At 66.7% G+C, this 182,370-nt stretch carries 163 protein-coding genes and 1 pseudogene; 112 read left to right on the forward strand and 52 right to left on the reverse strand.

What is annotated here, in order from left to right; genetic code table 11:
• Positions 1-279: 279 nt before the first annotated feature.
• Entirely contained in the window at positions 280-1,464 is a 1,185-nt protein-coding gene (locus AC6CHY_RS12335) for a hypothetical protein (protein ID WP_498226899.1), read from the forward strand.
• Positions 1,465-1,583: 119 nt separating this feature from the next.
• Here the strand turns inward: AC6CHY_RS12335 and AC6CHY_RS12340 are convergent, their stop codons facing one another.
• The 4 genes from AC6CHY_RS12340 to AC6CHY_RS12355 all read right to left on the reverse strand — a co-directional run bounded on the left by AC6CHY_RS12340 (position 1,584) and on the right by AC6CHY_RS12355 (position 6,007).
• Positions 1,584-2,747, reverse strand: a complete 1,164-nt coding sequence (locus AC6CHY_RS12340; protein WP_498226900.1) for a hypothetical protein — start codon at positions 2,745-2,747, stop codon at positions 1,584-1,586.
• Positions 2,748-3,539: 792 nt separating this feature from the next.
• On the reverse strand, positions 3,540-4,112 hold the full coding sequence (locus AC6CHY_RS12345) for a hypothetical protein (protein ID WP_498226901.1): 573 nt from the start codon (positions 4,110-4,112) through the stop codon (positions 3,540-3,542).
• A 175-nt stretch (positions 4,113-4,287) separates the two neighbouring features.
• Positions 4,288-5,016, reverse strand: a complete 729-nt coding sequence (locus AC6CHY_RS12350; protein WP_498226902.1) for a hypothetical protein — start codon at positions 5,014-5,016, stop codon at positions 4,288-4,290.
• Positions 5,017-5,206: 190 nt separating this feature from the next.
• The gene (locus tag AC6CHY_RS12355) at positions 5,207-6,007 is read right to left on the reverse strand and encodes a hypothetical protein (protein WP_498226903.1); all 801 of its coding nucleotides are present in this window, start codon (positions 6,005-6,007) and stop codon (positions 5,207-5,209) included.
• A gap of 869 nt (positions 6,008-6,876) precedes the next feature.
• Here AC6CHY_RS12355 and AC6CHY_RS12360 point away from each other — a divergent pair.
• Complete coding sequence (locus AC6CHY_RS12360) at positions 6,877-9,024, forward strand: penicillin acylase family protein (RefSeq protein WP_498226904.1); 2,148 nt, start codon at positions 6,877-6,879, stop codon at positions 9,022-9,024.
• Entirely contained in the window at positions 9,021-9,629 is a 609-nt protein-coding gene (locus tag AC6CHY_RS12365) for a GNAT family N-acetyltransferase (RefSeq protein WP_498226905.1), read from the forward strand. The genes AC6CHY_RS12360 and AC6CHY_RS12365 overlap by 4 nt, the downstream gene beginning before the upstream one ends.
• A 227-nt stretch (positions 9,630-9,856) precedes the next feature.
• Here AC6CHY_RS12365 and AC6CHY_RS12370 read toward each other — a convergent pair whose 3' ends face one another.
• On the reverse strand, positions 9,857-10,255 hold the full coding sequence (locus tag AC6CHY_RS12370; protein ID WP_498226906.1) for a nuclear transport factor 2 family protein: 399 nt from the start codon (positions 10,253-10,255) through the stop codon (positions 9,857-9,859).
• A gap of 764 nt (positions 10,256-11,019) precedes the next feature.
• Between AC6CHY_RS12370 and AC6CHY_RS12375 the strand changes: the two genes are divergently transcribed.
• Positions 11,020-11,655, forward strand: coding sequence for a dihydrofolate reductase family protein (locus tag AC6CHY_RS12375; protein ID WP_498226908.1), 636 nt, complete (start codon positions 11,020-11,022; stop codon positions 11,653-11,655).
• 68 nt (positions 11,656-11,723) lie between these two features.
• On the opposite strand, the gene AC6CHY_RS12380 is transcribed toward AC6CHY_RS12375, so the two are convergent.
• On the reverse strand, positions 11,724-12,326 hold the full coding sequence (locus tag AC6CHY_RS12380; protein WP_217387836.1) for a helix-turn-helix domain-containing protein: 603 nt from the start codon (positions 12,324-12,326) through the stop codon (positions 11,724-11,726).
• A gap of 112 nt (positions 12,327-12,438) precedes the next feature.
• Between AC6CHY_RS12380 and AC6CHY_RS12385 the strand changes: the two genes are divergently transcribed.
• A complete protein-coding gene (locus AC6CHY_RS12385) occupies positions 12,439-13,398 on the forward strand; it encodes an NAD(P)/FAD-dependent oxidoreductase (protein WP_498226909.1) in 960 nt (319 codons plus the stop codon).
• Here AC6CHY_RS12385 and poxB read toward each other — a convergent pair.
• Positions 13,395-15,119, reverse strand: coding sequence for a ubiquinone-dependent pyruvate dehydrogenase (poxB, locus tag AC6CHY_RS12390; RefSeq protein ID WP_498226910.1), 1,725 nt, complete (start codon positions 15,117-15,119; stop codon positions 13,395-13,397). The genes AC6CHY_RS12385 and poxB overlap by 4 nt on opposite strands.
• 189 nt (positions 15,120-15,308) lie before the next feature.
• On the opposite strand from poxB, the gene AC6CHY_RS12395 reads away from it, so the two are divergent.
• Positions 15,309-16,139: a thioesterase family protein gene (locus tag AC6CHY_RS12395; RefSeq protein ID WP_498226911.1), complete on the forward strand. Its 831-nt coding sequence runs from the start codon at positions 15,309-15,311 to the stop codon at positions 16,137-16,139.
• On the opposite strand, the gene AC6CHY_RS12400 is transcribed toward AC6CHY_RS12395, so the two are convergent.
• Positions 16,108-16,704, reverse strand: coding sequence for a hypothetical protein (locus tag AC6CHY_RS12400; protein WP_217387840.1), 597 nt, complete (start codon positions 16,702-16,704; stop codon positions 16,108-16,110). The two genes, AC6CHY_RS12395 and AC6CHY_RS12400, sit on opposite strands and share 32 nt — an antisense overlap.
• Before the next feature lie 102 nt (positions 16,705-16,806).
• Complete coding sequence (locus tag AC6CHY_RS12405; protein ID WP_498226912.1) at positions 16,807-17,412, reverse strand: uridine kinase family protein; 606 nt, start codon at positions 17,410-17,412, stop codon at positions 16,807-16,809.
• Positions 17,413-17,449: 37 nt separating this feature from the next.
• On the opposite strand from AC6CHY_RS12405, the gene AC6CHY_RS12410 reads away from it, so the two are divergent.
• Entirely contained in the window at positions 17,450-18,187 is a 738-nt protein-coding gene (locus AC6CHY_RS12410) for a lipoate--protein ligase family protein (RefSeq protein ID WP_498226914.1), read from the forward strand.
• A 9-nt stretch (positions 18,188-18,196) separates the two neighbouring features.
• Here the strand turns inward: AC6CHY_RS12410 and AC6CHY_RS12415 are convergent, their stop codons facing one another.
• Positions 18,197-18,484 (reverse strand): hypothetical protein, encoded by a 288-nt coding sequence (locus tag AC6CHY_RS12415; protein ID WP_217387843.1) that lies wholly within the window; start codon positions 18,482-18,484, stop codon positions 18,197-18,199.
• Between the two features lie 281 nt (positions 18,485-18,765).
• Between AC6CHY_RS12415 and AC6CHY_RS12420 the strand changes: the two genes are divergently transcribed.
• Positions 18,766-19,887, forward strand: coding sequence for a zinc-binding dehydrogenase (locus tag AC6CHY_RS12420; protein WP_217388270.1), 1,122 nt, complete (start codon positions 18,766-18,768; stop codon positions 19,885-19,887).
• Between the two features lie 69 nt (positions 19,888-19,956).
• On the opposite strand, the gene AC6CHY_RS12425 is transcribed toward AC6CHY_RS12420, so the two are convergent.
• The 3 genes from AC6CHY_RS12425 to AC6CHY_RS12435 form a co-directional block, all read right to left on the reverse strand.
• On the reverse strand, positions 19,957-20,586 hold the full coding sequence (locus AC6CHY_RS12425) for an MBL fold metallo-hydrolase (RefSeq protein ID WP_498226915.1): 630 nt from the start codon (positions 20,584-20,586) through the stop codon (positions 19,957-19,959).
• Entirely contained in the window at positions 20,586-21,671 is a 1,086-nt protein-coding gene (locus AC6CHY_RS12430) for an S-(hydroxymethyl)mycothiol dehydrogenase (RefSeq protein WP_498226917.1), read from the reverse strand. The genes AC6CHY_RS12425 and AC6CHY_RS12430 overlap by 1 nt, the downstream gene beginning before the upstream one ends.
• 113 nt (positions 21,672-21,784) lie before the next feature.
• On the reverse strand, positions 21,785-22,057 hold the full coding sequence (locus AC6CHY_RS12435) for a glutaredoxin domain-containing protein (protein ID WP_498226918.1): 273 nt from the start codon (positions 22,055-22,057) through the stop codon (positions 21,785-21,787).
• A 35-nt stretch (positions 22,058-22,092) separates the two neighbouring features.
• Between AC6CHY_RS12435 and AC6CHY_RS12440 the strand changes: the two genes are divergently transcribed.
• The gene (locus AC6CHY_RS12440; protein WP_498226919.1) at positions 22,093-22,848 is read left to right on the forward strand and encodes an SOS response-associated peptidase; all 756 of its coding nucleotides are present in this window, start codon (positions 22,093-22,095) and stop codon (positions 22,846-22,848) included.
• A 63-nt stretch (positions 22,849-22,911) separates the two neighbouring features.
• Here the strand turns inward: AC6CHY_RS12440 and AC6CHY_RS12445 are convergent, their stop codons facing one another.
• Positions 22,912-24,288: an exodeoxyribonuclease VII large subunit gene (locus AC6CHY_RS12445; RefSeq protein WP_498226920.1), complete on the reverse strand. Its 1,377-nt coding sequence runs from the start codon at positions 24,286-24,288 to the stop codon at positions 22,912-22,914.
• A 387-nt stretch (positions 24,289-24,675) separates the two neighbouring features.
• On the opposite strand from AC6CHY_RS12445, the gene AC6CHY_RS12450 reads away from it, so the two are divergent.
• Positions 24,676-25,098: a hypothetical protein gene (locus AC6CHY_RS12450; RefSeq protein WP_498226921.1), complete on the forward strand. Its 423-nt coding sequence runs from the start codon at positions 24,676-24,678 to the stop codon at positions 25,096-25,098.
• A 100-nt stretch (positions 25,099-25,198) separates the two neighbouring features.
• Here AC6CHY_RS12450 and AC6CHY_RS12455 read toward each other — a convergent pair whose 3' ends face one another.
• Positions 25,199-26,269 (reverse strand): helix-turn-helix transcriptional regulator, encoded by a 1,071-nt coding sequence (locus AC6CHY_RS12455; RefSeq protein WP_498226922.1) that lies wholly within the window; start codon positions 26,267-26,269, stop codon positions 25,199-25,201.
• Positions 26,270-26,414: 145 nt separating this feature from the next.
• Here AC6CHY_RS12455 and AC6CHY_RS12460 point away from each other — a divergent pair, with 145 nt between their 5' ends.
• Entirely contained in the window at positions 26,415-26,711 is a 297-nt protein-coding gene (locus AC6CHY_RS12460; RefSeq protein ID WP_498226923.1) for a hypothetical protein, read from the forward strand.
• Between the two features lie 127 nt (positions 26,712-26,838).
• A complete protein-coding gene (locus AC6CHY_RS12465; protein ID WP_217387851.1) occupies positions 26,839-27,327 on the forward strand; it encodes a hypothetical protein in 489 nt (162 codons plus the stop codon).
• On the opposite strand, the gene AC6CHY_RS12470 is transcribed toward AC6CHY_RS12465, so the two are convergent.
• Positions 27,264-28,115 (reverse strand): helix-turn-helix transcriptional regulator, encoded by an 852-nt coding sequence (locus tag AC6CHY_RS12470; protein WP_217387852.1) that lies wholly within the window; start codon positions 28,113-28,115, stop codon positions 27,264-27,266. The two genes, AC6CHY_RS12465 and AC6CHY_RS12470, sit on opposite strands and share 64 nt — an antisense overlap.
• Positions 28,116-28,329: 214 nt before the next feature.
• Here AC6CHY_RS12470 and AC6CHY_RS12475 point away from each other — a divergent pair, with 214 nt between their 5' ends.
• From AC6CHY_RS12475 to AC6CHY_RS12490, 4 genes are all read left to right on the forward strand, one after another.
• Entirely contained in the window at positions 28,330-29,223 is an 894-nt protein-coding gene (locus tag AC6CHY_RS12475; protein WP_498226924.1) for a helix-turn-helix transcriptional regulator, read from the forward strand.
• A 114-nt stretch (positions 29,224-29,337) separates the two neighbouring features.
• The gene (locus AC6CHY_RS12480; RefSeq protein ID WP_217387854.1) at positions 29,338-29,907 is read left to right on the forward strand and encodes a DapH/DapD/GlmU-related protein; all 570 of its coding nucleotides are present in this window, start codon (positions 29,338-29,340) and stop codon (positions 29,905-29,907) included.
• 63 nt (positions 29,908-29,970) lie between these two features.
• Positions 29,971-30,384, forward strand: coding sequence for a helix-turn-helix transcriptional regulator (locus AC6CHY_RS12485; RefSeq protein WP_498226925.1), 414 nt, complete (start codon positions 29,971-29,973; stop codon positions 30,382-30,384).
• A gap of 116 nt (positions 30,385-30,500) precedes the next feature.
• Positions 30,501-30,902, forward strand: a complete 402-nt coding sequence (locus tag AC6CHY_RS12490; RefSeq protein WP_498226926.1) for a VOC family protein — start codon at positions 30,501-30,503, stop codon at positions 30,900-30,902.
• Between the two features lie 356 nt (positions 30,903-31,258).
• Here AC6CHY_RS12490 and AC6CHY_RS12495 read toward each other — a convergent pair whose 3' ends face one another.
• On the reverse strand, positions 31,259-32,221 hold the full coding sequence (locus tag AC6CHY_RS12495; RefSeq protein WP_498226927.1) for a hypothetical protein: 963 nt from the start codon (positions 32,219-32,221) through the stop codon (positions 31,259-31,261).
• A gap of 109 nt (positions 32,222-32,330) precedes the next feature.
• On the opposite strand from AC6CHY_RS12495, the gene AC6CHY_RS12500 reads away from it, so the two are divergent.
• Both AC6CHY_RS12500 and AC6CHY_RS12505 read left to right on the forward strand, forming a co-directional pair.
• On the forward strand, positions 32,331-33,539 hold the full coding sequence (locus AC6CHY_RS12500) for a sensor histidine kinase (protein WP_217387858.1): 1,209 nt from the start codon (positions 32,331-32,333) through the stop codon (positions 33,537-33,539).
• Complete coding sequence (locus AC6CHY_RS12505; RefSeq protein ID WP_217387859.1) at positions 33,536-34,180, forward strand: response regulator; 645 nt, start codon at positions 33,536-33,538, stop codon at positions 34,178-34,180. Before AC6CHY_RS12500 ends, AC6CHY_RS12505 begins: the two co-directional genes overlap by 4 nt.
• A gap of 29 nt (positions 34,181-34,209) precedes the next feature.
• Here the strand turns inward: AC6CHY_RS12505 and AC6CHY_RS12510 are convergent, their stop codons facing one another.
• A complete protein-coding gene (locus tag AC6CHY_RS12510; protein ID WP_217387860.1) occupies positions 34,210-35,220 on the reverse strand; it encodes an AraC family transcriptional regulator in 1,011 nt (336 codons plus the stop codon).
• An 80-nt stretch (positions 35,221-35,300) separates the two neighbouring features.
• Here AC6CHY_RS12510 and AC6CHY_RS12515 point away from each other — a divergent pair, with 80 nt between their 5' ends.
• From AC6CHY_RS12515 to AC6CHY_RS12530, 4 genes are all read left to right on the forward strand, one after another.
• Positions 35,301-36,143, forward strand: a complete 843-nt coding sequence (locus AC6CHY_RS12515) for a Rossmann-fold NAD(P)-binding domain-containing protein (protein WP_217387861.1) — start codon at positions 35,301-35,303, stop codon at positions 36,141-36,143.
• Positions 36,140-36,472 (forward strand): anthrone oxygenase family protein, encoded by a 333-nt coding sequence (locus AC6CHY_RS12520; RefSeq protein WP_217387862.1) that lies wholly within the window; start codon positions 36,140-36,142, stop codon positions 36,470-36,472. The genes AC6CHY_RS12515 and AC6CHY_RS12520 overlap by 4 nt, the downstream gene beginning before the upstream one ends.
• Entirely contained in the window at positions 36,454-36,627 is a 174-nt protein-coding gene (locus AC6CHY_RS12525; RefSeq protein ID WP_217387863.1) for an anthrone oxygenase family protein, read from the forward strand. Before AC6CHY_RS12520 ends, AC6CHY_RS12525 begins: the two co-directional genes overlap by 19 nt.
• A gap of 124 nt (positions 36,628-36,751) precedes the next feature.
• Positions 36,752-37,138 carry a VOC family protein gene (locus AC6CHY_RS12530; protein ID WP_217387864.1) on the forward strand — a complete coding sequence of 129 codons (387 nt, stop codon included), beginning with the start codon at positions 36,752-36,754 and terminating at the stop codon, positions 37,136-37,138.
• A 57-nt stretch (positions 37,139-37,195) separates the two neighbouring features.
• Here the strand turns inward: AC6CHY_RS12530 and AC6CHY_RS12535 are convergent, their stop codons facing one another.
• Positions 37,196-37,591 carry a VOC family protein gene (locus tag AC6CHY_RS12535; protein WP_217387865.1) on the reverse strand — a complete coding sequence of 132 codons (396 nt, stop codon included), beginning with the start codon at positions 37,589-37,591 and terminating at the stop codon, positions 37,196-37,198.
• A gap of 217 nt (positions 37,592-37,808) precedes the next feature.
• Here AC6CHY_RS12535 and AC6CHY_RS12540 point away from each other — a divergent pair, with 217 nt between their 5' ends.
• Complete coding sequence (locus AC6CHY_RS12540; protein WP_498226929.1) at positions 37,809-38,567, forward strand: DUF1206 domain-containing protein; 759 nt, start codon at positions 37,809-37,811, stop codon at positions 38,565-38,567.
• A 341-nt stretch (positions 38,568-38,908) separates the two neighbouring features.
• Here AC6CHY_RS12540 and AC6CHY_RS12545 read toward each other — a convergent pair.
• A pseudogene (locus tag AC6CHY_RS12545) lies at positions 38,909-39,628 on the reverse strand (AAA family ATPase); the annotation flags it as partial.
• 33 nt (positions 39,629-39,661) lie between these two features.
• Complete coding sequence (locus AC6CHY_RS12550; protein WP_217387868.1) at positions 39,662-40,102, reverse strand: VOC family protein; 441 nt, start codon at positions 40,100-40,102, stop codon at positions 39,662-39,664.
• Between the two features lie 203 nt (positions 40,103-40,305).
• On the opposite strand from AC6CHY_RS12550, the gene AC6CHY_RS12555 reads away from it, so the two are divergent.
• The 3 genes from AC6CHY_RS12555 to AC6CHY_RS12565 all read left to right on the forward strand — a co-directional run bounded on the left by AC6CHY_RS12555 (position 40,306) and on the right by AC6CHY_RS12565 (position 45,962).
• The gene (locus AC6CHY_RS12555) at positions 40,306-40,617 is read left to right on the forward strand and encodes a hypothetical protein (protein ID WP_217387869.1); all 312 of its coding nucleotides are present in this window, start codon (positions 40,306-40,308) and stop codon (positions 40,615-40,617) included.
• 141 nt (positions 40,618-40,758) lie between these two features.
• The gene (locus AC6CHY_RS12560) at positions 40,759-42,123 is read left to right on the forward strand and encodes a dihydrolipoyl dehydrogenase family protein (RefSeq protein WP_498226931.1); all 1,365 of its coding nucleotides are present in this window, start codon (positions 40,759-40,761) and stop codon (positions 42,121-42,123) included.
• Positions 42,124-42,389: 266 nt separating this feature from the next.
• A complete protein-coding gene (locus tag AC6CHY_RS12565) occupies positions 42,390-45,962 on the forward strand; it encodes a DNA polymerase III subunit alpha (RefSeq protein WP_498226932.1) in 3,573 nt (1,190 codons plus the stop codon).
• A 24-nt stretch (positions 45,963-45,986) separates the two neighbouring features.
• On the opposite strand, the gene AC6CHY_RS12570 is transcribed toward AC6CHY_RS12565, so the two are convergent.
• On the reverse strand, positions 45,987-47,096 hold the full coding sequence (locus AC6CHY_RS12570) for an ATP-binding protein (protein ID WP_498226934.1): 1,110 nt from the start codon (positions 47,094-47,096) through the stop codon (positions 45,987-45,989).
• A gap of 136 nt (positions 47,097-47,232) precedes the next feature.
• Here AC6CHY_RS12570 and AC6CHY_RS12575 point away from each other — a divergent pair, with 136 nt between their 5' ends.
• The 3 genes from AC6CHY_RS12575 to AC6CHY_RS12585 all read left to right on the forward strand — a co-directional run bounded on the left by AC6CHY_RS12575 (position 47,233) and on the right by AC6CHY_RS12585 (position 49,164).
• Positions 47,233-47,610: a glyoxalase superfamily protein gene (locus AC6CHY_RS12575; RefSeq protein WP_217387873.1), complete on the forward strand. Its 378-nt coding sequence runs from the start codon at positions 47,233-47,235 to the stop codon at positions 47,608-47,610.
• Positions 47,611-47,770: 160 nt separating this feature from the next.
• Entirely contained in the window at positions 47,771-47,971 is a 201-nt protein-coding gene (locus AC6CHY_RS12580) for a helix-turn-helix transcriptional regulator (protein ID WP_217387874.1), read from the forward strand.
• Positions 47,968-49,164: a type II toxin-antitoxin system HipA family toxin gene (locus AC6CHY_RS12585; RefSeq protein ID WP_498226935.1), complete on the forward strand. Its 1,197-nt coding sequence runs from the start codon at positions 47,968-47,970 to the stop codon at positions 49,162-49,164. The genes AC6CHY_RS12580 and AC6CHY_RS12585 overlap by 4 nt, the downstream gene beginning before the upstream one ends.
• A 72-nt stretch (positions 49,165-49,236) precedes the next feature.
• On the opposite strand, the gene AC6CHY_RS12590 is transcribed toward AC6CHY_RS12585, so the two are convergent.
• Positions 49,237-49,518 carry a carboxymuconolactone decarboxylase family protein gene (locus AC6CHY_RS12590; RefSeq protein ID WP_498226936.1) on the reverse strand — a complete coding sequence of 94 codons (282 nt, stop codon included), beginning with the start codon at positions 49,516-49,518 and terminating at the stop codon, positions 49,237-49,239.
• A 203-nt stretch (positions 49,519-49,721) separates the two neighbouring features.
• Between AC6CHY_RS12590 and thrS the strand changes: the two genes are divergently transcribed.
• From thrS to AC6CHY_RS12625, 7 genes are all read left to right on the forward strand, one after another.
• A complete protein-coding gene (gene thrS, locus AC6CHY_RS12595) occupies positions 49,722-51,725 on the forward strand; it encodes a threonine--tRNA ligase (RefSeq protein WP_217387877.1) in 2,004 nt (667 codons plus the stop codon).
• 5 nt (positions 51,726-51,730) lie between these two features.
• Positions 51,731-52,339, forward strand: a complete 609-nt coding sequence (locus AC6CHY_RS12600; protein WP_217387878.1) for an HIT family protein — start codon at positions 51,731-51,733, stop codon at positions 52,337-52,339.
• Positions 52,340-52,811: 472 nt separating this feature from the next.
• Positions 52,812-53,726, forward strand: a complete 915-nt coding sequence (gene pdxS / locus AC6CHY_RS12605; RefSeq protein WP_217387879.1) for a pyridoxal 5'-phosphate synthase lyase subunit PdxS — start codon at positions 52,812-52,814, stop codon at positions 53,724-53,726.
• Between the two features lie 974 nt (positions 53,727-54,700).
• The gene (locus AC6CHY_RS12610; protein ID WP_498226937.1) at positions 54,701-60,112 is read left to right on the forward strand and encodes a DUF6531 domain-containing protein; all 5,412 of its coding nucleotides are present in this window, start codon (positions 54,701-54,703) and stop codon (positions 60,110-60,112) included.
• On the forward strand, positions 60,106-60,540 hold the full coding sequence (locus AC6CHY_RS12615) for a hypothetical protein (RefSeq protein WP_217387881.1): 435 nt from the start codon (positions 60,106-60,108) through the stop codon (positions 60,538-60,540). The genes AC6CHY_RS12610 and AC6CHY_RS12615 overlap by 7 nt, the downstream gene beginning before the upstream one ends.
• Before the next feature lie 659 nt (positions 60,541-61,199).
• A complete protein-coding gene (locus tag AC6CHY_RS12620; protein ID WP_217387882.1) occupies positions 61,200-61,541 on the forward strand; it encodes a hypothetical protein in 342 nt (113 codons plus the stop codon).
• A gap of 426 nt (positions 61,542-61,967) precedes the next feature.
• On the forward strand, positions 61,968-62,183 hold the full coding sequence (locus tag AC6CHY_RS12625; protein WP_217387883.1) for a hypothetical protein: 216 nt from the start codon (positions 61,968-61,970) through the stop codon (positions 62,181-62,183).
• A gap of 150 nt (positions 62,184-62,333) precedes the next feature.
• Here AC6CHY_RS12625 and AC6CHY_RS12630 read toward each other — a convergent pair whose 3' ends face one another.
• Together AC6CHY_RS12630 and AC6CHY_RS12635 are read right to left on the reverse strand one after the other, a co-directional pair.
• The gene (locus AC6CHY_RS12630) at positions 62,334-63,089 is read right to left on the reverse strand and encodes a GNAT family N-acetyltransferase (RefSeq protein ID WP_217387884.1); all 756 of its coding nucleotides are present in this window, start codon (positions 63,087-63,089) and stop codon (positions 62,334-62,336) included.
• Complete coding sequence (locus AC6CHY_RS12635; protein WP_217387885.1) at positions 63,086-65,107, reverse strand: M3 family metallopeptidase; 2,022 nt, start codon at positions 65,105-65,107, stop codon at positions 63,086-63,088. The genes AC6CHY_RS12630 and AC6CHY_RS12635 overlap by 4 nt, the downstream gene beginning before the upstream one ends.
• Positions 65,108-65,186: 79 nt before the next feature.
• On the opposite strand from AC6CHY_RS12635, the gene AC6CHY_RS12640 reads away from it, so the two are divergent.
• From AC6CHY_RS12640 to AC6CHY_RS12685, 10 genes are all read left to right on the forward strand, one after another.
• Positions 65,187-66,449: a CapA family protein gene (locus AC6CHY_RS12640; protein WP_498226939.1), complete on the forward strand. Its 1,263-nt coding sequence runs from the start codon at positions 65,187-65,189 to the stop codon at positions 66,447-66,449.
• 137 nt (positions 66,450-66,586) lie between these two features.
• Entirely contained in the window at positions 66,587-67,258 is a 672-nt protein-coding gene (gene pdxT / locus AC6CHY_RS12645; protein ID WP_217387886.1) for a pyridoxal 5'-phosphate synthase glutaminase subunit PdxT, read from the forward strand.
• Positions 67,259-67,260: 2 nt separating this feature from the next.
• Complete coding sequence (locus AC6CHY_RS12650) at positions 67,261-68,016, forward strand: YebC/PmpR family DNA-binding transcriptional regulator (protein ID WP_217387887.1); 756 nt, start codon at positions 67,261-67,263, stop codon at positions 68,014-68,016.
• A 9-nt stretch (positions 68,017-68,025) separates the two neighbouring features.
• Positions 68,026-68,634 carry a crossover junction endodeoxyribonuclease RuvC gene (gene ruvC, locus AC6CHY_RS12655; RefSeq protein ID WP_217387888.1) on the forward strand — a complete coding sequence of 203 codons (609 nt, stop codon included), beginning with the start codon at positions 68,026-68,028 and terminating at the stop codon, positions 68,632-68,634.
• Between the two features lie 123 nt (positions 68,635-68,757).
• The gene (gene ruvA, locus AC6CHY_RS12660; protein ID WP_217387889.1) at positions 68,758-69,378 is read left to right on the forward strand and encodes a Holliday junction branch migration protein RuvA; all 621 of its coding nucleotides are present in this window, start codon (positions 68,758-68,760) and stop codon (positions 69,376-69,378) included.
• A gap of 9 nt (positions 69,379-69,387) precedes the next feature.
• On the forward strand, positions 69,388-70,446 hold the full coding sequence (gene ruvB, locus AC6CHY_RS12665; protein ID WP_217387890.1) for a Holliday junction branch migration DNA helicase RuvB: 1,059 nt from the start codon (positions 69,388-69,390) through the stop codon (positions 70,444-70,446).
• A 175-nt stretch (positions 70,447-70,621) separates the two neighbouring features.
• On the forward strand, positions 70,622-71,071 hold the full coding sequence (yajC, locus tag AC6CHY_RS12670; RefSeq protein ID WP_336245034.1) for a preprotein translocase subunit YajC: 450 nt from the start codon (positions 70,622-70,624) through the stop codon (positions 71,069-71,071).
• A gap of 219 nt (positions 71,072-71,290) precedes the next feature.
• The gene (gene secD, locus AC6CHY_RS12675) at positions 71,291-73,024 is read left to right on the forward strand and encodes a protein translocase subunit SecD (RefSeq protein ID WP_217387891.1); all 1,734 of its coding nucleotides are present in this window, start codon (positions 71,291-71,293) and stop codon (positions 73,022-73,024) included.
• Complete coding sequence (secF, locus tag AC6CHY_RS12680; protein ID WP_217387892.1) at positions 73,017-74,000, forward strand: protein translocase subunit SecF; 984 nt, start codon at positions 73,017-73,019, stop codon at positions 73,998-74,000. Before secD ends, secF begins: the two co-directional genes overlap by 8 nt.
• Positions 74,001-74,241: 241 nt before the next feature.
• The gene (locus AC6CHY_RS12685) at positions 74,242-76,533 is read left to right on the forward strand and encodes a RelA/SpoT family protein (protein WP_217387893.1); all 2,292 of its coding nucleotides are present in this window, start codon (positions 74,242-74,244) and stop codon (positions 76,531-76,533) included.
• Between the two features lie 27 nt (positions 76,534-76,560).
• Here AC6CHY_RS12685 and AC6CHY_RS12690 read toward each other — a convergent pair whose 3' ends face one another.
• Together AC6CHY_RS12690 and AC6CHY_RS12695 are read right to left on the reverse strand one after the other, a co-directional pair.
• Positions 76,561-77,223: a type IV toxin-antitoxin system AbiEi family antitoxin gene (locus AC6CHY_RS12690; protein WP_217387894.1), complete on the reverse strand. Its 663-nt coding sequence runs from the start codon at positions 77,221-77,223 to the stop codon at positions 76,561-76,563.
• 171 nt (positions 77,224-77,394) lie between these two features.
• On the reverse strand, positions 77,395-79,020 hold the full coding sequence (locus AC6CHY_RS12695; protein ID WP_336245035.1) for a DUF349 domain-containing protein: 1,626 nt from the start codon (positions 79,018-79,020) through the stop codon (positions 77,395-77,397).
• 263 nt (positions 79,021-79,283) lie between these two features.
• Between AC6CHY_RS12695 and hisS the strand changes: the two genes are divergently transcribed.
• The 4 genes from hisS (at position 79,284) to AC6CHY_RS12715 (ending at position 84,074) form a co-directional block, all read left to right on the forward strand.
• Entirely contained in the window at positions 79,284-80,621 is a 1,338-nt protein-coding gene (hisS, locus tag AC6CHY_RS12700; RefSeq protein WP_498226941.1) for a histidine--tRNA ligase, read from the forward strand.
• A gap of 208 nt (positions 80,622-80,829) precedes the next feature.
• Positions 80,830-82,632, forward strand: a complete 1,803-nt coding sequence (gene aspS, locus AC6CHY_RS12705; RefSeq protein WP_217387896.1) for an aspartate--tRNA ligase — start codon at positions 80,830-80,832, stop codon at positions 82,630-82,632.
• A 428-nt stretch (positions 82,633-83,060) separates the two neighbouring features.
• Positions 83,061-83,387, forward strand: coding sequence for a PadR family transcriptional regulator (locus AC6CHY_RS12710; protein WP_498226942.1), 327 nt, complete (start codon positions 83,061-83,063; stop codon positions 83,385-83,387).
• 492 nt (positions 83,388-83,879) lie between these two features.
• Positions 83,880-84,074 (forward strand): hypothetical protein, encoded by a 195-nt coding sequence (locus tag AC6CHY_RS12715; protein WP_498226943.1) that lies wholly within the window; start codon positions 83,880-83,882, stop codon positions 84,072-84,074.
• A 26-nt stretch (positions 84,075-84,100) separates the two neighbouring features.
• On the opposite strand, the gene dtd is transcribed toward AC6CHY_RS12715, so the two are convergent.
• Entirely contained in the window at positions 84,101-84,541 is a 441-nt protein-coding gene (gene dtd / locus AC6CHY_RS12720) for a D-aminoacyl-tRNA deacylase (protein ID WP_498226945.1), read from the reverse strand.
• A 191-nt stretch (positions 84,542-84,732) separates the two neighbouring features.
• Between dtd and AC6CHY_RS12725 the strand changes: the two genes are divergently transcribed.
• From AC6CHY_RS12725 to AC6CHY_RS12805, 17 genes are all read left to right on the forward strand, one after another.
• Complete coding sequence (locus AC6CHY_RS12725; protein WP_498226946.1) at positions 84,733-86,442, forward strand: HNH endonuclease signature motif containing protein; 1,710 nt, start codon at positions 84,733-84,735, stop codon at positions 86,440-86,442.
• A gap of 262 nt (positions 86,443-86,704) precedes the next feature.
• Entirely contained in the window at positions 86,705-88,357 is a 1,653-nt protein-coding gene (locus AC6CHY_RS12730; protein WP_498226947.1) for a replication-associated recombination protein A, read from the forward strand.
• A 241-nt stretch (positions 88,358-88,598) separates the two neighbouring features.
• Positions 88,599-89,225: a 30S ribosomal protein S4 gene (rpsD, locus tag AC6CHY_RS12735; protein WP_217387901.1), complete on the forward strand. Its 627-nt coding sequence runs from the start codon at positions 88,599-88,601 to the stop codon at positions 89,223-89,225.
• A gap of 158 nt (positions 89,226-89,383) precedes the next feature.
• Positions 89,384-89,755 carry a DUF948 domain-containing protein gene (locus tag AC6CHY_RS12740; protein WP_217388276.1) on the forward strand — a complete coding sequence of 124 codons (372 nt, stop codon included), beginning with the start codon at positions 89,384-89,386 and terminating at the stop codon, positions 89,753-89,755.
• A gap of 98 nt (positions 89,756-89,853) precedes the next feature.
• The gene (locus AC6CHY_RS12745; RefSeq protein WP_217387902.1) at positions 89,854-90,087 is read left to right on the forward strand and encodes a hypothetical protein; all 234 of its coding nucleotides are present in this window, start codon (positions 89,854-89,856) and stop codon (positions 90,085-90,087) included.
• Between the two features lie 150 nt (positions 90,088-90,237).
• Positions 90,238-92,919 (forward strand): alanine--tRNA ligase, encoded by a 2,682-nt coding sequence (alaS, locus tag AC6CHY_RS12750; protein WP_498226949.1) that lies wholly within the window; start codon positions 90,238-90,240, stop codon positions 92,917-92,919.
• A gap of 65 nt (positions 92,920-92,984) precedes the next feature.
• Positions 92,985-93,449 carry a Holliday junction resolvase RuvX gene (gene ruvX, locus AC6CHY_RS12755; protein WP_498226998.1) on the forward strand — a complete coding sequence of 155 codons (465 nt, stop codon included), beginning with the start codon at positions 92,985-92,987 and terminating at the stop codon, positions 93,447-93,449.
• Positions 93,450-93,621: 172 nt separating this feature from the next.
• Positions 93,622-95,685: an endolytic transglycosylase MltG gene (gene mltG, locus AC6CHY_RS12760; RefSeq protein ID WP_217387904.1), complete on the forward strand. Its 2,064-nt coding sequence runs from the start codon at positions 93,622-93,624 to the stop codon at positions 95,683-95,685.
• Positions 95,682-96,584, forward strand: coding sequence for a shikimate dehydrogenase family protein (locus AC6CHY_RS12765; protein WP_498226951.1), 903 nt, complete (start codon positions 95,682-95,684; stop codon positions 96,582-96,584). Before mltG ends, AC6CHY_RS12765 begins: the two co-directional genes overlap by 4 nt.
• A 32-nt stretch (positions 96,585-96,616) precedes the next feature.
• The gene (aroC, locus tag AC6CHY_RS12770; protein WP_217387906.1) at positions 96,617-97,819 is read left to right on the forward strand and encodes a chorismate synthase; all 1,203 of its coding nucleotides are present in this window, start codon (positions 96,617-96,619) and stop codon (positions 97,817-97,819) included.
• The gene (locus AC6CHY_RS12775) at positions 97,816-98,358 is read left to right on the forward strand and encodes a shikimate kinase (RefSeq protein ID WP_217387907.1); all 543 of its coding nucleotides are present in this window, start codon (positions 97,816-97,818) and stop codon (positions 98,356-98,358) included. The genes aroC and AC6CHY_RS12775 overlap by 4 nt, the downstream gene beginning before the upstream one ends.
• A gap of 193 nt (positions 98,359-98,551) precedes the next feature.
• A complete protein-coding gene (gene aroB / locus AC6CHY_RS12780; protein WP_217387908.1) occupies positions 98,552-99,643 on the forward strand; it encodes a 3-dehydroquinate synthase in 1,092 nt (363 codons plus the stop codon).
• Complete coding sequence (locus AC6CHY_RS12785) at positions 99,640-100,293, forward strand: hypothetical protein (RefSeq protein ID WP_217387909.1); 654 nt, start codon at positions 99,640-99,642, stop codon at positions 100,291-100,293. The genes aroB and AC6CHY_RS12785 overlap by 4 nt, the downstream gene beginning before the upstream one ends.
• A gap of 180 nt (positions 100,294-100,473) precedes the next feature.
• Positions 100,474-101,034 carry an elongation factor P gene (gene efp, locus AC6CHY_RS12790; protein WP_217387910.1) on the forward strand — a complete coding sequence of 187 codons (561 nt, stop codon included), beginning with the start codon at positions 100,474-100,476 and terminating at the stop codon, positions 101,032-101,034.
• On the forward strand, positions 101,034-101,444 hold the full coding sequence (nusB, locus tag AC6CHY_RS12795; protein WP_217387911.1) for a transcription antitermination factor NusB: 411 nt from the start codon (positions 101,034-101,036) through the stop codon (positions 101,442-101,444). Before efp ends, nusB begins: the two co-directional genes overlap by 1 nt.
• Positions 101,445-101,685: 241 nt before the next feature.
• A complete protein-coding gene (locus AC6CHY_RS12800; RefSeq protein ID WP_498226952.1) occupies positions 101,686-103,083 on the forward strand; it encodes an OFA family MFS transporter in 1,398 nt (465 codons plus the stop codon).
• A complete protein-coding gene (locus tag AC6CHY_RS12805) occupies positions 103,084-103,236 on the forward strand; it encodes an MFS transporter small subunit (RefSeq protein WP_217387913.1) in 153 nt (50 codons plus the stop codon).
• A 48-nt stretch (positions 103,237-103,284) separates the two neighbouring features.
• On the opposite strand, the gene AC6CHY_RS12810 is transcribed toward AC6CHY_RS12805, so the two are convergent.
• Entirely contained in the window at positions 103,285-104,454 is a 1,170-nt protein-coding gene (locus tag AC6CHY_RS12810) for a PrsW family intramembrane metalloprotease (protein WP_217387914.1), read from the reverse strand.
• 94 nt (positions 104,455-104,548) lie between these two features.
• On the opposite strand from AC6CHY_RS12810, the gene pyrR reads away from it, so the two are divergent.
• The 13 genes from pyrR (at position 104,549) to AC6CHY_RS12875 (ending at position 120,072) form a co-directional block, all read left to right on the forward strand.
• Positions 104,549-105,139 carry a bifunctional pyr operon transcriptional regulator/uracil phosphoribosyltransferase PyrR gene (gene pyrR, locus AC6CHY_RS12815; protein ID WP_217387915.1) on the forward strand — a complete coding sequence of 197 codons (591 nt, stop codon included), beginning with the start codon at positions 104,549-104,551 and terminating at the stop codon, positions 105,137-105,139.
• Positions 105,136-106,116, forward strand: coding sequence for an aspartate carbamoyltransferase catalytic subunit (locus tag AC6CHY_RS12820; RefSeq protein WP_217387916.1), 981 nt, complete (start codon positions 105,136-105,138; stop codon positions 106,114-106,116). The genes pyrR and AC6CHY_RS12820 overlap by 4 nt, the downstream gene beginning before the upstream one ends.
• Before the next feature lie 31 nt (positions 106,117-106,147).
• On the forward strand, positions 106,148-107,482 hold the full coding sequence (locus AC6CHY_RS12825; RefSeq protein WP_498226954.1) for a dihydroorotase: 1,335 nt from the start codon (positions 106,148-106,150) through the stop codon (positions 107,480-107,482).
• Positions 107,482-108,039, forward strand: a complete 558-nt coding sequence (locus AC6CHY_RS12830; protein WP_498226955.1) for a PH-like domain-containing protein — start codon at positions 107,482-107,484, stop codon at positions 108,037-108,039. Before AC6CHY_RS12825 ends, AC6CHY_RS12830 begins: the two co-directional genes overlap by 1 nt.
• Complete coding sequence (gene carA, locus AC6CHY_RS12835; protein WP_217387919.1) at positions 108,036-109,229, forward strand: glutamine-hydrolyzing carbamoyl-phosphate synthase small subunit; 1,194 nt, start codon at positions 108,036-108,038, stop codon at positions 109,227-109,229. The genes AC6CHY_RS12830 and carA overlap by 4 nt, the downstream gene beginning before the upstream one ends.
• Entirely contained in the window at positions 109,229-112,579 is a 3,351-nt protein-coding gene (gene carB / locus AC6CHY_RS12840; RefSeq protein ID WP_217387920.1) for a carbamoyl-phosphate synthase large subunit, read from the forward strand. The genes carA and carB overlap by 1 nt, the downstream gene beginning before the upstream one ends.
• Positions 112,572-113,435, forward strand: a complete 864-nt coding sequence (gene pyrF / locus AC6CHY_RS12845) for an orotidine-5'-phosphate decarboxylase (RefSeq protein WP_217387921.1) — start codon at positions 112,572-112,574, stop codon at positions 113,433-113,435. Before carB ends, pyrF begins: the two co-directional genes overlap by 8 nt.
• Positions 113,436-113,825: 390 nt before the next feature.
• Positions 113,826-114,161, forward strand: a complete 336-nt coding sequence (mihF, locus tag AC6CHY_RS12850; RefSeq protein ID WP_217387922.1) for an integration host factor, actinobacterial type — start codon at positions 113,826-113,828, stop codon at positions 114,159-114,161.
• 11 nt (positions 114,162-114,172) lie between these two features.
• The gene (gene gmk / locus AC6CHY_RS12855; protein WP_217387923.1) at positions 114,173-114,751 is read left to right on the forward strand and encodes a guanylate kinase; all 579 of its coding nucleotides are present in this window, start codon (positions 114,173-114,175) and stop codon (positions 114,749-114,751) included.
• A 108-nt stretch (positions 114,752-114,859) separates the two neighbouring features.
• Positions 114,860-115,123 (forward strand): DNA-directed RNA polymerase subunit omega, encoded by a 264-nt coding sequence (gene rpoZ / locus AC6CHY_RS12860; RefSeq protein ID WP_217387924.1) that lies wholly within the window; start codon positions 114,860-114,862, stop codon positions 115,121-115,123.
• 109 nt (positions 115,124-115,232) lie between these two features.
• Positions 115,233-116,513, forward strand: a complete 1,281-nt coding sequence (gene coaBC / locus AC6CHY_RS12865) for a bifunctional phosphopantothenoylcysteine decarboxylase/phosphopantothenate--cysteine ligase CoaBC (RefSeq protein ID WP_498226958.1) — start codon at positions 115,233-115,235, stop codon at positions 116,511-116,513.
• Between the two features lie 163 nt (positions 116,514-116,676).
• Complete coding sequence (gene metK / locus AC6CHY_RS12870; RefSeq protein ID WP_498226959.1) at positions 116,677-117,882, forward strand: methionine adenosyltransferase; 1,206 nt, start codon at positions 116,677-116,679, stop codon at positions 117,880-117,882.
• A 138-nt stretch (positions 117,883-118,020) separates the two neighbouring features.
• A complete protein-coding gene (locus AC6CHY_RS12875) occupies positions 118,021-120,072 on the forward strand; it encodes a primosomal protein N' family DNA-binding protein (RefSeq protein WP_498226960.1) in 2,052 nt (683 codons plus the stop codon).
• 45 nt (positions 120,073-120,117) lie between these two features.
• Here the strand turns inward: AC6CHY_RS12875 and AC6CHY_RS12880 are convergent, their stop codons facing one another.
• Entirely contained in the window at positions 120,118-121,143 is a 1,026-nt protein-coding gene (locus AC6CHY_RS12880) for an alpha/beta fold hydrolase (RefSeq protein WP_498226961.1), read from the reverse strand.
• A 502-nt stretch (positions 121,144-121,645) separates the two neighbouring features.
• Here AC6CHY_RS12880 and AC6CHY_RS12885 point away from each other — a divergent pair.
• The 8 genes from AC6CHY_RS12885 to AC6CHY_RS12920 all read left to right on the forward strand — a co-directional run bounded on the left by AC6CHY_RS12885 (position 121,646) and on the right by AC6CHY_RS12920 (position 132,229).
• Positions 121,646-121,948: a hypothetical protein gene (locus tag AC6CHY_RS12885; RefSeq protein ID WP_498226963.1), complete on the forward strand. Its 303-nt coding sequence runs from the start codon at positions 121,646-121,648 to the stop codon at positions 121,946-121,948.
• Between the two features lie 490 nt (positions 121,949-122,438).
• Entirely contained in the window at positions 122,439-124,145 is a 1,707-nt protein-coding gene (locus AC6CHY_RS12890) for a glycerol-3-phosphate dehydrogenase/oxidase (protein WP_336245037.1), read from the forward strand.
• Positions 124,146-124,221: 76 nt separating this feature from the next.
• Entirely contained in the window at positions 124,222-125,736 is a 1,515-nt protein-coding gene (glpK, locus tag AC6CHY_RS12895; RefSeq protein ID WP_498226964.1) for a glycerol kinase GlpK, read from the forward strand.
• 257 nt (positions 125,737-125,993) lie between these two features.
• Positions 125,994-128,510, forward strand: a complete 2,517-nt coding sequence (leuS, locus tag AC6CHY_RS12900) for a leucine--tRNA ligase (RefSeq protein WP_498226966.1) — start codon at positions 125,994-125,996, stop codon at positions 128,508-128,510.
• Positions 128,511-128,532: 22 nt separating this feature from the next.
• Positions 128,533-129,720: a DegV family protein gene (locus AC6CHY_RS12905; RefSeq protein WP_498226967.1), complete on the forward strand. Its 1,188-nt coding sequence runs from the start codon at positions 128,533-128,535 to the stop codon at positions 129,718-129,720.
• 100 nt (positions 129,721-129,820) lie between these two features.
• Entirely contained in the window at positions 129,821-130,603 is a 783-nt protein-coding gene (locus tag AC6CHY_RS12910) for a ComEA family DNA-binding protein (RefSeq protein WP_217387934.1), read from the forward strand.
• A gap of 638 nt (positions 130,604-131,241) precedes the next feature.
• Positions 131,242-131,607 (forward strand): hypothetical protein, encoded by a 366-nt coding sequence (locus tag AC6CHY_RS12915; protein WP_217387935.1) that lies wholly within the window; start codon positions 131,242-131,244, stop codon positions 131,605-131,607.
• A 397-nt stretch (positions 131,608-132,004) separates the two neighbouring features.
• Complete coding sequence (locus AC6CHY_RS12920; protein WP_217387936.1) at positions 132,005-132,229, forward strand: hypothetical protein; 225 nt, start codon at positions 132,005-132,007, stop codon at positions 132,227-132,229.
• Between the two features lie 305 nt (positions 132,230-132,534).
• Here the strand turns inward: AC6CHY_RS12920 and AC6CHY_RS12925 are convergent, their stop codons facing one another.
• From AC6CHY_RS12925 to AC6CHY_RS12955, 7 genes are all read right to left on the reverse strand, one after another.
• Positions 132,535-133,059, reverse strand: coding sequence for a hypothetical protein (locus AC6CHY_RS12925; RefSeq protein WP_217387937.1), 525 nt, complete (start codon positions 133,057-133,059; stop codon positions 132,535-132,537).
• An 11-nt stretch (positions 133,060-133,070) separates the two neighbouring features.
• Entirely contained in the window at positions 133,071-133,751 is a 681-nt protein-coding gene (locus AC6CHY_RS12930; RefSeq protein ID WP_498226968.1) for a hypothetical protein, read from the reverse strand.
• Between the two features lie 367 nt (positions 133,752-134,118).
• Positions 134,119-134,652: a hypothetical protein gene (locus AC6CHY_RS12935; RefSeq protein WP_498226969.1), complete on the reverse strand. Its 534-nt coding sequence runs from the start codon at positions 134,650-134,652 to the stop codon at positions 134,119-134,121.
• Between the two features lie 641 nt (positions 134,653-135,293).
• Complete coding sequence (locus AC6CHY_RS12940) at positions 135,294-135,707, reverse strand: hypothetical protein (RefSeq protein ID WP_217387940.1); 414 nt, start codon at positions 135,705-135,707, stop codon at positions 135,294-135,296.
• Positions 135,708-135,820: 113 nt separating this feature from the next.
• Positions 135,821-137,422: a hypothetical protein gene (locus tag AC6CHY_RS12945; RefSeq protein WP_498226970.1), complete on the reverse strand. Its 1,602-nt coding sequence runs from the start codon at positions 137,420-137,422 to the stop codon at positions 135,821-135,823.
• A gap of 9 nt (positions 137,423-137,431) precedes the next feature.
• Positions 137,432-137,731, reverse strand: a complete 300-nt coding sequence (locus AC6CHY_RS12950) for a hypothetical protein (RefSeq protein WP_498226972.1) — start codon at positions 137,729-137,731, stop codon at positions 137,432-137,434.
• A gap of 307 nt (positions 137,732-138,038) precedes the next feature.
• Complete coding sequence (locus tag AC6CHY_RS12955; protein WP_498226973.1) at positions 138,039-138,200, reverse strand: hypothetical protein; 162 nt, start codon at positions 138,198-138,200, stop codon at positions 138,039-138,041.
• A gap of 268 nt (positions 138,201-138,468) precedes the next feature.
• Between AC6CHY_RS12955 and AC6CHY_RS12960 the strand changes: the two genes are divergently transcribed.
• Together AC6CHY_RS12960 and holA are read left to right on the forward strand one after the other, a co-directional pair.
• Complete coding sequence (locus AC6CHY_RS12960) at positions 138,469-141,027, forward strand: ComEC/Rec2 family competence protein (RefSeq protein WP_498226974.1); 2,559 nt, start codon at positions 138,469-138,471, stop codon at positions 141,025-141,027.
• A gap of 64 nt (positions 141,028-141,091) precedes the next feature.
• Complete coding sequence (gene holA, locus AC6CHY_RS12965; protein ID WP_217387943.1) at positions 141,092-142,090, forward strand: DNA polymerase III subunit delta; 999 nt, start codon at positions 141,092-141,094, stop codon at positions 142,088-142,090.
• An 824-nt stretch (positions 142,091-142,914) separates the two neighbouring features.
• Here holA and rpsT read toward each other — a convergent pair.
• Together rpsT and AC6CHY_RS12975 are read right to left on the reverse strand one after the other, a co-directional pair.
• The gene (gene rpsT, locus AC6CHY_RS12970; protein WP_217387945.1) at positions 142,915-143,175 is read right to left on the reverse strand and encodes a 30S ribosomal protein S20; all 261 of its coding nucleotides are present in this window, start codon (positions 143,173-143,175) and stop codon (positions 142,915-142,917) included.
• A gap of 307 nt (positions 143,176-143,482) precedes the next feature.
• Positions 143,483-145,327, reverse strand: a complete 1,845-nt coding sequence (locus AC6CHY_RS12975; RefSeq protein ID WP_217387946.1) for an FAD-dependent oxidoreductase — start codon at positions 145,325-145,327, stop codon at positions 143,483-143,485.
• Between the two features lie 221 nt (positions 145,328-145,548).
• On the opposite strand from AC6CHY_RS12975, the gene AC6CHY_RS12980 reads away from it, so the two are divergent.
• Positions 145,549-146,592 (forward strand): AraC family transcriptional regulator, encoded by a 1,044-nt coding sequence (locus tag AC6CHY_RS12980; protein WP_217387947.1) that lies wholly within the window; start codon positions 145,549-145,551, stop codon positions 146,590-146,592.
• 42 nt (positions 146,593-146,634) lie between these two features.
• On the opposite strand, the gene AC6CHY_RS12985 is transcribed toward AC6CHY_RS12980, so the two are convergent.
• Positions 146,635-147,213, reverse strand: a complete 579-nt coding sequence (locus AC6CHY_RS12985; protein WP_498226977.1) for a type II toxin-antitoxin system PemK/MazF family toxin — start codon at positions 147,211-147,213, stop codon at positions 146,635-146,637.
• Positions 147,214-147,345: 132 nt separating this feature from the next.
• On the opposite strand from AC6CHY_RS12985, the gene lepA reads away from it, so the two are divergent.
• Together lepA and hemW are read left to right on the forward strand one after the other, a co-directional pair.
• Positions 147,346-149,190 (forward strand): translation elongation factor 4, encoded by a 1,845-nt coding sequence (lepA, locus tag AC6CHY_RS12990; protein ID WP_217387949.1) that lies wholly within the window; start codon positions 147,346-147,348, stop codon positions 149,188-149,190.
• 2 nt (positions 149,191-149,192) lie between these two features.
• On the forward strand, positions 149,193-150,422 hold the full coding sequence (hemW, locus tag AC6CHY_RS12995) for a radical SAM family heme chaperone HemW (RefSeq protein ID WP_498226978.1): 1,230 nt from the start codon (positions 149,193-149,195) through the stop codon (positions 150,420-150,422).
• Positions 150,423-150,520: 98 nt separating this feature from the next.
• On the opposite strand, the gene AC6CHY_RS13000 is transcribed toward hemW, so the two are convergent.
• Both AC6CHY_RS13000 and AC6CHY_RS13005 read right to left on the reverse strand, forming a co-directional pair.
• Positions 150,521-150,934 carry a DUF4870 domain-containing protein gene (locus AC6CHY_RS13000; protein ID WP_217387951.1) on the reverse strand — a complete coding sequence of 138 codons (414 nt, stop codon included), beginning with the start codon at positions 150,932-150,934 and terminating at the stop codon, positions 150,521-150,523.
• Positions 150,935-151,157: 223 nt separating this feature from the next.
• Complete coding sequence (locus AC6CHY_RS13005) at positions 151,158-152,012, reverse strand: DUF3097 family protein (protein WP_217387952.1); 855 nt, start codon at positions 152,010-152,012, stop codon at positions 151,158-151,160.
• A 281-nt stretch (positions 152,013-152,293) separates the two neighbouring features.
• Between AC6CHY_RS13005 and hrcA the strand changes: the two genes are divergently transcribed.
• The 3 genes from hrcA to AC6CHY_RS13020 are packed head-to-tail and all read left to right on the forward strand — an operon-like array spanning position 152,294 to position 155,287.
• Positions 152,294-153,307 carry a heat-inducible transcriptional repressor HrcA gene (gene hrcA, locus AC6CHY_RS13010; RefSeq protein WP_498226980.1) on the forward strand — a complete coding sequence of 338 codons (1,014 nt, stop codon included), beginning with the start codon at positions 152,294-152,296 and terminating at the stop codon, positions 153,305-153,307.
• 49 nt (positions 153,308-153,356) lie between these two features.
• Positions 153,357-154,487: a molecular chaperone DnaJ gene (gene dnaJ / locus AC6CHY_RS13015; protein ID WP_217387954.1), complete on the forward strand. Its 1,131-nt coding sequence runs from the start codon at positions 153,357-153,359 to the stop codon at positions 154,485-154,487.
• Entirely contained in the window at positions 154,484-155,287 is an 804-nt protein-coding gene (locus AC6CHY_RS13020) for a 16S rRNA (uracil(1498)-N(3))-methyltransferase (RefSeq protein ID WP_498226981.1), read from the forward strand. The genes dnaJ and AC6CHY_RS13020 overlap by 4 nt, the downstream gene beginning before the upstream one ends.
• Positions 155,288-155,414: 127 nt before the next feature.
• Here the strand turns inward: AC6CHY_RS13020 and AC6CHY_RS13025 are convergent, their stop codons facing one another.
• Entirely contained in the window at positions 155,415-156,233 is an 819-nt protein-coding gene (locus AC6CHY_RS13025) for a GerMN domain-containing protein (protein WP_217387956.1), read from the reverse strand.
• Between the two features lie 495 nt (positions 156,234-156,728).
• Here AC6CHY_RS13025 and AC6CHY_RS13030 point away from each other — a divergent pair, with 495 nt between their 5' ends.
• The 7 genes from AC6CHY_RS13030 (at position 156,729) to AC6CHY_RS13060 (ending at position 164,244) form a co-directional block, all read left to right on the forward strand.
• A complete protein-coding gene (locus AC6CHY_RS13030) occupies positions 156,729-157,844 on the forward strand; it encodes a PhoH family protein (protein ID WP_217387957.1) in 1,116 nt (371 codons plus the stop codon).
• Positions 157,841-158,314 carry an rRNA maturation RNase YbeY gene (gene ybeY / locus AC6CHY_RS13035; protein ID WP_217387958.1) on the forward strand — a complete coding sequence of 158 codons (474 nt, stop codon included), beginning with the start codon at positions 157,841-157,843 and terminating at the stop codon, positions 158,312-158,314. The genes AC6CHY_RS13030 and ybeY overlap by 4 nt, the downstream gene beginning before the upstream one ends.
• Entirely contained in the window at positions 158,314-159,624 is a 1,311-nt protein-coding gene (locus AC6CHY_RS13040; RefSeq protein ID WP_498226983.1) for a hemolysin family protein, read from the forward strand. The genes ybeY and AC6CHY_RS13040 overlap by 1 nt, the downstream gene beginning before the upstream one ends.
• Positions 159,621-160,592: a GTPase Era gene (gene era / locus AC6CHY_RS13045; protein WP_418888826.1), complete on the forward strand. Its 972-nt coding sequence runs from the start codon at positions 159,621-159,623 to the stop codon at positions 160,590-160,592. Before AC6CHY_RS13040 ends, era begins: the two co-directional genes overlap by 4 nt.
• A 256-nt stretch (positions 160,593-160,848) precedes the next feature.
• Positions 160,849-162,588 carry a 2-isopropylmalate synthase gene (leuA, locus tag AC6CHY_RS13050; protein WP_217387960.1) on the forward strand — a complete coding sequence of 580 codons (1,740 nt, stop codon included), beginning with the start codon at positions 160,849-160,851 and terminating at the stop codon, positions 162,586-162,588.
• A 79-nt stretch (positions 162,589-162,667) separates the two neighbouring features.
• Positions 162,668-163,420, forward strand: coding sequence for a DNA repair protein RecO (gene recO, locus AC6CHY_RS13055; RefSeq protein ID WP_217388279.1), 753 nt, complete (start codon positions 162,668-162,670; stop codon positions 163,418-163,420).
• A 47-nt stretch (positions 163,421-163,467) separates the two neighbouring features.
• Positions 163,468-164,244, forward strand: a complete 777-nt coding sequence (locus AC6CHY_RS13060) for an isoprenyl transferase (protein ID WP_498226999.1) — start codon at positions 163,468-163,470, stop codon at positions 164,242-164,244.
• A gap of 23 nt (positions 164,245-164,267) precedes the next feature.
• Here AC6CHY_RS13060 and AC6CHY_RS13065 read toward each other — a convergent pair whose 3' ends face one another.
• A complete protein-coding gene (locus AC6CHY_RS13065) occupies positions 164,268-165,461 on the reverse strand; it encodes an alpha/beta hydrolase (protein ID WP_217387962.1) in 1,194 nt (397 codons plus the stop codon).
• Between the two features lie 61 nt (positions 165,462-165,522).
• Between AC6CHY_RS13065 and AC6CHY_RS13070 the strand changes: the two genes are divergently transcribed.
• Positions 165,523-166,614 carry a quinone-dependent dihydroorotate dehydrogenase gene (locus AC6CHY_RS13070; protein WP_498226985.1) on the forward strand — a complete coding sequence of 364 codons (1,092 nt, stop codon included), beginning with the start codon at positions 165,523-165,525 and terminating at the stop codon, positions 166,612-166,614.
• A 192-nt stretch (positions 166,615-166,806) separates the two neighbouring features.
• Here the strand turns inward: AC6CHY_RS13070 and AC6CHY_RS13075 are convergent, their stop codons facing one another.
• On the reverse strand, positions 166,807-167,388 hold the full coding sequence (locus AC6CHY_RS13075; RefSeq protein WP_498226987.1) for a DUF3043 domain-containing protein: 582 nt from the start codon (positions 167,386-167,388) through the stop codon (positions 166,807-166,809).
• A 70-nt stretch (positions 167,389-167,458) separates the two neighbouring features.
• On the opposite strand from AC6CHY_RS13075, the gene AC6CHY_RS13080 reads away from it, so the two are divergent.
• From AC6CHY_RS13080 to AC6CHY_RS13105, 6 genes are all read left to right on the forward strand, one after another.
• Positions 167,459-168,868: a dipeptidase gene (locus AC6CHY_RS13080; RefSeq protein WP_498226988.1), complete on the forward strand. Its 1,410-nt coding sequence runs from the start codon at positions 167,459-167,461 to the stop codon at positions 168,866-168,868.
• Positions 168,869-168,976: 108 nt separating this feature from the next.
• The gene (locus tag AC6CHY_RS13085) at positions 168,977-169,351 is read left to right on the forward strand and encodes a HesB/IscA family protein (RefSeq protein WP_217387966.1); all 375 of its coding nucleotides are present in this window, start codon (positions 168,977-168,979) and stop codon (positions 169,349-169,351) included.
• Between the two features lie 205 nt (positions 169,352-169,556).
• Positions 169,557-170,432 carry an aa3-type cytochrome oxidase subunit II gene (gene ctaC / locus AC6CHY_RS13090; RefSeq protein ID WP_498226990.1) on the forward strand — a complete coding sequence of 292 codons (876 nt, stop codon included), beginning with the start codon at positions 169,557-169,559 and terminating at the stop codon, positions 170,430-170,432.
• A gap of 6 nt (positions 170,433-170,438) precedes the next feature.
• Positions 170,439-172,157: an aa3-type cytochrome oxidase subunit I gene (gene ctaD / locus AC6CHY_RS13095; RefSeq protein ID WP_217387968.1), complete on the forward strand. Its 1,719-nt coding sequence runs from the start codon at positions 170,439-170,441 to the stop codon at positions 172,155-172,157.
• A gap of 2 nt (positions 172,158-172,159) precedes the next feature.
• Complete coding sequence (locus AC6CHY_RS13100; RefSeq protein ID WP_498226992.1) at positions 172,160-172,561, forward strand: cytochrome c oxidase subunit 4; 402 nt, start codon at positions 172,160-172,162, stop codon at positions 172,559-172,561.
• Between the two features lie 159 nt (positions 172,562-172,720).
• Positions 172,721-173,506, forward strand: a complete 786-nt coding sequence (locus AC6CHY_RS13105; RefSeq protein ID WP_217387970.1) for a GntR family transcriptional regulator — start codon at positions 172,721-172,723, stop codon at positions 173,504-173,506.
• A gap of 491 nt (positions 173,507-173,997) precedes the next feature.
• On the opposite strand, the gene AC6CHY_RS13110 is transcribed toward AC6CHY_RS13105, so the two are convergent.
• Positions 173,998-174,552 (reverse strand): TetR/AcrR family transcriptional regulator, encoded by a 555-nt coding sequence (locus AC6CHY_RS13110; RefSeq protein WP_498226994.1) that lies wholly within the window; start codon positions 174,550-174,552, stop codon positions 173,998-174,000.
• Positions 174,553-174,614: 62 nt separating this feature from the next.
• Here AC6CHY_RS13110 and AC6CHY_RS13115 point away from each other — a divergent pair, with 62 nt between their 5' ends.
• Positions 174,615-175,496 (forward strand): alpha/beta fold hydrolase, encoded by an 882-nt coding sequence (locus tag AC6CHY_RS13115; protein WP_498226995.1) that lies wholly within the window; start codon positions 174,615-174,617, stop codon positions 175,494-175,496.
• A 250-nt stretch (positions 175,497-175,746) separates the two neighbouring features.
• Here AC6CHY_RS13115 and qcrB read toward each other — a convergent pair whose 3' ends face one another.
• The 4 genes from qcrB to ctaE all read right to left on the reverse strand — a co-directional run bounded on the left by qcrB (position 175,747) and on the right by ctaE (position 180,034).
• Complete coding sequence (gene qcrB, locus AC6CHY_RS13120; RefSeq protein ID WP_217387972.1) at positions 175,747-177,423, reverse strand: cytochrome bc1 complex cytochrome b subunit; 1,677 nt, start codon at positions 177,421-177,423, stop codon at positions 175,747-175,749.
• Between the two features lie 3 nt (positions 177,424-177,426).
• A complete protein-coding gene (gene qcrA, locus AC6CHY_RS13125; RefSeq protein ID WP_217387973.1) occupies positions 177,427-178,470 on the reverse strand; it encodes a cytochrome bc1 complex Rieske iron-sulfur subunit in 1,044 nt (347 codons plus the stop codon).
• Between the two features lie 69 nt (positions 178,471-178,539).
• Positions 178,540-179,328 carry a cytochrome bc1 complex diheme cytochrome c subunit gene (gene qcrC, locus AC6CHY_RS13130; RefSeq protein ID WP_217387974.1) on the reverse strand — a complete coding sequence of 263 codons (789 nt, stop codon included), beginning with the start codon at positions 179,326-179,328 and terminating at the stop codon, positions 178,540-178,542.
• A 67-nt stretch (positions 179,329-179,395) separates the two neighbouring features.
• Entirely contained in the window at positions 179,396-180,034 is a 639-nt protein-coding gene (gene ctaE, locus AC6CHY_RS13135) for an aa3-type cytochrome oxidase subunit III (RefSeq protein WP_336245038.1), read from the reverse strand.
• A gap of 146 nt (positions 180,035-180,180) precedes the next feature.
• Between ctaE and trpD the strand changes: the two genes are divergently transcribed.
• A complete protein-coding gene (gene trpD / locus AC6CHY_RS13140; protein WP_217387975.1) occupies positions 180,181-181,233 on the forward strand; it encodes an anthranilate phosphoribosyltransferase in 1,053 nt (350 codons plus the stop codon).
• Between the two features lie 280 nt (positions 181,234-181,513).
• On the opposite strand, the gene AC6CHY_RS13145 is transcribed toward trpD, so the two are convergent.
• A complete protein-coding gene (locus AC6CHY_RS13145) occupies positions 181,514-181,792 on the reverse strand; it encodes an Lrp/AsnC family transcriptional regulator (protein ID WP_113764831.1) in 279 nt (92 codons plus the stop codon).
• Positions 181,793-181,849: 57 nt separating this feature from the next.
• Positions 181,850-182,233 carry a DUF3054 domain-containing protein gene (locus AC6CHY_RS13150; RefSeq protein WP_498226996.1) on the reverse strand — a complete coding sequence of 128 codons (384 nt, stop codon included), beginning with the start codon at positions 182,231-182,233 and terminating at the stop codon, positions 181,850-181,852.
• Positions 182,234-182,370 lie beyond the last annotated feature (137 nt).

A 182,370-nucleotide genomic window follows, 5' to 3' on the forward strand; every position in this document is an offset into this window, starting at 1 on the left:
TGCCGGCCTAAGTGAGCGGTCTCTAGATTCTGAGAAGTTCTTACCTTTCTACTGGCGGAGCTAAAGCGGTGTTGGTGACTCCGTTGTTGAACTAGTTTCGATAATTAGCGGAGTACCCATCGGAAAAACACTGAACACTTCGAGTGGCCCGGCCATTGCGGGAAGCTCGCGGCTGGGATTGTTGACAGAACTGGCAAGCCATCAGGCTGGATGGAGAACTTTGATACTCACTGGTGACAACCTCTTCGCTAACTTCTTGAACTTTTCCCAGATGAGGGATTGAAAGAACTTGAATTTATCGTCGCCAGCGCGGTGTACGCCCGTCCCGGATTTTCGGGAGCTATTGATGTAGGACTGATGCAAAGGAAATCATTACCATCCTGTCCAACAGTCAATGGCATGATGAATGACATGATCACTGTCGTTTTGGGTGCCGGTTTTTCCCGAGCCATTTCTGACCTTATGCCACTCACCTTGGATTTGGGACGTGAAATCCGCAGACCAGATATGGATCCAGTCGAGTATGCGCGTATTCCTGAGATCAAATCAGGAGTAGACCTTGAGAGGTGGCTTTCGAAGATAGCAGAACCGCAACCATATTTGGACGATCTGCGCAATGCGCTCGGCACCGTAGACTTTCATTCTGCCACCGCCGTTATTCAGTCCGTCTTGATTGATCGGCAGTATGAGGTCACAAGCGAGGAAATGCCTGACTGGCTACGAACGTTTGTCCGTTTTCTCCACAGCACGCGGTCAGATGTTATTACTTTCAACTACGACACACTGCTTGAACAGGCGCTGTGCAGAGTTCTAAATGACGACTTGGGACCAGGCAAAACGTATCCATTGCCCGTGAAACCTCAATTTCGCGGAGACCGAATTCCACCCTTGTACGTAGCTCCGCTGCGAGGAGTACCGGAGGAATCCTTTGTGAAGGAACCGTCCATACGTCTGACAAAGCTGCACGGGTCAGTAGATGCTTGGTGGGTTTCAGGGGACGAATCGGGTGCCACCATCGGATCCTTTGGACCTCAGTTTTGGGGTGAACAGTCACGGGATCACGAATGGGACCCTGACCTCAGACCCACGGGTCGATCTCCCTTCATCATCCCCCCGGTATCGTCGAAGTCACCCTTCTACAAAAATCCCGTAACTAGGCATCTTTGGCGAGACGCCGCAAATTCGCTGGCGGATGCCGAGCGAGTCTCTATTGTGGGCTATTCGGTCCCGATGACTGATCTAACAACTGCAAGCATGCTTGAGCACACGCTGAGCGGAGTCGGTGCAGTGAAGCAGGTCGACGTCGTTGACCCGTTTCCGGCTGGCGTATGCAGCTCTCTGGAGGCCCTAGGCATTTCCTCTGACCTGATCAAGACATTCAAATCGGTTCCTGAATGGGTCGATGACCTTATCCAGAGCGAGCTTGGTGGAAGCGATCCGATCATCATCCCCTTTTCTGGATAGGGCGCCCTCCTCAGCGCCGCGAAGCTCGAGTGAAGGTGAGTTCGGGGCAAGGCAAATGCTCCGGCCCAGACCGCTTTGAAGTGCCGCAAGGACATAGAGTTTTCTAAGGAAGAAGGGCATTAGCTAAACTTTGGAATACTTACTGCAATCAATGAAATGCGAATCCGTCTATTTTCATCATCCCTGGAACTCAGAACAAATTCATCTTGGGCGTTCTCCAAAGACAAGAAATTTTTGTGACCCATGATGCACGAACGGGCCTTGTCAATAATTCCTTGAACGTCTTCAATATCCCGAATGAATAAAATGAGACCGGCCCGAGTGTCACTCCAAACCACGTAACTCAATAATTGGTCCACAGCTGCGCTGAAAGCCTTGGAACCCGACCATATCTTGCACTCTCCGATGAACGCATTCAAATTGTTCCAGCGCAATAGGATGTCGGTTTTACCGTCACCCACGAAAGTTTCTCCTGTGACCAGCCCTTGCCATTGCGCATTCAGAATAAAAAGCAACATGTCCCGAAGAGATTCTTCATCTTCGACGAGCATGCGGTCGGCAACTTTGCGCTGACGTTCCAGAGCCTTCGCGAAGGATCGCATCGTGGCGACCAGCGAGTCAGCAATGTTTTCACCCAATACGTATTCGGACTCACCGGACTTCGCTCGTTTCGCAATTGACTCCAAAGATAGAGATTTGGGAGTCAATGGTATCTGCAATTGGCGGTCCAGCGGTGTAAGTTGGATGTTCTCTTTCTGAGCCCCTTTGCGGATCATGATGAGAGGAATTTTGCGGTTCTCTAGAATTATGCCCATTTGATCGGAGAGACGCTCCCGATGAATGGAGATTTCCTTGTTGATGGCTGCCAATTGTGTTTGGATCTCTATTGTCCATTCGCTGCGAAACTGTCCCACCGAGTCTTCAGTTAACTCAGATCGAGCAAGGGCATAGCTCTTCCGTACATGCCATCCGTCCGTGTCATTGCCCGTGACATGCACTTCGTAGTCACCTAGAAATCTAGCTGACGAGTTACAAAGCGCGTGGAATTGAATCTCCTGAGTTTGGTTCTCCGGACTCGGTATCTCGGCAAAGCCTGTGGAGTGGAGCTTCTGTACGAGTTGAATCTTATTCAAGTAGACCTCAGCAGGTTCAAGTGCGAAGTATTCAACAAGTGGGGGGACCAACTCATCAATTCGATTGACTGCGACCTCGTCGTCATCCAATCTCTTTGCGTAATTTCGAGCTTGGTCCTCTAGCGAAGCAAGTTCTGCTTCTAGGCTCATTAAATGAGGTAGTTCAGGCACACAGTCCTCTTCAAAAGTAGGGTTCAATATTGGCTTCAATCTGGTTCTACCCTAATTGATCGAACGGAACGCCATTTGGCTCCCCGGTTTCTTGGGGCGGGTGGTGACCGTCTACACATTAATCTCTTCCCAACCACCGGTGGGCAGGCTTGGAAGGCTTCCACCTAGGTGGGACCCAGGCAGCCCAACTCGCTCTCGTTGAATCGGTGGAATACCTCCCGCGCGGCGTCCTCGTTTGCGACCAAGGGCCGGGTGATCACGTGCAACGTGGTTTCGCTAGTCGAAGCCGGCCGGATCGTGGTCTGCTGCCGCTGCACCACGTTGGGGCCGCTCTTTTGATTCGCCGTAGGGGTTCCGTTGCAGCCTGGCGCTTTCCGCGGTCGCACCTTTACATGCTCAACCGCGTTTACCTCATTGCAGGGTTTCCATTACCGCCAATTGAACCGTCTCCGAATCATGCCGCCGTTTTGTGGGCGGCACGATCACCGCCGGGGTCAGGGACTTACCGTTCCATGCCGGTGCGCTTAAGACCGAATTCGACGTAGTTGACGTGGTTTTCGAATGGGTCCGTTTGTACCACAACGCACGCCTGCATTCCTCCTTGGGCTATCGGACCCCGGAGGAATTCGCGAAAAGTCACGATGATGAAAAATCAGGCTCGTTATCCGACGCTGCCGCCCACAAAACGGTGGCATGATTAGCCGAGGCTGGTAGGGGTTATGGCTGGGCAACTACGTCGTCAGTAAATTCACATGCTTTCCAGATTCAACTTCACGAGGTGAAGCTTGCCTTCGATTCACCAGGCGAGCGAAAGCTCTTGATGGTTTCCTTTTCACGGGGCGACACCTGACCAAGCAATATGTTTGCGTGGTAGGTCAGTGAGGTAAGCGGAACGTCATCTCCAGCGACTCCTAGCTCCTTCTGATTAAAGGCCTTCGCGTGTCGTTGAACATCGTGGTGCACGGTTTTTGCGTACTCAGAAACTCGGTAGTCACTGCATGCAACAACGGCCATTACCAGTGAGTCACATTTATCTTTTGACGCAAATATGTCTCCAACAATTGCGTTGAGCAAGTCCATTTGATGCTGGGTGGGCATTCCAAAGTGTTCCTTTGTCAGGCGATGACGTTCGATCGTTGACTCGAAGTCCTTGACCGCTGTCGTGAAGCTTGAAACTGCAGATCTAATTTCGCGTTTCTCTTCTTGTTTGTAGCGCTTGGAGGAAAGGACCACATTGATAATCCCGCCGACGAAAACGCCCAGCAGACCGATTAGCCCCGGAATGAGACCTGAAATTGAAGACAATACGTATGAAGTAGTCTCTGACGTTTCTGCGAGGATCATCCATCCATTCTATTGGGGTTGCGTTCGATAATCTCGGGCGCTTGGTGAGTGATGGTGCCGTAGTCCCCGAGCACGCGGTTGAACACGGCATTGGTTTGCGGTGTTGTCACGCCCACCTTGTGGCGGTTGCTGACCTGCCGGATGGGGTTTGGTCGGGGCTGATTTTGCGCATGGCCTACTCCCAGTCGCCCTCGGCCCCTGACCTCAAATCTTGCGAGAGTAAATCCGCGAATGCCGCCCTGAACTCGGCATGGAAAACCCTAAGCGATCGAAGGCAGTCATCTCGTTTATCCGGGGTTGTATGCCAGTACATCAGGTGGGTCGCAATCGAAGTCGTGTACAAGGTCAGTTGTTCGCCAAGTTCCTTCTGGAGGACTTCAACGTCCCTCCATGCCTTCTTCTGAGCGTCCGTGAAGTTCCTCATGTGGGGTATTTTTTTGTTGACTACGTGGTTCATGAAAACCGCTACGCCTTGAACTTCGCCCACAAAATTCCTGATCTCATTCGACATGTCTTTGTGCTTTGGCTCTAGGAACATCACATAGTAGGCCGCGTCTGAGATTAGTTGATTGGTTTCTCGAACCATATCGAATTGACCGTCCATCCAGTGAGCGGCAACGTCGCGCAGACGATTCTGGAGAGTTGGGAACGCAAGCGTTAGTTGTGTGTGCTCCATTTCGCGCCGGATTGTATTTTGCTCAGACTCTCGGGCAATCCTAGTTGCCTTTCGGCTCTCATGCAGTGCAACGATCACGGCGGCAGCTGTCGCCAGCGCTGCTACTACCGTTCCAACGGACGACCAAATTTCGGCCATGTTGGTCGCGCCAGTTACGCAGTATATGACTGCATCCTTCACCGCATTTGGTGATGGCACGGTGCATTTTAAGGTTTCTGCGAGGATCATGTGTCAATCCTATGAGGTGGCTGGGTTAAAGCCGCCCCTAACCTTGGGTAGCGGGTATTGGCCCGATGGTTCCTGGTGCGTCGAGGGTGAGGGTCACGTTGTTCTCATGTTTTGGCATGAAAAATCTAGTACGCGATGTTCTGGGTTGGGTAAAAGAAAACCGCTCGAAGGCGGCCTTTGGTGAAGCTAATCAGTCCGTGGTCGGCGGGTCTTCACCTTCCTCATCCTCATTCGGGTACTTCTCGATTATGTTGTCGCGGTAGGCCTTCCATTGGGGACCTCGCAACATGACTAATTGCAGGTTAGCCACCATGCTTCCCGTTTCAGAGAAGAGGTTTTCCAGATTCGCTGAGATGACGGTGTTTGCCAGTGCTGGGGCCAGATTCCCGGGATGGTTTCCGCAATCCTCAAGGCGGTCGATCTCTTGAGTCAGCAGGTCGACCGCTTTTGCCGCGCAGCTCGTCAAGTGGTTGTTTGTAGCGTCTCTTAGTTGTGGATCATCGGCAATGAGGTACATGCTCCATGACATCCATCTAGTCGTGACTTCGCGTTTCCGGCTCTCCATATCAAGGTTTGCGGCCTTACGAGCCGCTGAGATACGCCCGAAGTCGTTGGATTCCAATTCATCTTGCAACTCGTCTGAAATATGTCTGGCATGGTTCACAAACCAGATCAGCGTCTCGCAGTAATTGCCAAGTTGTTCAAGTTGCATCTGCTCGAGTGTGGTCTTACGTTGCGCATCGATTTGATCTTTGACGCCTTTGACGGACTTTTCTAGCTGGGAGATTGCGATGTCGTTTGAATTCCTGGCTTCATTCCATGCGCCCCTTGCGAACAAAAGTGCGATGGCGGTAACTACTACACCCACCCAAGCTGCCAGAGTCTGGGAATCCGCTGACGCCACAGGGTATGCCACGTCACAGAATAGTTCATAGGACTTCAGCGCGTCTGCGGAGGGGATGGTGCACTTTATTATGTCTGCGGAGATCATTCGTTAATCCTATGAGGTGGCTGGTGTTTCGCTGAGCTTGTCAGGTCTGATGCGTTGACCAGGAGGCGTCCACTCTGACCTCCTTCCTTTTTGGGCATGAGATAGGCCAGTTCGGGATGTACTGGCTGGCGTACTAAAAGCCTCGGTGATTAACCGGGGTAATTCATCGATACACAGGTGAGCTATTCAGTCTGGGTGGATTGGCGAGCTTTCAAAGTGTTCTCGTCGTGAATTACTTCAAACCGAAGCAATTCGTAGTTCAGCCCATGGGCAGCTATGTGCTGAAGCGAATGCCCAAGTCGTAAAAGCTCTGCAGACTGTTGGCAATTTGAAGTAAAAGGAATCGGCCTACATAAATCGGGTAGCGATCCCTTGGATCCGATCGCGTGGAAATCTGAGGTGCACGATGTCGCAAACTACGCCATTTCCCAGAAAAAGATGCCAACTAGTTTGGAAAATTCGGAAGATGCTCGTATGGCAACATCCGCGAATTTTGGGGTGACAAGTAGCTGGAAAATTGCCAAGTACCGTGGAATCTCACAACAACGGTGAAGTCGGCGCCCTCGGTGATTTTCAAGTTAGGTGGCGAAACCGCTGACGTTCCTATCGGGACGCCAGCGGTTTCGTGGTTAACGATTGGACGGTGAAGTGCCGTTCCTCGAGCTTGCCCTCGCGCACCTGCGGGCGCAGGAAGTCTCGGCGGTGACCTGCGATCGCGGCCGGTGAGTGTGAGCTCCAATGCAATGCCTTGCCACCCGCGTTCTATGCAACAGTCCTTCACGTAGAGCCCCGGTTTTGAGAACGCGCCCCAGGTCACCTATCTTTGACTTAAGTAAGCCTAACCTAAGTTCGAGAGCGCCCCTGTGACCATGACGCCTGCCCCCGCCAGCCCCGGCAACCCCACCTCCGGCAATGTCCCCGGCTCGGGCACCTACCGCGATGGCTGGGGGATCCCGCACCTGCGGGCCGATTCCGCAGACCAGCTGGCGCATCTGCAGGGCCTGAACGCCGCCACCGACCGCTCCTGGCAAATCGAGCTGGAACGCTGGCGCTCCGAGGGGCGAACCGCCGAAATGCTGGGCGCCGACGGCGTGCCGTGGGACCGATTCTCCCGCCAGTGCCGGCTCGAGGACACCGCGCGCCGCTGCTTCGAGGCCCTCGACGCCGACACGCAGCGCTGGTGCACCGGCTACGTGGACGGCATCAATCAGGCACTCCACGCGGGCCTGCGCGGCGGGCCAGAATTCGATCAGTCCGGCACCGCTCCTGCACGGTGGAATCCGTGGACCCCGCTGGGCGTGTTCCTCGTCCAGCACATCCTCTTCTCCACGTTCCCGAACAAGCTCTTCCGAGCCCATGTCGCCCGGACCCTTGGACCCGAGGCCGTCGCCCTGTTCAGTATCGAGGCCCCCGTATGGTCCGGCAGCAACGCCTGGGCCGCCCACGGGTCGGCCACCGCAGGCGGGTCGCCGCTGATCGCCGGGGACCCGCACCGGATCCTGGAACTGCCCGGGGTCTACCAGCAGATTCACCTGTCCTGCCCCGAGTTCGACGCCATCGGCTTCGCCTTCCCCGGCGTCCCGGGCCTGCCGCACTTCGGCCACACCGGCCACACCGCCTGGGCCATCACCAACGCCATGGCCGATTACCAGGACCTCTTCGAGGAAGAGCTGCGCCGGAGCGCTGACGGCGGCATCCAGGCGTACGGCCCCCTGGGCTGGGAATCCGCCGTCGCGAGCGTCGAGACGATCCTGGTCCGCGGAGGGGCATCCGAGGACGTGGAGGTAATCGAGACCGCCCGCGGACCGGTCGTCGCCGGGGGACTCGACGGCGGCGCGTTGAGCCTGCGGATACCGGCCCGGGTCGAGGAGCGGCTGGGTTTTGAGGCACTGCTGCCGCTGTTGCGCAGCCGCCGCGTCGCCGACGTGGAGACGGCCTTGGAACGGTGGGTGGAGCCGGTAAACAGCGTTCTCGCTGCGGACACCGAAGGAACCGTGCGGCACTTCCTTGCCGGGCTGGTGCCGCGGCGAAACCACGAGAACCGGCGCGTGCCGGTGCCTGCAGCCTCGGCCGAACATGCCTGGGACGGCAGCTATGTGCAGCTGCCGAGGACCGGGGTGGACCGTTTCGCGGTGAGCGCCAACGACCGCGAAGCGGGAGGCGGGGACCCCGTCGGAATGGAATTCGCTCCCGCCCACCGCGCCCGGCGGATCCGCGAACTCCTGGAGACCGCCGATGCCGAACCCCTCACCGTGGCGGACATGCAGGCCATCCACTCGGACACCCTGCTCGGTTCGCTGCCCGCCTTCCGTGCCCTGCTGGGATCGCTCGATGCCGGGACGCTGGCGCCCGGCGCCGCCCGGCTCCGCGCCCGCATCCTCGCATGGGACGGCCACATGGCCGCCGGCAGTGCCGACGCAGGGGCGTTCGCCGCATGGCGCTCGGCCCTGGTCCGCAGGATTTCCCGGCACCCGGCCCTGGAACCCCTGGCCGCAGTGCACGGGTATTCGCCGCTGTTCGGGCCGTGGCTTTCGGTGGCCTCCCGGGTGGGCTTCGCCATTGAGACCCTGCTGCTTCGCGGCACCGAGCTGGGGATCGACACGGGCGCGGAGGCAGCGGCCGCCCTGGTCGAGGCCGCCGCCGGGCCGGAGGAAAGCTGGGGTGGGCGCCACACGCTTCTGGCCGTGCACGAGCTTCCCGGCCGGCTCGCGGCCCGCGTCCCGGCCACGGCCCTCTCCGGCGACACCGGCTGCGTGCTCTCCACCGAGTCCCTGCCCGGCGTCGAGGACCGCAGCTTCCGCGGACCGGTGGCCCGCTACGTCTGGGACCTGGCGGACCGCGCGAATTCCCGCTGGGTCGTCCCGTTCGGCGCGGACGGCAACCCCGAACGCCCCCATTTTTCCGACCAACTGCCGCTCTGGGCGGCCGGCGGCCTCGTTCCGGTCATCACGGACTGGAACCTGCTGGTCAAAGACCCCGCTCTTGCCACGGAACCCCCATCCGGAAGGACCCCATGAAAACCACCCCCACAACGGCCCAGGACCTCGTCCTTCGCGCCGCCCTCTACACCGAGGACCTCGAATCCTGGGGGACGGTACGGGTCGTGCCGCTGTCCCCGGAGGGCGACCTCGACCTCATCCACGGCTGGGTCACGCAGGATCGTGCCCGGTACTGGGGTATGACTGAATACTCCCGCAGCGACGTCCTGGAGGTCTACCAGTTCCTCGAGTCGCTTCAGACGCACCACGCGTTCCTGGTGCTGCTCGATGGCGAGCCGGTGGCCCTCTTCCAGACCTACGAGCCACTGCATGATCCCGTGGGGGAGGCCTACCCGGCCCGGGTTGAGGACATCGGGATGCACCTGCTGCTGGCACCGGCCACCCGGCCCGTCCCGAATTTCACGTCGCGGCTGGCCACCTCGCTGATCAATTTCATGTTCTCCGACCCCGCCATCGACCGGATCGTGGTGGAGCCCGATGCCCGGAATGACAAGGCGGTGCGCCGGCTGGGGGCCACGTGCTTTGAGCTTGGGCCCAAGATCCAGCTGGCGGAGAAGGAAGCGCAGTTGGCCTACCTGACGCGGGAACGCTTTGGGCGCACGGAAAGGTTGCGTACGCGCTGAGCCTCGATCCGTGGCCGATGCAGATACGACGTTCACGGGCCGGTTTTCGAATCTCCTGTCGGCCGGCAGCACGGCCCCCCCTCATGGCTGGCGCGCCGGGCGGGCCGGTCGACTAGGGCGTCACTGCCCCGTTGAAGGTCGTGTCGCTGGCCGCCGGGATGGTTGGCGGAGCTGGTTTCTCAATGCCATGGCCGAGGCCGCCGCGGGTAGCTGGGGCACCTCGACGACTAGCCCATCGTCGACGCGGCTGCCGCGTAATTCGGGGTCAAGGCCGAGAAGGCGCAAAGCCATCCGGAAGGCCGGCGGACGAAGGTTTCCGTCACCCACTCGTCGGCAGCGAACGGCTCTCCTTGCCACCGGCCCTTGTTGGTGCCGTGGGCCAGCACCACCGCCACGTCGCCATAGACCCTGGCCTCGAGGACCTCGAAGGACATCTCGGAGTGGGTAAGGTTCCCCGACTCGACGGCCGCAAGGAACCCCTCCCGTTTTCCCGGACCCCCTTCGGGAGTGACCATCGTCCAGTCCGGTTCGGCGAAGGACCCGATCCGTGTTGCATCGTTGGCGACTATGGCTTCGGCCCATCGGTCGAGGAGAAGTTGGAACGCTGCAAGATTGTCGGTTTCCATGTGCACAGTATGGGCCCGCCATACACGGCAGGCAACAAACCGGGGCGGGCGGGATGAAGGAAAGGCACATCCGGCGTGCCGGTTTTGCGGAGACAAGCACCGGGAACATGCCGGCGGCCCCGGGCGGCACCGTCCGGATAGGGGAGTGGAAACTTAATTTGCCGGCACACCAGGGATCCACAGCGGCTCTTCGGCTCGGCCAGGTCCGGGTGCAGGGACGTGGTCCCGGTCGCGGCCAGCGTGCGCGTGTCCGACCATGATTTGCCTTCACTGGCCACAAACCGGCACCCGAGCCTGCTGAGTGAACGCAGGTCGCTTCTCCAAGTCCCTAGGCATCGCCCCCGTGCCTCATCCCGGTTCAAACCTATGAACTTTCAAGGTCATCCGGGGTTCGGTCCTTCTCCGCCCGCGTGTCCGGGCACGCCAGGGACATGACCACCGTGACGGCCTTGCGGTGGCGCGTCGTCAGCGCCATTCCCTCGAGGTTCTCCGCGCCCTAGGTCACCCCGACCTTTTGCCATGAGGCAACGCGTCCAGGCACGTGAAATCCTTTCATGAGTCAATTCGGTCCCTCTAATCTGCGAGCACTTTTCATGAGTCTCGCCGGCCCCTTGAACTCCACTGGGACCGGGCCTAGCATTGCTGGCACGGGCACCGGCGGGGCACCCGATTGTCCGGGTGCCGGTGAGGCCCGAAAACGAACTGGCCGTCCTCGGGACAGGGGACCGGCAGAGGGCTACGTCGATCGGATCGGGGAGAACATCATGGGCGAGACTACGGCAGGGGCGTCGTCGGCGGAGCTGATGGTGGACCTGATCATTTCCCTGGACGGGTACGCCTCGGCCGAGGGATGGCCCGGCTGGTGGGGCCTTGAGGCGCCGGAATACCTCGCGTGGCTCGAGCGGGAAGGGCAGAGGCAGCACACCTACCTCCTCGGCGCGAACACCTACCGGTTGATGTCCGCCATGTCGGCGGAGGCGGCGGCCGCGGATTCCGGATTCTCCGAGACCGAAGCCGCCAGTCTGACGGGCCTTGCCGACGTGCCCAAAGTCGTCTTTTCCTCGTCCCTTCGGGGGCCCCTGAGCTGGCCGAATTCGAGGCTGGTGAGCGGGGATGCGGTCGAGGCCGTGGCCGAGATGAAGCGGAGCGGCAACGGTCCGATGAGCACCCTCGGGAGCCTCAGCCTGAGCCGGTCGCTACTGACCGCGGGACTCGTGGACCGCTTCCGGATAGTCGTTTTCCCCGTGATCACGGGCAGGACCGGCAACGAACGCATCTACGACGGGTATCCGGACGTGGCCCTCGAAATGGTGGACAGCAGAACCTTCGACGGACGGCTCCAGCTGCTCGAATACGTCCCCACCGTGCTCAACGGTCCGCCGGGCACCGCACCGAAGTGAGCCCATCCTAGTGAGTCTGCCTTTTTGGAAGAGGTCGGCTGGCAGGGCAGCCCCATGTGCCGGGTGTGCTAGGAAGCCGCGGGATTCTTCCGGGTTGGCCTGGCCCGAACATGCATGCGTTCGCCTTGCGGCCCAAAGAGGCTGAGGAACTCCACGCCCTGCCCGTCCGCCAGCCCAAACCAGTGCGGGGTGTGCGTATCGAATTCGGCCGCCTCGCCGGCCGGGAGCACCAGGTCGTGGTCCCCGAGCCGCAGTCTCAGGTTCCCCTTCAGGACATAGAGCCATTCATAGCCCTCGTGGGTCGCCAGCGGCGGGTCGGCAATGGTTTTGCCGGCCGGGATCACGTGCTTGAATGCCTGGAGCCCGCCGCCGGTCCCGCGGCTCAGCGGCAGGATGGTCATGCCGTGGCGGACGATGGGCCTGATGTGGATGCGCGGGTCCCCGGTGGCAGGAGCTCCCACCAAGTCGTCCAAGGGCACACCGTGGGCGCGCGCCAGTGGCAAGAGTTGTTCCAGGGTGGGTCTGCGCTGGCCGGATTCCAGTCGGGACAGGGTGCTGACCGAAATGCCTGTCTGCGCCGAGAGCTCCTGCAGGGTGAAGTTGCTGCCGTTCCGCAGGCTGCGCAGCCGGGGTCCGACTTGCGCGAGGGTGCTGTCCAGGTCTTGTTCCATGGTCCCATTTTGCCATACCGGCAAAAATGATTGCCAGATGTTGGGAGATGGATCCATGCTGGGTGGTGCACCGGATTTCCCCGGTGAAAAGACGATCCAAGGAGCATGAACCATGAACACGACGCCGGATACATTCGACGTGGCCATCATCGGCGGGGGAGCGGCGGGACTGGCCGCAGCCCAGGCGCTGGGACGCTCCCGCCGCAGCGTCGTCGTCATCGATGCGGGGGAACCGCGCAACGCCCCGGCCGAAGGAGTGCACAACTTCCTCACGCGCGACGGACTGCCGCCACGTGAGCTACTTGCCCTCGGCCGGGCAGAGGCGGAGGGCTACGGCGTCGAATTCCGCAACGCCCGGGCCACGGCAACGCGCCGCGACGACGCCGGCTTCGGAATCGAGCTGGAGGGCGGGCGGTGGCTTGCCGCCCGCCGCATCATCCTCGCCTCGGGTGTCAGCGACCAGCTTCCGGAGGTTGCGGGATTGACGGCATACTGGGGCAAGAACGCGCTGCACTGTCCTTACTGCCACGGCTGGGAGGTCAGGGACAGGGACATTGCCGTACTGGACAGCCCCTTTGCCGTCCACCAGGCCCTGATGTTCAGGCAGTTGAGCGATCGCGTCACGTTGTACACCGCTCCGGGGCGGGAATTCGATCCGCTGGAGCGCGAAAAGCTGGAGGCTCGCGGCATCGGAATCGTGGCGCAGGAAATCACCGCGGTGCGCGGCAACGAGACGCACCTGACCCACTTGGCCTTCCGGGACGGTGGCGAGCAGGCAGTCGATGCCCTGGTCGTCATGCCGCGCTTCACGGCGGGGATCGCGGCCCTGGCGGGCGTTGGCCTGCAGGCAACGGCGCACCCCTCGGGCATCGGCACGCACGTGGCCGCCGACGAGACCGGCAAGACCGAGATCCCGGGGCTGTGGGCGGCAGGGAACACGCGGGACCCCATGGCGCAGGTGATGATGGCCGCCGCCGACGGGCTGCGCGTTGGGGCGATGGTCAACGCCGACCTCATCCAGGAGGAGACCGACGCGGCGGTGGCTGCCTTGCGAGCCCGTGCCGTCGTCTAGAAGAGCTGGCGCCAGTTGGTGGACGCAAGGTCCAGCAGCTCGTCGCCCTTTCCCGACATCACGGTGCGGACGGCGTAGAGCGCAAAGCCCTTCGCCTGCTCGGCCGTGATGGCCGGGGGCATCGAGAGTTCCTGGCGATCCGTCACCACGTCGATGAGGGCGGGACCGTCATGGGCCAGGGCGTCGCGCAGGGCGTTGGGCAGGTCCTTCGACTTTTCCACCCGGAACCCGCGGATGCCCATGGCCGTGGCGACGTCGGCGAAGTTGGGGTTGGACAGGTCGGTGGCGAAGGTGACGAACCCGGCCGCCTTCATCTCGAGTTCCACGAAGTTCAGTGACGAGTTGTTGAAGACCACGATCTTCACCGGCAGCTTCGACTGGACCAGGGTGAGCAAATCGCCCAGCAGCATGGCCAGCCCGCCGTCGCCCGAAAGGGTCACCACCTGCCTGCCCGGGTTCGAGGCCTGGACCCCGATGGCCTGCGGGATTGAGTTGGCCATGGTGCCGTGGTTGAAGGATCCCAGCAGCCTGCGCCGCCCGTTCATGGTGAGGTAGCGGGCCGCCCAGACCACCGGGGAGCCGACATCGGCCAGGAAGACCGCGTCGTCGTCAGCCAGCTCGTCCAGCGTGCGGGCCAGGTATTGCGGGTGGATCTTCGCGCCCTTGCGCGCGGGGGTGGCCAGGTCGTCGAGCTTCTCGCGGGTCTTGCGGTAGTGCTTCTGCGCGTCCTGCAGGTGCGTGGTGTCGGCCTTGCGCTCCAGCAGCGGTGCCAGCACCTCCAGGGTGTCGGCAACGGTGCCGACCAGCCCCGCGTCGATCTTGGTGCGCCGGCCCAGCTGTTCCCCGCGCACATCGACCTGGATGATTTTCGCGTCCTGCGGGTAGAACTGCTGGTAGGGGAAGTCGGTGCCGAGCAGCAGGATGGTGTCGGCGGCGTCCATGGCCCGGTACCCGGAGGCGAAGCCGAGCAGGCCAGTCATCCCGACGTCGTAGGGGTTGTCATACTCGATGTGCTCCTTGCCGCGCAGCGCGTGCACCACCGGGGCGCCCAGCACCCCGGCAATGTTCACCACCTGCGCGTGGGCCCCTGCCACGCCGGCGCCGGCCAGGATGGTGACCCGCTTGGCGGCGTTGAGCAGGCCTGCCGCCCGGGCCAGGTCCTCGGCATGGGGCAGGACGGCGGAGCGGCTGGCGTTGAGCACCGAGACGCGCGTGCCCTTCGCCTCGGCCAGGGCGACGTCCCCGGGGATGACCAGCACCGCGACCCCGCGCCGCTCGATGGCCGTGCGCATGGCGATCTCCAGCAGGCGCGGCATCTGCTCGGGGGCGGAGACCGTCTCGCAGAACACGCTGGCCTCGCGGAAGAGCTCGGCCGGATGGGTTTCCTGGAAGTAGTTGCTGCCGATCTCGGAAGTGGGGATGTGCGCGGCGATGGCCAGTACCGGGACGCGGTTGCGGTTGGCGTCGTAGAGCCCGTTGACCAGATGCAGGTTTCCCGGTCCGCAGCTTCCGGCGCAGACCGTGAGCCTGCCGGTCATTTCCGCCTCGGCGCCGGCGGCGAAGGCGGCGGTTTCCTCGTGCCGCACCGGGAGCCAGGCGATCGACCCGTCCTTGCGCATCGCGTCGGTGAGGCCGTTGAGCGAGTCACCCGCCACCCCGTAGATCCGCTGGACTCCGTTGGCCTTGAGGGTGGCGATCATGGTTTCGGCGACAGTGGGCATCGGTATCTCTTCCTGGCGGGTCGGGACGATTGTTCCCCACCCTACGCCGGGGCCTCTCGGCCCGCCAAGGGTTTTTGCTGGTCACCGGGTGATTCCGCGGCTGAATTGTGGCCCGGGTCGCATTGCTCGCTAAGCTGGGTCCCGGATACACGGTGGCAGGAGTGCCACGGGAACGAAGGAATGGGAACCATGACGCAAACGGCGGCCGAACATAATCTTCCGGAACTCGCGGTGGGAGACTTCTACTACCTTCCGACCGGCGTGGGCACCTACCGCTCCACGGTGCACGCCCAGGGCGCCTGGAATCCGCACGAGCAGCACATGGCCCCGGCCACCGGGGTGCTGGTGCACGCCCTGGAGCTTTTCGCCCCGCGGCCCGACATGCGCATGGCCCGGGTGTCGCTGGACATCCACGGCATCATCCACGGCGGGGAATTTGAGATCACCACGCGGATGATCCGCCCCGGCCGCACCATCGAACTCATCGAGGCGGAGATGGTGTCGCAGGGCCGCACCTGCATCGTCGCCCGCGGCTGGCGCCTGTTGACCCTGGACAGCTCAGCGGTGGCGGCCACCGAGGACGCCGGCGTCGTCCACCCCGAGGAACTGGTGACCTTCGAGGGCATGTCGCCATGGCCCGGCGGGTACATCGAGGGCCTGGAATTCCGCGGCGCCGACGGGCACCGGCCGGGCAAGGGCGTGGTGTGGATGCGCAACGACTTCGAAATGGTGGCCGGCACGCACACCTCCGACCTGGTCAGGCTGCTGGGGATGGTCGACACCGCCAACGGCGTGGCGCCGCGCGTGGAGCCGGGGCCCGAGTCGTGGATGTTCCCGAACGTGGACCTGCAGATCCACATGCACCGCAAGCCCGCGGGGCAGTGGCTCGGCATCGAGGCCCAGCAGACCTACGGAACCGACGGCATCGGGCTGACCAGCGCGGTGCTGCACGATGTGCACGGGCCCTTCGGGCGCAGCGAGCAGATCCTCACCGTGCGCCCGGCGCCGGCCGGACTGTAGCCGACGGGGCCCGGCCGAGGCGCTGCTCGGCCCGCCGGAATGCGGATTCGAGTTCGGCGACCGCGTGCCCGTATCCGGCCGCGGTGCTCCCGGGGCCCGGATCCGGCGGGTTGCGACGCAGTCGCTCGGCCCGGGCCAGGGCCCTTGCCAGCTCGCCCGTCTCCGGGACGCGCACGTCGTTCATCCCCGGGTTCTCGATGGCCGCGGCCGGGTCCAGCTCGTAGCGGCCCCACGCCCGGAGCACCCGGTCGTGGCGCTCCTCAAGGGCCAAGTGTTCGGCTGCCACCCGGGAGCGGGCGTCAGCCTCCGCCCGGAGGACGGCGGCGCGGCGCAGATAGCCGCAGGCGGCCAAGCCGGTGCAGGCCAGCGCCGCGAGCATGCCGGCCCCGGCCCACGGGTCCAGCAGGACGGCCCCCAGCACCAACGGTGCAAGCACGCAGAACCCGCAGAAACCGTACCAAAACCTGGCATCGGGATCCCGCTCCACGGTGGGGCCGGAGGCCATGAGCCAGGTCGTGCCGATGCCCACGGCCAGGGCAAGCAGGCCAAGTGTTGGAACCAGCATGCGCCACCTCCGGGTCACCGGCCCGGCATCGCGACCTGCCGGGCCTCCTGCTCCATTCCAGCCCGATCCGCAACGGAGGTCAAGGGGCAGGGGTGAACCGGCTCAGGCGGCGGCCAGCATCGCCTTCAGCGCCCGCTTGCCCACCGGGGCGAAGCCGGCCGCCAGGTGCCGGGCACGGATCTCGCGGTCGGCGCGGAACAGCGCGTATCCGCGCTTGAGCAGGAACGGCAGCGGCTTGCGCCGCTCCCGCACATCGCGCACGAGCCGCCGGATCGCTGTGCCCAGGGGCGAAACCTCGATGTAGTACGCCCGCACCGGAACCCCCAGGCGCTGCAGCGGGGCCAGGATCTCGGAAACGAAGATTCCCTCGGCGACCAGCGGGCCGCCGTTGAGCTCGATCCGGCGCATCGAGTCATAGCTGGAGGTGCTGATCGAATAGTTCGGGACCTCTGTCGCGCCGCTTTCGAGCAATTCGACCAGGGCGTCGACGGCCAGCGCGCAGTTCCACGTCCCGGCGTGGTCCCAGTCGATTTCGCCGTAGCCGGTCTGCGGCAGCGGCGTTTCGGGGGTGTGCTCGGAGATCTCGCGGTAGAAGTTGTCGAGTTCCACATGGGGTCGGCCGAAGCGGTGGGCCAGGTAGGACTTTCCGGATCCGGAGGCCCCTCCCAGCAAGATCAGGGGGGAATGTTGTTTCGGCACGACATCCATTATTCACTGCCGCGCATCCGGACCTAGAATCGTCCCCATGAGTCTTTGGAATCCCGATGCCGACCACCCGCTGCACGTGCGGATCGAGGATGCCTCGGGGGACCCGGAGGCCGACCTGGGGGCCGGGATCGAGCTGTTGGGTGCGGTGCGCAACGGAGAGGCGCCGGCGACGCTGCGCATCTACCGGCCCGATCCGACCCTGGCCTTCGGACAACGCGACGTGCGCCTGGCCGGCTACGCGCTGGCCGTGGCGAGGTCCCTGGAACACGGCTTTGCCCCGGTGGTTCGCAAGGCCGGGGGGCGCGCCGCCGCGTACCACCGCGGCACGGTGATTGTCGACCACGTGGAGCCCGCAGCCGAGGCCATGATGGGCCACCAGCACCGGTTCAAGGCGCTGGGCGCGCTTTATGCCGACGCCCTGCGCCGCGGAGGCATCGACGCCCGGGTGGGGGAAATCGCAGGGGAATACTGCGCCGGGGAATTCAGCGTCCACGGGGTGCCGGGTGCGGCCTCCCGGACACGGAACGAGGTGAAGCTGGTGGGCACCGCGCAGCGCGTGGTGTCCGGGGCGTGGCTGTTTTCCAGCGTGTTTGTGATAGAGGATTCGGCACCCATCCGCGCGCTGTTGGACGACGTCTACCTGGCCATGGGCATCCCGATGGATCCGGCCACGGTAGGCGCCGCCGACGACCTGCTGCCCGGCTACACAACCGAGGCGTTCATTGACGACCTGCTGGCGGAATACGCAGTGCATGCGGAGCTGGTCCGGGCGTAGCCCCGGGATTCATCGGGATCGCCTGCCCACGGCCAGGCCCGCCCAGAATGCGGCGGCGCAGGCGGCCAGGACGACGAGCAGCCAGCCGGTGATCTGCAGCGGGCCGAGAAAGAGCATCCCCGGGGCGAAGGCACCCGCGGAAAGGGGCGCATAGGCGAACCAGCCGAAGTCTGCCTTTTCTCCGCTGCCCGCGGCCAATGTCGCGACGCCCGCAACCAGCGCGAGCAGGGCAATGGTTCCGGCGAGCGCCGCCGCCCCGCGCCGGGGATGCTTCCGCGGGTGCCTGGGATCGTCCATGGGATGAGTATGCCACGTGGCAAAGCTGAAAGTGGTGGTGGGTACGGGTTTACGGGGTGCCTGCCGTTGCCGGGCCGCCGTGGGACCTGCCCCGCGGCGCGCACACGCCGTGTGCAGGGGTGTGCATTGCGCCGCGCGCCGGAGCGGGCAATACTCGTCCCTATTGCACCGAGCCTTGCCCGATCCCCGGAGGTACCTGTCATGGCCCAAACGCCGGCACCCGCCCATTGTCCGCCGCGCGCCGCGGACACCCCCGCCCTGGAGAACGGATGGAACGCCTGATGCGCGCGGCCATCCTGCGCGAACTGCCGGGGGACGGAAGCGGCAGCTATGCCCAAAGCCTGCCGCTGTCCATCGAGGAGCTGCCCACGCAGCTCCCGCGCGCCGGGGAGGTCGGCGTGGACATCGTCTACTCCTCGCTGTGCCACTCGGACCTTTCGGTCATCAACGGGTCCCGGCCCCGCCCGCTGCCCATGGCCCTGGGCCATGAGGCGGTCGGACGGATCGCCTCGCTGGGCGAGGGCGTGGGACACCTGGAAATCGGCGCCAAGGTCGTGCTGGTCTTCGTGCCAAGCTGCGGCGATTGCCGCGCCTGCGCGGCAGGGCGCCCGGCACTGTGCCACAGGGCCGCGGCGAGCAACGCCTCCGGTGACCTGCTCCATGGGCCGGCGCTGCTGCGCGGGGCCGGCGGGGAGCGGGTCAACCACCACCTGGGGGTCTCGGCCTTTGCCGACCACGCGGTCGTGGCAGCGGAATCCGTCGTGCCGGTCGATGAGGACGTGCCCGACGAGGTGGCGGCCATGTTCGGGTGCGCGGTGCTCACGGGCATCGGGGCCATTCGGCACACCGCGAAGCTGGAGGCGGGCCAGTCGGTGGTCGTCTACGGGCTGGGCGCCGTGGGGTTGGCGGCGATCATGGGCGCGGTGCTTGCCGGTGCCGGCAGCATCATTGCCATCGACCCCAACACGGCCAAGCACGAACTCGCGCTGGCGGCAGGGGCCACCGCCGCGGGCACGCCCGAACAGGCGCGGGAGCTGGTTGCGGCGGCCACCGGCGACGGGGCCGACGTGGCGATCGAGGCATCGGGCTCGGCCCGGGTGATTGGCGAGGCGCTTGAAGTGCTGACCCGCGGAGGGGCGGTGGTCTGCGTGGGACTGCCGCACCCGGAAGCCGAACTCACGGTGCCGGCGCTTTCCTTCGCCGGGGCGGGCAAGCGCCTGCTGGGCTCCTACATGGGGGACGCCCGGCCGGCGGAGGACATCGCCTTCTTCGTCGGGGCCTGGCGCGAGGGCAGGCTCCCGGTCCACCTGCTGCACAGCGACACCCGGCCGCTGGGGGAGATCAACCAGGCCCTGGACGCGCTGGCCGGGGGCAGGGTCATCCGCCGGCTGCTCAAGCCCTGAAAAGGGTGTGGGCGGCAAGGGAACGGTTTCCCGTTCACTTGCCGCCCACCCGGGGAGCTGCGCGTGCGGCTAGTGCCCGCGCTTGATCCATTCATCCAGGTTCGGGGCCTCGGCCCCGATGGTGGTGGCATCCCCGTGTCCGGTGTTCACCACGGTGGCACCGGGCAGGGTGAGCAGGCGTTCGCGGATCGAGTCGATGATCGTCTCGAAGCTCGAGTAGCTGCGCCCGGTCGCGCCCGGTCCGCCGTTGAACAGCGTGTCGCCGGAGAACAGGGTTCCCAGGGACTCGGCGTAGAAGCAGGTCGATCCGGGGGAGTGCCCGGGGGTGTGCAGGGCCACCAGGGTGGTCCCGGCAACCTCGAAGGTGTCCCCGTCCTTGATTTCCGCGTCAGCGGCGGTGCCCGGGAAGATGGCTTCCCAGAGCATCGCGTCGGCCGGGTTCAGGTGGATCGGCGCCTGGACCAGGTCGGCGAACGCGCGGGCGTAGCGGATGTGGTCGTCGTGCCCGTGGGTCAGCAGCACGGCCTTGACCGCGCGGTTGCCGACGGCTTCCTTGATCTTGGACGGCTCGTGGGCCGGGTCGATCACGAAGACCTCGTCCTCGTTCCCGATGATCCACACGTTGTTGTCCACGTCCCAGGTGCCCCCGTCCAGGGAGAAGGTGCCGGAGGTGACGAGGTTTTCGATCTGTGCCGGCATTAGAGTTCCACCACCGAGCGCAGGACCTTGCCCTCGCCCATCTTGGTGAAGGCCGCCTCCACGTCGTCGAGCCCGATGCGCTCGGAGACGAACGCGTCAAGGTCCAGTCGGCCGAGCTTGTACTGCTCGACCAGCATCGGGAAGTCGCGGGACGGCAGGCAGTCGCCGTACCAGGAGGACTTCAGCGACCCGCCGTGGCCGAAGACATCCAGCAGCGGCAGCTCCAGCTTCATCTCCGGGGTCGGGACCCCCACGAGCACCACGCGGCCGGCCAGGTCGCGGGCGTAGAACGCCTGCTTGTAGGTTTCCGGGCGGCCCACGGCCTCGATGACCACGTCGGCGCCGAAGCCGCCGGTGACGGCCTTGATGCCCTCGACGGCGTCACTGGTCTTGGAGTTCACGGTGTGCGTGGCGCCCATCTTGGTGGCCATGGCCAGCTTGTCGTCGTCGATGTCCACCGCGACGATGGTGGTGGCCCCGGCCAGCTTCGCCCCGGCGATCGCGGCGATGCCGACCCCGCCGCAACCGATGACCGCGACGGACTCGCCGCGCTTGACCTCGCCGGTGTTCATGGCCGCGCCGATGCCGGCCATGACCCCGCAGCCCAGCAGGCCCACGGCGGCCGGGTCGACGTCCTCATCGACCTTGGTGCACTGCCCGGCGGCGACCAGGGTCTTCTCGGCGAACGCGCCAATGCCCAGGGCCGGCGAAAGCTCGGTGCCGTCCTCCAGGGTCATCTTCTGCGAGGCGTTGGCGGTGTTGAAGCAGTACTGCGGGGTGCCCTTGGCGCAGGCGCGGCACTGGCCGCAGACCGCGCGCCAGTTCAGGATGACCCGGTCGCCGACCGCGACGTTGCTGACGCCCTCGCCGATCTTGGAGACCACGCCGGTGGCCTCGTGGCCCAACAGGTACGGGTAGTCGTTGCCGATGCCGCCGAGCTTGTAGTGCAGGTCGGTGTGGCAGACGCCGCAGGTGAGGATGTCAACCACTGCCTCGCCCGCGGCGGGGTCGGGAACAATGATGGTCACCGTCTCGACGGGGGCATCCTTGGCGCGGACGATTACGGCCTGGACTTTTTGTGACATGTCACTCCAATTCTTGCGGGGCGGTCGCGCACGCGCGCGACAAAAACTTTAAGGTGGAAGGGGTGCCGCCTGCCTTTCGGCAAGTGGCACCCCTCCATCCAAGCACAGCCTGACTAGACGCGCTCGAGGACTTCCTCAATCCGCGGGTTTGTTGCGGAGGTTCCGTCCGGGAAGATCAAGGTCGGGACGGTCTGGTTCCCGCCGTTGAAGGCCTCCACCAGCTCGGCGGTTCCCTCGACTTCCTCGATGTTAACCTCGGTGTAGCCGATCCCCTTGGCATCCATGAGGCGCTTGAGGTTGCGGCAGTAGCCGCACCACGAGGTGGTGAACATCGTGACAGCGCCGGCATCGGGAATGTACGGGGCAAGTTTTTCATTTTCACTCATACCTCATGTAACCACGGACGTGAGAGTCTTATTTCATGTGCGGACGATATGTGATGGCCAAGGCAATCGGCGACCTGGTGGCGGAGGCGGAGGCCGAGGCCGACGCGAACCTGGAACTGCGGCAATCCTGGAATGTTGCCCCCACCACCGACGTGCCGATCGTGCTCGAACGGCTCGTCGAGGGAACGGTGCGCCGTCAGGTTCACGTGGCCAAGTGGGGGCTGGTTCCCTCCTGGGCGAAAGACGCCGCCGTTGGCGTGCGGGCCTTCAACGCCCGCAGCGAGACGGTCATTGAGAAGCCCACGTTCCGCTCCGCCGTCAAGGCCCGGCGCTGCGCCGTGCCGGCGGAGGGCTACTACGAATGGCTCGCCGGGGACACTCCCAAGGCCAAGAAACGCCCGTTCTACGTGCATCCTGCCGACGACTCGCTGATCTTCTTTGCCGGGCTCTACGAATGGTGGAAGGACCCGGCCAAGGAGGACGGGGACCCTGAACAATGGCTGCTCTCGACCACAATCCTCACCGGCCCGTCCCCGGAGCCCGATGCGAACGTGCCGGTCCTTCGGGAACTGCACGGGCTGCACGACAGGTTGCCGCTCCCATTGGCCAAGGATTCGCTGGCCGAATGGCTGGACCCGGAAAACAGGAACGCCGACGAGCTGGTGGAGATGGTTCGCGCCGGCGCGGATGAGGTGGCATCGGGCTGGGAACTCCGCGAGGTCGATGCGGCGGTGGGCAACGTGCGCAACGACGGACCAGAGCTCATCGAGGCGCACTCGGGCCTGTTCTAGGCTTTGGCGTCCTTGAGTCCCGGCGGCAGGTGCCGCTGAAGGTGCCGCAGTCGGCGGATGGTCCTAAACTTTCTTGATCTCGGCCATCCATTCCGATTCCGTGGGTGGCCTGCGCAGGGGGTCTCGGGCGGGCCACTTGATCTTCTCGCGTGAAACCTCGAGCCTCCACGTGATGATCCAGGCCGCGATAATTGCCGTACACCGGGTTGCCAGAACCGCTGGAAGCGTCGGTTCCACTCCGAAAAATTCGAGCCACGCGCTGGTGCCGAAAAATACGGAAACTGCCAATCCGACCGCGAGACCAGTGGCCAGTCGGGAATATCCCCGGACCCGTCGCCGGGCCATGTCCAGTAGCGCATGAATGTGCTGGTTTTCTTGCTCCGTTAATCTGCGGTGTAATGCGCCCATGGATCTTTTAGCTTCGGCAAGCTCGGTTTGGAGGTCCGCGATCATCCGCGAGTCCTCGTGTTGTCTTTTCTGTGCTCGCGCGGCTGCTTGTTCGTCACGGGCCTTATGTGCCTTGGACTTCTGGGCCTTGAAGGTCGTGGTGATTGCTGCTGCAACGGCACTGGGCGTGATGAACGAAGCTGCAGCGGCCCTATCTGCCAGTGAAACGTCTTCGGCATGGCCGACCGCTGTTACCACCGGCACCTCTGCAGTCATGATGAGGTCGGCAAGTTCCCTGCTTTCGAAGGCCTGCATCCCCAACCAGTGACCGCCGCCGCGGACAAGCGCCACCAGCCCATGGCCTTCCTCCTTTGCGGCCCGGACGAGTTGGCTGAAATGCGCCAATGCGCCTTCGCGATGCCAGTTGATGCTTTGGTAATCGACGTTGCGAGGGCGGTTGTATTTGCCTTTCAATTCAAACCGCAAGTCGTTCCTCCCTTGGGAACGCTCTGGCCCGATGACCGTCACGCCTTCAAGCTTGTCGGCGGGAACGGGAAGCCCTCGGTCAGAGTTCCAATGGACCTCGTTTCGCGGAAGTCCGGCACGAGGATTGCTCGGATAGCTTCTGGCAAAATCAGCTAATCTCTGTAACTCTTCACGGTGCAATTTGCCAGTCCGACGAAACTCGGGACGGATGAGCGAAACATGAAGTTTCAGCGAATTGCGCCATATGTCGGTTTCGCCCTGCACTTTCAGACTCATGCCGTTGTCTAACGCCGCGGCTAGTGATGAACCTCGAGAACGAAGGTAACCATCAATATTGATCGCGTCAGAGTGCCGAATCTGGCAGGGGATGATGAATATCTCTTCGCTCTGGCCACGGCTCGATTCCTTGGTAACCAAGTCGAAACTCCACACGGAATTAGAGCTCTTCCAGGCGTTCTTACACTCTCCGGTCACCCAGTACCGCTGCTTGGAACAAGCAGCCTCAATCTTCCGGCTGAGGGCTCCTGCGGAGATAGTTTCTATCGGGAATCCTGTTGAACGCGTCATTGCCGGATCCTTTCACCGGGTTGCAGACATTGTTGGTTGTGAGTGTCCGATTGAGGCTAGAGCCCCGACATGTCAATTGGGCATTCCTGAACCAGTGGATCATGGCTTATCTGCAGTCCTGATGTCCTGACGATATTGCAGACGGGACAGGTCTCGCGGGCCCACGCCGACGCAGTACAGGTGCTGGACCGTCGCGGATTCGCTGACCTCTCGGCCAACCGGCTACGTGCAAATGCGTATGGCACATGCCGGGTCCCGGGAGAAGACTTGGGCGTATCGGTGCGAAGGGTACGTACCACCAACGGAAGAGGAATCGGCAAATGGGTATCAAGACTTGGGGGGGTCCGGGCCGCAGCCGCAGCCGGGGCGGTTGCGTTGCTTTCGGTCGTGGCGGCCCCGGCGGCACTGGCGCACGATTGCTTCAAGAAGCAGTGGAGTGATGCTGCCTACGCACAGCAACTGAAGCAGGACCGGTGGATCCCGCTGGATGTCATTGCGGACCGGTTCGTCATTGCGGAGATCGCCCCGGACTGCGAGGGCAAGATCGATTTCGTCCCCTACCTGGAGCCGTGGATGGAGGCCGAGGGCATCTCGCATGTGCCCCTGATTTACCTGAACACCAACATCTCCGAAAGCTCGGCTGCCGCATGGGCCAACGAAAACGGTAACTCGGTTCCGGCCCTGCTGGGTTCGGGCAAGGAGAGCCAAGCCATCGGCTACCTGGAGAACCACTTCGACGTCTTGGACCAGCTGGTCTTCGAAGCGCTGACGGACGCGGTGTCCAACGGGGTGTGCGAGCTCCAGACATAGCCGCGCACGTGATCGGCGCCGAAAGGTTGCCAGGGGGCGACCCGCTCCCGGTTGGCGCTACGGCGTTTCGTGCCTTTGGCTGCTCCAACCCGGTGGCACGTCAGTGGCCGCCGGCCATGGCCACCAGTGCGCCTCGGCTTTGCACCCCGCACTTGCCGAAAAGCGACTTGAACTGGTCCTGAACGGTGTACCTGCCGATGCCCAGCGCGCGTGCGAGCGCCGCGGTGTCCAGCCCGGTTGCCGCCAGCTCGAGCAGCCGGTATTCGCGCGGGCTCAGAGCGAAGCAGCGCGCAAAGACCGCCATGCGCTCGGCGGGCAACGCATCCTGGATGGTCACGGCGATGGGCGCCGTCCCGCCGTCGGCCGGTGAGTTCATGCGCGTTGCCGACAAGCGCGCCCACACACCTTCCCCCACATGGACCAACGCGCTGGCAGGGTGGGCGTCGACGCCGTGCTCAACGGCCAGCAACTGCGCGGCCACGTTGAGCACCTCCGCCGGGATGCCATGGTGGGGGCGGGGTCCGGGCTGCAACAGGTCCAGCCAGGCGACGGACGAAGCCGTTTGGCTGATGATTCCCAGGTCGTCGCCCAGCACCAGCACCGCCTGGGCATGGGTTTGCGTCCCCGAATCGTTTCCGACCTGGAATTGCCGCGCCGACCAGTTCCGCAGACCGGTGGTGACCGCCGGGGCCAGCGCCGAGAGCTCGTCCGCTTCCTCGCCGGTGAAGGTGCCGGCACCGGCGCCCCGCCACAAATCAAGCCAGCCCCAGACACCCCACCTGTCCGCGAAAACAATCGAGAGGATGTCGGTGATTCCGTACCGGCAGAGGACCCTCGCCCAGGATTCGCTGCGTGACAGCTCTCCGGCGGTGGCTGCGGCCAGCGAGACGGCGCGGGGCGGACTCGTCGGCAGCGATGTCCACCGGTTCAGCGCCGTGGCGTACTTGAGGCTAATCAGCAGGGGCAGTTCCTCGGTGCACGGGATGCGGGCCATCGGGGAGATGCCGACGGTGGTGAGCGGATCGGCCAGCGGCCACACCCAGGCCTCGTGCCCGACGAAACCGGCGATTTCCCGAAGCACCGCACGCCGGTATTCGTGGCTCTCGAGCCGCGCGCCATCCAGGGCGGCAATGCGCTGAACGCAGCGGCCTTGGGCCCACCTGCTTCCCATGTGACAAGTATGCGCGCACGCCTTGCACGCAGGGGGGGTGCGGAGAGACCGGGTATCCCAGAAAACTGGGATGGCGACATGCCTGGCGTCGCGCCTACGCTCAAGGCATCGGCCACGGAAACGGCCCCGAGGAAAGGAAAGCGTGATGTACACGCTCCAGATTGAACATGGCGTCAAGGACTTCGAGATGTGGAAGGGCGCATACGGCGCCGACCCGCTGGGACGCACCGGCTCCGGAGTCCTGGCCGAGCGCATCTACCGCCCCGTGGGCGACGAGCACTATGTGGTGCTGGACTTGGATTTTGCCACCCGCGGGGAAGCTGCGGAATTCCTGGAGCGGCTGCGGTCCAAGATGTGGTCCATGCCCTCGGCATCCCCCGCGCTGGCCTCCGGTCCCAAGGCCCGCATCGTGGAGCAAGTGGACGTCGCAGGTCGCGCGTAGGGTCGGGGCGGGACATCGGCCGCCCCTGCGCTACGTACCAGTGCGTATGGCGCAGGGCGGGCTTGGGCGGAAGACTGGTGCCTGTCGGCGCGAAGGGAACGCGCCACCAAACTTGGAGGAGTCTGTAATGGGTATCAGAACTTGGGGAGTGAGGGCCGCTGCGGCCACCGGGGCCGTCGCGTTGCTGTCGGTGGTGGCGGCCCCCGCGGCGCTGGCACACGAATGCTTCAAGAAGCAGTGGAGCGATGCCGCCTATGCGCAGCAGCTGCAACAGGACCGGTGGATCCCGCTGGATGTCCTGGCGAACCAGTTCATCATCGCGGAGATCGCCCCGGACTGCGCGGGCAAGGTCGACCTCGTCCCGTATCTTGAGCCATGGATGGAGGCGGAGGGCATCTCGCACGTGCCGCTGATCTACAACAACTTCAACATCTCCGAAAGCTCATTTGCCGCCTGGGCCAATGAGAGCGGGAACTCGGGACCGGGCTTGCTGGGTTCGGGCAAGGAAAGCCGTGCCATCGGCTACATCGGCAACCACATCGGCTTCCTGGATCAGATGCTGACCGAGGCGTTAATGGACGCGGTGTCCAACGGGGTGTGTGAGTTCCCGGAGTAGTCTCCGGGACGTACATCGGCACCGGCGGGCTGCTGGGGGAGCAACCCGCATTGTTGGGCGCGGAGGACCGCTGAAAGGCGGTCCACCGCGCCCAATTTGCGGTACAGGTTCTCCTGGTGCTTGTGCACGGTCCGGGGCGAGACGCAGAGCCGGGCCGCGATGCCGTTGACCGTGCAACCCTGGGCGACCAGGACCAGAACCAGCTGTTCGCGGGCCGTCAGTGGACGCCCCGGTGCCGCGGCGGGGACGGAAGGCAAGGACTCCAGCAGGCGGATGTGTGTATCCAGGCCGCGGACGATGGGCTGCAGGCACCGGGCGGTTTCCCTGTCGCGCTCGAGGTACGCGCCGTCGCTGACGAAACCGTAGGTGGCCGACTCCGGACCGGAGATATCGAGGGGCAGCGAGAGCTGGTGCGGGCTGAGGCCGAGCTGCTCGATCATGGAAGCGGCGAACTCGGAAACCGGCCAGCCGCGCTCGCCGACCTCCAACAGGGTCACCGGGGTGGGGTCGGCGGTGGTGTTGTGGTAGGCAAACATCGGGTGGTCGGTCCCGGCGCGCTCCACGGCCAGTGGCCAGGCGGGAGTGTCCAGGGCGGCATACCGCCCGAAGATCGCCACCGCCCCGATTCCACCTTTTAGGGCCAAAGGGGCACGCGCCGCCGCGAAGGCATGGAACGATTTCAACAAGGCATCGTGCAATTGTTTCCGGGCAACCCGGGGGTCGGTTTCCTGCAAGATCCCGGCTGCCGTCTCGAGCCACCGCTCCCGCAGGCGGTCGGTGCTGTCCATGCAGGCTTTCCTTCCCCAAGTTCGCTGCGACGGAAGTACGCGTTGGGGATAGGTTACGCCGCGGGGCGCCCGCGCGGGAAGGGTACGCGCGCACCTGGCGCGAAAGGGCGGGAGGCCGTCGTGCCCGCGGTGCCCCGAGGAAGCTGTCCGGTGCCAGGAAGGGTGTCCCGGGAGGGTATCCCTCTTCCTGGCACCCGCCCGTACGCTTAAGGGCATGGATAATCGGTCGGAAGTGCGCGAATTCCTGATGTCGCGGCGGGCGAAGGTCACCCCGGAGCGCGCGGGGTTGCCAACGATCGGCAACCGGAGGGTTGCCGGTTTGCGCCGCGGAGAAGTGGCAAGCCTGGCCGGGGTCAGCGTGGAGTACTACGCGAAGCTCGAACGAGGGGCGATCGCCGGGGCCTCGGCGTCGGTCCTCGACGCGGTGTCCCGGGCGTTGATGCTCACCGAGACCGAGCGCGCACACCTGTTTGACCTGGCCCGCGCCGCCGACGGCATTCCGACCTCGGGGCGCCAGCGCCGTCCGAGCTCTCCGGCCCGACCGCCGCGTGAATCCCTGCAATGGGTCTTGGACTCGCTTAAGGACTCCGTGGCCTTTGTGCGCAACGAGGTCCAGGACCTGGTGGCCGTCAACGAACTGGGCCGGGCGTTCTATTCTCCGGTGATCGGCGATGGCGGACGGGTGCCCAACCTGGCCCGGTTCCAGTTCCTGGATCCTGCGTCCCGGGATTTCTACCCCGATTGGGAGCTGTTTGCCCAGATGTGCGTGGCCATCATCCGGAACGAAGCGGGCAGGGATCCGCAGCACCGCGGCATCCAGGACCTGGTGGGCGAGCTGTCCACGCAGAGCGATACCTTCCGTACGCTGTGGGCCGCACATGACGTGCGGACCCACGGCACGGGAACCAAGCGGTTCAACCACCCGGAGGTGGGAGAGCTGCAGCTGGCCTACGAGGAGTTGGCAATCACTGCGGAGCCGGGCCTGGTTCTCCTGGTCTATACGGCGCGGCCGGACTCGGAGTCACACCAGAAACTCCAACTGCTCGGTTCATTGAACAAGACCCGACTGCTCAATCAACCCTCGCTTCGTGCAGAAAAAGGGAACTAGGAACCTTGGCACACAGAATCCTGCCCGAACCCCAGAGGCGCCATGAACGCCCCGGGCAGCCACGATCTGACACGATGCGCGCAACTTTTGCAAACACCCGGACGAAGGGAAAACATGGAACTCACCGAATTGCTGGCGGAATTGGATGCGGGGCGCACCATCACGGGGGACTCGCCGTTGCACGGCCTGATGCACCGGGTCAGCCAGGAGGCATTGCGCCTCACGGGCGAGCTCAATGGCGGGTACCGGGAACCCGAACGGGTCCGGGAGCTGCTGGCGCTGCTGATCGGCAAGCCGGTTGACGATTCCGTGACGCTTTTCCCTCCGTTCAATGCCGACTTCGGCAAGAACATCACCCTCGGGAAGCGGATCTTCATCAATGCCGGGTGCAAGTTCCAGGACCAGGGCGGGGTGTCCATCGGGGACGACACCCTCATCGGGCACAACGTGGTCATTGCCACGCTGAACCACGACCTTGCGCCGAGCCGCCGGGCGGACATGCATCCGGCCCCCGTGGCGATCGGCCGCAATGTGTGGATCGGATCCAATGCCACCATCCTGCCGGGGGTGAGGATCGGGGACGACGCCGTCGTGGCCGCCGCCTCCGTTGTCACGAAGGACGTTCCCGAAGGCGCCGTTGTCGTGGGTTCGCCGGCGCGGGTGGTGCGGACCGTGGCCGGGTAGGGACGCCCCGGTGTCGGTGCGGCCGCCATGCCGACACCGGGGCCGCGCTGATAACCTCATCCCATGAAGCCGTACGAGCTCGAGGTGCTTACGGCACTGCGCCGGGCCAAGGACATGATCGACAGGGAGTACGCCAGGCCCCTTGACGTGCCCACCATGGCGGCCAAGGCCATGATGTCCCCGGCGCATTTCTCCCGGCAGTTCAAGGTTGCCTACGGGCAGAGTCCGTACGCGTACCTGATGACCCGGCGCATCGAGCGTTCCATGGCGTTGCTGCGCGCCGGGGTGAGCGTCACCGACGCCTGCATGGAAGTGGGGTGTACCTCCCTGGGCTCCTTTAGCACGAGTTTCACTCAGATCACCGGGGAAAGCCCGAGTGCCTACCGGAACCGGGAGCATGCCGCGGTGCACGCCATGCCTGCCTGCATCGCCAAGTCCGTCACCCGGCCAAAAAGCGCCAAGGCGCCGCGTTTCTAGGTGCCCGGCGCTCGCCGCGGGGCAGGTGCGCCGCGCGGTGCCGAGCGAACCCCGGCGGAGGACATCGAGCAGGATCCAAGAAGCGCGCCCGGGCAGCGGGTGCCTATGGTGGAGCCATGGACATTTCACTGCAGTACTCGCACATCACCGTCAACGACGTCGACGAGGCCATCGGGTTCTACCGCGACGGGCTGGGCCTGAAGGTGGAGAACGACGTGGCCTCGGGGGAACACCGCTGGGTCACCCTGGGCACGGACACGCAGCCGGGGCTGGGCATCGTGCTCTCGGACCCGCATGCCGGACGCTCGGAGGCCGACGGTGATGCGGTGCAGGAGTTGCTCACCAAGGGCGTGCTGCCCATGACGGTCTTCAGCACCAACGACCTGGACGGGCTTTTTGAGCAGGTCCGCGCCACCGGGGCCGAGGTCCTCCAGGAGCCCATCGACCAGCCGTGGGGCCCCAGGGACTGCGCCTTCAGGGATCCCTCGGGCAACATGATCCGCCTCAACCAGCGCTAGGAGCATCCCGGCATTCGAGACCAGGCAGGCCGGGCACCGCCGTGGTGGCGGTGCCCGGCCTGTGGTCGTGGGCTGTGCGGCTACCGGATCGGCGGGTACGGACCGATGGGCTCGGGCTCGATCGGCGGATAGGGCGGCTCCGGATCAGGCGGATGGGGATGGTCCGGATGAGGCGGGCGGGGAACGGGGCCCGGGTCCGGTGGCGGATCGTTCGGCGGAACAGGCGGAACGTGGCCGGGCTCGGGAGGCTGTGGGATGGTCATGGTCACTCACTTTCTTCCGATAGTGGATGCAAGGCCAGTGTAGGGCGCGCGCCGGTGGTGTCGGAACCCCGGTACCCCGAGCGCCGTGGATCATCACCGAGTCCGGGCAAATGCGCGTCGGCGGTCGTGCAGCACCAACAGGATGGCCAACCCCGTCAGCACACCCGCCACGATGCCTGCCTCTGCGGCCAGCACGCGCGCCACCGGATATTCGGGAGCGGGCCTCGCGTCGACGCGGGTGGCGGACAAGCTGCTGAAGAGGCTTTGGGCAAAGAGGACCGAGGAGGAGATCCACGCCGTCGCCATGGGCGGCAGGAACCTGCGCGACCCCCGGCGGGTGGCAAGCACCAGCACGCCCCATGCCCCGGCGAGCGCCCATGCGCCCGTGCTGAATGAGATCAGGTGCCACCACACATCGCGTTCTGCGAGCAGGATTGGGTCGATGCCCAGTGTTCCACTCACCGACCAGTACACCTTGGTGGCGCCGAGCAGTACGCAGCCCGCAGCGGCGAATCCGGCGAGGCCGATTTGCAGCTGGCTTGTGCTTCCCGGCAACCCCGGGTGGCCAAGCGGACCCCCGAGCGCTTCCGGCCACCGCGCCTTGGCGTATCCGGCCAGGCAGGCCGGCAGTCCGAGGCCCGTCCCGACCAGGGACACCATGACAAGCAATTGCTCCCAAGCCCAGACATCGGCGGCGCCGGCGGCTTGGTCCCGGGCCATGGCCGCCGGTCCGAGCACCGGCGCCAGCAAGGCGGCCGGAACCACCAAGCCGGTTCCCACCCAGACGGGCAGTGCCACCAGTGGCGCGGGCAGCCGTTCGCCCCAGGGCCTGCAGAACGCCATGGCCAGGACGATGGCGGTCGCTGCGAGCAGCACTGTGGCGGCGTTGACCATCCGCCAGCCCACCTCACCCATGTGTTCGGCCGGAAGGAAGATGCCCAGGGTCCAGGCGATCTTGATCAGCAGGTAGGGCATCAGCACGATGGCGACGCCGTAGCCGGTGATGCGCCGGAATGCCAGCAGCGGCGCGTGGGGGAACGCTGTATCGGTGTGCATGACCTTCAAGTTACCGAGTGCCCGGCCGTGACGGATCCCCCGGGGGAGCGATTCGGATCCCCCTTCCGAGGGAGGCGGAGGGCGCGGGCGTCGTGTCAGACTGGGTGGCATGAGGATCCTGTGGCGGCGGTGGTTGTTCCTGGTGGTCGGAGGGGCGTTGTTTACGCCGTACGCCATCCTCGCGGGCGTGGCGGTTCCCCTGGCTGCACCGGCACTGAAACCGGGAATCGACGGTGCGTTCGTCGCCGCGTTCATGGCGGTCATTCTCCTCGCCATTGCTGCAACCTCCCTTCTGCCGGTTGTCAGGACGCTTGAGGGTGCCCTGGTGCCGGTGTTGCTCGGCGGTGCGGCATCCTCCCTGGTGGTCACGCCGGCCCTCACCTGGGAAGAGCGGGGGCGGACGGCGGCCTGGTACCTGCTGCACACGATTTTCGGCGCGGTCATTTCGCTGGCCTCCGTTCTTGTCCCGACGACTGCCATGCTGCTGCTGTCGTCGTGGATCCGCGGTGACGCCGTGGTCCCGGCGGGTGATCGCGAGGTCTCGGTTCCCGATTCCTGGGCGCCGTTCCTGGCGCTCGGCATGGTGGTGTTGCTGCTGGCCGCCATCCGGGGTTCCGGCGCGGCGGCGGCGTGGCTGTCACCGCGGCTGCTCGGGCCGGGCCCGGCGGCACGAATCGCGGAGCTGGAACGGCGGAGCGCAGAGCTCACCGAACGCAACCGGCTGGCCCGCGAGCTGCACGATTCCATCGGGCACGCGCTGACGGTGACCACCCTCCAGGCCGGCGCCGCCCGCACGGTGCTGCACACCGACCCCGGCTTCGTCGAGCGGGCACTGCTGGCGATCGAGGAAACGGGCAGGTCGGCGGCCGCCGACCTCGATGGCTTCCTGGGGCTCCTGCGCGAGGACGACGACGCGCGTGCTGCGCAGCCGGGCCTGGGGGATGTCCAGGCGCTCGTTGCCTCGCACCGCAAGGCAGGTCTTCCCGTCACGCTGGGCATCGAGGGGGACCTCACCGCCGTTCCGCCGGTGATCGGGCGCGAGGTCTACCGGATCATCCAGGAGGGGCTGACCAATGTGCAGCGGCACGGTGGAGCGGTGCCGACCGAGGTCAGCCTGGCCGTTGACGGCGATGAGCTGGTCGCCCAGGTGCGCAACCTGGCCGGCCGCGGGCCGGGCGCACCCCGGGGACGGAGTGGCGGCCATGGCCTGGACGGGATCCGCGAGCGCGTTCAGCTACTGGGCGGGCGGGTCGAGGCAGGGGCGACCGGGCACGGCTGGTTGTTGCTGGCTATCGTGCCGGCGGGGACCCCGCGATGATCACGGTCCTGCTGGTCGACGACGAACCCCTGGTGCGCAGCGGACTGCGTGCGGTGCTCGCCGGCGCCGGGGACATCGAGGTGGTGGGCGAGGCCGCCGACGGGGCCGAGGTGCCGGGGTTGGTGGCGCGATTGCACCCGTCCATGGTGCTGATGGACGTGCGGATGCCCGGGATCGACGGGATCTCGGCGACCCGGCAGCTGATGGCGGCAGCGGAACCGCCCAGGGTGCTGGTGGTGACGACGTTTGAAAACGACGAATACGTCTACGCGGCGCTGCGCGCCGGTGCCAGCGGCTTCCTGCTCAAGCGAGCCCGGCCGGAGGAAATCGTGCAAGCGGTGCGCACCGTCGCCGCGGGGGATTCGTTGCTGTTTCCGGCCGCGATCCGGTCGCTGGCGCACTCATTCGGCGACGGCGAGGAGGCTGCGTCCATCAAGCGGCTGAGCGGGCGCGAGCGGGAGGTGCTGCGGCTGATGGCCCGGGGGATGTCAAACGCCGAGATCGCCGGTGAACTCTTCGTTGCCGTGGAGACCGTCAAGACCCACGTCGGCTCCGTCCTGGGCAAGCTCGGGGCCCGCGACCGCACCCAGGCCGTGATCCGCGCCTACGAGTCCGGATTCGTCGCCTCGTCCCCGCATTGAGCGCCGGCACGTCTCCCCGGGGGGAACGCCTAGCCGACGGCCTCGCCGACCTCCAGTGGCCGGGCCGGTTTTCCCTTTCTCGGGGCTTGGATCGCTGTCCCGGCCCCGAGGTAGGTACGGTCCCGGTACCCGGTGGGGCTCACCCCGAATCTTCTCTTGAAAGCCGTGCTCAAGGCGAAGGGGCTGCCGTAGCCGACCTTGGCTGCGATCTGCGTGGTGGTCAGCCGGGGGTCGGCGAGCAGTTCGCTGGCCAGCAGCATCCGCCAGTTCGCCAAGTACGTCATGGGTGGTTCGCCGACGCCGGCGCGAAACCTGCCGGCAAGGGTCGCCCGCGACACGTTCAGGCGCTGCGCCAGGGAATCAAGGCTCCAGGCCTCGGCGGGGGACTCGTGAAAAAACGTCAGCGTCCGGGCGATGAGCGGATCCGTGCCACCGGCGAGCCAGCCGCGGGCGGTGTCGGGATGGAGCGCCACCCAGGCGCGGATCGAGTGGACGAGAAGCACATCGAGCAGCCGGTCGATGGTACTGCCTTGCCCCGGTGCGTCGCTGATGATTTCGCCCTCGAGGAATCCCATGAGCGACGGGTTGACTTCGCCGGCCGGGACCACCGCGATGCGGGGCAGTGCGGTCGTGACGGCCGCGCCGATCTCGGCGTCGGTTTCGTAGGTGCCGATCAGCATCGTGGTCTGCCCGGCGGCGGCGTTGCCCCAGGTGCGTATTCCGTGGGTCATGCTCGTTTGGAGATCGGTCCCCGACGGGGAGGTGCACCGCTGGCCGGGATGAATGACCACATCCGGGGCGCGGGATGGATCATCCGATACGGTGTAGGGCTCCGGGCCGCGGACGATTGCCACGTCCCCCTGCCGCAACCCGAATCGTTCATCCCCGGCTTCCAGCCAGGCGTTGCCGGACATCATGGCCATTAGCGTCAGGGGAGCCCGGTCCTGCACCTTGATGGACCAGTTCGGGTCCATGACCACGCGGAGGGCGAAGGCGCGGCGGGCACGGGGGCCGTCGAGCAGGTGGGTGAGTGGATCCATACGCCCACTCTAGACGATCGCGTATGGATGTTCACCGTAGGACTATTCAAAGTGTAAACCGGGTGCGGTTGACTGGTGCCATGACCCATACAAATGTGCTTGTTCTTGGCGGTACCGGTCGCACCGGCCGCCGCATCGTCCGCCGTCTTCGGGACCGCGGCATCCCGAACCGAGTCGCCTCGAGGCGCGGAAGCAGTCCGTTCCGCTGGGAGGACCGCTCGACCTGGGACGCAGCGCTGCGGGGGGCCTCGGCCGCCTACCTCTGCTATTCGCCGGACCTGGCCTTTCCCGGCGTGGCCGAGCTGATCGGGGAATTCGCCCAACGGGCACGAAGCCTGGAGGTGAATCGCCTGGTGTTGCTCTCGGGCCGCGGGGAGGAGGGCGCCCGCGCGAGCGAGAAGGCCGTACAGGAAACGGCGGCCGAGTGGACGATCATCCGCTCGTCGTGGTTCGCGCAGAACTTCAGCGAACACTTCCTCCTCGGTCCCGTCCTGCGCGGACGGCTGGTGCTCCCGGCGGGCGATGTCAGCGAACCCTTCATCGACCTCGAGGACCTGGCCGAGGTCGCGACCGACGCGCTCGCCGGCGACGGGCATTTCAACACCGTCCACGAGGTGACAGGTCCGCGCCTGTTGTCCATGCACGAGGTGGCGGCCGGGATCTCCGAAGCCGTGGGACGGGATGTCGAATACGTGCCCAGCACGGCCGCGGAGTTCGTGGCCGACGTCGCCCGTGACGGCGTGCCGCACGATGAGGCCCTGCCGCTGGCCGAACTCTTCGAATCGATCCTCGACGGGCGCAATGCCTCCATCACGACGGACCTGGAATCCGCCCTGGGGCGACCGGCGACCGACTTCACCGACTATGCCCGGCGCGCTGCCGCGAGCGGCGCCTGGAATCCGCGCACCGAGTCCCGCCCGTGAGCGGCGCAATCCTGACCGCCGCCACCATCGCGTCCGCCGCCGGCGCAGGTGTCTCCGGCGGGGTGTATCTCGCTTTCTCGGCCATCGTCATGCCCGCGCTGCGCGGACTTCCCGCCGGCCAGCGAGTCGCCTCGATGCAGCTCGTCAACGCCAATGCGGTCCGGCTGCCCTTCATGACGGTCTTTTTCGGGGGCGCCGCGGCCTCGGTTGCCCTGGTCGTTGCCGAGCTCGGCTCCGAGACGGCCGCACCGGGGGCGGCACAGCGCCTCGTGGGTGCTGGCTTTCACTCGCCGCCTTCGGCATCACCATCGTGCGCAACGTCCCGCTGAACAACGACCTGGCCCGGATCGCGCCCGGCACGGCGGACGCCGCGGCGCCATGGGCGGCGTTTGACCGGGGATGGAGCCGGGCCAACCATGTGCGGGCGGCCGCCTCGATCGGGGCGGCGCTCGTGCTCCTGGATGCGCTCGCCAGGCCGGCGTGAGGAGCGAGGATCCTGCCCCCGAAATGGAACCCGGAGGACCGGAAATTTCGATCCTGCCCACGACTCTTTTCCCGTGGTGCGGACGTAAAATGAGAGGGCCGAAATTCCACCAAGGATGGTCCCCATGTCCCTCGCAAACAGCCCACTGACCACCATCATTCCCGTGACCAACGCGGATCGGTCGCGGAAATTCTACGAAGACTCGCTGGGTCTTCCGTTCCGGGAGAAGGCCCCGGACGGAAACCTGGTTTTCACCCTTGACGGATCGGGCTCGCTCGCCCTGATGACCGACCCCGAGGCAAGGCCCTCCCCGCACACCGCGGCAAGCTTCGAGGTCAATGACATCTCCGCTGTCATTGGCGAACTCGACGGCCGCGGCGTGGTTTTCGAGGACTACGACCTGCCGGACCTGAAGACCGTTGACCATATTTGTGTCCTCGGTTCGGAAAGGGCCGCCTGGTTCAAGGACCCCGACGGCAATATCCTGTGCCTGCACGAGGACACCGCCTAGATCTCCGCAATGGCCACCGCGCCCCTGCCCTCCGTGGGACGGCAGGGGCGGGTTTCCTCAGGTCGCGCACTGGAAGCGAAGTTCGTGCCCGTCGGGATCCTTCACATGGGGCAACACCCAGCCGATGGCCCCGGGATGGACGCCGGGATGGCGCTCCCCCAGGGCAGTCAACCTGGAGGCAAGCTTCTCCAGGGCCTTGCGGTTGGGCGCTCCGAAGGCAAAGTAGTCGAAGCCGGCGAGCGCGGCGGCCCGCTCCGGATCGAGCCACAGGCCAAGCGCCGGGCCACCCCGGGGATGGCTCATCAGCAGCCCGATGATGTTTTCGCCGTCGCGGAATTCCATGACCCGTTCATAGCCCAGGCGGCTCTGATACCAGGCGCGGCTGCGTTCCAGGTCCGTTACCGGAAGCTTCACGTGGTGGACGCCGTCAAGTTCGGGAACCTCGGAATTCATGTGCTTCCCCTTTCGCGGTCGGGCAATTTCAACAATATGTCCGCCGGAGGCAAAAGCACAGGGTGCGCCCGCGCAGGCGATCTGCCGGAAGGATGGCAGGATGTCGTTATCAACGAGAAGTCACCGGGGCTGCTTGGCATGAAGGGGGAGAACCATCAAGGATGAGATACGCGGCGCGGTCGACGCCGCCGAACAGGCATCGAATTCCCGGACCTTTGTGGCGATCGCGCGGGCAGGCTTCGTGGTCAGCGGCGTCTTGCACGTGCTGATCGGGGTCATTGCCTTCCAGCTCGCCTTCGGGGAATCCGGGGAGGCGGACCAGGGCGGGGCGATTTCGCAGCTCGCGGCCCAGCCCGCGGGGTACGCCCTGATCTGGATCGGTGCGTGCGCATGCCTCGCGCTGGGATTGTGGGAGGCCAGCGGGGTGGTGTTCGGATACCGGCATGCGCCGGCCAGGAAGCGGCTGGGCAGGAAACTGGCGGCCGCCGGGCGGGCAATCGTGTTCTTCGCCCTGGCCGCGAGCTTCGCCTCCTTTGCACTGGGCAACCGCAAGGACAGCGGTGAATCCACCAGCGATGCCTCGGCCCAGGTCATGCAGATGCCCGGTGGCCCGCTGCTCCTGGTGGCCGTAGGCGCAGGCATTGCGATTGCCGGCATCGTCTTCGCCGCCAAGGGCGTGATGAGGTCCTTCACCAAGCAGCTGGACCTGCCCGCGGCGCGTTTTCCGCGCCAGGCCGCCGTCGTCCTGGGCGCTGTTGGCTACGTGGCCAAGGGCATCGCCCTCTTCCTGCTGGGGCTGCTTTTCATCGTAGCCACGCTGCAGGCGAATCCGGAGGAGTCCACGGGCCTGGACGGTGCGCTCAAGTCGGTGCGTGCCCAACCCTTCGGACCCTATGCACTTGCCTTCATCGGCATCGGGCTGGGGTGCTACGGGGCCTACCTGGTCTTCAAGTCGCGCCTGGCGAAGATGGACTGAGGCCCTGTCCCGGCAGGCGGCGGGGACATGCCCCGCCCCCGGGCGATGCTGTGGAAACCCGGCGAAAGGCGATAGCGTGGGCCACATGAGTGCAGATACGCCGAACCCAGCTGAAAATGAAGAGTTTGAGAACAACCTGACACCCAACAGTTTGAGAACAACCTGACACCCAACACCGACGAACGGATGGTGAGCGAGAAACAGCTCTCCAAGTGGAAGAGTGAAGGCGGGGCGTTGCCGGCCGACTTCGACCCGGACCGGTCCGAGGGCGATTCCGGGCAGTAACCGCCGGTTGCTTTTCCGGGGGTGCAGGGCCACTGGCCCTGCACCCCCTTTGCTTTAAGGTGCCGCAGGTAGCGTCCCGGCATGTTCATGAAGGATCGCCAATTGGCGACCAGATCGAGGCCTTCCCAATCGCTGGCACGCAAACCCCATGGGCCGACCTCATAAATGTCCGCTCCGGGCAGGGAAGCCAGCAGCGGCGAGTGGGTGGAGAGGACCACCTGGGAATCCCCCTCGGCAACCAGGTCCCTCAGGATGCCCACCAGGGCCAGCGAGCCGGAGAACGAGAGCGCGGACTCGGGCTCGTCAAGCACCCACAGGCCGCCCTCGCGGAACCTGTCCACGATGAGTTCAAGGAACGACTCGCCGTGGCTCATCGTGTGGAATTCCGGGTCGCTGCGCCGCGTGGAGGGGTTCTCTTCCAGGTAGGTGTAGAACCCGTGCATGGTTTCGGCGCGCAGGAAGTATCCGCGGCGGCTGGCGCCGACGTTCCTGGCCAGCTGCAGGTGCCGCTCCAGTCCCGACTCCGTGACCCGCGTGCTGTGTTGCGCCCCGGTGGATCCGCCCTCGGGCGAGAGTCCGTAGCACTGGGCGATGGCCTCCACCAGGGTCGATTTTCCCGAGCCGTTCTCGCCCACGAAGACCGTCGCCGGGCCCAGGTCCAGGCCCTGTTCCAGCAGCTGGCGCACCGGCGGCAGGGTGTGGGGCCACCGGTCGCGGGGTGCGGGGGCCAGCGGGTGCTCGGTGATGCGCCGGATCGGCAGGATGGAGGCCTTCACTGGGCAGGCGTCCCGACGGTGTCCGTGCGCCGGCTAGACACCGGTGACGGTTCCGTCGTCGTCGATGGCGAAGGACGGGTTGTGCACGAAGTCCCAGCGGAAGCCGTCGGGGTCGGCCACGCAGGCGCTGGTGCCTCCCCACTCCCGCCGGGTCGGGGCGCTGACCGATGTCGCGCCGGCGGCCAGGGCGCCGGCATAGAGCTCGCTGACCTCCTCGGCGCTGGCGGTGTTGTGGCCCACGGAGAGCGGCGGTGCCAGTGTCCCGTGCCCGACCTGCCCGTATTCGCCAGGCATCGATTCGACGTTCCAGAGCGCGAGGAGCAGCCCGAACCCGGCCTGGACGAAGAGGATCTCGCCGGGGATGAAGCTGATTTCGCGGAAACCCAGGCCCGTGACGTAGAAGTCGCGCGAGCGCTGGACGTCGCGCACGCCAAGGGTGAGCGCGGTGATGGACGGGGGCGTGATGGGGGTCATGAAGCCCAGCATAGGCCCATGTGAGACCCCGGCAACAGGGCACCAAGACAACGAATCGTCGCACACGTGTTCTAGTCTCACCTTGTATAGAACAAAGTTTCTAATAAAATGGTTGATGCACGGGTGTGGCCCGCGGCCGCCGCACGCCCTCCCGGGGTTGGCGGCGACGGGCGCGTTGGTGCGAGGGGAAGGATGGTGGGCGAGTGGGAATCTTTACCCAGTCGATCGAAGTTGACTGCACGCCGGCGGGGGTGCCGATCCGCCTGCGCTGGCAGGGCCGGGAATACAAGCTGGCGGCCGAGCCGGTGCGCTGGTTCGAGCGGCGCAAGTGGTGGACCGAGGAATTGCGCGCCGAACGCGGGCGCGGCCCGGGGCTGGTGGACTACGAGGTCTGGCAATTGCAGGTCAAGCTCGCCGGCGTGGGGCCGCTGCGCACCTTCGAGGTTTCCCGCCAGGTCGAGACCGGCCGCTGGCGCATCATCCGCATGCCCGAGGCCTACCGGGAGAGCGCCTAGCGTGAAATTGCGGGGGCGCCGATGCCCGGCCGGGGGCCGGGCTCGTCGCCCCCGGCACTGGCCGCGGGAGGGGCGAGGTGCAAGGCTGGGGGGAAGGTGCCTGGATGACGGCAGCGAGGAACTCGAACACGGGAGTGCTCCATGGAAGAAGTATTCGATGCCGCGATCATCGGCATGGGACCCGGCGGCGAGGTCGCGGCCGACCGGCTGCTGAGTGCCGGCAAGAAGGTCGTGGTCTTCGAATCCGAGCTCATCGGCGGGGAATGCGCCTACTGGGCCTGCATCCCCTCCAAGACCATCCTGCGGGGACCCGAGGTGAACGTCGAGGCCGACGGGGCCGCCGGCGCCTCGGCGGGCGCCCTGGACTGGGAGAAGGCGCGGGACTACCGCGACTACATGGCCCGGCACCTCGACGACGGCGCCCAGGCCGAGGGGTATGCCAAGCGCGGGGCGACGGTGGTGCGCGGCAAGGCTGCCATCACCGGCCCCGGCCACGTGGAGGCCAACGGAAACCAGTACCTGGCGCACCACATCATCATCGCCACCGGGACCTCGCCCGCGGTTCCGGAATTCCCCGGAATGGACGAGATCACCGCCTGGGGCAATCGCGAGGTCTACACGCTCGACACGCTGCCGAAGTCGGTGGCCATCGTGGGCGGAAGCGCGGTGGCCCTGGAGACGGCATTCTTCCTGTCCGGATTCGGGGTCGAGGTCACCGTGCTCAATCGCGGCGCCCGGCTCCTGGGCCGCGAGGAACCCGAGGTCTCGGCGCTCGCCGAGGCCCACCTGCGCGAGCGCGGGGTCAAGGTCATGGCCAACAGCTCCGTGGCCCGAGGGCGGCGCGGGGAGGACGGAACCAGCATCCTTGCCCTGCGCGAGGGCGGGGAGGTTGCCGTCGACGCCGTCGTCTTCGCCACCGGCCGCACCCCGCGCACCGAAGGCCTGGACGTGGCGCGGGCCGGAGCGACCCTCGACGGGCGCGGGCACGTGAGGGTGGACGAGCACTGCTGGGCCGCCGAGGGGCTCTGGGCCATCGGGGACGTCACCGGGATCATGCCCTTCACCCATGTGGCCAAGTACCAGGGACGCATCGTCGCCGACAGCATCCTGGGCAGGGAGCGGAGCGCGAGCTACGACGGGATCCCGCGCGTGGTGTTCGCCAGCCCGGAAATCGCCGCCGTGGGCCTGACCCGCGAGCAGGCGGAGGGGCGCGGGATCGACGCGGTCTCCATCCGGGTCAACCTGCCCGAGTCGATCGCCCGCCCCTGGACCTACGAACAGGACCCGCACGGGGACCTGGGGATCCTGGTGGACCGGCACCGGAGGGTCCTGGTCGGGGCCTGGGCCATCGCCCCGCTGGCCAGCGAATGGATCCACCTGGCATCCATGGCCATCAGGGGCGAGACCCCGCTGAAGGTCCTGCGCGACATGGTCCCGCAATTCCCCAGCTATTCCGAGGCCTACCTGGTGGCCCTCGACAAGCTCGGGGCCACCGAGGGGATCTAGCCGCCCGGGCGTGGGGTGGGCATTCTCACCGACACGGGTCCCGGCTCAGGTCAGCGACGGGATACGCGCTTCCGTCCGGGCGGGGTGCCGGCCCTGCCGTCCCGCAAGACTTGATTAGAACACGTGTTCTAATATGATGGAGTCATCCCCCCCCGCGGGCACGGCTCCAACAGGATGCCCGGGCCCCGAAGCCACGCCCCGGCACCCGCCGGAGCGCATGACCCAAGGGGGAGCGGGAAGCGGAAGGCAAGGGAGGCACAGCGGCCATGGGATTCACCCACCTGCACGTCGCCTCGGCCTTCAGCGCACACTACGGGGTGTCCTGGCCCCGGGACCTGGTCGCCGCGGCGCTCGCCGACGGCGCCGACGCCCTGGCCATCACCGACCGCGACGGACTCTACGGAAGCGTCAAGCACCTCAAGTCCTGCATCGAGAACGGAATCGACCCCATCCTCGGGGTGGACCTGGCCATCCTTGAACCCGCGCCCGCACGCGCCGTGGGCGGCAAGCCCCGCCCCATGCGCACGGCGGGACGCATCGTCGCCCTGGCCAAGGGGCACGCCAAGGGCGCCGGATACGCCGCCCTCTGCCACCTGGTCACCGCCGCCCACCTGGACACCACCGCCACGGGGATGCACAAGGGGCATGTCGGCATCACCCGCGAGGACCTGGCCGCCCATGCGCTCGGCCCGCAGGGGGAAACGCTGCTGACCATCCTGCTGGGACCGGGCTCCGACATCGGCCTGGCCACCGGACACCGCCACTACCCCCAGGCACGCGCCGCACTGCGCACCTGGCGCACCCTCCTGGGGCCCGACGCCCTGAGGGTGGAGATCGCCACCCACCTGAACAACCCCGGGGACAGGCTCAGCACCGCCCACGCCATCCGCATGCTGCGCTGCGCCGACTCCCTGGACATCGCCCCCGTGCTGACCAACGCCGTCCGGTACGCGGAACCCGACGGGGCCGCCACCGCCGACGTCCTGGACTCCGCCCGGGCGCTGAGCTCCCTGGAAACCCTCAACGACATCCAACCCAACGGGCAGGGCTGGCTCAAGCCCGCCGGGCACATGCACCACCTCGCCGCCGAGATCGCCCGCGCCGCCTCCGACTCCGCGCTGGCGGCCACCCTGCTGCGCAACACCGCCGCGCTCGCCGACTGGGCGCGCCTTGACCCCGTCGCCGACACGGGATGGGGCATCCCCGTGGTCCCCGAGGCCCACATCATCGGCATCACCGCGGACCCCGACACCGAACTGGCCGCCCGCGCCGAGGCCGGCATCACCCGCCTGCTGCCGAACCAGGCGCACGACACCGTGCTGCGCCACCGCCTCCAGGCCGAACTGTCCACCATCTCCGACCTCGGCTTCGCCCCCTACTTCCTCACCGTCGCCGAAGTCAGCTCCATGATCACCGGGATGGGGGTGCGCTCCGCCGCCCGCGGGTCCGGAGCCTCCTCCCTGGTCAACTACCTCATCGGCATCAGCCAGGTAAACCCCCTGGCCCACGACCTGCTCTTCGAGCGCTTCCTCTCCCGCGACCGCGCCACCCTGCCCGACATCGACATCGACGTCGAATCCGCCAGGCGCCACGACATCTACCAACGGATCTTCGAGCGCTTCGGCCATGAGCGCGTCAGCCTCATGAGCATGCAAAACGGCTACCGCGCCCGGGGGGCTGTACGCGACGCCGGCCAGGCCCTGGGCATGGAGGAGGGGGACATCGACGTGATCGCCAAGCAGCTCTGGCGCTTCTCCGCCTCGTCCTTCCGCGAGGCCCTGGAGGAAAAACCCGAACTCGCCCCCTTCGCCGACCGCCTCGGCACCGAAAAGCAGCTCGACCTGCTCGTGGACCTCACCGAACGCCTCGACAGGCTGCCCCGGCACATCTCCATGCACCCCTGCGGAGTCATCCTCTCCGACGCCACCCTGCGCGACCGCACCCCCATGGAGCCCAGCGGACTGGGACTGCCCATGAGCCAATTCGACAAACACGACATGGACCCCATGGGCATGCTCAAGCTCGACGTGCTGGGGGTGCGCATGCAATCGGCCATCACCTACGCGCTGGAGGAAATCGCCCGCATCCACCCCGATGCACACGCCGTCGCGAAGGCGGGGGGACACCGGGGGGAAGCTCCCGGGCAGATCCCCGGCTACATCGGGCCCCGCGGCGCCATCGACCTCGCCCTGGTCCCGCTCGACGACGAACCCACCTTCGAGCTCATCCGCTCCACCCACACCCTGGGCTGCTTCCAGATCGAATCACCCGGGCAACGCGAACTCATCGGCAAGCTCGCCCCCCGCGAATTCAACGACCTCATCATCGACATCTCCCTCTTCCGCCCCGGACCCATGAAATCCAACATGGTCAAGCCCTACCTGGAAAACCGCCACGGCTTCGCACCCGAAAAATACCCCCACCCGGACCTCGCGCCCGCGCTCGCCGAGACCCACGGGGTCACCGTCTTCCACGAGCAGGTGCTGCGGATCTTCCACGTGATGACCGGCTGCGGGCTGGCCAAGGCCGATGTGTACCGCCGGCTGCTGGGCAACCCGAAGGCCGAGCCGGCGGTGGAGGGCCTCTTCCGCTCCCGGGCGCTGGCACGCGGCTACTCCCTGGAGGTCATCGACGAGGTCTGGCACACGCTGGCGGCCTTCGGCTCCTTCGGGTTCTGCAAGGCCCACGGGGCCGCCTTCGCCGTGCCCACCTACCACTCGGCCTGGCTCAAGGCCCACCACCCGGAGGCCTTCCTGGCCGGGATCTGGGAACACGACCCGGGCATGTACCCCAAGCGGCTGCTGGTCGCCGAGGCCAGGCGCATGGGCATCGAAATCCTGCCGCTGGACATCAACCGCTCCGCGCCCGGCTACAAGGTGGAGCGGCTCGACGGGCTGCTGCCTCCCGCGCGGCTGCCGGTGGTCCCGCGCGCCCCGGGGTCCGCGCCCCCGGGCAGGTACGGGATCCGGCTCTCGCTGCGCGGGATCCGTTCGGTCTCCGAGCGCGAGGTCGCCCGGGTGGCCGCCGGGCAGCCCTACGACTCGATCGCCGACGTGCGCGCCCGCTCCGGGCTCACCCGCACCTCGCTGAACCACTTTGCCGCACTGGGGGCCTTCGACTCGCTGCAGGCGGGGATCGGGCGCGGAAACCGCGCCGACCTTCTCGAGCACCTGCGCACGCGGCCGGGCAAGGCGCCGGCGCAGCGCCACCGGCCGATCCCCGGGCAGCTGGCCCTGCCGCTGGGGGACGTGGAGCTTTCCAACATGGCCATCGGTGCGGCGCACACCCCGCTGGAGGAGGTGGTGCGCACCGAGCTGGACCTGATGTCCATCGACGTCAGCGCGCACCTGATGGAATCCCACGCGCCGCTGCTGGACTCCCTGGGCGTCTCGCGCGCGCAGGACCTGCTGGGGATGCGCAACGGCACCGAGGTCTTGGTGGCGGGGGTGCGGGTAGCCACGCAGACCCCGCCGATGCGCGGCGGACGCCGGGTCGTGTTCATCTCGGTGGACGACGGCACCGGCTGCGTCGATGCCACGTTCTTCCACGAGGCCCAGCAGCGCTGCGGCCCGCTGCTCTTCTCCACCCGGCTGCTGCTGATCCACGGGCTCACCCGCCGCACCGGGCCCCGCGGCATCAGCCTCCAGGCGCTGGATGCCTGGGACCTCTCGGCCAAATCCACGCTTCCGGCGCCGGGCCATCTGTCGGACCCCGCCCGGGCGCGCAACGAGTCCTTCGGCAGCTCCGCCGCCAAGCCCGTGCCCTCCGCCCAGGGCAAGTCGCTGGCCAGGCTCATGGCCGACGAGGACCTGGACACCCGCGGCTACCTGGGAGCCTGATCTCGGCCGGGTCCCGTTGGCTCGCTAGCCCAGGCGTTCCCCGGTGAGCAGGTGCTCGCGCAACCCGGGGATCGAGTACCTGACCTCGCCGCGCCCGGCCGGCTCAATCAGCCCAGCCTCGATGAGGCGGGCGCGGTAGTTGGCGGCCAGCTGCAGGGAGGCCTTCATGCGCGCGGCCACCGCGGCGGTGCTTGACGGGCCGTTGTCGTGGGACATCGCCCGAAGGTAGTCCATGTCCCTGTCGGAGGCCTTGGAGATGGCCGGTCCGACCACCATGCGGATGTTGCGCTTCAGGGCGGCGGCAACGGCCTTGTCCGCAGACTCCCGGTCAACCACGCCCGAGCCCCTCTCGGCTTCCTTCCACAGGAAGTAGCCGATCAGCTGGATGAGGAACGGATAGCCGAAGGACGCCTCGGCGGCCTCCTCCAGGAACCCGTCGGGAAGCCGGATCCCGGCCGCCGAGAATTGCCGGGCATAGGAATCCCTCACGTCGCGGACCTCGAGGGAGTGAAGGTCGATCTTGTCGGCCCGGCGCAGGAACGTGGCCACGCCTTCGTTGAGGATGTCGGAGATCGCCGCCGGCAGCCCGGCGCACACGAAGCTGATGGGCAGCCCGTCCCGCACCCAGTGCTGGATGACGGCGGCCAGTTGCAGCAATTCGCTGCGGTCGGCATCCTGGATCTCATCCAGCGTGATCAGCAGCCCGGTGCCGTTTTCGTCCAGGCGGCGCAAGAGCTTGGCCCCGAGGTTGCGGAACTCGACCTGGCGCTCCCGGGGAAGCTGCGTGGTGACACCGAATCCCGCAGCGGTGAACGCCAGGATCTTCCGCGGGGGAGGGCCGTCGCCCAGCTCCTCGTCGACCAGGAGTGCGGAATCGGCGATCCTGGCCAGGAAGCCGGGGGTGGACGTCTCGGAGATGACAGCCCAGCCCTGTTCCTGTGCCAGCCCCTGGGCCTCGTTGAGCATGACGGTTTTCCCGACGCCGCGGGCCCCGGTGATGATCGTGAGCAGGCCCAGCACGCCGGAGCGGATGCGCAGGCCGTATTCGAACTCCTCCAAGGTGTCCGAGCGGTCGATCAGTTCCGGGGGAGTCCTGCCGAAGGTCGGGCGGAACGGATTTTCCCTGTCGGGCATCGGGTTTCCTGTCGGTGAATTGGCGTGAACTCTATTTATTCACACTTTACACATCTATTCACAGGACACCAGCTCGCGGCGCTTGCGCGCCCGCAAGCCTTTACACGGGTTTGGCCGCGGCGTTAGCGTGTGCAGCATGGATTGGAAATTGGAGCTAGTCTTCGTCCCCGTGTCCGATGTGGACCGCGCCAAGGATTTCTACGTCAACAAGGTGGGCTTCAATGCCGACCACGACCAGCGGCCCACCGACTCGATTCGCTTCGTCCAGCTGACCCCGCCGGGCTCGGCCTGCTCAATCACCATCGGCGAAGGCCTGGTCGACGCGGCTCCCGGGACCGCGCCCATGCTGCAGATGGTGGTCAGTGACATCCAGGCGGCGCATGACCAGTTGAAGGCCAACGGGGTTGACGTCAGCGACGTGGTGGTGCTGGACTGGGGCCATTTCGTCTACTTTGCCGATCCCGACGGCAACAAGTGGGCGGTGCAGTACCTGCCGACCCGGCCCAACGGGTAACGCCCGAAACCGGCAATAAATTGCCGAATTGGGCCTGGGTGTGGATTACTTGAGTGCCATAAGCCTCTTTCGGCAGGATATTGCCGAATGTGGGTTATTCGTGGATCATGGTGAGGGTAGACCACGATAGCGGCAGCATATTGCCGCCCACAGGAGTGACATGGACGCCGTCTCGGCCCTCGCCCGGGAGCTCCGTCGCGCCCGCAAGGAAGCAGGGCTGACCCAAGGGGACCTGGCAGATCTGGCAGGCGTCTCCGAGCGGACGGTCCGCGCACTGGAAACCGCCACCGGCAACCCGTCGCTGCGTGCAGTGGTGTCCGTATTCGACGTGCTGGGGCTTAAGGTCGGTGTCGCACGGTGAGCCTCGACCTGCAGGGCCTCAAACGCATCCGGCGGGCCGATGTCTACAAGAACGGCACCCTCGCGGGGGAGCTGTCACGGCTGGATACCGGGGGCATTCGTTTCAGTTATCTCGCCCGGTACCTCGCCGAGAAGCAAGCGCCCGTCGCATTTTCCCTGCCGCTCATGCCCGAGGCGGTCGAAACGCCCCATGGTGCCCTGCCCGCATTCTTTGCGGGCCTGCTCCCTGAGGGGCACCGGTTGACCGTGCTCAAAAACGCCGCCAAGACCAGCTTCGACGACGAATTGACCCTGCTGTTGGCCGTGGGGGCGGATGTCCCGGGCGACGTGCAGGTGGTGCCCGCCGGCCAGCCCCCTTCCGAGCCCGAGGTCTTGGCAGATGCCTCAACCCCCGCCGAACTCGACTTCGCCTCCCTGGCGAATTCGGTCGACCGCCACGGCCTGCCCGGGGTGCAGGACAAGGCCAGCGCCTCGATGCTCACCACCCCGCTGGCCACGCGCGGCCAGCGGTATCTGCTGAAACTGGATCCGGCCGAGAACCCGCACCTGGTGGACAACGAGGCGGCGCACCTCGCCGGGGCAAAAAACCTGAAGATCCCCGTGGCCTCCGGTCGGATCATCCACGACCGGAACCACCTGCCCGGATTGCTCATTGACCGTTTTGACCGGAGACCCGGCGCCGACGGCCGGTGGCGGCGCCTTCCGCTGGAAGACGGGACGCAGGTGATGGGGCTGCCGCCGGCCGCCAAGTACGGCGTCGCCTCCGAGGAAGTGGCCATGGCCCTGGCGCGCCTGTGCATCGCCCCCGTGGTGGCAAGCCGCAACCTCTACCTCCAGTTCCTCTTTGCCTGGCTGACCGGGAACGGGGATCTCCATGCCAAGAACCTCTCGGTCCTCGGCACCGAAGGCGGCGGTTTCCAGATGTCCCCGATGTACGACGTCCCGTGCACCCTGCTCTACGGCGATGACACCATGGCGCTGCCGATCGCCGGAAAGACCAAGAACCTCAAGGCCAGGCATTGGGCGGAATTTGCCGCGTCCCTGGGCCTGCCGCAGCGCGCGGCCGCCTCGGCCAGCCACCTGGCGCTTAAAGCAGCCTCCGCCATCGACCTGGCGGCGTTGCCTTTTGACGGCTCCCCGTTGCGCGGCGCCGAGCGGGAACTGCGCTTTCGCCGGCACGAACTCGAGCAATAGCGAAATCCCGATCGTCCCTGGCCTTGATGAACCGCCGGGGCCTTCAGTGTCTTGATCCTGGTCCGGGAAGCATCAGGGCTTCACCGGGTAGCGGGACGTGATTGCGATCCGGTTGAACATGTTGATGGCCGCGCTGAGCCAAGCGACCGCGGAAATCTGTTCGTCGGACAACACCGCGGAGGCCATCGTGTAGACGCCGCGCGGGACATGGTCAACCGAAACCATGGTGATGGACTCGCACAATGCCAGGGCCGCGCGTTCCACGGCAGTGAAGTACTCGGAGTCGGCCCACGCCGCGACCACCGCCAGCCGGTCGGTCGTCTCTCCGAGCTTGAGTGCGTCGCGGGTGTGCATGCGCAGGCAATAGGCGCAGCCGTTGAGCTGCGAGGCCCCCGCGCCCGCGGCAGAATGTCGACGGGCCGTATGGCGCAGGGGACATGACAAGCCACGTTGCGGATTGGTTGGCAGGCTCGGAAGTCGGTTAAGCTGGGTGGTGGCTGGCTGTGGCCACCGTACGCCACAAGCCATGAAGCCGAACCACGAAACGAGGAGCCGTAGTGCTTGAGCAAATCACACTGACCGTCGATGGGGAACAACGCGAGGTGAATGCCGGCACTACCGGGGCCGAGCTGTACTTTGACGACCGCGAGGTCGTTGTCATGCACGTCGACGGCGTGCTGCGAGATTTGGCCCGCCCGCTGGAGGCCGGGACCGCCGTCGAGCGCGTGACCATCGATTCGCCCGCCGGGCTCGAGGTCCTGCGCCACTCCACCGCGCACGTCATGGCCCAGGCCGTGCAGCAGCTGCGCCCCGACGCCAAGCTGGGCATCGGCCCGTACATCACCGACGGCTTCTACTTCGACTTCGACGTGGCCGAGCCGTTCACTCCCGAGGACCTGAAGACCCTCGAGAAGATGATGCTCAAGATCGTCAACCAGAACCAGAAGTTCGCCCGCCGCGTCGTCACCGAGGACGAGGCCCGCAAGGCCATGGCCAACGAGCCGTACAAGCTCGAGCTGCTCAACAAGGCCAACGAGGCCGATTCCGCCGGCGAGGGCGTCAACGTCGAGGTCGGCGCCGGCGAAATCACCATCTACGACAACGTCGACCGCAAGTCCGGCGACACCGTGTGGTGCGATTTGTGCCGCGGCCCGCACCTGCCCAACACCAAGTTGATCTCCAACGCCTTCGCGCTGACCCGCACCTCGGCCGCCTACTGGCTGGGCAACCAGGACAACCAGCAGCTGCAGCGCATCTACGGCACGGCCTGGCCGACCAAGGATGCCCTCAAGGCCTACCAGGAGCGCATCGCCGAGGCCGAGCGCCGCGACCACCGCAAACTCGGCGTCGAGCTGGACCTCTTCTCCTTCCCCGACGAGCTGGGTTCGGGCCTGCCGGTGTTCCACCCGCGCGGCGGCATCATCCGCAAGGAAATGGAAGACTACTCGCGTGCACGCCACGTGGAGGCCGGCTACGAGTTCGTCTACACCCCGCACATCACCAAGGGCCACCTCTACGAGGTCTCCGGGCACCTGGACTGGTACCGCGACGGCATGTTCCCCCCGATGCACGTGGACGCGGAGCTCAATGAGGACGGCACGGTGCGCAAGCCCGGCCAGGACTACTACCTCAAGCCGATGAACTGCCCGATGCACAACCTGATCTTCCGCTCGCGCGGACGCTCCTACCGCGAACTGCCGCTGCGCCTGTTCGAATTCGGCTCGGTCTACCGCTACGAGAAGTCCGGCGTGGTCCACGGCCTGACCCGCGTGCGCGGCATGACACAGGACGACGCCCACATCTACTGCACCAAGGAGCAGATGAAGGACGAGCTCACCGAGACGCTGAACTTCGTGCTGGGGCTGCTCAAGGACTACGGACTGGATGACTTCTACCTGGAGCTCTCCACCAAGAACCCGGAGAAGTTCGTCGGCGACGACGCCATCTGGGAGGAAGCCACCCGGACGTTGTCCGAGGTTGCCGAGGCCTCCGGCCTGGAACTGGTCCCGGATCCGGGGGGAGCGGCGTTCTACGGACCGAAGATCTCCGTGCAGGCCAAGGACGCGCTGGGCCGCACCTGGCAGATGTCCACCATCCAGCTGGACTTCAACCTGCCCGAGCGCTTCGAGCTCGAGTACCAGGCGGCCGACGGCACCCGCCAGCGCCCGGTGATGATCCACCGCGCCCTCTTCGGATCCGTGGAGCGCTTCATGGGCGTGCTCACCGAGCACTACGCCGGCGCCTTCCCGGCCTGGCTTTCGCCGGTCCAGGTCGTGGGCATCCCCGTGGCCGAGGCCTTCAACGAGTACATGTTCGACGTGATCGACAAGCTCAAGGCCGCGGGCATCCGGGCAGAGGCCGACATCTCCTCGGACCGTTTCCCGAAGAAGATCCGCACCGCGTCCAAGGACAAGATCCCGTTCGTGCTCATCGCCGGCGGCGAGGATGCCGAGGCCGGTGCGGTGTCCTTCCGCTTCCGCGACGGCAGCACCGACAACGGCGTGCCGGTGGACGAAGCTGTGGCACGCATCGTCGCCGCGGTGAAGAACCGGGAAGCCTAGAGTCCATGGGGGAGTCCACGCGCGAACACGCCATCGAAGCACCGCAGGGTATTTCGCAGGAGGAACAGGACGCGGCCATCACCGACGATTTCGAGATCGCCGGGGTGCCCGATTCCTTCCAGCGCCTGTGGACTCCCTACCGGATGGCCTACATCAAGGCCGGCCAAAACCGGGACAAGGGCGAGGAGGCCTGCCCGTTCTGTGTCGGGCCGACCCGCAGCGACGAGGACGCGTTGATCCTGCACCGCGGCAAGACGGCGTATGTGATCCTGAACCTCTTCCCCTACAACCCGGGGCACCTGCTCATCTGCCCGTACCGGCACGTTCCGGACTACACGGACATCACCGAGGAGGAAACCGCGGAGATGGCGGCCCTGGCGCAGAAGTCCATGCGGGTGCTGCGGCACGTGTCGCGTCCCACCGGATTCAACCTGGGCATGAACCAGGGAGTCACCGGGGGAGCGGGCATCGCCGCGCACCTGCACCAGCATGTCGTGCCGCGCTGGGCCGGCGACGGGAACTTCTTCCCGATCATCGCCCAGACCAAGGCGATCCCCGCCACGTTGAGCGACATCCGCGACGATCTTGCCGCCGGATGGCTTGAGATCGACTAACTGACGACGAGAAACCCGTGAATCGGCCGCCGTGCGTGTGCGCGGCGGTCCATTCATTTAAGTCCCGCTGCGGAAAATGCCGCTCTGCCCGGACCGGGTGATTCAAGGGTGCCGACGGAAATCTGTCACGAAATCTTCCGCGGCTGCCCCGGCCCACCCATGGCGGGCAGCGACACGCCAACAGCCGCGGCAACCCGCCGGTAGCTATCCCGACCGCGAGAAACGCCCCGCGGGAATTCAGGGCCGGGCGCCCCGAAGTGGACTTGGGCTTGCGCTCGGCAGGTTTCCTGTGGCCCGCCGCCAAAACCCTATGATCCAGCGGTATTTGGTGCTTTGCTTGAAGGTGGGCAGCATCCAAAATCCAGGAGACTTGTCTACCGGTTTTGAATTGTGACGACATGCCCGAGGTCTTTGTTACGTCCTCGTCCTACGATGATTCGCATACTGCTCACCTTATTGAAAGGAAACCAAGGTGTCTGAAAACGAAGGCGTCTCGACCCCCGCAACTACCGTAGGTAGCGACCGCGTCAAGCGCGGCATGGCGGAAATGCTCAAGGGCGGCGTCATCATGGATGTTGTCACCGCCGAACAGGCCCGCATCGCCGAAGACGCAGGCGCCGTCGCCGTCATGGCGCTCGAGCGCGTCCCGGCCGATATCCGCGCCCAGGGCGGCGTCTCGCGCATGAGCGACCCGGACATGATTGACAGCATCATCGATGCCGTGTCGATCCCGGTCATGGCCAAGGCCCGCATCGGCCACTTCGTCGAGGCGCAGATCCTTCAGTCCCTGGGTGTCGACTACATCGACGAGTCCGAGGTCTTGTCCCCGGCCGACTACGAGCACCACATCGACAAATGGCCGTTCAAGGTACCCTTCGTCTGCGGCGCCACCAACCTCGGTGAGGCACTGCGCCGCATCAACGAGGGTGCTGCCATGATCCGCTCCAAGGGCGAGGCCGGCACCGGCGACGTCTCCAACGCCACTGGGCACATGCGCAAGATCCGCGCCGAGATCGCCAAGCTCGCGGCCCTTCCGAAGGACGAGCTGTACGTGGCGGCCAAGGAACTGCAGGCCCCGTACGAGCTGGTCAAGGAAATCGCGGCCACCGGCAAGCTGCCGGTCGTGCTCTTCACCGCCGGCGGCATCGCCACCCCTGCCGACGCGGCCATGATGATGCAGCTGGGCGCCGACGGCGTGTTTGTGGGCTCGGGAATCTTCAAGTCCGGCAACCCGGCACAACGTGCAGCCGCCGTGGTCAAGGCCACCACCTTCTACAACGACCCGGACGAGTTGGCGAAGATCTCCCGCGGCCTGGGCGAGGCCATGGTCGGCATCAACGTCGCCGACATCCCGGCACCGCACCGCCTGGCCGAGCGCGGCTGGTAGCGACCGGACGGTCGCCCGCTTCTTCCTCAGGTAGGAGCGCAAGCGGTGATCCGCGCCCTTCGCTCCCGCGGCGGGCGGTCGATTCATCCCGGAGCACGGCACCGGGGCCCGTTGGACTTTTCCATCGCGCCCCGGTGCCGTTCTCTTTGTCAATCCCTCGAATACCGCACCTCCACGGAACGGAGCGCCGTCGATGCCTGGTCCGGCGCAGCTGTTCCATACTCCGGGGCTGCCCGAGCGGCGGCGCGCCTTGGGCGGCCCAGCACGCGTCACTGAAGCTGCCCGTCCGTCGCACCTGGGGATGACTCTGTCCGCCCGACGGAGGGGACTAAGGGGTTTGTAGGTGTCTGTGCCTCTTTCTGGGTCGTGATCACCGCGGTGAGGTTCAAGTCGGGCTTCCGCTAGCGCATCGCCGCTTCTGGTGCTGAGTTTGGGAGAGCCCAGCCCTGCCCATGCGAACCTTGAGCGCGCTGTCACCCCAGCCGCGAGGGAAACGAGCTGTTGACTGGGACCTCAACGGCAGTCGATCTCCGAGTTAGGAAGACCGATGATTGGTGGCGTCGACTCGCTTAACGTCGCGGTCTCGACGGCGACCGCCCTATACGCAACACAGTAACGATGGGTGCCTCAGCATCATCCGGGTCGCAAGGATGCTAGAAACATCGACGGCGACGAGGTCTCCGGACAGAATCGGTCACGTCAGCCGCTTCCTTCCAATGTTGCTGCCGAACTCGGATGCTTCCGACGGCGGCCGTTATGACTATTTGGCGGCTATGTCGGCGTCATTGGGATTCGACTTCGCAGCGTCCAGGATCGAAGGGCAGGCCGGAGCCCGGGCGTCGCACGCGTCATCGGCGGGGCAGGACTTCAGGGGGCATTTTTCCCAAATTTTCGAGGCCAACGCGGCCACGGCGGCCGGCGACGCGCGGGTGTTGGCGCAGGCGTTGCGGCAGGTCGCCGGCTTTGTACGTCAGATGACTGAGGCTGCGCGTGAAGAAGACGCCCGGCCCAGGACGAACAACGAGTGGGTGCGCCAGCACAACGACAGGAACATCCTGGAGAAGGGCTGGGACTGGTTCGTCGGTGAGGAACCGCGCCCGGCGATGGCTGCGGGGGCGTCCCCGACATTCCCTCCGGCGGAGGCAAGCACGGGGCAGCGGCAGAATCCCGCGCCCGGATCCGGCGGCTCTTCCGGTGGGGTGTCGTCGGCAAGGCCTTCCGATTTGCGTTCCTTCGTCAGGGGTTCGCGTGGCTTGAACGATTCGCTGGAGGGTGAACCGGGGAGGCTCGAGCGCGCGCTGGCCGACTTCGCATCGACATGTACTTGGGGGAAGATCGAGGCGTCGGGCCTGATGCGCGGGTACCGCGAGTATCTGAGGGCCAACGAGGCGGACGCGATGTGGGCCTCGGTGGTTGCCGACGCATTCGAGGCCGCCGGCGGTGACGCCGCCGTATCAAGCGTCTCGTATGCCGCCTTGGCGCAGGCCCTTGCCGCCGCCGGGGTCGATGCCTCACGTGCCGTTCTTCAGGTCGATCCGCCGACGGCCGCGGGAGCGATCCCCACGACCGGGTTCGCCAACGACCCGGTGAACACGGCGACGGGAAACTTCATCGAGCCGGAAACCGACCTGTCCTTCATGGGCATGGCCTCGCTACTGGACTTCACCCGGATGTACAACTCGCTGCCTTCGGCCTTGGAGGACCCTGGGGTGTTCGGCCCGGGCTGGGCCTCGGTGCTGGACCAGCAGCTGACGTTCAGCGACGAGGGATGCCGTTGGGTGATGGCCGATGGCCGTGCCGTGGATTTCCCGCGCGAAGGGGCCGGGCATGGTCGCTGCGTGGGCGAGAACTACTGGCTGGCCCGCGAGTCCGCCGCGGCGGGCGGCCTGGCGGAGCTGGATTCCCTGCGGGAGGGAACCTCCGAGCTGTTGGTCATCCGGGATAACCGGGGCGCATGGTGGGCGTACACGCTGGCCGGTGTCTGGGTCGGGGCCGGAGCCGGGCAGGGCCGCACCGTGTCCGTCCACCGGGACCGGACCGCCGAGGACGTCGGTGCCGGGCAGGTGACGCAGCTGGCGCACGTGCGGGGCAGGTTCCTCGAGATCGACTATGCCGACGGCCTTGTCGCCGTGGTGAGGGCCTCGGACGGGCGGCGCGTCGAGTACGGGTACGACTCCGCCGGCCGGTTGACGTCCGTGGCAACGGAGCTGGGCGCACGCACGTACCGATGGAACGACCAAGGCCTGATCGACGCCGTGGTTTCGGCCGCGGGCGTCCTCGAGGCAGAGAACACCTATGACGAGCACGGCAGGGTTGCCCTGCAGGTGACCCAGCACGGGCGCAGGACGCGCTTCGCGTACCTGCCCGGCCGCGTCACGGCCGTCTCGGACGAGGACGGGTCGCGTTCGAACGCGTGGATCGCCGACGCCAGGGGCCGGTTGGTTGGCGTCCTGGACAGCGATGACCGGCGCCAGTCCATGGCGTATGACACCCACGGGAACCTCGTCTCCTTCACCGAGCGCGACTGGTCGGTCACGGTCCACGCCTACGACGAGAGGGGCCGGCGGATCCGGACCGTGACTCCGGAGGGTGCCGACCTCACCTACGGGTGGGACGGACAGGACCGGATCACCACCCTGGTGACGGCATCCGGGGCCGTGGTGGCGTACGAATATGCCGACGACATCAGCCGCGATCCGTCGGCGATGATCGACCCGTTGGGCGGGCGCACCGAGCTTGACTGGCGCAACGGGCTGCTGGCCCGGGTCATCGACCCGGTCGGGGTCGAGATCGGGTTCGAGTACGACGGGTTCGGCGACCTCGTCGCGACCCGCAACGCGCTCGGCGATGTCGCGCGAATCGTGCGCGACGGCGCGGGCCGTCCCGTCGCGGCGATCAGCCCCTCCGGCGCGCAGACCCGTTTCGCCTACGACGCATCGGGTGCCTTGGTGCGTCGCGAGAACCCGGACGGCGGCGTCTGGGCCTTCGAACACGACCAGGCGGGGCGGATCACCGCCTCCGTCGCCCCCGATGGCGGGCGGACCGAGCTTCAGTACGCTGCCAACGGCGAACTGGCCCGGACGGTGGACCCGTTGGGACGAAGTGTCGAGCGGATCTTCGACGAGCTGGGCAACGTGACCGGCACGGTGTTGCCGGACGGTGCCCGGTGGGGCTTTGTCCATGACGATCTTTCCCGCCTGGTCGGCATCAAGGATCCCGCCGGCCATGACTGGGCGCGGGAATACGACTCTCTCGGCAATTTGAGCGCGGTCGTTGACCCGACGGGCGTCCGCACGGATTCCAGCACCGACCGCAAGACCGGCACGGCGAAGCTGTCGGAGGCGTTTGCCTCCTCGACCATTCGCTTTGACGAGTACGGCCGCCCCCTGCGCGTGGAGGCCGAGGACGGCTCAGCGGAGCTCATCTCCTATGACGCGGCGGGGAACCCGGTCGAGCTTGTCGACGGCGAGGGCGGGCTGACGGTGTTGGGCCGCGACGTGGCCGGGAAGATCACCTCGGTCACCTCCCCGACGGGCGCGGTGACCCGGTACGAGTATGACGTGTGTGGTCGGCCGTGGCGGACCACGGACCCGTTGGGTGCCGTCACCGAGTTGGCCTACGACGCCGACCAGCGCGTCGCCGCCCGCACGCTGCCCACCGGTGAGGTGGAGAGGTTCGAGTACGATCCGTGCGGACGACTCTTGCTGCACCGCAATCCCGGGCGGGGCGTGTCCCGGTACGCATACGACAAGGCCGGGCGGCTGACGTTTTCGCAGGATGCCTGGCACGGCACGCGCCGCTTCAAGTACAACGTGGCGGGGGAGCTGACCGAGACCGTCAACGGCGTGGGTGGGCGAACCCGCTTCGAGTACGACGTGCGCGGGCGTTTGGCGCGGGTCACCGATCCGGTGGGCGGGGTGGTGACGCACACCTATACGGACACGGACCAGGTGGAGTCGGTGACCGATCCGCTGGGGAGGGTCACCACCGCGACATATGATCCCGCGGGGCGGCAGCTGACCCGGACGGACCCGGACGGGCAAACCACGTCCTGGGCCTACGATGCCGCCGGGCGTGAGGTTTCCGTCTCGGTGGACGGGGAGCTTGTTTCCGCGCTCGAGCGGGACCTGGTCCGCCGCCGCTTGGTGGTCACCGATTATTCGGGCCCGGACGGGCTGGCGGTCGAGCAGGAGTTGTCGTTCGACCGGCGGGGGCTGCTGACGGGCCGAACCCGTGGTGGGGCGGGCCTGTCGTGGGAGTACGACGCGGATGGGAACCGCGTCCGGTTCACCGACGCCCAGGGGACGGTCACTGCGTACATACGTGATGCCGCCGGCCAGGTGGTTGCCGTGGAGAACTCCCTGTTGGGCCCGGCGGTGTTCGCCCACGATGCATCCGGGCGCATCACATGCGCGACGGTGGGGGACCTGGTGCAGGAATGGGTCTACCGGCATGGATACCTGGCCGAGCACAGCCGGTCTGATCGCAGCGGTGCTGGCGCAACGGATGTGACGCTGATCGGCCGGGATGCCGAGGGCCGGATCACGGGACTGACGCGTGCCGGGGCGGTGACCCGGTACGGGTACGACGGCGCCGGGCAGATGGTCACCGCTGCCACCACGCGGGCTGGTGGCGCCGGCACGCACTCGGGGTGGGAATACGACGCCGGCGGCCGCCTGCTGCGCGAGACTACGCCGGATGGCGTGCGGGTGTATGAGTACGACATTGCGGGACAGTTGCTCGCGGTGACGGAGCCCGACGGTGCCCGTGTCGAGTACGTGTATGACGGGTTGGGCCGGCGGAGTCGGTTGATCGCCCCGGATGGGTCGTGGACGGAGTATGCCTGGGGTTCAAATGGTTCCCTGGCGGGATCGACCGTGCGTACCCCGGAGGGTGGTGAGGTCTCCCGGCACAACTTGTGGGTCGATGCCCTGGGTGAGCTGGCAGGTGTCGACGGTGCCGAGCTCTGGTGGGATACGGCGAACCCGGTTCCGACGTTGGCCGGGATCGGCGGCGGGCAGGTTCTATCCTTGCCGGGCGGTGTGACCGGTCTCAGTGATGGGTGGGCGAGCGCTGGGTGGCGTGCGGCGCGTCCGACGGATCAGCTCGATCCGTGGGCCGTCATCGGTGCCCCTTACCTATTGGGTGCGACGCCTGGTGGCGAGGGGCCTGTCGGTGTGTTGCCGGCGGGTGTCGGCCTGACCGGTGGTGGCGGGCTGGAGGTTGCGGGGCTGGAGTGGCTGGGGGCGCGTGCGTATGACCCGTCCGTTCGCGGGTTCCTGTCGACCGATCCCTTGGCGCCGGTCCTGGGTGCGGGGTGGGATGGCAACCCGTATGCCTATGCGGGCAATAATCCGCTGAATGCGACGGATCCGACGGGGCTGAGTCCGCTGACGGACGAGGATCTCAAGGCCTACGACGGATCGGTCGGCGGTGGGGCGTTTTCCGCGGTGGTCGATTGGACTAAGGACAACTGGGAGTATGTCGCCGGGGGTGCGATGGTGGTTGCCGGCGGCGCGCTCATGGTCACCGGTGTTGGCGGGCCGGTGGGGATGATGCTGATCGGTGCCGGTGCGGACACGATCATTCAGAAGGCCACGACCGGCGATGTGAACTGGGGGCAGGTGGCCCTGACGGGAGCTGTCGGGCTGGTTGCCGGTCCTTTGGCCGGACGGGTGGGTGGCCTTGTCGCTTCCGGAGTCGGACGTGCCGGAACCGCGGTGACCTCGCGGTTGCTGCCGGCTGCGGGCCGCATCGGCTCCGCAGCTGTTTCGGGGGCAAGCCGGGCGGGTTCGGCCGTCTCGGCGGCTGCCTCGCGGGCTGGTTCTGCGGTGGCTTCGGGGGTCTCCCGTGTCAGCACGCGTGCTGGGAGCTACATCGCGAGGTTGCCGGGACGGCAGATGGTCAGGTCTGCGGTGTCCAACGGCATCGGCGGAGGTGCGGTCAACACGGGAATGTATTACGGGACCACGCCTCGAAATGATTGGTCGACGCGGGGCGGTTTGGGAGCCGCTGCCGGCGGGTTCCTCGGCGGTGTAGTCGCTGGCCAAGGCGGGTATCTCTTCCCTCGCGCAACAGGTCGAATCCTGCGCGCTGCCCAATACGTTGCGGGCGGAGGGGGAAGCTGGGCCGGCGGGTACCTCGACCATGCCATTACGGGGGAAGATTACGACGGGATGGAACAAGGTTACGACATTGCTGGTGGACTCCTTCTTTCACGGTTCCCGGGCGCTTCAGATATGGGCCCGATTTTGGGCTCGAACCCGAGTTGGATGACGCACTCCTTTGCTGCGTACGGTGGCGCCCACGCGGGCGCTATTGTTGAAAGCGCGAAATTCGTGGGTGGAGAAGTTATTGAGAGAGGGACAGGAGTAGAGCCGTGGTAGCACAAAATGATGGTGATGGTGTGGGTGCGGGTAACCAGGATCCGGATACTGAATTCAGTGAGCAGGATCTACTACTTGGAAGGAAAGCCTCGAAATTTTTCCAAATTATTTGTGTAGCCGCTTTTGTTGTGTGCGTAATCGCCGCAATTTTCGTTTTCATGAACGTGCCCTTGGACACCAGAATGCCTTACGAGGGAAAATATGATCGCAGTGGAAGCGGAATTCCCATGCCTATTGCTTTGATTATGTCCCCGGCCGTTCTTGTCCTTCTGTGGAGAACGGGAAATAAACCTGACTCGAATAATATGCGGAAAGGGTCGAGGATCGCCTTGTATATAATTGGACCGGTCTTCGTGGCTGTATGTGTTTATTATCATTTCGTTTTTGCGGAAGGGATTCTCGTCGAGGGGGGATATCTCGCGGGGTGAAATGATTCGGGGGTCCGGACCTCGGTGGTTTGAACCCAAGTAACTCGGCTCACCCCAAGACCCTTCCTTGATGGCGTATCGCAGAATCAGGTCGATGCCCGGTTTACTTCAAGATGGTTTTTACGAAATGAGGGAAAGTGGTCAACCCTTCCAGACGCCGTGAGCGACCAAGTGTGAAGAGCAAGATAACGTTCTTCTCGATTTTGGGAATGATCGTACTTCTTGGACTATTAATTATAGTGGGATTGCCGGCATTATTCGCGTATGACCGGAATAATCTGGACTCTATAGTGTGCACCGTTTCCAGTGTCGAAGAAGAGGTCGGTCCTCGCACAGGAACTTCCATCCTAATCAACACACAAGAGTGTGGCCAACTTAGATTCTCGGACGGAGTGACATTCGAAAATTGGAAATCCGTGGCAGAGAATCTCGAGCCTGATAGTCGTTATGAGTTTCAAGTCGGGAAGATTTCCAAGGCGGCAATGTCAATTGCCGGATCAATTGGATGGAGCGTTTCGGTGTGGTCATTTCGGGAGCTGTAGCGAGGTGTGCATCGTGCACCATGAATCCGGGCGATAACCAAGAAATGAGACGACGAGAACACCCTGCAGAGAGGGGATGACCATCTGTACATTGACGGTACAGTTCCTGACGACTCGGTGCGTACGATGATTTTAAGATCACCAGCCAAAAAGGTTGAGGGCTACTTTTCGAAGCATAGAAGAGCCAGTTTGGTCCTGCCGGACGGTTGGTACGGGCGACCTTTCGATTCGCTCTTTTCACTAACGCTTGCTGAAGATACGGCAAATGGTCTGAGGATTGAGCTTGAAGGCGGGCGACAGCTGATTTTTCAAGGCGACTTGGATATTGTCAAGACGGGCTTTGAAAAGTTTCCTGCTTTGAAACTAGACAGGTATCGATCATTTTCCTGGTGGCCGCATGACGGAATCTCTGAGGAACGTAAATTCGGAAAATCGGGTCCGGTGTTTTTTGTTTCTTAACGCTTGAACGGATAGGTGGCAGCTTCGGTTCGGCCGCGACGGAAGGGTTCTCGGTTCTTCAAGACTCGATATTTATTGGGACCAACCGTTCATGGCACAATTGCGGATGCTGAGGTGGAAGGTCCGGTCATTTGGTATACGAATGCTATTCGCAAAATTGCTCGCGAGTGCCCCAGGCCTTGTTGTGAAGGCGCTTTCTTGCGGCAAGAAGGAGAGCGATTCCTTCGAGGCCTTTTCGCAGTTGCCGACGTGGTCCAATTAATCGGGCAGCCCCGTCGCCGCCGATGCTGAGGTAGGTTCTGTCTGGGGTGTTGTGGTGGTCAAGCCAGGTTGACTGGGACAGCTGTGCCGTCTGGGTTCGACGTGCGGGAGTACGCAAAGATACATTCGTTGGTCCAGGTGCAGTGCGGTCGATCGACTTTTCGGTTGGCCCACGAAGTACGGGCGGATGAACTCCTGCTCCATATTCCGGCCGCCGTGAACTTCGCGGATTCCTCTCAAGTGCTGGCAGGCGAACGTGGTGTCAGTGATGAGCCGGAAGCGATGGGGCTCCTCGAGAAACTAACGCGGGATTGCACCTTGCAAAGCTTAAACACCTGTGAAGGCGTCACCCGCTCCCAGACCCCGGTTTCTTCCGGATGAAAGGCCATCTTGCGGCAGCCCATCGGCGCATTGGCCTTGTCACCGAGCAGACGTCTCTGAGCCCCGCCGCTGCGCTACACGAAGAACGACTCCGGGTCCATGTGTTACGCCTGGAGCCGTTCTTCGTGTACCACTTGTCGAGGCTGGATGTCAGCGCAGCACGAGGTGCCGTCCGCGGCCGAGCAGGCGCATGCCGTTGGCCTCAAAGAACGGTGCCGAGCGCGGGGAAGCGGCGGCGATTAGTTCGATGTTTGATTCTTCGTCCAGCCCCAGGGGGTTGACCATGCCGCGGGCCAGCCCGTTGAGCAGGGCCGATCCAATGCCAAGCCGGCGATGCGCACGCGAAACAGCCAAGCCGTGGATGGCCAATTGGCCGCCGAATGCCTGCTGGGCAAAGGCGCGGCCCACCAGATCACCCTCGAGGGTGCGGGCTGTGGCCTGTTCTACACGGCGCAACGCCGGGTGTCCGGCGCTAAGACCCGCGGTGGCCGGATCGCGCCACAGGTTGGCGACCTGGAGTTCCTTCGCATCGGGACCGACGGCCTCGGGGATGTCCGTGCCCAGGCGCACGCGCCCGTCCCAGGGCTCCTCGGGTCCCACCAGTTCCCCGGCATGCCAGGAAATCTGTGCGGCATCGGAGAATCCTGCGGCCTCCAGCGGGCCCGAGGGTGCACCGGAATTGACCCAGGCATCCACCCGGCGTGCACCGAGGCGGGTTCCCTCGGCCAGGCCCGGGCGCAGCCCGGCTTCCTGCGCGTGGGCTGGGAACAGCAATACCAGCCGCGCTCGGGCCGGCTGCCAGGCCCACGAGCACCCGTGGGTGGTGAAGAGCTTCCCGCCCGTGGCAATGGCTACCGCCTGGTGCCAGTGGGAGAGCGCCTCCTGGGCAAAACTAATGGTTGTCACGCTTTGATTTCCTTTGCCAGGCCGCGGCGAAGCAGCAACGGTTCGATCAGTGCCGGACGGCCGCGGAAGACCTCATAGGACTCCAGCGGGTCCCGCGTGTTGCCGCGCGAGAGCAGCTCCGTGCGGAACCTTTCCCCGTTCTCCCGCTTCGGCCCGCCGTTCTCGGTGAACCATTCAACGGTGTCGGCGTCGAGCACCTCGGACCAGATGTAAGAGTAGTACCCGGCCGAGTATCCGCCGTCGAAAATATGCTTGAAGTACCCGGTGCGGTAGCGCGAGGGGACCAGGTCCGGGATCAACCCGGCCTCGGTGAGCGCCCGCTGCTCGAATGCGAGCGGATCCACGACGAGTTCGCCGTCGGTGAGCGAGTGCCAGGCCAGGTCCAGGACGGCGGCGGAGAGGTACTCGGTGGTGGCAAAGCCCTCGCCCCACAGGGCAGCGGCCTCCAGCGCCTCGACCGTCCCGTCGGGCAGCGGTTCCCCGGTGCGGGTGTGTGACGCATAGCCTGGCAGCACCTCGGCGTGCAGGGCCCACATCTCGTTGACCTGCGAGGGGTATTCGACGAAGTCCCGCGGGACGCTGGTGCCGGACAAAGACGGATAGGCGCCATTGGAGAAGAGCCCGTGCAGCGCGTGCCCGAACTCGTGGAAAAGCGTGTTGACCTCGTCCAGGCTCACCAGGGCAGCCTCGCCCGCCGCCGGCTTGGGAATGTTCAGGGTGTTGGTGACCACCGGAAGCTCGACCAGCAGCGACGCTGATTCGCGGATGGAGTTCATCCACGCGCCGCCGGCCTTGGTGGATCGGGCGAAGTAGTCGCCCAGGAACAGGCCGAGTGTCGACCCGTCTTCGTTGAAGACCTCCCAGGTGCGCACGTCAGGGTGGTAGGTCGGCAAGTCGAAGCGTTCGGTGAAGCCCAGACCGTACAGCCGGGTGGCGGCGGCGAACACGCCGCGCTCGATCACCGTATCGAGCTCGAAGTATTCGCGCAGCGCCGCGGTGTCCAGTGCGTGGCGTTCGCGCGCCACAGCCGCCGAGTAATAGGCCCAGTCCCAGGGCTCGATTCGCCCGCCCGAGAGCTTTTCCAGCTCCGCCGCCTCGGCGCGGGCATTCGCCACGGCCGGGGGGATGAGTTCGGCCAGCCGGCGGCGCACCGCGTCCAGGTCGGGGGCGGTGGCCTCCTGCAGCACGACGTCGGCGTGCGTGTTGTGGCCCAGCAGCCGGGCCCGAGTCGAACGCAACGACGCCATCCGGGCCGCCAACTCAAGGGTCCGGTTCTCTCCCTCCAGCCCGCGGTTCACCGAAGCCTCAAAGAGCCGGCGGCGGGAATCGGAACGCACCAAGCGCTCCAGCAAGGGCTGGGAGGTGGGCAGCACCAGAGTCAGCAGGTAGCCGTCGGCGTGGCCGGCGGCCCGGGCTGCATCGGCCACTGAAGCAAGTTCCCCGTCGCTGAGCCCTTCCAGTTCCGCGGCATCGGCGAAGTGCACGGCTGCTTCGTTCATGGCGCCCAGCAGCCTGCGCGAGTATTCGCTGGACAGGTCGGTGATCTCGCTGTTGAGGGCACGCAGCCGTGCCTTGCTTTCGGCATCAAGTTCGGCGCCGGCGGCACGGAAGGTGCGCAGGGTCTCGGAGACCAGCCGGGCATCCTCGCCCGCGAGCCCGGCGGCGTCCAGGGAGGCCAGTCGTGCAAAAAGTTCCTCGTCCAGGTGGATGGCATCCTCGTGCGCCGAGACCAGGGCCTGAAGCTGGGGGTCGATCTCGCGCAACTCATCAGTGCCGTGCGCCGAGTACACCGTCCAGTACGCCATCAGGGCCCGGCGCAGCAGCGCGCCGCTGCGTTCCATGGCCACGAAGGTGTTCTCGAAGGTCGGTGCCTCGGGGTTTTGTGCGATGGCCCGGAGTTCCTCCAGCTGACCGTCCACGCCGTGCCGGACCGCGTCCAGGTAGTGGCGAGCTTCCAGGGCTGAATAATCTGGGAATTCAAACGGCAAGGTGCTTCGCTCAAGCAACGGATTATGCATGCTGTTAACCCTGTCATAAGCCCGCGGTGCTGTCCGTTTCCCGCGCCGCAAGACCCGGGGCAGGGTTAGGCTTTTGGCTATGTCTCATCGATTCGTGCGCGGCACCGTTGTCCGAAGACGCGCAGCCCTGTGCGCGGCGTTGCTGCTCGTCTCCGCGTTGGGTGCCTGCGCCCCCGCGCAGCCTTCGCCGGGGCCCTCCGGAAGCACTGCGGCGACGGCTTCAAGCCTCTCCGCTCCCACCGGACAGCCCGCGCCAACCGAAGCTGCGAGCGCGCCGGGGACCCCAACCAATGCCGCGTCGGCGTCCCCGAAGGACCCTGGCTGCCCGGGGGATGAGTGCATCGAGGTGGCCGTGGCCGGCGACATCCTGCTGCACCCGGCCTTGTGGGACCAGGCGGAGAAGGACGGGAAGGGATCGATGGACTTCGGGCCGCTGCTGGAGGGCATCGAACCGTACCTGGCGGACAGCGACCTGGCGCTGTGCAACCTGGAAACCCCGGTCGCCGCCCCGGGCGGGCCGTTAAAGGGATACCCCATGTTCAGCGTTCCGCCATCGGTCATCCCCGCCCTGAAGGACGTCGGCTACGACGGCTGCACCACCGCCAGCAACCACTCCATGGACGCCGGCGTGCCGGGGGTCAAACGGACCCTGGATGCGCTTGACGAGGCTGGGCTGGTTTCCACCGGTACGTACCGCAGCGCAGCCGAGGCCGCGAAGCCATTGGTGGTTCAGGTCGGCAGCGCGCGGGTGGCCGTCATCGCCGGCACCTTCTCGCTCAACGGGGTGGCAGAGGATGCGCCGTGGCGGGTGGACGACATCGCCAAGGCCTCGTTGGTTTCCCGCGCCAAGGCAGCGCGTGCGGCCGGCGCAGATATCGTGATGGCGGCGCTCCACGACGGGGCCGAGTACAGCAGCGAGCCCACCGCCTCCCAACTGCAGCTGAACCGAGCCCTGGCCGACAGCGGGGAATTCGATTTCATCTACTCCCACCACACCCACTCGGTCCTGCCGATCGAAAAGCGCAAGGGCACCTGGATCGTCTACGGCCTGGGAAACTCGGTGGCCAAGCACGCAACCAGGACCGTGCTGAACCAAGAGGGCCTCACGGTCAAGATGCAATTCGCGCGCACCGGGAAAAGCTGGAGTCCCGGGAAGCTCGTGTGGGCACCGCACATCATGAAGCAGGACCCGCTGCGGTGGTGCGCGCTGCCCGCCGCCGACGGGGAACCCTGCACCACCAAGCGCCAGGACAGCGCCTCGCTCAAGCGCACCACCGACACCGTGAATTCCATGAACGCACGCACCGATGGCGCGAAAATGTGGTCGTTGCCACAGCCGTAGCCGTCCGACGCGCCGGAGCGAGTCATGAAAATATTGCCTGAAGCCTGCCCGGGTTTACGCTGAGCTGTCCACGCGCTGCATCGCGGCGCGCGCGGCACCAGCAGTCCACAGACAGTCAGAGAAGAAAGTGATCCACGATGGCGCCACGTATTGGGGTTCTTGCCCTGCAAGGGGATGTACGCGAACACCTGGCCGCACTCGATTCGCTGGGCGCGCTGGCGTTGCCGGTGAAGTCCCCGCGCGAGCTGGAAGACCTTGACGGGTTGGTCATCCCCGGCGGCGAGTCAACCGTGATCGACAAGCTCTCGCGCATGTACGGGGTATCCGTGGTGCTCAAGGCCAGGATCGCCGACGGTTTCCCGGTCTACGGGTCGTGTGCCGGCATGATCATGCTGGCCGACACCATCGCAGACCCCACGAAGAACCTCCGGGGCGAACCCCAGCAGAGCTTCGGGGGAATCGACATGGTCGTCAGGCGCAACGCCTTTGGGCGGCAGGTCGACTCCTTCGAGGTGGACCTGGCGATCCGCGGGCTCGAGTCACTTCCCAGCCAGGACCCGGAACGGGCCACGGCACCGGTGCGCGCGGCATTCATCCGCGCGCCGTGGGTCGAAAGCGTGGGCGAGTCGGTGCAGGTACTGGCCAAGATCCCCGCCGAGAACACGCCCTTGAGCGCGGATGGGCTTCGGGTGGATAGAATTGTCGCAGTACGTTCGGGAAATTTGCTGGCGACCTCCTTCCACCCAGAGGTGGGCGGAGAGCGCCGGATCCACGAACTCTTTATTCAAATGATCAGAGGAGACGCGTAAGCATGTCCGGCCACTCCAAATGGGCTACCACGAAACACAAGAAGGCTATCCTCGACAGCAGGCGTGCCAAGTCCTTCGCCAAGCTGATCAAGAACATCGAGGTCGCCGCCCGCGCGGGCGGCGCCGACCTGGCCGGAAACCCGGGCCTTGAGCTTGCGGTATCCAAGGCCAAGAAGACCTCGGTGCCCAGCGACAACATCGATCGCGCCATCAAGCGCGGCGCCGGCCTGACCGGCGAGGTCATCGACTACACCGAGATCCTCTATGAGGCACGCGGCCCGCAGGGTTCGGCGTTGCTCATCGAGTGCCTGACCGACAACAAGAACCGTGCGGCCTCCGAGGTCCGTCTGGGCATCACCCGCAACGGCGGATCGATCGCCGATCCGGGTTCCGTTGCCTACATGTTCACCCGCAAGGGCGTCGTGGGCCTGCCGAAGAACGGCCTGACCGAGGACGACGTGCTGATGGCCGTGCTCGACGCGGGCGCCGACGAGGTCAAGGAAGCCGGGGAATCCTTCGAGATCCACTCCGAGCCCACCGACCTGAGGGCCATCGTAGCGGCGCTCGAGGAAGCCGGCATCGCCTACGAGAGCGATGAGATCGAATTCGTTCCCTCGATGCAGGTGCAGCTGGATGCCGACTCGGCGCGCAAGTTCCTGAAGCTGGCCGACGCACTCGAGGAGCTGGACGACGTCCAGAACGTCTACTCGAATGCCGACATCAGCCCCGAGGTCATGGCGGAACTGGAACAGGACTAGTCCTCTTTCATGGCCTTGAGAGTGGTTGGCGTCGACCCCGGACTGACCCGTTGCGGGCTGGCCGTGGTCGACGTCGAACCCAACCGCCGCGCAACGCTCATCGACGTGCGCGTTGTGGGTACCCCGCCGGGCACGCCGCTGGACCAACGACTGTTGGCCATCGCCGACGGCATCGACGCGTGGCTCGACGAGCACAAACCCGACGTGGTGGCCCTGGAGCGTGTCTTCAGCCAGTTGAACGTCAGCACCGTGATGGGCACCGCCCAGGCCTCGGGCGTTGTCATCGTTGCCGCGGCCCGCCGCAACATCCCGGTGGCGCTGCACACCCCCACCGAGGTCAAGGCTGCCGTGACCGGCTCGGGCGCCGCCAACAAGAACGCCGTGGGCAAGATGGTGGCCAAGATCCTGCGCCTGGACGAGCCGCCCTCTCCCGCCGACGCGGCCGACGCCGCGGCCCTGGCCATCACGCACGGCTGGCGCGGGGCGGCATTCGGCTCCGCCGGTGCCGCCGCCTCCGCCTCGGGATCACGTCCCGCGGGCGGATCCTCGGGCCTGACCCCGGCCCAGCGCGCATGGATCGCCGCCGAGGCGAAGGCCCGTTCCGTCAAGTCCCGATAGCCCGGAAGGCGGAGCCTCCGCGGGAGGTGCCCGCCGAACCTGTAAGCTGTTCGTAGATATATTCGCATGGCTGGCGTGTTCGACGAACTTCCGCGCGGCCCGGTACCACGGAGGAACGCCCACATGATCAGTACGCTGCGAGGAGTGCCGCAACAGGTTAACCTGAACAACGCGGTCATCGAGGTCGGCGGCTTCGGCATGCTGATCCAGGCCACCCCGCAGACCCTGGCCACCTTGCAGGTGGGCCGCGAAGCGCTGGTGCACACCTCCATGGTGGTGCGCGAGGACTCGATGACGCTCTTCGGCTTTGCCAGCGGGGACGAACGCGAGGTCTTCGAGGTTCTCACCGGGGTCTCGGGCATCGGCCCGCGCACCGGGCTGGCGATCCTCTCGGTGCACACCCCGGAGGAGGTCCGCATCGCCGCGAGCACCAAGGACACCAAGGCCTTCACCAAGGTCTCGGGCATCGGGCCCAAGGGCGCCGAGCGCATCGTGCTGGAACTCAACGGCAAGCTCGTCCCCACCGGGGCCCCGGTGCCGGCAGGCAGCCCCCTTGCCGCCAGGTCCTGGGAGCCGCAGGTCCTCGAGGCCCTGACGGGGCTGGGCTGGACGGAAAAGGACGCGGTCAAGGCCCTGGACGCACTGGCCAAGAACGACCCGCAAATTGTTGCAAGCGGCAGCGTGCCGGAAATCCTGCGGGCGGTGCTGCGTTCCCTGGGGCGCGGGAACCGGCCCGGAAACTAGGAGTAGGACATGACCGAAACCGGCGCCCTGACCAATGCCGGCCCCGAGCCCGAGGAACGGGTGCTCGAGGCCGCGCTGCGCCCGAAGAACCTGGACGACTTCGTCGGCCAGGCACGGGTGCGCCAGCAGCTCTCGCTGGTGCTCGAAGCGTCCAAGATCCGGGAACGCACCGCCGACCACGTCCTGCTCTCGGGCCCCCCGGGTCTGGGCAAGACCACGCTGTCGATGATCATTGCCGCCGAGATGAACGCGCCGCTGCGCATCAGCTCCGGCCCGGCCATCCAGCACGCCGGCGACCTGGCCGCCATCCTCTCCTCGCTCACCGAGGGGGAGGTGCTGTTCCTGGACGAAATCCACCGGATGAGCCGCCCGGCCGAGGAAATGCTCTACATGGCCATGGAGGACTTTCGGGTCGACATCATCGTGGGCAAGGGGGCCGGCGCGACGGCGATCCCGCTGGAGCTTCCGCCCTTCACCCTCGTCGGCGCCACCACCCGCGCCGGGCTGCTGCCCGGGCCGCTGCGCGACAGGTTCGGCTTCACCGGCCACCTGGAGTTCTACAGCGTCGAGGAGCTCGAGCTCGTGTTGCGCCGCTCGGCGATGATGCTCTCGCTGAAGGTCAATTCCGCCGCGTTCTATGAAATCGCCTCCCGCTCGCGTGGCACCCCCCGCATCGCCAACCGGCTGCTTCGCCGTGTGCGCGACTGGGCGCTGGTCAACCGGCTCGAAAGCATCGACGCCCGCGCAGCGTCCGCCGCCCTGGACATGTACGAGGTCGATGCCCGCGGACTGGACCGCCTGGACCGCGCGGTGCTCCACGCGCTGTGCACCAAGTTCGGCGGGGGACCGGTGGGCCTGTCCACCCTGGCTATCGCCGTGGGCGAGGAGACCGAGACGGTGGAGACCGTCGCGGAGCCGTTCCTGGTCCGCGAGGGCCTGCTCGGGCGCACCCCGCGCGGCCGCATCGCCACCGCCGAGGCCTGGAACCACCTGGGCCTGCGCATGCCCGCCGATGCCATGTTCGCCGGCCAGGCCAGTCTTGAGCTCGAACCCGACGACGGGGAATAGCCGCCGGTTCACATCCGGCGGCGCCACCGGCCCGGATTCAAAGGACATTCGCAGGCCAAAACGCCTGCGTGGTCGGGGTTTGGCCAGAAACTCCCTATAGTATGGATGAGCCCACCGGCTGCGCAATTGCGATTGCGCGCGCCGTTGACCATGACTTAGAAACAGGTATCCACACGTGACCGAAAACGTTTTGGCCCAAGCCGCTGCCGGCGGACCGGCCCCGTTCGACCCGACCATGTTGATCATGCTTGCCGCCTTCGGCCTGCTGATCTTCATGATGATGCGTGGCCGCAAGAAGGCCGCGAAGGCGCAGGAGGAAATCCGTTCCAACCTCGCCGTTGGCGCCGAGGTAATGACCCAGTTCGGTCTCTTCGGCACCATCTCGAGCATCGACACCGAAGAAAACAAGATCGTCCTCGAAGTTTCCCCCGGCAGCTTCGTCACCGTGCACTCCCAGGTGGTCGCCAAGGTCGTGGCCCCCGAGCAGGCTGCGGCAGTTGAGGTCCCGAACGACGCGTCGTCGCTGACCCCGGAGCCGACCGAAAACACCGAGGCCGCCGAGGCCGAGACCGCGGAGGAGACCCTGCGTCGCCTCAACAACGACGACAAGGGCCCCAAGGCCTAAGCGAACCGGGCCTTCGGGCACCGCTTCCACTCCCAGCAGTGAACGGCGGTCTGTTTACCGCGGGCCACGGGCCCGCGGGTGGGCGAGCCGGCCTCGACCGACCTTCACCAAGCGGCCCGGAGCGGCCAGGTTCCCCTGCGGGGGAGTTGCGGCCGGCTTCGGGTTTTCCGCGGAATCTTCGTCCCCGCCAGGGCGACGGAACAACCAGAAAGCCTCACGATGTCATCTACTGGTCCGATCAAGCAGGCGCGTAAATCCCTGCTGTGGCTCGGCGTGATCTTCCTTATTTCGGCAGCCATCCTCATTACCGGTGTGCTGAGCGGGAAGGCAGCATTTGCCCCCAAGCTTGCCCTCGACCTTGAGGGAGGCACCCAAATGATCCTGGCACCGCGAGTGCAGGGCGGCGCCGCGGCAACGCAGGAGCAGCTGGAACAGGCGGTGGAGATCATCCGCCAGCGCGTGGACGGCACCGGTGTCTCCGAAGCCGAGATCACCACCCAGTCCGGACGCAATGTCGTGGTTTCCATGCCCGGCGTCCCCGACACCCGCACCCGCGAATTGATCCAGGCCTCGGCCAACATGGAGTTCCGCCCGGTCATCCTGGCCGGCCCCTTCACCGCCGTGCCCGCGGACCAGCGCCTGCCGAAGGCCGATTTGCCCAAGCCGTCGGCCGAGCCGGAAAACGGCTCTGACACCAACTGGATCGACGCGGCGCTCTACCAGAAGTTCGAGAAGTACGACTGCCCGACCGAGCTTGGCCAGGGATCCGAGGAAACCCACGACCCGGCCAAGCCGATGATCTCCTGCGACCCGGACATGGGCCAGAAGTACATCCTTGGTCCGGTCGAGGTCCCGGGTGCCGACATCGCCGATGCCTCGTTCGGCATGGTCCGCGGCAACCAGGGCGCAGTCACCGGCCAGTGGGGCGTGAACCTGGAATTCAACAACGAAGGCAAGACGAAGTTCGCCGAGGTCACCCAGCGCCTCACCGCCATGCAGGGCGCGCAGAACCAGTTCGCGATCGTCCTTGACGGCACCGTCATCTCCGCCCCGACGTCGAACGCGGTGATCCCCGACGGGCGAGCCCAGATCACGGGCAACTTCACCGAGCAGACCGCCAAGGCCCTGGCCGACCAGCTGAAGTTCGGCGCGCTGCCGATCAGCTTCGACATCCAGTCCGAGCAGCAGATCTCCGCAACCCTGGGTTCGGACCAGCTGCGCAGCGGCCTGATCGCCGGCCTCATCGGCCTGCTCCTGGTGGCCGTATACTCAATCTTCCAGTACCGCCTCCTCGGCGTGGTGACCATCGTGTCGCTGCTGGTCTCGGGCGTGCTGACCTACCTGGCGCTGGTGCTGCTGGGCTGGTCGATGAACTACCGGCTGTCGCTGGCAGGTGTTGCGGGCCTGATTGTCGCCATCGGCCTGATCGCCGACTCCTTCATCGTGTACTTCGAACGCATCCGCGACGAACTGCGCGATGGGCGCCCGCTGCCCTCCGCCGTGGAAATCGGCTGGAAGCGCGCCAAGCGGACCATCCTTGCGTCCAAGGCCGTGAACATCCTGGCCGCCGTGGTGCTCTACATCGTGGCCGTGGGCAACGTGCGCGGCTTCGCCTTCACCCTGGGCCTGACGGCCGTGGTCGACATCGTCGTGGTATTCCTGCTCACCCACCCGATCCTGCAGCTGCTGGGCAAGACCAAGTTCTTCGGCGAGGGACACCGCTTCTCCGGGCTCGACCCCTCGCTGCTGGGGGCCGTTCCGCTGTACCGCGGCGCCGGACGCGTGCGCAGCTTCAGCACCGAGGCCGAGGCGGCCCGCGGCAAGAAGAACGCCAAGGCTGCATCCGAGGCCGAGCGCCGGCAGACCATTGCCGAACGCCGCAAGGCCGCGACCAGTGTCTCGGCGACCACCCAGCAGGACGATCGCGCCGGTAAGGATTCATCAAATGGCTAATCTCGCAACATGGGGCAACGCGCTCTACACCGGCAAGCGCTCCTACCCGTTCACGGGCAAGCGCAAGCTATGGCTGGGAATCTCCGCCGTTCTGGTCCTGCTCGCCATCCTGGTGCCCATCGTCAAGGGCGGATTCAACCTGGGCATCGAGTTCCGCGGCGGATCCGAGTTCACCATCTCCAAGGTCGAACACACCGACGTGCCCACGGGCGAGGCCGCCGTGGTGGCGATCGCCCCGGAGCACCACCCGCGGGTCACCAACATCGCACCGAACACCATGCGCGTGCAGACCGACAAGCTCACCGACGACCAGACCCTGGACGTCGCGGAAGCGTTGGCCGGCGCCTACGGCGTCACCAAGGCCGAGGTGACCTCGACCTTCGTCGGCCCGACCTGGGGCGCGGACATCTCCAAGCAGGCCCTGATCGGGCTGGCGGTCTTCGTGGTGCTGGTGGCTCTGCTCATGGCGGCCTACTTCCGCACCTGGAAGATGTCCATTGCCGCGATTATCGGACTGCTGCAGGTCGTGGTCATCACCGCAGGGATCTACTCGCTCTCCGGCTTCGAGGTCACCCCCTCGGCGATCATCGGCTTCCTGACCATCCTGAGCTACTCGCTGTACGACACCGTGGTGGTCTTCGACAAGGTCCGGGAGAACACCGCCGGGTTCGAGGGCCAGACCAAGCGCAACTTCGAGGAACTGGTGAACCTGGGCATCAACCAGACCCTGGTGCGTTCCATCAACACCTCGGTGGTGGCGGTGCTGCCGGTCGCCTCTATCCTCTTCATCGGCTCCTACCTGCTCGGTGCCGGAACGCTGAAGGACCTGTCGCTGGCGCTGTTCATCGGCATCATCGTCTCGGCACTCTCCACGCTCTTCGTCCAGGCCCCGCTGTACTCGCTGCTGCGCGACGGGGAGCCGGAGATCGAGAAGCACAACAAGAAGATCGAGGCGAACCGACTGGCCAACGCCTGATCGATGCGCCAGCAGCGCCGTTTGGCGGTGCGTTGGACGGCGGGGACCCGGAGGATGGCTCCGGGGCCCCGCCGTCCTCCTTTGGCCCGGAAGTGCTATAACCTAGCAAGAGGAAGTTGGAGCGGCCTTCGTCCCGGTGGCCCCGCGGGGCGCCCGGCTGCGGGGGCCTGTTTCAACAGCGACGAACTTAGTGCGGCGCCAGCGCCACGGCGACGGACCCCGATCGAGAAGGAGGCACGCGATGGCCGAGAACCACGGTGTCATGATGCCAGGGGCCCCCAATCCCGTACCCAGGCGCGGAACGATCTCCCGGCTGGTCCGCCTGGCCGGTCGCGGGCCCAGCGCACAGCCCCCGACGCTGGAGCCGCTGCTGCGCACGGTGCGCGCGCAGAACCCCAAGGCCGACCTGGACCTGCTGGCCCGCGCCTACGCCGTGGCCGAGCACTGCCACGAGGGCCAGAAGCGCAAGAGCGGGGACCCGTACATCACCCACCCCGTGGCGGTTGCCACGATCCTGGCGGAGATGGGCATGACCGGCGCGATCCTTGCCGCCGCGCTGCTGCACGACACCGTCGAGGACACCGACTACTCCCTGGAGACCCTGACCCGCGAGTTCGGCGAGGAGATCGCCAAGCTGGTCGACGGGGTCACCAAGCTGGACAAGGTGCAGTTCGGGGAGGCCGCGCAGGCCGAAACCGTGCGCAAGATGGTCATCGCCATGTCCAAGGACATCCGCGTGCTGCTGATCAAGCTCGCCGACCGCCTGCACAACGCGCGGACCTGGCGCTACGTCTCCCCGGAGTCCAGTGCCAAGAAGGCGCGCGAGACCCTGGAGATCTTCGCGCCGCTGGCCCACCGGCTGGGCATGAACACCGTCAAGTGGGAGCTGGAGGACCTTTCCTTCGCCGCCCTGCACCCCAAGGTGTACGAGGAGATCGTGCGCATGGTGGGGGAGCGGACCCCGGAGCGGGAGAAGTACCTGACCACGGTGCGGTCCGCGATCGCCGAGGACATCACGGCCGCGCGGCTGCGGGCCACCATCAGCGGCCGGCCCAAGCACTACTATTCGATCTACCAGAAGATGATCGTGCGCGGCAAGGACTTCGACGACATCCACGACCTGATGGGCGTGCGGGTGCTGGTGGACACCGTCAAGGACTGCTACGCGGTGCTGGGGCTGATGCATGCGCGCTGGACCCCGCTGCCCGGGCGCTTCAAGGACTACATCGCGCTGCCCAAGTTCAACCTGTACCAGTCGCTGCACACCACCGTGATCGGACCCGGCGGCAAGCCGGTGGAGATCCAGATCCGCACCCACGACATGCACCAGCGCGCCGAGTACGGCGTGGCGGCGCACTTCAAGTACAAGCACGGCTCCGGCCAGGACGGCCGCAGCGTCGAGGAACAGGACATGGACTGGCTGCGCAGCCTCATGGACTGGCAGAAGGAAACTTCCGACTCCAACGAGTTCCTGGACTCGCTGCGCTACGAGATCAACACTGCCGAGGTCTTCGTCTTCACCCCCAAGGGACAGATCATGTCCCTGCCGGTGGGCGCGACCCCGGTCGACTTCGCCTACTCGGTGCACACCGATGTCGGACACCGCACCATCGGTGCGCGCGTGAACGGCAAGCTGGTGCCGCTGAATTCCGAGCTGCACCACGGGGACATGGTGGAGGTCTTCACCTCCAAGGCCGAAAACGCCGGCCCGTCCCAGGACTGGCAGGGCTTCGTCAAGTCCGCCCGCGCGCGCAACAAGATCCGCCAGTGGTTCACCAAGGAACGCCGCGAGGAAGCCATTGAAAAGGGCAAGGAGCAGCTGACGAAGGCGCTGCGGAAGAACAACCTTCCGCTGCAGAAGCTGATGACCCACGACGTGCTCTCGGCCGTCGCCCAGGAGCTGCGCCACCACGACATCTCCGCGCTCTATGCGGCGGTCGGCGACGGCCACACCTCCGCCCAGAACGTCATCGAGCACCTCACCGCGCTGGTTGGCGGCGAGGCCGGCGGCGTCGAGGAGGTGCTGGAGGAAACCCCGATCTTTGCGGTGCCCAGCCGGAGCGCGGACTCGGATGCCGGGGTCATCGTCCCGGGCGCCGGCGAGGTGCTGGCCAAGCTGGCCCGCTGCTGCACCCCCGTGCCGCCGGACCCGATCCGCGGGTTCGTCACGCGCGGTTCCGGGGTCTCGGTGCACCGCACCGACTGTGTGAACCTCAAGCAGCTCGAACAGCAGCCCGACCGCCTCGTCGAGGTGCAGTGGGCGCCGACCAAGTCCAGCGTCTTCCTGGTGGAGATCCTGGTCGAGGCGCTGGACCGCAAGTCGCTGCTCTCGGATGTGACGCGGGTGCTCTCGGAGAACCACGTGAACATCCTGGCCGCCAGCGTCTCCACCTCGCGCGACCGCGTCGCGTTCTCCCGCTTTGCCTTCGAGATGGGCGACCCGAAGTACCTCAGCCACGTGCTGAACTCGGTGCGGCGGATCGACGGGGTGTACGACGTGTACCGCACCTCCGGCGGGACCCGCCGCTCCTAGCGGGCGGCTCCCGCGAGGTCAGGGACCTCAGGCCGCCGCGGGCTGCTCGCGATCCATCAACCGGGTGATGGCGCCCAGCGCCCGGCGCCGGCCCGGGCGGCGCACCTGGGTGCTGATCTGCTCCAGCATCTGGGGGTAGCCGCAGCGCAGGCGGGCCGAGGAATTGATGGCGGCCAGCACCGGCAGCGATTCGCGCAGTTCGGAATTGAAGGCAATATCCATCGCGGTGCGCAACGGCGAGGTGACGGCGACGCCGCCCACCGTGCAGATCTGCTCCTCGTCCAGCGTCCCCTCGCTCAGACGCAGGATCATCCGCGAGGTCGGTGCGCAGGGGCGGTGGTAGCGCGGCACCACGATGTCCAGCTCGCGCGGCATCGGCGCGCAACCGTAGACCCAGGCCGCCGTGACCTTGCACAGGGCACGGCCGCTGGCGAGCTGCTCCCCGGCCACCGCGGCGGCGACCCGCGCCCGGGTGGCCGAGTTGTCGGGGTGCAGCACCGAGACATAGGCGCCCGGCAGCATCTCCCGCAGCGAGCCGCGCAGCCTCAGCGCCTGCAGCTCGTTGAGCGTGAACGGCTCGTCGACCAGGATGACCTGCGGGCCGCCGCGGCCCGGGGCCGGAGGCCGGGGTGTTCGTTCCGTCGGCCGGTGGCCGGAATCCGGATCGCTCCGGGGGATTGTGCGTTCCATCCCTCCACTTTCACAGGCCCGGGTTCCCGGCGGCAGGGGAGAGGCCGAAATTGTGGATAACCCCCGCTGTGGACGGGGACCGGCCGGGGACGGGATGCAGAGGTTAAACAACACCGGGCGGGTGCGGTTCCGTCGAACCGTACCCGCCCGGTGGGCGTTGCGTGTGTGCCGTTACTGGAAGTCCGCGGAGGACTTCTGCAGGGTCTCGAGCCACAGGCGACGGGCGTCCAGGGCTTCCTGGGCCGCCTTGATCTTGGACTCGACGCCCTTGGCCTTGGCCTTGGCCAGGTCCTCCTCGAGGCCGGCGATGGCGTCCTCAAGCTGCGTCAGCATCGAGTTCGAGCGTGCCTTGGTCTCCGGGTTGGACCGGCGCCACTGCTCGTCCTCGGCCGAACGGACGGCTTCCTCGACCTGGCGCAGCGAGGACTCGACGCGCTGCATGTCGGCACGCGGAACCTTGCCCGCGGCCTCCCAGCGGTCGCGGATCGAGTCCAGCAGCTTCTTGGCCGTTGCCAGGTCCTTGATCGGCAACAGCGCCTTGGCCTCGACCAGCAGCGCCTCCTTGACGATGAGGTTCGCGCCGAACTCCTCGTCGATGGCGGCGTTCGCGGACTGCCGGGCCTCGAAGAAGACGTCCTGCGCGGCGCGGAAACGTGCCCACAGGGCGTCGTCGTCCTTGCGCGAGGCGCGCTTGGAGGCCTTCCACTCGTCCATCAGGCGGCGGTATTCACCGGCGGTCGGTCCCCAGTCGGTGGAGCGCGAGAGTTCCTCGGCGCGGGCGATCAGCGCCTCCTTGGCGGCCTTGGCCTCGGAGTTGGTCGCATCGAGCTGCGAGAAGTACGCGCGGCGGTGGCGGTCGAAGGTGGTGCGTGCCCCGCGGAACCGCTTCCACAGGGAATCCTCGGTGGAACGGCCCAGGCGCACGCCCGACTTCTGCGCGGTCTTCCAGGCGTCGAAGAGGTCGTTCATGCGGTTGCTGCCCTGCTTCCACTGCACGGTCGTCGGGTCCGTGGCGGCCAGCGCCTCGGCCTCGGCGACGATGGCCTCGCGGGCGGCGAGCTCGGTGGCGCGCAGCTCCTCGTTGGCCTTGCGCTCAACGGCTACCAGTTCGGCGACGGCTGCACGGGCGGTCTCGATGCGCGTCTCCAGTGCGGGGATGTCCCCGACCATGGCACGCTCGGCCACCGTGGCGGCCAGGTGGTCCAGGGTCTTGTTCATGTCCGAGCTCGGGGCCTTGGCCGCAACGCGCTGCTCCAGCAGCATGAGCGAGGAGACGACCTCGTCGTGCTTGCGCACGAAGTAGGCCAGGGCCTCCTCGGCGGTGGCATCCGGGTACTGTCCCACGGGGTGCTCGGCACCGTCGATGATCACGAAGACGTGCCCGTCCTCGGAAACGCGGCCGAACTTGGCGGCTTCCTCCGGCGGGGTGGTGAACGTCGGGGGAGCGGCAACGGGGGTGGCGACCTTCGCGGCGTGCTTGCCCGAGGGGCGCGGCGACGGGGCCATGGCGGCAGGGGTCGGCACGGGGTGGGCGGGTGCCGCCGGGGCGGCCTCGGCTTCCGGTGCCGACTCGGCCTTGGCGGGAGCTTCTGCCGCGGGTGCTTCCTCGGCGGGAGCTTCTGCCTCTGGTGCTTCCTGGGCTTCGGCTTCTTCAGCTGCCGGGGCGTCCGTTGCCGGTGCCTCCACTGCCGCTTCCGGCTCGACGGCCGGGGTTGCCTCTACCGTGCTTTCGGTTTGCTGCTCCTCGGCCGCTGCTGCTGGCTGGAGATTGTCGTCGGATTGCTGACTGGTGGTCACCGCTGAAACTCTTTCGCTAGGTTCGGCCCCGGATATGCGCCGGGACACAACTGTCACCGCCACTTTACCCGCCTAGGCCCAAGCCCCGGTACTCCGCCGCCGCAAAACCGTGACGCATTCGCGTCGTTTCGCCCTCGGCGCAGTGACACGCCATTAGACTTGGTTCCCTACGTGCCCGCCGCCGGCGGCCGGGTTCCCCGGAACCGGCGCTGCGCGGGGCGTGGCAACCAACCAGCTTTCCCCTCATTAGGAGTACAGACTTCATGGCACGCAAGGCCTCACTATCCGGCTTCCCCGAATGGCTCCCGCAGGAGCGTGCGGTGGAGCAGCATGTAATGGACACGCTGCGTCGGATCTTCGAGCTGCATGGGTTCGCCAACATCGAGACCCGCGCCGTGGAGACCGTCGGACAGCTGCTGCGCAAGGGTGAAATCGACAAGGAGGTCTACGGGCTTTCCCGCCTGGCCGCCGAGGAATCAGCGAAGAACGACCCCAACGCGCTGGCCCTGCACTTCGACTTGACCGTCCCCTTCGCCCGCTACGTGGTCGAGAACGCCGGACACCTGCCCTTCCCGTTCCGCCGCTACCAGATGCAGAAGGTCTGGCGCGGAGAACGCCCGCAGGACGGCCGCTTCCGTGAATTCACCCAGGCCGACATCGACGTGGTGGGCGACGGCGAACTGCCCTTCCGTTACGACGTCGAGCTCGCCCTGGTCATCGCCGAGGCGCTTTCGGCCCTGCCCATCGGGGACTTCCGCCTGCGCGTGAACAACCGCAAGCTCGCCGAGGGCTTCTACCTGGGCCTGGGACTGGAAGACACCGCCGGCGTGTTGCGCTCCATCGACAAGCTCGAAAAGATCGGTGCGGCCAAGGTCGCCGAGGCACTGAAGAACGAACTCGGCGCCACCGACGAGCAGGCCGCGGCCGCACTCGCGCTGGCCTCCATCTGCACCGCCGACACCTCCTTCGTCCAGCAGGTCCGCGCCCTGGGCGTCACCCACCCGCTGCTCGAGGAGGGCCTGGACGAACTCTCCCAGGTCATCGAGGCAGCCGTGCGCCGCGCCCCGGGCAAGGTCGTCGCCGACCTGTCCATCGCCCGCGGCCTGGACTACTACACCGGCACGGTCTACGAGACGGTGCTGGCGGGCCACGAGTCCCTGGGCTCGATCTGCTCGGGTGGCCGCTACGAGTCGCTGGCCTCCACGGGGAAGAAGAACTACCCGGGCGTGGGCCTGTCCATCGGGGTGACCCGCCTGGTCTCGCGGATGCTCGCCGAGGAAACCGCCACCGCCGCGCGCACCGTTCCCTCCGCGGTCCTGGTGACCCTGGCCAACGACGACTCCTGGAACGAGGCGCAGGACGTCGCCGCCGCCCTGCGCGCCCGCGGCATCGCCTGCGAGGTGGCCGCCAAGGCGGAGAAGTTCGGCAAGCAGATCAAGTACGCCGACAAGCGGGGCATCCCCTTCGTCTGGTTCACCGCCGAGGATGGAACCCACGAGGTCAAGGACATCCGCAGCGGCGAGCAAACCACCGCGGATCCGGCCTCTTGGATGCCCGCGGACGCCGACCTGTCCAACCTGGTCACTGCCGCTCGCCCCTAGCCCGGAGACGCGCAACGGGACCTGCCCCTGGCGGCGCCGGCGTGAGTCAGCGCACACCGATGCGGGTTCCGGTGCCGCCGGCACGACAGTGCCGGTAAACTCGCACTTAGATTCTTCCCTTTCCGCACCCGAGGCACACACCCGCCGCCGGCGTCACGCAGCCTTCGGAACACCTGCGGAAACAAGCACCCTTGTAGAAAGGAATGCAGTGCTACGCACTCATCAGCTCGGCACCTTGACCGCCGAGCACATCGGAGAAACCGTCACCCTCACCGGTTGGGTGGCCCGCCGCCGCGACCACGGCGGGGTCGCCTTCCTTGACCTGCGCGACGCCTCGGGCATCGCCCAGGTCGTGGTGCGCGAGGAGGAAGTCTTCCACCCGCTGCGCAACGAATTCGTGCTGCAGATCACCGGCAAGGTCGAGCGCCGCCCCGAGGGCAACGAAAACCCCGCCCTGGCCACCGGGCAGATCGAGGTCATCGCCGAATCCGTCGTCGTGCTGAACACCTCCGCGCCGCTGCCCTTCCAGATCGACGAGCACGTCGAGGTCGGCGAGGAGGCGCGCCTGCGCCACCGCTACCTCGACCTGCGCCGCCCCACCCCGAGCCGCAACATCCGCCTGCGCTCCGAGGCCAACCGCATCGCCCGCAACCTGCTGCACGACGACGGCTTCGTCGAAATCGAGACCCCGACGCTGACCCGCTCCACCCCGGAGGGTGCCCGCGACTTCCTGGTCCCGGCGCGCCTGGCTCCGGGTTCCTGGTACGCGCTGCCGCAGTCCCCGCAGCTGTTCAAGCAGCTGCTGCAGGTCGGCGGCTTCGAGAAGTACTACCAGATCGCCCGCTGCTACCGCGACGAGGACTTCCGTGCGGACCGCCAGCCGGAGTTCACCCAGCTGGACATCGAGGCGTCGTTCGTCGAGCAGGATGACATCATCGCGCTCGGCGAGTCGCTGGTGAAGGCCCTCTGGAAGCTGATCGACGTCGAGATCCCGACCCCGATCGCCCGCATCACCTACCACGAGGCCATGGCCAAGTACGGCTCGGACAAGCCGGACCTGCGCTTCGGCCTCGAGCTGACCGACATGACCGAGTTCTTCAAGGACACCGAGTTCGGCGTCTTCAAGGCCCCGCACGTCGGTGCCGTGGTCATGCCGGGAGGCGCCTCCCAGCCCCGCCGCACCCTGGACGGCTGGCAGGAATTCGCCAAGCAGCGCGGGCACAAGGGCCTTGCCTACGTGCTCTACAAGGAGGACGGCGAGCTGGCCGGCCCGGTCGCCAAGAACCTGACCGACACCGAGCGCGCCGGCCTGGCCGAGGCCACCGGCGCCAAGCCCGGGGACTGCATCTTCTTCGCCGCCGGCCCCAAGACCGAGGCGCGCGCCCTGCTGGGCGCCGCCCGCGTGGAAATCGGCCACCGCACCGGACTGATCAAGGACGGCGACTGGGCCTTCGTGTGGGTCGTCGACGCCCCGATGTTCGAGCCGGCCGCCGCGGCCGTTGCCTCGGGCGACGTGGCCGTGGGTACCGGCGCCTGGACCGCCGTGCACCACGCGTTCACCTCCCCAAAGCCCGAGTTCATGGACACCTTCGACACGGATCCGGAAAACGCGCTGGCCTACGCCTACGACATCGTGTGCAACGGCAACGAAATCGGTGGCGGCTCGATCCGTATCCACCAGGCCGATCTGCAGCAGCGCGTGTTCAAGATGATGGGCATCGACGAGGAAGCCGCGCAGGAGAAGTTCGGCTTCCTGCTCGAGGGCTTCAAGTACGGCGCGCCTCCCCACGGAGGAATCGCGCTGGGCTGGGACCGCGTGCTGCAGCTGCTCACCGGTTCCGATTCGATCCGCGACGTCATCGCCTTCCCGAAGACCGGCGGCGGATTCGACCCGCTGACCAGTGCCCCGGCGCCGATCACGGCCCAGCAGCGCAAGGAGGCCGGCGTCGACTCGAAGCCGGAGGCCAAGAAGGCCGAGACCAACGAGCCCGCCAAGGTCGAGGCGAAGTAGTCACGCACCGCCCATAGGCGGTTGCCCGGGGGCGTCCACCATCATGGTGGGCGCCCCCTTGCCTGTCTGCCGGGAATCCGTCGGGGGAGTGGCGGGGCCGACGGCGAGGGCCGGGTGCCGGTGGGGATTTCTGCCCGTGTGTTCCCCGGTTCGTGGTGCCCGGTGCGACGGGGGAATGCCGCGTGGTCGGCGGGGCGCACCCGACACGGGAAAGCCGGTGGGGAAAACCCGTGCAAATGGTGGACAACGTTAGTAGTGTTAGTTATCTAGATAAATTTTTGACTTAGTCCGATTTTTGCCGGCGTGCGTCACCAGCGCACCTCGCCCCCACAGAAAGGCCACGACATGGACCCCCTGTTCCCGCGGGTATCCGGCCACTTCGCCCCGGCCCAACGTACCGAGGCCTGCCTTCTGGCGGGGGAGGGGGCATGCTGAGCGGCGGCAAGGAGTTTCCGGGAGCCTGGCAGCGCGCCCTGCTCCCGCTGAGCCTGCTCGACTCACTGGAGGCGGGCCCCAACCACGGTTATGCGCTGGCGCAGATGCTCGAGGCGCGGGGATTCTCGCCCATCAAGGGCTCCACGCTCTACCCGGCGCTGGTCAAGCTCGAGGCCGCGGGACTCATGGACAGCATCTGGGAAGACGGCGACGGGGCACCCGGCCGGAAGGTCTACACGCTCACCGGCACCGGTCGCGGGCACCTGGCCTCCCAGCGCGAGCTCTGGGCCTTCTTCCAGGACGCGGTGCTGCGCCAATGACACCTTTCGCGAACACCGATGCCACATTGCCGCGTGGTTCTGTGCGGCGGGACCTGCAAACCGCTGGAGGACAACCATGAGCCGGAACGCCCGCGGGACCAACGCCTGGGACGACGAACTGCGGAACTGGCCGGAGGGCCAGCGGGAGTGGGCGGAACTGGCGGCGGCCTCCATGCTTTTCGCCGATGCGGCGCAGGACGACATCGGCCCGGCCCTGGCCGAGCTGCGTCAAAGCGTTTCGGCCAGCGGCCAAACCCCGACGGAACTGTTCGGGGAACCCGTGCACTACGGGCGCATCCGGCGCAGGCTGTCGCGGCGCTGCGCGAGGCACGGGAACATCGCCGTCTCTCCGGCGCGCAAGACCACATCGCCCAGGATTTCGGGAACGTCGAGCTGTTCGCCGCGCAACTTGCCCCCGGCACCCGTGCTTCGATCAAGCGCGGCGTGGTGCTGCGCCGGGCCGGCACCAGCCTTCTCATTGGGGGCTTCGGCGTGGGCCTTCCCGCTGAACTCCTCGAGGGACCCGTCACCGCGTGGCTCATCATCCGCGGTGCCATGTGGCTGTGCCTTGCGGCCTGGATCCTCTGGTCCTGGCTGCCCAAGCGGATCGACGCCGACACGGCAGGGGCCAGACGAGGCCGCGTGGCAGATGCCCGCGCGCTATCGGCCCAACAGTCGGAGGACTGACCAAGGAACCGCTGACGGGGCCGCGCTCAGCCCGGAAGATCGGCGGTGTCGACGATGAGCGTGTACGGACCGGAGTTCACCAACGACACCTCCATCATCGCGCCGAACACGCCGGACTCGACGTGGGCGCCGAGCGCGCGAAGCTGTTCCATGAACTCCTCGTACAACGGCTCGCTCACCGCGCCGGGGGCCGCGGCCGTCCATCCGGGACGCCGTCCCTTGCGCACATCCCCGTAGAGCGTGAATTGGCTGATCACCAGGAGCGGGGCACCGAGGTCCTCGCACGACTTCTCGCCCTCCAGCATCCGCAACCGCCACACCTTGGCCGCCAGCTTGGCCGCCAACGCCGGGGTGTCGCCGTGCGTCACGCCCAGCAACACCACCAGGCCGGGGCCGTCGATCTTCCCGACGACCGAACCCTCCACCTCGACAGAGGCCCGGGAAACCACCTGCAACACAGCCTTCATGCATCCACCTTCACATCGTGGTCCAACGCCGCGGCGTCCTTCGCCGCCCACGAGCCGCCGGACGTAGCGAGCCTACCGTTTTGCGCACCGGCGGACACATTCGGGACCACACGGGCGGACTGCGCCCACTTCTCCGCACAGATAGCCCCATCGCGGGGCAAGCGAGGCCCGGGAAGCGGACACTGGTGGACATGGGCACCCCACTTTTCGCGCCACCGACGGCGCAGCGGAGCGCCGCGGAGCTTGGCCGGACAATGGCCGCCGCGGCACTTGCCCTGTCCGAAGCCATCGACGGGCTGGGACAGGTGCCGCTTGACGCCGCGGCCAGCGCGGTGCTCATGGGCCTGCTGGAACGCGCCCATCGGACCACCGCCTATGGCCAGCTCGTGGTCACCCGGCGTGCCGAGGCCGCCGAAATCCATCGGCTGGATCCCGTACTTGCCCAGAAGATCGACGAGCTCGTGGCCCACCCGGAGGAACTGGCCAATGGCACCTCCGGCATTCCGCCGGAGCAACTGCGCCCCGGGATGGCACCGCACCGCAATATCCTGGCCTACATGCAGGCGCACCTGCATATTTCCAGTGGCGATGGCCGCCGCCGCATCACCGGTGCGAAGCTCCTGGTCGCCTCGACCGGATCCGCGGACGACAACGGCGAAACCCCGGCGGCACCCAGCTACCCGATCCTGGCACGGGCCGCGGCCGACGGCAGCGCTGACGTCGGCAACCTCGCTTCGGTCGCTGGGCGCCTGGAATCCATGCAGCCGCGCATCAGTTCCAGGCCCGACGCGGGCAAGGTCAACAACGCCATCGAGGAATCCCTGGTCCATGAGGCACGCAACGGCGAGCCAAAAATGTGCGGCAAGGCCCTGCAGGACTGGGGCAGCTTCCTGGCGGAGAACGGCACCCCCATCAGCGACGAGGAAATCCGTGCCAAGCGCGGCTTCTTCTACCAAGGCTTCCGCGACAGCAGCGACGAGTACCTGCTGCGCTGCGACCCGATGGACTCCGAGGTGATCCTCGCCTTCGGCGAGGCCTGGACCAACCCCCGCTCGCTCAAGTCCCCGCCGTTCTCGGCCTCAACCAACCCGGACCTGCCAGCGTCCGGCCCGGAAGAAGCCGTCCCGGATATCGAGGACGTTTCGGCCTCGGGCACACCAACCTTCTCCCCGGCCGGCGCACCGGCACCGGAGTGGGCCAGGCCCGCCGGTGTTGCAGCCGAGGGCATGCCGCTGAGCGAACTGGCCTGCGGACTTCCGCCCGAGGGCTCGGGGCTCGCAGGATTATTGGCCCAGGACCCGCGCACTAGCCCGCAACTGCTGCTCGATGCCCTGGTTGCTGCATGTTCCGGGGCGTTGAACGGAACCGGCATCAGCGAAACCGGCGGCATGCGGGTCAAGATCGGGGTGCTGATCGGCTACCGCAGCTTGCTGGGTCAATGCGAAGAAGCGGGATTGACCGCCCACAACCGCCCCGTCTCCGCGGCCAACATCAGAAGGTTCGCCTGCAATGGCGACATCCTGCCGGCAGTCATGGGAGAAAAGGGGGAAGTCCTTGATCTCGGCCGCGAGGTCCGCGGGTTCTCCAAGGCCCAGCGCAAAGCCATCGCCATTCGGGATCGCGGGTGCATCGTTCCGGGCTGCACCCGCCCGGCCTCAACTTCCGAATGCCACCACGTCATACCCTGGCTCGAGGGCGGCGAAACGAGCGTGGAAAATTCTGCCCTACTGTGCGAATACCACCACATCCAAGTACACGCGGGACTTATCACGCTGAAATCTATCGATGGCGTGCCCTACGTCATTGCGATCGACGGACAACCGCGCGGTGCGCCGCAGCGAAACCTCTATTGGCACCCCGAGCTTCGCACCATCGGGTTTACGGCGCCCCTGTTCGATTAGGTTCGCTGTCGACCCAACACGGCAGACCGCCGATTGTGCACGGCCAAGCTCCCGGGTGCTGTCTCCCCGCCGGTGGGGTCACCCCCATGCCCCACCGCCGTGCGTGATGCGGCAGCACCCGGGCCACCCCGGCAGCGAGCAACCACGATTCCCCTGGTCGACGTGGGGGAATCCACCGTCCCAGCAGGTTCCACGGCACGGTCAAGCGAAGGCGGACGATGTTCCGGATTCGGCGACGACAATGCTGAACTAGGCTGGTGGAGTGAACGATCTGCTCAGTGCCTTGGGTGACGACGAGGAAAACGACGAAGAACAGGTGCGCCCGCGCGCGCCCCTGGCCGTGCGCATGCGCCCCCGCTCGGTCGAGGAACTTGTCGGCCAGCAACACCTGCTCAAGGCGGGCTCGCCCCTGAGGCAACTTGCAGGAATCGACGGACCCGGTCCGTCCGGCCCCTCAAGCATCATTCTCTGGGGACCACCCGGCACCGGGAAAACAACCATTGCCCACGTGATCGCCCGTGCCCCGGGCCGCCGCTTCGTCGAGCTCAGCGCAATCACCGCCGGAGTCAAGGACGTTCGCCGCGTCATGGACCAGGCACTGGAGGACCGCGATTTGCGTGGCTTCACCACCGTCTTGTTCCTGGACGAAATCCACCGCTTCAACAAGGCCCAACAGGACGCACTGCTGCCCGGCGTGGAAAACCGCTGGGTGGTGCTGGTCGCCGCCACGACGGAGAACCCGTCCTTCTCCGTCGTCTCTCCCTTGCTGTCGCGTTCGCTGCTGCTGACGCTCCGCCCCTTGGAAGAGGGCGACATTGCCGCGCTCATCACCCGCGCCCTGGCCGACGTGCGCGGGTTCAACGACGAGCTGGTCCTGGACCCGATGGCTCTTGACCATCTGGTGCGCATGGCCGGGGGAGACGCCCGCCGTGCGCTGACGGCACTGGAGGCCGCCGCGGGTGTGGCGTGGAGCGCGGCCGAATCACATGGACTCCTGGCCCGCCGCACAGCGCAGAAGTCGGACGCCACCTCCGACGACGACGATTCCGACGAGCAGTCCGAGCACGGCCCGGCAGGCAAGCAACCAGAAGAGCCCCTGGAAGCCGGCCCTTCGGCTGCCCCCGAAACTGGCGGCAGCGACGGCGAAGGCAACGGGGAGACAAACTCGAACGAGCCTCCGGCTTCCGTCGAAGCTGTCGCGGCGGACGGGAACCCGGACCAGGAGAACACACCGGATGCCGCGGGACTGAGCCCCTCGGGCCAGATTGTCATCACCATCGAACACACCGAACGTGCCATGGACGCCGCGGTACAGCGCTACGACAAGGCCGGTGACCAGCACTACGACATCATCAGTGCGTTCATCAAGTCGGTCCGCGGTTCCGACGTTGACGCCGCACTGCATTACCTGGCAAAAATGCTGGAGGCCGGGGAAGATCCCCGTTTCATCGCCCGGCGCATCATGATCAGCGCATCGGAGGACATTGGCATGGCCGACCCCACCGCCCTGCAGACGGCGGTCGCCGCGGCCCAGGCCGTGCAACTCATTGGCATGCCCGAGGCACGGCTCATCCTGGGGCACGCCGTCGTACACCTTGCCACGGCGCCCAAGTCCAACGCCGCCTACAACGCCATCAACGCCGCCGTGGCGGACGTCAGGGCCGGACGCGGCAGGGGAGTGCCCATGCATTTGCGCGACGCCCACTACGCCGGCGCCCAGCAACTGGGCCACGGCAAGGGCTACCAGTATTCCCACGACGCCCCGCATTCGGTGGCCACCCAGCAATATGCACCGGATGACCTGTTGGGCGTCGACTACTACAAGCCCACCGCCAACGGGGCCGAGAGGTCCATCGGCGAACGCGTTGAGCGCATCCGCGGTATCATCCGGGCCAAGGACCGCCGGACCAGATAGACCCAGGGGGCAATGGGCATATCTCACACACCCAACAACGAGCGGGCGTGAACGTTGGGTTTCGCGGCGGTGGTAGGATTGATCCTTGGCTGGCAAGCTGTCCAACCGCAAACCATCGGAAACCTCGGTCTCGGATGGTGCGCAACGTGGCAGTTGTAGTGAATAGGGAAGCGGCTTCCCACAACTCTCCATCATGGAGGCCAGATCCAATGACAGCCGCTCACAAAAGAAAAGGACACTCGTGGCTAACAACACTCGTGCCCGCCGCAAGGTTCGCCTCTCGCGAGCCCTCGGCCTTGCCCTGACTCCCAAAGCTGAAAAGTACATGGAGCGTCGTCCCTACGGTCCGGGCCAGCACGGCCGTGCCCGCAAGAAGCAGGACAGCGACTACGCAGTGCGTCTTCGCGAAAAGCAGCGTTTGCGCGCCCAGTACGGCATCCGCGAAGCACAGATGACCCGTGCCTTCGAAGAAGCCAAGCGCACCGCGGGCATGACCGGTGAAAACCTGGTCGCGCTCCTGGAAATGCGTCTGGACGCCTTGGTTCTGCGTGCAGGCTTCGCCCGCACCATCGCCCAGGCCCGTCAGCTTGTTGTGCACCGTCACATCATGGTCAACGGCCAGCGCGTGGACCGTCCCTCGTTCCGCGTGTCCGAGGGTCAGCTGATCCACGTTCACGAGCGTAGCGAAAAGATGGGCCCGTTCCAGATCGCCGCTGCAGGCGCCCACCGCGATGTTCTCCCCGCCGTTCCGGCCTACCTGGACGTCAAGCTTGAAGCCCTTCAGGCCAAGCTCGTCCGCAAGCCGAAGCGCTCCGAGGTTCCCGTAACCTGCGAAGAGAACCTCGTCGTCGAGTACTACGCACGCTAAATTCACCGGGCTCACGCCCAACGAATTGAGCTTGCAACACGAAGCCCGTGGCCCCGCGCCGCGGGCTTCGTGTTATCCAAGACGTTTCGGTTCCGTGCTACCGCCAACCTTTCGGTAAGGTGGAAAAGCACATGTCACCAACGGTAGAGGAAAAGCACATGACAGGGTCGGACATCGCCGGACTCATTGCGGCAGGCGTTTTTGCCGTGCTGGTGGCATTGCTTGCCATCCCCATCTGGAAGCTCGGGAAGGTGTTCGATGAGCTGCGCGGCGCCGTAAGGGACGTCTCCGACGGCACCACGCCGCTGCTGACCGAGGTCACCAACACCGTGGCAACCACCAATGACCAGCTTCGCAAGGTCGACGGCATCACTTCGCATGTCTCCGATGCGTCGGCCAACATCAGCGCACTGTCCTCCCTGACTGCAGCCACCGTCGGCAGGCCGCTGATCAAGATCGCGGCATTCACCGCCGGGGTCCGTTCGGTCCTCGATACCAAGCCGACCGGCAAGGGACGACGCTCGCGCTGATTCCGGCCCGAAACTTGGGGCCTCGGCAGCAGCCGCCTGATGGCCCCTGCCATGGGGCAGCGCACGTTCCAACCATCCACGAAACGAGGAAACCGCAGATGAAGAAACTATTCTGGGTCGGCATCGGAATCGGCGTCGGCGTCCTGACCGCCCGCAAGCTCGGCGAAGCCCGGGACCTTGCCAGCTCCGACGGACTGAACCGCACCGTTGGCCGCATCAGCGACTCGCTGCAGGAACTGGCCGAGGCCTTCCGCACCGGGATGAATGAGCGGGAAACCGAATTGCGCCAGGCCCTGGGCCTGGATGAAACACCTGGCCCAAGCCACCACTAGACTTGTTTTCGTGGCACGCGTGCCGATGACCGCCGTCATGGCGGTTCCCGGCAGCACGCACTTCCCCCGCCGAAAGGCCACGGGGGAGCGGCAGACGAAAGCCACACCCAAGCACAGCGCCCGTAAGCACGAAGGGATCGAAGAGGAACGATGAAATCGCAGGAAATTGCACGCCGGTGGGTCGACTACTTTGAGTCGAAGGGCCACACCGCGGTTCCCAGCGCCTCGCTGGTCTCCTCCGACCCGTCGTTGCTGTTCACCGTCGCCGGCATGGTGCCGTTCATTCCGTACCTGACCGCCCGCGAGGAACCGCCCTACAGCCGCGCCACCTCGGTCCAGAAGTGCATCCGCACCGGTGACATCGAAGAAGTTGGCAAGACCGTGCGCCACGGCACCTTCTTCCAGATGGCCGGCAACTTCTCCTTCGGCGACTACTTCAAGGAAGGCGCGATCTCCTACGCCTGGGAGCTGCTGACCAGCTCCGTCGCGGACGGGGGCTTCGGCCTGCCGGCCGAGAAGCTGTGGATCACGGTTTACCACGAGGACACCGAGGCGCTGGAGATCTGGCGCGACAAGATCGGCATCCCGGCCGAGCGCATCCAGAAGATGGGCATGGAGGACAACTACTGGTCCACCGGCCAGCCCGGCCCCGCCGGCCCCTGCTCGGAAATCTTCTACGACCGTGGACCCGAGTACGGCATCGAGGGCGGCCCGGAGGCCGACGACACCCGCTACATCGAGATCTGGAACCTCGTGTTCATGCAGTACCAGCGCGGCGAGGGCACCGGCAAGGACAGCTTCGAGATCCTGGGCGAACTGCCCAAGAAGAACATCGACACCGGCCTGGGCCTCGAGCGCCTGGCGATGATCCTGCAGGGCGTCGAGAACATGTACGAGACCGACCAGGTCCGTCCCGTGCTTGACAAGGCAGCCGAGCTTTCCGGCAAGACCTACACCTCCACCGAGGACCCGGCGGACCCGAACCACGCCGACGACGTGCGCATGCGCATGGTCGCCGACCACATCCGCTCCTCGCTGATGCTGATCTCCGATGGCGTCTCCCCGGGCAACGAGGGCCGCGGCTACGTGCTGCGCCGCCTGATTCGCCGCGCCGTGCGCGCCATGCGCCTGATGGGCGTGGAAACCGCGGTCCTCCCCGAGCTGCTCCCGGCCTCGCGCGACGCCATGAAGGGCGTCTACCCGATCGTCGAAACCGACTTCGAGCGCATCGCCCGCATCGCCTACGCCGAGGAGCGCGCCTTCCTGCGCACCATCGCCTCGGGCACCACGCGCCTGGAAGAAGCACTGCAGGTCTCCAAGTCCAAGGGCGGATCGCTCTCCGGCGAGGACGCCTTCGCGCTGCACGACACCTACGGCTTCCCGATCGACCTCACCCTGGAAATCGCCGCCGAGGCGGGCCTGGCCGTCGACGAGCCCAAGTTCCGCGAGCTGATGAACGAACAGCGCACCCGCGCCCAGAAGGACGCCAAGGCCAAGAAGGCCGGCCACGCCGACCTGACCGTCTTCACTCAGCTGCACGAGCGCGGCGACGTCATCTTCACCGGCTACGAGGAACTCACCAGCGAATCCACCGTGCGCGGCATCGTGCACAACGGGTCCCTGGTCGAGGTGGCCGAACAGGGCCAGCAGATCGAGCTGGTCCTCAACGAGACCCCGTTCTACGCCGAGGCAGGCGGCCAGGCGGGCGACGTCGGATTGATCACCGGCGACGGCTTCGTGCTCGAGGTCCTCGACGTCCAGGCGCCGATCCGCGGGCTGAACGTCCACCAGGCCATCGTGCGCGAGGGCGAACTGCCCTCCGGCGCCACGGTGCTGGCCGAGGTCGACCGGCAGCGCCGCCATTCCGGGGAGCAGGCGCACTCCGCCACCCACCTGGTCCATGCCGCACTCCACGAGATCCTGGGCCCCGACGCCCTGCAGTCGGGTTCCTTCAACAAGGCCGGCTACCTGCGCTTTGACTTCTCCTGGTCCGAGGCACTTTCCAATGCGGCCCGGAACGAGATCGAAGAGGTCGTGAACCTGGCCATCCGCAACAACCACCAGGTGAACACCAACGTCATGCCGCTGGCCGAGGCACGCGCCATGGGCGCCATGAGCCTGTTCGGCGAGAAGTACGGCAACACCGTGCGGATGGTCGAGATCAACGACGCCTGGAGCCGCGAGCTCTGCGGCGGCACCCACGTGGGCGCCACCGCACAGATCGGGTCCCTCACCCTGCTGGGCGAGGCCTCGGTGGGCTCGGGCAACCGACGCGTCGAGGCCCTGGTCGGCATGGAGGCATTCCGCCACGGGGCGGCCGAGCGCGCCCTGGTCTCCGAACTCTCCTCGATGTTCAAGGTCCCGGCCGCACAGCTCAACGAGCGCATTTCCGACACCGTGGCGCGGCTTCGCACCGCCGAAAAGGAAATCGAGAAGCTCCGCGGCGCGCAACTTGCTGCCCAGGCCGGTGCCCTGGTGGCCAAGGCCCGCGACATCAACGGGATCAAGGTCCTGGCCCACGACGCCGGCGAGGTTCCCTCGGCCGACGCGCTGCGCACCCTTGCCCTGGACCTGCGCGACCGCCTGGGTTCCGAGGCGTCCACCGTCGCACTTGCCGGTGCGTCCAACGGCCGCCCGCTGGTCCTGGTTGCCACCAACGACGCCGCCCGCACCAAGGGTGCCAAGGCCGGCGCCCTGGTGCGCACCGCGGCGAAGATCCTGGGCGGCGGAGGCGGCGGCAAGGACGACGTGGCACAGGGCGGCGGCCAGGACGCCACCAAGACCGCCGAGGCCCTTGAAGCCATGGTCCGTTCGATCCAGGAGCTGTCATAGCCTCGGCGTCCGGGTCCTTGGCGCCAACCCCGCGTCCCGGGGTGCTGCTTGGCGTCGACGTGGGCATGGCCCGCGTCGGCGTCGCGGCCAGCGACCGCGACGGGGTGTTGGCCACCCCGGTCAAAACGCTGAAACGCGATGTGAAGAAGTCCAGTGACATTTCCGTTCTGGTGAAGCTGGCCGCCGAGCGCGAGGCAGCGCAGATCTATGTCGGCCTGCCGCGCTCGATGTCGGGCGGGGAAACTGCCTCAACCACCATGGCCCGGGATTATGCCCGTGACTTGGCTAATGCACTTCTGCGCACCGGATCGGACGTGGAGGTGCGACTGGTGGACGAGCGACTGACCACCGTCAGCGCCCATCGTTCGCTGCACGATGCCGGACTGGACGGGCGCAAGCACCGTGCGGTGGTTGACCAGGTCGCTGCCGTGGAGATTCTCCAGCAGGTGCTCGAAATGCGCGGCAATGGCCAGGTTTCGCCCGGCCAGCTCGCGGCCCCTGGCGTCGACGGGCCAGGCGATGACGACTGAGGCGGGACGATCCGCCGACGCCGGCAGGAAACCCGGGAGCCCCGACGCCCCCGATGCACTGCCCTGCGACCCCGCTTTGGGTTACGATCGCATGAGATCTGAATCGGCTGAAGAAGTGGGCCCGCGTCGCCCCTCGGCTACTACGTTGCCTGCGGGCAAGGGAGAAAACCGCATGACTAACGAATCGTCCATCGATTCTCCGCGCCACGAATCCGGGGTTTCGCCCCGGCGTGCCGCCCGTGCCGCGCGCGAAAATGCAGAGCGCACCCGCAGCGAGGCGCAGCCCCCGGCTCCGGAAGCCGCCCACGGGCAGTCCGCCGCCCCCGACCCGGCCTTGCCGGAGCGTCCCTCCGCCGCCGAGGCGGCCAAGGAGGCGGCGGAACTCAAGGCCGCCGCGGCGGCAGAGGATGCCCGCGTCGCAGCGGAGGATGCCCGCATCCAGGCGGAGGGGGAGCGCACCAAGGCACTCGACGCCGCCCAACGAGCCCGCACCCAGAGCGCCCAACGTGCGCGCAAGGAAGCCATTGAGGCCCAGCGCGCCGCGGCCGAACGCGTTCGCCAGACCCTTCGGGCCAACGCCGCCCCGCTTCGCGACAGGTCGGCCGCCGCCCGAAGCGCGGTCACCCCCGATACAGCCACCGCTGCACCGCAGGCGCCGGACCGCAATCCGGTGCGGCCCGCCGCGAACACGCCCGTTGACCGCGATGCCCCCCGGGCAGGGAACGCCGGCCAAGCCGTCTCCGCGGTCCCCGACGCCACCCCGGCCCAGGTGTCCTCACCGGCAGGTGCCCGGTCCGTGCCGCCGGCCCCGTCCAAGCCGCCGGTAGTGAAGGCGGCCTACGCCCCTGCGGAATCGGCACCAGAGACAATGGACGGGACAATCGGCGGTGGTGCGGATTCCGCCGCGACACCTTCCGACGCCCTCCCGGGCCAGGCGCCCACCGGGCATTCCCCGGCCCCGCCGGCAACGGTGCGCGGCCATCAACCGCCGGCCGCAGCCGATGCACGGGCCACCGCGGTCACCAACGCCGACGAAGCCCGCCACCATGGCTCCGAGCAACTTTCCACGGACCTTCACGAGGGGCCACCTGCCCATCCGACGGAGCCGCACGGGTCGCTGGAACGCCAAAACCTGTTCCTGACCTCCACCTCGTCAAACCTGCAGGCCCGCAGGGCACGGCGTCGCCGGCGCAACTGGATCGTGCTGGCGGTGCTCTTGGGCTTCTGCGCAGTCATCTTCGGCATCGTGATCTCGCTCCAGGGCCTGATGGACCGAGTGAGCCCCCGGGACTTCCCGGCACCCGGCGGCGAGGCCGTCACCTTCGAGGTGAAATCCGGTTGGGGTGCCCAGCAAATCGGGCGCGAGCTCGAGAGCCGGGAGATCGTGGCCAGCGACAAGCTGTTCCTCGAGGCCATCCAATTGGTGGAGACAGAGAGCCGCGAGATCCATCCCGGCACCTACGAGCTGCGCCGCGAAATGCCCGCCCTGTCCGCGGCGGAGATCCTGATCGGCGAGCCCGCCGCCAAGGTGTCCTACGTGGCCATCAAGCAAAACACCCGCATGAACCAGGTACTGGAAGAAATCTCCACGGCCACCGGCCTGTCCTCCATTGAACTCGGGGCCCTCGCCGAGGATCCCGAGGCCTTCGGCCTCAACCCCGAGATCCCGAACCTGGAAGGCTACCTGCACCCGGGAGAATACCGTTTCCCGCTGGACGTCGATGCCACCACGGTGCTCAAGACCCTGGTCGATGCGACACTCAAGACGCTGGGGGACAACGGCGTCACCGACGCGGACCAGCAGTACCACGTGCTGCAGGTCGCCTCGATCCTGCAGGCCGAGGCCCGCCAGAACGACTACGGCACCGTGGCCGGTGCGCTGGAGAACCGCCTGCACCCCAGCAACACCGAGACCAACGGACTGCTGCAGGTCGACTCGGCGGTGATCTACGGGCTGGACAGGTACACCCTGCAGATCAGCGAAAAGGAAAAGAAGGACGCCGGCAACGCGTACAACACCTACGTGCACAAGGGCCTGCCGCCGACGCCGATCGGCTCCCCGGGCGATCCCGCGATCAAGGCCGCGGCGAACCCGGCGCCCAACGACTTCTACTACTGGGTCACGGTGGACACCAACAGCGGCCTGACGAAGTTCGCCAAGACCTACGCCGAGCACCGCGTGAACCAGAACGAATTCCGCGCCTGGTGCGCCGCCAACACGGACGTCTGCAAGTGAGTGTCCCCGCGGCAACCCGCCGTGCCGCGGTGCTGGGCCACCCGATCGGGCACTCCCGCTCGCCGCTGCTGCACGGGGCCGCCTACCGCGCGCTGGGCGTGGACATCGACTACAGCGCGATCGACATGCTCCCGGAGGATGCGGCATCCTTTGCCGCCCGGCTGCGCACCGAACCCGGCTGGGTCGGCGTCTCGGTCACCATGCCGCTGAAGGCGGCGCTGATCCCGCACCTGGACGCCCTCTCCGAGCGCGTGCAGCGCCTGGGCGCCCTGAACACCGTGGTGGTGGAGCACGTCGCCGGATCCGTCCGGCTGACCGGGCACAACACCGACGTCGACGGGATCGTGCGCGCACTCCAGGAGGCGCTGCCCGCGCGCCGCGGGAGCACCGCGCCGCGGGAGCGCCGCGCCGCGATCCTGGGCGCGGGCAACACGGCCCTCGCCGCGCTGGAGGCCTGCTCCCTGCTGGGCCTCACGCACGTGGACCTGGCGGTCCGCAACGCGGCACGCGCAGAGCCGGCCCTGGCCCTGGCGCGGACGCTCGGCCTGGCCTGCGCCGCCGTGGAGGTATCGGCGGCGGCCGGGCGGCTGGCAGACTACGAGGTCGTCATCTCGACGCTTCCCGCGCATGCAGCCGACGAACTCATCGGCCCCCTGGGCCTGGACCGGGCAACCGGGATCCCGGCGCCCGGGGCGGTGCTGCTGGATGTCGCCTACGACCCCTGGCCCTCGGCGATCGCAACGGCCTGGGAGTCCTTTGGCGGCACCGTGGTGTCGGGAATGTCGATGCTGGTGCACCAGGGCGTGGAGCAGGTCAAGTACTTTTCAGGAATTCAGGACGCCGACTGGCGCCACGTCACAAATGTGATGTGCGACGCAGTGGGGCTATCCCGGCCCTAATCGGAGCGCGGGTACATGGCAGGATGGAGTACATGTTGCGTTGGTTGACGGCGGGCGAATCACACGGCCCCGCATTGGTTGGAATTATCGAGGGACTGCCCGCGGGCATTGCCATCTCTTCACAGGATGTGCGCGATGCCCTCGCACGCCGGCGCCTGGGCTACGGCCGCGGTGCGCGGATGAAGTTCGAGCAGGACCAGGTGTCCTTCATGGGCGGGGTGCGCCACGGGATCACCCAGGGCGGCCCGGTGGCCATCGAGGTGGGAAACACCGAGTGGCCCAAATGGGAAAAGGTCATGAACCCCGACGCGGTGGACCCCGAGGAACTGGCCTCGATGGCGCGCAACGCGCCGCTGACCCGCCCGCGCCCCGGACACGCCGACTTCACCGGCATGCAGAAGTACGGCTTCGACGACGCCCGCCCGGTCCTGGAGCGCGCCTCGGCCCGCGAGACCGCCGCCCGCGTGGCGCTGGGCTCGGTGGCGGCGAACTTCCTGGCCCAGCTGGGCGTCGAGCTGGTCTCCCACACCGTCTCGGTCGGCACCGTCGCCTCCCCGGAGAATTCGCCGCTGCCGCGCGCGGCCGACGTGCGCGCGCTGGACGCCGATCCGCTGCGCTGCTTTGACGCGGACACCTCCGAGGCCATGGTCGCCGAGGTCGACGCCGCCCACAAGGAGGGGGAGACCCTCGGCGGCATCGTCGAGGTGCTGGCCTACAACCTGCCCCCGGGCCTGGGCTCCTACGTGCACTGGGACCGCCGCCTCGACGCGCGCCTTGCCGGTGCCCTCATGGGCATCCAGGCGATCAAGGGCGTGGAGGTCGGCGACGGCTTCCTGACCGCCTCGCGCCGCGGATCCGCCGCCCACGACGAGATCGTGCGCGGCGAGGACGGGGTCATCGACCGCTCGGGCAACAAGGCCGGCGGCATCGAGGGCGGCATGAGCATCGGGGACGTGCTGCGCGTGCGTGCGGCCATGAAGCCGATCGCCACCGTCCCGCGCGCCCTGCGCACCATCGACACCGCCACCGGCGAGGCGACCACCGCGCACCACCAGCGCTCGGATGTCTGTGCGGTCCCGGCCGCCGGCGTGGTCGCCGAGGCCATGGTCGCCCTGGTGCTGGCCCAGGCCATGCTGGAGAAGTTCGGCGGCGACTCGCTCGGCGAGGTCAAGCGGAACCTGGAGAACTACCTTTCGGCCATCCCCGGGAACCTGGGGTCGGTCCGCCTTCCATGAGCACCCCGATCTTCCTGATCGGGCCGATGGCCAGCGGCAAGAGCGCCGTCGGCGCGCTCCTGGCGCGCCTGCTGGGCACGACCCTGATCGACACCGATGCGATCGTTGTCGCGGCCAACGGCCCGATCCCGGACATCTTTGCCGCCCACGGCGAGGAAGGTTTCCGCCGCTTCGAGGCCCGCGCGCTGGCCGAGGCCGTGCGCCCGGCTCCCGGGAACGATCCCGGGGCGTCCCCTGCCGCCCCGGCGGTCGTGGCCACCGGGGGAGGTGCGGTGCTTTCGGCAGCAAACCGCGAGGTCATCGCCTCCGGATTCAGCGTCTACCTGCTCACAGACGCCGCCACCGTCGCCCCGCGCATCGGGGGCGACACGACCCGGCCGCTGCTCGGCGGCACGCCGATGGAATCGTGGTGCCGCATCTTTTCCGAGCGCAGCGGGCTCTACGAGGCGACCGCGACGTTGACCATCGACACACGGGGGCTGACGGCGGAGGAAATTGCCGAGTCAATCCTCACTGCCTACCGTGATGCCGGACACTGAAACACCATCTGGGAGGCCGAAACACGTAGGCTTAAGTTCGGCGAGGGGCGCATTGGCGCGCCCCGAGCATGGCTAGAAGTCACCGGCGAAGACCGGTTGGCGCGTTTTCACTCACGCACCGAGGACCCACTGCAACACCGCGCAAGCGGGTTTCGGCCCCGGCGCGCTACGCAGCACTTTGGAGGATCCAACGATGAACCCAGCACCCACGACGATTCAGGTCACCGGCTCGGCTCCCGCCGAGAACTACGAGGTGATCGTGGGCAACGGCCTGCTGGGCCGCCTTCCCGGCCTGCTGGGCGAGCGCGTCAAGAAGGTGCTCATCATCCACCCCCGCGCCCTGCGCGCCACCGGCGACATCGTCAAGGACGACCTTGAGGCCGCCGGCTACACCGCGCTGAGCGCCGAGATCCCCGACGCCGAGGAAGGCAAGCACATCGAGGTCGCCTCCTTCTGCTGGCAGGTGCTGGGCAAGAACGACTTCACCCGCTCCGACGCCATCGTGGCGGTGGGCGGCGGCGCCGTCACCGACCTGGCCGGCTTCGTCGCAGCGACGTGGCTGCGCGGCACCAAGGTCATCCACATCCCCACCTCCCTGCTGGGCATGGTCGATGCCGCCGTCGGCGGCAAGACCGGGATCAACACCGCCGAGGGCAAGAACCTTGTCGGCGCCTTCTTCCCGCCGGCAGGGGTGCTGGTGGACCTGGACACGCTTTCCACGCTCCCCAAGAACGAACTGGTCACCGGCCTGGCAGAGGTCGTGAAGTGCGGTTTCATCGCCGACGAGCGCATCCTCGAGCTCATCGAAGAGGACCCGGCCGACGCGACCGACGCCACCTCCCCGCGCCTGCGCGAACTCATCGAGCGCGCCATCGCGGTCAAGGCCAAGGTCGTCTCCAACGACCTGCGCGAATCCGGGGAGCGCGAGTTCCTGAACTACGGGCACACCCTGGCCCACGCCATCGAGCTGGCCGAACGCTACTCGATGCGCCACGGCGCCGCGGTGTCCATCGGCATGGCCTTCGCCGCGGAGCTGGGCCGCAGCGTCGGGCGCACCTCCGACGAGGTCGCGGACCGCCACCTTTCCATCCTCAAGACCCTGGGCCTGCCCACCACCTACCGCGGGGACCGCTGGCAGACCCTGCTCGACGGCATGCGCCGGGACAAGAAGACCCGCGGGGACCTGTTGCGCTTCGTGGTGCTCGACGGCATCGGGCGGCCCCGCATGCTCGACGTGCCCGACACCTCCCTCTTGTTCGCCGCCTACCAGGAGATCGCAGAATGAGCACCGCCACGCACCTGACGCACACCGAGGCCCTGTTGCAGGTGCCGGCCGGCGGCCTGGCCAGCGCCCCGCGGCAGAACATCGAGTCCGGGATCCCCGGGGTGCGGCTGAACCCCACCCTGATGCGCCACGAGATCTCCGACGCCGAACTGGCCGAGGAGACCCTGCGCACCGGCGACCCCAGCTCCCAGGTGGTGGTGCTGCTGGCCAAGGGCGAGCTGCGCGCGGCCAGCGAGCTGGTCGCCGAGACCCGCTTCATCGACCCGCAGAACTTCGCGATGCGCGTGCTTGACACCTCGCTGACCCGCGCCGCGGGGGACGCACCTCGGGCCATCAACCGGCTGCGCGCCCTGCTGACCGAGTTCAAGGACACCGAGCACGAGGCCATCCTGCAACAGCACCTGGGCTTCGCCTACGTGGAGAGCGGGGACCTGCTGGCCGCGGCCAACCGCTTCCGCAAGGCCCTTGACCTGCGCACCGCCGCGGACGCCGACGCCCACCTGGTCGAGTCCTCGCGCGCCTGCCTGGAATCGGTGCTGGAGCACACCGCGACCGGGACGGCCGACGCCCCGCATCCGGCGGCCGTGAACGCGGCGGCGCAGCACCCGGCCACCGCGCCGATCGAGCTGCAGCACCCCGCGGGCGGCTGACGCGCGAGGCGTCCGGCAGATCACCATCGCGGGGAAACCCGCAGTGCGCACACGTGCGCTAAACTTAGTCTTGGATTTTTGACAACACGCCTGAGGGAGGCCGCCCACGCGGCGGCCTCCGTCCGCCGGCGCCTCGTGCGCATCGCGGGCCCCCGGCGACATACGGAAGAAGAGTAGATCGTGGCATCAACCACCGACATCAAGAACGGACAGGTCCTCAAGATCGAGGGCCAGCTCTGGACCATCATTGACTTCCAGCACGTGAAGCCGGGCAAGGGCGGCGCCTTCGTGCGCACCAAGATGCGCAACGTGCTCACCGGCAAGGTCGTCGACAAGACGTACAACGCCGGCGCCAAGATCGAGACCGCCACCGTTGACCGCCGCGACTACCAGTACCTGTACCAGGACGGCGAAGACTTCGTGTTCATGGACCTGAGCGACTACGACCAGATCACCGTTCCGGGCACCGTCGTGGGCGACCAGGCCGGCTACATGCTCGAAAGCCAGAACGCCACCATCGCCATGCACGAGGGCTCGCCGCTGTACATCGAGCTGCCGGCCTCCGTGGTGCTGGAAATCACCTACACCGAGCCGGGCCTGCAGGGCGACCGCTCCTCCGCCGGCACCAAGCCCGCCACGCTGGAAACCGGCGTGGAGATCCAGGTGCCGCTGTTCGTCGAGCAGAACACCAAGGTCAAGGTCGACACCCGCACCGGCGATTACCTGGGGCGTGTCTCCTAGTGAGCGCACGCGCCAAGGCCCGCCGCCGGGCACTTGACATCCTTTTTGAAGCCGAACAACGCGATGTCTCGCCCCTGGCGGCCATGCGTTTGCGCCGTGAAGCCACGGACATCACCATCAACGAGTACACCGTCACCCTCATCGAGGGCGTCATGGGCGAGCTGGACCGGATCGACGAGATCCTCTCCTCCTACTCCAAGGGCTGGACCCTGGAGCGCATGCCCGCCGTGGACCGCACCGCACTGCGGATCGGCACCTGGGAGTTGTTGTACAACGACGACGTCCCGGACGGCGTTGCCGTGGCCGAGGCCGTCGCCCTGGTCCGCGAGCTGTCCACCGACGAGTCCCCGGAGTTCGTCAACGGGCTGCTCGGACGCGTCCAGCAGATGAAGCCGACGCTGCTGGCCTAGCAGCGCCGCTTCCCTTCACCGCCGGCCGGCGGGGTCCCCGATCACCCGGGCTCCCCGCCGGCCGCGGTGCGTTAACGGACCGGGCGCCGGGTGCCCGCGGCCCCGGCGGGGGACCGTCGGCGTGGGCGGACCCCGTGCGGGGTGAAATGTGCCACACTGTGTGCTTGGGCCACGGAAACCGGCAGCTGCTTGGTTCTGTTCCCGGAATCACTCGCGTTCGCCACGATCTGAGGAGAAACCGTTGAATTGGCTTGACCGCTCCCGCTCCCTGGCCCCTCCGGGCTTCAACCGCTGGCTGATCCCCCCTGCCGCGCTGGCGGTGCACCTGTGCATCGGCCAGGCCTACGCGACCAGCGTCTACAAGTCCGCGCTCATTGGGCACTTCGAGGTCTCGCAAACCGCCATCGGGGTGATCTTCTCCATCGCCATCGTGATGCTGGGCCTCTCCGCGGCCTTCATGGGCACCTGGGTGGAGCGCAGCGGGCCGCGCAAGTCGATGTTTGTCGCCGCCACCTTCTGGGGCGCGGGATTCCTGGTCGGCGCCGCCGGGATCTTCACCGGCCAGCTGTGGCTGCTCTACCTGGGCTACGGCTTCATCGGCGGCATCGGGCTGGGCATCGGCTACATCTCCCCGGTCTCCACGCTGATGAAGTGGTTCCCGGACCGCCCGGGCATGGCCACGGGCATGGCGATCATGGGCTTCGGCGGCGGGGCGCTGATCGCCTCCCCGATGTCCACCGCGCTGCTCAAGGCCTTCGACGGGTTCGACCCGCTCACCGACGGCGCCGACTGGATCGCCTCGGGCACCTCGGTCGGCAAGCTCTTCCTCACCCTGGGCGTGGTCTACTTCCTGGTGATGATGTACGGGGTGGCCAACATCCGCGTCCCGGCACCTGGCTGGAAGCCCCGCGGCTGGGACGAGACGAAGACCAGGTCCTCCGCCATGGTCACCACCGCCCACGTCTCGGCGGCCAACGCCATCAAGACGCGCAGCTTCTGGCTGCTCTGGGCCGCGCTGTTCCTCAATGTCACCGCCGGAATCGGCATCCTGGAGCAGGCCTCGCCGATGATCCAGGACTTCTTCCGCGGCGCCGACGGGAACTCCGCGGTCAACGCCGCGGTGGCCGCCGGCTTCGTGGGCATGCTCTCCATCGGCAACATGGCCGGGCGCTTTGTCTGGTCAAGCACCTCGGACGTGATCGGGCGCAAGCGGATCTACATGGTCTACCTGGGCATCGGCGCGCTGTTCTACGTGGTGCTGGCCTTCCTCGGCGGCGGCTCGATGCTGCTCTTCGTGGCCATGGCCGTGGTGATCATCAGCTTCTACGGAGGATCCTTCGCCACCGCGCCGGCCTACCTCAAGGACCTGTTCGGCACCTTCCAGGTCGGCGCGATCCACGGCCGACTGCTCACCGCCTGGTCCGCGGCCGGCATCGCCGGGCCGCTGATCGTCAACGGGCTGCTGGACGCCCAGGGCAAGCCCGGCACGATGGTCGCGGGCAACTACCTGCCGGTGCTGCTGACGATGGTGGTGCTGCTGGTCATCGGCTTCGTCGCCACCACCATGATCAGGCCCGTTGACGCACGATTCCACGAGCCGGAGGAAGAACTTGCCTCCGCCACCCCGAAGGGACACTAGATGCGCGCGCAACAGCCCGAATCGGGCGGCACAACGGACGTACCGGTGAACCCGGCCGTGGGCAGGCTGGTCTTTGGCTGGCTGCTGGTCGGCGCGCCGCTGGCCTACGGGGTCATCACCACCCTGTCCCGCGTGGGCCAGCTCTTCCAGTAGCCGGACCGCGTCGCGGACCCCGGGCGGGCCCGGGACGCGGGCCTGCGGCTAGAGCCCGGTGAGCAGCTGTGCCCGCTGCCGGTGCGACTGGTGCAGCAGCGCGGCCTCCCGGGCCACATCGGCCCCGGTTCCGTGGCCCGCGACGATGCGCTGACGCACCGCGGCAAGGTTCATGGCGGTCGTGGTGAACTGCTTCATCTGCCGCCCGCGGCCGATGCCGGCGGCCCAGCGCCGGGCGCGGCGCCGCCCGGCCCGCGTGGCGAACATCGCCACCTCCGCGTCGGTGAACCAGCCGGCCCCCCGGTAGTCGGCCAGGCGCTGCTCGGCGAGCCTCCGCTCGCCGCGCTGCAGCAGGATCACGGCGATGACCGCGGCGATGAACAGTGGCACCTGCAGCAGGAAGTAGAAGCTCAGGAAGTCGTTGAAGAAGATGCCCACCCCGCCGTTCCACAAAAAGTGCCCGACAATCGCCGGGACCAGGCCCAGCCCGAGGTAGATCGGCCAGCGCCCGCGCCTGCCCGCGGCGGCGCACAGCCCCAGCGCAAAACCCGTCCATGCGGTGAACATCACGTGCGCGAAGGGGGAGAAGAGCCCGCGCAGCACGAAGACGGTCGCCAGTTCGCCCGGCGCCCCCGGATCGGCGTAGCTGGACCCGAAGTAGAGGATGTTCTCGGTGAACGCGAAGCCGGCGCCGACGATGCCGCCGTAGACGATCCCGTCGATGGGCCCGTCGAAGTGGGCGCGGTTGATCCAGAAGACCAGCAGCACACCGGCGCCCTTGGCCAGCTCCTCCACGATCGGCGCCTGCACGACGGCGCCGAAGAGGTCCATCTCCAGCCCGCCGGCCGGATCGAAGAACAGCTCCATGAACACGTCGCCGACCAGCAGCGACCCGGCGACCGAGGCGCCGGCGCCCCAGAGCAGGCCCAGCGCCAGCAGCGCGCGCGGCTCCGGGTCCCAACGGTCCACCCAGCGCAGCCCCAGCAGGCACAGCGCCAGCGGGACCATGGCCAGGGCGCCGAGCCACAGCACCGTGCCGGAGCCGAAGACCCCGGAGAGGAACCACGCGACCCCCAGCAGCACCGCGGTGCAGAGCACCAGTGCCAGGGTCACGATGCCGCCCGTGCGGGAGGCCGGGCCCGGGGCCGCACCACCGGTCCACGGGTCCAGCGGTGCGGTGTTCGGGGAGGGCTGCGGGGGCTGTGAGGTAACGCGCATGTCTCAAATCCTACGTGGCGGACGCCCTGTGCTAATTTTGATGGAGCAAGCAACCTTTAAATTCCGTCCAGTGAGGCGGGGAAGGAGGCCGCACATGAGCAACGAGCAGAACCATGCCCGTGCCACAGCGCCCGTCAGTGCCCGGATTGTCCTCTCCAGCGAAGACATCGACCGCGTCATCACCCGCATCGCCCACGAAATCATCGAGGCGAACAAGGGAACGGCGGACCTGGTGCTCCTGGGCATCCCCTCCCGCGGCTTCCCCCTGGCCCAGCGCCTCGCGCAGCGCATCGCCGCCACCGAACCCGGACTTGACGCCGCCGCAATCACCGGACAGCTCGACGTGACGATGTACCGCGACGACCTGCGCCACTCCACCACCCGCACCCCGGTGCCCACCCGCCTTCCGGCCGGCGGCATCGACGGCAAGGTCGTGGTGCTGGTCGATGACGTGCTGTATTCCGGGCGCACCATTCGCGCCGCCCTCGACGCCATTGCCGACCTGGGCCGCCCGCGCATCGTCCGCCTGGCAGTCCTGGTCGACCGCGGCCACCGCGAACTTCCCATCCGCGCCGACCATGTCGGCAAGAACCTTCCCACCGCCACCACCGAAAAGGTGCGCGTGCACCTTTCCGAGGTCGACGGGGAAAACAACAACGAGGTCGTCATCGAGGCCCACGCATGAAACACCTGCTCTCCACCGTTGACCTCTCGCGCGCCGACGCGATCCGGATCCTTGACATCGCCGAGGAAATGGCGGCCGTGGGCACCCGCGAGGTCAAGAAGCTTCCGGCGCTGCGCGGCCGCACCGTGGTCAACCTCTTCTTCGAGGACTCCACCCGCACCCGCATCTCCTTCGAGGCCGCGGCCAAGCGGCTGAGCGCCGACGTGATCAACTTCTCCGCCAAGGGCTCCTCGGTCTCCAAGGGCGAGTCGCTCAAGGACACCGCGCAGACCCTGCAGGCCATCGGTGCGGACGCGGTGGTCATCCGTCACGGCGCCTCCGGGGCCCCGGCACGCCTGGCCGCCACCGACTGGATCGACGCGCCGGTGGTCAACGCCGGGGACGGCACCCACGAACATCCCACCCAGGCGTTGCTTGACGCGTTCACGCTGCGCGCCCACTGGTCCAGGGTCCGCGGGGAGGCCTCGCTCGGGGCCGACCTTTCCGGCATGAAGGTCGCCATCGTCGGGGACATCCTGCACTCGCGGGTCGCCCGCTCCAACCTCTGGCTGCTGCGCACCCTGGGCGCCGAGGTCACCATGGTGGCCCCGCCGACCCTGCTGCCGCATGGCTCGTCCGCCTGGCCCTGCACCATCAGCTACGACCTGGATGCCACGCTGGCCACCGGCGTCGACGCGGTGATGATGCTCCGCGTGCAGGGCGAGCGGATGCACGATTCCTTCTTCCCCAACACCCGCGAGTACTCGCGGCTCTGGGGATTCGACGACGCCCGGCTGGCGGCGCTGGACGCGCAGCCCGGGACCGAGACCATCATCATGCACCCGGGCCCGATGAACCGCGGCCTGGAAATCTCCTCGGCCGCCGCCGACTCGCCCCGCTCCACCGTGCTGGCCCAGGTGGCCAACGGCGTCGCGGTGCGCATGGCCGTGCTCTACCTACTGCTATCGGGGGACCAGCAGCGTCCCGCCGGCCTCTAAAGAACTTGTCAAGAAACGGGAGCCAATCCTCATGAGCACCACCAACAACGCCTACCTCATCCGCGGCGCCAGGCCGCTGGGCACCGAGGCCAGCGACATCCTGGTCCTGGACGGCAAGATCGCCGCCCTCGGCGCGGACGCCGCCACGCACGCAGCCGCCGCCGACGCCACCCTCATCGAGGCCGCCGGCCAGATCGCCCTGCCGGGCATGGTCGACATCCACACCCACCTGCGCGAACCGGGCCGCGAGGACGCCGAGACCGTGGAAACCGGAACCCGCGCCGCCGCGCTGGGCGGCTTCACCGCCGTGCACGCGATGGCCAACTCCAACCCCGTGGCGGACACCGCCGGGGTCGTGGAGCAGGTCTGGTCCCTGGGGCGGCGCTCCGGCTGGGTCGACGTGCGCCCGGTCGGCGCGGTCACCGTCGGGCTGTCCGGCGAACAGATGAGCGAGATCGGCGCGATGGCCGATTCCCGTGCACAGGTCCGCGTCTTCTCCGACGACGGCATCTGCGTCTTTGACCCGCTGATCATGCGCCGCGCGCTGGAATACGTGAAAGCGTTCGACGGCGTCGTCGCCCAGCACGCCCAGGAACCCCGCCTCACCGAGGGCGCCCAGATGAACGAGGGCGAGGTCTCCGCGGTGCTCGGCCTGGCCGGCTGGCCGGCAGTGGCCGAGGAATCGATCATCGCCCGCGACGTGCTGTTGGCCGAACACGTCGGCTCCCGCCTGCACGTCTGCCACGTCTCCACCGCCGGGAGCGTCGAGATCATCCGCTGGGCCAAGTCCCGCGGCGTGAACGTCACCGCCGAGGTCACCCCGCACCACCTGCTGCTGACCGACGAACTGGTCAAGAGCTACGACCCGGTCTACAAGGTCAACCCGCCGCTGCGCGCCGAGGCCGACGTGATGGCGCTGCGCGCCGGACTTGCCGACGGCACCATCGACGTCATCGGCACCGACCACGCCCCGCACCCCTCCGAGGCCAAGGAATGCGAGTGGGCCGCCGCGGCCATGGGCATGACCGGGCTGGAAACCGCGCTCTCGGTGGTGCAGCACACCATGATCGAGACCGGGCTGATCACCTGGGCCGACTTCGCGCGCATCACCTCCAGCGCCCCGGCCGCCATCGGCCGCGTGGAAGACCAGGGCCGCGAACTCGCGGTCGGCGAGCCGGCCAATATCACCCTGGTGGACGCCGAGGCACGCTGGGTCGTGGACCCCTTCGCGATGGCCACCAAGGGGCGGAACTCCCCGTTCAAGGGCCTCGAGCTGCCGGGCAAGGTCACCACCGTGTTCTTCCACGGCCACCCCACGGTGCTGGGCGGAGAGCTGAACACCCCGCGCATCACCGAGGCAGCCTGATGGGACAGTACACCGCAGCGGTGGCCACCACCCTGGCGATCATCGTGCTGATGGTGGCGCTGATCCTGCTGGGCTGGCGCAACCGCCTGCGCCGCCAGGCCTCGGTGCCCGCACCGGTCCCGGTCCCGGTGGACGCCGACGGCGCGCCGGCACTCGGCGCGCCGCTGGGGGAGAGTGCCGAGGGAGTGTACGTGTGCACCACCACCGCCGGCGACTGGCTTGACCGGATCGCCGCGCACCGCCTGGGCATCCGGACCAACGCGGACCTGTCCGTCCACGCCGCAGGGGTGCTGCTGGCCCGGCACGGCGCGCCCGACCTCTTCATCCCCGCCGCGGACCTTGCCGCCGTCTCCCGCTCCAGCGGCATGGCCGGGAAGTTCGTGGAGAAGGACGGCCTGCTGGTGATCAGCTGGATGCTGGGCACCCAGGCCGTGGACACCGGATTCCGCCCCCGCTACCACCAAGAACTCCCGGACCTCGCCGCGCGCATCGCCGCGCTGGCAGGCACCGGAACCAACGACACGCAACCACCCGCCGAAACAAAGGAAAACCAGTGACAGCAGTACAGGGAACCGAGCAAGCCCTCTTGGTGCTCGAAGACGGACGGGTTTTCCGCGGCCGTAGCTACGGCGCGATCGGCACCGCCCTGGGCGAGGCGGTCTTCTCCACCGGCATGTCCGGCTACCAGGAGACCCTCACCGACCCCTCCTACGCGCGCCAGATCATCGTGCAGACCTTCCCGCACATCGGCAACACCGGGGTCAACGACGACGACGCCGAATCGACGCGCATCTGGGCCGCCGGCTACGTGGTCCGCGACGCCGCGCGACGCCCGTCGAACTGGCGCGCCCAGCGGTCCCTCGACGAGGAACTGCGGGCCTACGAGGTCGTGGGCATCCAGCAGGTCGACACCCGCGCCCTGACCCGCCACCTGCGCGACCGCGGCGCCATGAAGTCGGGCATCTTCTCCGGCGAGGCAGCCACGGCAAGCGTCGAGGAACTGGTGAAGGCGGTGAACGCCCAGCCGTCCATGGAGGGGCAGAACCTCTCCGCGCTGGTCTCCACCAGCGAGGCCTACACTGTCGAGCCGAAGGACCACGGCTTCACCGGCGAGGTGGAATACTCCATCGCCGCGATCGACCTGGGCATCAAGGCGATGACCCCGCAGCGCTTCGCCGAGCGCGGGGTGCGCGTGCACGTGCTGCCCCACAACGCCACCTTCGCCGAGATCACCGCCCTGGACGCAGACGGCGTGTTCATCTCCAACGGCCCCGGCGACCCGGCCACCGCCGCCACGCAGGTCGAGCTGGTCCGCCAGGTGCTCGACGCGCGGATCCCGTACTTCGGCATCTGCTTCGGCAACCAGATCCTGGGCCGCGCCCTGGGCTACGGCACCTACAAGCTGCGCTTCGGCCACCGCGGCATCAACCAGCCGGTGCTGGACAAGGCCACCGGCAAGGTGGAGATCACCAGCCAGAACCACGGCTTCGCCGTCGACGCACCCCGCGAGGGCGCCGCGAACGCCCCGCTGGAGCGCTTCGGCCGCGTCGAGGTGTCCCACATCTCGCTCAACGACTCCGTCGTCGAGGGCCTGGCCTGCCTGGACATCCCCGCCTTCTCGGTGCAGTACCACCCCGAGGCGGCCTCCGGTCCGCACGACGCCAGCCACCTGTTCGACAGGTTCATCACCAACATGCGCGCGGCCAAGAACACCGCCGCCACCGCATCCACCCAGGGAGAGAAGTAATGCCTAAGCGCGAAGACCTCAAGTCGGTCCTGGTCATCGGCTCCGGGCCGATCGTCATCGGCCAGGCGGCCGAATTCGACTACTCCGGCACCCAGGCGCTGCGGGTGCTCAAGGAGGAGGGCCTGCGGGTCATCCTGGTCAACTCCAACCCGGCCACCATCATGACCGACCCGGAGTTCGCCGACGCCACCTACGTCGAGCCGATCACCCCGGAGGTCGTGGAGAAGATCATCGCCAAGGAGCGCCCCGACGCGATCCTGCCGACCCTGGGCGGCCAGACCGCCCTGAACACCGCCATCGCCCTGGACAAGGCCGGCGTGCTGGAAAAGTACAACGTCGAGCTGATCGGCGCGAACATCGAGGCCATCGAACTCGGCGAGGACCGCGAGAAGTTCAAGGGCGTCGTGGAGCGCTGCGGCGCCGAATCCGCCAAGTCGGTCATCGTGCACACCATGGAGCAGGCCTTCGCCGCCGTCGAGGAACTGAACTACCCCGTGGTGGTGCGCCCCTCCTTCACCATGGGCGGGCTGGGCTCGGGCATGGCGTACAACGCCGAGGACCTGCGCCGCATCGCCGGCGCCGGCCTGCAGTACTCGCCGACCACCGAGGTGCTCCTGGAGGAGTCGATCCTGGGCTGGAAGGAGTACGAGCTGGAAATGATGCGCGACAAGAACGACAACGTCGTGGTCATCTGCTCCATCGAGAACTTCGACCCCGTGGGCGTGCACACCGGCGACTCGATCACCGTGGCCCCGGCCATGACGCTGACCGACCGCGAGTACCAGCGCCTGCGCGACATCTCCATCGCGGTCATCCGCGAGGTCGGCGTTGACACCGGCGGCTGCAACATCCAGTTCGCCATCGAGCCTGACACCGGGCGCATCGTGGTCATCGAGATGAACCCGCGCGTCTCCCGCTCCTCCGCGCTGGCCTCCAAGGCCACCGGCTTCGCCATCGCGAAGATCGCCACCAAGCTCTCGCTGGGCTACACGCTGGACGAGATCCCCAACGACATCACGCTCAAGACCCCCGCGGCCTTCGAGCCGGCCCTGGACTACGTCGTGGTCAAGGTCCCGCGCTTCGCCTTCGAGAAGTTCCCGGCGGCCGACGCGACGCTGACCACCACCATGAAGTCCGTCGGCGAGGCGATGGCCATCGGCCGCAACTTCACTGAGGCCCTGCAGAAGGCCCTGCGCTCCCTGGAGCAGAAGGGGTCCGAGATCGCGTTCAACAAGCCGATGGACTTCGAGATCGAGCAGCTGCTCGAGGACTCGGTCAAGGGCTCCACCGAGCGCCTGTACAACGTGCAGCGCGCGCTGCTCGGCGGCGCATCCATCGAGCAGGTCTTCGAGAAGACCGCCATCGACCCGTGGTACCTGGACCAGCTGGTGCTGATCAACGAGACCGCCGCGATGATCCGCTCCAACCCGGACCTCAACGAAGACGTGTTGCGCGAGGCCAAGCGCCACGGCTTCTCCGACGCGCAGATCGCCAAGCTGACCAACAAGACCGAGGCGGTGGTGCGCGGGATCCGCCACGCGCTGGGCATCCGCCCGGTATTCAAGACCGTTGACACCTGCGCCGCCGAGTTCGAGGCCTTCACCCCGTACCACTACTCCTCCTACGACGAGGAGACCGAGGTCGCGCTGCACGAAAAGCCCTCGGTCATCATCCTGGGCTCGGGCCCGAACCGCATCGGCCAGGGCATCGAGTTCGACTACTCCTGCGTGCACGCCACCATGGCGCTGCGGGCCGCCGGCTACGAGACAGTCATGGTCAACTGCAACCCGGAAACCGTCTCCACCGACTACGACGTCTCCACCCGCCTGTACTTCGAGCCGCTGACGCTCGAGGACGTGCTGGAGGTCATCCACGCGGAGGAATCCACCGGCGGGGTCCTCGGCGTGTTCGTGCAGCTCGGCGGGCAGACCCCGCTGAAGCTGGCGCAGGAACTGGCCGACGCCGGCGTCCCGATCCTGGGCACTTCCCCGGAGGCCATCGACCTGGCCGAGCACCGCGGCGCCTTCCAGCGCGTGCTGGATGCCGGCGGGCTCATCGCCCCGAAGAACGGCACCGCCGTCTCCTTCGAGGAAGCCAAGCGCATCGCCGACGAGATCGGCTACCCGGTCCTGGTCCGCCCAAGCTACGTGCTGGGCGGCCGCGGCATGGAGATCGTGTACGACGAGGCCAACCTCGCCCGCTACATCACCAACGCCACCGAGATCACCGCCGACCACCCGGTGCTGGTTGACAGGTTCCTCGAGGACGCCATCGAGATCGACGTCGACGCCCTGTTCGACGGCACCGACCTCTACGTCGGCGGAATCATGGAGCACATCGAGGAGGCCGGCATCCACTCCGGCGACTCCGCCTGCGTGCTGCCCCCGATCACCCTGGGCCAGGACGTGCGCGACCGCGTGGTCGCCGCCACCCGCGCCATCGCCGAGGGCGTGGGCGTGCGCGGCCTGATCAACATCCAGTTCGCGCTGGCGTCCGATGTGCTCTACGTGATCGAGGCCAACCCGCGCGCCAGCCGCACCGTGCCGTTCACCTCCAAGGCCACCGGCGTGCAGCTGGCCAAGGCCGCGGCGATGATCGGCGTCGGGGTGTCCATCGCGCACCTGCGCTCCGTGCACCACATGCTGCCGGAGTCCGGCGACGGGGCCAACCTGCCCGAGGGCGCGCCGGTCTCGGTGAAGGAGGCAGTGCTTCCCTTCGCCCGCTTCCGCACCCCGGAGGGCAAGGTCGTCGACTCGCTGCTCGGCCCGGAAATGCGCTCCACCGGCGAGGTGATGGGCATCGACAAGTACTTCGACACCGCCTTCGCCAAGTCCCAGGCCGCCGCGAACAACCCGCTGCCGACCAAGGGCAAGGTCTTCGTCTCGGTGGCCAACCGCGACAAGCGCTCCATCGTGATCCCGGTCAAGCACCTGGCCGACATCGGGTTCGAGATCGTCTCCACCGGCGGCACCGCCGAAGTGCTGCGCCGCAACGGCATCCCCTCCACCGTGGTCCGCAAGGTCCGCGAGGGATCGGTCGAGGGCGAGTCGAACATCGTGGATTTGATCACCGACGGGGAGATCGCCATGATCCTGAACACCCCCTCGGGCGGCGAGGCACGCGGGGACGGCTACGAGATCCGCGCCGCCGCCGTCTCGGTGGGCACCCCGATCATCACCACCGTCGCCGAATTCGGCGCCGCCATCCAGGCGATCGACGCGATGCGCCACTTCGAGTGGACCGTCACCTCGTTGCAGGAGCACGCCAAGACCCTGCAGGCCGCCGGCGTCGCCGAGGCCGAGGCCGCTGCGGCAGCCGCCGCGGTGACCAAGGACGGCGCCAATGCCTAGCGCGGAGGCACGGGCGGCCGCGGCGGCCGCCCGTGCGCCCTTCGGGCAGCGCCTGGCCGCCGCCATGGACGCGCACGGCCCGCTGTGCGTGGGCATCGACCCGCACCCCGGCCTGCTGGCTGCCTGGGGGCTGGAAGACGACGTGCACGGGCTGCGCAGCTTTTCGCTTTCCGTCGTGGAGGCCCTGGCCGGGCACGTCGCGGCACTGAAGCCGCAGGTGGCGCTGTACGAGCGCCACGGCTCGCGCGGCCTGGCGGTGCTGGAGGAAACCCTGGCGCTGTGCGCGGCCGGCCACGTCCTGTCGATCGCCGATGCCAAGCGCGGGGACATCGGCTCCACCATGGCCGCCTACGCGGATGCCTGGCTGGGGGAGGGCAGTCCGCTGGCCGCCGACGCCGTGACGCTGAGCCCCTACCTGGGCTACGAGTCGCTGCGCCCGGCCCTTGACCTCGCGGCGGCCACCGGCCGCGGCGTGTTCGTGCTGGGATTGACCTCCAACCCGGAAGGCAAGTCCGTGCAGCATGTCGGCGGCGCCGACTCCGTGGCCAGGGGCATCGTCGGCGCGGTCGCCGCGGAAAACGCCGGGGCGACCCCGTTCGGCTCCACCGGCCTGGTCATCGGCGCCACCGTGGGCGCGGCACTGGAGGAACTGGGCATCGACCTGGCCGCCTCCCACGCCCCGATCCTGGCGCCGGGGCTCGGCGCCCAGGGCGCCACGGGCGCGGACATGAAGGCGTCCTTCGGCGCGTTCTGGCCGCAGGTGCTCGGCACCTCCAGCCGCGACGTGCTCAAGGCGGGCCCCGACGCCGGGGCGCTGCGCGACGCCGCGGCCGCGACCCGGGACTCGCTGCTCTAGCCGGCGGGCCGGCGGGCACTGGTTTCCCGGTGCCATCCGAGGCCCCCGGCGCAACCCACGCGGGTCGCGCCGGGGGCCTCGTCGTCCCCACGCGGGCTCCCATGGGGAGCCCCGCAGCGGCCGGGGCGGGCCCGGACCGTCTCCCGGCCGGGCCCCCGACGCATCGGCGCATGTGGGGCCAGCATCCGCCCCAAACATGGATTGCGGGATGATCTTGCTTACACCCGCCGCCCCGCAACCTGCCCCATGACCGGAATTTGCCCCTCGTTCACGCATTACTGGTAGCCACAGCACGATTAACCATTGCATCGGGGCCCATCATTCGTTATCTTCAGTTCAGGGCTTGTTGCCCTGGTGCTTGACCCAATAGATGGAACGGCGGCAAAAGGCATGGTACTGCGAGAACTCTCAGACGAGGACCGTATTCGCGCGCGGGCAAAGGCGCTGGCTGCACGCACGCGCAGGGCCGAAATCAAGAACCAGTTCGGCACCGGAAAGCTGGGCATCAATGAACTTCTGGACCTGGTTCCCCACGACGAGGCCATCGGCAGGCTGCGGGTCATGGACCTGTTGGAGTCGGTCCCGGGCGTCGGGGAGATCCGGGCACACACGCTTATCGATAGACTAGGCATCTCACCCAGCAGGCGCCTGCGCGGGCTGGGGCGCAAACAGCGCATCGCATTGGTGGAACATTTCCAGCAATCGCCCCCCAAAACGAAAGAGTAACGAAGCACACCATGACGGTTAGCCCCCACCCCGCGGTCACAGTCCTCGCCGGTCCCACGGCCGTAGGGAAGGGAACGATCTCCACCTACATTCGCGACAACTACCCCCAGGTGTGGCTCTCGGTTTCCGCCACGACGCGCCAGCCGCGCCCGGGCGAGGTCGACGGCGTGCACTACTTCTTCGTGGGGCCGGAGAAGTTCGGGGAACTGGTCAACGACGGCGAAATGCTGGAGTGGGCCGTCGTGCACGGCCAGAACAGCTACGGCACCATCCGCACCAAGGTCGAGGAGGCCGTGGCCGCGGGGAAGCGGGTGTTGCTGGAGATCGACCTGCAGGGCGCGCGCCAGGTCAAGGAGAACCTGCCGGAGGCGACATTCGTGTTCCTGGCCCCTCCCAGCTGGGAGGAATTGGTGCGCCGACTTGTGGGCCGCGGCACCGAAACACCCGAGGAGCAGCAGCGCCGGCTGGAAACCGCTAAACTGGAGCTTGCCGCGGAATCGGAATTCGACGTGACCATCGTCAACGACGACATTTCGCGGGCCGCAAACGAGCTGGTGACCCTCATGGGGTTGACCCCGCACGCACGCTAAAAACTTTTGTGCAAGGCCCGCCGGGCCCTTGGTGCCGCACGGCACCGGGGCCCGGCGGATGCAGTACCCCCTACGTCTTGATCCACCACCTAGTTATTTGGAGGCTTCGTGAACACGAACCTTGAAGGCATCATCAGCCCGTCCATCGACTCGCTGCTGACCACCACCGATTCGAAGTACGCATTGGTGATCAACTCCGCCAAGCGCGCACGCCAGATCAACGCGTACTACGCACAGCTGCACGAGGGCCTCTTCGAGTACGTCGGCCCGCTGGTCGACACCCGCCTGAACGAGAAGCCGCTGTCCATCGCCCTGCGCGAAATCAACGAGGGCATGCTCAACGTCTCGAAGATCGAGGAAGCCGCCGAGTAGCCACTCGGCCGCAAACGATTACACCGCGTGGGTGCCGGCGCAGCCGGGGGTCGGGCCGAATCCGGTCCCTTCCGGGCCGGCGCCACGCACTAACGCATCGGTGGTAGCAGTGAAGCGCATTGTCCTAGGTGTATCCGCAGGGATCGCCGCCTACAAGGCAGCTTTGCTGCTACGGCTGTTTAAGGAGGCGGGGCACCAGGTCGATGTCATCCCCACCGAAGCCTCGCTGCAATTCGTCGGCATCGCGACCTGGGAGGCGCTGAGCGGGCGCCCCGTGCGCACCTCCGTCTTCGAGGCCGTGGACACCGTCAACCACGTCCGCCTCGGCCAGGAGGCCGACCTGGTCGTCATCGCGCCGGCCACCGCCGACGTGATGGCGCGGGCCGCCGCCGGCATGGCCAACGACCTGCTCACCGGCACCCTGCTGGCCACCGGCGCCCCGGTGGTCATGGCTCCGGCCATGCACACCGAGATGTGGGAACACCCCGCCACGGTGGCCAACGTCGCCCTGCTGCGCAGCCGCGGCGTGCACGTGATCGACCCCGCGGTCGGGCGCCTCACGGGCAAGGACTCCGGCGCGGGCCGGTTCCCCGAGCCGGAGGAGATCTTCGCGGCGCTCGCGCCGTACCTTGAAGCCGCTCCCGGCGTGTCCGGGGCCGACGCGCCGGGGCAGGTGGCGGCAGATGCCGGTCCGCTGGCCGGGAAGGTCGTCGCGATATCCGCCGGAGGCACCCGCGAGCCGCTGGACCCGGTGCGCTACCTGGGCAACCGGTCCTCGGGCCGGCAGGGCATCGCCCTGGCCAAGGCCGCCCTGGCCGCCGGAGCCACCGTGCGGTTCATCGCCGCCCACATGGACCTGCCCGCACCCGCAGGCGTGGAATTGAGCACCGCCTCCACCGCCCGGCAACTGCAGGACGCCGTCACCGAGGCCGCCCGCGGCGCCGACGTGCTGGTCATGAGCGCCGCCGTCGCCGACTTCCGGCCGGCGCATTACGTGGACGCGAAGATCAAGAAGTCCGAGGACCGCGCCGACCCGGTGATCACCCTGGTGCGCAACCCCGACATTCTGGCCACCCTGGTTTCGGAGCGCGCCGCCGCGGGCGGTGCCGGGGACCTGCCGCCGCTAATCGTGGGCTTCGCGGCGGAAACCGGCGACGCGGAGGCCGGCGTGCTCGAGTACGGCGGGGCCAAGCTGAAGCGCAAGGGCTGCGAAATGCTCGTCGTCAACGAGGTCGGGGAGAACCTGACGTTCGGCACCGACGAGAACTCCGTGACCATCCTCTTCGCCGACGGCACCGCGCCCGTGCACGCTTCCGGGTCCAAGGACCGGGTCGCCGCCTCCGTCATCGCCGCCATCGCCCGCGCCCTGGAGCCGGTGCGCCAGGGCTGAACCGCCCCGGCGCCGCGCCGCGGAGTCAAGCCGGCATCCGCGCGGCGTCATGCAGGCGCCGCCGGGCGCCACGAATCGTCACGAAGCCGGTGTGGCCACTTCCACATGACCCCGACGTTCGGCCGATCCGGCCGGCATGTGCACTTACCGGTAGAGTGGCAAGGTGACTTTAGAATCCCCGCAGCTACGCCTCTTCACCTCCGAATCGGTTACGGAGGGCCACCCGGACAAGATCTGTGACCAGATCTCCGATGCCATCCTCGACGCCATGTTGGCCCAGGACCCCAACTCCCGGGTTGCCGTGGAGACCCTGACCACCACCGGGCTGGTGCACGTGGCGGGCGAGGTGACCACCGACGGGTACGTGGAGATCCCGGAGATCGTGCGCCGCACCATCCTGGACATCGGCTACGACTCCTCGGCCAACGGCTTCGACGGCGCGCGCTGCGGCGTGTCGGTGTCCATCGGGCAGCAGTCGCAGGAAATCTCCGACGGCGTGTTCAACTCCCTGGAGGTCCGCGAGGGCACCGCCGTGGATCCGCGCGACGCGCAGGGCGCCGGCGACCAGGGCCTGATGTTCGGCTACGCGTCCGATGAGACCGCGACGCTGATGCCCACCCCGATCCACCTGGCGCACCGCCTCTCCGAGCGGCTCACCCAGGTGCGCAAGGACGGCACGCTGTCGCTGCTGCGCCCCGACGGCAAGACCCAGGTCACCATCGGCTACGACGGGGACACGCCGGTCTCCGTGCAGACCATCGTGGTCTCCTCGCAGCACGCCTCAGAGCTCTCGCTGGAGGACCTGAAGGACGGCCTGCTGTCCGAGGTCGTCAACCCGGTGCTTGCCGGCACGGAGCTTGACACCTCCGAGACCCGCATCATCCTGAACCCCTCGGGCCCCTTCATCATCGGCGGACCGGTGGGCGACGCCGGGCTGACCGGACGCAAGATCATCGTCGACACCTATGGCGGCTACGCCCGCCACGGCGGCGGCGCCTTCTCCGGCAAGGACCCCTCGAAGGTCGACCGCTCGGCCGCCTACGCCATGCGCTGGGTCGCCAAGAACGTTGTCGCCGCAGGCCTGGCGAGCCGCGTCGAGGTCCAGGTCGCCTACGCCATCGGCGTGGCGCGCCCGGTGGGCCTGTACGTGGAGACCTTCGGCACCGAGACCGTCGACCCGGTGCGGATCACCGCGGCGATCAACGAGATCTTCGACCTGCGCCCGCTGGGCATCATCGAGGACCTTGACCTCAAGCGCCCGATCTACCAGAAGACCGCCGCCCACGGCCACTTCGGCCGCGAGGAGGCCGACTTCACCTGGGAGAACCTGGACCGCGTGGATGCGCTGAAGGCTTTCTTCAACGCCTAGCCGAGACTCCGGCCGGGAGTCTGTCCGGCGGATCGGGTGCCGTGCCCACGAGGCGATGCGGCACCCGATCCGCGGTTAAGCCCGTTGCGCGGCCGGCGGTAGGCTAAATCTCGAGGTGTCCAAGGGGAGGTGTGGTGCATGGAAAAGTCGGCTCAGCCCTCGTTGCTGGCGGGCTTTGACCTGTCCGCCCCGCTGCCCGGCATCCCGAACATGGCCGGTGAATTGCCGGTCGCGCGGGTCGTGATCGACTCCGCCGTCCCGCACCTTGACCGGCCCTTCGACTACCTGGTGCCCGCCGAGCTCGACGCGGCGGCGCAACCCGGCGTCCGGGTCAAGGTCCGCTTCGGCGGGCAGGAGCTCGCGGCCTTCCTGACCGAGCGGCTGGCGCACTCCGACCCCGGGATCAAGCTGCAGCCGCTGCGCGCGGTCATCTCCCCGGAGGTGGTGCTCAGCGCGCCGGTGCTTGCCGTGGCCCGGGCCGTTGCCGAGCGCTACGCCGGCGGGGTGTGGGACGTGCTGCGTTCGGCCGTCCCGGCCCGCATGGCCCGGGTGGAGACCGAAAAGTCGCCCGCAGGGGACGCCGCGGCCGAGCCCGCGGCGGCCGCGGATGCCCCCGCCGAACCCTCATCCGCGCTGCTGGCCGAATACCACGGGGGAGCCCAATACGCGGCAGGGCTGCGCGCCGGGGAGGCCCCCCGCGCGGTGCTCTCCGCGGTGCCCAACCGGCCCGGGGACTGGCCGGCGCTGTTGCTCGAGGCCGCAGAGCTGACCCTGGCCGCGGGGCGCGGGGTGCTCATCGTGGTTCCCGACGCCCGCGACCTCGCCCGGCTTGCCTCCACGCTCGACGAGCGCCTGGGCGCCGAGGGCTACGCGCGGCTCAGCGCCGAGGACGGCGCCACCCCGCGCTACCGCAACTTCCTGCGCGTCGCGCGCGGACAGGCGCGGCTGGTCGTGGGCACCCGCAACGCGGCCTTCGCCCCGGTGCGCGACCTGGGCCTTGCCATCATCTGGGACGACGCCGATTCCTCGCACGCCGAGCCGCGCGCCCCCTACCACCACGCCCGCGAGGTATTGCTGCTGCGCTGCGGGATCGAGAATGCCGGGCTGCTGCTGGCGGCCCCCGGGCGCAGCGCCGAGGCCCAGCGGCTGGTGCGCAGCGGCTGGGCAACCGAACTGGTCGCGGACCGGGCGCGGCTGCGCGCCCACGCCCCGCGGGTCATCGCCGCCTCCGACGAGTTCGAGGCCGACCGCGACCCGCTGCTGCACGCGGCCCGGCTCCCGGCCGCCGCCTGGCGCGAGGCCAAGGCTGCGCTGGCGCACGGCCCGGTGCTGGTGCAGGTGGCGCGGACCGGGTTCATGCCGGCGCTGCGCTGCGAACGCTGCCGCACCCCGGCACGCTGCACCGCCTGCAACGGGCCGCTGGCCCTCGACGACGCGCGCGGGGCCCCGGCCTGCGGCTGGTGCGGTCTCGTCGCCCACGCCTGGAACTGTGTCGAATGCGGGTTCATGCGGCTGCGCGCCGCGTCCATCGGCGCGGACCGCACCGCCGAGGAACTGGGCCGCGCCTTTGCCAACGTCAAGGTCGTTGCGGCCACCGGGGCCAAGCCGCTCTACACCGTGCCCGATGCCCCGGCGCTGGTCGTGGCTACCCCGGGCGCCGAGCCGGTGGCGGAGAACGGGTACGCGGCGGTGCTGCTGCTGGACGGGGACCGGATGCTGTCCCGCGAGGGGTTGCGCACCGGGGAAGAGGTGCTCAACCGCTGGATGGGGGCCGCGCACCTGGCCCGCGGACGCGACGCCTCGGGGGAGCGCCCGGGCGGCGGCACCGTGGTGGTGGCGGGGGAACCGGGGGAGCCGATGCGCGCGCTGGTGCGCTTCGACGCCGCCGCCTATGCGGAGGCCGAACTCGACGAACGGCGCGACCTGGGCCTGCCCCCGGCCGTGCGCACCGCCATGGTCAAGGGACCGGCGGCGGCGGCCGACAAGTTCATGGCGGCACTGGCGGTGGGCGACCAGGTGCGCCGGCACGGACCGGTGCTGCTGGGGGAGGGCGAGCACCGCTGGTTGCTGTTCTTCTCCTACGCCCAGGGTCCGGCGGTCACCGCGGCCCTGCGCGCGCTGCGGGCCACCTTCAGCGCAGCGAAGGAACCTGTCGTCTCGATCCGCATCGACCCGGACGGCGTCCTCTAGTTTTTTCACCCGACGGCCTGCCGGCCCGGCCCGCCGGGGCCGGTGCTACCGGGCGGTCGGCCGGTCCCTTGACGGGTATAGGGTGCGCGGCATCCCGCGCGGCACCCAGGGGTGCTCCGCGGCCAGGAAATCCTCGATGAGCGAGGCCGCCTCGGCGGGCTTCTCGTAGTGGATCAGGTGCCCCACCCCGCCAATGACCCGCATCGAGGCACGCGGGAACGTGCGGGCCAGGGACCGCTGGGCCTTCACCGACCCGAGCTCGTCCTGCTCGCCGACCACCAGCAGCGTGGGCTCGTTGATGCGGGCCGCAACGTCGCGCACGGTCTGGGTGATCGAGGCGGCGTAGGCCTCGCGCAGCGTGGCCCGGGAGGTGAACCCGGAAAAGAAGCGCCGGTGCTGGTCCACGACGTAGGCGCGCATCGCCGGGTCCCGCGACTTGAGCATGGCCAGCGACATCACGTCGGTGATGAGCCGCGAGCGCAGCAGCGCCTCGCCCAGGGGGGCCGGCAGCCGTTCCCCCGCCGCGTAGTACGCCCCGGCCGCCCGGGACATCACGGCCTGGCCGCCGTCGAGCGCGGGCTCGCAGATCGGGTTGATGAGCACCAGGCGCGCAAAGGCGCCGGGATGCCGTGCCAGGTACGCCGCGGCGACGATGGTGCCGAAGGAATGGCCCAGCAGGATGGTGTCGGGGCCCAGCCCCAGCTCCTCGCGCAGCGCGCCGATGACCTCGCCGTAGCCGGCCACGTCGTGGCGCGGCGTCGCGGGGGTGGCCGCGGGGGTGGCCGCCGTCGGCGCGCCCGTGGCCGACACGCCGGAAGCCGGGGCCGGATCCGCGCCGAACGGGGTCGAGGCGCCGAAGCCCGGCAGGTCGGGCACGACGATCGCGAAGTCCGGCAGCTGCCCGATGACCCGGGCCAGGCCGTGGTGGTCGCCGCGGAAGCCATGGACCGCCAGGATGACGCCGCGGCAAGGGCCGGTGGCAGGGTAGGTCCAGGTGGATACCTGCGCGCCGTGAATGTGGTGGATGCTTTTCAGGGCGCGGCGAGTGGAATGCGGCGGGATCGGGGGCATGGATCCAGCCTATCTCCAATGGGTGGTGGGGAGCCGTCATGCCGGGACGAAGATGCCCCCCCCGGGATCCTTCATGCGCTCCCGAGAACGTGGCAAGGCGGTGCATCTGAGCAGGTGGACGAACAGCTGAAGGACCGCCAAGGGCCACAGTCAATCCGCACGGCAGGTCCTGCGATGAAGCGCAGGAACCGGGCCGCCTTCCGACAGACTGGGGAGCCCATGATCCCGGGATCGATGGCAGAAGTCCCGCAACCCCGGAGACCAACTCCTGGAACAAGACCCAAGCCCTCCGCCGCTTCCCCAACTGCGTCCACCCCCCCCGATCGACCCCGCGGCGAGCGCGCCGTCAGCTGACCGCAAACTGTCCTGCTCCCTTGCAATCATGGAGGGATAGGCACATCCTTCAACGCCCGGAACGGCGCTCACAACCTCGGAGAACAGCCCATGACGGATACCTGCCGTTCCACCCCGCCACCCCCACCTCTCCATCCAGAAGCCGGCCATGAGCACCAACGACCACCTCCCACACGTCACCGTCCACAAAAACCCGTATGTCTGCCCGTCATGGATCGTGTCCTACGGGACCATCCACATCGGCTCGGCCCACAGTATCCATGTCGCCCACACGGCCGCAGAGATTGCCGCGTATTACTCGCGGATCATCAACCCGCCCAACTGCCACGCCGGCTACCTCATCACCAACGTGCAGCAGGCCCTGGCCACCCGCGGCTACGGCGAGTACTGGACTCCGGCCATGCGCTGCGCCCGGGGACACCTCGCATCGGCCGTCGGCGTCGCTGCGTAAGCGCCTGCCCTGTGAGCCGGTCGATGCCACTGTGCGGCCAGTCGCCGTTCAAATGCCACCCCGGCACGCCGATTGCCGGCCTGGATTGAGCATGACGCCGGACGACATGCACCTCGACACATAGCCGCGGCGGTGCGGCCACGAATGGTGGATCGTCGTTGGAGACGAGGCCTGCATCGAGGTGCTTGCCCGCCTCGAAGTCCGGCCTCCTTTGGAACACAACATCGCCAAAGCGGCGCTGTTCATTGCCGGCGCCCAGGCGCCGGGCAACGCTCCGGCATTCCCGCAAAGCACAGCCGAAGTGCTTCGGTCAGCGCATGCCCCTCACCAGGCAGGGGTTCCCAGCTGGGCACACGCGGGGCCGGTTCGGCAACGATTCGCCTACGCTTCACCCGCGGGGCTAGGCACCGGCCCGCGCCCCCCGGTAATGTCTACAAGACCATGTGAAGCCCGCTTTACGCCCGATGTGACACCGAAGGATGGCCCCGCCGTGGAAGCCGCAGCATCCCACCGATCCGCCCTTGCCGCCCTGCGCGCCCGGCCTGGCGCCAAGGTGCTCATCGTCGGCGGGGGAATCAACGGCGTGGCGACGTTCCGCCACCTGGCGCTGCAGGGGGTGGACGTGGCGCTGGTGGAGCGCGGCGACTACTGCCAGGGCGCCTCGGGCGCCTCCTCGCACATGATCCACGGCGGCATCCGCTACCTGGAAAACGGGGAATTCCGCCTGGTCCACGAGGCGGTGCGGGAACGCAACACGCTGCTGGAGATCGCCCCGCACTACGTCAAGCCGCTGCGCACCACCGTCCCGATCTTCTCCACCTTCTCCGGGCTGCTGGCCGCCCCGCTGCGCTTCGTGACCCACCGGCCCGGCCTGCGGGCCGAGCGCGGGGCGGTGCTGATCAAGATCGGCCTGATCATGTACGACGTGTTCGCCGGGGCCATCGGGCGCAACACGCCCTGGCACCGCTTCCGCGGGGCCAAGGCCTCCCTCGCGGTGCTCCCGAAACTGCGGGCCGACGTGAAGTACACCGCCACCTACTTCGACGCCTCGGTGCACGACCCCGAGCGGCTGACCCTGGACGTGCTGCGCGACGGGCTGGAGGCAAACCCGCACGCGCGGGCCAGCAACTACGTGGCCCTCATCGGCCACGGCGAGCGCGGGGCGCGATTGCGCGACGAGCTCACCGGGGAGGAGTTCGACTTCGACGCGCAGGTCATCGTCAACGCCACCGGCGCCTGGGTGGATATGACCAACGCGGCGATCGGCACCCCCAGCAGCTTCATGGGCGGGACCAAGGGCAGCCACATCGTGCTGGACCATCCCGGGCTGCTGGCCGCCTGCGACGGACGGGAGATCTTCTTCGAGCACTCCGACGGGCGCATCGTGCTGATCTACCCGCTGCGGGACCGGGTGCTGGTGGGCACCACCGACATCGATGCGGACATGGGCGAACCCGCCCGCTGCACCGACGAGGAAGTCGCGTACTTCTTCGAGCTGATCGGCCACGTCTTCCCGTCCATCCCGGTGTCAGCGGAGCAGATCGTCTACCGGTTCTCCGGGGTCCGCCCGCTGCCGCGCCACGACGACACCGCCCCGGGCTTCGTTTCGCGCGACTACCGGATCGAACACACCAGGCTTGCCGGGGGCGCCCCAATGCTGTCGCTGGTCGGCGGGAAGTGGACCACCTTCCGCGCGTTGGGCAGGACCCTGGGCAACAAGGTGCTGGCCGAGCTCGGGGTCTCGCCGATCCCCGGCACCCGGTCGCTGCCCATCGGCGGGGGGCGGGACTACCCCCGGACCCCGGCGGAGCTGGAGGCCTGGTATTCCCGGCGCGCCCGGCAGGCCCCGCGGGCACGGCTCGAGGTGCTGTTGCAACGCTATGGCACCCGCGCCGACGCGGTGCTGGGGTTCATCGGACCTGACGACGCGACGCTGCCGGGCTGCCCGGAACTCTCCGCGGCCGAGGTGCGCTACCTGGGCACGCACGAGCAGGTCGGGACGCTTGCCGACGTTTTCATCCGGCGCACCTCGCTGGCCTTCCGCGGGCTGGTGACCGAGGCGCTGCTGGCGCAGGTGGCCGAGGCGCTGGCACCGGTGCTCGGCTGGGACGCGGCCCAGACCGCGGCGCAGGTCCAGGCGTGCCGGCGCGTGCTCACCGAGGAGCACGGGGCGCATGTGGCCCTGAGCAACGCCTGACACCGCGCACCGCACGGCGCTTCCCGCCGGCGGACGCCACCCCCCCTTCTGAACGGCACCCTTGAAAGGCACCGACATGCACAAGTACGTGATCGCGATCGACCAGGGCACCACCAGTTCCCGGGCCATCGTCTTCGACCATGCCGGCACCGTGGTCTCCACGGGGCAGATGGAACACAAGCAGATCTTCCCGCATGCGGGTTGGGTTGAGCACGATGCCGTGGAGATCTGGAACAACGTCCGCAAGGTCATCGGCATTGCGCTGGCCGAAGGCAACCTCACCCGGCACGACATCGCCGCCGTGGGAATCACCAACCAGCGCGAAACCACCGTGGTGTGGGACAAACGCACCGGCAAGCCCATCCACCACGCCATCGTCTGGCAGGACACCCGCACCCAGGGCATCGTCGAGGAGCTGGCGGCCGACGGGGGAGTCGACCGGTACAAGGAACGCGTGGGCCTGCCGCTGGCACCCTACTTTTCCGGCACCAAGGTCAAATGGATCCTGGACAACGTGGAGGGGGCTCGCCGGGAGGCCGAGGCGGGGAACCTGCTCTTTGGCACCACCGACACCTGGGTGACCTGGAACCTGACCGGCGGCACCGATGGCGGGGTGCACATCACCGACGTCACCAACGCCTCGCGCACGCTGTTCATGGACCTGGAGACGCTGGAGTGGGACCAGGGGATCCTGGCCGACTTCGGGGTGCCGGTCGCCATGATGCCCGCCATCAAGTCCTCCTCCGAAGTCTACGGAACCGTGCACACCTCGCAGCTTCTGCGCCAGGTGCCGATCGCCGGGATCCTGGGCGACCAGCAGGCGGCCACCTTCGGGCAGGCTGCCTTCGGGCCCGGGGAAGCCAAGAACACCTACGGCACCGGCTGCTTCCTGATCTTCAACACCGGGACGGAAATCGTCCGCTCCAGGAACGGACTGCTGACCACCCTTGGCTACAAGCTGGGCGACGCCGCACCGGTCTATGCGCTGGAAGGGTCGATCGCTGTGGCCGGCTCGCTGGTGCAGTGGCTGCGCGACAACATCGGGATGATCGCCACCGCCGTGGAGGTCGAGGAACTGGCAGCCGGCGTGGAGGACAACGGCGGGGTGTACATCGTGCCCGCATTCTCCGGGCTGTTCGCCCCCTACTGGCGTGCGGACGCGCGCGGGGCCATCGTCGGGCTGACCCGCTACGCCAACAAGAACCACCTTGCCCGGGCGGCGCTGGAATCCACCGCCTTCCAGACCCGGGAAGTGCTGGACGCCGTGAACGCCGATTCCGGGGTCCCGCTCACCGAACTCAAGGTCGACGGCGGCATGGTCGCCAACGACGCGCTGATGCAATTCCAGGCGGACCTGCTCGGGGTCCCGGTGATCCGCCCGAGGGTCACCGAGACCACCGCGCTGGGGGCCGCCTACGCCGCCGGGCTGGCCGTCGGCTTCTGGAAGGACCTCGGGGAGCTGGGCGCCAACTGGTCCGAGGACAAGAGATGGGAGCCGTCCATGGAACCGGCGGAGCGCGATCGGCAGCTGCGGCTGTGGAAGAAGGCCGTCACCCGCACCTTCGACTGGGTCGACGAGGACGTGCTTTAGGCCACCGTGGCTGGCGCCCGGGGGCGGGCGTGCATCCGGCAAGCCCGCGGGGCCGGCGTCTTGTGGGGTAGAATATGGGGCATGAACGCAGTGCTCTTGCTAAGTTAGCCGCATGGGATAAACCCATGCGGCCGCCCCTTGATTGCCAAGGGGCTTTTGTGTGTCAGGGGGCTTACGCCGCCGATACACGCCAGCAACAAGCAGGACAGCCACGTTTCACCCACAGGCGCATGAACAGAAGAAGGCGAAACCCGATAGTGAGCACCCAGCCGACCGGCACCGAAACCGCTGACAACGAGTCCGCCGCAGCGGCCTACAGCTTCCAGGAAATGGAAGCCAAGTGGGCCCCGGTGTGGGACAAACTCGGGGTCTTCACGCCCAAGGACGACGGTAGCGCCGAACGCCGCTACGTGCTTGACATGTTTCCCTACCCCTCCGGCGACCTGCACATGGGCCACGCCGAGGCCTTCGCCATGGGAGATGTCGTCTCCCGCTACTGGCGCCAGCAGGGCTATGACGTGATGCACCCGATCGGCTGGGACTCCTTCGGGCTGCCGGCCGAGAACGCCGCCATCAAGCGCAACGCCCACCCCGCCGAGTGGACCTACAAGAACATCGACACGCAGGCCGCCAGCTTCAAGCGCTATGCGATCTCCGCCGACTGGGACCGCCGCATCCACACCTCGGACCCGGAATACTACCGCTGGACCCAGTGGCTGTTCACCCGCTTCTATGAAAAGGGCCTTGCCTACCGCAAGAACCACCCGGTGAACTGGTGCCCGACCGACCAGACCGTGCTGGCCAACGAGCAGGTCGTCAACGGCGCGTGTGAGCGTTGCGGCACCGTCGTGACCAAGAAGTCGCTGAACCAGTGGTACTTCAAGATCACCGACTACGCCGACCGCCTGCTCGATGACATGGAAGAGCTCAAGGGCCACTGGCCCGAGCGCGTGCTGGCCATGCAGAAGAACTGGATCGGCCGCTCGGAGGGCGCCCACGTCGATTTCGTCATCGAGGCCGCCGGCGACAAGGAAGCCCACAAGACCACGGTCTTCACCACCCGCCCGGACACCCTGCACGGCGCCACCTTCTTCGTGGTCGCCGCCGATGCCGAGCTGGCCAACGAACTGGTCACCGAGGAGCACCGCGAGGCCCTGGAGGCCTACCAGGAAAAGGTCAAGGCGCTGAGCGAAATCGAGCGCCAGGCCACCGAGCGCGAGAAGACCGGCGTGTTCACCGGCCGCTACGCCATCAACCCGCTCAACGGCGAGAAGCTGCCGGTCTGGGCCGCCGACTACGTGTTGGCCGAATACGGCACCGGCGCGATCATGGCAGTGCCCGCGCACGACCAGCGCGACCTTGACTTCGCCCGCACCTTCGACCTGCCGGTGCGCGTGGTCCTGGACACCGGCGAGGAAGACCCGGCGGCCACCGGCGTTGCCACCGCCGGCGAGGGAACCCTGGTGAACTCCGGGGAGCTGGACGGACTGCCCAAGGCCGAGGGCATCGCCCGCGCCATCGAGATCGTCGAGGCGGCCGGAACCGGCGAGAAGTTCGTGAACTTCCGCCTGCGCGACTGGCTGCTGAGCCGCCAGCGCTTCTGGGGCACCCCGATCCCGATCATCCACTGCGCGCACTGCGGCGAGGTCCCGGTCCCCGACGACCAGCTGCCTGTCCGCCTGCCCGATGACCTGCGCGGCGAGGCACTGGCCCCCAAGGGCACGAGCCCGCTGGCCGCGGCCGAGGACTGGGTCAACGTGGACTGCCCCAAGTGCGGTGCCGCCGCCAAGCGCGACACCGACACCATGGACACCTTCGTGGACTCCTCCTGGTACTTCCTGCGCTTCGTCTCCCCCCACTACACCGAGGGCCCCTTCGACCCGCAGGCGGTGCGCGACTGGATGCCGGTCGGGCAGTACGTGGGCGGGGTCGAGCACGCGATCCTGCACCTGCTCTACTCGCGCTTCTTCACCAAGGTCATCTTCGACCTGGGGCTGATCGACGTGACCGAACCCTTCAGCGCGCTGCTGAACCAGGGACAGGTGCTCAACGGCGGCAAGGCCATGAGCAAGTCGCTGGGCAACGGCGTTGACCTGGGCGAGCAGCTGGACAAGTTCGGCGTCGACGCGGTGCGCCTGACCATGATCTTCGCCTCCCCGCCGGAGGACGACGTGGACTGGGCCGACGTGTCCCCGGGCGGTTCGCAGAAGTTCCTGGCCCGCGCCTGGCGCATGGCGCAGGACGTCGACAGCGAACCGGGCACCGACCCGGCCACCGGCGACAAGGCGCTGCGCCAGGTCACCCACAAGGCGGTGCACGAGGCAGCCGCCATGCTCGAGGGCGGCAAGTTCAACGTCGTCGTCGCCAAGCTGATGGAGCTGGTCAACGCGACCCGCAAGACCATCGACTCCGGCGCCGGCGCGTCGGACCCGGCGGTCCGCGAGGCCGCCGAGGCCGTCGCGGTCATCCTCTCGCTCTTCGCGCCCTACACGGCCGAGGATATGTGGGCGGCCCTGGGCCACGAGCCATCCGTCGCCAACGCCGGCTGGCCGGCGGTCGACGAGGCCCTGCTGGTGCAGGACACCGTCACCGCGGTCGTGCAGATCCGCGGCAAGGTCCGGGCGCGCCTGGAGGTCTCGGTGGACATCACCGCCGAGGAACTCGAGGCACTGGCCCTGAACGACGAGGCAGTGGTGCGCTACCTGGACGGCGCGGCGATCAACAAGGTCATCGTGCGCGCACCGAAACTCGTCAACGTGGTTCCCGCCTCCTAGCGGGGGAAGGTAGCCTACAGAGATGAACGCCACCCAGCCGCCGCCCAGACCGCCGAGGCCCGCCGGCCCCGGCGGCCCCGGCGGCTGGGTGGGGCGGCTGTGGGGCAGGCGCGGCGCCGAACCTGCCCGCCAGATGACACCGCCCCGGGGATTCGTGCCCGTGGGCGTGGTCACCGATTCGGCCGCCGCGCTTCCCGAGGTCTGGGTGCGTGAACACGCCCGATACCTGCGCGTGGTGCCCATGCCGGTCATGGTCGACGACCAGATCTTTTCCGAGGGCACCGACGACGTGCCCACCGAGCTGGCCCTCGGCCTGGCCATGGGCAAGGCCGTGCGCACCTCGCGGCCGGCACCGGGGCAGCTGCTGCGCGCCTACCGGGAACTCGCCGATGCGGGGGTGGAGGAAATCATTTCCATCCACCTCTCCTCGGTGCTCTCCGGGACGGTGGATGCGGCGCGCCTGGCCGCTGAGTCCTCGCCGGTGCCCGTCACCGTGATCGATTCGCTTACCGTGGCCCTGGCCCAGGGATTCGCGGTGATGGACGTCGCGGAGCTGGCCGCCGCCGGGGCTCCGCCGGCAGAGCTGGAGGCGGTGGCCAACCGCGCCGCCGAAAACCACGTGTACTTCGCCGTGCCCTCGCTGGAACAGCTCCGCCGCGGAGGACGCATCGGCACCCTGGCCTCGGTGCTGGGCACGTTGCTGAACGTCAAGCCGATCCTTTCGGTGCGCGACGGACAGATCGTCGCCCACGAAAAAGTCCGCACCCATTCGCGCACGCTGGCTCGCCTGGTGGCCATTGCCCGCGACGAGGCAGCCGCGCGTGGGCCCCAGGCGCGCCTGGCGGTGCACTACTTCGGGAACCAGGAAGCCGCCGAGGAAATCGTGCAGGAACTGGCCGGCGCCTCCCTGTTCGAGGTCCTGGCTGTCCCGGTCCCGGCCGTGCTCGGTGCCCACACCGGGGCCGGCGTGTTGGCCGTCGCGATTTCCGGCGGCATCGCGCCCCCGGCGCCCAGACCTGCCAAACCTGAATCCAAGGTAAAGCCCGAACCGAAGCCAAGGCCGGAGCCCAAGCCCCGCACCGAGGCGCAACGCCGGGAATCGCGTCGTCGCGCCGCCGCGCCCTTTCCGCAAGGTGCAGCAGCGCCCGCCACCCAAGAACCTGCTTCTCCCGCCAATCAGGCCAACCCCGAGGACACGGGAACGAACTAGCGCCCCCGGCAGCCGGACCCCGGCGCTACCGGGCCGTGGTTCTCCACAACCGGGCACCGCCGGCGCCGCACGGACCCGAGGATCGTGTGCACTGGAGGGCATGGGCTCTCACGAGTGGGTGGATCATGCCACAAGGAGCAACCTGGCTCCCGTCCCGGGTCGCCTGCGCGTGCTCATTGGCAGGTCCGCCGCGATTGTCCTGATTCTCGGGGCCCTGACCTGGATCTCGGTGTCGCTGTTGTTCAACCCGCCGCCGCGTGCGCCAGGAGCCGCGGAATCCATCCCGCTGGAGACTGCCCCCATATCGCAGGCAAATCCCGTGCCGGCTCCCGACAGAGCAGACGCGCCACCGGTAACGCAGGGGATCCAGTGGCCGGAGGAAGATCCGCAGGAGCCGGGCGCCACTGCCCCTCCGGTGGCCGGCGCGACAGCCGTGGTCCATCTGGTCGGCGCCGTGAAGAAACCCGGGGTCTATTCCCTGCCGCTGGGCTCCAGGGTCCTCGACGCGGTGGATCTGGCCGGCGGCCTGGCCAAGGATGCAGCCCCAGAGGCGATCAACCTTGCCGCACAAATCCGCGACGGCGAACAGATCCGCATCCCGCGCAGGGGCGAGACCGGGCAGCCGCCGGCTGCCGGGGTCCCGGCTCCCGGGACGTCGGACGGAACCAGCGGGACCGGGACCCAGCCGGGGAAAATCAACGTGAACACGGCCGACCAGGGGCAACTGGAGGAGCTGCCGGGCATCGGCCCTTCCCTGGCGGGCAGGATCCTGGAGTTCCGGCTGGCCAACGGACCGTTCAAGAACCTCGGCGAACTTGATGCCGTGAGCGGCATCGGCCCGGCGCTGCTGGGCAACCTGCGCGAACGCGTGGTCTTCGATTGAGCGGCCCGGGCTGCGGTCGGGCGGGCTGGATCTTGCCCGTTGGTTCCCGCCCGACGTCCCGGGAGACGGGCATCGCCAGCGCGACTATGGCACGGCGGCCCTTTGAGCACATCGTCGTCTAGATACTGGTGTTCAATGTCTTCTTCTTGCCAGAACCTGTCGAGTTCTGAGATCTTCGGTGCCAAGTGGGACAAGTCCACTTCCTTGTCGGGGGCTGGAATGCACGAAAAGTGGGTTCGGGACGAGGACACCGAGTACACGAATCTCGTGTATGAGCGCGATGCCTTGCTTTGGGCGCAAAGGAAAGGGTTGGTCTGGCACGGTAGGATACCGAGTACTCAAGAGGCGTTTACCAATAGCTTCTATTCCAGGCCTGACGGTGAAGGTGATCCGGTTGACGACCATAGTCAAATCCAGAGGGCCGACCCCGAGGGCCAAGGCAATCTCGAGGCACGCTTCGACATGATTAGGTGGGTAATGAAATGATCCGGACACGATTCACTGCTGCCGTGTTGGTGCTGTTGGCGGCGCTTACCGGGTGCACGTCCGGGGCAGCGACCGGCACGACCGGAACCGAAGGGACTGCCCCCGTGGAGAGTGAGCTGACCTAGCAGGACGCCAAGGCCAAGGCCCAGGCAATGGAGCTGGAAATCGCCGACCTGATTCCCCAAGACAAGGTGGCCAAGATCGAGCAGCGGGAGACGGGCCTGCTGTTCAGTTGCTCCGAGACACAACACAATTGGAGTGGGTCAACCAACGTCACCTTAGCTGAGGGGACCCAGGAAGAACCAATCTTGAAGGCGATTGAGGCGCATTACCGGGATGGCCCCTTCGCCATCAAATCCGATCTGGACATCGTTGGAGACTATCGGGTGCAATTACGCTCACGAGACGCCGCAGAAAGCTACATCTTCGGCATATTCGAGCCCGGAACGATTCGCATTGCATCGGGGTCTGCGTGCTTTACCTTGCCGGAGGGCGTGCCTTCACGCGGCGAGTTCTAGGCATCGATGGCAGGGGTGGCTACATCCTGGCTCGCCCGTATGATGACGTGCAGTTGGCCTCCGCGACATCCGGCGATGAAGCCGTCAAGGTAAATGGCGACGGACCGGTCATGGAGACGCCCACCAGGATGGTATTTGCGGAGCGTTCATGCTCAAGGCGGCGGCGCAATCGTCAGCGTTGCCGGGCGGGTTGTTCGCTGAATCCGCTCACCGCCGATTGCGCCACGGATTGATCCACGATCGCGTTTTGCGCCGAGCGGGCGGCCATTCGCGGCCGGGGTGGGGTTGCTCAGCGTGGGACCGCTTATGCCTGACGTAGGGGAGGCCGCACCATCATCGCTACCGCCATTGAAGACAATTGGAAAACTCTCGGAGACGCGCACAAGAAGGTGGTCAGATGATCCGGACACGATTCACCGGCGCCACATTGGTGCTATTGGTAAGTCTCACCGGTTGCGCACCCTCTGATCCGTCGGTGGCACTGAACTATACGAAGACAACGGGGGGCGAACCTGTGGAGAATGAGTTGACGTGGCAGGAGGCCAAGGCCCAGACACAATCCATGGAACTGGAGATCGGCAAGCTGATTCCCGAAAAAATAGCTCTGGGACATTCTCAGTAATTCTTGTCGGTGGTGCCTCGGCAATGCAGTTTTCCGGTGCTTGATCTTGGAGCCGGCTGACCGAAACGGGAAGGGCCGCCGACCCGGGGAAAATCACGGAACCGACTGCGCCCGGGCCCCCGGTAAATGGATCGGGCCAGGGCATGGTTGATTTCGGGCTTGCGGACAAGGCTGAAGGAGGTGAGTGACTATGACGTTGCTCGACGCCCGTACGGAAGATAGCATCGGCCCTGAGCGTCAAGAATAAACTCAAGTGACAAAATCCCATGGACGTGCGACGAGCACACCCCCTTTGCCATCAGTGCCTAGAAGTCGCCGCCCGGATAGACACCCTCAGGCAACGTGAAGCAGGGAGATCCAGAATCGATACGAATTGTGTCGGGGTCCCATCCTGCAGCCACGATATAATTCTCTGCAGTGTTCAATGACCGTAACTGGATTTCGTAATTTCCCACATTGTCAATATCTGTTTCGATATCGAACTCGCTGTCCTGGTAGTGCGCTTCGATATCTTTCACCAGTGGCTCCGGTTCAGTACCCTCCGTCAACGTAACTGTGGCTGATCCGAGCCAGTTATGTTGTGTTTCGCTGCAACTGAACAGGGTACCGGTTTTCTTGTTATGGATCTTGACGGCCTTGGCTTCGGGAATCAGCTCCGCGATCTCCAGTTGCATGGCCAACGTCCGGGCCTTGGCCTCCTGCCATGTCAATTCGCTCTCCACAGCGCCTCCCTCCTCCGTTGTCGTCACGCTGGTCGGGTCCCCAGACTGATCACTTGGCATGCATCCGCTGAGACCTGCCATCAGCACCACCGCGGCGATGGCTGTCAATCGTGTCCGGATCACTTCATTACCTCGTTGAGCAGGTGCTTCAGCACCTTCCTATTCTCTTGGCTGTTGGTGGCGATGAGAGTGTGGTCGTCAATCGGGTTCCCATCAGGCAGGATACTTCCATGGTTAGGCCTGTTGTAGCCGTGATTAGTAAATGATTCATGTGTAATTGGTACCTTACCGTCCCAAACCTGACCCGTTCGTTGCGCCCAGAGTAGGACGTCGTCCTTATACGCGAAATTCGAGTACAGGGTCTCCGCATTCGGAACCCACTGTTCTTGCATCCCGGCCCCGGAGAGGGATATCGACTTCTCATACTCGGCACCGAAGATTTCAGAGCTCGTGAGGTTCTGGTACCCCCAGCTGTGCCCGATCCCGACCTGCTCGGTGCCCTGAAGGAGCGGATCGGTTTTCATCCCCGGCTGGAAGCTTGCCAGCTGCCGTCCAGCGTCCAATCCACGCCCTGGATCGTTAGCCTCACCAAGGCGGCCGAGATCCGTCCCGCGCTCACGCTGGTTTTCCCCCGGGAAGAGCCCGTCTTTGTACACGAACGCCACCGTACCCGGGGCTTCTTCCACCAGGTACCTGGAGAATTCCTGGGTTCCACCGTCGTAAAAACTCTTCAGGCTCGTAAACGTGCCCGGAACATACGTGGCCACCCGCCGCGTGTCCTCGCTCGGGGTGCCGATCATCTCAACACCGAATACCCGCTCGATGCACGAAGCTCCACCTTGCTGCCGGGGCCGCGTAGCCCGGCCCACCACTTGGCGACCAGTTCCGGGGGCACTGACGCCAGGGGGTTGACCCATTCCGGATTCCCCGACGCAATTTCCGCCTCCAGTGGAAAATCACGGAACCGACGGCGCCCGGGCACCCGATGAAAGATCCGGGCCAGGGCATGGTTGATTTCGGGCTTGCGGACAAGGCTGAAGGAGGTGAGTGACTATGACGTTGCTCGACGCCCGTACGGAAGATTGCATCGGCCCTGAGCGTCAAGAATAAATCCAAGTACCAAAGTCCCAGGGGCACCCGGCGAGCACCCATCTTTGCCATCAATGCTTAGAAATCACCATGCGGATACTCTCCTTCAGGCAAGGTGAAGCATGCAGAGCCAGAAGCGATACGAATTGCATTCGGGTCATCTCTGACGATGATGTAGGACGCTGCAGTGTCTGGAGAGCGTAGCTGCACCCGATAATTTCCAGTGATGCTGAGATCTGTTTCGATGGTGAAGCGGCTGTCCTGGTACTGCGCTTCAATCGCCTTGACGAGAGGCTCTGGTTCTGTCCCCTTGCTCAGAGTGACAGTGGTCGCCCCATTCCAATTGTGTTGTGTTTCACTGCAGCTGAATAGAGTACCGGTTTTCCCTTGGTCGATCTTCACCACTTTGTCTTCGGGAATCAACTTGGCGATCTCCAGTTCCATGGCTTGCGCCTGGGCCTTGGCCTCCTGCCACGTCAACTCGTTCCCCACAGGTGCGGCCTCTTTCGTTGTCGTCGATTTGGACGGTTCACCGTACTGATCACTTGGCGCGCATCCAGTGAAACTTACCATCAGCGCCACCGCAGCGACTGTGAATCGCACACGATTCATCTCTTCACCAACTCCCTCATGTCTTCGAGCACTTTCATATTCTCTTGGCTGTTAGTCGCGATGATGGTGTGATCTTTTTTGCTGTCAGCGGAGATACTGTTGTAAAAGGAGGTGGGTCTAATACCAGCAAGCATGCTTGAACAAGTTGCACGCGAAGCCCAGGGTCAGCCCTGCTTCTCCAACGGCTCCACCAGGGTGTGCACGCTGTGCTCCTGACGGGAAAGGGTAATCACGGCGCCGAAATGGGTCTCGGGGCATACTCAGTACTTCTTGTCGGTGGTTGCCTCGGCTATGCGATTGTCCAGTGCCGGATCGTGACCCGCGCAGTCGGCACTCCGCATTGGCGACCTGCTGGTGAAAGACCAACGCCCGGGACATGGATCTCGGCGTCACCGGCTCGCGACCTGGCCGCCAGCCGGCTGCCCGAAAACGGGAAGGGCCGCCGACCCGGGAAAATCACGGAACCGACGGCACCCGGGTACCCGATGAAAGATCCGGTCCAGGGCATGGTTGATTTCGGGCGTGTGGACATTGATGAGGCCGGAGGCTGACTAGGACTTTGGTCGACGTCAGTACAGAAGGCCGCATCGGTCTTGAGCACCCAGGGGCATCCAGCGAGCACCCACCTTTGCCAGCAATGCTTAGAAATCACCACCCGGATACTCGCCTTCAGGCAAGGTGAAACAAGCAGAACCAGAATCGATACTGATCGTCCCCTGGCCATCCTTGACGATGATGTAATTCTCTGCAGTGTCCGGAGAACGAAGCTGCACCCGATAGTCTCCGACAATGTCGACATCTGTTTCGATGGTGAAGCGGCTGTCCTGGTAATGTGCTTCAATCGCCTTGACGAGAGACTCTGGCTCTGTCCCCTTGCTCAAAGAAACAGTGGTCGCCCCATTCCAATTGTGTAGTGTTTCACTGCAGCTGAATAATGTACCGGTTTTTCCCTGGTCGATCTTCACCACTTTGTCTTCGGGAATCAGCTTGGCGATCTCCATTTCCATGGCTTGCGCCCGGGCCTTGGCCTTCTGCCACGTCAACTCGTTCTCCACGGGGGTGCTCCTTTCTATTCCGACCGTACTGGTGGGTTCACCAGACTCGCTGGGCGCGCACCCCGTAGTACCTAACAGCAGCGCCACCGCAGCGACAGCCAATCGCACTCGAATCATTTCTTCACCAGCTTTTGCATGTCCTTTAGTACTTTCTTATTGTCTTGACTGTCGGACGCGATGACGGTGTGGTCGTCAGCCAGGCCGCCCTCACCGAAAGGCCTGGCGTAGACATGGTTCTCAAAAGCCTCATGGGCACGTGGCACTTTACCGTCCCAAACCAGCCCCGTATCTTGCGTTATGTACAAGCCATCTCCCTCGTATACGTAATTCGTGTATTGCGTTTCCGCATCGGGGACCCACTGTTCATGCATCCCGGCCCCCGACAGGGAAATGGACTTTTCGTATTCGGCACCAAAAATTTCGGAACTCGTGAGGTTCTGATACCCCCAACTGTGTCCGATGCCGATCTGCTCGGTTCCCTGAAGCAGCGGGTCCGATTGCATCCCGCGCTGGAAGCTTGCAAGCTGGCGTCCAGCGTCCAAGCCACGTTCCGGGTCGTTCGCCTCACTAAGACGAACATTATCTTGCTCGCCGGCGTAGGGGTCTTCCCCCGGGAAGATTCCGTCCTTATACACGAACGCCGTCGTACGAGGAGCCCAACGGACCAGGTACTTAGAAATTTGTTGAGTACCGCCATCGTAAAAACTCGCTCGGCTCGTAAAGGTGCCGGGAATATACGTGATCACGCGCTGAGTATCCTGATCCGGGGCTCCGATCATTTCAATGATCCGCGACTTCCCACGGTCGTACAAATACAACTGCACATCCCCGGACCTAACCTTCTTCAGGTACTCGATCTCCTTCACGAGGAATTCCCGGCGCCCCTCGGTCCGGTACGCCATCGGGTCACCGACAGCGACTTTCCGAAGCATGGCGAGCTCCGACTCGGCCGCCTCGATATCCGATCCCGCAACCAATTCATTGGCATACACACGGTCCAGCGCAGGGATTCCGTCCAAGGACCCGAACACCTTGGGTGCAGATCCCAGTAGAACCCGCTGCTGCACCGAATAGCCGTTCGATGCATCAAGCTCCACCTTGCTGCCGGGGCCGCGTAGCCCGGCCCACCACTTGGCGACCCGTTCCGGGGGCACCGAGGCCAGGGGGTTGACCCATTCCGGATTCCCCGACGCAACTTCCACCTCCAGTGGCGAAGCCGTGGCGAGAAACGTCAGGAGGGTCTCCCCGGGCACCTCGCTCGGGGAGATAGCCAGGGCCAGAGACGTCGTGGACAACTCAATCGGCACGGTCAAATCGGCGCCTTGCCCGGCGGTACGGAACGCGTCCGCAATCCACCACAATTTCTCGTCATCATCGCGGTCATCCTTGTTAAACCGAGAGACGGCCGGAGCGAACGCGTCCACGTCACTCAACGCCCACGAGCATGAAGCCTGGAACTGACCAAGGGCACGCACGACGCGTTCGCACGTCTGTTCAACGACTTCGCGCTGTTCGGTGAACAGTGCTGACGCCCGCTTCAAAGCGTCCGGCACGGCGGAACTCGTGCCCGAGCCCCCGCCGGTTGCCCACACGTGAGGCTCGAAGACCATCGGTGGGAGAACCACTTCGGGGCGGCGAACCTCGGACTCGGAGAACCATCCAGGAAACGTAAGCCCCAGAACCCGGGCCCTCACATACTCGGCACCAACAGCCATGAAGCCGTCCTAGGCCAGATGCCACAGGGCCTTCGCCTGCTCGTTCTTTAGTTCCTGGCGGGCCTGTTCGGCCTGGGTCTTCGCGAACCGCACCTGACTTGTCAGATTCTCCAGCGCCCCGACCACTATGTTCCGTGCCGCCGACTGCGCAGCAGCATTCCGCTGGAACATCACGGCGAACGGCCCACGAAACTCATCCAGCGCCCCTCCGGTCACAGATGCTCGCGGCCCACGCTGCTCGCTCAACACCGCAACTGCCTCATCGCACGCGGAGATCAGCTGATCGGCGACACTTTCGTCAAAGTCCATTCGAAACCTTTCCCATACGGAACCTTGGAACGCCCACCCGTGCGCTGGCAATGCCCAGCAAGCGGAAGACGGCACGCTGGCAGTCCTCAACAGTCAGAAGTAGCCCGGTCCTGCGGCAGCAACGGTGTCGCTAGGCGCCGCACACCGTGGTGACAACATCTTGAGAAGGGCACTGCAGCCGGGTCCACGCTTCGCGCTCCGTGCGCGCTTCATCGAACGTAGCCATCGTATCCATATACCGACGAATGACCAAATGGTTTACTAACTGCGAGGTTCCAAGATTCGCGATATGGAGGAACTTCACCCTCTACTCGCGGACGTAGGCCATGTCCATCGCGGGTGTGAGGCCATCGGGGCCGGTCAGCCCGTCCTTCTTGAAGGTGTTGCGCAGCAGCAGGACTTCGCTCGGGTCGATTCCCGACACGTGGAAAGTGCTGCTGACCCTGAGGCGCCCCTCGAATCCGGCCACGGGCAGCGTCTAGCTTGGCAACCTTGAACGCGCGCTACTCGACCACGGAGAAGCCGAATCGTTGCCGCCAAGCTCCTATTTGTGCGTCCGCATGTCCGAAACCAACCATGATGCCGGTTGAATCGGCCAGACCGAGCCAAGGTTGCGCCTCGGCAGCAGTGCCGATGTCGTGCTCCTTCCGCCTCCGATTCCCGGAAGGCACCGTTGTTGTCCACAGCCGGGCGCTGCCCGGACCGCATGGCAACGTTCATCGTATGGTCTTGAGTGCATGGGTTCTCACGAATGGGGCGATGCTGGAGCAGGAAGCAAGCGGCACCAGGATCCGGGCCTGGGGCGGCTTGCAAATTTCCTCCGCGCTGCGCTGGCACGGCGGCCGAAAGACGAACCGGAGCCGGAACCGGGGCCAATCGATGTGCGCGGTTGCTGGGCGTTGGCCGCGACCTGGGCCGCGGCGCTGGGCGGGGTGCAGCTGGCCGAAGCCCGCCAGGTGTATTGGGCGGTGGGGCTGTGGCTGGCCGCCGGCACGGGGTTGCTGGCGTTGCTGCGTCCCCGGCACGGGCGGCTGGGCGGAGTTGCGACGCCCAGCTTTGCAGCACCGGCACTGGCCTGTGCCGCTGCCGCGTTGGTCTTCACGCAATTGGTGCTGACCGGGGCTGGCAGCAACCCGGCCGAGCTGGAGGCAGCGGCGTCCGGCGGGTCGCCGGTGCGTGTCCAGCTCGCCTTCACAGCAGCCCCGAGGGCCGGGAGCGTCATCGACAGGTTCTCCGAGGACGCCCGGGAACATCGACAGTTCACCGTCGAGGCGCGCGTGCTCTCCGTGGCCCGGCGAGGGAACTGGGTCGTCTCCGGAGTGCCGGTGCGGCTGAGCTATGCCGAATCCCGCGCCGGAGGCGTCCCGCCGGCCGGCGGCAGCACCGTCGAGGTGCTGGCCAAGGTTTCGGCCGCCGAGCCCGGGGACCGGCAGCGCTTCTGGCTCAACGCCGCCGCGGACCTGCTGCCGGTGGGCGAGCCCAAGCCGCCTGGGGTGTTCGAGGCGATGCGCGCCCGCTTCGTGGCGGCCTGCGCATCGCTTCCGCAACCGGCCCGAACCCTGCTCCCCGGCATGGTGTTCGGGGACCGCAGCGGGACGGACGAGGCCCTTAATGAGGCCATGAAGGTGGCCGGACTTTCACATTTGAGTGCTGTCAGCGGGGCAAACTGTGCCATGGTGCTGGGCTTCGTCATTTCCCTTGGTCGCATGCTGGGACTCGGCCGGCTGCCTACGCTGGGGCTGGGTCTGGCGGCGTTGCTCGGATTCGTGTTCCTGGTGGGCTACGAACCCAGTGTCCTGCGCGCGGCGGTGATGGGGACCATCGCCGCGGTGGGCCTGCACGCTTCCCGCGGCAGAAACGCCCTCGCGGCCCTGATCCTCGCCGTCGTGCTGCTGTTGGCCATTGATCCCTGGCTGGCCGGCGAGCCCGCCTTCCAGCTATCGGTCCTGGCCACTGCCGGAATCGTGGTCATCGGCCGGCGGATGGCCGCTGGGCTGAATCGGTGGATGCCTGCCATCCTGGCGGAGGGGACGGCGATTGCGCTGGCGTCGCAGATCGCCTGTCTTCCGGTCCTTGTGGCGCTGAACCCCGCCTTCTCGCTGTACTCGGTTCCGGCGAATCTCCTGGTTTCGCCCTTCATTGCCCTCATCACCGTGGCGGGGACGCTGGCCGTGGTGGTCCTGATGGTGTTCCCGCTGGCGGGCATGGCACTGGTGTGGGTGGCCGGGATGCCCACCATGCTGGTGGGTCTGGTGGGAACCTGGATTGCGTCGCTGCCCGGGGCGCTGCGTCCGTGGCCGGTTGGGGTGGCGGGCGTTCTGCTCGCGTGGGGAATCGTGCTGGGAACGCTGGTGGCACTGGGCCACGTGCATCCGTCCTCCGGATCCTGGAGATCGCGCATGCCCCTGGCGGCACAGGGCGTGGTGACCGGGGTGCTGCTGGGCCTGCTGTTGCCGGTCACCGCGCTGGTGCCGGCACCCGTCGTCGACTGGCTGGTGGTTGCCTGCGATGTCGGCCAGGGCGACGGGTTGTTGATCAATGCCGGAGTCGCCGGGGCCGTGGTGGTCGACACCGGCAGGACCCCGGAGGACATCGCGGCCTGCCTGCAGCGGATGCGCGTGAGGAAGGTGGCCGCATTGTTCATCACCCACCGCCATGCGGACCATGACGGCGGGATTGCCGGGGTGGGTGAGCGGCGGCCCGTGGAGGACCTCTATTACTCGGCGGCCGATGACCCGGCGAACCCGCCCCGGCTCACCGACTCCCGTGGCATCAAGGTGCCCGCCAGCCAGCTCGGTTCCGGCGCGACGGGAACCGCCGGCACGGTGGCCTGGCAGGTCCTGGGCCCGATCCCCAACGGGGTGTTCACGGGAGAGAACGACGCTTCCCTCGTCATCCGCTTCGAGATCGAGATGCCGGGGAACCAGCGCCGGATCTCCATTCTGGCGACCGGCGACATGGAGGATGAAGCCATGGACCAGCTCATCGACAAGGGACTTATCGGGCACGCGGATGTGCTCAAGGTTTCGCACCACGGCGCCGAAAATGGCGGCGTGCGCACGGCGCCGACGGTCCGCCCGGCGCTGGCGCTGGTCAGTGTCGGCAGGGAGAACACCTATGGGCACCCCTCGGACGAGGCCCTGCGGGCCTTGGAGGAGAACAAGGTGGCCGTGATGCGCACCGACCTCAGCGGAACCATCATTGTCGGCTGGGACGGGGAAGGGCTGCGGGTCTCCTCGCTGGGTCCGGCCGAGGAATCGACACCGACACGGATGCCGGCAAAGGGCCGTGGGTGACGAAGCTTTTTCGGGTTGGCGATAGGATCGATGGGGTTCGTCAAACACTAGGTAAAGGTCGGTCATGGCAGCGCCACGAGGAGCATCCAAGAACGCGGGCATTTCATGGCGGTCCGTGGCCCCTGCCCCGCTGATCCTGTTGCAGGGTACCGAGGAGTTGCTTGCCACACGGGCCTTCGACACCGTGCGCAGCACCCTGCGTGCGGGCGCCGAGATCGAGTTGACCCGCTTCGAGGCGAGCAGCTACGAGCGCGGGGAAATGCTGCTGGCATCCAGCCCGTCCCTCTTCAGCGAAACGAAGCTGATCGAGGTCCGTGGCCTGGCGACCATGAACGAGGATTTCCTCAACGACGCCCTGGCCTACGCGAAGTCCCCGGCACCCGAAGTCACCCTGGTCATGCACCACGGCGGGGGAGTGCGCGGCAAGAAGCTGCTGGATGCCCTCAAGGCCGCCGGGGCGGTGGTGGTTGACTGCCAGCCGCTGAAAAAGGACGCGGAAAAGATCGACTTCGTCACCCAGGAATTCCGGGCCGCAAAGCGCAAGCTCAGTGCCGAGGGCGCACGCGCCCTGGTTGCCGCCCTGGGCAGCGACCTGTCCGAATTGGCTGCCGCCTGCTCGCAACTCTTGCAGGACACCACCGGAGCCATCGACCAGGACATGGTCGACAAGTACTACGGCGGGCGCGTGGAGGCCACCGGATTCAAGGTGGCCGACGCTGCGTTGGCTGGCCGGGCGGACATCGCGCTGAGCACCTTGCGCCACGCCCTGGCCACGGGCACCGACCCGGTGCCCATCGTTGCGACGCTGGCCATGAAGCTGCGCCAGGTCGCCAAGGTCGCCGGGGCGCGCAAGTCGTCTGGGCAGCTCGCCAGTGAACTCGGCATGCCGCCCTGGCAGGTCCAGCAGGCCCAGGAACAGGCCCGGCACTGGAACCCCGACGACCTCGCCCGCTGCATCCGGCTGGTGGCCGAAGCCGATGCCCAAGTCAAGGGCGCCTCGCGGGATCCGGAATACGCCGTGGAGCGTGCCGTAACCCAGATTTCCCTGGCCGCCCGCCGCTAGTACCAGGCCGGCGGGACGCTGAGTCGGGAGCACGGCGAAGAGCCTGCCATGTGCTTTCGATTTCCCCTCGCCGGCAGTCTCGAATTGCCGTGGAACGCAACCACGTCCCGCGCCAAAGCCGCGTCGATCGCTACCGGTTCCGGGCTATGCTCACAGCATGAAGCAGGGAAAGTCCGTTGTCCTGGCCGCCGGGTTGCTGGCGGTGTTCATCACCGTTGTCTTGGCCGTAGTCAAGCCCGGGGCCGCCTGCCCGGCTGTGGCGTGTGTTGACGTGGGCGACGTGGAGATCGAATTTGCGGCCGAGCCCTACTCGGTGGCTGCCTGCTTCGGGATCGAATGCAGTCCGCAACCTGTCGCGAGGTCGGCTGAGGGAAAATGGGCAGTTCCGCAGTCCCCGCCGTACCTCCCGCCGGAACCGGGTGCCCGCGGTGGGGAAATACGCGGTCACGTCACGACTCTTCGGGTGGTGGCCACAGGCTCGTCGGGCCTTGCGGTGGATCGCTCAAATGCCATCCGGTCGGAATCCACCGGTGCTTTCCGATTCTGGACCGTTTGCCCCGGTCCCACAAGATACTTGCCGGTGCAGGTGCCCTGAGCGCAGGGGTGAACGAAGGGTTCTCGACTTCGCGGAACGATCCCCACCCGACTAGCCCGTGAAGCGAGGGGCCCACACTGGGCCCGGATGATGGACGTCCACCGGAATTCCCCTAGATCGGCCCACAACGACGCACGTCGCGGGGGAGGACTGCCGTCATCAAACACGAAAGGCTCCCTTTCCCCTAGAAATGGAGGAAAAGGAGCCTGACGATTCAGTGAAGCAATCCTTAGAGGGCGTTAACCTTCTTGGAGATGGCCGACTTGTGGTTGGCTGCGTTGTTCTTGTGCAGCACACCCTTCGTAGCGGCCTTGTCGATCTTGCGACCTGCTGCAACCAGGGCAGCTGCTGCTGCATCCTTGTCTTCGGCTGCAACGGCAGTGTTCACTGCGCGGATTGCGGTGCGAAGCTCGGACTTGACGGCAGCGTTACGCTGGCGCGACTTCTCGTTGGTGAGAATGCGCTTCTTCTGGGACTTGATATTAGCCACTGTATTAAACTCTCTTGCTCATCGCTTGTATGGTCGGTGAGGGATATCTTCCGGGCCATTGACTGAGCGGCGTGGGGATACCTATGGCGACCCGGGAGAAGTGCCCGTCGACCTGCGCGGACACACAAGAAGTAATACTAGCAGGTTCGGATGGCCATCACGAGTCGAGATCGTGGGCCAGCGCTGTGAGCTACGACTGCCGTGGCGAAGCGGGGATCGCGGCTGTGCCCGTGCATTGCACGTGCCCGTACGGCGATGGCCGGCACCCGCAGTGCGGAGGCCGGCCATCGCCGTCGTGGTCGGGAGGCTAGTGGGCAAGTTCCATGAGTTCATCGATCGACACCGCGGGACCGGGGACCGGGCGCCCCAGGATCGAGGACAGCACCTCGAAGAGCGCGGCCCCGGGATCCTGGACCATGCGGTGGGAGCGCCATCCGATGTGCTTGTCCGGGCGGACCAGGATGACGCCGTCCTCATCGACCTCGCGTTGGTGCAGCCAGTCGCCGTAGAGGTCCTGCACCTCGAGGCCCTCGCCGATGACGACTGCGGCAAGTTCGATGCCCAGCCGCGAGGCGACCTCGGCTGCGGCGTCGGCCCATGCCTGCCCGGTGATGCCGGTGAAGAGGGTGAACCCGGTGCCCTTGGCAATGTCGTGGGTGGAGAACTTCCGGTCCCTGTCGCCGATCCAGGCGTGCGGCAGGCGCAGCCCGGGGTATGTCGACTTCTGGTGATGGAGCATCGGGTCCTGCGTTGGTTCGGGCCGCGTGCCGCCGTCGGAAACCACCGCGCTTGATTCGTAGAACTGGCCGATCTCCGTGCCCTGGGCATTGAATTCGTAGTCCTTGTTGTCCAGTGCGGCCCGCAGCGCCTTGCGGCGTGCCGCGCCCTCGGGCGAGTTCTCCTTGCGCAGCTTCAGCTTCTCGGTGAACTCCTCGTCGGTGGTCGCATCGGTGACACCCAGGGCATCGAAGATCGGCTTGTACTCGCGTCCGGAGTCGTTGGCGCGGGTGACGATCTGCTTGGCCACCGGTGCCCGTTCGGCCGAATAGGTCTCCAGCAGCTCCTCGCCGGCCTGGCCCTTGATGACTGCCGCCAGCTTCCAGGCCAGGTTGTAGGCGTCCTGGATGGAGGTGTTGGAACCCAGCCCGTGGCTCGGCGGGTGCTTGTGGATGGCGTCTCCCGCGCAGAAGACGCGCCCCTTCTGCAGGTGCGTGGCGTATTGCTCGTTGTTTCCCCAGAGCGAGTAGCCCAGGATCTCCACCTCGAGGTCCTCGATGCCGACCAGGTTGCGGATGACCCTGATGGCTTCGTCGTTGTCGAGGACCGGGGGCTCGCCGTTGATGTCGAATCCCCAGCAGATCAGCCACTCGTTCCACGGCCTGACCATGCGGATCAAACCGGCGCCCAGGCCGCCGATGTTGGAGCCGGGATTGAAGACCCAGTAGAGGATCGACGGACGGTGGGCGGCCAGGTGGGCGAGGTCGGCCTTGAAGGTGATGTTCATGGAGCCGCCGATGTCCATGGCGCCTTCCATCGGCAGGTCGATGTCCGCGGCCACCTTCGAGCGCGCGCCGTCGGCGCCGATGAGGTACTTGGCGCGGATCGTGTACTCGTGTCCGGTGAGCCGGTTCAATACCTGCACGCTCACGCCCTCGCTGTCCTGGGTGTGGCCGAGGTATTCGGTGGAGAACTGCGTCTGGGTGCCGCGCATGGTGGCGTTCTTGAGCATGATCGGTTCCAGCAGGGTCTGCGGGATGTCGCAGGGCATCGAGGGGGAGGCCAGCTCGTAGTCGGCGCGGCGGTCGGGGCGCAGGCCCCAGGTGGGGCGGCGGCCGATTTCCTCGCCCGCCATGGACTCGCAGTAGACGGTGTCACCCATCAGTTCGTGCGGCGTCGCCTCGGCCAGGACCTGGTCCTCGATGCCCGCGTCGCGAAGCACCTCCATGGTGCGCTGGTTGGTGATGTGCGCCCGCGGCGTGTTGGCGGTCCAGCGGTACTTGGTGATCATGATGTTCGCGATGCCCTGGTTGGACAGGAACAGCGCCGCGGAGCTGCCGGCCGGTCCGGATCCGACGATCAGCACGTCGGTCTGGACCACATTCGCGGTCTCCGGTGAAGCGGTTTCGGTGATTCCATCATTGAAAACAGGCATTTCGTGCCCCTCTTTCTTGGACTGGTGCTCATTGCCCTGGGGGGCGGAGCCGGGTATGCCTCGAGTGTTGCAGCTCACATGGCCGTCGCGGACCGGACTTGGCCCCGGTGGCCGCACAGTTCCAAAACATGTCCGTTGCGTGCAAATACCCGTGGCGAACCCGTTGGCTGCCCGGGCGGGACCTTTCGGGTGGCTGTGATTCGGGATACACTTTTGGGTCCATGGGCGAGAATCAAGATGATGTCACGCGGGTATCCGCTGCCGGGCAGGGAGTGGCCGGCGAGGCCCTCCCTGCGGTGCCCGGATCCAGGCCGGCCAGTCAGCTGCGTTTCAGCACCAATGGCATTCCGGCCACAAATCGGCTCGAGCTGTGGGAGCACCACAATGCCAGGGCATTGATTCCCCTGGATATCAGGACGATGGACGAGGCGCCGCTGGAGGCCAGGGAAATCAGCCTGCGCCACGGGGCGCTTCGATTCGGCGGGGTCACCGGCAGCGCGCAGGTGGTGGAGCGCAGTGAACGATTCATTCGGCAGAACCCCACGGACGCGATCGCCGTCTTCTTCACCCTGCGCGGGGAGGCCCTCTTTTACCACCGCGACGGCCACGAAATCGTCAAGCCGGGCCAGGCCGTGATCTGCGACGCGGACCGTCCGTTCATGCGCGGATTCAGCAGTGGCCTGAAGGAAATGGTCCTGACCATCCCGCGCGAGGACTATCTGGAACTTGCCGGAGGCGAGACGCTGTCCAGGCCCCGGATCACCGACTTCAACCAGGGAGCGGCGTCGAACCAGCAGATGCGGGCGCTGGCCACGCTCGTCAGCGACACGCTGTCCGGGCAGGCCGGGGACCCCCGGCATCGGCCGGGGGCCGTGCTGGACCTGCTCGCCCTCCTGGTTTCCGGCGACGGCGGCGCCTCCGGCACCGGGTACCTGGCCGCGGCCCACAGTCACATCGAGGACCACTTGTGCGACCCGCAGCTCGGCACGGCCCGGGTTGCCGCGGCCATCGGGATCAGCGAGCGGCACCTGTCGCGGATCTTCGCCGAGGCGGGGGATTCGCCCGGGACCTACATCCGGGAGCGGCGCCTGGAACTGGCTCGGGAGATCCTGGCCGATCCGGGAAGGCAGTCAACGCCGGTGGGGGCCATTGCCCTGCGGGTCGGATTCGCCTCGCAAAGCTACTTCGCCAGGGCCTTCAAGTCCCGGTATGGAATCACTCCGCTGGCGCAGCGCCGCGAGGCGCTCGGGGGTACCGCGCCGTAGTGCCGGCCGCGGGCGCTGCGGTGTGGTGCGGCCGGGACCCCGTCAGGAAGCGGCGAGGCGCTCGGCGACGCGGGCGAAGGCCTGCTGTCCCAGCACCGCACCCTCGCGCCGGATCCCGGCTTCCTGCAGGCGAATGATGCGGTCCAGTTTCACTTCGCTGGGGCGGCCCTGCCGGTCCCAGGACCCGGTGCCGATGTCCACGTAGTCCCAGTCCCGGGATTGCCCGTTGTTGCGGTCCTTCGAGGTGAGCATCAGCGCGAGCAGGTACTGCCCCTCCTGCCCGACCAGCAGCACCGGCCTGTCCTTGCCCTGGGCGTGGTCCTCCTCGTAGGGCACCCAGGCCCAGACGATTTCCCCCGGGTCGGGCCGGCCATCGGCGCGCGGGGAATACGCCGCATCCACCGTGCCGCGGAAGTCCCCGGGGTAGCCGCCGAACTCCCAGCTCCCCGCCCCGGCCGCCGTCCCGGGTGCAGTTGGGGCCGAGGGGCGCCGGCGGTCGGTGGCGGCGGGGCGCCGGCCGGCCGGGCGGCCGGTGCCGCGCTGCTTGCTGGCCGCGCCGCGGAGGGCGGAGGAGAGGGCGCGGCCAAGGAACCTGAGGACGGAGGCGGTGTTGAACTTCATGTGGTCAAACTACCAGTTGGAGCATGTACCTGAGTCGCAATGCGACACCGTGCCCCAATCATGGGAGAATGGCCTGTGCGAAGTATTTTGCACCCCCAAACATTTTCGTCCCCCATTAGCGAGGTCCCTTACGTGTCACCCATGGCCCGCACCGCACCGGTGCCTGCCGCGACTGATCCGGCGATCATCAGAAACTTCTGCATCATCGCCCACATCGACCACGGCAAGTCGACCCTGGCCGACCGGATGTTGCAGCTCACCGGAGTCGTCTCCCAGCGCGATATGAAGGCCCAGTACCTGGACCGGATGGACATCGAGCGCGAGCGCGGAATCACCATCAAGTCCCAGGCCGTCCGCATGCCGTGGGAGGTCGACGGGCAGTCCTACGCGCTGAACATGATCGACACCCCCGGGCACGTCGACTTCACCTATGAGGTCTCGCGTTCGCTGGCCGCCTGCGAGGGCGCCATCCTGCTGGTTGACGCCGCCCAGGGCATCGAGGCCCAGACGCTGGCTAACCTCTACCTGGCCATGGAGAATGACATGACGATCATTCCCGTGCTCAACAAGATCGACCTTCCGGCAGCGCAGCCCGAAAAGTACGCCGCCGAGATCTCCAAGCTCATCGGCTGCGACCCGGAGGACATCCTCCAGGTTTCGGGCAAGACCGGCATGGGCGTCGAAGCGCTGCTGGACAAGGTCGTCCGCGACCTGCCGGCACCGGTCGGCGATCCGAACGCCCCGGCCCGGGCCATGATCTTCGACTCCGTCTACGACACCTACCGTGGCGTTGTCACCTATGTCCGGGTCGTCGACGGCAACCTCTCGCCGCGCGAAAAGGTCCAGATGATGTCCACCGGCACCGTCTACGATCTGCTGGAAATCGGTGTTTCCTCCCCGGAGCCAAAGCCCAGCAAGGGCCTGGGCGTCGGCGAGGTGGGCTACCTGATCACCGGCGTGAAGGACGTGCGCCAGTCAAAGGTCGGCGACACCGTCACCAACTTCGCCAAGCCGGCCGCAAAGTCCCTGGGCGGCTACCAGGACCCCAAGCCCATGGTGTTCTCGGGCCTGTACCCGATCGACGGTTCTGACTACCCGGCCCTGCGCGATGCGCTGGACAAGCTGCAGCTCAATGACGCCGCGTTGACCTACGTCCCGGAGACCTCCGTGGCCCTGGGCTTCGGTTTCCGTGTCGGTTTCCTGGGCCTGTTGCACCTGGAAATCACCCGCGAGCGCCTCGAGGCCGAGTTCAACCTTGACTTGATCTCCACCGCACCCAACGTGGTGTACGAGGTCATGACCGATGACAAGAAGCTGCGCACCGTGACCAACCCGAGCGAGTTCCCCGACGGGAAGATCCTCGAGGTCCACGAGCCGATGGTGGCCGGCACGATCCTGGCCCCGAACGAATTCGTCGGCGCCATCATGGAACTGTGCCAGTCACGCCGTGGTGTCATGCGAGGCATGGACTACCTCTCCGAGGAACGCGTGGAGATCCGCTACTGGCTTCCGCTGGCAGAAATCGTCTTCGATTTCTTCGACGTGCTGAAGTCAAAGACCCGCGGTTACGCCTCGCTGGACTGGAAGGCCGACGGCGAGCAGGTCTCGGACCTGGTCAAGGTCGACATCCTGCTCCAGGGCGAACAGGTCGACGCATTCAGCGCCGTCACGCACCGCGACAAGGCCTACGCCTACGGGCTCATGATGACCCAAAAGCTGCGCGAACTGATTCCGCGCCAGCAATTCGAGGTGCCGATCCAGGCAGCCATCGGTTCACGCATCATTGCCCGTGAGTCCATCCGCGCCATCCGCAAGGACGTTTTGGCCAAGTGCTACGGCGGCGACATCAGCCGCAAGCGCAAGCTGCTGGAAAAGCAGAAGGCCGGCAAGAAGCGGATGAAGATGGTCGGCCGCGTGGAGGTTCCCCAGGAGGCCTTCATCGTTGCCCTGTCATCCGACGAGCCCAAGAAGAAGTAGCAATGCCCTCTGCCCTGCCCCTCGGGGATCCGGCGCCCTCGGACGGGTTGCTTCCGGCAACCTGCGCCGACGGCGCCGCGGAGCGCACCTTCTCGGTGTACGTCCACATTCCGTTCTGCGCGGTGCGCTGCGGCTACTGCGACTTCAACACCTACACGGCGCACGAGCTTGGATCGGGCTCCAGCCAGGACACCTACGCCGAGGCGGTTTCCGCGGAGATCGCCTTTGGCGCGCAGGTCCTGGAGTCCTCCGGCGTTCCCCGCCGCGAGGTTTCCACCGTCTTCTTCGGCGGGGGCACGCCCACGCTGCTGCCCGCCGGCGACCTGGTCCGGGTGCTGCGTGAAATCCGCACCCGGTGGGACCTGGCCCCCGATGCGGAGATCACCACGGAGGCCAACCCGGACTCTGTGACCCGCGAGTCCCTGCAGGAGCTGGCCGACGGCGGGTTCACCCGCGTGTCCATCGGGATGCAGTCCGCGGTGCCGCATGTGCTGGCCACCCTTGACCGTACGCACAACCCCGAGCGCGTGGGCATGGCCGTGCAGTGGGCCAGGGAGGCCGGCCTGCAGGTGAGCGTCGACCTGATCTACGGGACCCCGGGGGAGTCGATCGAGGACTGGCGCACCAGCTTGCAAACGGCGCTGTCCTACGATCCGGACCATATCTCGGCCTATGCGCTGATCATCGAGGAGGGCACCCGGCTTGCCGGGCAGATCCGCCGCGGCGAGGTCGCCAACATCGACGACGACGACCACGCGGACAAGTACCTGATTGCCGACGAGCTCTTTGCCGCGGCCGGCTACTCATGGTACGAGGTCAGCAACTGGTCCAAGGACGAATCCACCCGCTGCCTGCACAACCTTGCCTACTGGCGCGGCGGCGACTGGTGGGGAGCGGGCCCCGGCGCGCACTCCCACGTGGGCGGTCTGCGCTGGTGGAACGTCAAGCACCCGGCAGCCTACCAGCAGCGGATCGACGCCGGCAGCTCGCCGGCCGCCGGACGGGAAACCCCCGACGCGGAGGCCCGCTACCTGGAGAAGGCCATGCTGCTGACCCGGATCGTCGACGGCATGGACACCGCCGAGCTGGAATCGGCCGGCCGCACGGCCATTGCCGGGCTGATTGCCGACGGACTGGTGGTGCCGGAGGCGGCGTTCGCCAAGAAGGTCGTGCTCACCCTGCAGGGCAGGCTGTTGGCCGATGCGGTGCTGCGGCGGCTACTGGATTTCTAGCCCCCAGACGGACCGCACCCATGCAAAAAGCAAGGCGTGGCCGGTTGCCCCGAGGGGCAAGCGGCCACGCCTTGCTTGTGTGCGTGAAGTCGGGGCTGCTACCGGAAGAGGCGCAGGTTCAGCCCGTAGCGGTAGGGACGGGACTTGTTGGCGTTGATCCCGGCGCGCACGCCGCTGATGGTCAGGAAAAGCCAGATGGCCACCACCAGGATCGCGAAGAACCAGCCGATGCCGGGGATCATCGAGAACAGGTGCAGCACGATGGCCAGCACGGTCAGCGGGAAGGTGAAATTCAGCGCTTCCTTGGACTCCTGCGCAGTGAACGGTCCGCGGGCACGGAACACCGCGTAAATCACCAGCGAGGGAATGCAGCCGAGGATGGCGCCGAAGTGCGCGATCATGGCCCACTGGCGGTCCTCGGAGGGCGTCAGGGGCAAGGGTGCGGCCGAGGAGCCTTCGAATCGATCCGACTGGCTATCGCCCCCGGGTGCATTTCGTGCCTCGTTTACCACTGCTGATGTCCTCTTCGTTGGGTTGGGTGAACCGTTGGCCAGTTTATCCCCAATCCGGTGCCGACGGTGCACATGAAATGCCGCGTGGCGCGGAATCGGGGCCGGAGGGCGGGATTGGCCGGGAATCCGCGCCGTCCACGAGGCCCCACCTGCCCGTTCGCGTGCGACCGGTGAGGAACCTCACGCCGCACCCGGCCGGACGGGTGCCGGGTCCGGGTGTTTTTCAGTGGTCCTCGGCCGTCAGGAAGTCGATGACTTCCTCGACCCGGCCCAGCAGCGAGGGTTCCAGATCCGCGTAGGACCTGACCTGGCCAAGGATCCTCTCCCAGCCCTGGGCGACGTCGATTTGCTCGGCGTGCGGCCAGCCCAGTCCCTTGAGGATGCCCGTCTTCCAGTCGGTTCCGCGCGGGACCACGGGCCACGCCTTGATCTTCAGCACGGAGGGGCGGATGGCCTGCCACACGTCGACATAGGGGTGCCCGACGATCAGCACGTTGCCGGCGGCCCCGGGCACGCGCATGGCCTCGGCCGCGATCTTCGCTTCCTTGGTTCCCGCCAGCAGGTGGTCCACCAGGATGCCGAGCTTGCGTTGCGGGGACGGGGCGAAGGCGCGGATGGCTGCGGCAAGGTCGTCGACGCCGTGCAGCGGCTCGACCACGATGCCCTCGACGCGCAGGTCATGGCCCCAGACCTTTTCGACCAGCTGGGCATCGTGCTTGCCTTCCACCCAGATGCGGCTGGCCCGGGCGGTGCGTGCCTTCAGCTCGGTGACCATCCGCGAACCCGAGGCGCTGCGGGCGGTTCCCCGGGGGGCCGGGGGAGCGGCGGCCGGTTCGATGATTTCCACCGGCTCGCCCTCGAGCAGGAAGCCGAAGCCTGCGCGGAAGGACTTGGTGCGTCCGCGCCTGTCCTCGAGGACCAGCACGCGCATGCCGCCGGATTTCTCGGTGCGGACCACTTCGCCGACCCACCCGCTTTCCACGTCCTCCAGCACCAGTCCGCGCGCCAGCGGGACCCTGCGCAGTGCGCGTTTCTTGGGGGCGCTGATGTCCTGGGCGCCCCAGCCGTGGTTGCTCATCGTGTCACTTTCACCTAGTGGTCAACAGGTCCCGGACCGAGGCATGGGCCGGCGCCGATCGCCACGTCGCGGGCTTCGTGCCATGGTGCGACGAACCGGTGTGTCGAACGCGGCATCGCGGTCTGGGACCAAACCATGCTAACAAGCGATGTGAAACGTATTAGACTTGGCAGTTGAACGTGTCGAGTGCCAATGCGTGCCTCCGGACCCCGACCTTGCGCCGGGTCGAGGGCCGCACCCCGCCTCGGCCATGGTGACCCGGCTTGTCAGGAGAGGTGAGAATGACCGAACCGCGTCGGCTCGAAGTCCTTCGAGCCATCGTTGAGGACTACGTGCAGTCGCGCGAGCCGGTGGGTTCGCGCGCGCTGCTCGAACGCCACGACCTGGGCGTCTCCGCCGCCACGATCCGCAACGACATGGCCTCGCTGGAGGAGGAGGGGCTCATCGTCGCCCCGCACACCTCCTCCGGGCGGATCCCGACGGAAAAGGGCTATCGGCACTTCGTCGACCAGATCGGCGACATCAAGCCGCTCTCCGGCGCCGAGCGGCGCGCCATCGCGGCGCTGCTGGAGGGTTCCCACGACGTCAACGACGTGCTGGAAAACACCGTGCGGCTGCTGGCCAGCATCACCCGCCAGGTCGCCCTGATCCAGGTCCCGCACTACTCCAACGCCACCGTGCGCCACATCGAGCTGGTCGGCCTCGGCGCCGGGCAGACCCTGGTGGTGCTCATCGCCTCCAGCGGCAAGGTCGAACAGCGCGTGATCCTGCTCCCGCCCTCGGTGGGGGAGACCGACCTGCAGCGGCTGCGCGCGGCGCTGCTCGCGGCCCTTGACGGCAAGCCGATTGCCGATGTTGCCCGGCTGGCCCAGGTCGTCCCGGAGGCGGTCGAGCCGCGGCTGGCCCCGGCCGCCCGCGCCCTGGCCGAGGTCCTGGGCGCGCTGGCGCGCAACAGCGCGGTGGACCGGATCCTCACCGCCGGCACCGCGAACCTGGCCAGGGCCAACATGGACTTCCCGCTGAGCATCACCCCGGTGCTGGAGGCCCTCGAGGAACAGGTGGTGCTGCTGCGCCTCTTCTCCGAACTCGAGCAGGACGCCCACGGCATTGCCGTGGGCATCGGCACCGAAAACCAGTACGGGGCGCTGACCGAGGCCTCGGTGGTCGCCACCGGATACGGCCCCGGCGAGCAGGCGATGATCGGCGTGCTGGGCCCGACCCGGATGAACTATCCCACCTCGATGGCCGCGGTTCGCGCGGTCGCCCGATATCTTTCCCGAATCCTGGCCGGCTAATGCGGGTCGAAACACATTTTGTGAAGTACGAAAGGACACAGCGAGCACTGTGAGCACCCATTACGAAGTCCTGGGCGTCGGCAAGGACGCCACCGGCGAGGAAATCAAGAAGGCCTACCGGAAACTGGCCCGCAAGCTCCACCCGGATGTGAACCCCGGGGACGACGCCTCGGAGAAGTTCAAGCTGGTCACCCGCGCCTACGAGGTGCTTTCGGATTCCGACAAGCGCGCCAACTACGACGCCACCGGCCACGAAAACGGCACCGGCCAGACCGGCTTCGGCGGCGGCGGTGGATTCGGCGGCGGTTTCGGGGACATCTTCGAGCAGTTCTTCGGCGGCGGCGGGGCCCAGGGCCCGGCCTCGCGCACCCAGCGCGGCCGCGACGCCTTGATCACCGCCACCATCGACCTGGCCGATGCCGTCGCCGGCACCGTGTACCCGCTGGAGATGGAAACGGCAGTCACCTGCCCGACCTGCGAGGGCAGCTGCTGCCGCCCGGGCACCTCCCCGGTCACCTGCACCATCTGCCGCGGCGCCGGCCAGGTGCAGCGGCCGGTCCGCTCGTTCCTGGGCCAGATGATGACGGTGGAGACCTGCGCGGCCTGCCGCGGCTTCGGCACCACCATCCCGGACCCCTGCAACGAATGCAACGGCCAGGGCCGCATCCGCGAACGCATCTCCAAGCAGCTCAAGGTCCCCGCGGGCGTCGCCAGCGGCACCCGCATCCACCTGGCCAACCAGGGCGAGGCCGGCCCCGGCGGAGGACCCAACGGCGACCTCTACGTCGAGATCGAGGTGCGCCGGCACAAGATCTTCGAACGCGACGGCGTCGACCTGCATGCCCGCATGAACGTGCCGATGACCGCCGCGGCGCTGGGCGCCGACCTGGAGCTGGAGACCTTTGACGGTACCCAGGTCATCGAGGTCGAATCCGGTGCGCAGTCGGGGGACACGGTCCGCCTTCCGGGCCTCGGCGTGCCGCGGCTGCGCGGCGGCAAGCGCGGGGACATCATCGTCCACCTGCAGGTGGAGACCCCCACCAAGGTCGATGCCGCGCAGCGCGAGCTGCTCGAGCAGCTGGCCAAGCTCCGCGGGGAGGAATTCGCCGAGGGGCGCATGGAAAACAGCGGCGGCATGTTCTCGCGGCTGCGCGGGAAGCTGGGCAACCTGGGCGCATGAGCAACCAGTGCTTCTTCCTGGCTCCCGGTGAGCTCAAGGACGCGCGCGTGGGCGCCGGGCTGAGGCTCGAGGGCCCCGAGGGCCACCATGCGGTGACCGTCAAGCGCGTGCGCGTCGGCGAAAGCATCGACCTGGTCGACGGCACCGGGCTGCGGGCGGTCGCCGAGGTCACCGCGACGCAGAAGGCGGCGCTGGACGCCGTCGTGCGCGAACTCGAATCCGAGGCGCTCCCGCCGCTGGCCATCACCCTGGTGCAGGCGCTGGCCAAGGGGGACAGGGACCTGCAGGCGGTGGAGTCGGCCGTCGAGCTGGGCATCGACGCGGTGCGGCCCTGGCAGTCGGACCGCGCCATCGTGCGCTGGAACGACGCGAAGGCCGCCAAGGCGCTGACCAAGTGGGAGGGCACGGTGCTCGCCGCGCTCAAGCAGTCCCGCCGCGCTTTCCTGCCCGAGGTGCGCCCCATGCTCAACAGCGCCGACCTCGCCCGGGACATCGCCGGGCGGGTCTCCGGCCCGGACCCCGTCCTGGTCATCGTGCTGCACGAGGCCGGCACCGAGTCCCTCTCCGCGGTCGTGGCCCGGTGGCTGGACGAGAACCCCGTGCCGGCATCGGCCGGACCCGGGAAGCGTCCGGAGATCCAGCTGGTCGTGGGGCCCGAGGGCGGGATCTCCGATGCCGAAATCCAGAAGTTCACCGCCGCCGGAGCCCAGGTGGCGCTGCTGGGAAGGCACGTGCTGCGGGCCTCCACCGCCGGCCCCGCCGCCCTGGTGCTCACCCGGCACCTGGCCGGACAGCTCTAGCAACATTCCGCGCAATTGACGGCGCGGACGCACGGAACAAAAAGATCCCCCGGGAACCGGCCGGCATGCAGGCGGGTTCCCGGGGGATCTGCGTTGGGACGGGGCGCCGGGAAGCGGCGCGCCAACGCTACTGCTTGACGGTGAAGTCCTTCGATTCGGTCCCGGCGCGCTGGCCGGTCTGCGCATCGACGCCCCAGGCGGAGAACGAGTAGTCCCCGGGGGCCAGCACGTAGGTGAAGGAAAACTCGTTGTGGCCCAGCGCCTCGCCCCCGGTGTGAAGCGCCCCGGAGGCCACGACGGTGCCCTGGTCCCCGGATTCGGCCCGGCGGGTGATTTCCCAGAACTCCCCGCCGGAGAACATCGCGCTGACCCCGTGGAAGGTGACCTGGCCTGCCTTCTGGGTGGTGCCGAACTGCGGGTCGATGATCCACAGCGGCGCGGCCAGGCTCGCGTCGCGCGTGAAGTTGTGGTCCAGCGCAATGTGGCCGAAGGCCTCGTGGCCGGATTCCCCGTCGACAAGGATCCGCACGCTGGGTTCCAGCCCCTCGGTGAGGATCCCGGCATTGGAGGCCGCTGCCGTGGCGGTGAACACCAGCTGGGCAATGGACCGCTCGGCCAGGCCGGCATCGACCGCGGAGCCGAAGGCCTTGGCCGAGAGGTCCAGGGTGATGACGTTGTCCGGGCTGATCGAGGCACCCACCGCCGCACTGGGGCGCCAGGCGCTGAAGTAGCGCGGGTCGGCGGGTTTCTGCGAGAGCATGTAGCGCACCGAATCGGCGATCGGGTCCGCCGCGCCCTTGACGCGGACAAACTCGCGGTAGAGGGACACCGTCCCGTCGTTTTCCGCCAGCCAGTAGACCGGCACGTGTGCCGTGGTGTTCAGCGATTCCATTTCCACGCTCGGCAGCGGCGCGGGCGTCTGCACGCTGGTGGCAGCCTTCGGCATGGAATATCTCTCGCCGGGCACCCCCAGCCCGCAGGCGGCAAGGGTGCCTAGCACCACCGTGAGCCCCAGCACCGCAAGGCGGGACCGGGGGGATCGACTGGAACGGAACATCGGGATATTGGGACTTTCTGCAGGTAGCCGGGGGGACGTGTCGGGACCGGGGTGGCGGGGGGATCGCCGCCGGTCATTCCCCAGCTTGGCATAGGTTGACGAACGGTAGGGCGGGAAATCCGCGATTCGCGTGGACTGTTGCGTGATTGATATGTACGAATGGAAGTTGTGCCCGAATCGTTGCACAACCCCGCCAGATACCTTACGTCCATTGGTTTTGGCCGGGTGCGGGCGCCGAAACGCGGCCGCGGTTCGTCCCGGCCGCCGTGTCCCGGTACCGGTGCCGCCATCCACGATAGGATTGGGAGTGTGCAGGGAACCATGGCCGCGGAAAGACCGCAGGCGCCATTCGCCGGCACGGAATGCGGAGGCTGCAACAGTCGTATGGACCAACAAGTGAGCCAAGTCGGCCAGCCCCGGGGAACGGACGCGCTGGTCCAGTTCGACAGTTCGGACCAAATGGTCGCCACGCTCGGCGCACACGATGAATTGCTGCGCGTCATCGCCGGAGCCTATCCGCAGGTGGAATTGCACGCACGCGGCAACGAGCTGCGCGTCGCCGGCGATGCGGCCCAGGCCCACAAGGCGCTGCGCGTCATCACCGAGGCCCGCACGCTGGCCGGAAACGGCACCCGCATTTCCGCGCAGACCATCGAGCAGCTGGTGCGCATGCTGGAAAGCTCCGGCGCGGACGAGGCCCAGTCGGTGCTGGGGCTGAAGATCCTCTCGGGACGCGGCAAGGCCATCCGCCCCAAGACCGTGAACCAGAAGAGCTACGTCGACGCCATCGACGAGAACACCGTCATCTTCGGCATCGGCCCCGCCGGCACCGGCAAGACCTACCTGGCCATGGCCAAGGCGGTGGCCGCGCTGCAGGCCAAGGAGGTCAGCCGCATCATCCTGACCCGCCCGGCCGTCGAGGCGGGGGAGAAGCTCGGCTTTCTGCCCGGCACCCTCACCGACAAGATCGACCCCTACCTGCGCCCGCTCTACGACGCCCTGCACGACATGATCGAACCCGACTCGATGCCCCGGCTGCTGGCCGCCGGCACCATCGAGGTCGCCCCGCTGGCCTACATGCGCGGGCGCACCCTGAACGACGCCTTCATCATCCTGGACGAGGCGCAGAACACCACGCCCGAACAGATGAAGATGTTCCTCACCCGGCTCGGCTTCGGCTCCAAGATCGTCATCACCGGGGACATCACCCAGGTCGACCTGCCCGGCGGCACCAAGTCCGGGCTGCGCGTGGTCACCGAGATCCTCGAGGGCGTGGACGACATCGCCTTCTGCGAACTCGACGCCACCGACGTGGTCCGCCACCGGCTGGTCGGCGCCATCGTCGGCGCCTACGAGCGCTGGACCGCGCGCCAGGACCCCAACTTCAACCGTTCCAAGGCCCGCGCCCGCCGCCGCGCCACCACCGGGAAGAACCCCGAGCACCCGCCCGAAAAGAAACAGCAGGGCCGCGCGCCCGAAAACCAGGAGCAGTCCCCATGAGCGTAGAGGTCAACAACGAATCCGCGATCGCCGCGGACCTGGAGCGCGTCAGCGCGCTGGGGCGCCACATCCTGGCCGAACTCTATGTGCACCCGGAAACCGACGTCTCCATCATCCTGCTCGACGAGGAGCCGATGAGCGCGCTGCACGTGGAATGGATGGACCTGGAGGGGCCCACCGACGTGATGAGCTTCCCGATGGACGAGCTGCGCCCCGGTGTCCCCGGCTCGCCCACCGAGGCGGGCATGCTCGGCGACATCGTGATCTGCCCGCAGGTAGCCACCGTCCAGGCGCAGGCCGGCGGGCATTCGGTGGAGGACGAGATCCTGCTGCTGGCCACCCACGGCATGCTGCACCTGCTGGGCTTCGACCATGCCGAGCCGGAGGAGAAGGACGTCATGTTCTCCCTCCAGCGCCAGCTGCTCGAGGGCTTCCTGGGCCGCCCGGCTCCCCGGGAGACGATGGACTAGTGACCGCGGTCATCCTCGCGTTCGGCGCACTGGTCTTCATCCTCAGTGCAGCCCTCCTCACCGCCGCCGAGTCGGCATATCTCTACCTCTCGCGGCAGCAGGCCGAAACCCTGCGCAACGACTACGCCTCGCCGCACCTGGCCAACATCCTGGCCGACTCGCAAAGCCACACCCACGCCGTGCGCTTCTGGCGGATCTGGTTCGAGACCGCCGCTGCCGTGGCGATCGCGATCCTCTACCTTGACCGCCTCGAGAACGTCTGGCTGGCCGGGCTGCTGGCCACCGCCACCATGGCGGCGGTCGGCTTCGTGCTGGTCGGGGTGTCCCCGCGCCGGCTGGGACGCAGCCACGCGGACACCGTGGTGCGCTACACCGCGCCGCTGGTCCGCTTCCTGCGCGTGGTCCTCGGGCCCATCCCCACCTGGCTGGTGGGCATCGGCCAGGCGCTGAGCCCGCGCTCGGTCGCCGAGGAGGACGGCTTCCTCTCCAAGGAACGGCTGCGCGACCTGGTCGACAGGGCCACCGAGGGCGACGGGCTGGAGGACGAGGCGGCGGAAATCATCAACTCGGTCTTCGACCTCGAGGACACCTACGTCCGCTCCGTCATGGTCCCGCGCACCGACATGGTCACCATCGACAAGGGCGAGGGGCTCAACGCCGCCATGGACCTGTTCCTGGCCTCGGGCTGCTCGCGCGTCCCGGTGATCGGGGAGAGCGCCGACGACATCTTCGGCATCGTCTACCTCAAGGACGTGGCCTACAAGCTGCACCTGGGCCCGGAGAGCACCGACAAGGTGGAGGACCTTGCCCGCAAGGTCCGCTACGTCCCGGAGTCCAAGTCCGTGGCGGAGCTGCTGCCGGAGCTGCAGCAGGAATCCACGCACATGGCCATCGTCATCGACGAATACGGCGGAACCGCCGGACTGGTCACCCTGGAGGACCTCATCGAGGAAATCGTCGGGGAGATCGACGACGAGTACGACAGGCAAAAGGTCGAGATCGAGGAGGTGGGCGACGGCAGCTTCGTGGTGCGGGCCCACACCTCCATCGACGAACTGGGCGAACTCTTCGACATCGACATCGACGAGGACGAGGTCGACTCGGTGGGCGGGCTGCTGGGCAAGGTGCTTGAATCGGTGCCGGTGCTCGGATCCCACGCCACCTTCGAAGGCATCGAAATGAAGGTCCTCTCCCTGAGCGGACGACGCAACCGGATCGGCAAGATCCTGGTGCGCAAGGTAGAAAAACAACCCAAGACCGGCGAACACCCCGCCGCCAAAGATGCAGGGCATCACAAGGAGCAATCATGAGCCGGAACATCAAGAAGCCACAGATGCTGCCCACCGGAGGCTGGCCCGAGGACTTCCGCGCCGGATTCACCTCCTTCGTGGGCCGCCCCAACGCGGGCAAGTCGACGCTGACCAACGCGCTGGTCGGCCAGAAGGTGGCCATCACCTCCTCGAAGCCGCAGACCACCCGCCACACCATCCGCGGCATCGTGCACCGCGAGGATTCCCAGCTGATCCTGGTCGACACCCCGGGGCTGCACCGCCCGCGCACGCTGCTGGGCCAGCGCCTGAACGACCTGGTGGCTGACACGCTCTCCGAGGTCGACGCGATCGGCTTCTGCCTGCCGGCCAACGAGAAGATCGGCCCGGGCGACAGGTTCATCGCCACCCAGCTCGCGCAGCTGCAGAAGAAGCCCATCGTCGCCATCGTGACCAAGGCCGACACCGTGGACCGGGCAGCGCTGATGGCGCAGCTGATGGCCGTCACCCAGCTCGGGGTCGACACCCTGGGCGAGGGCGGCTGGGCCGCGGTGGTCCCGGTCTCGGCCACCGGGGACTTCCAGGTCTCCGAGGTCGCCGACGTGCTGGTGGCCCAGATGCCGCTCTCCCCGCCGCTGTACCCGGACGGTGAACTGACCGACGAGCCGGAGGCCAAGATGGTTTCCGAGCTGATCCGCGAGGCGGCCCTGGAGGGCGTGCGCGACGAGCTTCCGCACTCCCTGGCCGTGGTCGTGGAGGAAATGGTCCCGCGCGAGGGGCGCCCGGAGGACAGCCCGCTGCTGGACGTGCGGGTGAACCTGTACGTGGAGCGCTCGAGCCAGAAGGCCATCGTCATCGGCAAGGGCGGCGCCCGGCTGCGCGACGTGGGCACGCGTTCGCGCAAGGCCATCGAGGCGCTCCTTGGCACCCGGGTCTACCTCGACCTGCACGTGAAGATCGCCAAGGAATGGCAGCGCGACCCCAAGCAGCTGGGCAAGCTCGGCTTCTAGGCGCGCACCGCCCGGTGCCTCGGGATCCCCGGGGCACCGGCGGCTTTGTGACACGCAAATGCAATATTGTGCGACCGGCTTCCGGTGCGGCCGACACCTGGTGCTAGGGTGAAGTTGTGCATTTCGGACTACTTCTACTAAGCCGCCGCGGCGAGACCCAGACAGGACTCTAACGCGTCCTTCGGCCGACCCCTCGCTGCGGAGTCACCCACCGTCCCGGCCCACTTTCTCACCACCAAGGAAAAGGCCCCCTGAAATGCAAAACCTGCAAAAGCCCTCCGGAATGCCCGTCCACAAGTATGTGCCGTTCCAGGACCAGATCCACGTCTCGCTGCCCGACCGCACCTGGCCGGACAAGTACATCACCACCGCCCCGCGCTGGTGCGCCGTGGACCTGCGCGACGGCAACCAGGCGCTGATCGACCCGATGAGCCCCGAGCGCAAGCACAAGATGTTCGACCTCTTGGTCAAGATGGGCTTCAAGGAGATCGAGGTCGGGTTCCCCTCGGCCTCGCAGACGGACTTCGACTTCGTCCGCCAGCTCATCGAGCGCGGCATCCCGGACGACGTGACCATCCAGGTTCTCACCCAGTCCCGCGAACACCTGATCGAGCGGACCTACGAGGCCCTCGAGGGCGCAAAGCAGGCCATCGTGCACCTGTACAACTCCACCTCGGTGCTCCAGCGCCGCGTGGTGTTCAACCAGGACGAGGACGGCATCGTCGACATCGCGCTGACCGGCGCGCGGCTGTGCAAGAAGTACGAGGAGCAGCTGGTCGGCACCAAGATCACCTACGAATACTCCCCGGAGTCCTTCACCGGCACCGAGCTGGAATTCGCCAAGCGCATCTCCGACGCCGTGGCCGAGGTCCTCGAGGCCTCCCCGGAAAACAAGATGATCCTGAACCTGCCGGCAACAGTGGAAATGGCAACGCCCAACGTGTACGCCGACTCCATCGAGTGGATGCACCGCAACCTGGCCAACCGCGACTCCATCGTGCTGTCCCTGCACCCGCACAACGACCGCGGCACCGGCGTCGCCGCCGCCGAGCTCGGCTACCTGGCCGGCGCCGACCGCATCGAGGGCTGCCTCTTCGGCAACGGGGAGCGCACCGGCAACGTCGACCTGGTCACCCTGGGCATGAACCTCTTCGGCCAGGGCATCGACCCGATGCTTGACTTCTCCGACATGGACGAGATCCGCCGCACCGTCGAGTACTGCAACCAGCTGCCCGTCGCCGAGCGTTCCCCCTACGGCGGGGACCTGGTCTTCACCGCCTTCTCCGGCTCCCACCAGGACGCCATCAAGAAGGGCTTCGAGGCCATGGAGGCAGAGGCCGCCGCGGCCGGCAAGACCGTGGACGAGATCACCTGGGGCGTGCCGTACCTGCCGATCGACCCGAAGGACATCGGCCGCTCCTACGAGGCAGTGATCCGCGTGAACTCGCAGTCCGGCAAGGGCGGGGTCGCCTACCTGCTCAAGAACGAGCACTCGCTGGACCTGCCGCGCCGCGCGCAGATCGAGTTCTCCGGCGTCATCCAGCGCAAGACCGACGGCGAGGGCGGGGAAATCTCCTCCGCCGAGATCTGGAACGTGTTCCAGGACGAGTACCTGCCGGTCACCGAGGGCTCGGACGCGCAGGAGTGGGGCCGCTTCAAGCTGGGTTCGGCCACCGCCGAGACCGCCGAGGACGGCAGCTTCGCGCTGACCGCGACCCTGCTCATCGACGGGGTCCCGCACCGCCGCACCGCGGCCGGCAACGGCCCGATCAACGCGCTGGTGAACATCCTGGGCAACGAGGGCGTGGACGTGCGGGTGCTCGACTTCACCGAGCACGCCCTCTCCGAGGGCGGGAACGCCGCCGCCGCTGCCTATGTCGAGGCTGCCGTGGGCGAACGCGTGCTCTGGGGCGTGGGCGTTGACACCAACACCACCATGTCCTCGCTGAAGGCGCTCATTTCCGCGGTCAACCGCGCGGTGCGCGACCAGCACTGAGGCCGGGAAACGCAGTAGAGGGGGTCCCGTGCGCCGCAACGGTGCACGGGACCCCCATTATTTTGAGATGATGGACAGCGTGGCACGTTCAGGGTTTACCGCAAAAAGCTACCGCACCCGCGGCATTGTCCTGCGCACCCACAAACTGGGCGAGGCCGACCGGATCATCACGCTGCTGAGCCCCGAGTTCGGGATCGTGCGCGCGGTGGCCAAGGGGGTGCGGCGCACCAGTTCCAAGATGGGGGCGACCCTCGAGCCGTTCATGGAGGTCGATGCCCAGATCGTGGCCGGCCGCTCGCTGCACACCATCATCCAGGCCCAGCTGCGCCACCCCTACGGGCAGGCACTGGTGGCGGACTACTCCGCCTACACCGCCGGCGCGGCAATGCTGGAGACGGCCGAGCGGCTCACCGATGCCGACGCCGAGTCCATCGCCCCGCAGTACCGCCTGCTGCACGGCGCGCTGGCCGCGCTGGCCCGCGGCGGGCACGAACCCGGGACGGTGCTGGATTCCTACCTTTTGCGTGCCCTGGCCACCGCCGGCTGGGCGCCGAGCTTCACCCACTGCGTGCGCTGCGGCGCGGTGGGTCCCCACCAGGCCATCAACGTGCCCCTCGGCGGGGTGGTCTGCCACGACTGCCGGCCCGCCGGATCGATGTCCCCGCCGCCGGCCACGGTGGCCCTGCTTGCCGCCCTGCTTGACGGCGAGTGGGCAACGATCGACGCGGCCGACGGGGCCACCCGTGCGCAGGCGGCCGCGGTGGTGGCCAATTACCTGCAATGGCACCTTGAACGCGCAGTGAAATCCCTCAAACTCGTGGAGCGAAGATGAGCAAGGCCCCCAAGATCACCGGCAAGCCCGGACCCGTGACCCCCGCGATGCGTCCGGGCGATGCCCCGATGCCGCAGATCCGCCCCGAGCTGGTGCCGCAACACGTCGCCATCGTGATGGACGGCAACGGCCGCTGGGCCAATGCGCGCGGCCTGCCGCGCACCGAGGGCCACCGGGCCGGGGAGGCGGCGCTGCTGGACGTGATGGCCGGCGCGGTGCAGATGGGCATCAAGTACGTCTCGGTGTATGCCTTCTCCACCGAAAACTGGAAGCGCAGCCCCGAGGAGGTGCGCTTCCTCATGGGCTTCTCCCGCGACGTGCTGCGCCGCCAGCGCGACACCCTCAACCAATGGGGCGTGCGCGTGCGCTGGGCAGGGCGCGAGCCGCGGCTGTGGCGCACCGTGGTCAACGAGCTCAAGGACGCCGAGAGGCTCACCGCCGCCAACCAGACCTGTCAGCTGACCATGTGCGTGAACTACGGCGGGCGGGCGGAAATCGCGGACGCGGTCAGGGCCATCGCCGAACAGGTGGCCGCCGGCACCCTGAAGCCCTCGCAGGTGAGCGAGAAGACCGTGGCCAGGCACCTGGACGAGCCCGAGATGCCCGACGTCGACCTGTTCCTGCGCACCAGCGGCGAGCAGCGCACCTCCAACTTCCTGCTCTGGCAGTCGGCGTACGCCGAGATGGTGTTCATCGACGAGCTGTGGCCCGACGTGGACCGCACGACGCTGTGGGACGCGGTGCGCGAATACGCCAGCCGCGACCGCCGCTACGGCGGTGCGGTGGACAAGCCGGTGACCGCGGCCCCGGCCCCCGGAGCCTGATCCCGCGGGGCCCGGGGCCGGGGTCAGGGGCTCACGGCGTCCGCGCGCGCGGCATGTCCCGGCAGGTAGCCGGCGCCCCACCTGTCGATGGCGGCGTAGGCGGCGGCCCGCGGTTCGGGCTGGGACGCGAACACGTCGTGCATGGCCCCGGCGATGAGCGTGTTGGCCACCTCGGAACCCAGGCGAAGGGAGCGGTCGCGCACCACCTGCACCTCCAGCACGGAGTCGTGGTGAAGCATCGACTCGTCGAAGGCGGTGCCCAGGTGCGAGGTCTTCGAGGTCAGCACGAGCACCGGCACCTTGATGTCCAGGCCCCGTGAGACCTCGCGGTGCCCGGCCATCACCGCGGTGATCCAGCCCGCTGTCACCGGGAACGCCACCGCCGGACGCCACAGCGGATGCAGGTCCCAGGAACCCTGGGCCTGCCGGCTCATGGAACGCCAGTAGTTGTCCAGTTCCGGCAGGTGCAGCTTGGCCCGCGGCCGCCGCCGTGCGATGGGCTCGACCACGCCCTGGGCGGCGTAGCGCACCAGGTAGCTGCCCTGCATCTCCAGCCACGGGCTGTTGAGGATCAGTGCGTGGAAGGCGCCCGGGTGGCGGTTGACCCAGAGGCTTGCCACCAGTCCGCCGGTCGAATGCGCCACGCAGATCCCCGTCGCGTCCGGCCCCTCCAGCGAGCGGATCATGTGCAGTGCGGCGTCCAGGTCGGCGTCGTACTCGTCCAGGGACGCGGTGAAGCCGGGGTTCAGGTGGTGGGGGCGCAGGCTGCGCCCGTAGCGGCGCAGGTCCAACGCATAGAAGGCGTAGCCGCGCGCGGTCCAGTAGCGGGCCAGTTCGGCGTTGTAGAAGTAGTCGCTCCAGCCATGGACCGCCAGCACGAAGCCCGCCTTCCGGTCAGGTGTCCCGGACGCGGGCGCGGGGGAGGGCGAACTTGGCCGCGGCCACAGCCGGTCAAGGGCGGCACGCAACCTCGAACCTGCAGTGGTTCCCGCGTGCTCCGGTTCCGGGGTGGGGAGCCGGTGGCGCACCAGCGTGGCGCACAGCTCGCCCTCCGCATCCGCGCCCAGCGGCAATGTCGTGTAGCTGAACCCCTCGCCCAGGATGTCGGGCTCCCAGGCTCCGGGCCGGGTCGTTGCGCTGAAGTCCGGCCAGGCGGCGCTGGGATCGTTCTCCGGCGGGAGCGCCGACCTTGAACCGAGGGAGGAGGCGTGCGACATGTGTTGAGCATAACGAACTTGAAGTTGTTTGGAAGCGTGGTTGCGGGGAAGACTAGGAGTCATGCGCATATACCCCACGATTTTCCGCCTGGTCTTCACGAAGATGGACCCCGAAAAGGCACACCACTTTTCCTTCGATGCCCTGCGGCTGGCCGAGAAGCTCGGGGTGTCGGTCATCGCGCGGAAGCTGTGCGCCCCGGACCCGGCGCTGCGCCGCACGGTGATGGGCATCGACTTCCCCTCGCCCTTCGGCCTGGCGGCGGGATTCGACAAGGAAGGCGCCGGCATCCCGGCGCTGGCGGACCTGGGCTTCGGCCACGTGGAGGTCGGCACCATCACCGGTGTCGCGCAGCCGGGCAACGAGAAGCCCCGGCTTTTCCGCCTCGTGGAGGACAAGGCCGTCATCAACCGCATGGGGTTCAACAACGACGGTGCGCGCGCGGTGGCGCCGCGCATCCGCGCCGCACGGCTGCGCCTGGCCGGGCGCTTCGGGGCCCGCCGCCCGGTCATCGGCGTGAACATCGGCAAGACCAAGACCGTGGAACTCGACGACGCCGTCGCCGACTACCTGGTCTCCACCCGCGAGCTGGCGGCCCATGCCGACTACCTGGTGGTCAACGTGTCATCCCCCAACACCCCGGGGCTGCGCTTGCTCCAGGGCGTCGAAACGCTGCGGCCCTTGCTGGAAGCGGTGGGCGCGGAGGCCGACCGGGTCGCCGGGCGCCATGTCCCGCTGCTGGTCAAGATCGCCCCCGACCTCAATGACGCGGACATCTCCGACGTCGCCACGCTGGCCACCGAGCTGAAGCTCGACGGCATTATTGCCACCAACACCACCATTGCCCGCGAGCCGCTGGTCTCCGACGCCTTCAAGGTCGCCGAGATCGGGGCGGGCGGGCTGAGCGGGGCCCCGCTGAAGGCCCGCTCGCTGGCGGTGCTCAAGTTGCTGCGCGAGAAGGTCCCCGCCGACATGGCGATCATCTCCGTGGGCGGGGTCAGCACCGGGGAGGACGTCATCGAGCGCCTCCAGGCCGGCGCGGACCTGGTCCAGGGCTACACCGCATTCCTCTACGAGGGCCCGCTGTGGGTCCGCGGCATCAACAAGGCGCTGGCCGCCGCGCAGGCACAGGGCAGGTCCCTGGCCAGCAAGTAGCCGCCGCCCCGTGGGCCCCGTCACCGAGCAGTCGGCGACGGGGCCCACGGCGTTTGTGCCGTGCCCCGGGGGAGCGCGGCGGGCGCGGCAGCCGGATCCCGGGCAGCGAAAAGGCGTGTGGCTCCCCGGCCGGATCCAGTCCGTGGGGTGCCACACGCCTTGGTGTGGATTCTTGAACGCCTGTGCGTGGTGTTAGCGCGGGTCCTCGCCGCGGCGGACCTGCGGCTTGGGCAGGCGCAGCTTGCGGAACTGCAGGCCGCGCATGATGCCGTAGTAGGTGACGCCGCGTTCGACCGAGCCGAAGCGGGCGACCAGGCCCTTCCGCAGGCCGCGGGACATGATGAACGCGTCCACGGCCACCAGCGCGACCAGGATCCACAGGGCAAAGGTCACGTACACGGTCACTTGCGGGTACCTGGAGAGGCTCAGCGAGACGATCAGGAACGCGAAGACCGCGAACATCAGGTATTCGCCGATCATGAAGCGGCGGTCCACGTAGTCGCGGGCGAAGCGCTTCTGCGGTCCCTGGTCGCGGGCAGCCATGAAGCGCTCGTCACCGGTCTCGTTGGCCAGCCGCATGCGGTTCTGCGCCTCGAGGCGCTGGGTGCGCTCGGCCGCGCGCGCCAGCTTGCGGTCGGTGGGCACCAGCGGGCGCTGGTTTTGCGCCTGCTGCGCACTGCGCTTCGGGGTCGGGGCATTCTTGCCGGCGGGCTTTGTGGTCTCTTCTGTGGGCGCTTCTACGGAAGCTGCCTGATCTTTCTTGCGTCCAAACACCCTGCCAGTCTAGCTTGCACCCGGCACGCCATCGTCATCGGGCGCCCGGCGCGGTTGTAGGCTTTTTCCCATGACTACCAAGAACACCGCCGCCCCGGCCACTTTCGGCGTGGATCGGGACTCCCTGGACGCACACGTCGAGATGGACTTCGAGCGCATCGTCTCCGAACTGGGCAGGCTCGTGGCGATTCCCGGCATTGCCTGGGAATCGTTCGACCCCGCCCAGCTTGACCGCAGCGCCGAGGCAGTGGCGCAACTGGTGCGGGAGGCCGGCATGGAAAATGTCGAGATCCTCCGCGTGCCCACCGCCGCCGGCGCCATGGGCGGCCCGGCGATCGTGGCCAACCGCCCCGCCCGCGACGGAAAGCCCACCATTCTGCTCTATGCGCACCACGATGTGCAGCCCCCGGGCGACGAGGAGCTGTGGAACACCAAGCCGTTCGAGGCAACCGAGATCGACGGCCGGCTCTACGGCCGGGGAGCGGCCGACGACAAGGCCGGCATCATGGTGCACATCGCCGCCCTGCGCGCGGTGCTTGACACCATTGCCAACTTCGGCCTCGGCGTCACGTTCTTCCTCGAGGGTGAGGAAGAGGCCGGTTCGCCCAGCTTCCGCCAGTTCCTGGAGACCCACCGCGACCGCCTGGAGGCGGACGTGATCGTGGTGGCCGACTCCTCCAACTGGAAGGTCGGGGTCCCGGCGTTGACCACGTCCCTGCGCGGCATGGTCGGGGGAGTGGTCGAGGTCCGCACGCTGAACCACGCGGTGCACTCGGGGATGTTCGGCGGGCCGGTGCTCGATGCCCCCACCGTGGCGGCCCGCCTGATCTCCACCTTCCACGACGCACAGGGCAACGTGGCGATCGAGGGGCTCGTGTCCAACGAGCACGCCCTGGTTGACTACCCCGAGGCAGCCTTCCGCGACGATTCCTCCGTGTTGGACTCGGTGCAGCTCGCCGGCAGCGGCAACATTGCCGACCGCCTTTGGAACAAGCCGGCACTGTCCATCATCGGCATGGACATTCCCTCGGTGGCGGTGTCGTCAAACACCCTGTTGCCGTCCACGCGTTTCAAGCTGAGCCTGCGCGTGGCCCCCGGCCAGGACCCGGAGGCGGCCACCGAGGCGGTGCGCCGGCACATCCTGGGCCAGGACCTGGGAGGCGCGCAGGTCACCTTCGAGGCCGAGGAGGCCGGGCAGTCATTTGCCACCGACACCTCGGCGCCCGCGGCCCAGGCCAGCCTGTGGGCGTTGGGGGAGGCCTGGGGCGTTCCCGCCGTGGAGACCGGCATCGGCGGATCGATCCCGTTCATCTCCGACCTGCTGGATGTCTTCCCGGCGGCCCAGATCCTGGTCACCGGCGTGGAAGACCCGGATTCCCGGGCCCATTCGGCCAATGAGTCGCTGCACCTGGGCGATTTCCGTCACGCAATTTTGGCCGAGGCCCTGCTCTTGGCACGCTTGAACAACCACGGGCTATAGGACCCGCACTTCGTCGCCGCGCCAGCATTTGCGGTCTCGTCGTACCATTGAAGGTGAGGGGCCACGCTTGAGGCGTCGCCCAAGTGAGCAGTATATGGAGGATCACGCATGACAACTGCAGCCAATGAGACCACCGCGGACACCACGGAGCTTCCGAGCCACGAGGTCAAGCTTTCGGACGTCGCGGCAGACAAGGTCCGTTCACTGCTTGAACAGGAAGGCCGCACCGATCTTCGTTTGCGCGTCGCCGTTCAGCCAGGGGGATGTTCGGGCCTGATTTACCAGCTCTACTTTGACGAGCGCCTGCTTGAGGGCGACGCCGTCAAGGACTACGACGGCGTTGAGGTTGTCGTGGACAAGATGAGCGTTCCCTACCTGGACGGCGCTTCGATTGACTTCGAGGACACCATCTCCAAGCAGGGCTTCACCATCGACAACCCCTCTGCCGGGGGCTCTTGCGCCTGTGGAGATTCCTTCCACTAAGACGGAACCAAATGCACCGCCCATACGTTGAGACATCTTCGTCCCTGGGCGGTGTTTTGGTCGGCATTCGCATGCCCGAGAGGGTAAGCTCTACGATAAGTAGTAAAACTATGGTTTTCTTCGACCTCATCAGCGTTGATTCACTTGAGTCCGGCCGCTGGGAGGCGAAGACTCATTCAGCACCAACAAAGAGGAAGGGCCGTCTGTGAGTTCGCAAGACCGAACCAGCAGCCGCCGGAAAGGCATAGCCAAAGTCTTGGCGATTGCTGGTTCCGGTGCATTGTTGTTGACGGGATGTTCAGCGGAAGTCCAGCGAGGTTGGCTCCCAAACGTCGAACGTGACACCACCAACCACACCGGTATGATCCAGGATCTCTGGGTCAACTCGTGGATTACCGTACTTTTGATCGGTATCCTGACCTGGGGCCTGATGCTTTGGTGCATCATCGCCTACCGCCGTCGCAAGAATGACACTGGCTACCCGCGCCAGCTCAGCTACAACCTGCCCATCGAGATTTTCTACACGGCCGTTCCGCTCGTGCTGGTCCTGACGTTCTTCACGTTCGCGGACAGCACCGAGAAGTCGATCAACGCCAAGGTGGAATCCGAGCTTGTCGTAGATGTCCGTGCCAAGCAGTGGGCATGGGACTACAACTACACCTACGGCGGCCAGGAGAAGTACGACGCAACCGTTCAGGCGCACCTGACCGGCAAAGAGGGCGTCGAAGACACCCTGCCGACCCTGTACCTGCCGGTTGGAAAGAGCGTCACGCTTGAGTTGAACAGCCGCGACGTCATCCACTCGTTCTGGGTCCCCGCATTCCTGCAGAAGATGGACATGTTCCCGGGGCACACCAACTACATCTACCTCACCCCACAGGTCGAAGGACGATTCGACGGCAAGTGCGCGGAGCTCTGCGGCGAGTACCACTCGGAGATGCTCTTCAACGTGGAGGTCGTGTCCGAAGAGGAATTCCTCGACCAGCTGGCCGTCATGAAGGACGGCCACATTGGTGAGGAACAGGACCGCAAGCCGGGCGAGGTCAATCAGGCCTCGGCCCACGCCACGGAAGGGAAGTAACCCGTCGTGACTACTTACGAATACGCCACCGACGAGGTCAAGACCCTCGCGCCGCGCGTGGTCCCAATTTCCAAGGGACGGATCTTCGTCAACTGGATCACCTCCACCGACCACAAGACGATCGGGTACATGTACCTGATCACCTCGTTCATCTTCTTCTGCATCGGCGGCGTGATGGCCTTGGTCATCCGCGCCGAGCTGTTCGAACCGGGCATGCAGATCCTGCAGACCAAGGAACAGTACAACCAGCTGTTCACCATGCACGGCACCATCATGTTGCTGATGTTCGCGACCCCGTTGTTCGCGGGCTTCGCCAACGTCATGATGCCGTTGCAGATCGGTGCACCGGATGTCGCCTTCCCGCGCCTGAACGCGCTGGCATTCTGGTTCTTCTCCTTCGGCTCGACCATTGCGTTGGCCGGTTACCTGACCCCGCAGGGTGCAGCCTCCTTCGGCTGGTTCGCCTACGCACCGCTGTCCAACACCACCTTCAGCCCCGGCGTGGGCGGGGACCTCTGGGTCTTCGGCCTGGCGCTCTCGGGCTTCGGCACGATCCTCGGTGCGGTCAACTTCATCACCACGATCATCTGCCTGCGTGCACCGGGCATGACCATGTGGCGCATGTCCATCTTCACCTGGAACACGCTGATCACCGCGATCCTGATCCTGATGGCCTTCCCGCCGCTGGCCGCGGCACTGTTCGCACTCGGCGCGGACCGGCGGTTCGGGGCGCACGTCTTTGATCCCGAGGCAGGCGGCCCGATGCTGTGGCAGCACCTGTTCTGGTTCTTCGGCCACCCCGAGGTCTACATCATTGCGCTGCCGTTCTTCGGCATCGTCTCGGAGATCTTCCCGGTGTTTTCCCGCAAGCCGATCTTCGGCTACAAGGGCCTGGTCTTCGCGACCATCTCGATTGCGGCACTGTCCGTCTCGGTGTGGGCGCACCACATGTACGCCACCGGCCAGGTCATGCTCCCGTTCTTCGGCTTCATGACGATGCTGATCGCCGTACCGACGGGCGTGAAGTTCTTCAACTGGATCGGCACCCTCTGGCGCGGATCGATCACCTTCGAGACCCCGATGCTCTGGAGCATCGGCTTCATGGTGACCTTCCTCTTCGGCGGCCTGACCGGCATCATCCTGGCGGCACCGCCGCTGGACTTCCACGTCTCGGACACCTACTTCGTGGTGGCGCACTTCCACTACGTTGTCTTCGGAACCGTTGTCTTCGCGATGTTCGCGGGCTTCTACTTCTGGTGGCCGAAGTGGACGGGCAAGATGCTCAACGAGCGCCTGGGCAAGATCCACTTCTGGCTTCTGTTCATCGGCTTCCACGGCACGTTCCTGATCCAGCACTGGCTGGGCGTCATGGGCATGCCGCGTCGCTACGCCGACTACATGCCGGAAGACGGGTTCACCACCATGAACCAGTTCTCCACCGTGTTCGCCTTCATCCTGGGCATGTCGATGATCCCGTTCTTCTGGAACGTCTGGACCACGCACCGCAACGGCAAGAAGGTCACCGTGGATGATCCGTGGGGCTTTGGTGCATCGCTGGAATGGGCAACCTCTTGCCCGCCGCCGCGCCACAACTTCCACTCGATCCCGCGCATCCGCTCCGAGCGCCCGGCTCTTGACCTCCACCACCCGGAACTGAGCGCACGCTCGACCCCGGAAACCGCGGTGGCCAAGATCTTCGGCCCGGCAGACCAGAAGGACATGTAGAGATGAAAATTGAATCTTGGCTCTTCCTGGGCGGACTCTTCTTCTTCACCCCGGTGGGGATCGTCTACGGCATCATGACCGAGTGGGAGGAACCGGTCGGCTTCCTGGCCCTGTTCATGCTCTCCGGCATGTGCATCATGATCGGCTGGTACCTGCTGCACACCTCGCGTCGCGTCGGTGCCCGCCCCGAGGACCGTCTTGACGGCGACATCCACGAGAACGCCGGCACCGTCGGCCTCTTCGCCCCGTGGAGCTGGTGGCCGCTGGCCCTCGGCACGGGTGCGGCGATCGGCTTCGCCGGCCTTGCACTGGGCTTCTGGGTCCTGTACATCGGCGTTGGCCTCACGATCATCGGCCTCGTTGGCTGGGTCTACGAGTTCAGCCGCGGCAACCACGCCCACTAACCCGGGCCGGTAGCAAGCGCAGTACCTCGGCGGAAGCGGTGCTTCTTTCCCCTCGCGGGGAGGGAAGCACCGCTTCCGCTGTTTAAGCGTCCATCGGCTGCATGCGGGACAATGGGAAGATGAGGGGCCGGGTGCCGGCCCGCCGACACTGGAGCAAACGTGAAACCCTACGCGCCACAGCCCAAGGTGCATGGCCACATCGACGAGGACTCGCCGGTCAGCAAGTACCGGCAAATCCGTGAGATCCTGCGCACCCACGCGGCGACCGTCTGCAAGCCCGGCTACCGGCTGCCGCCCGAACGCGAGCTGTCCGAGGGATTCAACGTGGCCCGCAAGACCCTGCGACAGGCCATCGACTCGCTGGTCGAGGACCAGGTGCTCAAGCGGGTGGTCGGAGTGGGGACCTTCGTGGCACACCCGAAGCTCGACCTGCAGATCCGGTTGAACTCCTACAGCGAGGAAATGGTCCGGCGCGGCATGGTCCCCGATGCACACGTGCTGCGCTTCGAGGAAGCGCCCGCCTCCAGCACCCTGTCGCGGCACATGGAGATCGACGAGGGCGAACCGGTGATCCGCTTCAGCCGCCTCCTGCTGGCCGACGGCAAGCCCATGAGCCTGGATGAGAACTTCATGCCCAGCGCGCTGGTGCCCGGCTTCCTGAACGACCCTCCGCCCATTTCGCTCTACCAGTCGCTGCATGAACGCTACGGCCTGATCCTGGAGTGGGGCGAGGACCAGATCGAAAGCACGGCCGCGACGAGCGAGCATGCCGGACTGCTGCAGGTCGAGGTGGGTTTCCCGCTGCTGCGCATCACCCGCTACGCCTTCGTCGGCGAGGTGCTCGTCGACTACTCGATCTCCCTGTACCGCTCGGACCGCTACAAGCTGTTCGTCCCGCTGCAGCGCCAGGGAACCCGGAGCCCGCGCTACACCACCCTGCGGTAGCCCCGGACCCTCCAGCGCGGCGTCAGGCCCCTCCTAGGTGCAGATGGCGCCGCTCCGCGGCCCCCAGGGGATGGTCGGCGCGGCCACGGGGACTCCACGAACTTGCGGACCGGCTGTACAGCCGTTGGCGACAGCCCGGTGGTCATGACCGGCGGACTCAGGGCAGGGAAGGTCACTTCACTGCCGTCGAAACGGTTGCGTCCGGCAAGGGGCTGTCCGGATCAGGGTTTGGCAGTGTGCCGGTTGGCGGTCGACGACCGGTAGCCAGATTCTGGGTGGTCGGACGCAGGACGGTCACCGCCTGGCCCGTCCGCAAGAGGAACGCTCAATGGGACGCGATCAAGTTGCCCAAAAGATGGTGCCCGACTGACTCCCTCTCATCAGTCAGCAATGGCTCGGCGGGCATTGGGGGCGCAACAGCGGACCGCACCTTGGATTTGAAATCGGAGCGAGGCGCCGCGGTGCTTGGCAGTCTGCGAGGGGTCATCGGGTCAGGATTCCGCGAGGGCGCGCACGGTGCGTTCGATGGCGGGGCGCATGTCGAGCCCGGGGTCGACGGTGATGCGGTGCAGGAGCAGTCCGTCGCCGAGTGCCATGAGGGCCCTCGTCGCCGGCACTGGGTCGGCGATGCCGACGGCGATCATGATCTTCTCGGTCCACCGCTCGAACTCGTGTCGCTGCCGCCGCAGCGGCTCGCCAAGCTCAGGGTCGTCCGCGAGTTCGAGGAAGAGGGCGTAGCGTGCGCGGGTGCGCGCGGCGAATGGCCCGGCCTGCAGCTCGGCCATGGCGCACAGACCCTCGATCAGCTCGTCGACTCCCGAGATCGTCGGCATCGCGGCCGGCTTCAGGTCGGCGCGCTCGCGCTCGGCGATCCAGTCAACAATTCCGCCGAGTAGCGCCCGACGGGTGCGGAACCAGTTCGAGGTCGACCCGGGAGGCAGGCCGGCTCGTTCGTCGACCCGCGCATGGGTCAACGCGCGCACGCCCTCCGCGCCCAGCAATTCCACGGCCGCCTCGAGGCCGCGCTCCCGGGTCATTCCCGCCATCGACGCTCCTTCCCCAAAGGTTTACTATGAAAATAGTATCTGCTTCGTCGGAAGGAGTCGCCATGTCCACGCCTGCCTCGGCCTGGTCGCCGCCGCTGCCAGATGCCTCAGGCTTCGACCATTTCGTCGTCGAGACACCCGGCCTGCACACTCACCTCGCCGCCATCGGCGAGGGCGAGCCGGTCGTGCTGTTGCACGGATTTCCCCAGCACTGGTGGCAGTGGCACGCCATAGCCCCGGCCATCGCCGCGAGCGGCTACCGCGTCTACTGCCCCGACCTGCGCGGGGCCGGCTGGACCGTGGCCGATGACCCGCGTGTCGAACGCGAGACACGTCTGCGCGACCTGCTCGGCCTCTTCGACGTCCTCCATGTCGACCGCGCCCACCTCGTCTCCCACGACATGGGCGTCATTACCGCGATGCAACTGACCTACGACCACCCCGAGCGAGTTCGAACGGCAGTGCAACTCTCCGTGCCGCCAGCCTTCATGAGGTTCAGCCCAAAGGCCCTTCCGGCTGTCCGGCACCTGCCCCCGTACATCTGGCACCGCCCGGGCGCCTCACTGCGCGGAGTCTTCTCCGAGGAGTTCGTCGCCCGCCCGATGTCGGAGGCAGACATCGAAGCCCACCTCGCCCCAATGAGTCGACCCGACATTGACGCCGCGGTGCGTCCGCTCTTCCGCGGCATGGCGCTGCCCGAGGCCATGCGCCTGGCGCTCGGCGTGTACCGACGCCGGCGGCTCACGGTGCCGACGCTCGTCGTACTTGGTCGCCCCGGGCGCCCCTGGACCGAGGAGATCGTGGCGCGCGTCTGCCGCAATCCGGAGCGGTACGCCGATCGCGTCGAGTTCACCTACGTCGACGACGCAGCGCATTTCATCGCCGACGACGCCCCCGCCGCAATCGCCGACCTCGCGATCGACTGGTTCGAACGAGCAGCTTGACGGGGCGGAATGGGCGCATCGCCGAAATGCAGCCGGAGTGCCCGGGAAAACGCCTGATGCGTGCGGGCGACTCCAGACGGCACCGGACGCCACGAGGACTAAGGCGGTTGGGGGTGGCCGGGGGAGCGGGGTTGCGTTGGGCCATGCTCGTTGTTGTCGGCTGGGGCGGCACGGGCACAGATGGGTTAAAAAACTGCGGGGGCCCACCAATTGGTGGGCCCCCGCAGTCAGGATGATTTCCTGGCAGGTACTACTTTTCGATGGACTCCGTGGAGGAGCCTTCGATTTCTGCCGGTCCGTGTCCATGCTCGGCATGCAGTGCTGCCAACTCGGAAGGAGTCACCGGGGCGACGCGATCCTCGAAGAAGAACTTGGACAGGGCGCCGCGGCGCTTTTCGCTGCGGCTGACGTGGCCGGCTGCATTCGGCTGGGCCGGGATGACCTTGCGGTCCTCGTAGTTGACCAGCGTGTGCAGCTTGTAGGCATCCAGGGCCTCGTGGCGTTCCGAGAAGGTGCCTTCCGGCGTCATCTCGATGATGCCGGTTTCGCGGCCGTGCAGGACGATCTCGCGGTCCTTGCGCTGCAGCGAAAGTGCGATGCGGCGGGCCACAATGAACCCGAGGATCGGGCCGAGGACGAACAGCACGCGCAACCAGTAGGTGACGTCGTTCAGCGACACGTGGAAGTGCGTCGCGATCAGGTCCGAGGAGGCAGCTGCCCACATCACGCAGTAAGAGACGACACCGGCAACACCCATGCCCGTACGGAACGGGGCGTTGCGCGGCCGATCCAGCAGGTGGTGTTCGCGCTTGTCCTTGGTGATCCAGCTTTCGATCCACGGCCAGGTGAACATGATCGTGAACATGATGCCGGCCGGTACCAGCGCCGGCAACAGCACGTTGAGCGTCAGGGTGTTGGTGCCCCACGGCAACGGGACGAGCCACTCGAAGGAGAAGTTGCCCAACATGCCCGGCATCAGGCGCAGGGCGCCGTCGACGAAGCCGATGTACCAGTCAGGCTGGGTGCCTGCGGATACCGGCGACGGGTCGTACGGGCCGTAGTTCCAGATCGGGTTGATGGTCAGCAATCCGGAGATTGCCGCCACGATGCCGAAGACGATGAAGAAGAATCCGCCGGCCTTGGCCGCGTAGACCGGACCGACCGGGAAGCCCACGACGTTGTCGTTGGTGCGGCCCGGGCCGGGGTACTGGGTGTGCTTGTGCACAACAACCATGAACAGGTGCAAGGCAACCATGAGCAGGATGATCGCCGGAACGATCATGATGTGCAGCGAGTACAGGCGCGGAATGATGACGGTGCCCGGGAATTCGCCGCCGAAGAGGAACAGCGAAAGGTAGGTGCCGACGAGCGGGATCGACTTCATGACCCCGTCGATGATGCGCAGGCCGTTGCCGGAGAGCAGGTCATCGGGGAGCGAGTAACCGGTGAAGCCGGCAGCCATCGCCAGGATCAGCAGCACGCCGCCGACTACCCAGTTCAGTTCGCGCGGCTTGCGGAATGCGCCGGTGAAGAACACGCGGAGCATGTGGACCGACACCGCGGCGACGAACAGGATCGCCGACCAGTGGTGGACCTGGCGCATGAACAAGCCGCCACGCACGTCGAAGGAGATATCCAGCGACGAGGAGTAGGCGGCGGACATGCCGATGCCCTTGAGCGGGTTGTACGAGCCGTTGTAGATGACGTGTGCCATCGACGGATCGAAGAAGAACGTCAGGAACGTTCCGGAGATCAGCAGCAGGACGAAGGTGTACAACGCCACTTCGCCGAACATGAAGGACCAGTGGTCCGGGAAGATCTTGCGACCGAATTCCTTGACGATGATCGAGCCGCCGACACGCTGGTCGACGAAGTTGGCAATCCGACCGGTGGAGGTCTTCGGGGTGTACTCAGTTGTGGTGCTCATGGATTAGCCACGCTCCCAGTAGCTCGGTCCAACAGGCTCCTGGAAGTCGCTCTGGGCGACGAGGAAGCCGTTGGAGTCAACCGTGATTGGCAGCTGCGGCAGCGGGCGACCGGCCGGTCCGAAGATGACCTTGCATTCCTGCGTGAGGTCGAACGTCGACTGGTGGCACGGGCACAGCAGGTGGTGCGTCTGCTGCTCGTACAAGGCCACCGGGCAACCGACGTGCGTGCAGATCTTCGAGTAGGCAACAATGCCGTCCACGTGCCAGTCCTCGCGACCCGCGGAGACCTGCATCTTCGACGGATCCAGGCGCATCAGCAAAACAACGGCCTTGGCCTTCTCGTTGAGCATGTCCTCGGCCTCGTCAAGTCCCTCGGGAATGACGTGGAACGCCGAACCGATCTGAACATCCGCTGCCTTGATGGGGGTGCCGGACGGGTCGCGGGTAAGGCGAACATCCTTGTCCCACATGGTGTGGCGGAACTGCTCGATCATTTCGCCGGCATTCTTGCCGGAGCGGTCAAGGTCGCGGAACATGAAGATGGCCGGGATCGGAGCCAAGGCAATGGCGCCGATGAGGGTGTTGCGAATCAACGGACGGCGCTTGATGCCGGTCTCTTCGATCACCTGGTTGATGATTTCCTCGGCGTCCTTGCGATCAGCCTCGGTGGTGATCTCATGGCGCATTTCCGAGATTTCGTGGTCCGGCATCAGGGTCTTTGCCCAGTGGACAATGCCGATACCGATGCCGAGCATGGCAAATGTGGTGCCAAGGCCGAGCATCGCGTTCTGGACACGGATTTCCGAGATGTTTTCCGGACGTCCGAGAACGAAGTAAGCAATAAAGAACGACAGCGTTCCGATGATGGAGATGATAAACAGCAGCGCTACCTGACGCTCTGCTCGCTTCTCTGCATGCGGGTCGGTATCTGCCAAGCGCTTCCGATGCGGCGGAAGGCCGGGATCCTGGAATTTCTCCAGGGTTCCCGTGCCAGCCTTAGCAACGGTGCCCGAGTCGTCCGGACTGCCGTGACTATGGTCGCCCATGTTGTCTCTCATCCTTTTCTCAAGATTCATTAGTACGTAGTGATGTTGGCGGCACGGGCCGCCAGCGACCTAGGAAGGACGCGAGGTGAGCCAGATGGTGAAGGCGATGATGATGCCCAAACCACCGGTCCAGATGAAGAGACCTTCAGCGACCGGACCCAGCGAGCCAAGCTTGGCCCCGCCCGGTGAACCCTGTGCTTCAATTTCCTTCAGGAAGGTGATCACGTCACGCTTCTCTTCGGGGGTGATGTTCGAGTCGTTGAAGACGGGCATGTTCTGCGGGCCGGTAATCATGGCTTCGTAGATGTGCTTCTCGGATACACCGGCGAGGGCCGGGGCAAACTTGCCGCGCGTTAGTGCGCCGCCGGCAGCGGCGGCGTTGTGACACATTGCGCAATTCACGCGGAATACCGTACCGCCTGCGGCAGAGTTGCCATGGGATGTATCAAGCATGTCTTCGGACGGGATTGCCGGTCCGGCACCCAGGCTGGCTACGAATGCCGACAGCTGGGAGATCTGGGTTTCATCGAACTGTACCGGCTTGGCCTGAGCCTGGGGCCCCTGCATCTGCATCGGCATACGTCCGGTTCCGACCTGGAAGTCGACTGCAGCGGCGCCTACGCCAATCAGCGAAGGACCGTCAGCCGATCCTTCTGCATTCAAACCGTGGCAGGTAGCGCAGTTCGCGACGAAGAGCTTGTTGCCCTCCTCGATGTCACTTGCGCTATATCCTGTGGCCGCCTTGGCCTCGTTGACGCTGCCGGCGGCCATGTACAGGCCTCCAGTGATGAGCAGGCCCATCAACAGCAGTGCGACGGCGGCGAGTGGATGGCGGCGCCTTTGCGAAAGAGCCTTCACTTGCTGGTTCCTCACTTATTTCTTAGAACGGGGAAGTTGCCGAAAGCAGGCAACGTAGTTGGTTGCGCTACTTCAGGAAGTAGATGATCGCGAACAGGGCGATCCACACGACGTCGACGAAGTGCCAGTAGTAAGACACAACAATCGCACCGGTTGCCTCGTAGTGACCGAACTTACGTGCAATAAGCGCACGGCCGATGATCAGCAGGAAGGCAATGAGTCCGCCAGCCACGTGCAAGCCGTGGAATCCGGTGGTCATGTAGAAGACGGAACCGTAGGCATTGGAGTTCAGCGCAATACCGTGAGCGATGAGCTCGGTGTATTCGTAGGCCTGAACGGAAACAAAAATGGCACCGAGGATGAAGGTCAGGACGAACCATTCGACCATTCCCCATTCCTTCAAGTTGAACAGTCCGCCGGTGCGGCGAGGCTTAAGATCCTCGGCACGGAAGACACCCAACTGGCAGGAGAACGAGCTCGAGACCAGGATGATCGTGTTGATAAGTGCGAACGGAACGTTGAGTTTCTCGGTTTCGGTCGCCCACATTTCCGGCGATGCAGCGCGGAGTGTGAAGTACATGGCGAAAAGCGCGGCAAAGAACATCAGCTCGCTGGCAAGCCAGACGACAGTTCCTACCGACACCATGTTGGGACGGTTCGGCGCAGGATGCGCCGGGGCAATTAGGGCATGAGTCGCAGTTGTCACAGAGCCATTATGTCTATAAAAGTACCTCCGACACCAATGCATCTGGCCCCGCGTGGCGGGAAATTTCACCGCTTCACGCCTACAGCCGCGGAAACACGCGGGATTAACATTTCAGACTTTCTACGATTCGTAGATAACCTAGTGGCGTGTCAACGATTCGAACGAACCCAAAGTTCCCCACATGGCCGTCAATTCTCTCTGCGCTGATCGCCGGCGGCGATCTCGAGCGGGACCAAGCGTATTGGGCCATGGGCGAGGTGATGACGGGCAATGCCAGCGATGCGCAGGTGGCCGGGTTCCTTGTCGCGCTCCGTTCCAAGGGCGAAACCGTTGCCGAACTCACCGGCCTGGTCGAGGCGATGGTTGCCAATGCCCGGCCGCTTGTTGTCGAGGGCGAGCACCTGGACATCGTGGGCACCGGGGGTGACAGACAGAACACCGTGAACATCTCCACGATGTCGACGCTGGTGTGCGCCGGGGCCGGGGCGCGGATCGTGAAGCACGGGAACCGGGCCTCGTCCTCCTCGTCGGGTTCCGCGGATGTGCTCGAGGCCCTGGGCGTCCGCCTCGACGTACCCGTCGAGAAGCTGCATGACGTCTTGGACGCGGCGAACATCACCTTCTGCTTCGCCAACATCTTCCATCCCTCCATGCGCAACGCCGCAGTGCCCCGGCGCGAGCTGGGCGTGCCGACCGCGTTCAACTTCATGGGGCCGTTGACCAATCCCTCCGAACCGACAGCATCTGCCATCGGCTGTGCCGACCTGCGCATGGCGCCGCTGATGGCCGGCGTGCTGGCAGCACGGGGCGTCCGCGCGCTGGTCTTCCGCGGCGAAGACGGGCTGGACGAGCTGACCACCACGGCCGACAACCGGGTGTGGGAGGTGCGCGACGGAAAGGTCACCGAGTCGCGATTCGATGCCAGGGACCTGGGCATGGCCCGGGTGACGCTCGATGACCTGCGCGGGGGAGACGCGCAGTACAACGCCCAGGTGGTGCGCGATGTGCTCGACGGCGCCCAGGGCCCGGTCCGCGACGCGGTCCTGCTCAACGCCGCGGCCGGGCTGGTCGCGTTCGACCTGGACGGCTCGGGGTCGGTGCAGGAGCGACTGGCAGTGGCCGTCGGGCGGGCGGCGGAGTCGATTGATTCCGGTGCCGCGCGCCTGGTCCTGGAGAAGTGGATCCAGGCGACGGCCTAGCTTTTCGGGGCGTGCGGCTTCGCACCCCGGCTGGCGCGTCTCCCGTCCCTTGCGGATGGGAGACGCGCCAGTGCCGTTTCAGGGGCCCGGGACCCGGTTTGCCGGCCTCCGGCCGGGATTGCATTTTGCGGACGCTGGCGAGCGCCGTGTGGTTTTTGGGGCTGGGGCCGGCGGCGGGACCGCGTTTCGGGGTTAACCGGCGGTGGCGGGTGTGCCGCGGTCCCCGGTCGGGGTCGCGGCACACCCGCCACGGGTCGTGCGCCGTGCGAAAGCCGTTCGGCTACTCGAGACCGAGCGAGAAGGCAGCATCCAGGTCGTGGCTGGAGTAGGCCCGGAAGGCGATATGGGTTTGCGTCCCGGTGATCCCGGGGACCTTTGAGAGCTTGTTGGCGATGACCTCGGCCAGGTCCTCGTGGTGGCGGACCCGGGCGATGGCGATCAGGTCCCAGTCGCCGGCGACCGAATAGACCTCGGAGATGCCGTCGATGTCAGAGATCTTTTCGGCGCACTCGGGAATGCTGTCAGAAGCGGTTTGGATCATGACGAATGCAGTGACCACGTTGATACCTCCAGATGGTTATGGGCGGTGGTTTTCCGGACTTGAAGCGAGCCTAGTTCAGGATCCGGGCGTGCGCACGCGGCGGCGCGCAATAAGGGTGGTGACCACTCGGCGGCCCACCAGGAGCACGCCCAGCACGATCGTCGCGACAATGATGAACGGCACCGCCGCGGTGGCGCCGAACAGCACGCGCAGGGCCAGGCCCAGGGCAACGGTTCCGAGCCAAACGAGGACCCCGGTGGGCCAGATTCGCGAGTGCGTGGTCCAGGGGCGCGAGAGCAGCGTCAATGCCGCCAGCGCCAGCAGGAAGGGCGCCGCCGTTTGGAGCACCCCGAGGATGGTCAGGGATTCTTGGTGGGAGCCCCGTCCGGTCAACGCGAAGATCAGGACGAGGACCACGTCGATCGCGAAGTACTCGATCCAGGTCTTACGAGAGGTCATGTATCTATTCTACGGCCCGTAGTACGGTGGTGCGCCCGCGAACGACGGGACCTCCGCTTGGCCAAAGCCTAGGTGTATTAACCACGGACGTTAGTGACATGCGGCGTGGCTAAGTGACAAAAAGAAGACCTCCAAGT

This window comes from Paeniglutamicibacter sp. GQ140, assembly GCF_059759235.1.

Bases quoted from the DNA above. Each gene is read 5' to 3' on its own strand.
- ybeY (WP_217387958.1), top strand. From the start codon at position 157,841: ATGAGCGTAGAGGTCAACAACGAATCCGCGATCGCCGCGGACCTGGAG.
- AC6CHY_RS12340 (WP_498226900.1), bottom strand. From the start codon at position 2,747: ATGAGCCTAGAAGCAGAACTTGCTTCGCTAGAGGACCAAGCTCGAAAT.
- AC6CHY_RS12440 (WP_498226919.1), top strand. From the start codon at position 22,093: ATGTGCGGACGATATGTGATGGCCAAGGCAATCGGCGACCTGGTGGCG.
- AC6CHY_RS12350 (WP_498226902.1), bottom strand. From the start codon at position 5,016: ATGATCCTCGCAGAAACCTTAAAATGCACCGTGCCATCACCAAATGCG.
- AC6CHY_RS12480 (WP_217387854.1), top strand. From the start codon at position 29,338: ATGGAACTCACCGAATTGCTGGCGGAATTGGATGCGGGGCGCACCATC.
- AC6CHY_RS12410 (WP_498226914.1), top strand. From the start codon at position 17,450: ATGAGTCTTTGGAATCCCGATGCCGACCACCCGCTGCACGTGCGGATC.
- aroB (WP_217387908.1), top strand. From the start codon at position 98,552: ATGAACCCAGCACCCACGACGATTCAGGTCACCGGCTCGGCTCCCGCC.
- AC6CHY_RS12775 (WP_217387907.1), top strand. From the start codon at position 97,816: ATGAGCACCCCGATCTTCCTGATCGGGCCGATGGCCAGCGGCAAGAGC.
- AC6CHY_RS12345 (WP_498226901.1), bottom strand. From the start codon at position 4,112: ATGATCCTCGCAGAAACGTCAGAGACTACTTCATACGTATTGTCTTCA.
- AC6CHY_RS13150 (WP_498226996.1), bottom strand. From the start codon at position 182,233: ATGACCTCTCGTAAGACCTGGATCGAGTACTTCGCGATCGACGTGGTC.
- aroC (WP_217387906.1), top strand. From the start codon at position 96,617: ATGTTGCGTTGGTTGACGGCGGGCGAATCACACGGCCCCGCATTGGTT.
- AC6CHY_RS12415 (WP_217387843.1), bottom strand. From the start codon at position 18,484: ATGGACGATCCCAGGCACCCGCGGAAGCATCCCCGGCGCGGGGCGGCG.
- AC6CHY_RS12725 (WP_498226946.1), top strand. From the start codon at position 84,733: ATGGGCACCCCACTTTTCGCGCCACCGACGGCGCAGCGGAGCGCCGCG.
- AC6CHY_RS12355 (WP_498226903.1), bottom strand. From the start codon at position 6,007: ATGATCTCCGCAGACATAATAAAGTGCACCATCCCCTCCGCAGACGCG.
- leuA (WP_217387960.1), top strand. From the start codon at position 160,849: ATGCAAAACCTGCAAAAGCCCTCCGGAATGCCCGTCCACAAGTATGTG.
- AC6CHY_RS12635 (WP_217387885.1), bottom strand. From the start codon at position 65,107: ATGCATAATCCGTTGCTTGAGCGAAGCACCTTGCCGTTTGAATTCCCA.
- secF (WP_217387892.1), top strand. From the start codon at position 73,017: ATGGCTAATCTCGCAACATGGGGCAACGCGCTCTACACCGGCAAGCGC.
- AC6CHY_RS12710 (WP_498226942.1), top strand. From the start codon at position 83,061: ATGCTGAGCGGCGGCAAGGAGTTTCCGGGAGCCTGGCAGCGCGCCCTG.
- AC6CHY_RS12610 (WP_498226937.1), top strand. From the start codon at position 54,701: ATGACTGAGGCTGCGCGTGAAGAAGACGCCCGGCCCAGGACGAACAAC.
- AC6CHY_RS12385 (WP_498226909.1), top strand. From the start codon at position 12,439: ATGAACACGACGCCGGATACATTCGACGTGGCCATCATCGGCGGGGGA.
- AC6CHY_RS12510 (WP_217387860.1), bottom strand. From the start codon at position 35,220: ATGGATCCACTCACCCACCTGCTCGACGGCCCCCGTGCCCGCCGCGCC.
- AC6CHY_RS12580 (WP_217387874.1), top strand. From the start codon at position 47,771: ATGGACGCCGTCTCGGCCCTCGCCCGGGAGCTCCGTCGCGCCCGCAAG.
- poxB (WP_498226910.1), bottom strand. From the start codon at position 15,119: ATGCCCACTGTCGCCGAAACCATGATCGCCACCCTCAAGGCCAACGGA.
- AC6CHY_RS12910 (WP_217387934.1), top strand. From the start codon at position 129,821: ATGGGCTCTCACGAGTGGGTGGATCATGCCACAAGGAGCAACCTGGCT.
- AC6CHY_RS12465 (WP_217387851.1), top strand. From the start codon at position 26,839: ATGGGTATCAGAACTTGGGGAGTGAGGGCCGCTGCGGCCACCGGGGCC.
- AC6CHY_RS12470 (WP_217387852.1), bottom strand. From the start codon at position 28,115: ATGGACAGCACCGACCGCCTGCGGGAGCGGTGGCTCGAGACGGCAGCC.
- era (WP_418888826.1), top strand. From the start codon at position 159,621: ATGAGCCGGAACATCAAGAAGCCACAGATGCTGCCCACCGGAGGCTGG.
- AC6CHY_RS12460 (WP_498226923.1), top strand. From the start codon at position 26,415: ATGTACACGCTCCAGATTGAACATGGCGTCAAGGACTTCGAGATGTGG.
- AC6CHY_RS12785 (WP_217387909.1), top strand. From the start codon at position 99,640: ATGAGCACCGCCACGCACCTGACGCACACCGAGGCCCTGTTGCAGGTG.
- AC6CHY_RS13020 (WP_498226981.1), top strand. From the start codon at position 154,484: ATGAGCAACCAGTGCTTCTTCCTGGCTCCCGGTGAGCTCAAGGACGCG.
- ruvB (WP_217387890.1), top strand. From the start codon at position 69,388: ATGACCGAAACCGGCGCCCTGACCAATGCCGGCCCCGAGCCCGAGGAA.
- AC6CHY_RS12810 (WP_217387914.1), bottom strand. From the start codon at position 104,454: ATGCGCGTTACCTCACAGCCCCCGCAGCCCTCCCCGAACACCGCACCG.
- AC6CHY_RS12985 (WP_498226977.1), bottom strand. From the start codon at position 147,213: ATGAAGTTCAACACCGCCTCCGTCCTCAGGTTCCTTGGCCGCGCCCTC.
- AC6CHY_RS13115 (WP_498226995.1), top strand. From the start codon at position 174,615: ATGTCCACGCCTGCCTCGGCCTGGTCGCCGCCGCTGCCAGATGCCTCA.
- AC6CHY_RS12435 (WP_498226918.1), bottom strand. From the start codon at position 22,057: ATGAGTGAAAATGAAAAACTTGCCCCGTACATTCCCGATGCCGGCGCT.
- ruvC (WP_217387888.1), top strand. From the start codon at position 68,026: ATGGCCTTGAGAGTGGTTGGCGTCGACCCCGGACTGACCCGTTGCGGG.
- AC6CHY_RS12360 (WP_498226904.1), top strand. From the start codon at position 6,877: ATGACGCCTGCCCCCGCCAGCCCCGGCAACCCCACCTCCGGCAATGTC.
- hrcA (WP_498226980.1), top strand. From the start codon at position 152,294: ATGACCGAACCGCGTCGGCTCGAAGTCCTTCGAGCCATCGTTGAGGAC.
- qcrB (WP_217387972.1), bottom strand. From the start codon at position 177,423: ATGAGCACCACAACTGAGTACACCCCGAAGACCTCCACCGGTCGGATT.
- AC6CHY_RS12875 (WP_498226960.1), top strand. From the start codon at position 118,021: ATGGAAAAGTCGGCTCAGCCCTCGTTGCTGGCGGGCTTTGACCTGTCC.
- AC6CHY_RS12535 (WP_217387865.1), bottom strand. From the start codon at position 37,591: ATGAATTCCGAGGTTCCCGAACTTGACGGCGTCCACCACGTGAAGCTT.
- holA (WP_217387943.1), top strand. From the start codon at position 141,092: ATGGCAGCGCCACGAGGAGCATCCAAGAACGCGGGCATTTCATGGCGG.
- AC6CHY_RS12550 (WP_217387868.1), bottom strand. From the start codon at position 40,102: ATGACCCCCATCACGCCCCCGTCCATCACCGCGCTCACCCTTGGCGTG.
- pdxT (WP_217387886.1), top strand. From the start codon at position 66,587: ATGGCGCCACGTATTGGGGTTCTTGCCCTGCAAGGGGATGTACGCGAA.
- AC6CHY_RS13110 (WP_498226994.1), bottom strand. From the start codon at position 174,552: ATGGCGGGAATGACCCGGGAGCGCGGCCTCGAGGCGGCCGTGGAATTG.
- AC6CHY_RS12805 (WP_217387913.1), top strand. From the start codon at position 103,084: ATGCGCGCGCAACAGCCCGAATCGGGCGGCACAACGGACGTACCGGTG.
- AC6CHY_RS12380 (WP_217387836.1), bottom strand. From the start codon at position 12,326: ATGGAACAAGACCTGGACAGCACCCTCGCGCAAGTCGGACCCCGGCTG.
- AC6CHY_RS12930 (WP_498226968.1), bottom strand. From the start codon at position 133,751: ATGATCGGCACCCCGAGCGAGGACACGCGGCGGGTGGCCACGTATGTT.
- AC6CHY_RS13060 (WP_498226999.1), top strand. From the start codon at position 163,468: ATGCGTCCGGGCGATGCCCCGATGCCGCAGATCCGCCCCGAGCTGGTG.
- AC6CHY_RS12885 (WP_498226963.1), top strand. From the start codon at position 121,646: ATGAGCACCAACGACCACCTCCCACACGTCACCGTCCACAAAAACCCG.
- AC6CHY_RS12600 (WP_217387878.1), top strand. From the start codon at position 51,731: ATGGGGGAGTCCACGCGCGAACACGCCATCGAAGCACCGCAGGGTATT.
- AC6CHY_RS12745 (WP_217387902.1), top strand. From the start codon at position 89,854: ATGAAGAAACTATTCTGGGTCGGCATCGGAATCGGCGTCGGCGTCCTG.
- AC6CHY_RS12825 (WP_498226954.1), top strand. From the start codon at position 106,148: ATGAGCACCACCAACAACGCCTACCTCATCCGCGGCGCCAGGCCGCTG.
- AC6CHY_RS12915 (WP_217387935.1), top strand. From the start codon at position 131,242: ATGGAGCTGGAAATCGCCGACCTGATTCCCCAAGACAAGGTGGCCAAG.
- AC6CHY_RS12365 (WP_498226905.1), top strand. From the start codon at position 9,021: ATGAAAACCACCCCCACAACGGCCCAGGACCTCGTCCTTCGCGCCGCC.
- AC6CHY_RS12515 (WP_217387861.1), top strand. From the start codon at position 35,301: ATGACCCATACAAATGTGCTTGTTCTTGGCGGTACCGGTCGCACCGGC.
- AC6CHY_RS13070 (WP_498226985.1), top strand. From the start codon at position 165,523: ATGCGCATATACCCCACGATTTTCCGCCTGGTCTTCACGAAGATGGAC.
- AC6CHY_RS12690 (WP_217387894.1), bottom strand. From the start codon at position 77,223: ATGGAACGCACAATCCCCCGGAGCGATCCGGATTCCGGCCACCGGCCG.
- hisS (WP_498226941.1), top strand. From the start codon at position 79,284: ATGGCACGCAAGGCCTCACTATCCGGCTTCCCCGAATGGCTCCCGCAG.
- AC6CHY_RS13085 (WP_217387966.1), top strand. From the start codon at position 168,977: ATGACAACTGCAGCCAATGAGACCACCGCGGACACCACGGAGCTTCCG.
- AC6CHY_RS12935 (WP_498226969.1), bottom strand. From the start codon at position 134,652: ATGAATCGTGTGCGATTCACAGTCGCTGCGGTGGCGCTGATGGTAAGT.
- AC6CHY_RS13005 (WP_217387952.1), bottom strand. From the start codon at position 152,012: ATGAGCAACCACGGCTGGGGCGCCCAGGACATCAGCGCCCCCAAGAAA.
- AC6CHY_RS12495 (WP_498226927.1), bottom strand. From the start codon at position 32,221: ATGCACACCGATACAGCGTTCCCCCACGCGCCGCTGCTGGCATTCCGG.
- AC6CHY_RS12945 (WP_498226970.1), bottom strand. From the start codon at position 137,422: ATGGCTGTTGGTGCCGAGTATGTGAGGGCCCGGGTTCTGGGGCTTACG.
- AC6CHY_RS12565 (WP_498226932.1), top strand. From the start codon at position 42,390: ATGGGATTCACCCACCTGCACGTCGCCTCGGCCTTCAGCGCACACTAC.
- AC6CHY_RS12475 (WP_498226924.1), top strand. From the start codon at position 28,330: ATGGATAATCGGTCGGAAGTGCGCGAATTCCTGATGTCGCGGCGGGCG.
- AC6CHY_RS12950 (WP_498226972.1), bottom strand. From the start codon at position 137,731: ATGGACTTTGACGAAAGTGTCGCCGATCAGCTGATCTCCGCGTGCGAT.
- AC6CHY_RS13080 (WP_498226988.1), top strand. From the start codon at position 167,459: ATGACTACCAAGAACACCGCCGCCCCGGCCACTTTCGGCGTGGATCGG.
- AC6CHY_RS12975 (WP_217387946.1), bottom strand. From the start codon at position 145,327: ATGCCTGTTTTCAATGATGGAATCACCGAAACCGCTTCACCGGAGACC.
- gmk (WP_217387923.1), top strand. From the start codon at position 114,173: ATGACGGTTAGCCCCCACCCCGCGGTCACAGTCCTCGCCGGTCCCACG.
- AC6CHY_RS12370 (WP_498226906.1), bottom strand. From the start codon at position 10,255: ATGGAAACCGACAATCTTGCAGCGTTCCAACTTCTCCTCGACCGATGG.
- AC6CHY_RS12820 (WP_217387916.1), top strand. From the start codon at position 105,136: ATGAAACACCTGCTCTCCACCGTTGACCTCTCGCGCGCCGACGCGATC.
- pyrF (WP_217387921.1), top strand. From the start codon at position 112,572: ATGCCTAGCGCGGAGGCACGGGCGGCCGCGGCGGCCGCCCGTGCGCCC.
- dtd (WP_498226945.1), bottom strand. From the start codon at position 84,541: ATGAAGGCTGTGTTGCAGGTGGTTTCCCGGGCCTCTGTCGAGGTGGAG.
- AC6CHY_RS12375 (WP_498226908.1), top strand. From the start codon at position 11,020: ATGGGCGAGACTACGGCAGGGGCGTCGTCGGCGGAGCTGATGGTGGAC.
- AC6CHY_RS12530 (WP_217387864.1), top strand. From the start codon at position 36,752: ATGTCCCTCGCAAACAGCCCACTGACCACCATCATTCCCGTGACCAAC.
- AC6CHY_RS12640 (WP_498226939.1), top strand. From the start codon at position 65,187: ATGTCTCATCGATTCGTGCGCGGCACCGTTGTCCGAAGACGCGCAGCC.
- AC6CHY_RS12575 (WP_217387873.1), top strand. From the start codon at position 47,233: ATGGATTGGAAATTGGAGCTAGTCTTCGTCCCCGTGTCCGATGTGGAC.
- AC6CHY_RS13025 (WP_217387956.1), bottom strand. From the start codon at position 156,233: ATGCCGAAGGCTGCCACCAGCGTGCAGACGCCCGCGCCGCTGCCGAGC.
- carB (WP_217387920.1), top strand. From the start codon at position 109,229: ATGCCTAAGCGCGAAGACCTCAAGTCGGTCCTGGTCATCGGCTCCGGG.
- AC6CHY_RS12455 (WP_498226922.1), bottom strand. From the start codon at position 26,269: ATGGGAAGCAGGTGGGCCCAAGGCCGCTGCGTTCAGCGCATTGCCGCC.
- AC6CHY_RS12905 (WP_498226967.1), top strand. From the start codon at position 128,533: ATGAACGCCACCCAGCCGCCGCCCAGACCGCCGAGGCCCGCCGGCCCC.
- AC6CHY_RS12490 (WP_498226926.1), top strand. From the start codon at position 30,501: ATGGACATTTCACTGCAGTACTCGCACATCACCGTCAACGACGTCGAC.
- pyrR (WP_217387915.1), top strand. From the start codon at position 104,549: ATGAGCAACGAGCAGAACCATGCCCGTGCCACAGCGCCCGTCAGTGCC.
- secD (WP_217387891.1), top strand. From the start codon at position 71,291: ATGTCATCTACTGGTCCGATCAAGCAGGCGCGTAAATCCCTGCTGTGG.
- AC6CHY_RS12650 (WP_217387887.1), top strand. From the start codon at position 67,261: ATGTCCGGCCACTCCAAATGGGCTACCACGAAACACAAGAAGGCTATC.
- AC6CHY_RS13030 (WP_217387957.1), top strand. From the start codon at position 156,729: ATGGACCAACAAGTGAGCCAAGTCGGCCAGCCCCGGGGAACGGACGCG.
- AC6CHY_RS13065 (WP_217387962.1), bottom strand. From the start codon at position 165,461: ATGTCGCACGCCTCCTCCCTCGGTTCAAGGTCGGCGCTCCCGCCGGAG.
- alaS (WP_498226949.1), top strand. From the start codon at position 90,238: ATGAAATCGCAGGAAATTGCACGCCGGTGGGTCGACTACTTTGAGTCG.
- AC6CHY_RS13100 (WP_498226992.1), top strand. From the start codon at position 172,160: ATGAAAATTGAATCTTGGCTCTTCCTGGGCGGACTCTTCTTCTTCACC.
- AC6CHY_RS12560 (WP_498226931.1), top strand. From the start codon at position 40,759: ATGGAAGAAGTATTCGATGCCGCGATCATCGGCATGGGACCCGGCGGC.
- AC6CHY_RS12570 (WP_498226934.1), bottom strand. From the start codon at position 47,096: ATGCCCGACAGGGAAAATCCGTTCCGCCCGACCTTCGGCAGGACTCCC.
- AC6CHY_RS12505 (WP_217387859.1), top strand. From the start codon at position 33,536: ATGATCACGGTCCTGCTGGTCGACGACGAACCCCTGGTGCGCAGCGGA.
- AC6CHY_RS12445 (WP_498226920.1), bottom strand. From the start codon at position 24,288: ATGACGCGTTCAACAGGATTCCCGATAGAAACTATCTCCGCAGGAGCC.
- hemW (WP_498226978.1), top strand. From the start codon at position 149,193: ATGCCCTCTGCCCTGCCCCTCGGGGATCCGGCGCCCTCGGACGGGTTG.
- mihF (WP_217387922.1), top strand. From the start codon at position 113,826: ATGGTACTGCGAGAACTCTCAGACGAGGACCGTATTCGCGCGCGGGCA.
- AC6CHY_RS12960 (WP_498226974.1), top strand. From the start codon at position 138,469: ATGGGTTCTCACGAATGGGGCGATGCTGGAGCAGGAAGCAAGCGGCAC.
- AC6CHY_RS12880 (WP_498226961.1), bottom strand. From the start codon at position 121,143: ATGCCCCCGATCCCGCCGCATTCCACTCGCCGCGCCCTGAAAAGCATC.
- ruvX (WP_498226998.1), top strand. From the start codon at position 92,985: ATGGCCCGCGTCGGCGTCGCGGCCAGCGACCGCGACGGGGTGTTGGCC.
- AC6CHY_RS12420 (WP_217388270.1), top strand. From the start codon at position 18,766: ATGCGCGCGGCCATCCTGCGCGAACTGCCGGGGGACGGAAGCGGCAGC.
- AC6CHY_RS12400 (WP_217387840.1), bottom strand. From the start codon at position 16,704: ATGCTGGTTCCAACACTTGGCCTGCTTGCCCTGGCCGTGGGCATCGGC.
- AC6CHY_RS12980 (WP_217387947.1), top strand. From the start codon at position 145,549: ATGGGCGAGAATCAAGATGATGTCACGCGGGTATCCGCTGCCGGGCAG.
- AC6CHY_RS12590 (WP_498226936.1), bottom strand. From the start codon at position 49,518: ATGCACACCCGCGACGCACTCAAGCTCGGAGAGACGACCGACCGGCTG.
- AC6CHY_RS12430 (WP_498226917.1), bottom strand. From the start codon at position 21,671: ATGTCACAAAAAGTCCAGGCCGTAATCGTCCGCGCCAAGGATGCCCCC.
- AC6CHY_RS12405 (WP_498226912.1), bottom strand. From the start codon at position 17,412: ATGGATGTCGTGCCGAAACAACATTCCCCCCTGATCTTGCTGGGAGGG.
- AC6CHY_RS12920 (WP_217387936.1), top strand. From the start codon at position 132,005: ATGATCCGGACACGATTCACCGGCGCCACATTGGTGCTATTGGTAAGT.
- ruvA (WP_217387889.1), top strand. From the start codon at position 68,758: ATGATCAGTACGCTGCGAGGAGTGCCGCAACAGGTTAACCTGAACAAC.
- AC6CHY_RS12395 (WP_498226911.1), top strand. From the start codon at position 15,309: ATGACGCAAACGGCGGCCGAACATAATCTTCCGGAACTCGCGGTGGGA.
- AC6CHY_RS12740 (WP_217388276.1), top strand. From the start codon at position 89,384: ATGACAGGGTCGGACATCGCCGGACTCATTGCGGCAGGCGTTTTTGCC.
- glpK (WP_498226964.1), top strand. From the start codon at position 124,222: ATGCACAAGTACGTGATCGCGATCGACCAGGGCACCACCAGTTCCCGG.
- AC6CHY_RS12500 (WP_217387858.1), top strand. From the start codon at position 32,331: ATGAGGATCCTGTGGCGGCGGTGGTTGTTCCTGGTGGTCGGAGGGGCG.
- qcrA (WP_217387973.1), bottom strand. From the start codon at position 178,470: ATGGGCGACCATAGTCACGGCAGTCCGGACGACTCGGGCACCGTTGCT.
- AC6CHY_RS12425 (WP_498226915.1), bottom strand. From the start codon at position 20,586: ATGCCGGCACAGATCGAAAACCTCGTCACCTCCGGCACCTTCTCCCTG.
- mltG (WP_217387904.1), top strand. From the start codon at position 93,622: ATGACTAACGAATCGTCCATCGATTCTCCGCGCCACGAATCCGGGGTT.
- AC6CHY_RS12830 (WP_498226955.1), top strand. From the start codon at position 107,482: ATGGGACAGTACACCGCAGCGGTGGCCACCACCCTGGCGATCATCGTG.
- AC6CHY_RS12485 (WP_498226925.1), top strand. From the start codon at position 29,971: ATGAAGCCGTACGAGCTCGAGGTGCTTACGGCACTGCGCCGGGCCAAG.
- AC6CHY_RS12685 (WP_217387893.1), top strand. From the start codon at position 74,242: ATGGCCGAGAACCACGGTGTCATGATGCCAGGGGCCCCCAATCCCGTA.